210 protein-coding genes, 2 tRNA genes, 1 other RNA gene and 2 pseudogenes (1 of these 215 only partly in view) are annotated in these 227,838 nt (G+C 69.2%); 134 read left to right on the top strand and 81 right to left on the bottom strand.

All coding sequences use genetic code 11. The annotated features are described in order from the left end of the window. The 5 genes from J7E25_RS08525 to J7E25_RS08505 form a co-directional block, all read right to left on the bottom strand. On the bottom strand, positions 1-52 hold the 5' portion of the coding sequence (locus J7E25_RS08525) for a response regulator transcription factor (protein WP_214869711.1). It extends 602 nt beyond the left edge of the window; 52 of the gene's 654 nt are visible here — the first part of the coding sequence; its start codon is at positions 50-52; the stop codon falls past the left edge of the window. Beyond that, positions 49-1,176, bottom strand: coding sequence for a sensor histidine kinase (locus tag J7E25_RS08520; protein ID WP_214869710.1), 1,128 nt, complete (start codon positions 1,174-1,176; stop codon positions 49-51). Before J7E25_RS08520 ends, J7E25_RS08525 begins: the two co-directional genes overlap by 4 nt. A gap of 5 nt (positions 1,177-1,181) precedes the next feature. Beyond that, on the bottom strand, positions 1,182-1,931 hold the full coding sequence (locus tag J7E25_RS08515; protein WP_214869709.1) for a DUF2306 domain-containing protein: 750 nt from the start codon (positions 1,929-1,931) through the stop codon (positions 1,182-1,184). Positions 1,932-2,029: 98 nt separating this feature from the next. Next, positions 2,030-2,257, bottom strand: a complete 228-nt coding sequence (locus J7E25_RS08510) for a hypothetical protein (RefSeq protein WP_214869708.1) — start codon at positions 2,255-2,257, stop codon at positions 2,030-2,032. A gap of 346 nt (positions 2,258-2,603) precedes the next feature. Next, complete coding sequence (locus J7E25_RS08505) at positions 2,604-4,340, bottom strand: tannase/feruloyl esterase family alpha/beta hydrolase (protein WP_214869707.1); 1,737 nt, start codon at positions 4,338-4,340, stop codon at positions 2,604-2,606. A gap of 307 nt (positions 4,341-4,647) precedes the next feature. On the opposite strand from J7E25_RS08505, the gene J7E25_RS08500 reads away from it, so the two are divergent. Together J7E25_RS08500 and J7E25_RS08495 are read left to right on the top strand one after the other, a co-directional pair. Continuing rightward, complete coding sequence (locus tag J7E25_RS08500; protein ID WP_214869706.1) at positions 4,648-5,184, top strand: hypothetical protein; 537 nt, start codon at positions 4,648-4,650, stop codon at positions 5,182-5,184. A 137-nt stretch (positions 5,185-5,321) separates the two neighbouring features. Further along, positions 5,322-5,936, top strand: coding sequence for a histidine phosphatase family protein (locus tag J7E25_RS08495; RefSeq protein ID WP_251038890.1), 615 nt, complete (start codon positions 5,322-5,324; stop codon positions 5,934-5,936). A 24-nt stretch (positions 5,937-5,960) separates the two neighbouring features. Here J7E25_RS08495 and J7E25_RS08490 read toward each other — a convergent pair whose 3' ends face one another. Beyond that, complete coding sequence (locus J7E25_RS08490; RefSeq protein ID WP_214869705.1) at positions 5,961-6,926, bottom strand: YafY family protein; 966 nt, start codon at positions 6,924-6,926, stop codon at positions 5,961-5,963. A 26-nt stretch (positions 6,927-6,952) separates the two neighbouring features. Here J7E25_RS08490 and J7E25_RS18320 point away from each other — a divergent pair. Together J7E25_RS18320 and J7E25_RS08485 are read left to right on the top strand one after the other, a co-directional pair. Beyond that, positions 6,953-7,258: pseudogene (locus J7E25_RS18320) on the top strand (epoxide hydrolase N-terminal domain-containing protein); the annotation flags it as partial. 79 nt (positions 7,259-7,337) lie between these two features. After that, the gene (locus J7E25_RS08485) at positions 7,338-8,132 is read left to right on the top strand and encodes an alpha/beta hydrolase (RefSeq protein WP_308164446.1); all 795 of its coding nucleotides are present in this window, start codon (positions 7,338-7,340) and stop codon (positions 8,130-8,132) included. A 63-nt stretch (positions 8,133-8,195) separates the two neighbouring features. Here J7E25_RS08485 and J7E25_RS08480 read toward each other — a convergent pair whose 3' ends face one another. Then, entirely contained in the window at positions 8,196-8,354 is a 159-nt protein-coding gene (locus tag J7E25_RS08480; RefSeq protein ID WP_214869704.1) for a hypothetical protein, read from the bottom strand. A 293-nt stretch (positions 8,355-8,647) separates the two neighbouring features. Continuing rightward, the gene (locus tag J7E25_RS08475) at positions 8,648-9,529 is read right to left on the bottom strand and encodes an intradiol ring-cleavage dioxygenase (protein ID WP_214869703.1); all 882 of its coding nucleotides are present in this window, start codon (positions 9,527-9,529) and stop codon (positions 8,648-8,650) included. A 147-nt stretch (positions 9,530-9,676) separates the two neighbouring features. Between J7E25_RS08475 and J7E25_RS08470 the strand changes: the two genes are divergently transcribed. Continuing rightward, the gene (locus tag J7E25_RS08470; protein WP_214869702.1) at positions 9,677-10,267 is read left to right on the top strand and encodes a class I SAM-dependent methyltransferase; all 591 of its coding nucleotides are present in this window, start codon (positions 9,677-9,679) and stop codon (positions 10,265-10,267) included. Here J7E25_RS08470 and J7E25_RS08465 read toward each other — a convergent pair whose 3' ends face one another. The 4 genes from J7E25_RS08465 to J7E25_RS08450 all read right to left on the bottom strand — a co-directional run bounded on the left by J7E25_RS08465 (position 10,268) and on the right by J7E25_RS08450 (position 12,517). Continuing rightward, positions 10,268-10,747, bottom strand: coding sequence for a MarR family winged helix-turn-helix transcriptional regulator (locus J7E25_RS08465; protein ID WP_214869701.1), 480 nt, complete (start codon positions 10,745-10,747; stop codon positions 10,268-10,270). It abuts the gene before it with no gap. After that, positions 10,744-11,163 (bottom strand): EVE domain-containing protein, encoded by a 420-nt coding sequence (locus tag J7E25_RS08460; RefSeq protein ID WP_214869699.1) that lies wholly within the window; start codon positions 11,161-11,163, stop codon positions 10,744-10,746. The genes J7E25_RS08465 and J7E25_RS08460 overlap by 4 nt, the downstream gene beginning before the upstream one ends. Continuing rightward, positions 11,160-11,624, bottom strand: coding sequence for an SRPBCC family protein (locus tag J7E25_RS08455; RefSeq protein WP_214869697.1), 465 nt, complete (start codon positions 11,622-11,624; stop codon positions 11,160-11,162). The genes J7E25_RS08460 and J7E25_RS08455 overlap by 4 nt, the downstream gene beginning before the upstream one ends. A gap of 71 nt (positions 11,625-11,695) precedes the next feature. Further along, entirely contained in the window at positions 11,696-12,517 is an 822-nt protein-coding gene (locus tag J7E25_RS08450; protein WP_215009148.1) for an EI24 domain-containing protein, read from the bottom strand. Between the two features lie 73 nt (positions 12,518-12,590). Here J7E25_RS08450 and J7E25_RS08445 point away from each other — a divergent pair, with 73 nt between their 5' ends. After that, positions 12,591-13,454, top strand: coding sequence for an alpha/beta fold hydrolase (locus J7E25_RS08445; protein WP_214869695.1), 864 nt, complete (start codon positions 12,591-12,593; stop codon positions 13,452-13,454). 72 nt (positions 13,455-13,526) lie between these two features. Further along, on the top strand, positions 13,527-13,868 hold the full coding sequence (locus J7E25_RS08440) for a YciI family protein (protein ID WP_214869693.1): 342 nt from the start codon (positions 13,527-13,529) through the stop codon (positions 13,866-13,868). 46 nt (positions 13,869-13,914) lie between these two features. Here J7E25_RS08440 and J7E25_RS08435 read toward each other — a convergent pair whose 3' ends face one another. Continuing rightward, a complete protein-coding gene (locus J7E25_RS08435) occupies positions 13,915-14,571 on the bottom strand; it encodes a TetR/AcrR family transcriptional regulator (protein WP_214869691.1) in 657 nt (218 codons plus the stop codon). 77 nt (positions 14,572-14,648) lie between these two features. Between J7E25_RS08435 and J7E25_RS08430 the strand changes: the two genes are divergently transcribed. Both J7E25_RS08430 and J7E25_RS08425 read left to right on the top strand, forming a co-directional pair. After that, entirely contained in the window at positions 14,649-15,953 is a 1,305-nt protein-coding gene (locus J7E25_RS08430) for a glycosyltransferase (protein ID WP_214869689.1), read from the top strand. Next, positions 15,950-16,621 (top strand): hypothetical protein, encoded by a 672-nt coding sequence (locus tag J7E25_RS08425; protein WP_214869687.1) that lies wholly within the window; start codon positions 15,950-15,952, stop codon positions 16,619-16,621. The genes J7E25_RS08430 and J7E25_RS08425 overlap by 4 nt, the downstream gene beginning before the upstream one ends. Positions 16,622-16,639: 18 nt before the next feature. On the opposite strand, the gene J7E25_RS08420 is transcribed toward J7E25_RS08425, so the two are convergent. Further along, positions 16,640-17,752, bottom strand: coding sequence for a PLP-dependent aspartate aminotransferase family protein (locus J7E25_RS08420; RefSeq protein WP_308164444.1), 1,113 nt, complete (start codon positions 17,750-17,752; stop codon positions 16,640-16,642). 172 nt (positions 17,753-17,924) lie between these two features. On the opposite strand from J7E25_RS08420, the gene J7E25_RS08415 reads away from it, so the two are divergent. The 8 genes from J7E25_RS08415 (at position 17,925) to J7E25_RS08380 (ending at position 22,685) form a co-directional block, all read left to right on the top strand. Further along, a complete protein-coding gene (locus J7E25_RS08415) occupies positions 17,925-18,593 on the top strand; it encodes a DUF222 domain-containing protein (protein ID WP_214869685.1) in 669 nt (222 codons plus the stop codon). Then, positions 18,562-19,311 (top strand): HNH endonuclease signature motif containing protein, encoded by a 750-nt coding sequence (locus tag J7E25_RS08410; protein WP_214869683.1) that lies wholly within the window; start codon positions 18,562-18,564, stop codon positions 19,309-19,311. The genes J7E25_RS08415 and J7E25_RS08410 overlap by 32 nt, the downstream gene beginning before the upstream one ends. Positions 19,312-19,345: 34 nt before the next feature. After that, positions 19,346-19,537 carry a hypothetical protein gene (locus J7E25_RS08405; RefSeq protein ID WP_214869681.1) on the top strand — a complete coding sequence of 64 codons (192 nt, stop codon included), beginning with the start codon at positions 19,346-19,348 and terminating at the stop codon, positions 19,535-19,537. Then, positions 19,534-19,953 carry a hypothetical protein gene (locus tag J7E25_RS08400; RefSeq protein ID WP_214869679.1) on the top strand — a complete coding sequence of 140 codons (420 nt, stop codon included), beginning with the start codon at positions 19,534-19,536 and terminating at the stop codon, positions 19,951-19,953. The genes J7E25_RS08405 and J7E25_RS08400 overlap by 4 nt, the downstream gene beginning before the upstream one ends. Positions 19,954-20,016: 63 nt before the next feature. After that, the gene (locus J7E25_RS08395) at positions 20,017-20,721 is read left to right on the top strand and encodes an NAD-dependent deacylase (protein ID WP_214869677.1); all 705 of its coding nucleotides are present in this window, start codon (positions 20,017-20,019) and stop codon (positions 20,719-20,721) included. Positions 20,722-20,787: 66 nt separating this feature from the next. Next, the gene (locus J7E25_RS08390; RefSeq protein ID WP_251038889.1) at positions 20,788-22,008 is read left to right on the top strand and encodes an AI-2E family transporter; all 1,221 of its coding nucleotides are present in this window, start codon (positions 20,788-20,790) and stop codon (positions 22,006-22,008) included. Further along, positions 22,008-22,352, top strand: a complete 345-nt coding sequence (locus tag J7E25_RS08385; RefSeq protein ID WP_214869675.1) for a cupin domain-containing protein — start codon at positions 22,008-22,010, stop codon at positions 22,350-22,352. The genes J7E25_RS08390 and J7E25_RS08385 overlap by 1 nt, the downstream gene beginning before the upstream one ends. A 42-nt stretch (positions 22,353-22,394) precedes the next feature. After that, complete coding sequence (locus tag J7E25_RS08380; RefSeq protein ID WP_214869673.1) at positions 22,395-22,685, top strand: DUF4287 domain-containing protein; 291 nt, start codon at positions 22,395-22,397, stop codon at positions 22,683-22,685. Between the two features lie 43 nt (positions 22,686-22,728). Here J7E25_RS08380 and J7E25_RS08375 read toward each other — a convergent pair whose 3' ends face one another. From J7E25_RS08375 to J7E25_RS08360, 4 genes are read right to left on the bottom strand one after another with little or no spacing between them, the layout of a single operon-like run. Beyond that, complete coding sequence (locus J7E25_RS08375) at positions 22,729-23,202, bottom strand: NUDIX domain-containing protein (RefSeq protein WP_214869671.1); 474 nt, start codon at positions 23,200-23,202, stop codon at positions 22,729-22,731. Positions 23,203-23,223: 21 nt separating this feature from the next. Continuing rightward, the gene (gene nhaA, locus J7E25_RS08370) at positions 23,224-25,059 is read right to left on the bottom strand and encodes a Na+/H+ antiporter NhaA (protein ID WP_214869669.1); all 1,836 of its coding nucleotides are present in this window, start codon (positions 25,057-25,059) and stop codon (positions 23,224-23,226) included. A gap of 17 nt (positions 25,060-25,076) precedes the next feature. Beyond that, positions 25,077-25,499 (bottom strand): hypothetical protein, encoded by a 423-nt coding sequence (locus J7E25_RS08365; protein WP_214869667.1) that lies wholly within the window; start codon positions 25,497-25,499, stop codon positions 25,077-25,079. A gap of 2 nt (positions 25,500-25,501) precedes the next feature. Beyond that, positions 25,502-25,972 (bottom strand): hypothetical protein, encoded by a 471-nt coding sequence (locus J7E25_RS08360; protein WP_214869664.1) that lies wholly within the window; start codon positions 25,970-25,972, stop codon positions 25,502-25,504. A gap of 376 nt (positions 25,973-26,348) precedes the next feature. On the opposite strand from J7E25_RS08360, the gene J7E25_RS08355 reads away from it, so the two are divergent. From J7E25_RS08355 to J7E25_RS08345, 3 genes are all read left to right on the top strand, one after another. Next, positions 26,349-26,546, top strand: coding sequence for a hypothetical protein (locus J7E25_RS08355; protein ID WP_214869663.1), 198 nt, complete (start codon positions 26,349-26,351; stop codon positions 26,544-26,546). 156 nt (positions 26,547-26,702) lie between these two features. Then, positions 26,703-27,005 carry a DUF1540 domain-containing protein gene (locus J7E25_RS08350; RefSeq protein WP_214869661.1) on the top strand — a complete coding sequence of 101 codons (303 nt, stop codon included), beginning with the start codon at positions 26,703-26,705 and terminating at the stop codon, positions 27,003-27,005. A 108-nt stretch (positions 27,006-27,113) separates the two neighbouring features. After that, positions 27,114-27,560 carry a helix-turn-helix domain-containing protein gene (locus J7E25_RS08345; RefSeq protein ID WP_214869659.1) on the top strand — a complete coding sequence of 149 codons (447 nt, stop codon included), beginning with the start codon at positions 27,114-27,116 and terminating at the stop codon, positions 27,558-27,560. Here the strand turns inward: J7E25_RS08345 and J7E25_RS08340 are convergent. The 3 genes from J7E25_RS08340 to J7E25_RS08330 all read right to left on the bottom strand — a co-directional run bounded on the left by J7E25_RS08340 (position 27,542) and on the right by J7E25_RS08330 (position 29,423). After that, positions 27,542-28,177: a ClpP family protease gene (locus J7E25_RS08340; RefSeq protein WP_214869657.1), complete on the bottom strand. Its 636-nt coding sequence runs from the start codon at positions 28,175-28,177 to the stop codon at positions 27,542-27,544. The two genes, J7E25_RS08345 and J7E25_RS08340, sit on opposite strands and share 19 nt — an antisense overlap. After that, positions 28,174-28,815, bottom strand: a complete 642-nt coding sequence (locus tag J7E25_RS08335) for a ClpP family protease (protein WP_214869655.1) — start codon at positions 28,813-28,815, stop codon at positions 28,174-28,176. Before J7E25_RS08335 ends, J7E25_RS08340 begins: the two co-directional genes overlap by 4 nt. Before the next feature lie 86 nt (positions 28,816-28,901). Beyond that, the gene (locus J7E25_RS08330) at positions 28,902-29,423 is read right to left on the bottom strand and encodes a MarR family winged helix-turn-helix transcriptional regulator (RefSeq protein ID WP_214869653.1); all 522 of its coding nucleotides are present in this window, start codon (positions 29,421-29,423) and stop codon (positions 28,902-28,904) included. A gap of 101 nt (positions 29,424-29,524) precedes the next feature. Here J7E25_RS08330 and J7E25_RS08325 point away from each other — a divergent pair, with 101 nt between their 5' ends. Then, positions 29,525-30,097, top strand: a complete 573-nt coding sequence (locus J7E25_RS08325) for an NADPH-dependent F420 reductase (protein ID WP_214869651.1) — start codon at positions 29,525-29,527, stop codon at positions 30,095-30,097. Positions 30,098-30,100: 3 nt separating this feature from the next. On the opposite strand, the gene J7E25_RS08320 is transcribed toward J7E25_RS08325, so the two are convergent. Then, entirely contained in the window at positions 30,101-30,913 is an 813-nt protein-coding gene (locus J7E25_RS08320; RefSeq protein ID WP_214869649.1) for an MBL fold metallo-hydrolase, read from the bottom strand. 82 nt (positions 30,914-30,995) lie between these two features. Between J7E25_RS08320 and J7E25_RS08315 the strand changes: the two genes are divergently transcribed. Both J7E25_RS08315 and J7E25_RS08310 read left to right on the top strand, forming a co-directional pair. Next, positions 30,996-31,724, top strand: coding sequence for an NUDIX domain-containing protein (locus J7E25_RS08315; RefSeq protein WP_214869647.1), 729 nt, complete (start codon positions 30,996-30,998; stop codon positions 31,722-31,724). Positions 31,725-31,759: 35 nt separating this feature from the next. Further along, positions 31,760-33,199, top strand: coding sequence for a lipase maturation factor family protein (locus J7E25_RS08310; protein WP_214869645.1), 1,440 nt, complete (start codon positions 31,760-31,762; stop codon positions 33,197-33,199). Between the two features lie 81 nt (positions 33,200-33,280). Here J7E25_RS08310 and J7E25_RS08305 read toward each other — a convergent pair whose 3' ends face one another. Then, on the bottom strand, positions 33,281-34,759 hold the full coding sequence (locus J7E25_RS08305; RefSeq protein WP_214869643.1) for an MDR family MFS transporter: 1,479 nt from the start codon (positions 34,757-34,759) through the stop codon (positions 33,281-33,283). A 117-nt stretch (positions 34,760-34,876) separates the two neighbouring features. On the opposite strand from J7E25_RS08305, the gene J7E25_RS08300 reads away from it, so the two are divergent. Continuing rightward, the gene (locus J7E25_RS08300) at positions 34,877-36,007 is read left to right on the top strand and encodes an AI-2E family transporter (RefSeq protein ID WP_214869642.1); all 1,131 of its coding nucleotides are present in this window, start codon (positions 34,877-34,879) and stop codon (positions 36,005-36,007) included. Between the two features lie 42 nt (positions 36,008-36,049). Here J7E25_RS08300 and J7E25_RS08295 read toward each other — a convergent pair whose 3' ends face one another. The 8 genes from J7E25_RS08295 to J7E25_RS08260 form a co-directional block, all read right to left on the bottom strand. Next, on the bottom strand, positions 36,050-37,420 hold the full coding sequence (locus J7E25_RS08295) for a GNAT family N-acetyltransferase (protein ID WP_214869641.1): 1,371 nt from the start codon (positions 37,418-37,420) through the stop codon (positions 36,050-36,052). A gap of 43 nt (positions 37,421-37,463) precedes the next feature. Further along, complete coding sequence (locus J7E25_RS08290) at positions 37,464-38,747, bottom strand: sugar ABC transporter permease (protein WP_214869640.1); 1,284 nt, start codon at positions 38,745-38,747, stop codon at positions 37,464-37,466. Further along, complete coding sequence (locus J7E25_RS08285; protein WP_214869639.1) at positions 38,744-39,496, bottom strand: ATP-binding cassette domain-containing protein; 753 nt, start codon at positions 39,494-39,496, stop codon at positions 38,744-38,746. Before J7E25_RS08285 ends, J7E25_RS08290 begins: the two co-directional genes overlap by 4 nt. 120 nt (positions 39,497-39,616) lie before the next feature. Beyond that, positions 39,617-40,681 carry a sugar ABC transporter substrate-binding protein gene (locus J7E25_RS08280; RefSeq protein WP_214869638.1) on the bottom strand — a complete coding sequence of 355 codons (1,065 nt, stop codon included), beginning with the start codon at positions 40,679-40,681 and terminating at the stop codon, positions 39,617-39,619. 222 nt (positions 40,682-40,903) lie between these two features. Continuing rightward, positions 40,904-41,782: a sugar phosphate isomerase/epimerase gene (locus J7E25_RS08275; RefSeq protein ID WP_214869635.1), complete on the bottom strand. Its 879-nt coding sequence runs from the start codon at positions 41,780-41,782 to the stop codon at positions 40,904-40,906. Next, a complete protein-coding gene (locus J7E25_RS08270) occupies positions 41,779-42,981 on the bottom strand; it encodes a dihydrodipicolinate synthase family protein (RefSeq protein WP_214869633.1) in 1,203 nt (400 codons plus the stop codon). The genes J7E25_RS08275 and J7E25_RS08270 overlap by 4 nt, the downstream gene beginning before the upstream one ends. 5 nt (positions 42,982-42,986) lie before the next feature. Further along, positions 42,987-44,222: a Gfo/Idh/MocA family protein gene (locus J7E25_RS08265; protein WP_214870028.1), complete on the bottom strand. Its 1,236-nt coding sequence runs from the start codon at positions 44,220-44,222 to the stop codon at positions 42,987-42,989. 331 nt (positions 44,223-44,553) lie between these two features. After that, the gene (locus J7E25_RS08260; RefSeq protein ID WP_251038888.1) at positions 44,554-45,606 is read right to left on the bottom strand and encodes a LacI family DNA-binding transcriptional regulator; all 1,053 of its coding nucleotides are present in this window, start codon (positions 45,604-45,606) and stop codon (positions 44,554-44,556) included. Between the two features lie 228 nt (positions 45,607-45,834). Here J7E25_RS08260 and J7E25_RS08255 point away from each other — a divergent pair, with 228 nt between their 5' ends. Further along, positions 45,835-47,160 carry a Gfo/Idh/MocA family protein gene (locus J7E25_RS08255; RefSeq protein WP_214869631.1) on the top strand — a complete coding sequence of 442 codons (1,326 nt, stop codon included), beginning with the start codon at positions 45,835-45,837 and terminating at the stop codon, positions 47,158-47,160. A gap of 44 nt (positions 47,161-47,204) precedes the next feature. On the opposite strand, the gene J7E25_RS08250 is transcribed toward J7E25_RS08255, so the two are convergent. Next, positions 47,205-48,377: an MFS transporter gene (locus tag J7E25_RS08250; RefSeq protein ID WP_214869629.1), complete on the bottom strand. Its 1,173-nt coding sequence runs from the start codon at positions 48,375-48,377 to the stop codon at positions 47,205-47,207. Between the two features lie 133 nt (positions 48,378-48,510). Between J7E25_RS08250 and J7E25_RS18435 the strand changes: the two are divergent. Next, positions 48,511-49,776: pseudogene (locus tag J7E25_RS18435) on the top strand (serine hydrolase domain-containing protein); the annotation flags it as partial. Between the two features lie 224 nt (positions 49,777-50,000). Then, positions 50,001-50,207, top strand: a complete 207-nt coding sequence (locus J7E25_RS08240; protein ID WP_214869627.1) for a hypothetical protein — start codon at positions 50,001-50,003, stop codon at positions 50,205-50,207. 49 nt (positions 50,208-50,256) lie between these two features. On the opposite strand, the gene J7E25_RS08235 is transcribed toward J7E25_RS08240, so the two are convergent. From J7E25_RS08235 to J7E25_RS08220, 4 genes are read right to left on the bottom strand one after another with little or no spacing between them, the layout of a single operon-like run. Further along, positions 50,257-51,729 (bottom strand): aldehyde dehydrogenase (NADP(+)), encoded by a 1,473-nt coding sequence (locus tag J7E25_RS08235; RefSeq protein WP_214869625.1) that lies wholly within the window; start codon positions 51,727-51,729, stop codon positions 50,257-50,259. Beyond that, the gene (locus J7E25_RS08230) at positions 51,726-52,838 is read right to left on the bottom strand and encodes a mandelate racemase/muconate lactonizing enzyme family protein (RefSeq protein ID WP_308164440.1); all 1,113 of its coding nucleotides are present in this window, start codon (positions 52,836-52,838) and stop codon (positions 51,726-51,728) included. Before J7E25_RS08230 ends, J7E25_RS08235 begins: the two co-directional genes overlap by 4 nt. Further along, positions 52,835-53,800 carry a 5-dehydro-4-deoxyglucarate dehydratase gene (locus tag J7E25_RS08225; protein WP_214869623.1) on the bottom strand — a complete coding sequence of 322 codons (966 nt, stop codon included), beginning with the start codon at positions 53,798-53,800 and terminating at the stop codon, positions 52,835-52,837. Before J7E25_RS08225 ends, J7E25_RS08230 begins: the two co-directional genes overlap by 4 nt. Beyond that, on the bottom strand, positions 53,797-54,729 hold the full coding sequence (locus J7E25_RS08220; protein WP_214869621.1) for an NAD(P)-dependent oxidoreductase: 933 nt from the start codon (positions 54,727-54,729) through the stop codon (positions 53,797-53,799). The genes J7E25_RS08225 and J7E25_RS08220 overlap by 4 nt, the downstream gene beginning before the upstream one ends. A gap of 151 nt (positions 54,730-54,880) precedes the next feature. Between J7E25_RS08220 and J7E25_RS08215 the strand changes: the two genes are divergently transcribed. The 14 genes from J7E25_RS08215 to J7E25_RS08150 all read left to right on the top strand — a co-directional run bounded on the left by J7E25_RS08215 (position 54,881) and on the right by J7E25_RS08150 (position 70,199). Beyond that, on the top strand, positions 54,881-55,891 hold the full coding sequence (locus J7E25_RS08215; protein ID WP_214869619.1) for a LacI family DNA-binding transcriptional regulator: 1,011 nt from the start codon (positions 54,881-54,883) through the stop codon (positions 55,889-55,891). Further along, the gene (locus J7E25_RS08210) at positions 55,888-57,051 is read left to right on the top strand and encodes a Xaa-Pro peptidase family protein (RefSeq protein ID WP_251038886.1); all 1,164 of its coding nucleotides are present in this window, start codon (positions 55,888-55,890) and stop codon (positions 57,049-57,051) included. Before J7E25_RS08215 ends, J7E25_RS08210 begins: the two co-directional genes overlap by 4 nt. 59 nt (positions 57,052-57,110) lie before the next feature. Next, complete coding sequence (locus J7E25_RS08205) at positions 57,111-58,028, top strand: PmoA family protein (protein ID WP_214869617.1); 918 nt, start codon at positions 57,111-57,113, stop codon at positions 58,026-58,028. 40 nt (positions 58,029-58,068) lie between these two features. Further along, positions 58,069-59,199: a Gfo/Idh/MocA family protein gene (locus J7E25_RS08200; protein WP_215009173.1), complete on the top strand. Its 1,131-nt coding sequence runs from the start codon at positions 58,069-58,071 to the stop codon at positions 59,197-59,199. Between the two features lie 21 nt (positions 59,200-59,220). Then, entirely contained in the window at positions 59,221-59,391 is a 171-nt protein-coding gene (locus tag J7E25_RS08195) for a hypothetical protein (protein ID WP_214869616.1), read from the top strand. A gap of 119 nt (positions 59,392-59,510) precedes the next feature. Then, entirely contained in the window at positions 59,511-60,824 is a 1,314-nt protein-coding gene (locus J7E25_RS08190) for an ABC transporter substrate-binding protein (protein ID WP_214869615.1), read from the top strand. 143 nt (positions 60,825-60,967) lie between these two features. Beyond that, positions 60,968-61,915, top strand: coding sequence for a carbohydrate ABC transporter permease (locus J7E25_RS08185; RefSeq protein ID WP_214870023.1), 948 nt, complete (start codon positions 60,968-60,970; stop codon positions 61,913-61,915). Further along, positions 61,912-62,826 carry a carbohydrate ABC transporter permease gene (locus tag J7E25_RS08180; protein WP_214869614.1) on the top strand — a complete coding sequence of 305 codons (915 nt, stop codon included), beginning with the start codon at positions 61,912-61,914 and terminating at the stop codon, positions 62,824-62,826. Before J7E25_RS08185 ends, J7E25_RS08180 begins: the two co-directional genes overlap by 4 nt. Before the next feature lie 7 nt (positions 62,827-62,833). Beyond that, positions 62,834-63,508, top strand: a complete 675-nt coding sequence (locus tag J7E25_RS08175) for a hypothetical protein (protein WP_214869613.1) — start codon at positions 62,834-62,836, stop codon at positions 63,506-63,508. A gap of 162 nt (positions 63,509-63,670) precedes the next feature. Beyond that, positions 63,671-64,966 carry an ABC transporter substrate-binding protein gene (locus tag J7E25_RS08170; protein ID WP_251038885.1) on the top strand — a complete coding sequence of 432 codons (1,296 nt, stop codon included), beginning with the start codon at positions 63,671-63,673 and terminating at the stop codon, positions 64,964-64,966. A gap of 192 nt (positions 64,967-65,158) precedes the next feature. Beyond that, positions 65,159-67,150 (top strand): beta-galactosidase, encoded by a 1,992-nt coding sequence (locus J7E25_RS08165; protein ID WP_214869612.1) that lies wholly within the window; start codon positions 65,159-65,161, stop codon positions 67,148-67,150. A gap of 108 nt (positions 67,151-67,258) precedes the next feature. Beyond that, positions 67,259-67,960, top strand: coding sequence for a ThuA domain-containing protein (locus tag J7E25_RS08160; RefSeq protein ID WP_214869611.1), 702 nt, complete (start codon positions 67,259-67,261; stop codon positions 67,958-67,960). Next, positions 67,957-69,048 carry a glycerate kinase gene (locus tag J7E25_RS08155; protein ID WP_214869609.1) on the top strand — a complete coding sequence of 364 codons (1,092 nt, stop codon included), beginning with the start codon at positions 67,957-67,959 and terminating at the stop codon, positions 69,046-69,048. Before J7E25_RS08160 ends, J7E25_RS08155 begins: the two co-directional genes overlap by 4 nt. Positions 69,049-69,128: 80 nt before the next feature. Next, positions 69,129-70,199: a LacI family DNA-binding transcriptional regulator gene (locus J7E25_RS08150; RefSeq protein WP_214869608.1), complete on the top strand. Its 1,071-nt coding sequence runs from the start codon at positions 69,129-69,131 to the stop codon at positions 70,197-70,199. 118 nt (positions 70,200-70,317) lie between these two features. Here J7E25_RS08150 and J7E25_RS08145 read toward each other — a convergent pair whose 3' ends face one another. From J7E25_RS08145 to J7E25_RS08130, 4 genes are all read right to left on the bottom strand, one after another. Beyond that, positions 70,318-72,678, bottom strand: a complete 2,361-nt coding sequence (locus J7E25_RS08145) for a glycoside hydrolase family 3 N-terminal domain-containing protein (protein WP_214870021.1) — start codon at positions 72,676-72,678, stop codon at positions 70,318-70,320. A gap of 80 nt (positions 72,679-72,758) precedes the next feature. After that, positions 72,759-73,631, bottom strand: coding sequence for a carbohydrate ABC transporter permease (locus J7E25_RS08140; RefSeq protein WP_214869606.1), 873 nt, complete (start codon positions 73,629-73,631; stop codon positions 72,759-72,761). Then, positions 73,628-74,671, bottom strand: a complete 1,044-nt coding sequence (locus J7E25_RS08135) for a carbohydrate ABC transporter permease (RefSeq protein WP_214869604.1) — start codon at positions 74,669-74,671, stop codon at positions 73,628-73,630. The genes J7E25_RS08140 and J7E25_RS08135 overlap by 4 nt, the downstream gene beginning before the upstream one ends. Before the next feature lie 14 nt (positions 74,672-74,685). Continuing rightward, entirely contained in the window at positions 74,686-75,981 is a 1,296-nt protein-coding gene (locus J7E25_RS08130) for an ABC transporter substrate-binding protein (RefSeq protein ID WP_214869602.1), read from the bottom strand. Between the two features lie 428 nt (positions 75,982-76,409). Here J7E25_RS08130 and J7E25_RS08125 point away from each other — a divergent pair, with 428 nt between their 5' ends. The 13 genes from J7E25_RS08125 to menC all read left to right on the top strand — a co-directional run bounded on the left by J7E25_RS08125 (position 76,410) and on the right by menC (position 92,076). Then, positions 76,410-77,684: a multidrug effflux MFS transporter gene (locus J7E25_RS08125; protein ID WP_214869600.1), complete on the top strand. Its 1,275-nt coding sequence runs from the start codon at positions 76,410-76,412 to the stop codon at positions 77,682-77,684. Positions 77,685-77,745: 61 nt separating this feature from the next. Continuing rightward, a complete protein-coding gene (locus tag J7E25_RS08120; protein ID WP_215009184.1) occupies positions 77,746-78,471 on the top strand; it encodes a phosphatase PAP2 family protein in 726 nt (241 codons plus the stop codon). Positions 78,472-78,525: 54 nt separating this feature from the next. Further along, positions 78,526-79,554 (top strand): LacI family DNA-binding transcriptional regulator, encoded by a 1,029-nt coding sequence (locus J7E25_RS08115; protein ID WP_214869598.1) that lies wholly within the window; start codon positions 78,526-78,528, stop codon positions 79,552-79,554. Between the two features lie 196 nt (positions 79,555-79,750). Further along, on the top strand, positions 79,751-81,079 hold the full coding sequence (locus J7E25_RS08110) for an ABC transporter substrate-binding protein (protein WP_214869597.1): 1,329 nt from the start codon (positions 79,751-79,753) through the stop codon (positions 81,077-81,079). An 82-nt stretch (positions 81,080-81,161) separates the two neighbouring features. After that, positions 81,162-82,124 carry a carbohydrate ABC transporter permease gene (locus J7E25_RS08105; protein WP_215009185.1) on the top strand — a complete coding sequence of 321 codons (963 nt, stop codon included), beginning with the start codon at positions 81,162-81,164 and terminating at the stop codon, positions 82,122-82,124. Next, positions 82,124-83,083 carry a carbohydrate ABC transporter permease gene (locus J7E25_RS08100; protein WP_214869595.1) on the top strand — a complete coding sequence of 320 codons (960 nt, stop codon included), beginning with the start codon at positions 82,124-82,126 and terminating at the stop codon, positions 83,081-83,083. The genes J7E25_RS08105 and J7E25_RS08100 overlap by 1 nt, the downstream gene beginning before the upstream one ends. An 81-nt stretch (positions 83,084-83,164) precedes the next feature. Next, a complete protein-coding gene (locus J7E25_RS08095) occupies positions 83,165-84,679 on the top strand; it encodes an alpha-N-arabinofuranosidase (RefSeq protein ID WP_214869592.1) in 1,515 nt (504 codons plus the stop codon). 23 nt (positions 84,680-84,702) lie between these two features. Beyond that, positions 84,703-85,689, top strand: coding sequence for an arabinan endo-1,5-alpha-L-arabinosidase (locus J7E25_RS08090; RefSeq protein ID WP_251038883.1), 987 nt, complete (start codon positions 84,703-84,705; stop codon positions 85,687-85,689). Positions 85,690-85,736: 47 nt separating this feature from the next. Continuing rightward, entirely contained in the window at positions 85,737-86,999 is a 1,263-nt protein-coding gene (locus tag J7E25_RS08085; protein ID WP_308164436.1) for a D-arabinono-1,4-lactone oxidase, read from the top strand. A gap of 327 nt (positions 87,000-87,326) precedes the next feature. Further along, positions 87,327-88,370 carry a hypothetical protein gene (locus tag J7E25_RS08080; protein ID WP_214869588.1) on the top strand — a complete coding sequence of 348 codons (1,044 nt, stop codon included), beginning with the start codon at positions 87,327-87,329 and terminating at the stop codon, positions 88,368-88,370. A 255-nt stretch (positions 88,371-88,625) separates the two neighbouring features. Further along, positions 88,626-89,900 carry a saccharopine dehydrogenase family protein gene (locus J7E25_RS08075; protein WP_214869586.1) on the top strand — a complete coding sequence of 425 codons (1,275 nt, stop codon included), beginning with the start codon at positions 88,626-88,628 and terminating at the stop codon, positions 89,898-89,900. Then, positions 89,897-90,763 carry a hypothetical protein gene (locus J7E25_RS08070; RefSeq protein ID WP_214869585.1) on the top strand — a complete coding sequence of 289 codons (867 nt, stop codon included), beginning with the start codon at positions 89,897-89,899 and terminating at the stop codon, positions 90,761-90,763. Before J7E25_RS08075 ends, J7E25_RS08070 begins: the two co-directional genes overlap by 4 nt. After that, complete coding sequence (gene menC, locus J7E25_RS08065) at positions 90,760-92,076, top strand: o-succinylbenzoate synthase (protein WP_251038882.1); 1,317 nt, start codon at positions 90,760-90,762, stop codon at positions 92,074-92,076. Before J7E25_RS08070 ends, menC begins: the two co-directional genes overlap by 4 nt. Before the next feature lie 12 nt (positions 92,077-92,088). Here menC and J7E25_RS08060 read toward each other — a convergent pair whose 3' ends face one another. The 3 genes from J7E25_RS08060 to J7E25_RS08050 all read right to left on the bottom strand — a co-directional run bounded on the left by J7E25_RS08060 (position 92,089) and on the right by J7E25_RS08050 (position 95,152). After that, positions 92,089-92,958, bottom strand: coding sequence for an aminoglycoside phosphotransferase family protein (locus tag J7E25_RS08060; protein ID WP_214869583.1), 870 nt, complete (start codon positions 92,956-92,958; stop codon positions 92,089-92,091). A gap of 2 nt (positions 92,959-92,960) precedes the next feature. Next, positions 92,961-94,184, bottom strand: a complete 1,224-nt coding sequence (ligD, locus tag J7E25_RS08055; protein ID WP_214869581.1) for a non-homologous end-joining DNA ligase — start codon at positions 94,182-94,184, stop codon at positions 92,961-92,963. Positions 94,185-94,249: 65 nt separating this feature from the next. Beyond that, on the bottom strand, positions 94,250-95,152 hold the full coding sequence (locus J7E25_RS08050) for a helix-turn-helix domain-containing protein (RefSeq protein WP_214869580.1): 903 nt from the start codon (positions 95,150-95,152) through the stop codon (positions 94,250-94,252). 77 nt (positions 95,153-95,229) lie between these two features. Here J7E25_RS08050 and J7E25_RS08045 point away from each other — a divergent pair, with 77 nt between their 5' ends. From J7E25_RS08045 to J7E25_RS08030, 4 genes are all read left to right on the top strand, one after another. Further along, complete coding sequence (locus J7E25_RS08045) at positions 95,230-95,700, top strand: SRPBCC domain-containing protein (RefSeq protein WP_214869578.1); 471 nt, start codon at positions 95,230-95,232, stop codon at positions 95,698-95,700. Positions 95,701-96,005: 305 nt separating this feature from the next. Next, on the top strand, positions 96,006-96,524 hold the full coding sequence (locus J7E25_RS08040; RefSeq protein WP_214869576.1) for a hypothetical protein: 519 nt from the start codon (positions 96,006-96,008) through the stop codon (positions 96,522-96,524). Positions 96,525-96,691: 167 nt separating this feature from the next. After that, complete coding sequence (locus J7E25_RS08035; RefSeq protein WP_214869574.1) at positions 96,692-98,635, top strand: helicase HerA-like domain-containing protein; 1,944 nt, start codon at positions 96,692-96,694, stop codon at positions 98,633-98,635. Then, positions 98,632-99,294, top strand: coding sequence for a GNAT family N-acetyltransferase (locus J7E25_RS08030; protein WP_308164435.1), 663 nt, complete (start codon positions 98,632-98,634; stop codon positions 99,292-99,294). The genes J7E25_RS08035 and J7E25_RS08030 overlap by 4 nt, the downstream gene beginning before the upstream one ends. 80 nt (positions 99,295-99,374) lie before the next feature. Here the strand turns inward: J7E25_RS08030 and J7E25_RS08025 are convergent, their stop codons facing one another. Beyond that, on the bottom strand, positions 99,375-100,001 hold the full coding sequence (locus J7E25_RS08025) for a hypothetical protein (protein ID WP_214869572.1): 627 nt from the start codon (positions 99,999-100,001) through the stop codon (positions 99,375-99,377). A gap of 122 nt (positions 100,002-100,123) precedes the next feature. Further along, a tRNA-Ser gene (locus tag J7E25_RS08020) sits at positions 100,124-100,211 on the bottom strand. 131 nt (positions 100,212-100,342) lie between these two features. On the opposite strand from J7E25_RS08020, the gene ffs reads away from it, so the two are divergent. The 3 genes from ffs to J7E25_RS08005 all read left to right on the top strand — a co-directional run bounded on the left by ffs (position 100,343) and on the right by J7E25_RS08005 (position 103,947). Then, an RNA gene (gene ffs, locus J7E25_RS08015) (signal recognition particle sRNA small type) lies at positions 100,343-100,439 on the top strand. A gap of 83 nt (positions 100,440-100,522) precedes the next feature. Further along, a complete protein-coding gene (gene pta, locus J7E25_RS08010; protein WP_214869570.1) occupies positions 100,523-102,745 on the top strand; it encodes a phosphate acetyltransferase in 2,223 nt (740 codons plus the stop codon). Further along, positions 102,742-103,947 (top strand): acetate/propionate family kinase, encoded by a 1,206-nt coding sequence (locus J7E25_RS08005; RefSeq protein WP_214869568.1) that lies wholly within the window; start codon positions 102,742-102,744, stop codon positions 103,945-103,947. The genes pta and J7E25_RS08005 overlap by 4 nt, the downstream gene beginning before the upstream one ends. 25 nt (positions 103,948-103,972) lie before the next feature. Here J7E25_RS08005 and J7E25_RS08000 read toward each other — a convergent pair whose 3' ends face one another. Together J7E25_RS08000 and J7E25_RS07995 are read right to left on the bottom strand one after the other, a co-directional pair. After that, positions 103,973-104,425 carry a hypothetical protein gene (locus tag J7E25_RS08000; protein WP_214869566.1) on the bottom strand — a complete coding sequence of 151 codons (453 nt, stop codon included), beginning with the start codon at positions 104,423-104,425 and terminating at the stop codon, positions 103,973-103,975. A gap of 101 nt (positions 104,426-104,526) precedes the next feature. Then, complete coding sequence (locus tag J7E25_RS07995) at positions 104,527-104,898, bottom strand: TraR/DksA C4-type zinc finger protein (RefSeq protein WP_214869564.1); 372 nt, start codon at positions 104,896-104,898, stop codon at positions 104,527-104,529. A 113-nt stretch (positions 104,899-105,011) separates the two neighbouring features. Here J7E25_RS07995 and J7E25_RS07990 point away from each other — a divergent pair, with 113 nt between their 5' ends. The 5 genes from J7E25_RS07990 to J7E25_RS07970 are packed head-to-tail and all read left to right on the top strand — an operon-like array spanning position 105,012 to position 110,910. Then, complete coding sequence (locus tag J7E25_RS07990; RefSeq protein WP_214869563.1) at positions 105,012-106,487, top strand: NAD(P)/FAD-dependent oxidoreductase; 1,476 nt, start codon at positions 105,012-105,014, stop codon at positions 106,485-106,487. A gap of 3 nt (positions 106,488-106,490) precedes the next feature. Continuing rightward, a complete protein-coding gene (locus J7E25_RS07985; protein WP_214869562.1) occupies positions 106,491-109,154 on the top strand; it encodes a DNA polymerase III subunit gamma and tau in 2,664 nt (887 codons plus the stop codon). 2 nt (positions 109,155-109,156) lie between these two features. Next, a complete protein-coding gene (recR, locus tag J7E25_RS07980; RefSeq protein WP_129519821.1) occupies positions 109,157-109,753 on the top strand; it encodes a recombination mediator RecR in 597 nt (198 codons plus the stop codon). A 51-nt stretch (positions 109,754-109,804) separates the two neighbouring features. Further along, the gene (locus J7E25_RS07975) at positions 109,805-110,509 is read left to right on the top strand and encodes an alpha/beta fold hydrolase (RefSeq protein WP_214869561.1); all 705 of its coding nucleotides are present in this window, start codon (positions 109,805-109,807) and stop codon (positions 110,507-110,509) included. A gap of 47 nt (positions 110,510-110,556) precedes the next feature. Next, positions 110,557-110,910, top strand: a complete 354-nt coding sequence (locus J7E25_RS07970) for a nuclear transport factor 2 family protein (protein WP_214869560.1) — start codon at positions 110,557-110,559, stop codon at positions 110,908-110,910. Positions 110,911-110,923: 13 nt separating this feature from the next. Here J7E25_RS07970 and J7E25_RS07965 read toward each other — a convergent pair whose 3' ends face one another. Further along, entirely contained in the window at positions 110,924-111,418 is a 495-nt protein-coding gene (locus tag J7E25_RS07965; protein ID WP_214869559.1) for a hypothetical protein, read from the bottom strand. A gap of 104 nt (positions 111,419-111,522) precedes the next feature. On the opposite strand from J7E25_RS07965, the gene J7E25_RS07960 reads away from it, so the two are divergent. From J7E25_RS07960 to J7E25_RS07945, 4 genes are all read left to right on the top strand, one after another. Continuing rightward, positions 111,523-112,797 (top strand): aspartate kinase, encoded by a 1,275-nt coding sequence (locus J7E25_RS07960; RefSeq protein WP_214869557.1) that lies wholly within the window; start codon positions 111,523-111,525, stop codon positions 112,795-112,797. A gap of 204 nt (positions 112,798-113,001) precedes the next feature. Beyond that, positions 113,002-114,069, top strand: a complete 1,068-nt coding sequence (locus J7E25_RS07955) for an aspartate-semialdehyde dehydrogenase (protein ID WP_374196198.1) — start codon at positions 113,002-113,004, stop codon at positions 114,067-114,069. A 272-nt stretch (positions 114,070-114,341) separates the two neighbouring features. Then, complete coding sequence (locus tag J7E25_RS07950) at positions 114,342-114,890, top strand: hypothetical protein (RefSeq protein WP_214869553.1); 549 nt, start codon at positions 114,342-114,344, stop codon at positions 114,888-114,890. 102 nt (positions 114,891-114,992) lie between these two features. Then, on the top strand, positions 114,993-115,694 hold the full coding sequence (locus J7E25_RS07945) for an SGNH/GDSL hydrolase family protein (protein ID WP_251038881.1): 702 nt from the start codon (positions 114,993-114,995) through the stop codon (positions 115,692-115,694). Between the two features lie 46 nt (positions 115,695-115,740). On the opposite strand, the gene J7E25_RS07940 is transcribed toward J7E25_RS07945, so the two are convergent. Beyond that, on the bottom strand, positions 115,741-116,703 hold the full coding sequence (locus tag J7E25_RS07940; protein ID WP_214869551.1) for an acetylxylan esterase: 963 nt from the start codon (positions 116,701-116,703) through the stop codon (positions 115,741-115,743). Positions 116,704-116,807: 104 nt separating this feature from the next. Here J7E25_RS07940 and J7E25_RS07935 point away from each other — a divergent pair, with 104 nt between their 5' ends. Then, entirely contained in the window at positions 116,808-117,704 is an 897-nt protein-coding gene (locus tag J7E25_RS07935; protein WP_215009208.1) for an NAD(P)-dependent oxidoreductase, read from the top strand. Further along, entirely contained in the window at positions 117,697-119,019 is a 1,323-nt protein-coding gene (locus J7E25_RS07930) for an enolase C-terminal domain-like protein (RefSeq protein WP_308164432.1), read from the top strand. The genes J7E25_RS07935 and J7E25_RS07930 overlap by 8 nt, the downstream gene beginning before the upstream one ends. A gap of 4 nt (positions 119,020-119,023) precedes the next feature. Here the strand turns inward: J7E25_RS07930 and J7E25_RS07925 are convergent, their stop codons facing one another. The 5 genes from J7E25_RS07925 to J7E25_RS07905 form a co-directional block, all read right to left on the bottom strand. Then, the gene (locus J7E25_RS07925; RefSeq protein ID WP_214869547.1) at positions 119,024-120,016 is read right to left on the bottom strand and encodes a LacI family DNA-binding transcriptional regulator; all 993 of its coding nucleotides are present in this window, start codon (positions 120,014-120,016) and stop codon (positions 119,024-119,026) included. Positions 120,017-120,043: 27 nt separating this feature from the next. Next, complete coding sequence (locus J7E25_RS07920; protein ID WP_214869545.1) at positions 120,044-120,976, bottom strand: carbohydrate ABC transporter permease; 933 nt, start codon at positions 120,974-120,976, stop codon at positions 120,044-120,046. Then, complete coding sequence (locus tag J7E25_RS07915) at positions 120,973-121,935, bottom strand: carbohydrate ABC transporter permease (protein WP_214869543.1); 963 nt, start codon at positions 121,933-121,935, stop codon at positions 120,973-120,975. The genes J7E25_RS07920 and J7E25_RS07915 overlap by 4 nt, the downstream gene beginning before the upstream one ends. 68 nt (positions 121,936-122,003) lie before the next feature. Further along, on the bottom strand, positions 122,004-123,368 hold the full coding sequence (locus tag J7E25_RS07910; protein ID WP_214869541.1) for an ABC transporter substrate-binding protein: 1,365 nt from the start codon (positions 123,366-123,368) through the stop codon (positions 122,004-122,006). A gap of 160 nt (positions 123,369-123,528) precedes the next feature. Further along, the gene (locus J7E25_RS07905) at positions 123,529-127,119 is read right to left on the bottom strand and encodes a sugar-binding protein (protein ID WP_214869539.1); all 3,591 of its coding nucleotides are present in this window, start codon (positions 127,117-127,119) and stop codon (positions 123,529-123,531) included. A gap of 65 nt (positions 127,120-127,184) precedes the next feature. Between J7E25_RS07905 and J7E25_RS07900 the strand changes: the two genes are divergently transcribed. Then, entirely contained in the window at positions 127,185-128,114 is a 930-nt protein-coding gene (locus J7E25_RS07900) for a MurR/RpiR family transcriptional regulator (protein WP_308164429.1), read from the top strand. A gap of 45 nt (positions 128,115-128,159) precedes the next feature. Here the strand turns inward: J7E25_RS07900 and J7E25_RS07895 are convergent, their stop codons facing one another. From J7E25_RS07895 to J7E25_RS07880, 4 genes are all read right to left on the bottom strand, one after another. After that, on the bottom strand, positions 128,160-128,543 hold the full coding sequence (locus J7E25_RS07895) for a RidA family protein (protein WP_214869535.1): 384 nt from the start codon (positions 128,541-128,543) through the stop codon (positions 128,160-128,162). A 98-nt stretch (positions 128,544-128,641) separates the two neighbouring features. Next, on the bottom strand, positions 128,642-129,373 hold the full coding sequence (locus tag J7E25_RS07890) for an IclR family transcriptional regulator (RefSeq protein WP_214869533.1): 732 nt from the start codon (positions 129,371-129,373) through the stop codon (positions 128,642-128,644). Between the two features lies 1 nt (position 129,374). Further along, on the bottom strand, positions 129,375-130,985 hold the full coding sequence (locus J7E25_RS07885; RefSeq protein WP_308164427.1) for an amidohydrolase family protein: 1,611 nt from the start codon (positions 130,983-130,985) through the stop codon (positions 129,375-129,377). Between the two features lie 57 nt (positions 130,986-131,042). Beyond that, positions 131,043-132,347, bottom strand: coding sequence for an alanine racemase (locus J7E25_RS07880; RefSeq protein ID WP_214869531.1), 1,305 nt, complete (start codon positions 132,345-132,347; stop codon positions 131,043-131,045). A gap of 93 nt (positions 132,348-132,440) precedes the next feature. Here J7E25_RS07880 and J7E25_RS07875 point away from each other — a divergent pair, with 93 nt between their 5' ends. Next, positions 132,441-133,364, top strand: coding sequence for a sugar kinase (locus J7E25_RS07875; protein WP_308164426.1), 924 nt, complete (start codon positions 132,441-132,443; stop codon positions 133,362-133,364). A gap of 14 nt (positions 133,365-133,378) precedes the next feature. Beyond that, on the top strand, positions 133,379-133,990 hold the full coding sequence (locus J7E25_RS07870) for a bifunctional 4-hydroxy-2-oxoglutarate aldolase/2-dehydro-3-deoxy-phosphogluconate aldolase (RefSeq protein WP_214869527.1): 612 nt from the start codon (positions 133,379-133,381) through the stop codon (positions 133,988-133,990). Positions 133,991-134,060: 70 nt separating this feature from the next. On the opposite strand, the gene J7E25_RS07865 is transcribed toward J7E25_RS07870, so the two are convergent. After that, on the bottom strand, positions 134,061-134,678 hold the full coding sequence (locus tag J7E25_RS07865; protein ID WP_214869525.1) for a MerR family transcriptional regulator: 618 nt from the start codon (positions 134,676-134,678) through the stop codon (positions 134,061-134,063). A gap of 85 nt (positions 134,679-134,763) precedes the next feature. Between J7E25_RS07865 and J7E25_RS07860 the strand changes: the two genes are divergently transcribed. The 9 genes from J7E25_RS07860 to J7E25_RS07820 all read left to right on the top strand — a co-directional run bounded on the left by J7E25_RS07860 (position 134,764) and on the right by J7E25_RS07820 (position 144,714). Further along, positions 134,764-135,183, top strand: a complete 420-nt coding sequence (locus J7E25_RS07860; RefSeq protein ID WP_214869523.1) for a hypothetical protein — start codon at positions 134,764-134,766, stop codon at positions 135,181-135,183. A 21-nt stretch (positions 135,184-135,204) separates the two neighbouring features. Continuing rightward, positions 135,205-135,651 carry a VOC family protein gene (locus J7E25_RS07855; RefSeq protein ID WP_214869521.1) on the top strand — a complete coding sequence of 149 codons (447 nt, stop codon included), beginning with the start codon at positions 135,205-135,207 and terminating at the stop codon, positions 135,649-135,651. 68 nt (positions 135,652-135,719) lie between these two features. Then, on the top strand, positions 135,720-137,198 hold the full coding sequence (locus J7E25_RS07850; RefSeq protein WP_214869519.1) for a malate:quinone oxidoreductase: 1,479 nt from the start codon (positions 135,720-135,722) through the stop codon (positions 137,196-137,198). Between the two features lie 527 nt (positions 137,199-137,725). Further along, positions 137,726-139,504 carry an ABC-F family ATP-binding cassette domain-containing protein gene (locus tag J7E25_RS07845; RefSeq protein ID WP_214869517.1) on the top strand — a complete coding sequence of 593 codons (1,779 nt, stop codon included), beginning with the start codon at positions 137,726-137,728 and terminating at the stop codon, positions 139,502-139,504. Between the two features lie 326 nt (positions 139,505-139,830). Beyond that, complete coding sequence (locus J7E25_RS07840; RefSeq protein WP_214869515.1) at positions 139,831-140,895, top strand: Rv2578c family radical SAM protein; 1,065 nt, start codon at positions 139,831-139,833, stop codon at positions 140,893-140,895. A 141-nt stretch (positions 140,896-141,036) separates the two neighbouring features. Continuing rightward, positions 141,037-142,254: a sensor histidine kinase gene (locus tag J7E25_RS07835; protein WP_214869513.1), complete on the top strand. Its 1,218-nt coding sequence runs from the start codon at positions 141,037-141,039 to the stop codon at positions 142,252-142,254. Further along, positions 142,251-143,393: a hypothetical protein gene (locus J7E25_RS07830; protein WP_214869511.1), complete on the top strand. Its 1,143-nt coding sequence runs from the start codon at positions 142,251-142,253 to the stop codon at positions 143,391-143,393. Before J7E25_RS07835 ends, J7E25_RS07830 begins: the two co-directional genes overlap by 4 nt. Continuing rightward, positions 143,380-144,072: a response regulator transcription factor gene (locus tag J7E25_RS07825; protein ID WP_214869509.1), complete on the top strand. Its 693-nt coding sequence runs from the start codon at positions 143,380-143,382 to the stop codon at positions 144,070-144,072. The genes J7E25_RS07830 and J7E25_RS07825 overlap by 14 nt, the downstream gene beginning before the upstream one ends. Further along, positions 144,073-144,714, top strand: a complete 642-nt coding sequence (locus tag J7E25_RS07820; protein ID WP_214869507.1) for a thymidine kinase — start codon at positions 144,073-144,075, stop codon at positions 144,712-144,714. Between the two features lie 19 nt (positions 144,715-144,733). On the opposite strand, the gene J7E25_RS07815 is transcribed toward J7E25_RS07820, so the two are convergent. Beyond that, the gene (locus J7E25_RS07815) at positions 144,734-145,522 is read right to left on the bottom strand and encodes a CPBP family intramembrane glutamic endopeptidase (protein ID WP_214869505.1); all 789 of its coding nucleotides are present in this window, start codon (positions 145,520-145,522) and stop codon (positions 144,734-144,736) included. Between the two features lie 182 nt (positions 145,523-145,704). Between J7E25_RS07815 and J7E25_RS07810 the strand changes: the two genes are divergently transcribed. From J7E25_RS07810 to J7E25_RS07745, 14 genes are all read left to right on the top strand, one after another. Then, the gene (locus J7E25_RS07810) at positions 145,705-147,114 is read left to right on the top strand and encodes a polysaccharide biosynthesis tyrosine autokinase (protein ID WP_214869503.1); all 1,410 of its coding nucleotides are present in this window, start codon (positions 145,705-145,707) and stop codon (positions 147,112-147,114) included. Then, positions 147,111-147,713 (top strand): low molecular weight phosphatase family protein, encoded by a 603-nt coding sequence (locus J7E25_RS07805; protein WP_214869501.1) that lies wholly within the window; start codon positions 147,111-147,113, stop codon positions 147,711-147,713. The genes J7E25_RS07810 and J7E25_RS07805 overlap by 4 nt, the downstream gene beginning before the upstream one ends. After that, on the top strand, positions 147,700-148,632 hold the full coding sequence (locus J7E25_RS07800; protein WP_214869499.1) for a hypothetical protein: 933 nt from the start codon (positions 147,700-147,702) through the stop codon (positions 148,630-148,632). The genes J7E25_RS07805 and J7E25_RS07800 overlap by 14 nt, the downstream gene beginning before the upstream one ends. Then, positions 148,626-150,113: a sugar transferase gene (locus J7E25_RS07795; protein ID WP_214869497.1), complete on the top strand. Its 1,488-nt coding sequence runs from the start codon at positions 148,626-148,628 to the stop codon at positions 150,111-150,113. Before J7E25_RS07800 ends, J7E25_RS07795 begins: the two co-directional genes overlap by 7 nt. 53 nt (positions 150,114-150,166) lie before the next feature. Continuing rightward, positions 150,167-151,384, top strand: a complete 1,218-nt coding sequence (locus J7E25_RS07790) for a glycosyltransferase (protein ID WP_214869495.1) — start codon at positions 150,167-150,169, stop codon at positions 151,382-151,384. Between the two features lie 75 nt (positions 151,385-151,459). After that, positions 151,460-152,572, top strand: coding sequence for a glycosyltransferase family 4 protein (locus J7E25_RS07785; RefSeq protein WP_214869493.1), 1,113 nt, complete (start codon positions 151,460-151,462; stop codon positions 152,570-152,572). Then, on the top strand, positions 152,569-153,681 hold the full coding sequence (locus J7E25_RS07780) for a glycosyltransferase family 4 protein (RefSeq protein ID WP_214869491.1): 1,113 nt from the start codon (positions 152,569-152,571) through the stop codon (positions 153,679-153,681). Before J7E25_RS07785 ends, J7E25_RS07780 begins: the two co-directional genes overlap by 4 nt. Further along, entirely contained in the window at positions 153,674-154,375 is a 702-nt protein-coding gene (locus J7E25_RS07775) for an acyltransferase (RefSeq protein ID WP_214869489.1), read from the top strand. Before J7E25_RS07780 ends, J7E25_RS07775 begins: the two co-directional genes overlap by 8 nt. 7 nt (positions 154,376-154,382) lie before the next feature. After that, complete coding sequence (locus J7E25_RS07770) at positions 154,383-155,471, top strand: polysaccharide pyruvyl transferase family protein (protein ID WP_214869487.1); 1,089 nt, start codon at positions 154,383-154,385, stop codon at positions 155,469-155,471. Between the two features lie 98 nt (positions 155,472-155,569). Next, a complete protein-coding gene (locus tag J7E25_RS07765) occupies positions 155,570-156,709 on the top strand; it encodes a Coenzyme F420 hydrogenase/dehydrogenase, beta subunit C-terminal domain (RefSeq protein ID WP_214869485.1) in 1,140 nt (379 codons plus the stop codon). Further along, positions 156,706-158,001: a lipopolysaccharide biosynthesis protein gene (locus J7E25_RS07760; RefSeq protein WP_214869483.1), complete on the top strand. Its 1,296-nt coding sequence runs from the start codon at positions 156,706-156,708 to the stop codon at positions 157,999-158,001. Before J7E25_RS07765 ends, J7E25_RS07760 begins: the two co-directional genes overlap by 4 nt. Then, entirely contained in the window at positions 157,998-158,675 is a 678-nt protein-coding gene (locus tag J7E25_RS07755) for a CatB-related O-acetyltransferase (RefSeq protein WP_214869481.1), read from the top strand. Before J7E25_RS07760 ends, J7E25_RS07755 begins: the two co-directional genes overlap by 4 nt. Beyond that, on the top strand, positions 158,676-159,974 hold the full coding sequence (locus J7E25_RS07750) for an O-antigen ligase (protein ID WP_214869479.1): 1,299 nt from the start codon (positions 158,676-158,678) through the stop codon (positions 159,972-159,974). A gap of 16 nt (positions 159,975-159,990) precedes the next feature. After that, entirely contained in the window at positions 159,991-160,851 is an 861-nt protein-coding gene (locus J7E25_RS07745) for a glycosyltransferase family 2 protein (RefSeq protein WP_214869477.1), read from the top strand. Positions 160,852-160,924: 73 nt separating this feature from the next. Here J7E25_RS07745 and J7E25_RS07740 read toward each other — a convergent pair whose 3' ends face one another. Together J7E25_RS07740 and J7E25_RS07735 are read right to left on the bottom strand one after the other, a co-directional pair. Then, on the bottom strand, positions 160,925-161,407 hold the full coding sequence (locus J7E25_RS07740) for a serine acetyltransferase (protein WP_214869474.1): 483 nt from the start codon (positions 161,405-161,407) through the stop codon (positions 160,925-160,927). A gap of 70 nt (positions 161,408-161,477) precedes the next feature. After that, complete coding sequence (locus J7E25_RS07735) at positions 161,478-162,374, bottom strand: WcbI family polysaccharide biosynthesis putative acetyltransferase (RefSeq protein ID WP_214869472.1); 897 nt, start codon at positions 162,372-162,374, stop codon at positions 161,478-161,480. A gap of 407 nt (positions 162,375-162,781) precedes the next feature. On the opposite strand from J7E25_RS07735, the gene J7E25_RS18315 reads away from it, so the two are divergent. The 6 genes from J7E25_RS18315 to J7E25_RS07705 all read left to right on the top strand — a co-directional run bounded on the left by J7E25_RS18315 (position 162,782) and on the right by J7E25_RS07705 (position 170,982). Continuing rightward, positions 162,782-164,599, top strand: coding sequence for a DUF4012 domain-containing protein (locus tag J7E25_RS18315; protein ID WP_214869471.1), 1,818 nt, complete (start codon positions 162,782-162,784; stop codon positions 164,597-164,599). 79 nt (positions 164,600-164,678) lie between these two features. Further along, the gene (locus J7E25_RS07725; RefSeq protein ID WP_214869470.1) at positions 164,679-165,176 is read left to right on the top strand and encodes a hypothetical protein; all 498 of its coding nucleotides are present in this window, start codon (positions 164,679-164,681) and stop codon (positions 165,174-165,176) included. A gap of 152 nt (positions 165,177-165,328) precedes the next feature. Continuing rightward, a complete protein-coding gene (locus J7E25_RS07720; protein ID WP_214869469.1) occupies positions 165,329-166,507 on the top strand; it encodes a heparan-alpha-glucosaminide N-acetyltransferase domain-containing protein in 1,179 nt (392 codons plus the stop codon). Beyond that, positions 166,504-167,262, top strand: a complete 759-nt coding sequence (locus tag J7E25_RS07715; RefSeq protein WP_214869468.1) for an HAD-IIB family hydrolase — start codon at positions 166,504-166,506, stop codon at positions 167,260-167,262. The genes J7E25_RS07720 and J7E25_RS07715 overlap by 4 nt, the downstream gene beginning before the upstream one ends. A 175-nt stretch (positions 167,263-167,437) precedes the next feature. Further along, complete coding sequence (locus J7E25_RS07710; protein ID WP_214869467.1) at positions 167,438-169,126, top strand: DUF4012 domain-containing protein; 1,689 nt, start codon at positions 167,438-167,440, stop codon at positions 169,124-169,126. A gap of 128 nt (positions 169,127-169,254) precedes the next feature. Next, entirely contained in the window at positions 169,255-170,982 is a 1,728-nt protein-coding gene (locus J7E25_RS07705; protein WP_214869466.1) for a DUF4012 domain-containing protein, read from the top strand. Positions 170,983-171,006: 24 nt separating this feature from the next. On the opposite strand, the gene J7E25_RS07700 is transcribed toward J7E25_RS07705, so the two are convergent. Both J7E25_RS07700 and J7E25_RS07695 read right to left on the bottom strand, forming a co-directional pair. Next, a complete protein-coding gene (locus J7E25_RS07700; RefSeq protein ID WP_214869464.1) occupies positions 171,007-171,954 on the bottom strand; it encodes an NAD-dependent epimerase/dehydratase family protein in 948 nt (315 codons plus the stop codon). Continuing rightward, the gene (locus J7E25_RS07695; RefSeq protein WP_214869462.1) at positions 171,951-172,952 is read right to left on the bottom strand and encodes a GDP-mannose 4,6-dehydratase; all 1,002 of its coding nucleotides are present in this window, start codon (positions 172,950-172,952) and stop codon (positions 171,951-171,953) included. The genes J7E25_RS07700 and J7E25_RS07695 overlap by 4 nt, the downstream gene beginning before the upstream one ends. Positions 172,953-173,156: 204 nt before the next feature. Between J7E25_RS07695 and J7E25_RS07690 the strand changes: the two genes are divergently transcribed. The 11 genes from J7E25_RS07690 (at position 173,157) to J7E25_RS07640 (ending at position 185,206) form a co-directional block, all read left to right on the top strand. Then, positions 173,157-173,879, top strand: coding sequence for a hypothetical protein (locus J7E25_RS07690; RefSeq protein WP_214869461.1), 723 nt, complete (start codon positions 173,157-173,159; stop codon positions 173,877-173,879). 188 nt (positions 173,880-174,067) lie between these two features. After that, positions 174,068-175,429, top strand: a complete 1,362-nt coding sequence (locus J7E25_RS07685) for a polysaccharide biosynthesis tyrosine autokinase (RefSeq protein ID WP_214869459.1) — start codon at positions 174,068-174,070, stop codon at positions 175,427-175,429. Positions 175,430-175,462: 33 nt separating this feature from the next. Further along, a complete protein-coding gene (locus J7E25_RS07680; RefSeq protein WP_214869458.1) occupies positions 175,463-176,590 on the top strand; it encodes a glycosyltransferase in 1,128 nt (375 codons plus the stop codon). After that, positions 176,587-177,987, top strand: coding sequence for a polysaccharide biosynthesis tyrosine autokinase (locus J7E25_RS07675; protein ID WP_214869456.1), 1,401 nt, complete (start codon positions 176,587-176,589; stop codon positions 177,985-177,987). Before J7E25_RS07680 ends, J7E25_RS07675 begins: the two co-directional genes overlap by 4 nt. After that, positions 177,984-178,517, top strand: a complete 534-nt coding sequence (locus tag J7E25_RS07670) for an acyltransferase (protein WP_214869454.1) — start codon at positions 177,984-177,986, stop codon at positions 178,515-178,517. The genes J7E25_RS07675 and J7E25_RS07670 overlap by 4 nt, the downstream gene beginning before the upstream one ends. Before the next feature lie 65 nt (positions 178,518-178,582). Then, on the top strand, positions 178,583-179,113 hold the full coding sequence (locus J7E25_RS07665; protein ID WP_214869453.1) for an acyltransferase: 531 nt from the start codon (positions 178,583-178,585) through the stop codon (positions 179,111-179,113). Position 179,114: 1 nt separating this feature from the next. After that, positions 179,115-180,194 carry a glycosyltransferase gene (locus J7E25_RS18310; protein WP_214869451.1) on the top strand — a complete coding sequence of 360 codons (1,080 nt, stop codon included), beginning with the start codon at positions 179,115-179,117 and terminating at the stop codon, positions 180,192-180,194. Continuing rightward, complete coding sequence (locus tag J7E25_RS07655) at positions 180,191-181,420, top strand: lipopolysaccharide biosynthesis protein (RefSeq protein ID WP_214869449.1); 1,230 nt, start codon at positions 180,191-180,193, stop codon at positions 181,418-181,420. Before J7E25_RS18310 ends, J7E25_RS07655 begins: the two co-directional genes overlap by 4 nt. Then, positions 181,417-182,523 carry a glycosyltransferase gene (locus J7E25_RS07650; protein WP_214869448.1) on the top strand — a complete coding sequence of 369 codons (1,107 nt, stop codon included), beginning with the start codon at positions 181,417-181,419 and terminating at the stop codon, positions 182,521-182,523. Before J7E25_RS07655 ends, J7E25_RS07650 begins: the two co-directional genes overlap by 4 nt. Then, the gene (locus J7E25_RS07645) at positions 182,520-183,929 is read left to right on the top strand and encodes a hypothetical protein (protein ID WP_214869446.1); all 1,410 of its coding nucleotides are present in this window, start codon (positions 182,520-182,522) and stop codon (positions 183,927-183,929) included. The genes J7E25_RS07650 and J7E25_RS07645 overlap by 4 nt, the downstream gene beginning before the upstream one ends. Continuing rightward, complete coding sequence (locus tag J7E25_RS07640; protein WP_214869445.1) at positions 183,926-185,206, top strand: acyltransferase; 1,281 nt, start codon at positions 183,926-183,928, stop codon at positions 185,204-185,206. Before J7E25_RS07645 ends, J7E25_RS07640 begins: the two co-directional genes overlap by 4 nt. On the opposite strand, the gene J7E25_RS07635 is transcribed toward J7E25_RS07640, so the two are convergent. Continuing rightward, on the bottom strand, positions 185,196-186,479 hold the full coding sequence (locus tag J7E25_RS07635) for a GDSL-type esterase/lipase family protein (RefSeq protein WP_214869443.1): 1,284 nt from the start codon (positions 186,477-186,479) through the stop codon (positions 185,196-185,198). The two genes, J7E25_RS07640 and J7E25_RS07635, sit on opposite strands and share 11 nt — an antisense overlap. A 102-nt stretch (positions 186,480-186,581) precedes the next feature. On the opposite strand from J7E25_RS07635, the gene J7E25_RS07630 reads away from it, so the two are divergent. The 4 genes from J7E25_RS07630 (at position 186,582) to J7E25_RS07615 (ending at position 192,174) form a co-directional block, all read left to right on the top strand. Next, positions 186,582-188,312 (top strand): DUF4012 domain-containing protein, encoded by a 1,731-nt coding sequence (locus J7E25_RS07630; RefSeq protein ID WP_214869442.1) that lies wholly within the window; start codon positions 186,582-186,584, stop codon positions 188,310-188,312. Positions 188,313-188,379: 67 nt separating this feature from the next. Next, positions 188,380-188,805, top strand: coding sequence for a VanZ family protein (locus J7E25_RS07625; RefSeq protein WP_214869440.1), 426 nt, complete (start codon positions 188,380-188,382; stop codon positions 188,803-188,805). Between the two features lie 141 nt (positions 188,806-188,946). After that, on the top strand, positions 188,947-190,248 hold the full coding sequence (locus J7E25_RS07620; protein WP_214869439.1) for a UDP-glucose/GDP-mannose dehydrogenase family protein: 1,302 nt from the start codon (positions 188,947-188,949) through the stop codon (positions 190,246-190,248). Between the two features lie 3 nt (positions 190,249-190,251). Beyond that, complete coding sequence (locus J7E25_RS07615) at positions 190,252-192,174, top strand: glycoside hydrolase family 15 protein (protein WP_214869437.1); 1,923 nt, start codon at positions 190,252-190,254, stop codon at positions 192,172-192,174. Positions 192,175-192,183: 9 nt separating this feature from the next. Here J7E25_RS07615 and J7E25_RS07610 read toward each other — a convergent pair whose 3' ends face one another. Next, entirely contained in the window at positions 192,184-192,690 is a 507-nt protein-coding gene (locus J7E25_RS07610) for a VanZ family protein (RefSeq protein WP_214869436.1), read from the bottom strand. Positions 192,691-192,987: 297 nt separating this feature from the next. On the opposite strand from J7E25_RS07610, the gene J7E25_RS07605 reads away from it, so the two are divergent. Next, positions 192,988-194,226, top strand: coding sequence for a hypothetical protein (locus J7E25_RS07605; protein WP_214869435.1), 1,239 nt, complete (start codon positions 192,988-192,990; stop codon positions 194,224-194,226). A gap of 42 nt (positions 194,227-194,268) precedes the next feature. On the opposite strand, the gene J7E25_RS07600 is transcribed toward J7E25_RS07605, so the two are convergent. From J7E25_RS07600 to J7E25_RS07570, 7 genes are all read right to left on the bottom strand, one after another. Then, positions 194,269-195,570, bottom strand: a complete 1,302-nt coding sequence (locus tag J7E25_RS07600; protein WP_214869433.1) for a UDP-glucose/GDP-mannose dehydrogenase family protein — start codon at positions 195,568-195,570, stop codon at positions 194,269-194,271. Positions 195,571-195,637: 67 nt separating this feature from the next. After that, the gene (locus J7E25_RS18305) at positions 195,638-197,278 is read right to left on the bottom strand and encodes an Ig-like domain-containing protein (RefSeq protein ID WP_214869432.1); all 1,641 of its coding nucleotides are present in this window, start codon (positions 197,276-197,278) and stop codon (positions 195,638-195,640) included. A gap of 82 nt (positions 197,279-197,360) precedes the next feature. Further along, positions 197,361-198,473: a glycosyltransferase gene (locus J7E25_RS07590; protein WP_214869430.1), complete on the bottom strand. Its 1,113-nt coding sequence runs from the start codon at positions 198,471-198,473 to the stop codon at positions 197,361-197,363. Further along, positions 198,470-198,985, bottom strand: a complete 516-nt coding sequence (locus tag J7E25_RS07585; RefSeq protein ID WP_308164424.1) for an acyltransferase — start codon at positions 198,983-198,985, stop codon at positions 198,470-198,472. The genes J7E25_RS07590 and J7E25_RS07585 overlap by 4 nt, the downstream gene beginning before the upstream one ends. 23 nt (positions 198,986-199,008) lie before the next feature. Further along, complete coding sequence (locus J7E25_RS07580; RefSeq protein ID WP_214869427.1) at positions 199,009-200,322, bottom strand: wax ester/triacylglycerol synthase domain-containing protein; 1,314 nt, start codon at positions 200,320-200,322, stop codon at positions 199,009-199,011. Beyond that, positions 200,319-201,257 carry a glycosyltransferase family 2 protein gene (locus J7E25_RS07575; RefSeq protein ID WP_214869426.1) on the bottom strand — a complete coding sequence of 313 codons (939 nt, stop codon included), beginning with the start codon at positions 201,255-201,257 and terminating at the stop codon, positions 200,319-200,321. Before J7E25_RS07575 ends, J7E25_RS07580 begins: the two co-directional genes overlap by 4 nt. After that, entirely contained in the window at positions 201,241-202,452 is a 1,212-nt protein-coding gene (locus tag J7E25_RS07570) for a glycosyltransferase family 4 protein (RefSeq protein ID WP_214869424.1), read from the bottom strand. The genes J7E25_RS07575 and J7E25_RS07570 overlap by 17 nt, the downstream gene beginning before the upstream one ends. Before the next feature lie 264 nt (positions 202,453-202,716). Between J7E25_RS07570 and J7E25_RS07565 the strand changes: the two genes are divergently transcribed. From J7E25_RS07565 to J7E25_RS07535, 7 genes are read left to right on the top strand one after another with little or no spacing between them, the layout of a single operon-like run. Further along, the gene (locus J7E25_RS07565; RefSeq protein WP_214869422.1) at positions 202,717-203,568 is read left to right on the top strand and encodes a hypothetical protein; all 852 of its coding nucleotides are present in this window, start codon (positions 202,717-202,719) and stop codon (positions 203,566-203,568) included. An 8-nt stretch (positions 203,569-203,576) separates the two neighbouring features. Beyond that, complete coding sequence (locus tag J7E25_RS18300; RefSeq protein ID WP_214869420.1) at positions 203,577-205,202, top strand: O-antigen ligase; 1,626 nt, start codon at positions 203,577-203,579, stop codon at positions 205,200-205,202. Then, the gene (locus J7E25_RS07555) at positions 205,199-206,059 is read left to right on the top strand and encodes a glycosyltransferase family 2 protein (protein WP_214869418.1); all 861 of its coding nucleotides are present in this window, start codon (positions 205,199-205,201) and stop codon (positions 206,057-206,059) included. Before J7E25_RS18300 ends, J7E25_RS07555 begins: the two co-directional genes overlap by 4 nt. Next, entirely contained in the window at positions 206,056-207,657 is a 1,602-nt protein-coding gene (locus tag J7E25_RS07550) for a lipopolysaccharide biosynthesis protein (RefSeq protein ID WP_214869416.1), read from the top strand. The genes J7E25_RS07555 and J7E25_RS07550 overlap by 4 nt, the downstream gene beginning before the upstream one ends. Continuing rightward, complete coding sequence (locus tag J7E25_RS07545) at positions 207,654-208,526, top strand: GDSL-type esterase/lipase family protein (RefSeq protein WP_214869414.1); 873 nt, start codon at positions 207,654-207,656, stop codon at positions 208,524-208,526. Before J7E25_RS07550 ends, J7E25_RS07545 begins: the two co-directional genes overlap by 4 nt. Continuing rightward, the gene (locus tag J7E25_RS07540; RefSeq protein WP_214869412.1) at positions 208,523-209,455 is read left to right on the top strand and encodes a glycosyltransferase; all 933 of its coding nucleotides are present in this window, start codon (positions 208,523-208,525) and stop codon (positions 209,453-209,455) included. The genes J7E25_RS07545 and J7E25_RS07540 overlap by 4 nt, the downstream gene beginning before the upstream one ends. A 14-nt stretch (positions 209,456-209,469) precedes the next feature. Next, the gene (locus tag J7E25_RS07535) at positions 209,470-210,423 is read left to right on the top strand and encodes a glycosyltransferase family 2 protein (protein ID WP_214869410.1); all 954 of its coding nucleotides are present in this window, start codon (positions 209,470-209,472) and stop codon (positions 210,421-210,423) included. On the opposite strand, the gene J7E25_RS07530 is transcribed toward J7E25_RS07535, so the two are convergent. The 5 genes from J7E25_RS07530 to J7E25_RS07510 all read right to left on the bottom strand — a co-directional run bounded on the left by J7E25_RS07530 (position 210,372) and on the right by J7E25_RS07510 (position 216,656). Continuing rightward, a complete protein-coding gene (locus J7E25_RS07530) occupies positions 210,372-211,538 on the bottom strand; it encodes a glycosyltransferase (protein ID WP_214869408.1) in 1,167 nt (388 codons plus the stop codon). The two genes, J7E25_RS07535 and J7E25_RS07530, sit on opposite strands and share 52 nt — an antisense overlap. A 60-nt stretch (positions 211,539-211,598) precedes the next feature. Continuing rightward, positions 211,599-213,116, bottom strand: coding sequence for a sugar transferase (locus J7E25_RS07525; RefSeq protein ID WP_251038879.1), 1,518 nt, complete (start codon positions 213,114-213,116; stop codon positions 211,599-211,601). 386 nt (positions 213,117-213,502) lie between these two features. Continuing rightward, positions 213,503-214,699, bottom strand: coding sequence for a glycosyltransferase (locus J7E25_RS07520; protein ID WP_214869406.1), 1,197 nt, complete (start codon positions 214,697-214,699; stop codon positions 213,503-213,505). Next, positions 214,696-215,016 (bottom strand): DapH/DapD/GlmU-related protein, encoded by a 321-nt coding sequence (locus tag J7E25_RS18430; RefSeq protein WP_374196209.1) that lies wholly within the window; start codon positions 215,014-215,016, stop codon positions 214,696-214,698. The genes J7E25_RS07520 and J7E25_RS18430 overlap by 4 nt, the downstream gene beginning before the upstream one ends. A 380-nt stretch (positions 215,017-215,396) precedes the next feature. Next, complete coding sequence (locus J7E25_RS07510; protein ID WP_214869405.1) at positions 215,397-216,656, bottom strand: polysaccharide pyruvyl transferase family protein; 1,260 nt, start codon at positions 216,654-216,656, stop codon at positions 215,397-215,399. 241 nt (positions 216,657-216,897) lie between these two features. Between J7E25_RS07510 and J7E25_RS07505 the strand changes: the two genes are divergently transcribed. From J7E25_RS07505 to J7E25_RS07485, 5 genes are read left to right on the top strand one after another with little or no spacing between them, the layout of a single operon-like run. Beyond that, entirely contained in the window at positions 216,898-218,622 is a 1,725-nt protein-coding gene (locus J7E25_RS07505; RefSeq protein WP_214869403.1) for a fatty acyl-AMP ligase, read from the top strand. After that, positions 218,619-220,310, top strand: coding sequence for an acyl-CoA dehydrogenase family protein (locus J7E25_RS07500; RefSeq protein ID WP_214869402.1), 1,692 nt, complete (start codon positions 218,619-218,621; stop codon positions 220,308-220,310). The genes J7E25_RS07505 and J7E25_RS07500 overlap by 4 nt, the downstream gene beginning before the upstream one ends. Continuing rightward, positions 220,307-222,058, top strand: coding sequence for an acyl-CoA dehydrogenase (locus J7E25_RS07495; protein WP_214869400.1), 1,752 nt, complete (start codon positions 220,307-220,309; stop codon positions 222,056-222,058). Before J7E25_RS07500 ends, J7E25_RS07495 begins: the two co-directional genes overlap by 4 nt. Beyond that, positions 222,055-222,306, top strand: a complete 252-nt coding sequence (locus J7E25_RS07490) for an acyl carrier protein (protein ID WP_214869398.1) — start codon at positions 222,055-222,057, stop codon at positions 222,304-222,306. The genes J7E25_RS07495 and J7E25_RS07490 overlap by 4 nt, the downstream gene beginning before the upstream one ends. Then, positions 222,303-222,998: a 4'-phosphopantetheinyl transferase superfamily protein gene (locus J7E25_RS07485; RefSeq protein WP_214869396.1), complete on the top strand. Its 696-nt coding sequence runs from the start codon at positions 222,303-222,305 to the stop codon at positions 222,996-222,998. The genes J7E25_RS07490 and J7E25_RS07485 overlap by 4 nt, the downstream gene beginning before the upstream one ends. 45 nt (positions 222,999-223,043) lie before the next feature. On the opposite strand, the gene J7E25_RS07480 is transcribed toward J7E25_RS07485, so the two are convergent. The 3 genes from J7E25_RS07480 to J7E25_RS07470 form a co-directional block, all read right to left on the bottom strand. Beyond that, a tRNA-Pro gene (locus tag J7E25_RS07480) sits at positions 223,044-223,120 on the bottom strand. A gap of 113 nt (positions 223,121-223,233) precedes the next feature. After that, positions 223,234-224,211: a metallophosphoesterase gene (locus tag J7E25_RS07475; RefSeq protein WP_214869395.1), complete on the bottom strand. Its 978-nt coding sequence runs from the start codon at positions 224,209-224,211 to the stop codon at positions 223,234-223,236. Then, on the bottom strand, positions 224,208-226,763 hold the full coding sequence (locus tag J7E25_RS07470) for a transglycosylase domain-containing protein (RefSeq protein WP_251038878.1): 2,556 nt from the start codon (positions 226,761-226,763) through the stop codon (positions 224,208-224,210). Before J7E25_RS07470 ends, J7E25_RS07475 begins: the two co-directional genes overlap by 4 nt. A gap of 134 nt (positions 226,764-226,897) precedes the next feature. Here J7E25_RS07470 and J7E25_RS17815 point away from each other — a divergent pair, with 134 nt between their 5' ends. Together J7E25_RS17815 and J7E25_RS17810 are read left to right on the top strand one after the other, a co-directional pair. Further along, complete coding sequence (locus J7E25_RS17815; protein WP_251038877.1) at positions 226,898-227,122, top strand: DUF4177 domain-containing protein; 225 nt, start codon at positions 226,898-226,900, stop codon at positions 227,120-227,122. Between the two features lie 2 nt (positions 227,123-227,124). Continuing rightward, positions 227,125-227,595, top strand: a complete 471-nt coding sequence (locus J7E25_RS17810) for a RidA family protein (protein ID WP_308164420.1) — start codon at positions 227,125-227,127, stop codon at positions 227,593-227,595. Positions 227,596-227,838: the final 243 nt, after the last annotated feature.

The raw sequence follows: 227,838 nt of genomic DNA, 5'->3' as shown, positions 1-227,838 counted from the left end.
GCCCCATGCGCACGAGCTCCTGGTCGTCGGCGATGAGCACGCGCACGGTCATGTCGACCAGCCGCTTCGCGGGAGCACGGCGGTGACGATCCAGCCGCCGTCGGGCGCGGGGCCGGCCTCGCACGTGCCGCCGAGGAGGGTCGCGCGTTCGATCATTCCGGTGATCCCGTACCCCGGAGCCGCGGATGCCGCGGGGTCGCCGTCATCGCGGACGTCGAGCCGGATCCCGGCGGCGTCGGCGTGCACGATCACGTCGACGCCGGTCGCGTGCCGAGCGTGTCGCCTCGCGTTCGTCACCCCCTCCTGCGCGAGTCGGTACACGGCGGCGCCGATCGTGGGCGGCAGCTCGTCGACGTCGCCGGTGAGCTGCACGTCGACGAGGGGCCCGCCGGGCTCCGACCGCGCGAGCCGTCGGAGATCGGCGATCCCCGGGCCGGGCGCCGTCTCGGCTGCATCCTCACGTCGAAGCATCCGCACGATCGAGCGCATCTCGGCGAGGGTGCGGGACGCCTCGCCCTCGATGACCCGCAGCACCTCGGCCGCGGCATCCGGATCCGCCGCTGCCACCGCGGTGCCGGCTTGCGCCTGGATCGCGATCGCCGAGACGTGGTGCGCGACGGTGTCGTGGAGGTCGCGTGCGAGCTGTTCGCGTTCGAGCAGCTTCAGCCGATCGAGCTCGCGAGCCCGTGCTGCGGCGCGCCAGCGCAGGGCCACGCCGAGGGTGATCGTCATGACGACGACGGCGACGGAGCCGATGATGTCGCCGAGGGTCGTGGGGCCGAGCGCGAGGGTGAGGGCGCCGCATCCGACCGCGATCGCCGGACCGATGAGCATCGCGCGGCCCGTGCCCCAGCGCATCACCGCGTACACGAGGACGAGGGGGTAGGCCGTCGACGCGAGCTCCGGCTCGCTGATCGCGATCGAGAGCGTGGTCATGACCGTGAACACGATCACGAGCATGAGCAGCGGTCGGATGCGACGCCAGAGCAGCGTCGGAACGAGCGCGATGAGCACGACGACCCAGAGCACCCGCCACGGCACGTCGGGCCTGGCCGTCGCTTCCAGCACCGCGAGCGGCGGGAGCACGCCGACGAGCACCCAGTCGCGCCAGACTCGACGAGGTGGTGGCGGCTGGGCGGCCGGAGCCTCCCACACCGAGCGGAGGGGGCTCGTCATGTCCCTCATGATAAGCGTGCACTCGCAACCGTGGATCGGCCGGAAGTACGGGATGCGCGGCCGGAGCCGGTGGCGCGCCGGCGGATGACGAACTCGGCCACGGCAAGGTTGATCACCCAGCCCGCGCCCATCAGCACGGCGTGGGTGCCCACGTCGGGCGGTCCGAGGATGATCGACCACGGCAGGAGCGTGAACACCTGGGTGCCGGCGCCCATGCCGATCGCGTAGGCGCGGGTCATCCACGCACTGTGCGTGCGCACGTCGCCCTTGCGGATCGCGACGAAGGCCACGACGATGCTCGCGGCCATCGCCGAGCCGAACACGAGCCGCAGCACGAGCAGCGCCTCGCCGTCGTGTGCGGGGAGCGTGTAGAAGAGCGCCATCCAGATTCCCGTGAGTGCCGTCAGCAGGCCGGCGGGGGCCACGATCCGCCCCGCCCTGCGGTGCCAGCGGTGCCGGCGCAGCGACGGCGCGAACTGGAGCGCGCCGAGCAGGCTGAACACGGTGACGCTGACGATGTGCACCACGACCGGCACGGGCGAGTCGAAGAAACGCGTGTTGTCGGCCGCGACGGCGCCGGTCGCCAGCTGGGTGAGGCGCGACGCCCCCGCGGCGACCGGCACGAGGCTGAGCAGGATGAGCCCGGTGGGCGCTAGCCACTCGCGTCGCGGCGTACGGGCCGGCGTGCGGGTGGGTCCTCCGCCGGGAGAGGCGTTGGCGTGCGGCGCGGGCAGGAGTTGGGATGCTTCGGTCATGCCTCGATGCTGGCGGGCTCCGCTGCGTACGGCATCGACCCTTCGGCTCGAATCCCCTCGGCCGATCGACTGAGACGGGGACGATCGGCCGGCCCGTGTTACGACAGTGCGTAGCGCGGCGGCGGCTGCAGCGGGCGCAGGCGCCGGGGGAGCAATGCGCGGATGCCGCGGCGCGGGCTCGGGGCATCCGTCATCCCCTCGGCAGCGTGCGCGGCCGCCTCTGCCTGGCGTTCGTTGATCACACGGCGGCGCTCGAGTTCGATGAGCAGCTGTTGCTCGGCATGCCGGGCCAGTTCGAGCGAGACGTAGCCTTCGCTGAGGTACATGATCGGATCCTTCGGGTGGTGCGAGCCGACGAGTCGGGTGATTGGATGTGCCCAGCGTGCTCCCGTGGGGCATGCGCCACATCCGTGCAGAACACGGAGTTTTCCTCAGTGTTTGCACTGTCCGGTGGTCCAGCAGTCCGGTGGTCGAGTAGGACGCGATGCGCTCGTATCGAGGCCACCTTGCTGCTGCGCATCGCCTAGTCGTGTCTCCTCACCAGTGCCGCGGGTAAGGGCCGGCTTGGGGTGTGTCGCGTAACGCGCGCATCAGCACGGGACGAACCTGCGAGCCTGTTGAGTTGCGACGAAGGGGCACATTCGGCTGACCCGATGTGCCCCTTCGTGCGGCTCAGTTCTCGGAATTCGTACCATCCGAGCTGGGCTTGCAGGCGAAGCTGGTCGCGTCCTCGATATCGCCGCCGACATAGCGCGCGACGAGCGGGTACGGGCACAGCGGTCGGCTGCGGTCGGGTGCCCAGGTCGTCGGAACCTCCGCGTTCACGCCGCCCGGGTTGCCTGCGCCGCGGGCGGTGGCAGTGATCCGGTCGGGAGCCTGGCCGTACTCCACCCACTGGATGAGGGCTCCGAGGCCGTCGAACTGATCCGTTGCGGGGCCGCCGCGCACGTGCCCCATGCCTGGGACCTCGAAGTAGCGCACGAAGTCCTCTGCCTTGTTCTTGTACGCCTTGTCGAGCTGCTCGTACCAGCGGGCGGTGTCGTCGGGGCTGAACACGCCGTCGGCGGCGCCGTGGGCGATGATCATCTTCGCGCCCGAATCGCGCATCACGTCGAGGTCGGTCGGGTTCGGCGGCGTCATGAACTCCATCGCGCTCTCGGTGTAGAGCTCATTGCTGGCGTAGATGCGGTCGGTGTCCGTGTCGATGTCGAAGCTCAACGCGTAGCCGAGTGTGTCGGCCAGCATGCTCACGTCTTCCGGGGGCGTCGAGAAGATGAAGCCGACGGCTACCGGGTCGCGTTGCGCGCCGACGCTGCTGTCGAACTTCCAACCCGCCCAGCCGGTCTGCGTGATGCCCGGATCGAACGGGAAGGAGGTGTAGACGGGCTCGCCGTTGCTCTTGCGCGCTCCGGCGAAAACGCGCTCGACGACGACCTTCTGCTCCGCGGTCAGACAGGTGCCGTCCCGGCCTGCTGCACAGGTCGGGACGTCCCACTGTACGTCGAAGGACTTCTGGCAGCGCTCCGAGTCCTGCACCATCCCGTCCTTCAGTCCGTCCAGTCCATCGCAGCGTTCGAGGATCGCCGCGGCGACAACGGTGCGCTCCGCAGGTGTGAAGGCGGTGTCGAGGTCGTTGATGTCGGTGGCCACTGTTGCCCACTGCTGTGCACCCCAGAGCTGCGCGACCGCCGCCAACGGCAAGTCGAAGCCCGGTGCCACCGCGAGGAATCCGTCGTACTGGTCGCCGTAGCGGGCCGCCGCCACCATCGTGTGCCGGCCGCCGTTCGAGCCGCCTGCGATGTAGGACGTGTCAGGCTGCCGACCGTATGCGGCTTCGACGAGGTCCTTGGCCATCGGGGTCAGGGTGCCGACCGCTTGATAGCCGTAGTCCAGTCGAGCCTGCGGGTCAAGGCCGAACAGCGGATTCTGGCTGCGGTTGTGTCCGGCGTCCGAGCTCAGCACAGCGAAGCCCATCTGCAGACCGTTGCTCAGTTGCCCGCCGGTGATGCTGCCGAGTGCCGGTGATACGGCTCCGTCGGTGCCGCCGTTGGCCTGGTACAGGAACCGCCCCGCCCACGCGGCCGGAAGCCGCATCTCGAAGCCGATCGCGTAGGTCTGTCCATCCACCGGGCTGACGCGCTCGTTCATGGTGCCGGTGACGAGGCAGTGCTCGCCGACCGGTTGGCCTGCGTTCGTGAGCGCGCCGGCCGGAACGATGGTCGCCGACACGATGTCGGTCGCCGCGTAGTCGAATCCGGCGAGGCCGGCGCATTCCTGCAGAGTGCCGGGCACTGCGGGATCGACGTGCGTGTCGTGCTTGTCCGGAGCCGCCATGGCTGCGACCGGCGCAGAGGCGAGCAGCGCCGCTGCCACGCCGACTGCCAGTACGTGTTTCAGGTACCGCTTCATCGGGGGGTTCCCTCCTCATCGAGGTGTAGCTCGCGACGGTGCGAGTGGATCCAGTAGAGCAGCGACGAGACGGAAATTCAACAATTTCATGACGACCGTTATAATTTTCTTGACAATGGGGGGAATGCGGGGCCGCGATTATCAGGCGGTGTGCCTTGGCGAACGCGTCATCGTGCTGTCCAAGTTGCCGACGTGGGTGCACCCAGGCGGATCGGCTGGATATCCGCGAGATGTCCACTTGGTAACAGTGCGGCTCGAGCTCGGCTCGTCGCCCCCGATCGGCATCCGACAGCCGTAGAATCTGAAAATGGAGCCACCAGGCAGCACCACCCTGGTCGTGGTGGGTGAAGAGACGGCGAGCGCGATCCGTTCGCTCGAGCGGTTCGCCAATGTGCAGGCCGCCTCGTTCTCCGGTGAGTCCGATGCCGAGGTGGCGCGCTGGTCCATCTCCACCAGTGCCCCCTACGTCGTGCACGATCGTGACCCGCTCGGGCACGTCGCCGCGGCCTGGGTCGAGTTCTTCGACGACCAGTCGACCTACGGCGTGCTCGAGCTCGAGATCGAGCGGGCCGTCGAGGCCGCCGAGCGGCATGCGATCAGCGTGCCCGACTACTACGTGGTGCTCCACCCCGAGTCGCTGCCCACGACGTGGATGCACTGGTGGCTCGGCGTGCTCGCCGACGCGTCGCCGACCCGCGTCATCCCGTGGCCCGACGCCGACGACTCACTCGCGAGCTTGTTGCGCCACCTGCCCACCGGTCGCCCGTGGCCCGAGGTCGAGTCCTGGCTCCCCCGCGTCGCCGGCAGCGTGCCCGACCGGGTCGGCCTGCACGGACCGCACTGAGACACTGAGACTCCGCTGCTCGCGCGTGTCCACGCTAGGTGTGCCGGGTGACGTAGGGAAGAACCGCAGGTGACCGGATGCCGCTTGCCGGATGCCGCAGATGATCTGTTCAGCTCACTCGCCCTAGGGTGGAGCGCATGGTGCTTTCTCTCATCCGCCACGGACAGACCGACTGGAACCTCTCGGGCCGCATGCAGGGTCGCACCGACATCCCGCTCAATGCCACCGGACGGGAGCAGGCGCGGGCCGCTGCGGCGCTGCTCGGTGACCACCCGTGGCATGCCGTCGTGAGCTCGCCGCTCGGGCGCGCACGCGAGACGGCGGAGATCATCGCCGAGCACCTCGGGGTGCGGTTCGGCGGGAGCTACGACGAGCTCACCGAGCAGGACTTCGGCGTCGCCGAGGGCACGCTCGTGTCCGAGCTGGACACCCGCTGGCCGAACCGCGACTTCGAGGGCATGGAGCTCGACGAAGAGGTGGGGCCTCGCGGCATCCGCGGCCTCGAGCGCATCGTTCTCGACCACGACGGCGGGAACGTGCTCGTCGTCGCTCACGGCACGCTCATCAGGCACACGCTCGCCACCATCACCGGCCACGAGCCACGGCACTACCCGAAGCTCGAGAACGCGTCATCGTCGCTCGTCGAACGCGGCGACGTGGGATGGAACGTGCGCACGGTCGCCGGCGCGGACTTCGCCGAGGTGCTGCGCGGCATCGAGGAGCGCGCAATGGAGCTGCGGCTCGCGAGCTGAGGAGCCGCCTCGAATTGACAAACGTCAGGAATCGTCGACGACGCGCGCCGCGCGGACGTACCGCTCGGAGTACGTGAGCAGCAAGGGCCGCAGCTCGGCTGGCGACTCGACCGTGAAGTCCATGCCGAGCATCCCGATGTAGGCCGCGATCGTGTCGAGGCTGTCGGCGCCCGTGACGAGCACCGAGGTCTCGTCGTCGATCGACTCGACGACGCCGACGGCGGGGTTGATGCGGGCGAGCACGGCCTCGGCGGGCGCGGCGACCCGGAGGCGCGCATGCACCTTCCATCCGCTCGCGGCGATTGAGCGCATCGCGAAGGCGGTGTAGTCGTCGCCCGGCAGCGACACGGGGGAGAAGCGGCGGCGCGTCGGCATCCGCGGCTCCATCCAGTCGGCGCGGAGGGTCTCCCAGGTGTTCGCGGAGGGGTCGCGAGCCACGAGGTACCAGCGGCGCTGCCAGCTCAGCAGGCGGTACGGTTGGACGAGACGCGCAGCGCCCCGGTAGTCGAAGCGCAGCCACTCGACGTCACGGATGGCGCCGGCGATCGCGCTGAGCACGACGGGGTCGACCTCGGGGTCGGGGGCATCCGTGCCGGTGTTCTCGGGCGCATGCTCCGTGGTCGTCGCGAGCGCCGTCACCATCGGCCGGAGGCGTGAGGGCAGCACTTGCTCGAGCTTCGCGAGGGCGCGGGCGCTCGACTCCTCGATGCCGGTGATGCCTCGGGCGGCACGCAGGCCGATCGCGACCGCGACGGCCTCCTCGTCGTCGAGGAGCAAGGGCGGCAGCTTGCCTCCGGCGCCGAGGCGGTATCCGCCCGTGGCGCCGCGCGTGGCGTCGACCGGGTAGTCGAGCTGCCGCAGTCGGTCGATGTCGTTCCGGATGGTGCGGGGCGAGACGCCGAGGCGCATCGCGAGCTCGCTGCCCGACCAGTCGGGCCGAGATTGCAGCAGCGAGAGCAGGGCGAGCAGGCGAGCGGCGGTGTCGGACATCCGGAGAAATTCCTCTGGCATTAGGAATGGAACGTGCCTATATGAACCGTAGCGTGAGGGACATGGAAACCACCACCGAAACCAGCATCCGCCCCTTCCGCATCGAGGTCGCGCAAGCCGAGCTCGACGACCTCATGGAACGCCTCGCCCGCACCCGGCTCCCGCAGCCCGCACCCGTCGACGACTGGGACTACGGCACTCCGAACTCCTACCTCCGTGAAGCAGTCGACCTGTGGCGCTCGGGCTTCGACTGGCGTGCGCAGGAGGCCCGCATCAACGCAGTGCCGCACTACATCACCGAGGTCGACGGTCAGACGATCCACTTCATCCACGTGAAGTCCGAGCACCCCGGCGCGACGCCGTTGCTGCTCGCGCACACCCTACCCCGGGTCATCCGTCGACTACCTCGACATGATCGGCCCGCTCGTCGACCCGGTCGCGCACGGCGGCCGTGCGGAGGACGCCTTCGACGTCGTGATCCCGGATGCCCCTGGCTTCGGCTTCAGCGCGCCGGTCACCGATCGCGGCTGGACCACCGCCCGCGTCGCCCGCGCCTACGACACCCTCATGCGGCGCCTCGGCTATGCCGAGTACGGCATCCACGGCTCCGACAACGGTGCGATGGTCGCCCGCGAGCTGGGCCTCCTGAACCCCGACGGCTTCCTCGGCTTGCATGTGCTCCAGCTCTTCTCGTTCCCGAGCGGCGACCCGAGCGAGTTCGAGCGGCTCGAACCGCAGGACTACGCGGGACTCGAGCACATGCAGTGGTTCCAGTCGGTCGGCGGCTACAACACGATGAACGCGAGCCGACCGCAGACCGTCGCAGCTGGGCTCAGCGACTCGCCCGTCGGCCTCCTGGCCTACAGCGAGCTGTTCAACTCGTTCGGCAACGGCACGTCGCTCGTGTCGCTCGAGCAGATCCTCACCGAGGTGACCGTGAACTGGTTCGCGAATGCCGCTGCCGGCATGAGCCGCGCCTACCTCGAGAACGCGCGTGCCGAAGCCGAGCCGCAGGTCAACACGGCGCCCACCGGCGTCGCCGTGTTCAAGGACGACTTCCAGACGATCAGGGTCTTCGCAGAGCGCGACAACTCGAACCTCGTGCACTGGAGCCGATTCGACGAGGGCGGCGGCCACTTCGCCGCGCTCGAGCTGCCCGAGGTCGTGGCCGGAGACATCCGCGCCTTCTTCGCGGCGCTGCGCTGACGGGAGCGCGTCGAGCGGATGCCACGGCACAGCGCCCGTGGCATCCGCTCGTCGGCGCGGTGTCTAGGTCGGGCGCTGCACGGTCGTCGGCGGCGGCGATCCCGGCGCCGCTGCGGGCGGCCGGGTGTCCATGAGCTGCGTGATGTCGATGGGCTGGGTGGCCGGGAGTTCGATCGCCGAGGGGTCGACCTGCGGCGCCCCGACAGCGGTGATGAGATCCATGATCCCGTCGTCCTTTCACTCAGGGGATGCCTGCGGCGTTCGGCTTGCCTCGCTGAGTCGGGAAGCGGGCGGCAGGCGCCCTCATGGCACCTGCCGCCCGATCAGCTGAGGCGGCCGGCTCGGCTGCCCCCAATCGAGCCGCCGACATCTCACCTTCCGATGCAGTCGGTCGGGTCCGAGAAGCATCCGTATGACACATTCACGGGTCGCACAAGCTCTGTGGGGGACCAAAGTCCCATGGAGTCACGACGACGTCGTGACCGGCGGATGCCGCGTGGCGGCACCCGGCCCGCTCACACGCCGATCGTGAGCGCCGCGGTGTAACCGGCCGACGCCGACCCCGACATGCTCGCGATCTGGTGGATGCCGCCGTCTTCGCCGAAGACGTTGTCCGACGCGAGGCTCGTCGAGTTCATGTTGCGCACGCTCTGCTCGTAGCCAGACGTGGCGTAGACCGCGTCGCAGGCCTCCTTCGGCAGCGCGATCTGCGACGTCTTCACGATCGGACCCGATGCCACTGCGGTCGCGACATCCGAGTAGACCTCGAAGTGGATGTGCGGCCACCGGCCGGCGTACGCGGCCGGGAAGATCGACGTGAAGCTCACGGTTCCGGTCGCGTCGGCCTCCTGCACGCCGCGCAGGTAGTTCTCGTTCTCGACTCCCGAGCTGTAAAGCGAGTAGTCGCCGTCGCGGTTGCAGTGCCAGAGGTACACGGCGGCGCCTGCCATCGCGTTGCCGGTGGCCGCCTCGCGCACCGTGAGGTTGATGTTCAGCGGCACGCCGGGTGCCGTGGTCGTCGACGAGCCGAAGCTCGAGCGGATGTCGCTGCGAACCACCCCCGAGTCGTCGAGTACGTCGACCCCGTTCGATCCGTCGCCCGGGTACGGGCCACCCGTCTCGTCGGGCACCTCGGTGAGCGGCTCGGACGACGCGGTGGCCTCGGGCGTGGCGGTCGCCGACGCCGATGCCGAGCTCGACGGGCTCGCGCTCGCCGTCGGCGTCGGCGAGGCGGAGCACGCGGCGAGCAGCGAGGTTGCCGCGATGCCGCCGAACAAGCCGAGCGCCTTCCGGCGGTCCACGAGCGTGCGGATGTCGTAGACGAGCCCGCGGTCCTCCTCGTCGATGATCTCGTCTTCGGCGTCGCGCCACCGGGTGTCTGTTGCGTCGTTGGTCATGGGGAGTCCTCTCGTTCGGCGTCGAGTCGAATCAACTCCATGTTGCTCTCGGTGCGCCCTGCGCCTGCTCTGCACTTCCTATGTGCCTGCAGTGAGCAATCCGACGACCGCTCGCCGGAAGTCTCACGTACGCGGTACGGTGCGTGCATGGTCCTCATCGACGACGATGCGCTCGACGAGCTCGAGCGCGAGTTCGTGTCGCGCGTGCGCGGGCGGGTGCTCGAGATCGGGGCGGGCGAGGGCGAGAACTTCGGTGCGTTCCATCCTGATGTCGAGTGGGTCGGCCTCGAGCCCGACGACAAGCGTCGTGCCGAGCTCGCCACGCGTGCGCGCGAGTGGAAGCACTCGGCGGTTCCGCTCGATGCGCGGGCCGAGTCGATCCCGCTGCCCGACAACGCGGTCGACGCGGTCGTCGGCACCTACGTGCTGTGCTCGGTCGGCGACGTCGACGCCACGCTCGCCGAGCTGCGTCGCGTGCTCGTGCCCGGCGGGCGCATCGTCCTCGTCGACCATGTGATCGCACCGCCCGGCACCCTGAAGCGCCTGGTGCAGCTCATCGCGACGCCGTGCTCGAAGCGGTTCTGCCACGGATGCCACTGGGATCGTGATCCTGAGCCGGCCCTCGAGGCGGCGGGGTTCATCGGCAGCGACATCCGTCGACTCAGAGTGCGGTCGATGCCGTTCGGGCCGGTGCCGATGCTGCTCTTCGACGGCCGGGCGCCCCTCGACGCATGCTAGCTAGCGGGGCTCCGGATGCCGCGACGACGACCGCAGACCGTCGAGCCGGCGGAGCGCATCGGCGAACCCGGCGACGTCGTCGCCCAATCGCCCGAAGTAGTCGTGGTCGGTCGCCTCGACGGCGGCGTTGGCGCGGTTCGCGAGCTCGGCGCCGGCGTCCGTGACCGCGAGCGCCCGGGCCCGTGCGTCATGCGGGTGCGGCCCTCGAACGACGAGCCCCTTCGTCTCGAGGGCGCGGAGCACTTGCGAGGTCATCATCGGGTCGGTGCCGGCGAGTTCGGCGAGTTCGCGCTGGGTCACGGCCCTATCGGAATCCAGCCAGGTCAGCGAGGCGAGCAGCACGAATTGCACGTGCGTGAGGTCGAACGGCGCCAGCGCCGCCCGTTGTGCCGCCTGCCAGGCGTTGGTCACCCGCCAGAGCAGCAGGCCGGGGCTCGCAGCCGCGTCGTCGAACTCGCTCGCCAGTCGGCGCGCGCTCATCGGTGCAGCGCCGAGCGCATCGCGTCGAGCAGCACCGCGGCGTCGTCGTCGGTGAGGGGTATCAGTCCGCGGCGCAACTGGTATCCCCAGTTCGGCTGCGCCGTGAGCGCGAGTCGATCGCGGACGGTGTCGATGTCGACCGGCGCGACATCCTCCCAGTTCACGCGGCGCCGGAACGGGCGGAACTCGCCCTCGTCGGCCTGCCAGATGACGTCGTCGGCGACTCGCCCGATGGCGGTGAACTGCTTGAGCGGCACGCCGTCGCGGAGTCGTTCGGTCGGCGAGTAGTACGCGAGGAGGTCTCCGGGCTTGATGCGCGCGAGGCCGGCGCGCTTGCCGTGGCCGATCTGGGCGATGCCGAGGGTCAGGCCGCGTCGCACGTGCTCGGCGGAGGCCACCCCGAGCCAGGCGGTCACGGTGCCGCCCCCGTTGACCGAGGCTCGACCGCGGGCTGCTCCGCCTCGACGAGCGCGACGAGCCGCGCGAGGTCGGCTGGCACGGCGTCGCGGAAACCGCTGCCCATGATCGCGGCCCAGACCGGGGCGAGCGGGCCGTCCATCGTGACGAGCACGCTGAGCTCCACGCCGTCGGCCACTGGCGAGACGAGATGCTGGAACACGAGCCTCGCGCCGGGGAACCTCGCGGTGTCGGTGTACTCGCGGCCGGACGCGCAGGCGCTCACGATGAAGCGCGTGCGGGGGCCGCCCTTGGGCTTCAGCACGCCCTCGGCGCCGGTGCGGACGGGCCCGTCGACGCGTGCCCACTCGGTGTCGGGTGACCACGTCGGCCAGCTTTCGTGGTCGACCCACCGAGCGAAGAAGGCGTCGGCCGAGGCGGTGGAGCGGGCAGTCGCGCTGCCCAGGATCTTCGTCGTCATACGAAATAGTATGCGCGCTTACTAAATAATGGTCAAGTCCGGATCCGCTTCCCGAACCTCCAGGTGTTCGGCTAGTGCGGTGGTGGGGGCGGCGAGGTCGGCTCGGCACGCGCGGCGCTGGCGCCGCCGGCGCTGCCGGCGCGCGCGCCGGCGCCGCTGGCAGCGGCAGCGGCGTCGAGTGCCGACCGGGCGAGCATCGTCGAACCCGCGACGGCCGCGGGCATCGTGAACACCGCGCCAAGCGGCACCATGAAGAGAAGCTGCGTGGCGACGCCGAAGCCGAGCAGTTGTGCCCCACGACCGCGCAGCACCGAACGCCGGGCGGTCGAGCGGATGCCGCGAGCCTCGAACGCCCGTGCCGTGAGCTCCATGGCGAGCAGCCGCCCCGACAGGATGACGCCGAGTGTGGGCGCGAGCACGGCGCCGACGATCGGGATGACCCCCGTGGCGACGACGACGATCGCGGCGAGCAGTCCGATCGCGATGAGGCGACCGGAGTCGAGGATCGACCGCCACAGTCCGGAGCCCTGCTCGGGCACCTCGCCGCCGAGCTCGAGCTCGACCGCGCGCCAGATGCGCTCGTAGAACGGGTCGCCGACGGCGAGGGTGAGCGCCGTGAACGTCACGGCCGCGAGCACGATGGCCGCGGCGAGCACGATGGCGCCGATCGCCCCGCGCACGAGAGCCGACCACGGCTCGTCCCAGTCGTCGGCGAACGGGGTGAGCCAGTCGGTCAGCCCCGGCAGGCTGAGTCCGAGGGCGACGAGCGCGGCGAGCACGGCGATGAAGACGATCGCCGCCGGAATGAGCCCGAGCAGCATGACCGCCGGCCGTCGCCGCCAGAAGCCGAAGCCGCGCAGCAGCATTCCGACGCCCGAGAAGAAGCCGCTCATCACTCGCACCAGCCTAGGCTGGCATCCCGAGCACCCGATTCAGGCGGGAGTCCTCGACGGAGCAAGGAGCAGCATGGTGATCGAGCTCGACGTGCGCCTCGATGACGGGCGAGTGCTCCGTGCGTACGACAGCGGGCCCGATGCCGGTGGGCCGGATGCCGGCGGGCCGGATGCCTCGGCCCGGCTCGTGCTCGTCTGGCACCACGGTTCGCCGCAGACCGGCGCCCCGCTCGACCCGGTGCTCGAGGCGGCGGCGGCTCGCGGCATCCGCGTGCTCTCATATGGGCGGCCGAGCTACGGCGGTTCGTCGCCGAGGCCCGGGCGGGATGTCGCATCGGCGGCGTCGGATGTCGCGGCGGTCGCCGATGCGTTCGGTGTCGACCGGTTCGTGGTGATGGGGGCATCCGGTGGCGGGCCGCACGCGCTCGCCTGTGCCGCGCTGCTTCCCGATCGCGTGGCGGGCGTCGCGACGCTCGCGAGCATCGCGCCGTACACCGACGAGTTCGACTGGTTCGGCGGCATGCGTTCGCCCGGCGCCCTGCGAGCCGCCGTGCAGGGTCGCGCCGCGCGCGAGCGCTTCGCCGAGACCGACGAGTTCGATCCCGAGCAGTTCCTGCCGGCCGACTTCGCCGCCCTCGAGGGAACCTGGTCGTCGCTCGGCGCCGACGTCGACCGAGCCGAGGCGTTCGGCGTCGACGGGCTCATCGACGACGACGTCGCCTTCGCGTCGCCGTGGGGATTCGAGCTCGGAGCGGTCGTCGCGCCGGTGCTGCTCGTGCAGGGTGAGCTCGATCGCGTGGTGCCGCGCAGCCACGCCGTCTCGATGCTCGGCCGGCTGCCGAACGCTCGGCTCTGGATGCGGCTCGACGACGGGCACGTCTCGGTGCTCGACGTCGTGCCCGACGCCATGGACTGGTTACTCGAGCAGGCCCGTTGACCCGGTGTCGAATTCGCGCGTGCCGTTCGTCGTGTGTGTAAGAGACGATTCGACCCATCGATTGGAGCACCGATGCAGTACATGCTGTTGATCTACGGCAGCGAAGAAGCGTGGAACGACCTGGCTACCAATGGCCAGGAGGCGCTGGATGCCGCCCATCGCGAGGTGTTCGCAGACCTCACCGCTTCCGGCGAGCTCGTCCTTTCCAACGAACTCAACCCAAGCGGCGCGAAGGTCGTGCGACGCACCGGCGACCGCCTGCTCGTCACCGACGGGCCGTTCACCGAGTCGAAGGAGATGATCGGCGGGTTCTACATCGTCGACGTCGAGGGCGTCGACCGGGCGATCGAGATCGCGGGACGGCTCGAGGAGACGACGTTCTCGCAAGTGGAGGTCCGTGCCGTGATGCACTGACCCGCGGAGCCCATGGGCATGGGTCGGAGGGTGCTTCCGCCGGCAGCTAGCGGAGCAGCAGCCGCGCGAGCGCGTCGGACATCCACTCGGCCAGCGCGGCATCCGTCCATCCGTGCCCGGCGGTGTAGCTGAGATAGCTCTGCGGACCGAACTCCGTCGTGAGCACGGCCGTCGCCTGCGCGATCGTGAGGTCGGTGCGCAAGGCGTCGTGATCGGCGAGGGCACGGATGACGCGACCGAACTCCTCGACGCGGCGCGACTCTGCCTGTGTGTAGACGTCGGCGACATCGGGATCGGTCTGCGCGGCCACGCGCGCCGTCTCGGCAACCGCCGCTGCGCGGGAGTAGACCGGCATCGACCCGCGCACGAACGATGCCAGGGCATGGCGGCCGTCGCTCGACTCGAGTGCCTCTCGGAACCAGTCGCTGTCCTCTGGGCGCTGCACCGGGAGCCCGTCGTCGGACTGGCCCATCACGGCGACGCCGAGCAGTTCTTGGAGCAGTGCCGGTTTGGTGCCGAAGACGAAGTACACGGTCTGAACGGCCACGCCGGCCCCGGCGGCGATCGCTGCCATCGTCGTGGCGTGATACCCCTTCGCCGTGAACTCTGCGCGTGCCGCCGTGAGGATGCGCGCGCGAGTGCGGCCCGCTCGTTCCTTGCGGCTGAGGGGTGCGGGAGCGTCTGGAGTCTTGTGGGCCGTCATGGTGAGGTCTACTCTACTAGAGGTGATCACTAGTAATCGCATCTAGCCATACTTCCGGAGCCCCGAGGCGGCGCAACATGAAGATCCTCATAGCGACCATGCCCTTCTCAGGGCACTTCAATCCACTCACAGGAGTGGCGGCCCGTCTGCTCGACCGAGGGCACGAAGTGGCCTGGTACACCGCGCCGAGCTTCGTGCACAAGGTCGAACGCCTCGGCGTGACCGCGTTCCCCTATCGGCGTGCCATCGAGGTGACCGACGAGAACATCGGCGAGCTCTACCCCGAGCGGGCGAAGCTCAGGGGCCCGAACCGGCTCGCCTTCGACTTCGACAAGGTCTTCGCGGCACCCGTGCGCGACCATTTCCTCGACATCCGCGAGATCCGAGACGAGTACCCGTTCGAGCTGCTCGTCTGCGACGCGGCCTTCTTCGCCGCGACCATCGTCGCCCGCGCGCTCCACGTGCCCGTGTACGCGGTGAATCCCGGTCCATCCGTGTACCCCGCAAGCGACGTGCCCCCACCTTTCTTCGGCCTCCGGCCGGCGCGCGGGCCCATCGGGCGCGTGCGGGACCGCATCGTCTGGCGTCTGGTGTACGGCTCGCTGAAACTCGGGCTCACGTCGTTCAACGACGCGTTCGCCGTCGCCGGACTGCCCGCCGTCGAGGAGCGCGACGTCTTCCGTGTCGTCGAGGAGACGGCTACCCGCATCTTCCAGGCCGGCGTCCCCGAGACCGACTTCCCGCGCTCCGAATCCCCGCCGAACACGATGTACGTCGGTGCGCTGCTTCCACAGAGGGCGGATGCCGCGGCCCCACTCGATCCGCGGATCACGGCGTGGAGCGGGCCTTTGGTCGTGGTTTCGCAAGGCACCGTCGACAACCGCGACCTGTCGAAGCTCATCGCACCGACGATCGAGGCGCTCGCCGGAGGAGACACGCTGGTGGTGGCCGTCACCGCCGGTTCCGGCACGGCGGCGTTGCGGCGGCGTTACCCGCTGCCCTCCGTGATCGTCGAGGACTTCATCGACTTCCATCAGCTCTTCCAGCATGCCGATGTCTTCGTCTGCAACGGCGGCCACGGCAGCGTGATGCTCGCGCTGCAGTACCGCGTGCCGCTGCTGCTCGCCGGCACACGCGAGGGGAAGAACGACATCAATGCCCGTCTCGCCTACAACGGTGTCGCGGTCGACCTGCGCACTGAGCGTCCGTCTCCCAAACGCATCGCCGCCGGCGTTGCGCGCGTACTCGCCGATCGAGGGCTTCAGGAGCGGGCGCGTGAGATCGGCGGGATCCTCGATGGGTACGACTCGCTCGGCCTGGTCGAGGCGGCGCTCGCCGAGGATTTCCCCGCAGCCGCACCCCAACAGATGGAGTCGACATGAACCCGCCAACCTCCAGCCGACAGACGGCGCCGCCGTCTGTCATCATCGCGGGCGACCGGCGGGCCGGTGTCTTCGCCTACACGGCCGGGCTCGTCGGGATCATCACCTCGATTGCGCTCGGCCTCATGTACGCGTTCGAGATCCCGATCACGACGAGCCCTCGTGTCTTCGGACCACTCAGCGATCTCGGCGGCGGGCTCTACAACCTGCTCGTCATCCCCGTCGTCGTGCAGCTTGACCGGCGCCTAGGGGGCTCTGCGGCTTCTCGGTTCGCGCTCGTCGTTGTGGTGGTGCTCCTGGTGGCAGGGGCTGCAGGTTCGTTCCTCCTCGTGGCCCGGGCCCTTGACTTCGTGCCCGCCACCATTGCAGCGGTGGCGGCGCTCGCGGCCTTGGCCGTGTGGCTCGTTGCAGCCGGCGTCAAGCTCGGGAAGCGCGGCGACGTCCCCCGCCTGCCGGCGAAGTCGGGTGTGCTCATGGGCGCCGCGTTCCTCGTCGGTGTCTCGGTCGTCGGGCTGGGGTTCCTGGTTCCGGGCGGGTGGATGCAATGGGTGGTGTTCAGCCTCGGCGGGTTCCTCGGCTTGGTCGGCTGGGTCGGCACGCCGATCTGGTTCCTCGTGGCCGGACGAGCGCTCAGGACCGAGGAGATCCTGGTTCCAGCCGAGGCCTAGGACCCCGCGCCGCGCTCCTCAGCGATCCGCCTCGGCCAGCGAGTCGAGCGCTCCCACGAGATCGCGGTGCAGGTCGTCGACGTGCTCGAGTCCTACCGAGAGTCGCACGAGCCCTTCGGGAATCGTGGGCTGCTCCAATGGCCACCGGCGGCGGCGCTCGAACGTCGACTCCACGCCGCCGAGGCTCGTGGCGTGCACCCAGATGTTCGTGCGCTGCACGAGTGCGTCGGCCGGCTCCGCTCCGCCGCGCACGACGATCGAGATGATGGCACCGAATCCCGGGTAGCGCACCTCCTCGAGCTCCGGATGCCCTGCGAGTCGCCGCACGAGCTCCTGCGCGTTGGACTGCGCGCGCTCCAGCCGCACGGGCAGCGTGCGAAGGCCGCGCAACGCGAGGAACGTCTCGAGCGGTGCCGGCGTCGCGCCGAACATGGAGCGGTGCGCCAGGACCGCGTCGGCATGCTTCTCCGAAGCCGCGATCACGGCGCCCATGAGCACATCGCTGTGCCCCGAGATGTACTTCGTCGCCGAGTGCACCACGAGGTCGGCGCCGTGTTCGAGCGGACGCTGCAGCAGCGGCGTCGCGAACGTGTTGTCCACCACGGCGAGGGCTCCGTGCTCGTGGGCCGCTCGCACGATGGCAGGAATGTCGGCGACCTCGAGCGCCGGGTTCGTCGGTGATTCGAACCACACCATCGCGGCATCCGCGCAGGCATCCGTCACCGCTTCGATGTCGGTGATGTCGACGAAGACGGCCTTCGCGCGGCCCTTCGCCTCGAGCTCCATCAGCATGGCGACCGTGCCCGTGTAGGAATGGCGCGGTGCCACGACCGTGCCGCCCGGCGCGACCAGGTCGAGCACAGCGGCCATCGCGGCCATGCCGGAGGCGAACGACACGCAGTGTCCGCCCTCGAGGGCGCCGAGCGTGTCTTCGAACGCGGTCCACGAGGGGTTGCCGTACCGCCCGTACTCGAGCTCGCCGCCCGCGACGTACGTCGAGGTGAGATGTACCGGCACGCTCATCGGCTCGTCGGGCGTGTGCGGCGGACGCCCGGCGATGATGGCGACGGTGTCGGGGTGCAGCGCCGGCGCGTCGGTCGTGTTCGCATCGAGCGAATTCGCATCGGGCACGAGGTCCTCCAAGGGCAAGCGAAGGCGAGCGGATGTCGCGGGGCTGCGCCCGCACGCACGGCCAGCGTATCCCGCATCGCGTGCAGCCCACGTGCGAGCGGGGTCGGGTCGGAGCGCCCGGGAGTTCTCCACAACCATCGAATACATGTTCGAATTCCGTTAGAATGAACGCATGCATGGTGGTGACTCGAATGGCTGGTCAGATGGCTATTCCGAGCACCACGAAGCGGCGATGGAGGGCGATGCCCGCTCGCCGTACGCGATCGCGCAAGACGGTTTGTCAGAGCTCATCGAGGCGGCCGTGCAGGCCCAGCGCGTCGAGGCGATGAATGCGGCGATGCAGGTCGACGTGCTCTTCCTCACCGTTGGCCACGCTTTGCGCTGCGAGGAGGATTTCGTTCCGAACACGCTTTCTCCGCAGCGTCGTCGCGAGATGGCCCATCGCAGCGTGACGGCCGAACTCGCGACCGCCCTGCACGTGCCCGAGCGCACCATGGAACGGCATATCTCCGAGGCATGGGCCCTGTCCACCACGCTGCCGGCTACCTTGCGGGCGATGCGCAACGGGCAGATCAGCCCCCGCCACGCCGCGGTCATCGTGCAGGAGACCGATGACCTCGACGATGATCCCGGCCTGCGCGCTCGGCTCGACGAGCGGCTCGCCCTCATCGCCGCCGGCACCACCGCCGCGACCCTGCGACGCAGGGCTCGCTCGTTGCGTGACGAACTCCGTATCGAGTCCATCGCAGCCCGTCACCGTGCGGCCCGCGCCGAACGCCGCGTCGAGCTCGAGACCGAGCGAGACGGGCATGGCGTGGCTGCACGCATTCCTGCCCGCTGAAGACGCGCTGCTCATCAAAGACCGGCTCGATCGCATCGCCCGATCAGCCGGTGATGGCGAGGGCGGCGGCGCTGGTGACGCCCGATGCCGCGATCAGCTCCGGGCAGACGCGACCCGCGACCTCCTGCTCCACGGCAGGCTCCCGGCCGAGTCGGTGTTCGCCGACGCTGCCGCGACGGTGCACCCCACCGTGCACGTGACGGTGCCGGTTCTGACGCTCTCCGGCGATTCCGCCGAACCCGGCGAGCTCGACGGCTACGGACCGATCGACGCAGAGACCGCATGCAGGCTTGCCGCGAAGGCACCGTCGTTCACGCGACTGCTCACGCACCCGGTGTCCGGCACGGTGCTCGACGTCGACCGCACGAGCTACCGGCCGCCGGCAGATCTCAAACGGTGGCTCGAGGTTCGTGATGGCAGCTGCCGGTTCCCCGGCTGCAATCGACGCGCGGCCGGTTGCGAGGTCGATCACAGCGTCGACTGGCAGTACGAGGGTCGTACGGCATTCGACAACCTCGCCCATCTCTGCAGGCTTCACCACCATTTGAAGCACGAGTCGTCCTGGTCGGTGCGGCACGAATCGGGCGGTGTGCTCGAGTGGACGTCGCCGGCCGGGCGCAGGCACCTCTCCCATCCGAAACGCAGGATGCCGGTCGGCACCGACTCGATCGGCCCGCCACCACTCCTCGAGACGACGAACGAATCACCGCCGTTCTGAGCCGAGCATCGGAGCCCTCGGCTAGCCTCGAACCATGAGTCGGAACGTATGGACCGTCATCGGCGTCATCGCCGCCGTCATCATCGCGTGGATCCTCGTCGATGTGGCCTTCCATGTGCTGTGGTTCGTCGCCAAGCTCGCCATCGTCGCGGTGGTCGCGGTCATCGTGTTCTTCGTGCTCCGCGCGCTCGTGCGGCGGCCCGGTGAGAAGTCGATCGAGCGATGAGCCCGAGGCCCGGCGTCCCGCGATCCACGCCGGCGCGAACGCTCGGGCGCATCGCCCTGGCATCCGGCCTCGTCTTCGCCGGCACCAGCCACATCTTCTGGGCACGGCGCGAGTTCCGGGCTCAGGTGCCCGACTGGGTGCCGATGGACGCCGACGCGGTCGTCGTCGCGTCGGGCGTCGCCGAGATCGGCCTTGGCGGCGCGCTGCTCGTGCTGCCTCGGGAGCGCAGGCGGATCGGCGCGATCGTCGCGGCCTTCTTCGTCGCCATCTTCCCCGGCAACCTCGCGCAATGGGCCGGCCGGCGGGATGCCTTCGGGCTCACGAGCGACCGGGCGCGGTTCATCCGCCTGTTCTTCCAACCCCTCCTCGTCGCCCTCGCACTCTGGTCGACGACGCCGAGCGACTCGAGCCGCTGACCTGATCTCCAAGACACGTCGGATGCGCCCGGGAGCACACCCGACGAGCGGTGTAATGGAGTCATGCAGTTCGTCGTCCTGACCGGTGCCGGGATCTCGGCCGAAAGCGGCGTGCCCACGTTCCGCGACGCGGGCGGGCTGTGGGAGGGACACCGCGTCGAAGACGTCGCGACGCCCGAGGGATTCGCACGCGACCCCGACACGGTGCATCGCTTCTATGACGCACGGCGGCGCGCGGTGGCACAAGCCGAGCCGAATACGGCGCACCTCGCGCTCGCCCGGCTCGAGCAGGTGCTCGGCGACGATCTCCTCGTCGTCACGCAGAACGTCGACGACCTGCACGAGCGCGCCGGATCCCAGCGAGTCGTGCATATGCACGGCGAACTCCTCACGGCGCTCTGCGAGGCGTGCGGCGACCGCGCTCCGCATGCAGCCGACCTCATCGAACGGCCCTCGTGCCCGAACTGCGGCGAGCGGATGCTCCGGCCCGATGTCGTCTGGTTCGGTGAGATGCCCTACGAGCTCGACCGCATCGACGAGGCGCTCCTCCGCTGCGACCTGTTCGCCGCGATCGGCACGTCGGGCGGGGTCTACCCGGCAGCGGGATTCGTCATGACCGCGACGGAGTTCGGCGCCAGCACGATCGAGCTGAACCTCGCCGCGAGCGAGATCACCCCGCTCTTCGACGAGGTGCGGCACGGGCCCGCGAGCATCGTCGTTCCCGAGTGGGTCGAGGAGCAGCTCGCGGCGATTCGCGCGGAAACGTGACCATAGCGAATCGTCGACGTCCCGCGAGGGGAAGCGAGGGGCGCCGCGGACCCGTAGGGTGGCGGAATGCGGCTCTCCAAGCGACCTGACACGACCCCGCTCGAACCCCCGCGCGACGGCGCCGTCGACGGCGATATCGACGACGTCTCCGCCGGCGCGTCCCTCGGCTCCATGTGGAACGATCGCCTCGGTCGCTGGTCGACGCGGAGCCTGCAGGTGCTCATCGTCATCGCGCTCGCGGCTCTCGCCGTCTGGGCGCTCGTGCAGGTGAAGCTCCTCATCATCCCCGTGCTCATCGCGATCATCCTCGCCGCTGCGGCGGCTCCGCTCATGCGGTTGCTGCGGCGCTACGGCCTGAGCTCCCTCCTCGCGGCCTGGATCACGCTGGTCGGCGGCATTCTCGTGCTCGGCGGCGTCGTCACGCTCATCGTGCTCGCCGTTCGCACGCAATGGCCCGAGCTCCTGGCGTCCGCGTACGAGGGCTTCGACAACCTGATCGTCTGGCTGCAGACGCTGCCGTTGCCGATCGATCAGGAGCAGATCGCCGCCACCCGAGACGCGATCGTCGACTTCTTCACGAGCGCGGAGTTCGGCACCGGGGCGCTCGCCGGGGTGTCGGCGGCGGCGGAAGTGCTCACGGGTGCCCTGCTCGTCGTGGTCGTGCTCTTCTTCCTCCTCAAGGACGGCGACCGCATCTGGACGTTCTTCCTGCGTCTCTTGCGCGGAGCCCGGCACGAACGCGGCCGCCGGATCGGCGAGACGAGCGTCAAGGTGCTCGGCGGCTACGTGCGCGGCACCGCCGTCATCGCATTCGTCGACGCGGCCGCAATCGGCATCGGCCTCGCCATCCTGCAGGTGCCGCTCGCGCTGCCGCTCGCGGTCATCGTCTTCCTCGGCTCGTTCATCCCGATCGTCGGTGCCACGATCACCGGGATCCTCGCCGCCCTCGTCGCGCTCGTTGCGAACGGCCCGGTCGTCGCCCTCATCGTCTTGGCGATCGTCGTCGGCGTGAACCAGCTCGAGGGCAACTTCCTACAACCCGTCGTCATGGCGCAGTCCCTGAAGCTGCATCCGCTCGTCATCCTCGTGGCGCTGACTGCCGGCACGATCCTCGCCGGCATCGTCGGCGCCGTGCTCGCGGTTCCGATCGCGGCGGTGGGCTGGGCGATCATCAAGGTCTGGGAAGGCCCCGACCCGTCGATCGACGAACGACGGTCGCTGCGCCGACGACGACTCGCGGCCGAATCGGAAGCGCCCGGCACAGCCAGCGGAACCCCGGTCGCCTGATGTTCACCGCGGTTCGAGGATCCGACCTGACGATCGGCGCCGGGCGCACCGTCAAGTTCGAGGGCCAAGCCTACGGATCGGGCGTCTCGTTCTTCCTCGTCGACAACCAGCCTGGCCAGGGTCCCGACCTGCACCAGCACCCCTACAGCGAGACGTGGGTGGTGCTCGAGGGTGAGGTCACGGTGACCGCCGACGGCGAAGACCACCGGGCGGGTGTCGGCGACATCTTGGTCGTGGGGCCGCGCACACCGCACCGTTTCCGCGCTGAGGGCTCGGGTACCCTGCGGATGATGTGCATACACGCGTCGCCGCACATCGAGCAGGAGTTCCTCGACGGCGAGTGAGCCGTGCATCGACCATCGACCATCGACCGAAAGGACCGAATCATGTCGTTCCAGGCATATCTCGACAACATCGAGGAGAAGACGGGTCTGACGCCGCGCCGGTTCGTCGAGCTGGCTCACGAGAAGGGATTCGATGACCCGGCGGTGAAGGCCGGTGTGATCGTCGACTGGCTGAAGGTCGACTACGACCTCGGTCGCGGCCATGCGATGGCGCTCGTGCACGTCATCAAGAAGGGGGCGCAGATCGACGCGAAGCACGTCGGCACCGACGGCGTGCACCGCGACGATTCCGAGATGCTCTGGCTCGACGGCAAGGCCACGAAGCCCGCGTGACCCGCGTGACCCGCGCGCTCCGGCCCGGGTGGCGTCCGGCGAGCTACTCGGCAGCCGGCGCCACCAGGCGTTCGAGCGCATCGAGGGCGGGTCGCTGCCCGACGACGAGCAGCGAGCGCGCCTCCGTCACTGTGATCCACGCGGCTTCGTCGACCTCGGGGAACGACTGCCGCCGACCCGATCGCGGCGGCCACTCCACCTCGAAGGTGTTGCTGCGCACCTCATCGACCGTGAAGTCGGCAGCAGCGCCGGCGAACACGCGGATGAGCTTGCCCGACGAGTAGCGGAACGACCCGAGGTCGGCGTAGTCGATCTCCGGTGCCGGGGCTCCGATCTCCTCGGCGAACTCACGACGTGCGGCGGCGAGCGGATCTTCGCCGGCGTCGTGCTCGCCCTTCGGGATCGACCACGCGCCCTCGCGTTTGCGCGCCCAGAACGGACCGCCCATGTGCGCGATGAACACCTCGAGCTCCTCGCCCGCGCGGTAGAGCAGCAGTCCCGCGCTCGTCACCGGCATGCCGTTGCTCCTCGTCGTCGATCACGCATCTCGCGAAGCCTCGAGTGCTCGAATGAGGCTCGCAGAGTCGTACGGACCCTTGTGCCGGCGCTCACCGATGAAGAACGTGGGCGTCGAGTGCAGATCCATGAGCTCGCAGTCGAGCACGTCGTCCTCGACTCGGCGCACGACCTCGGGCGAGCGGAGGTCCTCGGCGAAGCGGTCGGGGTCGAGCCCGAGCTCGTCGGCGTAACGGAACAGCGCGTCGGTCTCCAGGTGATCCTGGTTCGCGAACATCATGCGTGCCATCTCGAGGAACCGGCCCTGCCGTGCGGCCGCCTCAGCCGCCTGCGCCGCTTCCCTCGCGTGCGGATGCATCTGCTCGAGTGGCAGGTGCCGCCACACCCAGCGCACCTCGTCACCGAAGTACGCGACCACCGCGTCGATCGACCCGGTGGCGCGGCTGCAGAACGGGCACTCGAAGTCGCCGTACTCCACGATCGTGAGGGGAGCGTCGGCGCGGCCGCGGATGTGGTCGCGTTCCGGTTCGACGGGGCGCATGAGCTTCGCCCCGATCGCCTGAGGGGGTCGCACGCGATCGGCCACGGTGAGCACCGCCCAGCCGAGCGCGAACGCGATGACGGATGCCGCGAGCACGCCGACGCGGGCGAGATCCTGCTGCTCGGGGTCCTCGATCGCGAGGCCGACGATGAAGAGGGAGATCGTGAAGCCGATGCCCGAGAGCGCCGCGCCGCCGGCGATGCGCGGCATCGTGAGCCCGGGTGCGAGCCGGCCGAGGCGCAGCCTCTGCACGATCGCTGTGGCGCCGGCGATGCCGACCAGCTTGCCGACCACGAGGCCCGCGACGACGCCCCACACCAGCGTCGAGCCGACCGCGGCCGCCAGCGTGGCGGGATCGAGGCGCACGCCCGCGTTGGCGAGCGCGAACAGCGGCAGCACGACCAAGGCGATGTACGGCCCCCACTCCGTCTGCAGGCGCTCGTTGATCGAGATCGAGTCGCGGAGGCTGCGGGTTGCGTCGCGAGCGTAGACGGAGTTCGGCGACTCGCGGAACGCCCGCGTGAGCTCGGCCGCGCGCTCGACCTCCATGCGCTTCGGCGGGAAGACCGGGATCAGCAGCGCGACCGCCACGCCCGCGAGGGTCGGGTGCACGCCGGCCGCGGCGAGGGCGAACCAGAGCGCGACGCCGAGCACCGCGTAGGCGGGCCCGCGAGCCACTGGGAGGAACCGCACGAGTGCGAGCGCTACGATCAGCAGGGCGACGAACGCGAGTGGCGCCAGCTGGAGCCCGTCACTGTAGAACACGGCGATCGCGATGAGCGCACCGATGTCGTCGACGACCGCGAGCGTGAGGAGGAAGGTGCGCAGGCGAGCCGGGAACTGCGGCCCGATGACCGCGAGTGCTCCGAGCAGGAATGCCGTGTCGGTCGAGATCACGATGCCCCACGCGTGCCCGTTGCCCGAGCTCGCGTTCAGCGCCAGGAAGATCACTGCGGGCAGCGCCAGGCTGGCGATCGCGGCGATCACCGGCACCGCCGCGCGCGAGCGATCGGTGAGCTCGCCAAGGGTGAACTCGCGCTTCACCTCGAGGCCGACCGTGAAGAAGAAGAACGCCATCAGTCCGTCGTTCACGAGCTGATGCAGGGTGAGGTGTTGCCTGAATCCGCCGATGCCGACCTCGACGTCGGTATCCCAGAACGGGTCGTACGTCGCGCCCCACGGGGAGTTCGCCCACACGATCGCGATCACCGTGAAGAGCAGCAACAGCATCGCCGCCGTGCGGTCGGTCGTTCCGCCGCGGCGCCGGACGCGACGAAGCGCGCTCGGACGATCGACGGTGACCTCGGCGCTGCTCATGCGCCAAGCCTAAGGAATCAGCCCAGCATCACGGCGTTGCGATCGTCGGGACTCACCCGAATCGGGAAGATGGCGCCAGGCTGCCAGCCATGCAGTGCCGCCGCGGCGATCACGGTCTTGTACGTCGTGCGGTAGGGCTCGGCGCCGGGCAGCGTGATGTCGAGCTCCACGGCGTAGATCACCTCATCGCCCATGCGCTTGCCGCTGTCGGCCAGCGAGACCACCCGCCCAGATCCCTGGGTCATGCTCCCGTACATCGTCATGTTGAGGAACGGGTTCGCCGTGGCCGCGCCATGCGTTCCCGTGACATCGCCCGGCTGGACTCCGGCGAACTGCTCGGCGAGGTCGGCCGATTGTCGCAGGTTTCCGATGTAGTCGGTGCGGGCGGTCTGCTCGAGCCCCGCCTTGGTGAGCCGGAACAGGTCGCGGAAGACGCCCATCGCTAGCTCGTGAAGGCGGTCTTGTTCGGGTCGGCCGGGTCGACCTTGATCTCGTGCACGGTGCCCTCGGCGTAGCCCGCGAGGAACTGCGGGGCGACCATCTCGCGCTTCTGCACGGTGTAGGGCCCCGTGCCCGGAAGGGTGACCTCGATCTCGAGCAGGTACCACGGGTTGCCCGCGGTGCGCTCGCCCGTGTCGACGGCGCTGCGGATCACCGACGTGCCGGGCGCGCCGATGGCGATTATGCGGTTGAGCTCCTGGCCGTAAGCGTTGAGCACGTCGTGGTCGGCCGACATGGCGGCGCTCACCGCGCCGGCGTTGGCCATGGTGACCGGCGAACCATCGGTGTATCCGGCCTCGCGCAGCGACTGGTTCGCGAGTTCTTGCGCGGCTTGCGCCTGCGCGGTCCAATCCTGCCCACCGGTGGCCTGCCCGCCGGTGAACGCGTTCTTCGCCTTGTCGAACAGTCCCACATGAACCCCCTCGATTCGCGCTCCCGGCCGGAAGCCGCGTTGCTCAGCCTCTCATGAGGCGGTACTACGGGGCCAGAGGGCTCAGCGCTTGGCGCGAATGATCGACCACAACGCGGCGAGGAGCAGCAGGCCGCCAACGGCGCCATACAGGCCCAGCATCGACCACAGCACGAATTCGGTTGACATCGCCCACCTCCGAGTGTCTGCGTTCATTCTGTCGTGAGGGTGGCAAGTGAGCCAGTGGCAATCGCCGCGGCCCGCTCCGCGTGACCGCAACGCGCCGGGCGCGTCACGGCGCAGTGCTGTCAAGCCGTTGACGGATGCCGCGACCGGGCGCAGGCTTGACGCATCCCTACCGCGGAGCTATGGAGCGATGATGACCGACCCACGCGAGCCGTTCGTGCGACGCGACCCCGACGAGAACACCCCCGACGTCGGCGCGCCCGAGAAGGTGCGCCCCGAGCAGCGCAACGACGCGGAGGAACTCGGAGCCGACGCCAACGAGCTCGACGCCGACAACGAGGTCGAGCAGGACTCGATCGAGACGCTCGATCCCGAGAACCCGCCCGCCTGACGGCGTCGGCGAGCGTGCATTCGGCCAGGTAGGTTAGCCTCCCCTCAGTAAAAAGTGCCTTTGATCTGCGGAAATTCGGGTCGCAGGTGCTGTGCGCCTCCGGGTGCCCGGGCTAGCATCTCGGTAGTGCACGGCCGAGACGCAGTGGAGGTCACCATGAGCATGACCCTTGACGACATGCCCGCAGTCAGCGAGTGTTCGGTTGCCGGATGTTCCTACAACGACCACTCGCATTGCCATGCAGCGGCGGTGACGATCGGCGGCTCCATCGGCGATGCGGAGTGCGCCACGTTCATCCCGCTCGGCACGAAGGGCGGGCTCGACAAGGTGCTCACTCACGTCGGCGCCTGCCAGCGTGCGGAGTGCGTGCACAACTCCTCGCTCGAGTGCACGGCGCCATCCGTGCGCGTCGGCCCCGGCGCAGTCGAGGCCGATTGCCTCACCTACGACCCTCGCTGACCCCCGCTGACCCCCGCCGCGTCAGCGGCGAGGGCCGTTTCGCCGGCCGCGTTCTGCTCTGAGCGGATCGGCCTGTTCCCGAGCGGATGCCGCGGCTACCCTCGTGCCATGGGCAAGGTCGTCGAGTTCACGCGGGCCGCTGGCTCGCCCACGTCCAAGCCGCTGTGGCGGCACGTGCTCGGCGAGGTGCTCCGCGGCGAGCGACTCGAGCAGGAGCGCATCCTCACCGAGGTCGCCTCGACCGCGGGCGTCTCACCGCAGTACCTCTCCGAGATCGAGCGCGGCCGCAAGGAGCCGTCTTCAGAGGTGCTCGGCTCGGTGGCCGATGCGCTCGGACTCGCGCTGGTCGATGTGGTCCGCCGTGTCGGCGGGCTCCTCGGCGAGCGGCAGGAGGCCGAGCGCACCGCGGCCGAGCGGCGAGAGCTCCTGCGGGTCGAGGCCTCGTTCGCGTTCCGCGCCGACCTCGTGCCGGAGCATCCGCTCGACATCGCCGGGCCGGAAACAGCGCCCGCACCCGGTCCCGGCCGCTTCGACGCCTACCTGCTCGCCGCGTAGGCCGCGGCGACGCTCGACGCGCCGACCTCCACTTGCGACAGCAGCACGTGATCGGCGAGGCCGTACTCGACCGCGGCAGCCGCGGGGAGGATGAGGTCGCGATCGGTGTCGTGCCGGAGCGTCCCGGCGTCCCGTCCGGTGTCGGTGGCGAGGGCGGCCTCGAGCTCGGCTCGCACCCGCACCACCTCGTCGGCATGCAGGATGAGGTCGGGGATCGAGCCGCGTCCCTGCGTCGACGGCTGGTGCAGGATCACCCGGCCGTGCGGCAGGATCGCCCGTCGCCCCTTCGCGCCGCCGGCCAGGAGCACCGCCGCCGGCCCGCCGGCCTGGCCGACGCACGTGGTCGTGACATCCGGCCGGATGTGCTGCATCGTGTCGTACACCGCGAGCGCGGCGCCCGGCGAGCCGCCGGGGGAGTTCACGTAGAGGCTGATCGGCACGTCGTTCGACTCCGAGGCGAGGTGCAGGAACTGCGCGATGAGCACGTTCGCGACACCGTCGTCGATCTCGGTGCCGAGGTAGACGATGCGTTCCGAGAGCAGCCGGCTGTACACGTCGAGCGAGCGCTCCGAGTTGCCGCGCTTCTCGACGACGTAGGGGATCGTGTAGTTCGTCATGCCGTCACTCGCAATCCGGTCGGCGCCTGGATCCCGGTCTGGGGCCGCAGGCCGTGCGGATACAGCTCGTCGAAGCCGTCGGCGATGTGGTCGATGAAGCCGTAGTCCACAGCCTCTGCCGCCGTGTACCAGCGGTCGCGCAGGGAGTCCTCGGCGATGCGTTCGACGGGCTGACCCGTGAAGCCCGAGACGAGGCCGAGTACCGTGTCGCGCGTGTAGCGCAGGTCGTCGGCCTGCAGTTCGACGTCGACGGCGGTGCCACCGATGCCCGCGGAGCCCTGGTGCATGAGGATGCGCGCGTGCGGCAGCGCGAACCGCTTGCCCGTTGTGCCCGCCGAGAGGAGGAACTGGCCCGCGCTCGCCGCGATGCCGACGGCGATCGTCGAGACGTCGTTCGGGATCGAGCGCATGACGTCGGCGATCGCGAGCATCGCCGAGACAGAGCCGCCGGGGGAGTTGATCCAGAAGCGGATGTCGCGGCGCGGGTCGTCGGCCGCGAGGGTGATGAGTTGCGCGACCAGGCGATTGCCGCCGGCTTGGTCGAGCTCGTCGCCGAGCACGATGATGCGCTCGTGGAAGAGCCGCTTGGTCAGCTCGGCGTCGATCGGGTGGATCGGTGGTGTGTCGTGATCGCTCATGCATCCAGCCTGCGCGGGCAGGCGGTGCCGCGGGGCGGATGCCGCTCAGGGCAGTGCTGCCCAGAGCAGACCGTGCGGCCCGCGACTCAGCCCGCGCGAGCGACCGCCGGGCCCTCGCTGAACTGGCACGACGTGGCGGCGAGGCGCTCGTCGGGATCGAGCCGCGCGAGCACGGCGCCGGCGATCTGGTAGAGCTGGCCGATCTGTTCCTCGGTGAGCAGGTCGAGCACGTTCGTGCGCACCGTGTCGACGTGGCCGGGCGCCGCGTGCGCGATGAGGTCCAGACCCGCCTCGGTGATGGTCGCGTTCGTGGCGCGGCGGTCGGTGGGGCACGGGAACCGCTCGATGAGACCGCGCTCCTCGAGCCGGCGAGCGACGTGCGAGAGGCGCGGGAGGGTGGCGTTGGTGCGCGAGGCGAGCTCGGTCATGCGCATGGTGCGTTCGGGCGCCCCGGCGAGCGCCATGAGGGCGCCGTACTCGAAGTGGGTCAGGCCTGCGTCGCGCAGGAGCTGTGCGTCGAGCGCGTTCGGCAGCAGCTCGGTGAGCGCGATGAGCCGCACCCAGGCGGCGGACTCCTCGGTGCTCAGCCATCTCGTGTCGCTGCTCATTTCTTCATCCTACCGCATTGGTTGACGCAACAACTGATTGTGGCTAGAGTGTTGGTTGTATCGACAAGTAATGCGCCCCGAGTGGCGCCGAGAGGAACACAATGACCACCGTCAGCATCATCGGATCCGGCAACATGGGCAGCGTCATCGGCGGCATCGTCACCGCCGGCGGCAACCCCGTCGAGTACTTGGGCCGCGACACGTCCGAGCCCATAACGGGCGACATCGTCGTGCTCGCCGTGCCGCACCCCGCGCTCGACGAGATCGTCGCGACCCGCGGCGCCGAGCTCGCGGGAAAGATCGTCGTCGACATCACGAACCCGCTGAACTTCGAGACCTTCGACTCCCTCGTCGCACCCGCCGACGGTTCGAAGGCGAGCGAGCTCGCGAAGGCGCTGCCCGACTCGCGCGTGCTCAAGGCCTTCAACACGAACTTCGCGGCGACGCTCGCGTCGAAGACCGTCGGCGGGCTGCCGACCACCGTGCTCATCGCCGGCGACGACGTCGACGCGAAGAACGCGCTCGCCGAGGTCGTGCGTGACGGTGGCGTCGCCGCGGTCGACGCGGGCTCGCTGTCACGTGCCCGTGAGCTCGAGTCCGTGGGCTTCCTCCAGCTCACGCTCGGCGTGCAGGAGAAGATCGGCTGGACCGGCGGCTTCGCGGTCGCGGCCTGACCGCTACGCGGTGCCGCGCAGGTACCGCAATTGCGCTCGAACGGATGCCTCGGCTGCACTTCGCACCGAGGCATCCGTGTCTGCGTAGACGAGGTCGGTGACTGCAACGACCGACGCGTCCGCGCCGAGCTCGGCGAGGGCGGCGCGGATCTGCTCGATGCGTTCCGCCCGGTGGGCGAGGTAGGCATCGCAGATCGTGGCGAGGTCGGGGAGCGCCGGGCCGTGGCCCGGCAGCACGAGCACGTGCGCTTCGGAGCCGAGCGCCCGCAGCCGCTCGAGCGACGCGAGGTACGGCCCGAGCGCGCCGTCGGGGTCGGAGATGATCGTCGTTCCCCGACCGAGGATCGTGTCGCCCGTCACCACCGCGTCCTTCACACCGAGCGCTTCGTCGCCGGGCAGCACGAAGCACACCGAGTCTGTCGTATGCCCCGGCGTGGCGACGACCTCGATCTCGAGCCCCGCGGCTTTGATGCGCTCACGATCGCTGAGGGGCGGAGCGCCGAGACAGAGCGCGGGGTCGATCGCGCGCACCGGGGCATCCGTCATCGAGGCGAACCGGGCGACGCCTTCGGTGTGATCGGCGTGATGGTGAGTGACGAGAATGAGCTCGACGGGGCCGGCGGCTGCGAGCCTGGCGAGGTGCCCGGCGTCGTCTGGGCCGGGGTCGACGACAACGCAACTCGCGGCGCCCGGCGCACGCAGCACGAAGGAGTTCGTGCCGTCGAGCGTCATCGGCCCGGGGTTCGGCGCCCGCAGGAGCGTCGCGACCGGCGAAACGCGCTCGCCGGCGGAGGGCACGGAAGAGGTCTCGTCCATGCCCGCAGTGTATCGCCGCAGCCGATTCGTAGGACACCCGCAAACCCGTGTGCTCGCGTGCCGCGCGGCCTAGTCTGAGGGCATGGACAGCGACCTCGAATCCCTGACCGACCCCGCGCGCACCGGTGCCGCGGCGACGGTCGTGCTGTTGCGCGATGGCGAGCGCGGGCTCGAAGTGCTCCTCGCCGAGCGACCGCGCGACCGCGGCTCCTTCGCCGGCGCGTGGGTCTTCCCGGGTGGCGCGGTCGACGAGGCGGACGGCGCAGGGGACCCGATCGACGGCATCCAGGCCGCCCGCAGGGCAGCCGTGCGCGAGACGCGCGAGGAGGTCGGCCTCGAGCTCGACCCCGCCGAGCTCGTGCCGTTCTCGCACTGGACCCCACCGCACGGCGCGCAGAAGCAGCTCACCACCACGTTCTTCGCCGTGCGGGTGCCCGACGGCGAGCTGCGGCTCGCACCCGACGAGGTCGCCGGCGCGGAATGGCTTCGCCCGGCCGACGCGCTCGAGCGCCACGCGGCCGGCGCCATGACGCTGTGGCCGCCGACGTGGGTCACGCTGCACGGGCTGCAGCATGCGGCATCCGTCGACGCCGCGCTCGCCGAGCTGCGCAGCGGCGATGTGCGGCCCTTCGTCGCTCGCTTCAACCAGAGTCGCACCATGGTGCTCTGGCAGGAGGACGACGAGTACGACGTCTCGAACGGTGCCGATCGTGACCGGCACGCGGTTCCCGACGATGCGCCCGACGCCGAGGGCCGCCGGCACCGGCTCGTGATGGACCGGCTGCCCTGGGTCTATCTGAACCGCTTCTGATCGACGGCCGCTGCTCGCCGGCGGTACCGTGAGCTGTGGACTGGCTCGACTGGTTCGATGCGCACGACTACGAGATCGCCCGCCAGGTGGTGCAGCGCGGGGTGGGCGCGCTCGCCTTCGTGGCGTTCTGGTCGACGCTGAACCAGTTCCGGCCGCTGCTCGGCGAGCATGGGCTGCTGCCCGTTCCCGAGCTGCTGCGGCGCGCGTCGCGGCTCCGCGGCCCTACCCTCTTCCGGTGGGGCTACACCGACCGGCGCCTCGTGGCCGTGGCGAGCGCGGGGCTCGTGCTCGCGGCATCCGTGATCCTCGGCCTCCCGCAGCTCGGCCCTCCGTGGCTGCCGTTGCTCGTCTTCCTCGCGCTCTGGATCCTCTATCTCTCGATCGTGAACGTCGGCCAGACCTTCTACGGCTTCGGCTGGGAGATGCTGCTCTGCGAGGCGCTCTTCACCGTCGCGTTCCTCGGGTCGAACAACGAGCCTCCCCCGATCATGATCATCATCGCGGTGTGGTGGCTCGTGTTCCGGCTCGAGTTCGGGGCTGGCATGATCAAGATCCGCGGCGGGAGCGAGTGGCGCGACCTCACGGCGCTCATGTACCACCACGAGACGCAGCCGATGCCCAATCCCGTGAGCCGGCAGGCGCACCTGCTGCCGAAGTGGTTCCACAAGGGCGAGGTGCTCGGCAACCACTTCGCCCAGTTGATCGTGCCGTTCCTGCTGTTCGTGCCGGGGCCGATCGGCTCATCGGCCGCCGCGATCGTGATCCTCACCCAGTTGTGGCTCATCGTCACCGGCAACTTCGCGTGGCTCAACTGGATCACCGTGGTGCTCGCGGCATCCGCCATCACCGACTCCGCCTGGCGCTGGCTGATCCCGGCGATCCCGACCGACTTGGGCACGGATGCCGCGACGACGCCGATCTGGTGGTTCGTCATCGTCGCCGCGGTGGCGGTGCTCCTGCTCGTGCTGAGCGTGCGCCCGGTGCAGAACCTCTTCTCGCGCCGGCAGCTGATGAACGCGAGCTTCAACCGCTGGATGCTCGTGAACGCATACGGCGCGTTCGGCACGGTCACGAAGCGGCGCATCGAGATCGTCGTCGAGGGCACCCTCTCCGAGTCGCCCGACGCCGACGCCGAGTGGCGCGAATACGAGTTCAAGGGCAAGCCCGGCGATCTGCGGCGGATGCCGCCGCAATGGGCGCCGTACCACTTGCGGCTCGACTGGCTCATGTGGTTCCTGCCGCTCGGCCGCCTCTGGGAGCCGTGGTTCGAGATGCTGCTGCTGCGGTTGCTCGAATCGGATGCCGCGACGTTGAAGCTCATGCGCATCGACCCGTTCGACGGGCAGCCGCCGCGATGGGTGCGCGCCCGCGCCTACCACTACCGCTTCTCGACGCACGCGGAGTTTCGCGAGACGGGCGACCGCTGGGTGCGCACGATGCAGGGCGAGGTCATTCCGCCGGCCGGGCTGCGCTGACCGGGCTGCGCGGGCCGGGCCGTGCCCCGGGCTGGGCTCGCTGGTTCGTCGAGCGCGTCGTGGCGATGGTGTGAGCGGAGTTCAGGCCTCGGCTGCCTTGTCGGCGGTCTGTGCGGCGGTCTCCGCGGCGCTCGCCCCGGCCGGGCGGTGCTCGACGTCGTCGACGTCGGCACGGGGCATCGCGATGCCGCCCGCGATCGTGACGAACGCGGCGACGAGCACCGCGACGAAGACGGCCGTCGACGCCGCGTGAATCGCGATGGGGGAGTGCTCGCCGAGCCCGGAGCGCGCGATGACGCCGTTCGCGATCGCGCCGAAGATCGCCACGCCCACGGCACTGCCCATCGAGCGGAGGAACATGTTCGCGCCGGTGACGACCCCGCGCTCGGTCCACGGCACCGACGACTGCGCCGCGATGAGGGTGGGGGAGGCGACGAGCCCGAGTCCGAGACCCACGATGAAGCACGCGATCGCGGTGGCCACCACGCTCGGCGTGAACGACGACACGACGAGGGCCGTCGAGCCGAGCACCGTGATCGCGAGCCCGATGAGCGCGGTGCGCTGGAACCCGATGCGGAGGTAGAGGCGGCCGGACTGGGCGGCCGCGATCGGCCAGCCCAGGGTGAGCGCGGCGACCGCGAGCCCCGACACGAGCGGTGAAGCGCCGGCCGACGCCTCGAGGAAGGTCGGCACGTACGAAGTCAGGCCGATGAGCACGGCGCCGACGCCGAGCGAGATGAGCGAGGTCGTCACGATGAGCCGCCGCGAGAACAGCCAGAGCGGCAGCACCGGCTCGGCTGCCCGCCGCTCGATGAGCACGAACGCGACGAGGAGCAGCCCGCCCACGGCGAAGGCGCCCACGCTCTGCCACGACAGCCACGCCCAGGCCTGGCCTCCCTCGAGCACCGCGAGGATGAGCAGCGTGAGCGCGACGGTGAGCACGCTCGCGCCCGCGACGTCGATGCGGTGCTTCTCCCGCCCGACCGACTCGTGATACGCGCGGAGCAGCATCCATGCGGCGATGATGCAGAGCGGGATGTTCACGAAGAAGATCCACCGCCACGAGGCGAACTCGGCGAACAGCCCGCCGAGCGTCGGCCCGATGACCGACGAGGCCGCCCAGACGCTCGCGATGTAGCCCTGCACCCGCGCGCGCTCGCGCACCGTGTAGATGTCACCCGTGATCGTGATCGACACGGGGAGCACCGCTCCTGCTCCGAGCCCCTGCAGCGCGCGGAACACGATGAGCGAGGTCATGTCCCATGCGAAACCGCAGAGGATCGAGCCGACGAGGAACAGGCCGATGCCGATGAGCATGATCGGCTTGCGCCCGATCGTGTCGGCGAGCTTGGAATACACCGGCACCGACACCGCTTGCGCGAGCAGGTAGATCGAGAACAGCCACGGGAACTGCGTGAACCCGCCGAGGTCGGCCACGATCGATGGCACAGCGGTCGCGAGGATGGTGGCGTCGATGGCGATGAGCCCTGTCGCGAGCATGACCGCGACGAGCACGGGACCTCGATCGGAACGGAATCCCACCGCGCTCTGCTCCGTCATGTTCCTCCTCGCCGGGGCGACGTCGACCACCACCCCATCAGTTCGCTCCTCCAGTCGCAACGCGTTCGCGCCCGTTTCATTCCCGCCGGATGCCCCGCGCCCGTGTAGCGTCGGGGCATGCGGGTGCGAACGAAACGACGGCCGACACCAGAACCTGCGCCGACGGCCCAGGTCACTTCCAATAAGGGATCGCCCGCACCCGAGGTGAAGATCCGCGCGTTCCGCATCGGATTCGTCGGGGCGCTCGGCGTGCTGCTCGCCGTGCTGCTCGGCAACATCGTCGGCCAGCTCGGCACGGTGATCCTCTACGTGGCCCTGGCACTCTTCCTGGCACTCGGCCTCGATCCCATCGTCAGCTGGCTGCAGCGCCGCGACATGCCGCGGGGCCTCGCGATCCTGTTCGTGTTCGTCGTCGTGATCGGCCTGTTCGTCGGCCTCATCTCCCTCATCGTGCCGATCGTGATCCGACAGACGACGGCCATCATCACGGACTGGGACGAGATCGTCGAGAGGGTGCTGGACAGCGACTTCGTCGGCTGGCTCAATTCCCTGACCGGCACCGGCACCGCCATCGAAGACACCATCGTCTCCGCGGGCGACTGGCTCGCCGACCCCAACAATCTCGGCTCGCTCGGCGGCGGCATCCTCGCGGTGGGCGCCGGCATCCTCGGCGGATTCACCGGCGCGGTGATCGTGCTCATCCTGACCCTCTACTTCCTCGCCTCGCTCGACTCGCTGAAGCGCTACGCCGCGCGATTCGTGCCCGCGAGCTCCCGCGGTCAGTACCGAGAGGTCTCGGAGGAGATCACCGGTTCCGTCGGTCGCTACGTCATCGGCCAAGTGAGCCTTGGCGCGATCAACGGCGTCCTGAGCCTCATCTACCTGTCGATCATCGGCGCGCCTCAGCCGATCCTGCTCGCCTTCATCGCGTTCCTCGCCTCGCTCGTACCGCTCGTCGGCACGATCACGGGCGCCGCCATCATCTCGCTCGTGTGCCTCGCCGCCTCGCCGGTGACCGCGCTCGCGGCGGCGATCTACTACCTCATCTACATGCAGGTCGAGGCCTACGTGCTGAGCCCGCGCATCATGTCGCGCGCGGTCGCCGTGCCCGGCGCACTCGTGGTGATCGCCGCGGTGGCCGGCGCAACGCTCGGCGGCGTGCTCGGGGCGCTCGTGGCGATCCCGGTTGCGGCGTCGCTCGTCATCATCATGGACAAGGTCGTGTTCCCGCGACAGGACATGATGTAGCGTCGTGCCGACCGCGCGAGCACGCCCCCGAGCGCGTGCTCGTCAGAACCAGATGCTGAGGTGCGGCGTGCGCTCGGCGGCGAACATGCGGTCGGCGAGCGCGAGCGACCCGGGTGCCAGTTCGGTCATGCGGCCCGCGCGCGCGAGCACCGAAGGCCGCACGCCGCCGAGGTAGATCGCGCCGAGCTCCTGCACGCCGAGGCGGATGCCCTGCGACGGGCGGCGCGAGCGACGGGTGCTCGGCGCGGCCGGTGATGCCGCGGCGCGCGGCCCCGACGTCGCATCGTCGACCCGCCGCAGCTCGCCCCGGCCGTTGCCGGCGACCTCGAGCTCGAACGTGCCGTCGGCATGGCCGCCGGGGTCGGCGATCTCGAGGGTGAGCGTGCCGGTCGCACCGTAGACGCGGGCGGAGAGTGCCGCGACCGGGTCGAGCACACGCACCCAGAGGTGGTCGACGACGTCACTGACCGTGATCGCCCGCGGGTCCTCGAGCAGCCATGCGAGTGGCTCGTCGACCGAGCGCAACCGCCCGCGCACGCCGGTCACGAAGTCCTGTTCCACGAGGAATCGCCAGAGCTCGCGCTCCGCGTCGTCGGTCGCGGCCACGAGGAACTCGAACTCGAGGATGCCGGGCTCGTCGGGCTCACGCGCAATGCGGTACGTGACGAAGCCCTGCGGTTGCCCCTGCTCGTCGTCGTACCGGACCACCCGCGTGGCTCGGGCGGAGTCGCGGTCGGGCTCCACGAGACCGAGCACGCGATCGAGGAGACCGGGCCAGCGGTCGACTTCGCCAGGCGTGCGAGCGACAGCGCGACGAACGATCGCCGCAGCGTCGTCGCGCAGCACGGCGGGCTCGACGAGTTCGAGGCGTCCGGGGCTGGCCGGACCGATCCAGCGCACCCGATGGCGGTCGACCGTGATGGTCGCCGCTTGTGCAGCGGGGGCGTAGCCGTATCGACCGTAGATCGTCGCCTCGGTGACGGTGAGCATCGCGAGTGCCGCGCCGGCGGCACGGGCATCGGCGAGCGCGCCTTCCATGAGGGCCCTGGCGATGCCGCGGCGACGGTGCGTCGCCGAGACGGTGACGGAGCTGACCGCCCAGGCGTCGACGCTGCGCCCGCCGGGCACCGTGAGTCCCGTCGGCCAGCCCGACACCGTCGCCACGGGCGTCTCGGTGTCGGCCGCCTTCGGATCGTAGACGCCGAGCACGCGCCGGTCTGACAGGATCCGCAGCTGGTGCGCGGCATCCGACTTCCGCGGCCGGGAGTGGTGGAAGCCGCGCATGTCGGCCTCGACCCACGCCGCGAGCGCGCCTCGGTTGCCCGGATCGAGCAGTCGGTATTCAAGGCCTTGGTCTGCGATGGCTGCGGATGCCGCGGAGTCGAGGGGGATGTCCTGCAGATCGAACGACATCACCCCAGAGTACCCGCGGCACGCCGACGGGTCGGGCGAGCCGTCAGGTGCGCAGGATCCTGCCGCCGCCCCTGGTGCGCGAGACCGCGTCGACCGTGGCCGCGAGGATGAGCACGCTGCCCGTGACCACGAGGTTGACACCCGCTGGGAGGTTGAGCAGCCCGAGCCCGTTCGTGATGACGGCGATCACGAGCGCGCCGACGGCTGCATGCAGCAGGCGACCGCGGCCGCCGAAGAGGCTCACGCCGCCGACGACCGCGGCAGCGACGCCCGACAGCACGATCTCGCGGCCGGCGGCCGCATCGACCGCGCCGACCTTGCTGATCGAGAACAGGCCCGAGACCACGGCGAGGCTCGAGCAGATGATGAACGCGGTCCACCGGATCAGCATGACCTTCACGCCCGCGCGCCGCGCCGCCTCGGCGTTGCCGCCGATCGCATAGAGGTACCGGCCGTACCTCGTGCGGTCCAGCACGAACGTGCCGATCCAGAGGATGACGAGCACGATCGGCACGACGATCGGCACGCCCTCGACGGCACCGACCGACTGGCCCCGGTTGCGGCTGAGGATGCCGACCACGGCGCCGCCGATGACGAGGATGACGCCGAGCTTGATCCAGACGAGCGTGATCGTGCGGTTGGGAACGCCGGCGCGGGTGCGGCGGGTGCGATCCCAGAACGAGGTCGCCGCCGACACCGCGAGGACGATCGCGAGCATGGCCCATCCCGCCCACACCGGGAGGTTCTGATTCTGGATGGCCCTGATCTCGGGGATCTGCACGCGGTAGAGACCGCCTGCGCCGATGATCATCAGCGTGAGTCCCTGATAGCCGAGGAAGAGGCCGAGGGTCACGACGAACGAGGGGATCCCGACCCTCGCGACGAAGAAGCCGATGAACGTGCCGGTGAGGATGCCGGCGGCGAACGCGATCGCCAGCGCGATCATCCACGGCACTCCGTGCACGTTGACGAGCACGATGAACAGGGCCATCGTCATGCCGCTCGTCACGCCCGCCGACAGGTCGATCTCGCCGAGCAGCAGCACGAACACGAGGGCCATGCCGAGCATCACGAGCGTGGCCGCCTGGGTCAGGAGGTTGGCGAAGTTGCGCTCGGTCAGGAAGAACGGGCTGAGCAGACTGAACAGGATCGTCAGCACCACGAAGCCGCCCACAGCCGGCAGTGCGCCCATCTCGCCGCTGCGCAGGCGCTGGAAGTAGCCGCGGACCTGGTCTTGGATCGTCCCCTCCTGGCCGCTGCCGATGAGGTCGCCGGTGCCCGGGCCCGGTGCGGCGTCGGAGGTGCTCACCGTCTCTGGTGCACTCATGCGCTTGCTCCTGCCGCGGTCTTCGTGCCGGTGATGTAGCCGACGACGTCGTCGCTCGTCGTCTGCTTCGCGTCGAGCGTGGCGACCATCTGCCCGAGGTAGAGCACGTAGATGTGGTCGGCGACGGCGAACACGTCGGCGAGGTTGTGGCTGATGATGATGACCGCGACGCCCTGCTCGGCGAGCCGCTGCACGAGGTGCAGCACCTGCTCGGTCTGCGCGACGCCGAGGGCGGCGGTCGGCTCGTCGAGGATGACGACCCGGGCCTTCTTCAGCACGGCACGGGCGATCGCGACCGTCTGGCGCTGGCCGCCCGAGAGCGACGCCACCTTCTGTCGCACCGACCTCACCGTGCGCACCGAAAGCGAGCGGAGGGTGTCGGATGCCTCGCGCTCCATGCGGCCCTCGTCGAACGTGCCAGTGACCGTCTCCTCGCGACCGAGGAACATGTTCTGCACGATGTCGAGGTTGTCGCAGAGCGCGAGGTCCTGGTAGACGACCTCGATCCCGAGGTGTGCAGCGTCACGCGGAGTGTGCAGCACGACCTCGTCGCCGTCGAAGCGCACGGTGCCGGCGTCATAGGGCTGCACGCCCGCGAGGCCCTTGATGAGCGTCGACTTGCCGGCGCCGTTGTCGCCTACGAGGGCGGTGACCTTGCCCGGGTAGGCCTTCAGGCCGACGCCCTTGAGCACGCTGACCGGGCCGAAGCTCTTGACGATCCCCGTCAGCTCGATGATGGGCTTGTCCATGCCGGATTCCTTTCAGACGACGCTGTCCTGGTCTCAGTGTGGCACGCGCCGTCGCGGATGGCGGGGTGGATCGGAGGCCCCGGAACGCGACTGCGCCCCGGGGCCTCCGAATCCGTTCGGTTATGGAGTGATGCCGTACTGCTCGCACGCGGCGGCGACTTCGCCCTCGCAGAGCTCTGCGGCGTCGGCGTCGCCGGCGTCGACCACCTGGACGACCTCTTCCGGCCCGACGAGCACCGGAGTGACGGCGATGTACGGCGTGCCGTCCTCGAGCTCCTGGTCGGCGGTCGGGGTCTCGCCCTCGAGCAGCGCGACGGCGAGTTCGACGGCAGCGTCGGCCTCGAGCTTGATCGGCTTGTAGACCGTGGCGGTCTGCTTGCCGAGCAGCACGTTCTGCAGGCCGGCGACCGATGCGTCCTGACCCGAGACCGGAACGGTGAGGCTGTTCTTGTCGAGGATCGTGATCACGCCTGCGGCGTTGGTGTCGTTCGCCACCCAGACCGCGTCGACCTTGCCACCGAGCCCGGTGAGCGCCTGCTCGAAGTTCGTCGCGGACTTCTCGCCGTCCCAGACTCCCGGCGGCTCAGCGGCCGGCTTGATCCCGGCGGCCTCCATGGCCTCGACGGCTCCGTCGTGGAACATCTTGGCGTTGCCGTCGGCGGGGTCACCGCCCATGTAGACCACGATTGCCGTGGCCGGGTCCTTGCCGGCGGCCCCCAGGCCGTCGACGATCGACTGCCCCTCCAGGCGGCCCACCTCGAAGTTGTCGAACGAGACGTAGTAGTCGGCGCCCTCGATGGGGCGGTCGTAGGCGATCACCGGGATGCCCTCGGCCTTGGCCTTCTCGGCGACCGCGGCTCCGGCGCCGTTGTAGTCGACGAGCAGCATCACGCCGCAGCCCTTGCTGAGCTGCTGGTCGGCGATGGTGGCGTACTTGTTGACGTCGCCCTGGGCGTTCTGGACGTCGGTCTCGAAACCGGCCTCCTCGAGGCCCTCTTCGAGATACGGACGGTCGTTGTTCTCCCAGCGCGGCGAGGAGGCGGCGTCTGGCAGGATGACGCAGGCCCGCGTCGCCGCGTCGCCCCCGTCTTCTCCACCACCATCGCCGCCGCCCGCACAGCCTGCCAGCAACAGCGCCGAGACTCCGGCGAATGCGGCAGCAGAGACCAATGAAGAAGCCTTCATGGCGCTCCCCTTCTGTAGGTGAGGTCGACCCCTCGCGGTGCCGCCGTCATCCTTGGCGTCGGCACTGCAATGATCGCGCACTGCGGAGGAAACCTTCATAACGCTTGGGTAACCGAATGGGCCGGTCACACGCCATTCCTGCCGGATCTCCGGGAACGCTCGCCGATTCGCCCGATCGTGGCCCCTTGACTGGGGGAGCTCGCCGCGGTCGTCGCGGTCGGGTCAGGCCCCGACGCGCGCCGACAGGTGCGGTGCGACCACGCGGTCGAACGACGACGCGGTGCGCTCGACGACCTCGGGCCACGCGGCATCCCAGATCGCCTGGTTGAAGATCTCGACCTCGATGTCGCCCGCGTATTCGGCGGCCTCGACGGCCCGAGTGAACGCGGTGAAGTCGATGACGCCGTCACCCGGGTAGTGCCGCGCGAGCAGCACGTCGGCCGGAAGCGGCGTGGCCCAGTCGCACACCTGGTAGCTCGCGATGCGACCGGATGCCCCGGCGCGCGCGATCTGGTCGAACACCGCGGGATCCCACCAGACGTGGAACGTGTCGACGACGACGCCGACGGCCGCCGCGTCGAACGGCTCCGCGAGATCGAGCGCCTGCCCGAGCGTCGAGACGACGGCGCGGTCGGAGGCGTACATCGGATGCAGCGCCTCGATGGCGAGGGTCACCCCGGCGGCCGCGGCATCCGGAGCCAGCTCGGCGAGGGCGTCGCCCACCCGCTCGCGGGCGCCCACCAGATCGGTGGATCCGGCCGGGATGCCGCCCGCGACGAGCACGAGCACGGCGGCCGAGCCGGGAGCGCCCGCGGCGGCGAGCGTCGCGGTCTCCTCGATGGCGCGGCGGTTCTCGTCGATCGCCGTGCGACGCTCGGCGCCTTCGGGCAGGGTGAAGAACCCGCCGCGGCACAGGCTCGACACGCGAAGGCCCGAGTCGGCGAGCCGGCGGGCCGCCTCGTCGAGGCCGACCGCGGCGACGGGCTCCCGCCAGAGCCCGATCGACTCGTAGCCGCCGGCGCGGGTGAGGCGGAGGGCTTCGTCGAACGGCGCGTACTTGATCGTGGCCTGGTTGAGCGACAGTCGCGGGTGCGCGGTCATGCGAGTGCCTCCGCGAGATCCGCCTCGATCGCGACCTCCGCCGGCTCGATGCCGTTGAGCGTCAGCAGCGACTGCCAGCGGGCGGCCGCGAGCTCGGGCCGCTCGAGTGCGCCGCACGCGTTGGCGAGCCGCACGATCTCGGAGAGGTGCGGCAGGCTGCGGGCGGCGTGCAGGCCGCCGACCATGCTGAACGCCGACTGGTGGCCGTTCAGCCACGAGAGGAACGCGACACCCGTCTTGTAGTAGTAGGTGGGCGCGGCGAAGATCTGCTGCGAGAGCGCCTCGGTCGGACCGAGGAGTTCGCGGTACCGGTCGAGGTCGCCCGCGTCGAGGGCCTGCACGGCCGCCGAGGCATGTGGCGCGAGCGCGGCGAATGCGCCGAGCAGCGCGTCGGAGTGGCCGCGCTCATCGCCCTCGATGAGGCCCACGTAGTGGAAGTCGTCGCCCGTGAACATGCGGGCCGACTCGGGCAGGCGCTCGCGCACGGCGATCTCGGCGCCCGCGTCGAGGAGGCTCATCTTCACGCCCGCGACGCGCTCGCGGTTGTACTCGATCACCTGCAGCAAGGTGGACGCGGCCGCGTCGGTGTCGGCCGAGCCGAAGTAGCCGGCGAGGCTCGGGTCGAACGCCGTGCCGAGCCAATGCAGGATGACCGGCGCGCCCGCCGCCTGCAGCACCTCGCGGTAGACGCGGCGGTAGTCGTCGGCGGTGCGAGCCGCGCGCGCGAGGTGGCGGCTCGCCATGAGCACGACGCCGGCGCCCGCGTCTTCGGTGAAGTGCAGTTGCTCCTTGTAGGCGTCGATCACCTCGTCGAGCGAGATGTGCTCCTCTTCGACGTGGTCGGTGTTGACGCCGACGACGAGGCGTCCGCCGACGCTCGCCGCCTCGGCGGCGCTGCGCGAGATGAGCTCACGGGTCGCGGCTGCGTCGAGGCCCATGTTGCGCTGCGCGGTGTCCATCGCGTCGGCGACGCCGAGGCCCCACGACCACACGTGGTGGCGGAACGCGAGCGTCTGCTCCCAGTCGATCTCGGCCGGCGCACCGGGCACGTTGTCGGCCCACGCCTTCGGCACGACGTGCGCCGCGGCATACACGACACGACTCGTGAGCGGGTGTCGAGGCTTCGAGATGATCGGCGCGGCGGCGAGGGGCACCCTGGTGCGGGTGCCCGACTCGGCGATGAGCGTGAGGGTCGTCATCGTGCTCAGCGAGCCGATCCGGTGAGGGCCTCGGATGCCGCAGTGCCGGCGTTGCCCGCGGCAGCGGCGGTGCTCGGCGTCACGGTGCTGCCGGCGGCATCCGTCTCCGTCGAACCTTCGAGGGTCACGACCGGAAGCTCGATGCGACGGCCCTGCTCGGAGGACGCGAGTCCCTGCTCGGCGAGCAGCACGCCGCGCGCGCCCGCGAGGAAGTCGTAGTGGTTCGGGGCGTCGTCGACGACGTGGCGGATGAACTCCTCCCACTGCGTCTTGAAGCCGTTCTCGAACTCCTGGTTGCCGGGGCTCTCGATCCAGTCGGCGTCGTAGTCGTGCGCGTCGGCGAGGTCGGGGTTCCAGACCGGCTTCGGGGTGGCGTTGCGCGGCTGGATCTTGCAGCCGAAGAGCCCGACGACGGCCGAGCCGTGCGTGCCGTCGACCTGGAACTCGACGAGCTCGTCGCGGTTGACGCGCACGGTCCAGCTCGAGTTCAGCTGCGCGATGACGCCGCCCTCGAGCTCGAAGACCGCGTACGCGGCGTCGTCGGCGGTGGCGAGGTACTCCTCGCCCTGCTCGTCGACCCGGCTCGGGATGTGCGTGACGGCCTTCGCATACACCGATTCGACACGGCCGAAGAGGTTCTCGAGCACGTAGTTCCAGTGGGGGAACATGTCGACGATGATGCCGCCGCCGTCTTCGGCACGGTAGTTCCAGCTCGGGCGTTGCGCAGGCTGCCAGTCGCCCTCGAAGACCCAGTAGCCGAACTCGCCGCGCACCGAGAGGATGCGGCCGAAGAAGCCCGAGTCGATGAGGCGCTTGAGCTTCTGCAGGCCCGGCAGGTAGAGCTTGTCGTGCACCACGCCGCTCTTGATGCCGGCGGCCTGCGCGAGTCGCGCGAGCTCGAGGGCCTCATCGAAGCTCTCGGCGGTGGGCTTCTCGGTGTAGATCGCCTTGCCGGCGGCGATCGCCTTCTTGATCGCGGCGGCACGGGCCTTCGTGACGAGGAAGTCGGCGTAGATCTGCCAGCGCGGGTCGGCGAGCGCCTCGTCGAGGTTCGTCGTGTAGTGCTCGATGCCGTGCTTCGCGGCGAGCTCGGCGAGCTTCGCCTCGCTGCGGCCGACGAGGATCGGCTCGACCTGCACGCGCGTGCCGTCGGCGAGCAGCACGCCGCCCTGCTCGCGGATCGCGAGGATCGAGCGCACGAGGTGCTGGCGGTAGCCCATGCGCCCCGTTGCGCCGTTCATGATGATGCCGATGGTCGACTCTGCCACGTTGGTTCCTGTTCAGCCGGGAGCGGGCGGCGAGAGCCGTGCCCGCTGCGGGAAAGCGTTTACCCGAAGTGTAGGACAGGGTGCTGCGATTTCGCAACACCCTGCGTCGTGAGTGCGCTCGCGCGGACGCTGCCTGACTCATCGAGTGGGCGAACATGGTCGTGAACCGCACTGGGGTTCGACCAACTCTGCCCACTCGATCGAAGAAAGCGGGATGTGCGGGGTGATCGCGGTCGCGGGGCGCGAAGTGCGGGTACTCGAGGCGCCGAGCTGTGCGCTATGCGGGGGTGCTCGAGGCGCCGAGTTAGGCGATGCGCGCGGGTGTACTCGCCCGCAGCACGACCTCGGTGCGCACCGCGCCCTCGCTCGAGGCGGACTCGTCGCCGAGGGCGAGCCGGAGCGCGCGGCGCCCGAGCTCCTCGAGCGGCACTCGCACGGTCGTGAGGGCCGGCGTGACGTCGCGCACCGTGGGGATGTCGTCGAAACCGGCCACCGCGACATCCGTGCCCGGCACGAGGCCCGCGTCGCGGACCGCCGAGAGCGCGCCGACCGCCATGACGTCGTTGGCCGCGAAGACGAGCTCGATGCCGTCGAGGCCCGATTCGATGAGCTGGCGCATGCCGTCGTAGCCGCCGTCGCGCGTGAACGCCGCGCGCACCACGTGCTCGTCGTCGAGCGTGCCGCCCGCCGCAGCGAGGCCGGCGCGGAACCCATCGACGCGGTCGGCCGCGGTGCGGAGGCCCTCGCCACCTGTGATGACGGCGAATCGGCGATAGCCGATGCCGACGAGTTCGCGGGCGAGCGCGTCGGCTCCGGCAGTGTTCTCGACGATGACCGTGCGGAAATCGAACTCGTTGCGGCTGATGAGCACGACCCGCCCGCCCGAGCGCTCGTAGGCGGCGAGCTCCTCACCGAGCGCCCCCTCGGTGGGATCGCTCGTCGGGCGCGAGCCCGCGAGGATCATGACGCGGGGTCGCTGACCGCGGAGGGTGCGCACGAGTTCGAGCTCGCGCTCGGGGTCGCGCTCGGTGGCCGCCATGGTGACGATGAGCCGCTCCTGGTCGGCTTCGGCTACCACGCCCGCGGCGATCGAGGAGAAGTAGGGGTCGGCGATGTCGGCGACGAGGAGCGCGACGGTCGTCGTCGTGCCCCTGGCGACGGCCTGCGCCGAGAGGTTGGGGGAGTAGTCGAGGCGAGCCGCAGCGGCCAGCACGCGCTGGCGGTACTCGTCGTTCACCTTGCGCGTGCTGCCGTTGAGCGAGCGCGATGCCGTGGCGAGCGAGACGCCCGCCTCGCGCGCGACGTCGTGCAGGGTCGCCGGAGTGCTCCGGCCCGTGCCGATCCCGGTCTCCGTCAACGGTTCCTCCTGCGTTTCCGAGCGGCGTTGTGCGCACCGCTCGCGCGTTCCGACTCTACCGGGCGGCTCGTTCCGCGGCCCGGCGGTTTGGCCGCCGCGGCCCTTTGCTGGTAGAACTGGGCATGAACCGAGATAGCGCTTTCTCGTTTGATTCTACCGCGAGACCCCGGTGAATGGGATGCTTCGCGGGAAGCGCTTTCTCACCAAGAGACCCGAGCGGAGCAGGCGATGGCGCAGCAGGAACGGTACGGACTCATCGGCACGGGGAGTCGAGCGGGAATGTATGTCGGTGCGCTCATCGGCGATCACGCCGACGTCGCGAGCCTCGTGGCGTGGAGCGATGTGAACCCGGGCCGTCTCGACGTGTACGAGCGGGAGATCGCCGCGGCGGGGCATCCGCTGCCCGATCGATACCGGCCCGAAGACCTGGAACGGATGATCCGCGACGAACGCCTCGACCGCGTGATCGTGACGACGCCCGACTACACGCACGCCGACCTCGTCGTGCGCTCACTCCGAGCCGGCGCCGACGTGGTCGTCGAGAAGCCGCTCACGATCGACGCCGAGAGCGTGCGGCGCATCGGCGAGGCCATCGCCGAGACCGGCCGAGAGGTCATCACCACGTTCAACTACCGGTACAGCCCGCGCAACAGCTCGCTGCGCCGCGTCATCGCCGACGGGTCGATCGGCGAGGTGACGAGCGTGCACTTCGAGTGGGCGCTCGACACGGTGCACGGCGCCGACTACTTCCGCCGCTGGCACCGCGACAAGGCCAACTCGGGCGGCCTCTTCATCCACAAGGCCTCGCATCACTTCGACCTCGTCAACTGGTGGATCCAGGCGGCGCCCACTCGCGTCTTCGCGAGCGGCGGGCTGCGCTTCTACGGTGCCGAGAATGCGGCCGCCCGCGGGCTCGGCGAGCGTCCTGCGCGCGGCACCGGGGTCACCGGCGACCCCTTCGCGCTCGACCTCGAGGCCGACGCCCGCATGAAGGAGCTCTACCTCGACAACGAACACCACGACGGCTACCTCCGCGACCGCGACGTGTTCGATCAGGGCATCACGATCGAAGACAACCTCGCCGCGATCGTCGACTACGACTCCGGCGCGACGATGAGCTACTCGCTGAACGCGCACGCGCCATGGGAGGGCTACCGCGTCACCGTGAATGGCACCGAAGGGCGCGCCGAGCTCGAGGTCGTCGAGCGGGGCGCCGTGCTCATCGGCGACGACGGCCGCGTGGTGATCGACCCGAGCATGCATCCGGGGTACTCGCCCGAAGACGAGGTGCGGCCCGACTCCGAGCGGCTCGTGCTGCAGCGGCACTGGGAGGGCGCGCAGGTCGTACCGATCCCCGATGGCATCGGCAGCCACGGCGGCGGCGACGCCTACCTGCTCGACCACCTCTTCCACCGGGTGACGGATGACGCGCCGCTCGGCCGTGTCGCCGGCTACGCCGACGGTGTGAAGGCCGTCTCGGTGGGCATCGCCGGCAACCTCTCGCTCGCGACCGGGCAGCCGGTGCTGATCTCGGAGCTCGAGCTGGGGGTGTAGGGCGGGGCAGGGTGGTTTCGATACGCGTCCGGCTGCGCCGGGCGCTACTCAACCACCGGGCCGTCGATCGCGGGAGCGCCCCTCGGGTAGGCGACGAGCATCGCCCCCGAGACGATCCAGACCGCACCGATGGCGATGATGAGCGCCTCGGCGCCGATGCCGGCCGACAGGCCCGCCACCGCGGCACCCGCCGCGGCTGCGGCGGCGCGCAGCCCCGCGCCCACGGTGAACACCTGCGATCGGAGCGACGGCGGGCTCTGCTGCTTGCGGAGGAGCAGCATCGCCGCCGCGCTCGACGCCGTGAACAGCCCGGAGATCCCGATGGCGGCGATCGTCCATTCCGTGCCGAGATCGAGGGCGGCGAGCACGGTGAACGCCCCGGTGGCGGCAAAGCCGGCGCCCATGACGAGCTCGGGCCGGAGCCGCGCGGGATACGCCGAGTTCGCGAGCGCGCCGAGCAGGCCGCCCACCGCGAAGGCCGTCACGATGACGGCTCCCGCGCCCGCACCGCTGCTGCGCTCGACCGAGAGCGCGACCGCGGCGATCGCGAGGCCGCCCGCGCCGAACTGGCTGACGGTGCCGCTCGCGGTGATGACGGCGAGCGGCCGATGCGTCGCGATATGACGGAAGCCCGCGGCCATCGTGGCGAGCATCGAGCCGTGCGGCTCGCCGGCGAGCGGGCGGAGTCGCAGCGGGAGCGTACCGACCGCGCCGAGCAACGCGCTTCCCGCCATGAGCAGCGTTGCGAGCCGGGCGGAGCCGAGGGCTGCCGCCGCCGCGACGGTGGCCGGTCCGGCCACCGCTCCGAGGTTGTAGGCCAGCGCGTCGATGGCGTAGGCCCTCCGTTCCTCTGGGATCCCTTCGGTCACGAAGCTCGACAGGCCGCCCATCAGGAACGGCGTTGCGACGCCGGCGACGATGAGGGCGAGCGCGACCACACATGCGGGCACGTCGCCGAGGAACGCGGCGACCGTGAACGCCGCGGCAGTCACGAGGCCAGCCCCCGCCATGAGCGCTCCCGGCCGGCGCGTGCGATCGAGCACCGCGCCCACGATGGGCGCGGCGACGATGCTCGGCCCCAGCGCGGCGGCCACGAGCAGGCCGCCGAGCGCGACGTCGCCGAGCTGCTCGACTGCGAGCACGGGGATGGCCACGATGATGCCGCCGACCGCCAGTCGCGGCGGCGTGGCCGCGGTGAGGTAGGCCGCGACGCCCACTCAGCTCACCTGCGCACCAGGGCACGCCGTCGAAGGCGTGAAAGAGAGGAGGCGGTATCGAGGAGGATCAGTCGGTCGGCCACACCGCGATCCTGTCACGGTCTTCGCGTCGTCGCGTCGTCGCGTCGTCGCGATGACGCATCTCCCGCGAACTGGGGCGGGCGGGCGGCGTCCGTTGGGATTATCCTGTCGTCGTCGCGGCCAGGCCGCGCGGGGGGCGGAGCATCGGATGCGACGTACGAGAATGTGCATCGCTGCGGCAGGCGTCGTGGCGGCCATGACCGCAGTGAGCGGATGCACCTTCGGCGCGGGGGAGCCTTCCACCCCGACCACGCCACCCCTGTCGACCGAGAGGCCGGGATACGGCAACCCGCCGGCCGACGCCGTCGCGACGGTCACCGACGAACGCGTCGAGGCGGCGGTCGCAGCGCTCCCCGCCTCGATCGAGCAACTCATGGATGAGACCGGCATGCCGGGACTCGCCGTCGCGGTCGTGTACGGCGGCAAGCTCATCTACTCAGAGGGATTCGGTGTGCGCAACATCGACAGCGGAGAGCCCGTCGACCCCGACACCGTGTTCCAGCTCGCGTCGGTGTCGAAGTCGGTCGGTGCGACCGTCGTCGCGCACGAGGTGACCGAGGGCGTCGTCGACTGGGACACTCCGGTCGCACTGCACCTGCCGGAATTCGCCCTCGCCGACCCATGGGTCACCGAGCATGTGACGATCGGCGACCTGTACGCGCACCGCTCGGGGCTCTTCATGCATGCGGGTGACGAGCTCGAAGACCTGGGGTACGACCGCGGTGAGGTGCTGCAGCGACTCCGGTACACGCCGCTGTCGCCGTTCCGCTCGACGTACGCGTACGGCAACTTCGACATCACCGCGGCCGCGGAATCCGTCGCTCGAGCCGCGGGGGTCGACTGGGCCGACCTGTCTCAGGAGGTGCTGTACGAGCCGCTGGGCATGAGCTCGACGAGTTCCCGGTTCGACGACTTCATGGCGGAGGGGAACCGCGCCGACGGCCACATCCTCGACGACGACGAATGGGTCGTGACTCCCAGCCAACGTCAGCCCGACGCGCAGTCGCCGGCCGGTGGTGTGAGCTCGAGCGTCACCGACATGGCGGCGTGGATGTCGATGGTCCTCAGTGCTTCCGGGCCCGGCGGCGAGGCGAACGACGTCGTGAGCCCCGAGGCGCTCGTTCCGGCGATCACCGCCCAGTCGGTCTCGGGCCCTGCGGCGCTCGGGTACCAGCGCTCCGGGTTCTACGGGTACGGCTTCAATGTGGGGTCGACAGCGGGAGGCCTCGCCTCGGTCACTCATTCGGGCGCCTTCTATCTGGGTGCCGGCACGACGTTCAGCCTGCTCCCGGAAGCAGGGCTCGGCATCATCGCCCTCGCGAACGGCTCCGCCGACGGCACCAGCGAGGCCGTCGCCGCTCGCTTCATGGATCTCGCCCAATTCGGGGAGATCCGCCAGGACTGGTTCGCGCTGTACACGGCCCTTCTCACCGCGGAGACCGGTCCTACCGGAGAACTCGTCGGGGAGTCACCTCCCGCGGATGCCGCGCCGGCTCGCGCGCTCGCCGAGTACGCGGGGGACTACGTGAACGGGTCACCGTGGTGGGTGATTCCCTCGAGCTCACGGTCGGCCCGGGCACTGTGGTCTGGCCGCTCGACCATTGGAACGGCGACGTGTTCGTCTTCGAACCGTTCAGCGAGAACGCAGCCCTCGGCAGCGTCTCGCAGGCGACGTTCGACGGGTCCACGCTCGAGATCGAGCTGCTCGACGAGCACGGACTCGGCACGTTCACCCGCGCCGCGGGCTGAGCCGCGAACGCCCCTGCGGCAGCGTTACAGATTAGGCCGCGACGCCCACTCAGCTCACCGGCGCACCGGGCAATCGCAACACGCCGTCGACGCGACGCGGGATGCCGAGCGGGTTCGACTCTCGAAGCTCGGGCGGCAGCACGGCGTCGGGCGCATCCTGGTATGCGACGGGCCGGAGGAACCGGCGCACGGCCGTCACGCCGACCGACGTGTGGATCGACGTCGTCGACGGCCACGGGCCGCCATGCTGCTGCGCCCAACTCACGGCGACACCGGTCGGCCAGCCGGCGAAGAGCACGCGGCCGGCGATCTCGGTGAGCACCTCGACGATGCCGCCGAGCTCCTCGCCGGGCTCGGCGTGCACGGTCGCCGTGAGGCTGCCGCCGATGGCGCGGATCGCGTCGAGCGCGTCGTCGACGCGGTCGTACTCGACGACGAGGGTCGACGGGCCGAAGCACTCCGCGAGGAGTGCCGACGGGTCGGCGAGCACGGCGGCGGTCGTCGTCGAGAGCACGACGGCCGATCCGGTGCCCGGTCGCTGTGCCGCGTCACCCGCGACGACGGTCACGCCGTCGTGGGCGGCAAGGCCTGCGAGACCATCGGCGAACGCCGCCGCGATGCCGTCGGTGAGCATCGGCACGGGAGCGGTCGCGCCGACCGCCTCGCCGACGCGCTCGGCGAAGCCGGTGCCTGCGGGCACGAACACCACACCGGGGTTCGTGCAGAACTGGCCGGCCCCGAGGGTGAAGGATGCCGCGAGTCCCGCGGCGAGCTCGTCGGCGCGCGCGTCGAGCGCGGCGGTGGTGATGAGCACGGGGTTCACGGCGCTCAGCTCACCGTAGAAGGGGATGGGATCGGGCCGGCCCGACGCGAGGTCGAAGAGCGCGCGTCCGCCGTGCAGCGATCCGGTGAAGCCCACGGCGCGCACCGACGGATGCTGGACGAGCGCGACGCCCGTCTCGCGGCCCTCGACGAGGCCGAACACACAATCGGGTGCCCCCGCAGCGGTGAGTGCACTGGCGACGACGTCGGCCGTGCGACGGGAGAGCCGCCGATGCGCGGAGTGCCCCTTCACGATGACGGGGCATCCGGCGGCGAGCGCCGACGCGGTGTCGCCACCGGCGACCGAGAAGGCGAACGGGAAGTTCGACGCGCTGAAGACGGCGACCGGACCGAGCGGCCGGAGCATGCGGCGGAGGTCGGGGCGCGGCGGGATCGTGGTGGAGTTCGGGTGGTCGACGGTGGCCTCGAGGTAGGAGCCCTCGACGACGGCTTCCGCGAAGAGCCGCAGCTGAGACGTGGTGCGGGCGAGCTCGCCCGTCAGGCGGGCGGTGCCGAGGTGGGACTCCTCGTCGGCGAGGGCGATGAGCTCGGGCCCGTTCGCGTCGAGGGCATCGGCGACCCCGGTGAGCCACGCGGCACGCTCGACGGCGGTCGACGCCACGGTGACGGCGAAGGCCCTGCGGGCGGCATCCGCGACCTCGTCGAGGCTGGCGCGGGTGGCCGTATCGGTGGTGGTCATGATTCCTCCGTGGGATCAGCGGATGCCGCGGCATCCGCTCGGTCATCGGTGAAGCGGATGCCCAGTCCAGTCTGCCCCGTCGTGCGCACTCGCGTGCCGTCGACCGCGACGGGCGAGGTCGCCGCGAGCACGCCGAGGTCGGCGAACGAGGCGTCCTCGACGGATTCGACGAGGTGCTCGCCCGGCAGGGTGAGCGCGAGCTGGGCCGAGAGCTCGAGCAGCAGGTGCGGCGCGAGGTCCACGCTGCGATCGTCGGCGAGCGACGCGATCGCGAGGAACGGGGTGATGCCGCCGACGCGCACGATGTTCGGCTGCACGACATCGACGACGCCCGCGTCGATGAACTCGGCGAACCGGTAGCGCGTGTGCAGGTTCTCGCCGAGCGCGATCGGCACCTCGATGCGGTCGCGGAGGGCGACGTGGGCGGCGAGGTCGTCGGCGCGCAGTGGTTCCTCGATCCACGCCAGGTCGAACGGGGCGAGGGCGTCGAGCGCGCGCTCGGCCTGGTCGAGGCTCCACCGCTGGTTCGCGTCGATCATGAGGTCGCGGTCGGCCCCGATCACGTCGCGGACCGCCGCGATGCGCCGCACGTCGTCGTCGAGGAGCGGGCTGCCGACCTTCACCTTGACGGCGTCGAAGCCCGCGGCCACCCAGCGCTCGGCTTGCGCGACGAGTTCGTCGAGCGGATAGTGCAGGTTCACGCCGCTGCCGTAGACGCCGGCGACGTCGTGGCGGCGGCCGAGGTGGTCGGTGATGCCGACGCCGGTCCGCCGCGCGGCGAGGTCCCAGAGCGCGAGGTCGAGCCCGGCCATCGCGATCGTCGTGATGCCGCCGCCACCGCCCTCGTGCAAGTGGAGCCAGAGCGGGATCCAGAGCGACTCGGCGTCGGCGTCGCGCCCGACGGCGAAGCCGGCGATGTCGTGATCGAGGTGCGCCTGCACCGCCGCGGCGCCGATGGAGGGGGTCCACGAGAATCCGTAGCCGACGTCGCCGGCCGAGTCCTCGACGATGACCTCGATGAGAGAGATGTCGGTGACGTCGGGCCCCCACGGACGCCGCAACGACACGCGCACGAGCCGCGTCGACAACCGCCGGATCGACGCGGTCACCGCGCGGCCGCCGTCGTCGTTGCCGTCGCCGTGGCTGCGTTCCCGAGTCGCGCGGCGAGGACGAGGCCGTCGTCGAGGATCGCCGCGAGCCGGGACTCCTGCTCGGGCGTCGGGTCGACGAGCGGGGGCCGCACCGAGCCGACGGGAAGCCCGCGCAAGCGCAGTCCCGCCTTGATGAGCGACACCCCGAAGCCCGGAGTCTCGTCGCGGAGCCGCACGAGCGGGGTGTAGAACTCGCGCAGGAGCGACATCCGTGTCTGCTCATCGCCGTCGGTGTAGGCGCGGTAGTGCAGCCCGGCGAGCTCGGGGATCATCGCGAAGGCGGCCGAGGAGTAGAGCGGGATGCCGATGCCGCGGTAGGCGCCCTGGCTGAGCTCGGCGGTGAGCAGGCCGTTGAAGAACTGCAGGTCGCGCCCGCTCGCCTGTGCCGCGAGCACGATCTCCTGCGCGAGTCCGATGTCGCCCGTGCCGTCCTTGAAGCCGATCACGCGCGGGTTGTGGGCGAGTCGCGTGATGGTGTCGGCGGTGTAGCGCGCGGTGCCGCGGTGGTAGACGATCACGGGCAGCTCGGTCGCCGCAGCGACGGCCTCGACCCACGCGACGAGGCCGTCGGCGGTGCCCGAGACGAGATACGGCGGTAGGAGCAGCAGGCCATCAGCTCCCGCGTCGGCTGCGCCTCGCGCGAGCTCGATCGCGTGACCCAGCGGGCCGCCGGTCCCCGCGATCACGGGCACGCGCCCGGCAACGGTTTGCACGGTCGCGCGCACGACGTCGTCGACCTCGCCGGCGGAGAGCGCATGGAACTCGCCGGTGCCGCACGCCGGGAACACCGCGCCTGGACCGAACGGGAGCCGGCCTTCGACGTGCTCGGCGAGCAGGTCGAGCTCGACGCCGCCGTCGGCGCCGAACGGCGTGACGGGGAAGAAGAGCACCCCGTCGAATCGGGGAGCGGGTGCGGTCATGAGGCCCTCGTCTCGTGCGATCGGATGACGGATGCGGTGACGGAGGTGACGGATGCCTCGTCGAGCTCGGTGCGCCAGCTGCGCGTCGGCGCCCATCCGAGCCGCCGTTCGGCCTTGCCGATGTCGAACACGGGCTGCGTGCCCGTGAGGAGCTCGGCTGCCTCGCCGAGTCCCGGAGCGAAGTCGCGCCAGAGCTCGGCGACGGGTCGCACGGCGAGCGAGTCGGCGGCGCCGACGAAGAACCCCTCACCGTCGACGGCGGCGGCGGGCGCTGCGAGCCAGGCGTCGACGAACTCGGCGGCGTCGCGCGCGTCGACGTAGTTGAAGAGGCTCACCGCGGCGAGGGCGGGGTCGGTGAGCCGCTCGGCCATCGTGTGGCCCTGTTGCGTGGGGGCGCCCGCCCATTCCTCGGGGGAGACGACGTAGCAGGGCCGGAAGAAGCCGAACGCGCCGTTCGACGTGCGCGAGAACATGCGCACGGTGTCTTCGATGACGACCTTCGAGAGGGCGTAGGCGTTCGTGGGCGCGAGCGCATGGCGCTCGTCGATGGGAACGGATGCCGCGCGCCAGCCTGGCGAGCCGTAGCCGATCACCGTCGGGCTGCTCGCGGCGAGCACCCGCGCCACTCCGCCCCGGGCTGCGGCGGCGAGCACGGTGTGGGCGAGCGAGGTGTTGGTGAGCAGGATCTCGCGCTCGGGCGCGCTGAACGGCACGGCGATGCCGGCGAGATGGATGACCGCATCGGGACGCGTGTCGGCGAGGAGTCGTGCGACGGCGGCCTCGTCGGTGAGCTCGAGCTGGATCTCGTCGACGCCGTCGAGTCCGGCGGGAGACCGGTCGAGGCCCACGACGACGTGGCCGGCGGCCACGAGGGCGGCGCAGACGCTGCGGCCCAGACGACCGGATGCACCGGTGACGACGACGTGCATGGCTCATGCTCCCTTTGCTGAGAAACCGCTTTCTCGCTGAGAGCCTAGGCGAGGGGCGCGTCTCGGGCAACTCGGGCGCTAGACTGGGGAACCGGTTTCCCGGCGTGTCGGAAGGCCGGGCACCGCACAGACGACAGCGCTGAGGAGCGAGATGAGCGAACGGAACCGGGCGGTCACGATCGCCGACGTCGCCGCGAGAGCGGGCGTGTCACAGGCATCCGTCTCACGCGTGCTCAACGGCAAGCAGTCCGTCGACCCCGCCATCGTGCAGGCCGTGCAAGCTGCGATCACGGCACTCGGCTACACGCCGAGCGTGGCCGCGCGAAGCCTCGTGCACGGGCGAAACGACACGATCGCGATGGTCGTGCCCGACCTCGAGAACCCGCTCTTCCAGGGCATCCTCAAGGGACTCAGCCGAGCGGCGGCGGCCGACGGCTACCGGGTGCTCGTCGCCGACACCGCCGAGCAGGTCGACGAAGAGGAGGCCACCGCGCTCGAAGCGCGCCATCGCTGCGACGCGATCGTGCTGTGCGCGCCGCGCATGCCCGAGGAGCGCCTGCAACGACTTGTGGCCCGCATCGCGCCGGTCGTCGTCGTGAACCGGCCCCTGCCCGGTGCGCAGGTGCCGATCGTCGGCGTCGACTACGCACGCGGCATCCGCGACCTCGTCGATCACCTGCACGGCCTCGGTCATCGGCGCATCGCGTACCTCAGCGGCCCGGAGCTGAGCGCCTCGAACGCCGAGCGGCTGCGGGGCGTCGCCGACGCCGTGGCAGCCGAGCCAGGCATCACGATCGACGTCATTCCGGGCGGCTCCCGCCTCGACGACGGCTACGAGGCCGCCGCGTCGGTCGATGCCGCGCGGCGCGAGGGCGTGACCGCGGTCATCGCCTTCAACGACCTCGTCGCGCTCGGGCTCATGACGCGACTGCGCGAACTCGGTGTCGAGGTGCCCGGCGATCTCTCCATCGGGGGATTCGACGACGTGCCGATGGCGAGGTTCGCGACGCCGCGGCTCACCAGCATGTCGGTGCCGCGAGGCGAGATCGGCGCGCAGGTGTGGGCACGGTTGCGCACGCTCATCGCCGGGGGGCCGATCGAGCACACGGTGCTCTACCGGCCGCGCCTCGAGGCCCGCGAGAGCACGGGGCCTGTGCGATGAGTGCGACGGAGTCGGTGGTGTCGGCCCAGGCGGCCGCGCTGGGGTCGACCGTGTCGGTGTCGGCCGCGTCCCTGCCATCGGCCTCTTCGGCCTCTTCGGCACCTTCGGCCGCCGACCGCGGGGTGAAGCGCGAGCGGATGCTCCGACTGCTCGAGCGCCGCGGCGCCGATTCGATCGTGCTGCGCTCGCACGCCGCCGTCGCGTGGTACCTCGACGGGGCCCGCACCCACGTCTCGCTCGCGGGCGATCCCATCGCGGCCGTCGTCGTGCGGCACGGCGGCGACGAGCTGCGCGTGTTCGCCAACGAGGCCGACCGTATGCTCGACGAGGAGCTCGGCGCGATCGGCGACCTCGACGTCATCCGCGTGCCATGGCACGACGCCCTCGCGCCGGCGGGCCTCGCGGCGCTCGCCGAAGACGACGTCGCGGCCGAACTGCGAGCGGCGCGGGCGAGCCTGCTTCCAGCCGAGCTCGGCCGGTACCGAGCGCTCGGGCGCGAGGTCGCCGAAGCGCTGACGGATGCCGCGGCCACGGCCGATCCCGACGCATCCGAGCGCGACGTCGCGGCGCGCCTCGGAGGCGACCTCATCGCGCGGGGGATCGACCCGCTCGTGATTCTCGTCGCCGGCCGGTCGCGCCTCGGACACCGGCATCCGCTGCCCACCGCCTCGCCGATCGGCGACCGCGCGATGCTCGTGGCGTGCGGCCGCCGGAACGGCCTCATCGCGAACGCCACGAGGTGGGTGCGCTCGGGCGGCCGGAGCGACGCCGAGGCCGACGCCGAGCGGCGCATCCTCGAGGTCGAGGCGGCCTTCCTCGCCTCGACGCGGATCGGGGCGACGATCGGCGAGGGGTTCCGCGGCGGCATCGACTCGTACGCACGGCACGGCTTCGCCAGCGACGAGTGGCGCCGTCATCACCAGGGCGGCGCCGCTGGTTACGCGGGGCGCGACCCGCGCGGCACGGCGGCCGTCGGCGACATGGTGCAACCGGATCACGCCTTCGCGTGGAACCCGACGGCGCCTGGCGCGAAGGTGGAGGACACGGTGCTCGTGCGAACGACCGGTGTCGAGGTGCTCACCGTCGATCTGCGCTGGCCGACGATCGAGGTCGGCGGAATCCATCGACCGGTCGAGCTCGAGCGTGTAGGATCGGGATAGCGCTTTCCCGTGCCCGCTCGACCGACCATGAGACCGACGACGACTCGCAGGAGTTCCAGATGAGCCGCATCCGCATCGACACCACGGATGGCTGCCTCGGCTTCACGGCCGGCTCGGTCGTGCTCGCCGAGTACGTGCATCGGCCCGACAACCCGCAGCTCGAGTCACCGCGGCCGTACTTCAGCCCGATTCGCACGCGCGCGGGGGAGCTCGTCTCCCTCTACCGCCCGCACGACCACGTCTGGCACAAGGGCATCACGTGGTCGCTGCCGGTGGTCGGCGACGAGAACTTCTGGGGCGGACCCACATTCGTCAACGGCCGGGGCTACGTGCAGCTGCCGAACAACGGCATGCAGCGCCATCGCGACTTCCCGGTGGTCGACGACGACTCCACGGCGCGGTTCGTCGAGGGGCTCGACTGGGTGACCGAGGCCGGCGAGCAGCTCTTCGAGGAGCAGCGCACCGTCGCGGCCACCCTCCTCGACGACGACTCGTGGCTCCTCGCCTTCGCAACCCGCATGCACAACGTCAGCGGCCGCCCGATCCCGATCGGCTCGCCGACCACGCGCGGCCGGGAGAACGCCGGCTACGGCGGACTGTTCTGGCGCGGGCCGAGGTCGTTCACCGGCGGATCGGTGCTCGCGCCCGGCATCACCGGCGGCGATGAGCTGCGCGGAACGCGGGCGCCCTGGATGGGCTTCACCGGACGCCACGACGTCACCGGCGCCGCATCGACGATCGTCATGATCGACGACCCAGGCAACCTGCAGCATCCGCCGCAGTGGTTCGCCCGCAGCGAGGAGTTCGCGTGCCTGTGCCCGGCGCCGTTCTTCAGCGAGGAGCACGAGATCGAGCCTGGTGCGACCCTCGACCTGCGCTACGGCGTCGTCATCGCGGATGGCGCGAGCGACCCAGATCGCGCTGCGGCACTCGCCGCGGCAGGGTCGGCACAGCTGCCGACGCTGCTGGGATCGTGAGCGCCGCCGTGCTCGAGAACGGCCACACTGAAGGAGCCCGATGACTGAGATGCCGCCCGTTTCGCCCACGCCCACCCCGACGCCGCCCACGCCGCTCCGCGCGGCGATCGTCGGCACCGGCGCCATCGCGAACTCCCATGCCGCTGCGCTCGCAGCGACATCCGCCGCCGAGCTCGTCGCCGTGGTCGACCGCGACCCCGCGTACGCCCGCGCTTTCGCCGAGCGCTGGGGCGGCCCCGCGGTGTTCGCGTCCCTCGACGACCTGCTCGCCAGCGGCACGATCGACGTGCTGCACGTCTGCACGCCGCCCGGCGCCCACGCCGAGCAATCCATCGCGGCGCTCGACGCGGGCGTGCACGTCGTGTGCGAGAAGCCCGCGGCGCTCTCCCTCGACGAGCTCGACGCGATGACCGCGGCCGCCGAGCGCAACGACCGCCGCTTCGTCGTCGTGTTCCAGCAGCGCACCGGCTCCGCCGCGGCACACGTGCGCCGCCTGTTCGACTCCGGCGCGCTCGGCCGGCCGCTCGTCGCGACCTGCCAGACGCTCTGGTACCGCGACCCGTCATACTTCGCCGTGCCGTGGCGCGGCAAGTGGTCGACCGAGGGCGGCGGCACCACCCTGGGTCACGGCATCCACCAGATCGACTTGCTCGCGTGGCTCCTCGGCGACTGGGCGAGCGTGCACGGCGGCCTCTGGCGGCTCGACCGCGAGACCGAGACCGAAGACGTCTCGACGGCGGTCATCACGTTCGCGGGCGGCACCGTGGCATCCGTCATCACGAGCGCCGTGTCGCCGCGCGAGGTGAGCTCGATCCGCATCGACACCGAGCTCGCGACCGTGACGGTCGACCACCTCTACGGGCACGGTCACGAGCACTGGCGCATCACGCCGGCTCCGCACGTCGACGAAGCGGATGCCGCGGCGTGGGCACTCCCCGGCCTCGAGGAGGCGAGCGGGCACGAGCCGCTCCTGCGCGACGTGTACGCAGCGCTCCGCTCTGGCGGCCCGCTGCCGTCGACGGCGACGGATGCCGCGCGCTCGTTCGAGATCGTGACCGCGATCTACTCCTCGGCCGCGACGGGCCGAACCGTGACGCCCGCGACCCTCCGTGACGACGTCGAGCGGTTGCGCAGCCTCGAGAGCCCGGTCGTCGATCTCCGCCGTGGCTGACGGGGCCCTCTTCTACGATCCGTGTTCGACGGGGCGACCGACCCCATCGTGATCCGCCATCGCGAGACGGGCGAGTGGTGGATGTTCACGACGCAGCGCCGGACCCGAGACGCACTGGGCGGAAAAATGCCGCATGACCAGCGCTTCGTGTCTCTCCGGGCGCTCCTCGAGGCGCTGGACATAACGAATTGAAACGATTTTCTGTCTCAGGTTGACTCAGGGCATGAGCTCGGGTTAGCTTTTGGGAAGCGCTTTCCCGCGATCACGTGGAGTGCATCAGGCAGACAGAGACGTTTCCGGGAGGAACAACGATGTTCGACATTCGCAAGCGCCGCGTGGCGGTCGCCGCAGCGGCACTCGCCGCGAGCGCGGCCCTCGCGCTCACGGGTTGCTCGGGCGGTGGCTCGGAAGCCGGTGGCGAGTACAACCCCGACGAGAAGGTCACGCTCGACCTCGCATTCTGGGGCAACGACGTGCGCGCCGCGATGTACGAGGAGGCGATCGCCGCGTTCAACGAGGAGTACCCGAACATCACGGTGAACTCCTCGTTCCTGGGCTTCCCCGAGTTCTGGGAGAAGCGCCAGACCGAGGCTGCCGGCGGCGGCTTGCCCGACGTCATGCAGTTCGACTACTCCTACCTCCGCCAGTACTCCGAGAACGGACTGCTCCTCGACCTGAGCCCCTACCTCGGCGACATCATCGACACCGAGCCGCTCAGCCAGAACATCCTCGACATCGGCGTCGTCGGCGACGAGACCACCGGCATCCCGACGTCGACCAACGCCTGGGGCCTGTACACGAACCCCAAGCTCCTCGACCAGCTCGGCGTCGAGGAGTTCGAGGGCGGCGACTGGGCCGATTACGACTCCTGGATGAAGGAGATCACCGACACCGCCGCGGCACAGGGTGTCACGATCTGGGGCGGCACCGACTACACCGGCCGCATCCAGAACTTCGAGCTCCAGCAGCGCGCCAAGGGCGAGGACCTCTTCACCGAAGACGGTGAACCGAACTTCACCGAGGACGACCTCGCGGAGTTCTGGGAATCCGGCTCCGGCATCCGTGAAGACGGCATCGTGATCGACCAGCAGCGCCTCGAGGAGATCTACCCGCTCTCGGCCTTCGACTCGGCGCTCACCGCGAGCGAGCTCACGTGGGACAACTTCGGCGCCGGTTACCTCCGCAACCTCGGTGCGGAATACACCGAGCTCGGCCTCGTCGCCCCGCCGGTCACCGAGGAAGGCGTGAAAGACCTCTACCTGAAGCCCTCGATGCTGCACTCCATCTCCTCGACGACCGATCACCCCGAAGCGGCGGCCACGCTCGTCGACTTCCTCGTGAACTCACCCGAGGCCGGCGCCGCGTTCGGCACCAACCGGGGCATCCCCGCCTCGGAGACCCAGCTGGAGGGCGCACAGCTCGACCCGCTCGGCGAGCAGATCCGCGAGTATGAGGAGTCGATCTCCGATCGTCTCGGCGACGCACCGCCGGTGCCGATCGTCGGATACGGCTCGCTCGAAGAGAAGTTCCGCCTGATCGGCCAGGAGCTCGCCTTCGGCACCCTGACCGTCGACGAGGCCGTAGACCAGTTCTTCGGTGAGATGGACGTCGTCCTCAACCAGTAGCAGTAGGAACGGCGACTCCGGGCCCGATGGGCCTGCCCCCCGGGCCCGGAGCACTGTTCTCGCAAGGACCGGAGAACCACGTGAGCACGCAAACCCAATCGATCGTCACGGCCGAGGCCGAGTCGAAGAGCGTCCGCCAGGCGATGCGCCAGGTGCGTCGCGCTGAGAAGGGCAAGGTCCCGACCACCGAGGGCAAGCGAGCCCAGAATCGTCGGGAGACGGTCGCGGGCTATGGCTTCCTGCTCCCGTGGATGCTCGGCTTCCTCGGGCTCACCGTCGGCCCGATGATCTTCTCGCTCTACCTCGCCTTCACGAAGTACAACCTCTTCACCGCACCCGAGTGGGTCGGCCTCGACAACTTCGTGCGCATGTTCACGGAAGACCCGCAGTTCATGCAGTCGGTGCAGATCACGCTCGTCTACGTGCTCGTCGGCACGCCTATCAAGCTCGCCGCGGCGCTCGCGATCGCGATGCTCCTGAACTATCGCAACAAGGGCAGCGGCTTCTTCCGCTCGTCGTTCTACGCGCCGTCGCTCATCGGGGCATCCGTCTCCGTGGCCATCGTGTGGCGTGCGATGTTCTCCACTGACGGCCCGGTCGACAGCTCGCTGAGCCTGTTCGGCATCGAACTCGGCGGCTGGGTCGGCAACGTCGACCTCGTCATGCCGATGATGATCCTGCTCGCCGTCTGGCAGTTCGGCGCCCCGATGGTCATCTTCCTCGCCGGCCTCAAGCAGATTCCGCAAGAGCTCTACGAGGCGGCCGAGGTCGACGGCGCCGGGCCGATGCGCAAGTTCCGCAGCGTCACGATCCCGATGCTCTCGTCGGTCATCTTCTTCAACCTCCTGCTCGAGACGATCAATGCCTTCCAGGTGTTCGCGTCGGCGTTCATCATCTCGAACGGCTCGGGCGGCCCCGCCGGCATGACGAACTTCTACACCGTCTACCTCTACAAGCGAGGATTCGCCGACGGGCAGATGGGCTACGCCGCGGCCATGGCCTGGGTGCTCGTCATCGTCGTGGCGGTCATCGCCTTCATTCTGTTCAAGACCCAGAAATCCTGGGTGCACTACGCGGGAGAGAACCGATGAGCACGATCGAAGTCCCGCGCGCCGAGTTGCTCGAGGTCGCCACCGAGCCGCAGCCCACTCGGCGACGGCGCATCAAGCGCAAGACCGTCAACACGATCATCTGGTTCGTGGTGCTGCTCGCGATCACGGCGGTGATCCTCTACCCGCTCGTCTGGCTCGCGTTCTCGACGTTCAAGCCCTCGAGCGAGTTCGGGCAGAACCCGGGCCTGATCCCCGACAACCCCACCGTCGACAACTACTTCAAGGTGATCGAGGGCATCGGCGGCACCCCGCTCTGGCGGTTCTTCGCCAACTCGCTCTTCATCGCCGTCATGGCCGTGATCGGCACGCTGATCTCCTCGGCACTGGCCGCGTACGCCTTCGCACGCATCAAGTTCAAGGGCGCCGGGGTGCTGTTCGCCGCGATGATCGGCACGCTGCTGCTGCCGTTCCACGTCATCATCATCCCGCAGTACATCATCTTCAACCGGCTCGAACTCATCGACACGTACTGGCCGCTGATCCTGCCGAAGTTCCTCGCCACCGAGGCGTTCTTCGTGTTCCTCATCGTGCAGTTCATCCGCAACATCCCGCGCGACATGGACGAGGCGGCACGCATCGACGGTGCCGGGCACGTCCGGATCTTCTTCTCGATCATCCTGCCGCTCATCAAGCCGGCCCTTATCACGAGTGCGATCTTCACGTTCATCTGGACCTGGAACGACTTCCTCGGCCCGCTCCTCTACGTGAACTCGCCAGAGAAGTACCCGCTGCCGATCGCGCTCCGGCTCTACAACGACGCCACGAGCACGTCCGACTACGGGGCGACGGTCGCGGTGTCGTTCCTCGCCCTGCTGCCGATCCTGATCTTCTTCATCGTGTTCCAGCGCTTCCTCGTCGACGGCGTGGCCACCCAGGGTCTGAAGGGCTAGGTTCCGGATGTCTCGAGCCGCCGACCGTGCTGCACGCCGGGCCGCCCTCTCGGGCAGCGGGCCGACGCGTGACGATGCCGCGACGACGGCGCGCTTCCCCGGTGCGCGCAGCGCGTTCGGGCTCCTCGGCGAGGTACTGCTCGTGGGCATCCTCGTGGCGCTCGTGTCACTTCCGGTGGTCACACTGCCGGCGGGGCTCGCCGCGGGTGCGCGGCACCTCCGCCGGTTCCTCCGCGCCGACGACTCGGGTCTCGAGTGGTTCTGGCGCGACGTGCGAGCCTTGCTGTTCGGCGGCATCGGTGTGGGCGCGGCATCCGTCGTCATCGCCGCGGTGCTGGCCCTCGACATCGACCTCGCCTCGACCGGCGTGCTGCCCGGAGGCTCGATCGTCGGCGTCGTCGGCGTCGTCGGCTGGGCCGGCCTGGCCGCGCTCGTGCTCGCGCTCTTCCTGGCGGCCGGGAGGTGGACGCCCGAACTCGGCTGGCTCGGCGCCCTACGCGCGGTGCCGCGAGCACTGCGCGACGACCCGGCAGGTGCCGGGTACCTCGTCGCGACCGCGGCGTTCGCCGTGATCGTCACGTGGCAGCTCGTCCCACTCGTGATCGCCGCGCTCGGCTGCGTCGCCCTCGCGATCGTGGCGGTGCCCGAGCGGCCTCGGCGTGCTCGCGGGGCGGCTCAGTAACTCACGCTGTCGAGCTGCCGCGGTCTTGTTGCCGAATTGAGACCTGCGCCACCGGGCGTGACGTTGACCGATTGAATCGTCTCACGCTACGCTTCGGGAAGCGCTTTCCCCCTGCAATTCCCGGACCGCGCGAATCACAGAGAACTGACCTACTGGAGGACGATGATGTTCACGACTGGAGCGCGGCGGCGCATGCTCGCCGCTGCGGCGATGACCGGGGCGGCGGTGCTCGCCATGACCGGCTGCGCCGGAAGCGGCGGCGGCGAAGAGGCGGCGTATGACCCCGACGAGGAGGTCACGCTCCAGTTCACATGGTGGGGCAACGACGACCGCGCGTCGCGCTACGAGCAGCTCATCGATGCCTTCGAGAAGGAGCATCCGAACATCACGATCGAGGGCACCTTCACCGATTTCCCCTCGTACTGGGAGAAGCGGAAGATCGAGGCCACCGGCGGCGGCCTGCCCGACGTGTGGCAGTTCTCCGACTCCTACCTGCGCGAGTACGCGGAGCCCGGCATGCTCCTCGACCTCGGTACGGTGAGCGACTACATCGACTTCGATGCGTTCGAGGAGTCGCTGCAGCAGACCGGGCAGCTCGAGGGCGTGCAGTACTCCCTCCCCACGGGCTACAGCGCCTGGGCGGTGTTCCTGAACGACGGCCTCCTGGCCGACGCCGGCGTGAAGCCCTACGAGGGCAGCACGAGCGCCGAGGAGTACACCGAGTGGATGAAGTCGGTCACCGACGCCACCGGCGGTGCCGTGTATGGCGGCTCCGACATGACCCAGCGCATCCAGGGCTTCGAGCTCGAACTGCGTCAGCAGGGCAAGAACCTCTACACCGAGGACGGCGAGCTCGGCTTCACCGAAGACGAACTCCGTGACTACTGGAACTCGGGCGCCGCGGCGCGCGAAGGCGTCGCAATCCCGCAGCAGCGTCTCGAGGAGACCTTCCCGAAGTCGGGCTTCGCTGCCGGCCTCACGGCGAGCGAGGCGAGCTGGAGCAACTTCCTCGGCGGATACCTCGCCGACTCCGGTGCCGAGAGCGTCACGCTCGTCGCGCCGCCGACCGAAGAGCCCGGGGAGAAGGACCTCTACCGCCAGGGCGGTCTCCAGGTCGCGATCTCGTCCGACACGGAGCACCCCGAGGCGGCGGCCCTGTGGCTCGACTTCATCGTGAACAGCGAGGCGGCCGGTGAGATCTTCGGCACGACGCTCGGGTTCCCGGCTTCCGAGACGAAGCTCGCGGGCACGACTCTCGAAGGCATCGACGCGCAGGTCGCCGACTACCTCGACTCCGTGGCCGACCGCATCGGCGAGGCGCCGCCGGTGCCGGTCGTGGGTTACGGCTCGCTCGAGCAGACCTTCTGGGACCTCGGCAAGTCGATCGCCCTCGGCGCGGTCACCGTCGATGACGCGGTGGAGCAGTTCTTCGGCGAGGCCAAGGTGATCCTCGGCTGAGTCCGAACGACTGATCCGGGTGCCGGCGCGCGATGCGTCGGCACCCGGTTTTCGTCTGCTGGTCAGTCCGCGTCGTTCCGGCGCGCCAGAACAGCACAGACTGGTCTGTCGTCACGCGACGCCCGAGAACTTCGGTGGCGGCAGACATGGAATACGCTCTCCCAGAGCGAGCAACGGAGCAATGGAGGACGAATGCACTACGGCGCCGACTACAACCCCGAGCAGTGGCCTGAGGAGCTGTGGCCCGACGACGTGGCGCGCATGCGCGAGGCGGGCGTGACGATGGTGAGTCTCGGCATCTTCTCGTGGTCTCGTATCCAGCCGCGCGAGGGCGAGTTCGACTTCGACTGGCTCGACCGGGTGATCGGCCTGCTGCACGAGGGCGGCATCGCCGTCGACCTCGCGACCGCGACGGCCTCGCCGCCGCCGTGGGCGTCGGCGACGTATCCCGAGCTCCTCCCGCAAGACGAGAACGGCGCCGTCTACTGGCCCGGCAGTCGGCAGCAGTTCGCTCCGTCGTCGCCGGTCTACCGCCGGCTCGCCAGCGAGCTCGTGACGGCGATCGCCGAGCGGTATGCGCAGCATCCGGCCGTCGTCATGTGGCACGTCAACAACGAGTACGGCTGCCACGTGCAACTCGATTACTCGGATGCCGCGCGCGACGCCTTCCGCGGCTGGCTCGAGCGCCGCTACGTCACCATCGACCGGCTCAACGAGGCCTGGGGCACGAACTTCTGGTCGCAGCGCTACGGCAGCTTCGCCGAGGTGTTCCCGCCGCGCAAGGCGCCCTACAGCCACAACCCCGGCCAGATGCTCGACTTCCGGCGGTTCACGAGCGACATGCTCCTCGAGTGCTACCTCATGGAGCGCGAGATCATCCGTGCCGCGGGCGCCACGCAGCCGATCACGACGAACTTCATGGGCGCGTTCAAGCCCGCGAACTACGCGCAGTGGGCGCAGCACATGGATGTCGTCAGCGACGACTGCTATCCCGATCCGAACGACCCCGAGAGCTTCCGCGCCGCGGCGTTCCAGCGGGACCTCATACGGTCCATGAAGCCCGAGGTGCCCTGGCTCCTCATGGAGCAGGCGACGAACGCCCTGAACTGGCGGCCCACGAATGCCCCGAAGGCTCCCGGCCAGATGGCCGCGCTCAGCGCGCAGGCGATCGGCCGTGGCGCCGACGGCATCCTCTTCTTCCAGTGGCGGCAGTCGCGGGCGGGCGCCGAGAAGTTCCACTCGGCGATGCTCCCGTACGCCGGCACGCGCACTCGCACGTGGCGTGAGGTCACCGCGCTCGGCGAGCAGCTCGCGGCCCTGCCCGAGCTGCCGGCGGGCGCCCGCGACGCCCGAGTCGCGCTCGTCTTCGACTGGGAGAACTGGTGGGCCGTCGAGGCCTCGGACCACCCGATGAACGAGCTCGACTACGTCGCCGTGGTGCAGCGATGGTACCGGGCGCTGCACCGCCGCCATGTGCAGGTCGACATCGTGCCGCCCGAGCGCGTCGACGGCCAGTACGCGCTCGCGATCGCCCCGCTCCTCTACCTCCTGCGCGACGACGGCGCCGCCGCGCTCACGACGTTCGTCGAGGGCGGCGGGCACCTCCTCGCCGGCCCCTTCACCGATGTGGTCGACGAGTTCGACCGGTTCCGCGACGGGGGATTCCTCACCCAGCTCGGTGCGCTCTGCGGCATCCGCCTCGACGACTTCGGGGCCCTCGTGGCACCCGGCGCGGCCGGTCCGGGCGAGCGCGAGGCACGATTCGCGGGCGACGCGCTCGGCGAATCGGTCGGCACGCTCGTCGCCGAGGAGATCGAGCTCGAGCCGACGGATGCCGCGATCGAGGCGTCGTTCACGAGCGGGCGCCTCGCGGGGCATCCGGCCCTCACCGTGCGCCGCACCGCAGGCGGTAGCGCCCGCTACCTCGCGACCGTGCCCGACGAGGCGGGCACTCTCGCCGTCGTCGACCACGTGCTCGCCGATGCAGGCGTCGCACCGGTGGTCGCCGGCCTTCCCGAGCACGTCGAGGCGGCACGCCGTGGCGAGCTCCTCACACTCGTGAACCACGGCGACGGCGACGGCGAGGTCGAGATCGCCGTCGCCGGCATCGACGCCCTGACGGGCAGTCCGGTCGAACGCGTCGCGCTCGGCCGCTTCGACTGGGCGATGGTGCTCGATGCGTAGGGCCCAGATGACCGGGCGCGCCGGCGATGCAGGTGGCAGTGGCCCCACCGGCCACGGCGTGGCAGTCTGGGGCGACAGGCGACGGGCGACGGCGATGAAGGAGCGACGATGACGAAGGCGATCATCTTGAGCGGAGCCGGCCGATACGCCGACCCGTGGCATCCCTACGCCGAGACGAGCGCCGCGCTCGCGGAGCTCGCGCGTGCTGCCGGGTTCACCGTCGAGATCTCGGAAGATCCCGACGCCGCGCTCGCCGGCCTCGCCGACGACGTCACCCTGCTCATCGTGAACGCGGGCGACCCCGAGGGGCCCGACGATACCGCGCGCGTTCAGCCGGCGGCATCCGTCACCCCCGAGGCGAACGCCGCGCTCGACGCCGCGATCGATCGCGGCATCGGCATCCTCGCGCTGCATGCCGCGGCGGCGAGCCTGCGTGCGTACCCGGCGTACGGGCGGGCGCTCGGTGCGCGCTGGGTGCGCGGCGAGTCGTGGCATCCGCCGATCGACGAGGCGCACGTGCACGTCGTCGGCAACCACGCGATCGCCGAGGGGCTCGGCGATTTCACGGTCGTCGACGAGCGCTACACCGACTTCCACCTCCACGACGTCATCGAGCCGATCGCCGAGCACGAGGAGGGCGGCGGCCGTCACCCGCTCGTGTGGGCCCGTGAGTTCGGCCGGTCCCGCCTCGTGTACGACGGGCTCGGGCACGACCTGCGCTCGTACGAGTCGGCGGCGCACCGCGACCTCATCACGCGATCGCTCGAATGGCTCTCGCACGTTCCGGCGGCCACGGCGGAGGTGGAGTGAGCCGCATCGTCGTCGCGCCCGACTCGTTCAAGGGAACGGCGAGCGCAGCGGATGCCGCTGCAGCCCTCGCGCGCGGCTGGCACACGGTGCGCCCCGACGACGAACTCGTGCTGCGCCCCATGGCCGACGGCGGCGAGGGCACGCTCGACGCGTTCGAGGCGGCGGTGCCGAATGCGCGGCGAATGCCGGTCACGGTGCGCGGCCCGGTCTCCGAACCGGTCGAGTCGCACTGGCTGTTGCTGCCCGGCGACCGGCCGGCCGCCGTCGTCGAGCTCGCCGCGACCTCGGGTATCACGCTGCTCGACCCGCTCGCGCCGCTCGACGCGCACACCGCCGGGTTCGGCGAGGCGATCGCCGCGGCGCTCGACCACGGCGTCGACCGCGTCCTGCTCGCGCTCGGCGGCAGCGCCTCGACCGACGGCGGGGTCGGCGCGCTCGCCGTGCTCGGCGCCCGGTTCCTCGACGCGTCGGGCCGGCCGATCAAGGTCGGCAATCGGGGTCTCGGTACGCTCGCGCGCGTCGACCTCTCCGGGCTTCGGCCGCTGCCGCCGGGCGGCGCAGTCATCCTCGGCGACGTCACGAACCCGTTGCTCGGCCCGCTCGGCGCCGCTGCGGTCTTCGGGCCGCAGAAGGGGGCGGATGCCGCGGGCGTCGAGGTGCTCGAGTCGAACCTCGCGCGGCTCGCCCGACTCCTGCCCGCGAACCCTCACACGCCCGGCGCGGGCGCGGCGGGCGGCGCGGGCTTCGGCCTGCTCGCCTGGGGCGCCGAGATGGGCGGCGGCGCGGCACTCGTCGCGCGCACGGTCGGCCTCGCCGACGTGCTGCAGGGAGCCGACCTCGTGATCACGGGGGAGGGTCGCTTCGACGGGCAGTCCGAGGCGGGCAAGGCCCCGACCGTGGTGGCTGCGCTCGCGGGCGACGCGGGCGTGCCGACGGCGCTCGTCGCCGGGGCGATCACGGCCGAGCCGCGGGGCTTCGCGGCATCCGTCGCCCTCGCGGTCATCGCCGGCGGCAGCGCACCCGCCATGGCGGAGCCGTTGCGCTGGCTCGAGGCGGCGGGCGCCGAACTCGCACGCACGCGCGCCTGACCGCCCGGGGCGCGGCCCGGCGATCGCTCGCTCGGGAGTTCCGCCGCCTGACCGCAAGTTTCGGGCCTAGAATTCGAAACATGGAAACGGATGTCGCGGAGGAGCGCGTCACGCTCGCCAGCGTGGCCGAGGAGGCGGGGGTCTCGCTGTCCACTATTTCGAAGGTCCTCAACGGCCGGGCGGATGTCTCGCCGCCCACGCGCGCCCGCGTCGAACAGCTCCTCGCCGAGCGCGGCTACCGGCGCCGCGGCGGAGGGCGGTCGGAGTCGCGGGCCGAGCTCATCGAGCTCGTGTTCCACGAACTCGACCCGATCTGGTCGATGGAGCTCATCGGCGGCGTCGAGCAGGTGGCCAAGGAGCACGGGCTCAGCGTCGTGCTCACGGTGAGCGGCAGCCGGCATGCGCCCGACCCCGACTGGATCGAGGGGGTCATGCGACGCCGGCCCGTCGGCATCGTCCTCGTCTTCTCCGAGTTGGCGCCCGAATACCGGGAGCGGCTGCACTCGCGGGCCATCCCGTTCGTCATCGTCGACCCGGCCGGCGACCCCTCGCCCGACGCGCCCTCGGTCGGCTCGGCGAACTGGTCGGGAGGCCTCGCGGCCACCCGGCACCTCATCGAGCTCGGCCACACGCGCATCGCCGCGATCACCGGCCCTGAAGACATGATGTGCTCGCTCGCCCGGGTCGACGGCTACCGCTCGGCGATGAACTCCGCGGGCCTCGCCATCCACCCCGACTGGATCCGCTTCGGGGACTTCCACGTGAGCGGCGGCCGCGAGCGGGCCCGCGAGCTGCTCGGCCGACCCGACCGGCCGACCGCGATCTTCGCCGGCAGCGATATGCAGGCGCTCGGCGTCATGGAAGCGGCCCGGGAGCGCGGCATCCGCGTGCCCGAGGAGCTCTCGATCGTCGGCTACGACGACATCCCGCTCGCTCGCTGGCTCACCCCTCGACTCACGACCGTGCACCAGCCCCTTCGCCGCATGGGTGAGGAGGCGGCAAGGCTCGCGATCCGGCTCGCCGACGAACACGACGGGCACGGGGTGTCGGATGCCGCGTCGGGCGGGCCCGGATCGGCACCCACGCCGCGCATGGACCTCGCCACGAGCCTCGTCGTGCGCGAGAGCACGGCACCGCCGGCCGCGAGCTGAGTCACCGCCGGGCGGGAGCTGAGACTCCGGCTGGCCTCGAGCTGAGACTCCGCCGGCCGGGAGCGAACTACCCCGGCCGGCGACATCCGTCATCCGTCGGCGTGCGACCGCCGCTCGGTCACGCCGAATCGGGGCTGACGTGCTCGGCGGCCCACACAGGATGCATCGCCCGGGTGTGGTCGACCACCCGCACCGGCCCGGCGAGCTCGACCCTCGCCTGCAGCGGCAGCTCGGCGCTCGACCGCCCGAAGCTCAGCACGAGTGACCCCGGCTCGACGATGCGGCGGCCGTCGCGCCCTGTGAACGCGGCCAGATCGGCCGGCACCTCGACGCTCAGGCGCACGGATGCTCCGGGCTCGAGCTCGACGCGGCGGAATCCGACCAGCCGCTGCACCGGTCGCACGACGGATGCCACGGGGTCGTGCAGGTACAGTTGCACGACCTCGGCGCCCGCCCGGTCGCCGGTGTTCTCCACCGTGAGCGACATCAGGACCGCGCCCTCGGTCGTCGCCTCGGGCGCCTCGACCCGCAGGTCGCTCCACGCGAACGACGTGTAGCCGAGTCCGTGGCCGAAGGGATAGCGGGCCGTCGGGTCGATGTTCGACACGCTGCTGCGCCGGGCGAGCGTCGACGCCAGGTACGTCGACGGCTGCGCGCCCGGCGTCGACGGCACGCTGACGGGCAGGCGTCCGCTCGGGTTCACGCGTCCCCCGAGGATGGCGGCGAGCGCGCTGGTGCCCTCTTCGCCCGGGAAGAACGCCTGCAGGATGCCGGCGGCGCGGTCGGGTGCCGTGCCGAGCACGTAGGGGCGGCCCGCGAGCAGGGTGAGCACCGTCGGGGTGCCGGCGTCGAGCACGGCCTCGAGCAGCGCCGCCTGCGCACCGGGCAGGTCGAGGGTCTCGGCGTCGCAGCCCTCGCCACTCGTGCCCCGGCCGAACAGGCCCGCGCGGTCGCCGAGCGCGAGCACCACGACATCGGCGGATGCCGCGAGCGCGACCGCGTGCGCGATGCCATCGGTCTCGCCGCCGTCGATCGAGGTGCCCGGTGCAAAGGTGATCTCGGCGGTGGGGAATTCGGCGCGCAGGGCCTCGACGAGGGTCGGAAGCTCGATGCCCAACCCGCTTTCCGGGTGGTGCACACCGACGTGCGTCGGGAACGCGTAGCAGCCGAGCACCGCGAGCGGGTCGTCGGCGGTCGGGCCGATCACGGCTACGCGAGCGGGCGCGGCCAGGGGCAGCGTGCCGTCGTTGTGGAGCAGTACGATCGCCTGCTCGGCGATGCGGCGCGCGAGCGCGCGGTTCTCGACCGGGTCGAGATCGACGGTGCCCTTCGCGGCGCCGGCGGCGGGCGGCGCCGCCGGGTGGTCGAGCAGGCCGAGCTCGATCTTCTGGATGAGCACTCGGAGCAGGGCCCGGTCGATGACCGCCTCGTCGACCCGGCCGTCGATGACGGCCCGCACGAGCGGCTCGCCGAACGCGTGCACCGTGGGAAGCTCCACGTCGATGCCCGCCTCGAGCGCGGCGGCAGCCGCCTCACCGAGGTCGCCGGCCGTGCCGTGCAGGGTCTCGAGGAACGCCACCGAGAAGTAGTCGGCGACGACGGTGCCCTCGAAGCCCCAGGTCTCGCGCAGCAGTGCCGTGAGCAGGTCAGGGTCAGCAGCGGTGGGCACGCCGTCGAGGTCGGTGTACGCGTTCATCACCGAACGCGGCTCGGCATCTCGGACCACCATCTCGAACGGCGGCAGCAGCACGTCGGCGAGCTCCCTGGCGCCGACCGACACCGGCGCCAGGTTGCGGCCTGCCCGCGACGCCGAGTACCCGACGAAGTGCTTGAGCGTCGCCACGATCCCGGATGCCTCGAGCCCGCGCACGTACGCCGTGCCGACGGTGCCGACCAGATACGGATCTTCGCCCATGGTCTCCTCGACGCGGCCCCACCGGGCGTCGCGCACGACGTCGAGCACCGGGGCGAGTCCCTGATGCACGCCGACCGAGCGCATGTCGGCGCCGATGCGGCGGGCCATCTGCTCGATGAGCTCGGGGTCGAACGTCGCGCCCCACGAGAGGGGCACCGGGTACGCGGTCGCGCCGTAGGCGGCGAAGCCCGCCAGGCATTCCTCGTGCACGAGCGCAGGAATGCCGAACCTGCCCGACGCGACGATGCGCTCCTGCAGCCGGGCGAGCGACTGCGCCCCGACCGCCGCATCGACCGGTGCGGTGCCGAAGGCCCGCGTGATCTGGCCGAGCCCCTTGGGCAGTAGCTCATCGAGATCCACGGCGCTGCTCATGTCGTGCTGGTGCGGCGCCACGTCGGCGCCGTCATCGGAGGCGCCGATCCAGATGCCGTAGAGCTGGGCGATCTTCTCTTCGAGGGTGAGTTCGGCGATGAGCGCCCCGGCGCGCGCACCGGCCGGCAGCGACGGGTCGCGCCATGGCGCATCAGTCGTCGTCGTGGCATCCGTCGCCTGGGCTTCCGTCATCGTGCCGGCCTCTCGCTCGGTCGGGGGATTCGTTGTCGCGGCGGCATCCGTCGCGTCCGCAGCATCCGTCACCGGCTCGCTCATCCCTTCACCGCCCCGGTCAGACCGCCGACGATGCGGCGCTCGAAGATGCTGAAGAAGATGAGGGCGGGAATCATCGACAGCGAGGTGAAGGCGAGCACCTTGGCGGTGTCGACGGAGTACTGCGAGGCGAAGGCCTGCACTCCGAGCGGCAGGGTGAAGGCAGACTCGTTGTTCAGGATGAACAGCGGCAGGATGTAGCTGTTCCAGCTCGCGATGAAGGCGAGGATGCCCACGGTGATGACGCCGGGCAAGGCCAACGGCACCACCATCCTCCAGAAGAAGCCGAGGCGCGAGCATCCGTCGATCGAGGCGGCCTCCTCGATCTCGTCGGGGATGGCGCGCAGGAACGGCACGAGGATGATGATCGTCGCCGGCAGGGCGAAGGCGATCTGGGGCAGGATGAGGCCGCCCAGGGAGTTCATCAAGCCGAGGTTGCGCACCACGAGGTACAGGGGCGTGATCGCCACCGTCATCGGGAACATCAGGCCGGCGGCGAAGACCGCGTAGAGCACGCCTCGCGCCCGGAACCGATACCGCGCGAGCACGTAGCTGGCCATGAGGCCGAGCGCGACGACCCCGATCGTGGTGACGACCGCGGCGACCGTGGAGTTCGCCACCTCGCCCCAGAAGGTCGTGCTGCCGAGCACCTCGGCGTAGTTCTTCATGACCCAGGGCGAGGGCAGCCCCGAGGGATCAGCGGTGATCTGCGCGTTGGTGCGGAAGCCGCCGACGATGATGTACAGGATCGGCGCCAGCATGAGCCCTACGACGACGAGGGCCCCGAAGTAGGTCGCGGGGCTGCCCCACGGCAGCCGGCCGTTGCCGCGCGGCCGTCTGGCCTGTGGGATGGCGATGGTCGAGGCGGTCATCGCTCGCTCCGTTCAGTGAGGGCACCGGCCGTGTCACGGCGCAGCACGTAGCGCTGGTAGACGAGCGCGACGACGAGCGAGATGAGGAACAGCACGACCGCCACGGCGTTGCCGTAGCCGTAGTTGCCGGCATTGCGGCCGTTGGCGACCATGTACGTCGCCATCGTCGAGGTGCCCGCGGTCGAGGCGATGTACTGGCCCCAGATGATGTAGACGAGGTCGAACAGCTGCAGCGATCCGATGATCGACAGGAACGCCCAGATGCGCAGGGTCGGGCCGAGCAGCGGCAGCGTGATCCGGCGCTGGATCTGCCAGTAGGAGGCGCCGTCGATCTGGGCGGCCTCGGTGAGCTCCTGCGGGATGCCCTGGAGGCCTGCGAGGAAGAGGATGACGGCGAAGCCGATGTACTTCCAGGTGATGATCGCCAGCAGGGTCCAGATCGCCAGCGCGGGATTCGAGAGCCAGTCCTGGGCGAGGGCGCCGAGGCCGATCCTCTCGAGCAGTCCGTTGAGCGCGCCGTCGCTCTGGAGCATGAGGCTCCAGCCGGTGCCGACGACGACCTCGGCGATGACGTACGGCACGAAGATGAGCACCCGGATCGCCGACTGCCCCCGCATCGGGCGGTTCAGCAGCAGCGCCAGCAGCAGCGCGATCGGCCCCTGCAGCACGAGCGACATCACGACGATGACGACGTTGTGCCAGAGGGCCTCGTGGAACGTCGGGTCCTGGAAGATCGTGACGTAGTTCTGCAGGCCGATGAAGTCCGTGGGCGGACCGTAGCCCTTCCAACGGAAGAATCCGTAGTACCCGGCCATGACGACCGGGAAGATGACGAAGCTGAGGAAGACGACGAGGGCCGGGCCGACGAGCACGGCGATCTCGACGGCCTTCCTCCAGTCGCGCCGGCCGCGGCCCGGACTCGGAGCCGACGCCGCCGGCTCGGTGGCCCGGCGCAGGGCCGGGGACGACACGTCGTCCCCGGCCCGAACGCCGTCTGCCGGGGCTCGCCTCGGTGCGGGAGAGCTGGTGCGAACGCTCATGTTGCGAGGGCCTCTCAGCCCTTCTTGATGGCGTCTTCGACGGCGTCGACGATGCCCTGGGCATCGCCCTTGCCGGCGAGCAGGTCGACGACGCCGACGTTGAGCGCGTTGCCGACGTTCTGGCCGAGCAGCGTGTCGAGCCACACCGAGACATACGGTGCGTCGTTGTATGAGGCGAGCACCTCCTGCAGCGCGGGGTCGGTGACGACGCTCTGTGCGTCCTTGTTGGCCGGAAGTGTCACGAATGCCTCGGCATAGGTCTCCTGCTGCTCCTTCTGCGAGGCGAACTCGAGGAACTCGCCGCATTCCTTCGGCGCTTCGACGAAGCAGCTGTAGCCGTCGACGCCGCCCATCATCGCACCCGCGTCGCCGTCACCGCCGTCCACGGCGGGGAAGGGGAACCAGCCGAGGTCGGCGAGCGGCTGCTCGTCGGGCGTGAGCGAGGCGATCACACCGGGATCCCACGCGCCCATGAGCTCCATGGCCGCCTTGTGGTTGGCGAGCAGGCCCGCGGAGGAGCCGGCCCCCTGCTGGGCGGTTGTGGTGAGGTATCCATCGTTGTACGGCTCGGTGGCGGTGAAGTCCGCGAGGTCCTCGCCGGCGCGCAGGAAGCACTCATCCGTGAAGCTCGGGTCCGTCGCGAGCTCGGCCACGACGTCCTGCGAGCACTCGCGAAGGACGAAGAAGTAGTACCAGTGGGCGGCGGGCCAGGCGTCCTTGGCGCCGAGGGCGATCGGGGCGACGCCGGCCGCCTTGAGCTTGTCGACGTCCTCGCTCAGTTCGTCGAAGGTGGTCGGCGGCGCGGTGATGCCGGCCTGGGCGAACAGGTCCTTGCTGTAGTAGATGCCGCCCGGCAGCACGGAGGACGGTACGCCGTAGACCTTGTCGTCGACGGAGAGCGCGGCGAGCGATGCCTCGCCGAGTGCTGCCTTCGTGTCGTCGGAGAGCGCGTCGGTGAGGTCCTGCACCTGACCCGCCTCGACGACGGCCGCGAGCTTGCCCCCGCCCCGGGCCATGAAGATGTCGGGCGCGTCGCCGGAGTTCAGGGCGGTCTGGAGCTTGCCGTCCATGTCCTCGTTCTGGATGGCCTGGATCTCGATGGTGACGCCGGGGTGCTCGGCCTCGAAGTCGTCGGCCGTCTGCTGCCAGTAGGCCTTGCCGTCGCCGGTGGTTGAATTGTGCCAGAAGGTCAGGTTGACCGAGCCGTCGCCCGTGTCATCGCCTCCGGCACTGCACCCGGCGAGGGTGCCGACGGCCAGCGCTGCCACGGCACTCAGCGTGACGAGCCGTGTGATGCTGCGTCTGTTCATCTTTGAACCTCTCGAAAGTTTCGACGTCTGCGTCGAAAGTGATCTGGACGTGTCGAATATACGATGGGTTCAGATATGCCGTCAAGCGCAACATATTCGGCGCCCTTTGAGGACGTCGTTGCGCCTCCAGGCTGGAGTGGGCGCGTTCGAGCGGGGCGGGAAGTTCGACTGAGTGCACCGCCGAAACCTCTCGAAAGTGCTGCGCCCGGTTCGTTTCGACGGACTGGCCCTGGCGCTGGCTCGTCTCGAAAGCCGATTCGAACTTGATCTGGCCAGGGGGGCGCGCGCTAGACTGGACGGTAGTCGAATCGATTCGAGGCCGCGCGAAGCCTGAGATCGAACACTGACGGCGCCCGAGGTGCCGTCAGTCCTGTTTCCCGGTGCCCGAGGGCGTGCGCCGCCGCACCCGAGCACGCCCAGGAATACGCATGTCGAGCACCTCCTCAATCCCCATCATCCGTCCCGACGACTACGATCGTCCGTCGCACCCCGGCGACCTCCTCAGCCGCCGCCAGCGCCTCGTCTACGTCCTCGTGCTCGGAGCGCTCACCGCGCTCGGCCCCTTCACCGTCGACCTCTACCTGCCCGCGTTCCCGGTGCTGCAGGACGAGCTCGGCGTCTCGGCCGCCGCCGTGCAGCTCACGCTCACGGGCACGATGATCGGGTTCGGGTTCGGCCAGCTCATCGTCGGCCCGTGGAGCGACAAGGTCGGCCGGCGACTGCCGCTCATCCTCGCCACACTGCTGCACATCGCGGCATCCGTCGCCGCAGCGCTTGCGCCCGACATCGCATGGCTCATGGTGTTCCGCCTGTTGCAGGGCTTCGGCGCGGCCGCCGGCGGTGTCGTCGCCATGGCGATGGTGCGCGACCTCTTCGGCGGCAAGCCGCTCGTGCGCATGCTCTCGCGCCTCGCGCTCGTCAACGGCCTGGCCCCGGTGCTCGCGCCGGTGATCGGCTCGCAGCTGCTCGAGTTCATGGACTGGCGCGGCGTGTTCGTGGTGCTCGCGATCTACGGCGCGGTCGTCGTCGTCGCCGTCGCGTTCTTCATCGTCGAGACGCTGCCCGAGTCGCGCCGTCACGTCGCCGGACACTCGACGCTGCGCGACCGGTACACGGCGCTCTTCCGCGACCGCGTGTACCTCGGTGCCGTGCTCGTCGGAGGCATGACGTTCACGGGCCTCTTCGGCTACCTCTCCACGTCGTCGTTCCTCTTCCAGGAGCTCTACGCGTTCACCGCCCAGCAGTACGGACTGCTCTTCGCGGTGAACTCCGTCGGCATCATCATCGGCGTGCAGACGAGCTCGCGGCTCATGCGCGGCCAGGTGCAGCCGCAATGGATCCTCGCGATCACGACGATCGTGCACCTCTCGATGGCCGTGGCGATCATGGTGCTCGACACCTCCGGTGCGGGCTTCTGGGGCACCGCGATCCCGCTGTGGATCTACATCCTGGCGTGCGGGTTCTCCTTCCCCGCGGTGCAGGTGCTCGCTCTCGCAGGGCACGGCGCCGAGGCGGGCACCGCTGCGTCGCTGCTCGGTGCGCTGAACTTCGGGCTCGCCGGCCTGATCTCGCCGCTCATCGGACTCCTGGGCGTCGGCAGTGCCGTACCCATGGCGTTCGTCATGCTGTGCGCGGCCGTGGTCGCGATCTCGGCGCTGTGGGGACTCGTGCGCCCGAGCACGGTGCCGCCTCTCAGCGACTGAGCAAGAGACTCCGTCCAGCGGATGACGCGGATGCCGCGGACCCGCCGCTAGCGTGGAGGGCATGACGGCGCATCCGAAAGGCGAGCGCGAGGCGTCGGCGCGGCGGCTCGGAAGGCGCGTGCCGCTCGTGAGCGGCACCGCCGCGGTCGTCATCGCGATCCTCCTGGGAGTGCTCGTGATGGCGCGCGCGGGCCGGGCGCCGTTCGACCTCGACGAGGAATGGGCCGAAGACCTCGTCGAACTGCGCGGGCCCGTCGGCGACGTCTTCGCGTTCGGCATGAACGCGCTCGGCGGCGGGCTCGTCGGCGTCTTCGTCGTGCCGGTCCTGACGGCGGTCGTGCTGCTCTTCGCCCGGCGGCCGTGGGCGGCGCTGTACTTCATCGTCGCCTCGGCGCTCAGCGCGGGCGTGGTGCAGGTGCTGAAGCAGTCGTTCATGCGAGCGAGACCGGAAGACATCCTCGTTGCCTCGGACACCGGCTCGTTCCCTTCGGGACATGTCGGGAACGCCGCGACGATCGCGCTCGCGATCGCCGTGATCGTGCCCACGGTCTGGGTATACGTGGTGGGCGCCGCGTACACGGTGCTCATGGCGGTGAGCCGCACCTATCTCGGCGCGCACTGGGTCACCGACACGATCGGCGGTGCGCTCGTGGGCGTCGGCGTCGCGCTCGTGCTCTGGGCGCTGTTCGCCACGCAACTCGAGCGGGAGCGACTCGCTTGGGTCGACCGGGCGGCGAGAGCAGCGTCGACCCGTGCGCAGGCCTCGATCACGCCACCGCGCGAATGATCCGGGTCGCGGCCTACAACGTTGTAGAGTGTCGGCATCGGCTGAGGAGGCACCATGGCGTCGACGCTGCATGACGTGGCCCGTCTGGCGGGGGTCTCGATCAAGACCGTCTCGAACGTCATCAACGACTACCCGCACATCCGGCCGGCGACGAAGGCCAAGGTGGAGCAGGCGATCGCCGACCTCGGGTACACCCCGAACCTCACCGCACGCAGCCTCAGGTCGGGCCGCACCGGAGCGATCGCCCTCGCGGTGCCCGAACTGGCCCTCAGCTACTTCGCCGAGCTCGCGGCCGCCGTCATCGAAGCCGCCGAGGAGGCGGGCCTCGTCGTGCTCGTCGAGCAGACGGGTGGCGACCGCGATCGCGAGCTCGAGCTCCTGCGCAGTCCGCGGCTGCAGATGACCGACGGACTCATCTTCAGCGCGCTCGGCATGGGCCAGGACGATGCCGCGCACCTCGAGCGGCCGTACCCGCTCGTGCTCCTCGGCGAGCGCATCTTCGACGCACCCGTCGACCACGTGACGATGCGGAACGTGGAGGCCGCGCGAGCCGCGACGGAGTACCTGCTCGCCTCCGGGCGACGGAGGATCGCCGTCGTCGGGGCGCACCCGGGTGAGGTCATCGGTTCGGCCGGCCTGCGACTGCGCGGCTACCGCGAGGCCCTCGAGTCGGCCGGCGTGCCCTATGACGACTCGATCATCAGCGAGACCACCACGTGGCACCGCGCGAACGGCGCCCGCGGCATGCGGGATCTCCTCGACCGCGGCGTCACATTCGATGCGGTGTTCGGGCTCAACGACACGCTCGCGCTCGGCGCGATGCGCGTGCTGCAGGAGGCGGGCATCCGGGTGCCCGCCGACGTGGCCGTCATGGGATTCGACGGTCTCGACGAGGCGGAGTACTCCATTCCGTCGCTCACGACCATCGATCCCGGCCAGCGTTGGATCGCTCGCACCGCCGTGACGACCCTCCTCGAGCGGATCCAGCGAACGGATGCCGCAGGCGAGCCGCGGCTTCTCCTCGCCGACTTCCACGTGGTCGAGCGCGAGTCGGCCCCATCGAAGGCGATGATCGACGCGTAGTCCGAGCTCGATCCGGCAAGCGTCCGGCTTGAACTTGACATCACGCGAATGGCGGGGCAGCATGTCTCTACAACGTTGTATTTACAACGTTGTAGAAGACTCGGAACTCGCCGCGGAGCACCCAGCTGTGCGACGGCGCACGAGCCTCCATCGCCAGAGACAACGGTGTCCAACACCGCGAGAGGAAGCACAGCAAATGAAGTCGAAGCTCCTTGCCGCGACCGGCGTCGTCGCCGTCGCAGCAGCCGCACTCACCGGTTGCTCGACCGGTGCCGGCGCAGAGTCCTGCACCAACAAGATCCTTCAGCCCGAGGCCACCCAGGTGAGCGTCTGGGCCTGGTACCCGGCATTCGAGCAGGTGGTCGACCTGTTCAACAAGACCCACGACGAGGTGCAGATCTGCTGGACCAACGCCGGCCAGGGCAACGACGAGTACACGAAGTTCTCGACCGCCATCGAATCGGGCTCCGGTGCACCTGACGTGATCATGCTCGAGTCCGAGGTGCTCTCCAGCTTCTCGATCCGCGACGCCCTCGTCGACCTCTCCGAGTACGGTGCGGGCGACGTGAAGGACGACTACAGCGAGGGCGCATGGAAAGACGTCTCGAGCGGCGACGCGGTCTACGCGATCCCGGTCGACGGCGGGCCCATGGGCATGCTCTACCGGCAGGACATCCTCGACCAGTACGGCATCCCCGTCCCCACGACGTGGGACGAGTTCGCGGCGGCCGCGCAGGCACTCAAGGACGCCGGGGCGCCCGGGGTGCTCGCCGACTTCCCGACGAACGGCCGCGCCTACAACCAGGCCCTCTTCGCACAGGTCGGCTCGACGCCGTTCGTCTACGACAACGCGAAGCCGACCGAGGTCGGCATCAAGGTCAACGACCAGCCGGCCAAGGACGTGCTCGCGTACTGGGAGAAGCTCGCGGCCGATGGCCTCGTCGGCACTGAAGACGCGTTCACGGCCGACTACAACACCAAGCTCGTCGACGGCTCCTATGCGATCTACATCGCGGCGGCCTGGGGCCCCGGCTACCTCGGCGGCCTCTCCGACGCCGACGCCGACGCCGTCTGGCGCGCAGCGCCGGTTCCCCAGTGGGACCCGGCCAACCCGGTGCAGATCAACTGGGGCGGATCCACGTTCGCGGTGACGAGCCAGGCGAAAGACCCCGAGGCTGCGGCGACCGTCGCCAAGGAGGTCTTCGGCACCGAAGAGGCGTGGAAGATCGGCATCGAGGAGGCGGCGCTCTTCCCGCTGTGGAAGCCGATCCTCGAGTCCGACTACTTCCGCGACCTCGAGTACCCGTTCTTCGGCGGGCAGCAGATCAACAAGGACGTGTTCCTCGAAGCGGCATCCGGCTACACCGGTTTCACCTTCAGCCCCTTCCAGAACTACGCCTACGACCAGCTGACCGAGGAACTGTACGCGATGGTGCAGGGCGAGAAGGACTCCTCGAAGGCGCTCGACGACCTGCAGGCCTCGCTCGAGAAGTACGCCACCGAGCAGGGCTTCACGCTCAAGTAGCCTCCCTGCGGTCCGCGTCCGGTGAGCTGCACTCACCGGACGCGGGCCCACCCCGACCGACGACTCGACGAAGAGAGCAACGATGACCAGTCACACCATGGAGGCGGCCGCGACACCCGCGGTCCGGTCGCCGCGCGACGCGCCTCCACGCCCGGGCGGAGGTGCCCGCCTCGTTCGTCGCCGCCAGCGCTGGGGCTGGCTGTTCGTCGCCCCGTTCGCGATCGTCTTCGTGATCTTCCTCGTGCTTCCCCTCGGGTACGCGTTCGGCATGAGCCTGTTCACCTCGACGCTCGCGACCGGCACCGAGTTCACCGGTGTCGCGAACTACGCGAAGGCGTTCACCGACCCGCTCTTCCTCGAGGGCATGTTGCGGGTACTCGCCTACGCGGTCGTGATGATCCCCGCGCAACTCCTCGTCGCACTCGTCGCGGCGCTCGTGCTCGATACGCTCGCGACGCGAGTGTCGAAGCTGTCGCGGCTGCTCATCTTCGTGCCGTACGCCATCCCGGTCGTCATCGGCGCCCTCATGTGGAGCTTCCTCTACAGCCCCCGCTTCGGCCCCGCGGCGACGATCTTCAGCCTCGTCGGTCTCGACGCCCCCAACTTCCTCGCTGCCGACAGCGTCTTCGGCAGCCTCGTGAACATCGTCACGTGGCAGTGGGCCGGGTACTACATGATCGTCATCTACGCCGCCCTCCGCTCGATCGACCCCTCGATCTACGAGGCGGCGCGTATCGACGGCGCGAACGGCTGGCAGACCTCCACACGCATCAAGCTGCCGATGATCTCGTCCTCGATGGTGATGGTGATCACGTTCGCGCTCATCGGCACGCTCCAGTTCTTCACCGAACCCGTCGTGCTCCGCAGCGTCGCCCAGGGCGCGATCGACGCGGCCTACACGCCGAACATGTACGCGTTCTCGCTGGCGTTCTCCTACAGCCAGTTCAACTACGCCTCGGCGATCGCGTTCTCGCTCGGTGCGCTCGTGTTCGCCGGGTCGACCGTGTTCCTCTTCCTCACGCGCAAGCAGAGCGGACTGAAGTGATGTCTTCCACGACCTCGAGCCGCGCCGCCACGGCGCCCACCGACCTCGCCGTCTCCACCGGCGTGCCGGCGCACCAGCCGCGCCGTGCTGACGGCCGGGGGCGCGGCCGCTCGGGAGGCCGGCGCATCGGCTCGCACGCCTTCCTCATCATTCTCGCGATCTACTTCATCACGCCGCTGTGGTGGCTCATCGTCGCGGCGACGAAGAGCAACTCCGGCCTCTTCACGGGCACGGGCGGGGCGCTCTGGTTCGACGACCAGTTCGCCTTCTTCGACAACATCGCCGGGCTCTTCACCCACCAGGGCGGCATCTACTGGCGCTGGTTCGCGAACTCGTTCCTCTACGCGTTCGCAGGTGGAGCGGGGGCGACCATCCTCGCGATCCTCGCGGGCTACGGCTTCGCCAAGTACCGGTTCCGCGGCCGCGGGCCGTTCTTCACCATCGTGCTCGCGTCGGTGATGGTGCCGCTGACTGCCCTCGTCATCCCGACCTTCATGCTGCTCAGCCAGATGGGTCTGATCAACACGCCGTGGGCCGTGATCCTGCCGTCACTGCTGAACCCGTTCGGCGTCTACCTGATGCGGGTCTACGCGCAGGACGCCGTTCCCGACGAGCTGCTCGAGGCGGCACGCATCGACGGCGCCGGGGAGCTGCGCACCTTCGCGCAGGTCGCGCTGCCGCTCCTGAAGCCTGCGATCGTGACGGTGCTCCTGCTCTCCGTCGTCGGCACGTGGAACAACTTCTTCCTGCCACTTGCCGTGCTCACCGATCCCGAGCTGCTGCCCGTGACCCTCGGACTGAACCGCTGGACCGCGCTGTCGAACGCGGGCGCCGGCGGCGAGCAGGTCTGGAACCTCATCACGACGGGCTCCTTCATCTCGATCATCCCGCTCATCCTGTCGTTCCTCTTCCTGCAGCGGTACTGGCAGGGCGGGCTCGCAATCGGCAGCGTGAAATAGCCACGCCGCGAACGAAGACCATGACGGATGCCGCGAGCAGCGCCATCCGCAGACCGTACACCTCATCACAGAAAGCACCGCATGACGTCTGCACGCCTCACCATCGATCCGCACTTCTCGGTCGGACCCATCAACCGCCGCATCTTCGGCTCCTTCGTGGAGCACCTCGGGCGATGCGTGTACGACGGGATCTACGAGCCGGGACATCCCACCGCTGACGACGAGGGGTTCCGCCAAGACGTCATCGACCTCGTCAAGGAGCTCGGCGTCTCGACCATCCGCTATCCGGGCGGCAATTTCGTCTCGGGGTTCCGCTGGGAGGACTCGGTCGGCCCGCGCGAAAAGCGCCCCCGCCGGCTCGACCTCGCGTGGCACTCGACCGAGACGAACGAGATCGGGCTGCACGAGTTCGCCTCGTGGCTCGACAAGGTCGACAGCGAGCTCATGCTCGCCGTGAACCTCGGCACGCGGGGCCCGCTCGAGGCGCTCGACCTGCTCGAGTACTCGAACATCGCGGGCGGTTCGGCGCTCGCCGACCAGCGCATCGCCAACGGCCGCACCGACGCGTTCGGCGTGAAGATGTGGTGCCTCGGCAATGAGATGGACGGCCCGTGGCAGCTCGGCCACCGCTCGGCCGACGACTACGGCAAGATCGCCTCGCAGACGGCGAAGGCGATGCGCCAGCTCGATCCCTCGGTCGAACTCGTCGTGTGCGGCTCGTCGAGCGCGCACATGCCCACGTTCGGCGAGTGGGAGCGCGTCGTGCTCACGCACACCTACGACGACGTCGACTACATCTCGTGCCACGCGTACTACGAGGAGAAGAACGGCGACCTCGGCTCGTTCCTCGCGTCGGCCGTCGACATGGACCACTTCATCGAGTCGGTCGTCGCCACTGCCGACCACGTGAAGGCCGTCGTCGGCAGCGACAAGACCATCGACATCTCGTTCGACGAGTGGAACGTCTGGTACATCGAGCGATTCCACAACGTCGACAAGATCGAGGGCATCGACAATTGGCCCGTCGCGCCCCGCCTCCTCGAAGACGTCTACTCGGTCGCCGACGCCGTGGTCTTCGGCAGCCTCATGATCTCGATGCTGAAGCACGCCGATCGCGTCACGAGTGCGTCGCTCGCGCAGCTCGTGAACGTGATCGCGCCCATCATGACCGAGCCCGGCGGCCCGGCATGGCGGCAGGCCACGTTCTTCCCGTTCGCGCTCACGTCGCAGCTCGCGACCGGCAGGGCGCTCGAGGTGAAGCTCGAAGCGCCCACGTACGAGACCGAGGTCTACGGCGTGGTGCCGCTCGTCGACGCGGTGGCGACGCACGACGCCGAGACGGGCCGAGCCGCGGTGTTCCTTGTGAACCGCAGCCAGGGCGAACCCGTCTCCGTGACCATAGACGTCTCGGCGCTCGGCGAGATCACGGTGCTCGACGCGCAGACCCTCGCCGACGACGACGTGTACGCGAAGAACACGCTCGATGAGCCCGAGCGCGTCGCCCTCCGCGCCAACGACAGCGCCGAGCTGGCCGAAGGGCAGCTCACCATCGTGCTGCCCGCCGTGTCGTGGACCGCCGTCTCGCTCGGCGCATGAGCCGCGGGGCGCGCCGATCGTCCATGACGGCGCGCCCCGCCATGTTCGCCGGCGCGCTGCTCTCGGTCGTCTCGCTCCTCGCGCTCGCCGCGTGCTCGAGCGGCGGCGCACGAGAGCTCACGGGCGACCTGTCGACGCACGATCCGGCGCTCGCCATCGACGACGGCACGAGCTACGTGTACTCGACGGGCAATGAGACCGTCTCCGACGGCAACATCCAGATCCGCAGTTCGACCGATGGCTCGACATGGCGCTACCGCGGCGAGGTGTGGCCCGAGAAGCCGGAGTGGCTCGACGAGGCGGTGCCTGGCGTGTCGAACCTCTGGGCGCCCGAACTCATCGAGCACGACGGCACGTGGTACCTCTACTACTCGGCGTCGACGTTCGGGTCGAACACCTCGGTGATCGCCCTGGCGACGAACGAGACGCTCGATCCCGACGCAGCGGAGTACGAGTGGGTCGACCGAGGGCCGGTGATCTCCTCGGCCCGTTCCGACGACTTCAATGCCATCGATCCGGGCATCGCCGTCGATGGCGACGGGCAGCCCTGGATGGCGTTCGGGTCGTTCTGGAGCGGCATCCGCATGGTGGCGTTGGAGTGGCCGAGCGGAACGCGAGCGGATGCCGCTGAGCCGCTGCGGCTCGCCGACCGCCAGGTGCCGCCCAACGCGATCGAAGCTCCGTACGTGGTCGAGCACGACGGCGAGTACTTCCTCTTCGTCTCGCGCGACTCGTGCTGCCGCGGACTCGAGAGCACCTACAACATCGCGGTCGGCCGCGCCGATGAGATCACCGGGCCCTACGTGGATCGCGACGGGGTGCCGCTCCTCGAGGGCGGCGGCACGCTCCTACTGGCAGCCGACGGCGATCGCGTCGGCCCGGGCGGCCAGTCGGTCGCAGGGGATACTCTCGCCGTGCACTACTACGATCGACGCTTGGACGGCGCGTTCCAGCTCGCCCTCGTCGAGCTCGAGTGGGACGCCGAGGGCTGGCCAGTGGCGCACTGGTGACGACCGGCTCGACGGGCACGGCGACGACCGATTCGAATGGGGAGCACGTGACGGAAGAACAGGTGGCGATGGCATCCGTCGGCAGCAATTGGGCGGGCAACCTCGCATACGGCGCTCGGGATGTCGCAGCGCCGTCGAGCGTCGACGAGCTCGCCGAGCTGCTGCAGGGCGCAGGCCCGTTCCGGCCGCTCGGAACGCGGCACGCCTTCAACGAGATCGCCGACACGACGGGCACGCTCGTCTCTACGGCGAACCTGCCTGAGATCGTCGAGATCGACGCCGACCGGCGCACGGTTCGCGTGTCGGCGGCGATCCGCTACGGCGACCTCGCCCCTCGACTCGCCTCGGCCGGCTGGGCACTCGCGAATCTCGCCTCCCTGCCGCACATCTCGGTGGCCGGCGCAGTCGCCACCGGCACGCACGGCTCGGGTGACAAGGTGGGCTCGCTCGCCTCGGCGGTCGCCGGCCTCGAACTCATCGACACCGACGGACGGCGCCATGAGCTTCGGCGTGGCGATCCCGACTTCGACGGCGCCGTCGTGAGCCTCGGCGCGCTCGGGGTCGTGACCGAGGTCGAGCTCGACATCGAGCCCGCCTTCGAGGTCGCGCAGACGGTCTACGAGGGCCTCGACTGGAACGAGGTGCTGGGCGATCTCGATGCCGTCACCTCCCTCGGCTACAGCGTGAGCCTCTTCACGAGCTGGCGCAGCGCCGACCGCATCGACCAGCTCTGGGTGAAGCACCGCACCGACCACGAGGAGCGCGACGTGCCATTCGTGCGGGCCACGCGCCCGCGGCATCCGCTCGAGGGCATCTCGGCCGAGCACACCACCGAGCAGCTCGGGGTCGCTGGGGCCTGGTTCGACCGGTTGCCGCACTTCCGACTCGACTTCACGCCGTCGAACGGCGAGGAGCTGCAATCCGAGTACCTCGTGCCGCGGGAGCACGCGGCCGCGGCCCTCGAGGCCGTGCGCGGGCTCGCCGACCGCATCGCGCCGCTCATCCACGTGACCGAGATCCGCACGGTCGCGGCCGACGAGCTCTGGCTGAGCAGCGCGTACGGCACCGGCGCCGTCGGCATCCACTTCACGTGGCGCCCGGTGCAGCCGGCGGTCGAGGCGTTCCTCCCCACGCTCGAGGCGGCGCTCGAGCCGTTCGGCGCGCGCCCGCACTGGGGCAAGCTCTTCACGATGCCGGGCGAACGGATGCCGCAGCTCTACCCGCGCTGGCACGACTTCGCGGCGCTCCGGGGTCGATTCGACCCGCGCGGCGCGCTGCGCAACCCCTTCCTCGAGCGCCTCGGGCTGTAGCGCGCTCGAGTCTGAGCGGTCACACCTGTCCCGGCGCGCCTATGCCGCCCGGCGCGCCCCGGCGCGCCCGTCCCGCCCGGCGCGCCTGTCGCCCGTCGCGCCCGTCCCGCCCGTCTCACCCGGGCCCTGATCCGGCGGATGAGGCAGAACTGAGCGGGCGACGGCGTGTCGCGGGTCGAACGACGGCGTGTCGAGCGTTCGTGCCTCATCCGCGGCGGCGTGCGCGAAGGTCGTGACGCTCCTCCTCAACAACCGGCGCGGGGAGACGTTTTCCCCAGCAGCGACTGGTGCGCGACATCCGCCGACCGGATGGCGCCACGGTGAGATGTGCCTGCGATCGAAGTCGTGCTCGCCGGGGTCGGCGAAGTCGCCCACGTGCGCACCCTGCGGCGCGCCGGTGTCACCGACGCGCAGATCCAGCGCGCGGCCGCGCACGGCCGTATCGAGCGAGTTCGCCCCGGGTGGTACGCGAGTCACCTTGCCGACGTGGACCAGTGGCGCGCGGTGCTTACGCGAAGCAAGATCGGATGCGTCTCGGCGCTCTCGAGGTTCGGCGTATGGTCGGGGTTCTCACAGGAGTTGCATCTGCACGTCCCGCGGAGTGCGTCGCATCTCGACGAGCGACCCGCCATCCCGGTGCGCGGTGCCTCGCTCGGGGTGTGGCATCCGCGCACGCCGGAGCGCCGGCGCGAGCATCGGTTCGTGCCGCTGAGTTCGAGTTCGAGCTCGAACTTGAAATCGAGCTCGAGCTCGAACTCGAACGCGAATCCGACGCAGGAACAGGAGCAGAAGCCACTCCGGCACTGGAGCATCGAGCGGCGCCCCGAATCCGCCCTCGATTGGATCGTGTCGCCGCACACGGCGCTGGCCCAGGCGATTCGCTGTCAGGATCGGGAGAACAGTGCTGCGGTCATCGACTCCGTGTTGCACGAACGGGTACTCGGCCTTCGAGAGGTGCGCTCGATCGTGCGCAGCCTCCCTCGCGGAGTTCACGATCGGATCGACGCCTACACCGGCCACCCGGAGTCAGGGGCAGAGAGCCTGTTCATTCGACGTCTCGTCGACGAGGGATTCGACGTGGTTCCGCAGTTCAACCTCGAACCGCATGGACGTTATGACGGGGTGATCAACGGCTGCGTGCTGTTCGAGGTAGATGGCCGCGGCTTTCACAATTCCGCCGAGCAGTTCCTCGACGATCGCGACCGCACGTTGGTCGGGCAGGCGTTTGGGATCCCGGTCGTGCGTCCGTCTGCGAAACACGTCTTCGAGCACTGGCCATCGACGCTCGCGACGGTCGAGCGTGTCGTTGCCGACGCCGAGATCGTTCGTGCCGCTCGATCCCTGCCGCCGATCGTCCTGCCTCGTCCCTGAGGTTGTTCGCTGCGCACTCGCCCCCTTGCCGGGTTGCCATGAGCGCTGTGCGCGCAGCGGATGAGGCAGAACCGGCCCGCTTGCGGCGTGTCGCCCTGCGACACACGGCGAGCAGCTCGGTTCTGCCTCATCCGCTGTTCGAAAGACAGACCGACGAGACGCGAGAGGAAGGGGCGGTCAGGGGAGGAGAGCAGACGGGAAGCATGCAGCGCATCCGGCATCGACGCGCCGGGCGCGCCACGATAGCGTCGTGGAATGCGGATCCTCCTCGTCGGCGCCGGCGGCGTCGGAGACGCCATTGCCAAGATCGCGGCCCGTCGCGGATTCTTCGAGCTCCTCGTCGTGAGCGACTACGACGAGTCGCGAGCGCAGCGCACGCTCGGCTGGATCCGCGCGAAGCACGGCGACGAGGTGGCCGCCCGTTTCGCCACGGCGCAGATCGATGCGAGCGACCCTGACATCGTCGCATCCGTCGCCCGCGAGCATGGCGCGACCCACGTGATGAACGCGGTCGAGCCGAAGTTCGTGCAGGCGATCTTCGCGGGCGCGCTCGCCGCGGGGGCCGACTACCTCGACATGGCGATGAGCCTCTCCGAGCCGCATCCGTCCGACCCCTATGCGCAGACCGGCGTGAAGCTCGGCGACGACCAGTTCGCGCAGACCACCGATTGGGATGCCGCGGGCCGCCTCGCCCTCGTCGGCATGGGAGTCGAGCCGGGCCTCTCCGACGTCTTCGCCCGGTTCGCCGCCGACCACCTGTTCAGCGAGATCGACGAGCTCGGTGTGCGCGACGGCGCGAATCTCGTCGTCACCGACGAGGAGGGCAACGAGGTCTTCGCGCCGTCGTTCTCGATCTGGACGACGATCGAGGAGTGCCTGAACCCGCCCGTTGTCTGGGAGGAGGAGGCCGGCTGGTTCACGACCCCGCCGTTCTCGGAGCCCGAGGTGTTCGAGTTCCCCGAGGGCATCGGCCCGGTCGAGTGCGTGAACGTCGAGCACGAGGAGGTGCTCCTCATGCCGCGCTGGATCGACGCGAAGCGCGTCACCTTCAAGTACGGGCTCGGTGCGGAGTTCATCAACGTGCTGCGCACGCTGCACCTGCTTGGCCTCGACTCGACGACGCCCGTGCGGGTGCGAAGTGACGACGGCCCCGTGCACGTCGCCCCGCGCGATGTCGTGGCCGCATCGCTGCCCGACCCGGCGACGATCGGGCCGCGGATGACGGGCAAGACGTGCGCCGGCCTGTGGGTCACGGGCACCGGCACCGACGGCGGCGCCCGCGAGGCGTACCTCTACCACGTGAGCGACAACGAGTGGACGATGCGCGAGTACGACGCCCAGTGCGTCGTGTGGCAGACCGCCCTGAACCCCGTCATCGCGCTCGAGCTGCTCGCCACCGGCGTCTGGCAGGGCCGCGGCGTGCTCGGCCCCGAGGCGTTCGACGCCGCGCCCTTCCTCGACCTCATGGCGCGACCCGAGTCCGACGGCGGCTACGGCCAGCCCTGGCATGTGGAGGATCGACTGGCGTGAATAGCGCGCTCGAGCGGGTGCCGGCCTCTCTCGTCGCCGAGGCCCAAGCGACGGCGGATGCCGCGGATGCTCGCGGCGGCATCCATACCCGCCCGGCCGATCCGAGCGAGCTCAGTGGCGTGCTCGCCCGCTTCGAGGCGACGTGGGGTGAGGGGCGCGGCCCCGATCGCTCGATGCTCCAGGCGCTCGAGCACGCCGGCAACACGCTGCTCGTCGCCGTGCCCGCAATCGAGTGGCCGGACGCCGCAACCCGGTGGCCGGATGTCGCTGCCGAGCGCGAGGTGCCCGGTGACACGCCGCTCGGCGCGACGCTCGGCTTCCTCGGCTGGACCGGCGGACTCCACCTGCACTCGCACATGAACGCCGTTGATCCCGGAGCCCGGGGGCGCGGCATCGGTGTCGCGCTGAAACTCCGCCAGCGCGCGGTCTGCCTCGCCCACGGCGTGACCGAGATGCGCTGGACCTACGATCCGCTGATTCGCCGCAATGCCCACCTGAACCTTGTTCGACTCGGCGCGGAGGTCGTCCGGTTCCTGCCCGACTTCTACGGCGAGTTGCGCGATGCGATCACCGGCGCCGACCGCAGCGACCGGTTCGAGGTGCTGTGGCGGCTCGACTCCCGGCGCGCCGCTCGGGCAGTCGCCCGCGGGCCGGTGCCCGAGTGGCGCGCCGAGGGCGGCCTTCCGCTCGTCGCCGACTTCGAGAGCGTGCGGGCCGAAGATCCCCTTGCCGCTGCACGCCTGCGCGATGCCTCACGCGAGGCGTTCGCTGCGCTCGCCGACGGCCGCGGCCTCCGTGCCGAGCTCGACGCGAACAACGACTACGTCTTCACCCGCGACGACCCCGATCGGGAGGCCTCATGACCGAGCCGACGAATGCTGCGCCCGACATCGGGCTCCCGCGCCTCGAGCGCATCGAGCTGCACCGCCTCGAGGTGCCGCTCGTGCGGCCGTTCGAGACGTCCTTCGGGCGCGAGACAGTGCGCGAGGTGCTGCTCGTGCGGGCCCTCACCGACCGGGGCGAGGGCTGGGGTGAGTGCGTCGCCGGCCGCGACCCGTTCTACTCGGGGGAGTACGTCGACGGCGCGGCATCCGTCATCGAGCGCTATCTCGCGCCTGCACTGTTGCGGCGCCACGTCGCGGAGTCCGTGGCCGACGGGCGTATGAGCGGCGTGCTCATCGACGACCCGTCTCACTCGATGGGCGTCTGGGTCGACGATCGGGAGCAGCACGTTGAGGACGATGCGCGGGCCGCCACCGCGGCAGGCGGTGCGACGGCGTCGATTGCGTCCATGCCGTTCGCGGCATCCGTCTCGAGGACGCTCGCGTTCGTCGCCGGCCACCGCATGGCGAAGGGGGCCCTCGAGGCCGCGGTGCTCGATGCCGAACTCCGCGCCCAGGTGCGTTCGATGGGCGAGGCGTTCGGCGCCGTGCGCGACTGGGTCGACTGCGGCGTCTCGGTGGGCATCGCGCCCTCGCTCGACGAGCTGCTCGACGAGGTCGCGGGGTACGTCGAGCAGGGCTACCGGCGCATCAAGCTGAAGATCAAGCCCGGGTGGGACCTCGTGCCGGTCGGCGCCGTGCGCGAGCTCCTCGGCCGCGACGGGCTGCTGCAGGTCGACGCGAACACGGCCTACACGGCCGACGACATCCCGTTGCTCGCGAGCCTCGACGCGTTCGGCCTGCTGCTCATCGAGCAGCCGTTCGCCGAGGAGGACCTCGCCACCCACGTCCGCCTCGCGGAGGCGTGCGAGACTCCCGTCTGCCTCGACGAATCGATCCTCGACGTCGGCACGGCGGTCGATGCGATCGGTCGCGGCGCCACTTCGGTCGTGAACATCAAGCCAGGTCGCATGGGCGGCTACCTCGAGGCGCTGCGCGTGCACGACGCGTGCGTGGCGCTCGACGTTCCGGTCTGGTGCGGCGGCATGCTCGAGACGGGCGTGGGCCGCGCCGCCAACGTCGCGCTCGCTGCGCTGCCCGGATTCCTCCTCCCCGGCGACACGTCGGCCTCGTCGCGCTACTACGCCGAAGACGTCACCGAGCCGTTCGTGCTGGGCTCTGGCGAGCATCGCGGCCAGCTGCGGGTTCCGGATGCCCCGGGCACCGGCGTCACCGTGCGCGAGGAGCTCGTGCGCGAGTGGGCGGTCGCCCCGCCCGTCGTGCTCACGCGCTGACCTGCGCCGCGCTCACCTCGCGAGCGCCGCGGCGCGTTCGCCGATGCGGGCGACGGATGCCGCGCGCTCCGCGTCACCGTCGAGCGCCGACCACGTCGACGAGAGGGCGCACCACGCGATGAGCCACCGTGCGAATCGCTCGGGCGGCAGCGCCGCGGAATCCGCCACCTGCGCGAGCCGGGACTCGAGGCGGCCGGGCTCGAGCGCGAACTCAGGCGAGGGGTTGCAGCACAGGTTCGCGTAGTCGAACGCACGCTCGCCGAGGAGCGCCTTCGGATCGATCGCGAGCCAGCCGCGCTCGCCGAAGTCGAGCACGTTGGCGTGGTGCACGTCGCCGTGCAGTGCCACGACGTCACGTTCGTCGTCGAGGAGTGCCAGGGCGATGTCCGCGCCGCGCCGATGGAACGCCGTGAGGCCGTCGGCCTGCGCGAAGAGGTCGCGGAACCAGGTGCGAAGTGGCACGAGCTCTGGCGGCTCGGGGGAGTCGAGCACATCGGCGGATGCCGCGTGCAACACGGCTGCGGTCTCGCAGAGCACGTCGGTGGCAGCTGCATCCGACCCCGACACCGACAGGTGCGCGAGCGATCGCGGACCGGTCGCCCGCTCCATCAACACGGCGTCGCCCTCATGTTCGAGCACGCGGGCGGCGCCGTGGCCCGACCACGCGGCGAGGAGCAGAGAGCCGCGCTGCTCCTCGTCGATGTGCGAGATCTTCAGCATCACGGCCTGCCCGGTGGCCGTGTGCGCGGGTGCGAGCGTCGAGGTCTCGGTCTGGAACACAGCGCCGTCGAGGCTGAGGCGCCAGCGTTCCAGCCATTCCGTCGCGACGGCGAGATCCGTCGTCGTTCCGTCCTCGGCGGGCCGGAGGGCGTCGTGGGGCATGTTCAGGCCTTCCCGGCCCACGGGTCGTAGTCGACCTCGAGCTCCTCCTGCTTCGGCCGTTCAGTCTCGGGAACGTGCTGGAGGTTCACCCGGATGCGATACCAGAGCGAGCTCGAGCCGCGCATGCCGTCGACGAGCACATCGGCGGGCTGCAGGAGCGGCACGACGCCGGGGTGCTTGGCCTTCCAGCGTTCGAGTCCTTCGAGCGCCTCGGGCTTCGTCTCGGCCCGTGCGATCTCGATGAGCGGCATCGTGGACTTCCTGCGACCGGAGCCGTCTGACGACGTCGGCGCCTTCTCGGCCGGGCCGAGCTCCTCCGCGAGGCGGAGGAGGGCGTCGAGGCTGCCGGCGGCGTCGTCGATCCCGGATGCCGCATCACCGCGCTCCTCGAATCGGCGCAGCACCGCCGGCACCGTGAATTGCTCCGGGCTGCTGCCGCGCACCTCAGCCCAATCGAGCGGGGTGGACACGCGTGCGTCGGGAAGGGCGCGAACGGAGTAGGCCGAGGCGACGGTGCGGTCCTTCGCGTTCTGGTTGAAGTCGACGAAGACGCTCTCGCCGCGCTCCTCCTTCCACCACCTCGCGCTCGCGAGGCCGGGGGCGCGATTCTCGATCTCGCGGGCGAGGGTCTCGGCAGCGAGCCGCACGTCGTGGTAGCTCCAGCGCGGCTCGATGCGCGCGTAGATGTGCATGCCGCGGGAGCCGGACGTCTTGGGCCAGCCGATCAGGCCGTGATCGGCGAGCACCTCCCGCGCGATGAGGGCGACGTCGACGATCTGGGCCCACTCGACGCCCGGCATCGGGTCGAGGTCGACTCGCAGCTCGTCGGGATGATCGAGGTCCTCGGCGCGCACCGGGTGCGGGTTGAGGTCGATGCATCCGAGGTTCACGACCCACGCCAGCGCCGCGGCGTCGTTCACGACGACCTCTTCGGCCGAGTTACCCGAGGCGTAGTGGAGTGTCGCCGTCTCGATCCACTCGGGCCGCTTCTCGGGGGCCCGCTTCTGGAAGAACGCCTCATGGTCGATGCCCTTGACGAATCGCTTGAGCACCATCGGCCGGCCGGCTGCACCGCGAAGCGCACCGTCGGCCACCGCGAGGTAGTACCTCACGAGGTCGAGTTTGGTGAGGCCCGGCTCGGGGAACACGATCTTCTCGGGGCTCGAGACGCGCACCTCTCGGCCGCCGATCTCCAGCACTTCAGCCGCGCTCGTCTTCGGGCTCACGCTTTCACTCTATGGCGGGGTGCGCGGAAAGGGGAGGCCCTTCCGGGCCCCGGGGGCTGATCGTCTCAGCGCGTCGCCGTCGCGGCTTCCGCGTAGCGACGCGGCGTCTCGCCGATCACGGCGCGGAACTCGCGGGTGAGGTGCGCCTGGTCGGCGAATCCGAGTGACGCGGCGAGGTCGGCGAGCGCCGGAGCATCGGGAGCTGCCAGTGCCGCCGCGGCCTCCTGCATCCGGTAGCGGCGGATGAGCCACTTCGGCGTGAGCCCGAGCTGCTCGCGCACGAGGCGCTGCAGCGATCGGAGGCCGAGACCGCTCGCCCGGGCGAGGTCTTCCGCCCGAAGGATCGTGCGGTCGGTCTCGGCGAGCTCGACGACGCGGCGCACGAGCAGTGAGTCGTCGTCGAGCGTGAGGTCTTGCGCCACCATCCACGATTCGAACGCCGAGCGGGCGGCCTCGTCGTCGCCTGTCGCGACCGACCTGCGGATCGCGTCGACCAGCGCCGCGGCATCCGTCACCCTCAGCTCTTCGATCGCGACCGAAGCGCCGATGAGGGCTCGCATCGGGCCTGCCACGAACAGCCGTGCGACGCCCGGTTGGAGGAGCGCGCCGAACGCCCACCCCGTGCCCTCGAGGCGACGGTGCCCGCGGCCGAGCTCGGGGCCGTGCAGGGCCGCGGCGCCCGCCTCGATCACGAGATTCGCCGAGGGGTACTCGAGCACGCCCTGTTCGACGACGACGCCGGGCGGAAGACTCCAGCGGGGAATCCAGATGTGGCGCACGAGTTCCGCGACATCGGGCGCCACGGCCAGGCGAGAGAGGCGAACCGGGGCACCATCGTCGGCCTCCCGGTCGGCGATGGCCGGATGCGGCGCGAGCCCCGGCTGCCCGGCGGGCGACGCGAGCACGCCCTTCACGGCCGGCACGCCCGCGCGCGTTCGCCAGTAGTCGTCAGTCGTCGCGGCAGGCATAGCGCAAGTATCGCGCCGACCACCGATGTCGCGTTTGTGCAAGACCGGGACGCTGCGGCATCCGTAGCGTCGGGGTCATGAACCAGGAGGGCAACATGCAGGACTTCGAGATGACCATTTACATCAAGGCCGACCCGCAGGTCGTGTGGGACGCGATCACGGGTGACGAGGGCAACAGGGCGGTGATGTTCGGCTCGGTCATGCGCGGCGCACTCGTGCCGGGCGGCCGCTACGAGTTCGTCGGGCCGGGGGAGAGCGGCGACGAGACCGTGCACGTCTACGGTGAAGTGCTCGAGGCGGAGCCCGGAGCGGTGCTGAGCCTCAGCGAACATCCCGGACCGGTCTACCGGGAGAACCACGCCGAGCTGACGAGCCGCATGACCTGGCGGCTCGAATCGGCCGGCGATCGGCTCACGAAGGCCACGTTCACGAATGACGAGTGGAGCGAGGGGCATCCGTCGCAGGCGGAGAGCGCCGCGACGTGGCCGATGGTGCTCTCGAGCTTCAAGTCGTGGATCGAGACGGGGGAGGCGATCCCGCTCGGGTAGCGATGTGATCCTGCTCGGGTAGCAATGTGGGGAGGGCGACGGATGCCGGTGGGCGGGCCGCCCGGCTATCGGGCGAGCTCGCCCGCCGCATCCGGAGCTCTCGGACGGCGCCGTTCGGTGGGCAGGATACTGCCGAAATCATGGCAACTCGGGATCTCAACGATTCCGTCGTGAGTCATTCGGCAGCATTCTGCCGAACTGCCGAGCCGAGGCGAATCAACGGAATTCGGCAGAACCGTGCCGGAACCATCGTCGGACCGACACGGTAAGGTTGTGCGACCTCAGCCAAGAGAGAGCAGGAACGGATGCGTCGCGTTCTCGACATCCGGATCGTTCGGTGGGAGTTCAAGGCGCTCTACGTCGTGGGCGTGATCCTCCTCGGGTGGGTGATTGCGGGCCTTCTGCGGATGTCCGGCCTGGCGGGCATCGGCGTCGTGCTCATCTCCGCCGTCATCGACTTCGGTGTGCTGCTCCTCGGCGCGCGGATCTTCCGCGGCCGCGGCGAGGCAGTCGAGCCACCGCGAGCGTGGTGGCGCATGACCGCCCGACCGGCCTTGAGTCGGCGGCTCGGGATCCTCTTCGTCGTGTTGTCGCTGTGCAACGTCGCGACGGTCGTCTTCACGGCGACGGGCGTCTCCGCACCGGTGCCTGACCTCGGCGGCGCCGACGTGTTCGTCTATTCGTTCGCCATCGTCGAGTACGCCGTCGTCGCATACCTCTATCTGAACTCGGCGATTCGACTGAAGCGGCTCGGCGTGCCAGCCAGGGAACCGAAGCCTCCCAAGGAGCCGACGTTCCGTCCGCCCGTCAAGCTGAAGCCCTGACCGACGACGCGAACCTCGGTGGAGCGGTGGATGCCCTGGCGCCGGCGCTTGCCCAGCCGCGGATGAGGCAGGATCGGGCCGACACGCCGGTGCGCAGGCACGACGCGCCGCGCGCCGCGCGATTCTGCCTCATCCGCCGCGCGATTGCCCGGTCGTAGGATCGGCTCATGGCCGATGACGCGGTGACGCGAGCTCAAGAGGCGGCCGCCGCTGCGGCCGAGGCAGCCGAAGCGCTGCAGGTGCAGGCGCAGGAGGCCATCAAGAAGGCCGAGGAGGCCGCGGAACTCGCCCGCGCTGCGCTCGAGGCGCAGCAGCAGGCGACGGAGCCGCGCGTCGAGGCCACTCCTGTCGATGGTGGTTTCGATGCGCCTGCTTCGCGGGCTACTCAACCACCGGCGGGTGGTTTCGATGCGCCTGGGTCGCAGGCTACTCAACCACCGGCCGGCCCGCTCGATGCCGACCAGATCGCGGCGATCAAGAGCGGCTACGCGTTCGAGGGCGCTGCCCTCGAGATGGGCGCACTCGTGAACGGCGAGGCGATGCCGGATGTCCCGGTGCGCATCCCGCTCGCGATGACGAACCGGCACGGACTCGTCGCGGGCGCCACCGGCACGGGCAAGACGCGCACGCTCCAGGTGCTTGCCGAGCAGCTCGCCGCGGCGGGTGTGGCGGTGTTCGCTGCCGACATCAAGGGCGACCTCTCGGGCATGGCGACCCCCGGTGAAGGTAACGAGAAGCTGCTGCAACGCACGGAGGGCATCGGGCAGGCGTGGGCCGCGGCATCCTTCCCGGTCGAATTCTTCTCGCTCGGCGGCATCGGCAAGGGCGTGCCGATCAGGGCTACCGTGGCCGGGTTCGGGCCGCTCCTGCTCAGCAAGGTGCTCGGACTCAACGACACGCAGGAGTCGAGTCTCGGCCTCGTCTTCCACTACGCCGAGAACGCCGGCCTCGCCCTGCTCGACCTCGCCGACCTGCGCGCGGTGCTGCAGTACCTCGTGAGCGAAGAGGGGAAGGGCGAGCTCGAGGGCCTCGGCGGCCTCGCCAAGGCGACGGTCGGCGTCATCCTCCGCGAGCTCGTCACGTTCGCCGAGGCCGGCGCCGACGTGTTCTTCGGCGAACCCGAGATCGACACCGTCGAGTTCCTGCGCGTGGCATCCGACGGTCGCGGCATCGTGAGTCTGCTCGAGGTGCCCGGCGTCGTCGACCGGCCCGCGCTCTACTCGACGTTCCTCATGTGGCTGCTCGCCGACCTCTTCAACGACCTTCCCGAGGTCGGCGACCTCGACCAGCCGAAGCTCGTCTTCTTCTTCGATGAGGCGCACCTGCTCTTCAACGGCGCCTCGAAGGACTTCCTCGCGCAAGTGGTGCAGACCGTGCGCCTCATCCGTTCGAAGGGCGTCGGCATCTTCTTCGTCACCCAGACGCCGAAAGACGTGCCGGCCGACGTGCTCGCCCAGCTCGGCTCGCGCGTGCAGCACCAACTCCGGGCGTTCACTCCGGATGACGCGAAGGCGCTGCGGGCGACGGTGTCGACCTACCCGAGGTCGGGCTACGACCTCGAGGAGGTGCTCACGACGCTCGGTACCGGCGAGGCGATCGTCACCGTCATGAACGAGAAGGGCGCACCCAGCCCGGTCGCCTGGACTCGCCTGCGCGCCCCGCAAGCGCTCATGAGCCCATCGGCGGATGCCGCGATCGACGCGCTCATCGGCGCCTCGCCGCTGCTCCCGAAGTACGGCACCCCGCTCGACCGCGAGAGCGCGGGCGAGATCCTCACGGCGAAGATGAACGAGGCGGCGGCTGCGGCGAAGGCGGCGGATGACGCGGCCGCGAAGGCGGAGGCCGATGCCGAGTTTGCGAAGCAGCAGGCGGCCATCGAGAAGCAGCAGGAGAAGGAGCGCAGGGCGGCGCAAGCCGAGTACGAGCGGCTCATGAAGCGCACCTCGGGCACGTCGCATTCGTCGCGTTCGTCAGGGTCGAGCTCGCGCTCGACTTCGCGCTCGACGGGCGGGTCGAAGTCGACGCTCGAGCAGGTGCTCGGCTCCAAGGCGGCCCGCGACGTGCTCACGACCGTCGTCGAGGGCATCTTCGGCACGAGGCGGCGCAAGTGAGCGCCGAGCGAACGGATGCCCCGACGAGGGCGGCGGGCGCGCCGCATCCGCTGATCCGCCGCTACCAGCCAGCCGACCGCCACGGCATCGCCGAGGTGTGCCTGCGCACCGCGGCAAGCGGCGGCGACGCCACCGGCGTGTACTCGGACGACACGCTCATGCCCGAGGTCTTCGCGCTGCCGTACGTGGAGTATGCCCCCGAGCTCACCTTCGTCGTGAGCGACGGGCACCGCGTGCTTGGCTATGTGCTCGGCGTGGCCGACACAGCGGCATTCGTCGAGTGGTGGCGGCATGAATGGGCGCCGGAGTTCCGGAAGCGGCATCCGGCGCCGGGCCCGCTAACCGGGCGCGACCCGAAATTCTCCGAGGAGGAGCTCATCCAGGCGGGGCTCGACCCTGACCGTATGCTCATCGCCGAGCTCGACGACTACCCGGCGCACCTGCACATCGACCTGTTGCCCGAACTGCAGGGGCAGGGGTTCGGGCGCAAGCTCATCGACGTGTTCCGGGCGGCGCTCGCGAGCCGTGGGGTGCCGGCCGTGCACCTCGGACTGGATGCCGCCAGCACGAGCGCTCGCGCGTTCTACGACCGGCTCGGGTTCCGCGAGCTGCCCTCGAGTCGGCCCGATGCGCCGCTGCTCGGCATCGCGACGCGCTGACGCGCCCGGCCATCGCGACGGCCGACGGGCTGACGGGCTGAAGCGCTGAAGTGCTGAAGCGCTGAAGTGCGATTCGACCCCTACGTCAGCGTGACCGGAGGGCGGGCGAGCGAGCGACGCTCGAACCAGTAGAGCAACTGGGGGTCGGTCCGGCGCAGTTCGGCGAGCGTCACGGGCTCGTCGCGCATCGTCTCCTCGACGCCGAGGATGGGAGCGACACGCGCCATCGTGGGCTCGTCCCAGAACCGGCCTCGCATGCGGAACGAGCAACGGCCGTCGCGGCACACCACGAACAGCTGATCGGTCGTGTCGAGGCTGTTCGAGCGGTAGAGATGCACGCGAACCACGCCGGTGATGTCGCGCGCAGCGACCACGGAGATGAAACCGAAGAAGCCGCGCTCGACGATGCCGTACCTGCTGAGCCACGCCTTCGTGCGCCGATACGCGACCCAGGCCGTCACGAAGAGGAGCCCGACGACCACCGCCGATACGGCGACGAACGGCCACGCGCCGAGCGGATCGAGTACCCAGAGCAGCACGGTCAGGAGCGGCAGGAAGAGCGTGACGATCGGGAGGCCGATGCTCCACCCGAGAGTGCGACGCGGCCTCAGGGTCGAAACCCTGAGGCCCTCGCCCCCTACTGTCGCCGGTCCGGTGGAGACGCCCCCCGTGTCCCCACTCTGCATCTCCACCCGCGCCGTTGACATCTCTCACATCATGGGGCGCAGGCGGGAAGCCGCGCTATTCGGCATTAAGGAGGACACGTCCGCGCGCGATGGGGAAACAGCTCCGCCGCGGGCATCAGAACATGCTCGCGGCGGAGGTCAACTGGCGGAGGATGGGGGATTCGAACCCCCGAGGGCTTGCACCCAACACGCTTTCCAAGCGTGCGCCATAGGCCACTAGGCGAATCCTCCACGGGGCGCGGCACTCGAAAGCGCGTGCGACCTCATGAAATCGTACCCGACTTCCGAACCCCCGCCGTTCGCGCGATCGGTCGAGCAATGCCGGAGGACTCCACCTGAGCTCGAGAACGGGTAGAATGGACGACGGCTCCCCGCGTGGCGCCATCCAGGCCAACTCCCCCAGGGCGGAAACGCAGCAAGGGTAACCCGGCTCTGGCGGGTGCGCGGGGGGTCTTTTCCGTTTCACGGAGCGGATGCCGCGACGTCCGCACCGTCGGGCGGATTCCCAGTCCTCGGCGAAGCCCGCCCAATAGGCTGGGCGGGTGGCGCACCGCATCTACATCTGCTCGGCTGAGGGCAACACCGGCAAGTCCACTGTCGCGCTCGGCACTCTCGACACCCTGAGCCGGCGCGCGACGCGAGTGGGCGTGTTCCGTCCGATCGCCCGATCCGTCGCCGAACGCGACTACGTGCTCGAGATGCTGCTCAGCCACGAGGGCGTGGTCGAGCTCGACTACGACGACGCGATCGGCGTGCGCTACGACGACGTGCACGCGAATCCCGATGCCGCGCTGGCCACGATCGTGCGCCGATTCAAGGCCGTCGAGGACCGCTGCGATGCCGTCGTCGTGCTCGGTTCCGACTTCACGGATGTCGGCAGTCCCACCGAGCTCGCCTACAACGCGCGCATCGCGGCGAACCTCGGCGCCCCGGTGCTGCTCGTGCTCGGTGGCCGCGTCGGCGAGGGCCGCGGTCACTCCGAGCGACTCGGCTACTCCGACGCGCGAACCCCCGACGAGCTCGCCCAGCTCACCGAGCTCGCCGTCGAGGAGCTCGGGCGCGAGCACGCGAGTCTCCTCGGCATCGTGGCCAACCGCGCCGATCCCGATCGGCTGATCGAGATCGTCGAGGCGGTGCGGGCGGCCGCCGGTTCGGGAGCGGATGCCGCCGGCACCGAGGTGCTGGCCGAGACATCCGTCGCCGTGTGGGCCATTCCCGAAGACCCGTTCCTCGTCGCCCCGTCGATGCGCACGATCATGTCGGCGGTCGACGGCGAGTTGTACGCCGGCGACCCCGACCTCCTGAACCGCGAGGCGCTCGGCGTGGTCATCGCAGCGATGTCGATGGAGAACGTGCTCACCAGGCTCATCGAGGGGTCGGTCGTCGTGGTGCCCGGCGATCGCAGCGAGGTGCTGATCGGCGTGCTCACGGCGCACGCCTCGGCGACGTTCCCGTCGATCTCGGGAATCGTGCTGAACGGCGGCTTCCCGCTCGCCGAACAGGTGGAGCGACTCGTCGACGGACTGCAGGCGGGCCTGCCCATCATCCGCACCGAGTTCGGCAGCTACGACACCGCGCTCGCCATCACCCATGCACGCGGCCGGCTCGCGGCGGAGTCGCAGCGCAAGCGCGACACGGCGCTCTCGCTCTTCGAGAAGCACGTCGACGGCCAGGGCCTGCTCGACCTGCTCGACGTGGCGCGCGCCGAGGTCGTCACGCCGCTCATGTTCGAGTACGGCCTGCTCGAGCGGGCACGCGGGGTGCGTAAGCACATCGTGCTCCCCGAAGGCGACGACGACCGCATCCTGCGCGCGGCAGCCACCCTGCTCGCGCGTGAGGTGGCGGAGCTCACGATCCTCGGCGAGGAGATCGAGGTGCGCTCCCGCGCGATCGGCCTCGGGCTCGACATCTCGCGCGCGACGGTGCTCTCGAACCACGACCACGTGCTCGTCTACCGCTTCGCCGACGAGTACCAGCGGCTCCGCGCGCACAAGGGCATCAGCCTCGAGCAGGCGCGTGAGACCGTCAGCGACGTGTCGTACTTCGGCACGATGATGGTGCAGCTGGGCCTCGCCGACGGAATGGTGTCGGGTGCCGCGCACACGACGGCGCACACGATCCGTCCGGCATTCGAGATCATCAAGACGAAGCCTGGGGTCGAGGTCGTCTCGAGCGTGTTCCTGATGGCGCTCGCCGACCGCGTGCTCGTCTACGGCGATTGCGCGGTCGTGCCAGTTCCGACCGCCGAGGAGCTCGCCGACATCGCCGTCTCGTCGGCCGAGACGGCGGCGCAGTTCGGCATCGAGCCGCGCATCGCGATGCTCTCGTACTCCACCGGCGAGTCGGGGTCGGGCGCCGACGTCGACAAGGTGCGCCGTGCGACGCAGCTCGTGCGCGAGCGCGCCCCGCACCTCGCGGTCGAGGGACCGATCCAGTACGACGCCGCCGCCGACGCCGCGGTCGCACGCACGAAGCTGCCCGATTCCGAGGTCGCCGGGCGGGCGACCGTGTTCATCTTCCCTGACCTCAACACGGGCAACAACACCTACAAGGCGGTGCAGCGCTCGTCGGGCGCAGTGGCGATCGGGCCGGTGCTGCAGGGCCTGCGAAAGCCGATCAACGACCTCTCGCGGGGCGCACTCGTGCAGGACATCGTGAACACCGTGGCCATCACGGCGATCCAGGCGGCGGATGCCTCGTCATCTGCGGGTCGAGAAGGCCCCGAGGGCCGTCTCGAGACCCAGCCCCGAGCGGATGCCTCATGAGCATCGTCCTCGTCGTCAACTCGGGTTCCTCGTCGCTGAAGTACCAGCTCATCGACGTCGAGGCCGGGCGCGCGCTCGCGAACGGCCTCATCGAGCGGATCGGGCAGGCCGAGGGGCACGTGCAGCATCGCCGTGAGGATGCCGAGAACGACCGCGACACGTGGGACACCGACGAGGAGATCGCCGACCACGACGCGGCGTTCCGGCTCATGCTCGACGCGTTCGCGGCGCACGGGCCGTCGCTCGAGTCGCATCCGCCGGTCGCGGTGGGGCACCGGGTCGTGCAGGGCGGCTCGCGCTTCGTCGAGCCCACGGTCGTGACCGACGAGGTGAAGCGCGAGATCGAACAGCTCGAGGAGCTCGCGCCGTTGCACAACCCGGCGAACCTCGCGGGCATCGTCGCCGCGCAGCATGCGTTCCCCGACGTACCGCACATCGCAGTGTTCGACACCGCTTTCCACCAGACGCTGTCGCCCGCCGCCTACACCTACGCGATCGACCGTGAGCTCGCCGCGAAGCACCACGTGCGGCGCTATGGCTTCCACGGCACCTCGCATCGGTTCGTCTCTCGCGCGGCCGCGGAGTTCCTCGGGCAACCGGTCGAGGAGCTGCGGACGATCGTGCTGCATCTCGGCAACGGGGCATCCGCTTGCGCCGTCTCGGGCGGGCGCTCGGTCGAGACGAGCATGGGGATGACGCCGCTCGAGGGGCTCGTGATGGGCACCCGGTCGGGCGACATCGACCCCGCAGTGCTCCTGCACCTGCAGCGCGTCGCCGGGCTCGACACCGACGCCACCGACAAGCTCCTGAACTCGCAGAGCGGCGTGCTCGGGCTCAGCGGCCATCGCGACATGCGCGACCTCGTCGGCGCGTTCGAGTCCGGTGACGAAGCGGCAACCCTCGCGCTCGAGGTGTACACGCACCGCATTCGCGCCTACGTCGGCGCCTACGCCGCCCAGCTCGGGCGCGTCGATGCCATCGCGTTCACCGCGGGGGTGGGCGAGAACTCGCCGATCGTTCGCGAATGGTCGCTCGCCGGGCTCGAGGGCTTCGGCGTCGAGCTCGACACCGACCGCAACCGGGCGCGGGGGAGTGGTGCGCGCCGCATCTCGACCGACGCCTCGCGCACCGCGGTACTCGTGGTGCCCACGAACGAGGAACTCGAAATCGCGCGCCAGACGCTCGCGGCGGTCGAGGGCTGACGCCACCGGGCATCGTTCGATCTGATCAGGCGCAGGTCCGTGGACCCGTGAGCGGCCAGTTCGCGACCCGGGTCACCCGCGGGGAGGTCCAGCCGTTGACGGTGGTCTCGAAGCCGATGGCCGCCGTCGTGCTCGCGATACCGAGCACGCCGAGGTTGTAGGTCGTCGTGTAGGGGCCTTCGCCGGAACCGGTCGTCGTTGCACCGCCCGCCCCGATCGGCAAGAGATTCGCGATGACGCCGTTGCTCGAGTAGTACAGGTTGATGTTCGTCGGCGCGGTGTAGCCGCTCCCCGGTGGGAACGACCACACCGCCACAAGGGTCTTCGAGAGGGTGCCTGCTGCCGTGCAGCTCACGATCGTCGGCGCGACGAGCGTGAGCGCCGTGTACGAGCCGGTCGCGCGAGTCGCTTCGTTCCAGCCCGCGTCGGTCGCGCTCGATAGCGCCGAGAGGGTCAGGGCGGCCCAGAGTGCGAGCACCGCTCCAACCATGGGAAGCCGGAGGCATCGAGTGCCGTCGGCGAGGCTCGGCCGGCGAGCCGGAACCGCGCTCAGCTCAGCGGAGGGCCCTCGGCCGAGGCTCAGCCGACGAGCCGGGCGCAGTCGATGCAGAGCTCCGCGGTCGGCCGGGCATCGAGCCGAGCGACGGCGATGCGCTTGCCGCAACGCGAGCAGATGCCGTAGGTCCCATCCGCAATGCGGGCGAGCGCCCGATCCACGTTGCTGAGCTCGGCTCGTGCATCGGCGAGCACAGCGGTGCGCTGCGACCACTCCTGCGTCATCGTCGGGCCCTCGGGGTCGTGTTCGTCGTCGGCGGAAGCGCCCGAGCGGGCGGCACGGACCTCGCTCATCACATCGCCGAACTCGGCGAACCGTTCCTCGGCGTCGGCTCGTTCATTCAGGAGTTTCACCTGGAAGCGTTCGAGCTGGGTCGGGGTCATCGTCGTGGACATGGCGCTCCTTCCGGTTCCCGAATGGTACGCCCGCCACGTCGATTTGGAGCGTTTGGCATCGCCGACAGCGAATTATTGCGTGGGGAGACGCAACCTCGACTAGGTTCGGTCGCGTGTCAGGCGTCGCGATCGTCGGAAGCGGACCGAACGGCTTGGCTGCCGCGGTCACGCTCGCTCGCGCCGGCGTGCACGTGCGGGTGTTCGAGGCCGAACCGACGATCGGCGGGGGCGTGCGCACGCTGCAACTCACCGAACCCGGCTTCCTGCACGACTGGGGCTCGGCGGTGCATCCGATGGCGCTCGCGTCGCCGTTCTTCCGGGAGATCGGGCTGGCTGATCGCGTGCGCTTCGCGATTCCGGATGCCTCCTATGCGCAAGCGATGCCCGGTCGATCCGCGATCGGGTGGCGATCACTCGAGAGAACGGCCGATGACCTCGGCCGTGACGGGCGAGCGTGGCGGCGACTGTTCGCTCCGCTCGTGCGGCAGCGTGATCGGCTCGTGGAATCGGTGCTCGGGTCGATGCTGCCGCCGCGGCATCCGCTGATCACCGCTCGCTTCGGCGCTCGCGTGCTGCTGCACGCCACGCGAGCAGGAGCCCGCACATTCAGGGACGCGAGTGCACCGGCCCTCATCGCAGGGGTCGCAGCACACGCGAGCGGACCGATGCCCTCGTTCGGCTCGGCGGCGACCGGACTGATGCTCGCGACGCTCGCGCATGGTGACGGCTGGCCGATCCCGATCGGCGGATCGCAGGCGATCGTCGACGTGCTCGTGGCCGAGCTCCTGTCGCTCGGGGGCGTCATCGAGACGGATGCCCGGGTGACATCGATCGCGGAGCTCGGCGAGGTCGATGCCGTGGTGCTCGACGTCGCGCTGGCGCGATTGCCCGGCCTCATCGGCGATCGCCTGCCGGACTCGGCCGCGCGATCGCTCCGGCGATACGTCGGCGGCGGCGGACGCCCGGGGAACGGGCTCAGCAAGGTGGACTTCGCGCTCTCCGCACCGGTGCCCTGGGGTGACGAGCGACTCGCCGAGGCCGGCACCGTGCACCTCGGCGGCACGGCGCAGGACGTGTGGGCCGCGGAACGCGAGGTGACGGCCGGCCGGCCGGCGCGGCATCCGTATGTGCTGCTCTCACAGCCGAGCCTCTTCGACCCGTCGCGGGCGCCGGCCGGGCGGCACACCGTCTGGGCGTACACGCACGTGCCGCACGGATCGACCCTCGATGCGACCGAGCAGATCACGGCGCGCATCGAGGAGTTCGCGCCCGGCTTCCGTGACGCCGTGCTGGCGTCGCGGGCGACGACCGCGGCCGAGCTCGAAGCGCACGACGCGAACCTCATCGGCGGCGACATCGGGTCGGGCTTCCTCACGCTGCGCAGCATGCTCGCGCGGCCGGTGCTCGCCAGGCGGCCCTGGCGAACGCCGATGCCGGGGGTGTACCTGTGCTCGGCTTCGACGGTTCCCGGGCCTGGTGTGCACGGCATGGCCGGCCATCTGGCGGCGAAGACCGTGCTGCGCGATGTGTTCGGCCACCGCGGGTTCGCCGGATCCGGCAATGGTGTCGGCGGCGCGAACTACGATTGAGCCGTGGTCACCGCCCTGTATCGCCGCTACCGGCCTGAGACGTTCGCCGAGATGATCGGCCAGTCCCAGGTGACCGAGCCACTCATGACCGCGCTTCGAACCGACCGGGTCAACCACGCCTACCTCTTCAGCGGTCCACGCGGCTGCGGCAAGACCACTTCGGCTCGCATCCTCGCGCGCTGCCTCAACTGCGCAGAGGGCCCGACCGACACGCCCTGCGGCGTGTGCCCGAGCTGCATCGAGCTCTCGCGCGGGGGCAGCGGCTCGCTCGACGTCGTCGAGATCGACGCAGCGAGCCACAACGGCGTCGACGATGCGCGCGACCTCCGCGAGCGCGCGGTGTTCGCGCCGGCTCGCGACCGCTACAAGATCTTCATCCTCGACGAGGCGCACATGGTGACGCCGCAGGGCTTCAACGCGTTGCTCAAGCTCGTCGAAGAGCCGCCCGAGCACATCAAGTTCATCTTCGCCACGACCGAGCCCGACAAGGTGCTCGGCACCATCCGCTCGCGCACCCACCACTACCCGTTCCGGCTCGTGCCGCCCGGCCCGATGCTCGAATACGTGCAACAGCTCTGCACCGAAGAGGGCGTCGAGGTCGCGCCCGGCGTGCTCCCGCTCGTCGTGCGCGCCGGTGGCGGGTCGCCGCGAGACACGTTGTCGCTCCTCGACCAGCTCATCGCCGGCTCCGAAGGCCCCACCATCGACTACGAGCGCGCCGTCGCGCTGCTCGGCTACACGCACGCGGCGCTCCTCGACGAGGTCGTCGATGCGATCGGTGCGAGGGATGCCGCCAACGCCTTCGCCGCCGCCGATCGCGTGGTGCAGACGGGGCAAGACCCGCGCCGTTTCGTCGAAGACCTCCTCGAGCGCCTGCGTGACCTCATCGTGGTGGCGGCATCGTCGCCCGAGGCCGCCGCCGCGGTGCTCCGCGGCATCCCGGCCGACGAGCTCGCCCGCATGGCCGCGCAGGCGAAGGCCTTCGGTTCGGCCGAGCTCTCGCGTGTAGCCGATCTCGTGAACCAGACCCTCACCGAGATGACCGGCGCCACGTCGCCGCGCCTGCATCTCGAGCTCATGCTCGCGCGCGTGCTCGTGCCCTCGAGCGACGACACTGAGCGCGGAGCCCTCGCGCGGGTCGAGCGCCTCGAGCGCCGGGTCGGAGTGTCTGATGCCGCGACCGATGCCGCGAGCCCGGCGCCGCCCGTCCGTGCGCCATCGGCTGCGGGGTCGACGCCCGCCGCGCCGGTGGCGCCCGTCGCGCCGGTGGCGCCGCCGGTACCCGCCCGCGCCGCTGCGGAGGCTCCACGCCCCTCCGGTGCCGGTGGGGAAGGCGCCGCTGCTGCGACCGAACCCTCGCGTGCGCCCGCCACGGCAGCTGGGGCTTCCACGCCTTCGCGAACGCCCCCGCCGGTTCCGTCCGCGTCGACGGAACCGCAGGGCGCCGCGGCATCGTCTGCGCCATCCGTGCCCGCGAAGCCGGTCGGCCCGGTCACCCTCCAGCAGGTGCGCGACGCCTGGCCCGAGGTGCTGGCATCGTTGCAGCGCACCAAGCGCAGCGCGTGGATGGTCGCCTTCACGGCCCAAGTGCGCGAGTTCCGCGACGACGACGTGCTCGTACTCGCGTTCCCGAGCGAGCACGACGTCGCGGGATTCCGCGGCGGCGCTCCCGGGCAGAGCGTGAGCGAACTCCTGCGCGGCGCGATCATCGAGGTGCTCGGCGTTCGGGTGAAGTTCATCGCCAAGGTCGAGGGGCCGGGTTCCGCCGCGCCTCGCAGCGGGGCGGCACCGGGTTCCGATGTGCCGTCGACGGCACCAGGCGCGGGTGGCGGCGACATCGGCGGCACCGCTGCGGGTACCTCCGCCACCGGTGCCCCGACCAGGGCGCCCGCGATTCCCGCGGTGTCAGGCGCGGGTGCGTCCGCCACCGAGGCGCCCACGGGGCCTGCACGTGGCGACGAAGCCCAAGCGGGCGCGTCCGGCCCGTCCACCCAGCGCACGCCGAACGCGGCGACCAAGGTCGCCACCGCGACCGAGCCGAGCGCGGCGACCAAGTCGAGCGCGGCGAAGTCGAGCGCGGCGACCAAGTCGAGCGCTGCGGCCCCGTCGAGCGCGGGCAAGTCGGGCGCTGCGGCCCCGTCGAGCGCGGGCAAGTTGAGCGCCGCGCCGAACGCGGCGACCAAACGACCGGCTACGGCTGCGCCCGCCGCCTCGGTCGACTCCTGGGCAACGGTCGCCATCCCGAACGACGCGAGCGAGCTCGACGAGGCACGTGCTGATCCGGCCTCCGACTCGCTCTCAGAGCCTGCCGACTCGGCATCCGAATCGCTCACGGCCGGCGCTGCCGGTGCCGCGAGCGCGACGGCGACCACGTCCAACGCTGTTGCCGCATCCGTCACCTCCATCGCCGTGGCCGACGTTCCCTCCGATGACGACGTCCCCGATGACTCCGATGCGCCGCCCGAAGACTTCGAGCCGCCGTTCGACCCGGGTCCCGTGCCTGAGATCGTGACCGAGGCATCCGTGCCCGACTCGGCGCCCGCCGGCGCGACTGGCGGTGGCGGCATCCAGCGCTACGGTGAATCGGTCGTGCGCGAGGTGCTCGGCGCCACCTTCCTCGAAGAGGTCGAGGCGCCCGGGCGGCCCGGCTTCGGGGAGCGTGGGTAGGCGTGTACGAAGGCATCGTCCAAGAGCTGATCGACGAACTCGGCCGCCTCCCCGGCATCGGCCCCAAGTCGGCGCAGCGCATCGCGTTCCACATCGTGCAGACCGAGCACTTCGACGTCACCCGGCTCGCCGAGATCCTCGCCGAGGTGCGCGAGAAGGTGCGCTTCTGCGAGATCTGCGGCAACGTCTCCGAGCAGGCCACGTGCTCCATCTGCCGTGACCCCCGCCGCGACCCCGCGCTGATCTGCGTCGTCGAAGAGGCGAAAGACGTCGTCGCAATCGAGCGCACGCGCGAGTTCCGCGGCCTCTACCACGTGCTCGGCGGCGCCATCAGCCCGATCGACGGCATCGGTCCCGACGAGCTCCGCATCCGCCAGCTCATGCAGCGCCTCGCCGACGGAACCGTCACCGAGGTCATCATCGCCACCGACCCCAACCTCGAGGGCGAGGCGACGGCCACCTACCTCAGCCGCCTCCTCACCACGCTCGAGATCCGCGTCACGCGGCTCGCCTCGGGTCTTCCCGTCGGCGGTGACCTCGAGTACGCCGACGAGGTCACGCTCGGTCGCGCGTTCGAGGGCCGTAGGGTCGTCGGCTAGCGGCGATACCGCAGTGGTCGCCATCGGCGATATGGGGGCGTGAGGAGCGAGATGACGACCATCGTCTTGATCCCCGGCGCCGGGGGAGACTCGTACTACTGGCACCTCGTCGCGCCAGAGCTCGAGAAACGCGGCTGGGAGGTCATCGCACCCGACCTGCCCGCAGCCGACGATTCGGCCGGCATCCCCGAGTACGCCGACGCGGTGGTGCGCGCCATCGGCGACCGGAGCGACGTCGTGGTCGTGGCGCAATCACTTGGCGCGTTCACCGCTGTGGAGGTTGCCGAGCGGATTCCGCTGTCGCTCATCGTGTTCGTTGCAGCGATGATCCCGGAACCTGGTGAGACCTCCGGCGAATGGTGGGAGGCCACCGGCCAGCCGGCCGCGCAACGGGCGCTCAATCTGCGCGAGGGACGTGACCCCGACGCCTCGTTCGATGACGTGTCGATATTCCTGCATGACGTGCCCGCCGACGTCGTCGAGCGGCTCACCGAGCGCGGCGATCCGCCGCAGTCCGACCGGCCGTTCGAGTCCGCCAATCGGGCGACCGCGTGGCGCACGATCCCAATTCGGGTGATTGCCGGAACCGCCGACCGGCTGTTCCCGATCGATTTCATGCGGCGCCTCTCGCGAGAACGTGCCGGCACGGATCCCGTGGAGATCGACGCCGGGCACCTCATCGCGCTCGCTCGGCCCGAGGAGCTCGCCGACGCCATCGCGGCCTTCATCGAGGAGGTCCAGGGAGCACCCGCCTGACGAGGCGACCCTTGACGTCGCTCCGCCGCGCGACTAGACCGGGACCCATGGCGAGCGCAGGAGCGGAATGGGTCGCGAACTACGTCGCGGCGTGGGAGTCGAACGATCCCGAGCAGATCGGGGCGTTGTTCACCGATGACGCCGCGTACTTCACGAGTCCCGACGCCGAGCCGCGCCGAGGCCGCGACGCGATCGTCGCCGGCTGGCTGAAGGACCTCGACGAACCGGGCACGTGGTCGTTCGACTGGAAGATCCTGCACGAAGACGAGGGGTTCGTGGTCGTGCAGGGGCGCACGGAGTACCCCGCCGAGAAGGACTACCTGAACCTGTGGATCGTCCGGCTCGGCCCAGAAGGCCGGGCGACCGAGTTCACGGAGTGGTACATGCCGCGGCCGCACTGATCGGCGAAGTTCGTCAGCGCAGCACCTCGACGAGCACGACCCACGCCATGAGGATCGCCGCCACCACGGCGAGCACCGACCCGATCGCGACCGCGACGAGCCCCGCGCCCGCCACCCCGGCGAGGATGAGCACCGCGCCTGCGAGGAATGCCGCGATCGGAACGAGACCCGACACGGCCTTCAAGACCCGGACGCCGGTCGAAACGTGAGCATCGCGGGAGATGACCCGAATCGCGTGCACCTGGAAGGCGGCCGCCACCAGCGTGGCGACGAGCACCTCCGCCCCATAGGCCCAGGTCAGCTGTCCGGGCATGAGGCCGAGCGCCCCAGCGACGATGGCGAGCACGAGCGTGGCGATCGACGCGGCGGCGCGCGACGGCAGCGTGGGCGACTTCATGATCTCGCCGATGTTCACCGACATCGCCACGATGAGCAGGCCAGCGAGTGCCGCGGTCGCTCCGACCATGGCGACGTTGAACTCCGTCCAGCCCTCGAGCGCCTCCGACATGAGCGCACTCTACCGCCGCCGTCACATTGCCGGGCACGTATACGCGTCGCCGTATGATTAGGTCTCCGGGCGCGACGGCGCCGGCAATCACCCTGGGAGACCACGTGAGCTTGATCGTGCAGAAATACGGCGGATCGTCTGTCGCCGACGCCGAGAGCATCAAGCGGGTCGCCAAGCGCATCGTCGAGACTCGCAAGGCGGGCAACGACGTCGTCGTGGCCGTCTCTGCGATGGGCGACACGACCGACGAGCTGCTCGATCTCGCGAATGAGGTCACGCCGATCCCGGCACCACGTGAGCTCGACATGCTGCTCTCTGCGGGGGAGCGCATCTCCATGGCGCTGCTCGCGATGGCGATCAAGAGCATGGGCCATGAGGCGCGTTCGTTCACGGGCAGCCAGGCCGGCATGATCACGGATGCCACGCACGGCGCCGCCCGCATCGTCGACGTCACCCCGGTTCGGCTCCGCGAGGCGCTCGACGACGGCGCCATCGTCATCGTCGCCGGCTTCCAGGGCTTCAACCGCGACACGCGCGACATCACGACCCTCGGCCGCGGCGGCAGCGACACCACGGCGGTGGCGCTCGCGGCAGCCCTGGAAGCCGACATCTGCGAGATCTACACTGATGTCGACGGCGTGTTCACGTCCGACCCGCGCGTGGTGAAGAAGGCCCGCAAGCTCGACCGCATCACGAGCGAGGAGATGCTCGAGCTCGCGGCATCCGGAGCCAAGGTCTTGCACATCAGGGCGGTCGAGTTCGCTCGCCGGCACGGCGTGACCCTGCACGTGCGTTCGTCGTTCAACAACAGCGAGGGAACGATCGTCTACGACCCCTCGCGTCTTCCCGAAGGAGAAACTGTGGAAGAGTCCGTCATCGCCGGTGTCGCGGTCGACCTCACCGAGGCCAAGATCACGATCGTCGGCGTGCCCGACGTGCCCGGCGTCGCCGCCAAGATCTTCAAGATCGTCGCCAACACGAACGCGAACGTCGACATGATCGTGCAGAATGTCTCCGCCGCCTCCACGGGGCGCACCGACATCTCGTTCACCCTGCCGAAGACCGATGGGCAGCGGGCGCTCACCGCGCTCTCGAGCGCGCAAGAAGCCGTGGGCTTCACCTCGTTGCAGTACGACGACCAGATCGGCAAGGTCTCGCTCGTCGGCGCCGCCATGCGCTCGGCAGCGGGCGTCTCGGCGCGACTGTTCGAGGCGCTCTACGAAGCGGGCATCAACATCGAGATGATCTCGACGAGCGAGATCCGCATCTCGGTCGTCACGCGCGCCGACAGCGTGCACGCCGCCGCGCGCGCCGTGCACACGGCGTTCGACCTCGACGGCGAAGACGACGCGGTCGTGCACGCCGGCACCGGCCGCTGATCGGGGCATCCGGTGGGCGAGCGGATGCCGCATCCGCTCGATTCGCGGTGAAGCGTGACACCGAATCCCTGCCGCCTTGCATGACTTTCCTGCCTTCGTAGGACACTTGCAGGCTCAGGCGTCCTTCCCACCGGCAAATGTCCTGCAAACTGGAATGAGCGTTCCCGTCGGCCGACCGGCCGAGCGGGTCATGGAGGAGTGATCGTGGTCAGCAGCAACGGAGTGAACATCGGCGTCGTCGGCGCCACCGGGCAGGTCGGCGCGGTCGTGCGACGCCTGCTCGAGGAGCGCGACTTCCCGGTCGCGTCGATCCGCTACTTCGCCTCGGCGCGGTCTGCGGGCACGACCCTGCCGTGGAAGGGCGAGGAGATCGTCATCGAAGACGCATCGACCGCCGACCCGACGGGGCTCGACATCGCGATCTTCTCCGCGGGTGCCACGCTCTCCAAGGCACAGGCCCCGCGCTACGCCGCGGCCGGCGTGACCGTCATCGACAACTCGTCGGGCTGGCGCATGGACCCCGACGTGCCGCTCGTCGTGAGCGAGGTCAATCCGCACGCGATCGACGAGGCCGTGAAGGGCATCATCGCGAACCCGAACTGCACGACCATGGCGGCCATGCCCGTGCTGAAGGTGCTGCACGAGGAAGCCGGCCTCGAGCGCCTCGTCGTGAGCACGTACCAGGCCGTGTCGGGAGCCGGACTCTCGGGTGGCGAGGAGCTGCTCGAGCAGGCGCGCGCCGCAGTTGCGCAAGACACCATCGGGCTCGTGCACGATGGCCGTGCGGTCGAGTTCCCCGAGGCGCACAAGTTCCCGCGCACGATCGCGTTCGACGTGATCCCGCTCGCGGGCTCGATCGTCGACGACGGCGACTACGAGACCGATGAGGAGAAGAAGCTCCGCAACGAGAGCCGCAAGATCCTCGAGCTGCCGGGCCTTCGCGTCGCCGGCACGTGTGTGCGCGTGCCCGTCTTCACGGGTCACTCGCTCTCGATCAACGCCGAGTTCGCGAACCCCATCACACCCGAGCGGGCGACCGAGGTGCTCGCGGATGCCCCGGGCGTCGCGCTCTCCGACGTGCCCACGCCGCTCCAGGCCGCCGGCACCGACCCGAGCTACGTCGGCCGCATTCGCCAAGACCAGTCGGCGCCCGACGGCAAGGGCCTCGTGCTCTTCGTCTCGAACGACAACCTGCGCAAGGGAGCGGCGCTGAACGCCGTGCAGATCGCAGAGCTCCTGGCGACGAAGCTGCAGCTGCCCGCGGCGGTCTGACCGGGGAGAATCCGACGTGGCCCCTGATTTGGGGGATCCGAAGGTGTGGGCGCTTCCGCTACCGTAGCCGAGCGTCCGTTCGTTGAAGAGCGGTGGGGAGACCCACCGCTCTTCGCATGCCCGAAGCAAGAGCGGACGAGGTCCGTTCGTCGACGGATCGGTGGGGTGACCTACCGGTTCTTCGCGTGCCCGAAGCGGAACGGATCTCTCTCCCCGTCACCCTTTGTGGGTGCCGGGTGCCCCCAGCCCACTTACCCGAAAGTTCCTCACAAATGAAGATCACGTCCGTCGTACCCATAACTGCCGTCCTCATCGGCGGCGCCTCACTCTTCTTCGCGGCTCCCGCATTCGCGGAGGAGGTGATCCCCGACGCGACCGCCGCCGTTGTCGCCGAGGCGGTCTGCGGAGAGGGTGACTCAGGCAAGATCAACCTCGGCGGAGGCAATCTCACCTACGAGATCACCGCAGACGAGGGCTACGTCATCACCTCCTACTGCGTCAAGGCCGGCTCGGTTCAGCAGGGGAACGGACCCGAGTACTACGAGGTCGACCCGCCGCAGGAATCCGTGGTGATCGAGCACTCGAGCGGCAAGGAAATCAGCCACTACTCGTTCACGCAGGAGCAGGCGCCCGTTCCCACCCCGACTCCGACGCCGACCCCCACGCCGACCCCGTCCGACCCGCCCGCAGGCGGCGGTGACGGCGGAGCCAAGCTCGCGGAGACCGGCTTCGAGTCGGGCTGGCTGCCCTTCGTCGGCATCGGCGCGCTCGCGCTCGGCGCCGCCCTTGTCGCGCCGCGTCTGGCCGCCAAGCGTCGCTGAGTCGTCCACGACACGAACGGCCCGCTGCGGATCATCCGCAGCGGGCCGTTCTCGCGTCTCGAGCGCGCGTCGCACGCCGCAAGCGATAGCGTTCCCGCGCCTATGCTGAAATCCACGATGTTGCATGCGCTGAGGAGTCGGGCGGCATTCGCCTCGGCGGTTGTCGCGGCGGCGGCAACGCTGCTCACGGCGTGCGTCGCGTCAGCGGATGTGCCTGCTCCGGCTCCCACGCGGGGAGCGACGATCGCCGCCTTCTACGGCGACTCCTACACGCGCGGCACGGGCGCCAGCTCACCCGACCGCCGCTGGTCGACGATCGTCTGCGCCGACCGAGGCTGGTACGAGTTCAATCCGAGCGTCGACGGTCTCGGCTACGTGAACAATCGAGGTCTCGCTCCCGCCGGCGACCTCGTCGACCAGATCGTCGACCACGAGCCGTCGCCCGACATCGTCCTCGTGACGATGGGGTTGAACGATGCGTTCTCGATGCCGTCGGCCGCCGACGAGATCCGCGAGGCGATCGCCGACGACCTCGAGCGATTCCGCACCGAGCTACCCGATGCACGGCTCGTGGTTGTCGAGCCGTTCTGGTATCAGGATGATCGACCGGAAGCGTTCGAGCAGATCGTCGAGTGGGTCGAGGATGCCGCAGGCCGAGTCGACGCCGACTACATCGCGGGCGCCTCGCACTGGCTCGAGGGCCATCCGGAGTGGATGTCGTCCGACGTCATCCACCCGAACGACGACGGATATGCCGAACTCGCCCGCAGGATGGACGCCGAGCTCGAGCGTCTCGGCCTCTGACGCCGATCGCCGCCTTCTCTGGCGACTCCTCCACGCGCGGTACGCCTCAGCGGTCGCCCCAGCGTTGTGCGAGCCAGTCGAGCCGACGCCGCAGTTGCAGCTGGTCGCCGCCCTCGTGGCCGTTGAACGGATACTCGACCATCTCCCTGTCAGTGCCTCGCCAGTTGTTGAACGCCGCGAAGACAGTGGATGGAGGGCAGACCGGGTCCATCAGGCCCACGGACATGAGCACGGGCACATCTGCTCGACCGGCGTGGTGAACGCCGTCGACGTACGAGAGCGTCTCGAACGCGGCATCCGCTCGGCCGGGAAACCGCGCGAGGTACCTCGAAATCGAGCCGTAGGGGTCGACGTCGGTGAGGCGCACCGCGCGCGAGAAGTGACAGAGGAACGGGACATCGACGAGCGCGAGCGAAGGGATGTCGCTGAGCGACGCCGCGGCGATCGAGATGCCGCCGCCCTGACTGACGCCGGCGACCGCGACGCGGGACGCGTCGATCTCCTCGTGCGCGGCGATCGCGTCGAGCGCGCGCACGGCATCGACGAACACGCGCTTGTAGTAGCTGCGCGCGGGATCGAGCAGCCCGCGGGTGACGATCCCCCAGTGCGGCGCACCGTCGTCCTCGGTCGGGTCCGCCGTATCGGGCCCCTGGCCGCGCGTGTCCATGATGAAATGCGCGTAGCCTGCGGCGGCGTATTCGATGCGCTGGTGCGGGAGGCCGCGGCTGCCTGTGTAACCGAGGTACTCGACGACGGCCGGGTAGGGGCCCTCCGCGAAGGCCGGCAGATGCAGCCACCCGGCCACGCGCGCGCCCTCCGCGCCCACGAACGACACGTCGAACGTGCGCACGGCGACGTAACCGGAGTGGACGGGAGTGAACCTCGCGTTCAACGGATGCCCGGCGGCCTCCGCGAGTGCGGTCGCCCAGTACTCGTCGAATTCCGGCGGAGGGATGTCGGGGGCTCGGAACGAACGAAGCTCCGGGACCGGGAGGTCGAAGTGCGCCATGAGCAGTCACACTAGCGAGAATTCTCCCCATTGCGAAACCGCTTGCGCTAGCCTAGACGGACGTCGACGCCGACCGGACGATCGAGCGGTGTGAAGGGATGCCCATGACGCGCATATTGGTGACAGGTGCCGACGGTCAGATCGGGCGTGCCGTCACCGACCACCTCGTGCGCTCGGGATTCGGCGTGACGGCCCTTTCCCTGGAGTTCGCGGGACCCACATCGGCCGACCGCGTCGAGATCGGCGACGCCCGTTCGCCCGAGGTCGTGTCCCGAGCGGCTGAGGGCGCCGACGCGATCGTGCACCTCGCCGCCATCCCGCACCCCTCACTCGGTACCCCGAGGGAGGTCTTCACCTCGAACATCACCTCGACGTTCACCGTGCTCGCAGAGGCAGGCGAGCGCGGTATCCATCGCGTCGTGCTCGCGAGCAGCATCAACGCTTTCGGCGTGCCGATGAACCCGCACAACGTGATGCCCGCCTACTTCCCCATCGATGAGGACATCCCTACGGACATCGCCGATGCCTACTCGCTTTCAAAGTTGGCCGACGAGAACTCCGCGCGCATGGCCCACCGCGGTTGGGGCACCACCGTGGTGTCGCTGCGTTTTCCCTTCGTCGGTTCCCCTGACAGCCTCCTCGCGCGGAAGCGGCGCTCGGATGCGGACCCCGCGTCCAACGCCCGGGAGGGCTGGTCGTACCTCGATCTCCGCGACGCCGCCCGGGTCGTTCACGCGGCTCTGAAGGCCTCCGTCGAGGGCGCCGTCGTCGTGGGAGTCTCCGCCGAGGATCCGCTTGTCGGCCGCTCGACCGCCGACCTGCTCAGCGAGTTCGCCCCGGGGATTCCCGTGCGCCGCCGGATCGGCCCGCGCGAGTCGCTCATCGACACGACCAGGGCGCGCACCCTGCTCGGCTTCACCCCTCGCTACTCCATCCACCGCCCGGACCACGACAACGACACGACCGTCCAGGCGGTCGACCGAGGAGCTCTCAGTGCTTGACTCACCCACTGCAACGGAGCCGGCAGCCCTGGCAGAACCCGAGTCGGCCGCCGTGGAGGCATTCTCCACCTTCGCTCAACCCTGGCCGGCGCCCGACGACACACGCATCACGGGTGTACGAGCGATCGTGACCGCGCCGGAGGGAATTCCCCTCGTCGTGGTGCGCGTCGACACCAACGTGCCCGGCCTCTTCGGTCTCGGGTGCGCGACGTTGACACAGCGTTGGCACGCCGTGGTTGCCTTCGTCGAGGAGCACCTCGCCCGCCTCGTGATCGGCCGCTACCCCGGCGACATCGAGGACCTGGTGCGGCTCGCCCGCTTCTCGGGGTATTGGCGCGAGGGTCCTGTGACGAACAACGCTATTTCGGGACTCGACATGGCGCTGTGGGACATCGCGGGAAAGCGCGCCGGTCGTCCCGTATACGAACTGCTCGGCGGCCGAGTTCGTGCCGCCGCTGACACCTACCTTCACGCTTCCGGCTCCACGATGGAGCAGACGATCGAGCGCGCGCACGAGCTCGTTGCTCAGGGATTCACCAACGTCCGGCTGCAGACCGGTCAGCGCGGAATCGGCACGTACGGCTCAGCGCCATCCGGACTGTCGGCCCGTGCCTCGGCACCCTATCCGCGCGGCTGGAGCGTCGACGAGTACCTCGCGCAGACGCCGCGACTCTTCGAGCGGGCGCGGGCCGAGCTCGGCGACGAGGTCGGCCTGCTGCACGACGTTCACTCGCGCCTCAGCCCGAAGCAGGCGGTCACCCTCGCCCGCTCGCTCGAGGCATACCGGCTGTTCTTCCTCGAAGACGTCATCGCGCCCGAGCACTGGGACCGGCTGCCCGAGGTGCGCGCCGCATCGCCCGTGCCGATTGCGGTCGGCGAGCTCACGACCTCCGTGACGGACGCCGCCCGCCTCATCAGTGGCGGCGGCGTCGATCTCATCCGCTCACACATCTCCGCGATCGGCGGGCTCACGCCTGCCCGGAAGCTCGCGATCCTCGCCGAGTTCTTCGGCGTGCGCACCGCGTGGCACGCGCCGGGCGACACATCGCCGATCGCCGCTGCCGCGAATGTCGCACTCGACGTCACGACGGCGGCTTTCGGCATCCAGGAAGGCCATGTCTTCTCCGACCAGGTGCGCGAGGTGTTCCCAGGCACGATCGAGATCGTCGACGGCTGGATGACGCCGAACGCCGCACCCGGCTGGGGCATCGATCTCGACGAGAAGGCCGCCGCGAACTTTCCGCCGGGCCTCTCGGCACACGACGCCTGGGCGGCCGGCGTGCGCGATCTCTCGGGCGGGCTCATCGCGCCGTAGTTCGCTATGCGGTGACCCCGAGTTTGAGCTCCGGGGGAACGAAATGCGTCCCGGGCTCAAGGTCGTTGTGGATGAGGTGACGCGCGGCGAGCCGCCCGATCTGCTCGAGCCCCACCTCGACTGTGGTGAGGTGACGGCTGAACTTCTCGTGCATGAGCTGTTCCCAGTTGTCGACCCCGATGAGGGCGATGTCGTCGGGAACCCGTCGTCCGGCGGCCTGGAGCGCGCGTTCGGCACCCCGGGCGATCGCGTCGCTTCCGCAGAAGATCGCGTCCACATCGGGTACCTCATCCACCACCTCCCGCGCGGCGCTCTCGCCCCAGGACTCGCTCCAGCTGTCGAAGCGCACGGGAGTGGCCCATTCGAGACCGACCGCGGCCATCGCCTCGGTGGCACCGGCTGCTCGTGTGTTCGCCGCCTCGTCGTGCGCACTTCCCGTTATGTGCGCGATACGACGTCGTCCCGACTCGATGAGGTGGGTCAAGGCGACGCGGCCGATCGCGGCGTCGTCGGAGGTCACGGTCACGTCGCTCTCGCTCTCGGTGCGCATGAACGCGTACACAACGGGCACGTCGAAGAGGTCGCTGATCGATGGCACTCGCTCGGACGTGCCGACTCCGATCACGATGACGCCGTCGATACGACGGGCGCGCAGGTCGAGCACGCTCTCGGCCATATCCGCTCCGGTGAGGCGCGCGTCGTAGAGCAGCATCGCCTGGTCGGCGGCTCCGAGCTCGAGCGCGGTGCCCGCGAGCACGACTCGGCTCCACACGTTCGATGCGCGCTGTGTGAGCACGCCGATCGTCTGGCTGCGTCCGCGCGCGAATGATCGCGCGAGCGCATTCGGACGGAAACCGAGCCGAAGCGCGGTGCTCTTCACGAGTTGGCGCGTCTTGGGCGAGATGCGATCGGTGCCGCTCAGTGCCTTCGACGCGGTCGACACTGACACGCCGGCCGCTTCGGCGACGTCGCTCAGGGTGACCGGTCGGTCCGTCATGTCCCTCATCGTAATGGCCGCCTCTGCTCAGCCCTTCAACGCTCCCGAGCTGCCGGCCGCGCTCAGGAATTGCTTCTGGAAGATCAGGAAGAAACTCACCGGCACGACCACCGACGCGAACAGGGCGGCGAGGAACACCGCGAGGTCCGTCGACGACTCGAGGCGGGGCAGCGCTACCGAGAGCGGCTGCAATTGCGCTGATGGCAGCACGAGGAGCGGCCAGAGGAAGTCCTTGTACGCGGCGATGATCGAGATGAGTGAGACCACTCCGATCACCGGCTTCGAGAGCGGGAGCACGATCGAGACGAAGATGCGCACCGGCCCCGCACCGTCGACCTCGGCGGCCTCGAAGATCTCGTGCGGAAGCGAGGCGAAGAAGCGCTGCACGAGGATGATGTTGAATGCACTCGCCGCCGCCGGCAGCCACACCGCCCAGAACGTATTGATGAGACTGCCGCCGATGATCGGCACCTGGACGACCGTCAGGTAGAGGCTGACGAGCGAGACGACACCCGGGATGAACAGGGTCGCGAGCACGGCGCCTTCCATGATCTTCGCGTACCGCGGGCGCAGGATGGCGAGGGCGTAGCCCGCCGTCGTCGCGACGATGAGGCTGAAGAACCAACAGCCGATGCACACCCACAGGGTGTTCAGCAGGTACTTGCCGAACTGGATCTGCTCGAACGCGACGACGAAGTTCTCGACATGGAATCCGCTCGGCCAGAGGCTCAGCGGTTCCGAGAGCGACTCGGTCGTCGTCGAGGTCGCCGCCTTGAAAAGCCAGAACAGTGGGCCGACGCTCGCGGCGACGAGCACGATGAGCAGGACGATTCCGATCACCGTCACCGCGATGCGGCGCTTCGGGTCGGTGAGATCGTGCGCCGAGATGACGCTGCGCTCTGTGCTCGACGGGTCGACCCGACGCAGCTTGGGCGCGATGGCTCGAGTCTGTGCGGTCATGATCGGCTCCAGCGTCGGGTGGTCAACAGGAACAACACGGAGAACAGCGCGAGCACGACGGCGAGCAGCACACTCAGTGCGGTTGCGCGGCCGTAGTCTCCCGACACGAAGGCGTAGCGGTAGATGAGCATCAGTATCGTGACGCTCCGATTCTCCGGGCCGCCGCCGGTCATGATGTACGGCTCTGTGAAGATCTGGAACACGCCGATGAGCTGGAGCAGCAGCATGGTCAGGATCACTCCGCGCAACTGCGGCAGGGTCACGTGCCAGATGCGCCGGCGAATACCCGCGCCGTCGATCTCCGCGGCCTCGTAGAGCTCTGACTGAACGGACATGAGCGCGGCGAGGTAGATGATCGTCGCCGTGCCGAACGACGCCCACGTCGCCTGGACCACGATCGCCGGGATCACGAGATCGCCGTCATTGAGCCACGCGAACGGCCCGAGGCCGACCGAGCCGAGGATCGTGTTGAAGACGCCGTCGCCACTCGGATTGTAGAGCGCCTTCCACAACAACACCGCCACAACCGGGGGAACGATGACGGGCAGATAGGCCAGAACCGAGGCGAAGCCGCGCGCCCGGCGCAGCTCGGCGATGAGGATCGCGAACAAGAGCGGGACGGGGAATCCGATGAGTACTGACAACAGGGTGAACTGCACGGTGTTTCCGGTGGCCACTGGCAGGAGCGGGTCGGCGAGCACGCGCGAGAAGTTCTCGAACCCCACCCACTCGCTTGTGATGAAGTTGGTCTGCTGCAGGCTGAGCCCGAGGCTCTGGACGATCGGCCACCACGCGAAGAGGGTGAAGATGACGAGCATCGGCAGGACGAACAGGAACGTCCAAATCGATTTCGACGTGATGTGCCGACGGCGCGGCCGCCGATTCGTCGGATCGCCCACGGCGGGCTTCGCCCGATCGGGCGGCGCTGCGGTGCGGGGGGCGAGAGTGCTTGTCGCCATCGTCACTCCTTCGTGGTGGTGGCCGGGCTCCGCGTCGCAGAGCCCGGCCCGGTCGATGCGACGCCTGATCAGCCGGCGTCGATGATTCCCTGCACGGCCGACTGCGCTTCGCTCAGCAGGCTGTCGATGTCGGCGTCCTCGCGGGAGAGCACCGCCTGCACGACGACATCGAGGGCAGCGTAGACCTCTTGCGCCTTGACCGCCGGTTCGGGCACGATCGGCACCGTCTCGACCGTCGACAGGTAGAGCTCGTAGTTCTCACGGGGCACGTTGATGTACTCGCCGACCCAGTCGAGGTACTGGTCCTGCAGCGCGGCATCCACGACCGGCAGGCCGGGAGCGCCGACCGCGCTGCCCGCCTCGGATGCGGCCTGAGCCTGGGAGACGGCGAATTCCTCGTCGTTGAACTTCTTGAAGCGCCAGAACTCGACCCACTTCGTTGCAGCCTCGACCTCCTCGGCGGATGCCTGCGGGTCGAAGATCGCGATCGTGCCCCCGCCGAGCGTGCCGATGCCGTCTTCCGACTGCGGGAGCGGGGCGACACCGAAGTCCTCCGGTGCCATTCCGAGGTTCGTCACGAGGTTGTTGTAGCTATCGGCACCGGCGACCATCATGCCGGCCTGCCCCGAGGCGAGGGCGGAATGGGCATCACCGTAATTCAGCAGGAAATTGCTGCCGAACGTGTTGTCCTCCCAGCGCAGCTGCCGGTAGAACTCGAGCGCCGCGCGCGTGCCGTCGTTGTCGACGGTCGCTTCCATGCCGTCCACATTCTCGACACTGCCGCCGAAGCCGTTCGACATGGACTGGAGGATCCAGCCGCCGGTGTTCTCGAGCGTCATCGACTGGAAACCCTGCGCCTCGGTGTTGGCGTCGATCGCCTTCGCGGCCTCGCGCACCTCGTCCCACGTCTGCGGCGGGTCATCGGGGTCGAGCCCCGCCTGCTCGAAGAGTCCGCGGTTGTAGACCAGGCCCATCGTGTAGGCGCCCCATGGGATGCCCCAGATGCCCTCGTCAGTGCTGACGACATCGACCACACTCGGGTTGAGGTTGCTGAGCGTCTCACTCTTCTCGAGATAGTTGCCGATCTCGGCGACTTGGCCGCGCGCGATGAGCGCCTGGATCTCGGTGAATGGCACGTCGAGCGTCGTCGGCATCGTGCCGCCGGCGATGAGCGACTGGAACGTGTCGGCAGCCCAGACGGTCTCTTCGCCGACGACGGAGATGTCGGGATTCGCCTCCTCGAACGCCTCGACGGTGTTGTTGAAGTCTTCGAGGAGTTCGGGCTTATCGGCCGTCGGCATGCCACCGACGGTGATCTCGACCTTGCCGTCGGCGGAACCGGCGGAGCCGCCCGAGCAGGCGGTGAGCCCGGCGCCGAGGACGCCGACCATGATGGCCGCCGGAATGAGGCGGGGAATACGGGAGTTGATCATTAACTGTAGTCCTTCGGAAATGCTGAAACCGGGATCCGGTCCAGCGGACGTCGTGGTGCGAGGCTGGGGCCCTGAAGGGCAGGCTGCGGGCGGAGCGTTTGCGTCACTCGTTTCGGCACGTCAGATCATGGCACCGCCTCCCGGCCCCGATCGCCTTGGGTCATTCGCACGACACCGCCTCGTATGGCAGCTCGACGCGCTCGTACACGGGGTCGCCGCGGCGCCACTGGTATGCGGCGACGGTGACGGTGCCGGCCACGATCGACGGCTGGCCGGACTCGAAGCCCACGTACACGGCATCGCCCGGCTTCACGCCGGACCACTTCTTCTGTCCGAAGGTCGACTGGACGCGGATGTCGGTGTTCAGGTCGCCCTGGTTCACCGCATGCACGGCAACGGTCGCACCAGACGGCCAGCACTGGGAACGCGCGGTCAGCCTGAGGTCGAGCGTGTCGACCGGCTCTTGCGGTACGACCGCAGAGAGCAGCAGTGATCGGTAGAGCGATGGATTCTTGGACTCGGCGAGGCCCGCTCCCCACGTGAGCCAGCCGGCTCGGCCACTGCCGTCGTTCTCATTCACGACGACCGTCGTGGAGAGCAACCGCGCCGCAGGATCGATGCCGAGTGTCGTCCAGGGGATCGACGCCTCGTACACCGTCGTCTTGGCGTCTTCGTCGCGGACGACGCTCGCCTGCATGCCGGTCGGCTCGGTCGACTGGTCCGTCGGCGCCCACCGGTAGGTGTCGACCTCGCCGGCCCCGCCGAGCGCGAAGCCGATCTCCTGCACCCGCAGGGTCTCGCCGGGAGCGCCCGCGGTGATCCCGACCTGGATCCCGTCGCCGCGCCAGATGTCGCTTCCCGTCCCCGGGTTGGCATGGGCGTCATCCACCATGGACGCCGTCACGTACAGGTTGTCGGCGTCGTGGGTGAGCCAGAGCGTGCCGGAAAGGTCCTGCTCGCCTTCCCACCCGGTGACGGCAGGAGCGCCGTTGGCCGTGAGGTCGATGCCGTTCGCCTCAGTCAGTGCGAGGTCGACCATCCCGTCGACGGTCACGGTGTGGTGCACGACCTCGGTCGATGCACCGATCGGCTTGAGCGTGCCGTTTCCCGCGATGGGAGGCGTATCGCCGCGGGTGAGGGTCGCACTCCACTCGACGGCGGCGGTGACCGCAACGGGAACGACGAGGTCGACGGTCTGCTCCGCCGGGATCTCCGCGCTCTCGAGGCCGGTCCCGGTGTTCTCTCCGACCGTCCAGACGACGGCATCCACCGTAACCGCGCGCGACGAGGAGTTCGCCACCCGCAGGATCAGCTGTTCCGTGCCGTCCTCCGCGACCGCGTGAGTCCCCGTCATGGTGAGCGGCGAAGCCGCGACTCCGGTCGTGAAGAGCCAGGCGACACGGTCGCCATCCACTGAAACGGTCGCGGTGTAGCGGCGATCTCCCGCCGAGTTCTGTGCCGGATATGTCACAGCAGCCTCGCCAGTGGCTCCCGCGGCGGCGGTGCCCGTCGTGTCGGCACCGCCCGCGTTGACCGTGAAGTGCAGCGGTGCCGTGCCCGAGGTGTTGTCCGCCACGACGGTGCCGCTGGCATCGTCGCCGACGATCTCGCCGTCGACCTGAAGCGCGAACGCCGTCGTGACCTCGACGTCGGTGATGGACTCGCCGGTGACGTACACGGGCTCTCCACCGACGGACACCGTGACGGCGCCATTCGCGTTCGGGGTCAGCGTCGTCTCGGCGCCATAGAAGTCAGTGACCGTGACCGGACCGCCCGTCGTGAAGGCGAGAGCGCCGCCGTCAGGGGCGGTGGACCACACGGCGTGCACCTCTCGGCCGTCGCCTGCGAAGACGACATCGTGCTCGTCGGTACCGAGATCGACCGCGCGGTCGAACGGGAGCTCGTCGATCTGTCGCGCGAGCACCGCATTGCTGACATATGCCGGCTTCGGCGTGAACGCACCGCGCGGGTCGTTCCCATTGCGCACGATACCGAAGCGGTGCTCGTTCTCGGCGGGATCGAGCCCGTCGTCCATGAAGTCGTAGATCGTGAAGCGCTCGATGTCATCAGCGAAGGCCAGGAGCTGCGCACGCACGAGGTGCTTCGCCTGCGTGAGCTCGCTCACGCCTGTCGAGTTGGTGCTCGTCGGCCAGCCGACCTCGGAGAGGTACATCGGCTTGTCGGTGCCGTGCTCTGCCATGATTCCGCGGAGAGTGTCGACGTGGCCCTCGAACCGTGCGGAACCCTCGGGATTCTGAGGGAAGGTGTATGGATGGGTCGACACCGCGTCGACCAATTCGAGTCCACCAAGCGTGGCGAACTCGCGGAACCAGCCCTCCCAGTCCTCCATCGGGGCGAGCGCCGGGCCGACCAGCACGGCGTCGGGGTACTCCGCCTTCACGGCGGGCACGACCACCTCGAGGAGGGCGACGTAGTGCGCGGCGGAGGCACCGGCGGCGCCATCCCGGTCACGCCAGTTCCACTCGTTCCACACCTCGTAGATGGTGTCGTCCGTGCCGAACTTCTCGACGGAAGCGAGAGCGTAGCGCGCGAACGCCTCGCGCCCCTCGGGCGTGGAGGGCGCTTCGTCCTCGAAGTACAGCGGGTTTCCGTAAGAGAGGATGTGGAACTGGTCGACCGAGAGCTCCTCGAGCTTCGCCTGGTAGGCGTTGACCTTGGGTTGCCAGCTGAAGGCGCCGGCGGTGGTCTCCTGCCCCGCCCAGTATGCCTCGTCCCGGGCGCTCGAGAACCCGGCGCGCGCGAGCAACGGCGCGGAGTCGAGTGGCCAGCTCATTCCGTAGTGCGTCGCGACACTGAGGCGCCCGTCGGTGGAGTCGGAGAAGTCGTAGGGCTCCAGCACAGAGAAGTCGGTGCCGGCTGCATGGGTCGTGCCGTCGGCCGCGGTCGCGACGAGGTCGACCTCATACCACCCCGGCGTGTTCACGGCGAGCGGGATGCTGCCGCCGAGCTCTGCGACGGTCGCGTCCCCGAGCTCGACCTCCGTGCCGTTCGCGTCGCGCACCGTCCACGCGATGCTCTGCGCGCTGCTCACGAAGCCGATCGTGACGGGCTGGCCGGCGTCGAAGCCATTGCCGACCGCCGTGGGAACGATCGCGAGCGGCGGAGCCTGCTTGAACACCTGCACCGTGTCGAAGAACGCGGTGCCCGCGGTGAGACCGGGTGCCATGTTGCCCGAGTCGAGCACGAAGCTCACGCGCCTCAGCGGGCCGTGCCAGATGCCGTCGGCCGCACCGCCCCACGAGACGTAGTTGGGTCCGGAGTCGAAGTCCTCGACCCGGATCGTCTGCCATCCGGCTGCCGCGGGGTTGAGCGGGAGCCGCTGCTGGTGCGCCTGACCCGTGCTGTCCGTGAGCCGCAGTGCGACGCCGTCGATCGCGGCGGACTTCACCGAGAACTCCAGGGACGTGGCCTCGATCGTCACCGCCCCGCCGACGATCTCGACGGTCCCGCTCGGGATCGCCACGTCGAGGCGCCCGGAAGTGCTGCCGGTGTGGGCCTCGGTGCTGTCGATCGTCAACGTGCCGGAGGCGCCGCTGCGGACGAGCGTCGTCCACTGGCTGGCTGCGTCGAAGTCGCTGATCACGATGGGGCGTGGATCCTCCACCGCTGCGGCCGCGAGGGCGGTGGGGCTGAGTACCGCGAGTGCGAGGGCGGCGACGAGCGTCGACGCAATGGACGATGTGCGCCGGGATCGGCCGCGGCCGATCGAGGCCGACGAAGACTGGGGCAAGGCGTACTCCTCATTGAGATTGCGATCTGTTCAAGCGCTTTCGCGCCGCCTGCGACACAGCATGAGTGATCTGCCGTGGTCCCGTCAAGCAATTTGCGAAAACGGTATCGCAACTGGCAAATGTTGTGCATGATGGAGACTCAGCGAACGCATTCCGCGCACGACATTTACGAGCCGAGGACGTTGCAGTGACTCCCACCTCAGATCTCCCCGACGTTGCGGACGATACGACGGCACGGGCTTCCGACCGAATTGCCGCGCTGGTGGCGAGCACGCCGGAGCGAGTCGCGTCCATGTCGATCACCGCGCTCGCCGCCCTGGCCGAGACGACGCCGGCGACCGTGTCGCGCTACGCACAACGCCTCGGCTACTCCGGCTATCCGTCGATGCGGACAGCCATCGCCACGGAGAACGGGCGCGCGAGCGGCTCGGCCTGGGAGCACGACATCGGCGGGTCCATCCGACCCGACGACTCGGCCGATCGGATCGTCACCGCGCTCGCGGCTGCCCAGATGCGCGCGGTGCGCGCCGCTGCCCAGAGCGTCGACCTCGACGGCGTCACGCGACTCGCCGACGACATCGCCACCGCGTCGCGCGTGCACATCCTCGGCGAGTGGGCCGACGCGGTGCCCGCGGAGGAGCTCTACAACCGGCTCCTGCGCATCGGCCGCCCAGCGTGGATGCACCGGGGCGGCCTCGAGGCGAAGGTCGGCGCATCCCTCCTCGCACCCGGCGACGTCGCCCTACTGGTCTGTCGCGACGGCTCTGGCGCGGAGGGCGCCGCCTTCCTGGCTGCGGCGCACGAGCGAGGCGCACACACGGCGCTCCTCACGGGCGAACCCAGCGGACCCCTGGCCGCAACGGCGCATACGGTGCTCGACTCCGGCACGCGCGTGAGCACCGCGTGGACTGAGCACTTCGCCGGACGCGCCGGCGACACACTCGTGGCCGGGCTGCTCTGGGTGCTCGTGGCCCAACGGGTGGGCGAGGCATGAAGCGCGACAGGGTTGGAGGGAGCTGGCTTCGGCACCCCGGTCCTGTCAGTCCTGCGGAATCGCCGCGACCACGTCGATCTCGACGAGGATGTTCGCCAGCCGCGAGCCGACAGTCGTGCGCACGGGATAGGGCTCGATGAAGAACTCGGCGTAGGCCGTGTTGTACTCGGCGAAGTCGTCGAGGTCCTCGAGATGGGCGGTGACCTTCACGACATCGTCGAACGTCAGGTGGTACTCGGCGAGTACGGCGCCGATGTTTCGCAGCACCTGGCGGGTCTGCTCGGCTACGCCGCCCTCGACGACGAGCCCGGTCGCGGGGTCCTGCGGGCCGAAGCCCGCGGTGTACAGGAAGCCGTTCGCGACCACGCCATGGCTGTACGGCCCGGCGGGCTTCGGCGCGTTCGAGAGCGTGACGGCGGTCTTGGACATGGTTCCTCCGGTGGGATTCGAGCGGTGGGTTTCGAGCGGTGATTCGAGCGGATGCGGCATCCGCTCGTCTGACGGATGCCCCGACGCATCCGCGCGGTTCAGCCGAGCTCTCGCGAGATGAGCTCGGCGGTCTCGCGCATGGCGGGCAGGTGCGCCTGCAGCTGGTCGAGGTCGGCCACCATGCGGATCGCGGTGACCGAGAGCGCGCCGACGACGCCCATCGGGCTGCGAATCGGCACGGCGATGCAGTTCACGAACGGCTCGAACTCCCGATCGTCGGTGGCCCAGCCGCGTGCGTTCACGACGGCGAGCTCGCGGTCGAGGCGCTCGCGAGTGGTGATGGTGTGCTCGGTGTAGCGCTGCCAGGTGACGCCGTTGAGCACGGCGTCACGCGCGTACCGGTCGAGCCCGGCGAGGATCGCCTTGCCGACGCCCGAGCAATAGGGGATCACCTCGCGGCCGATGCGCGAGTACATGCGCACTCCCGATTCGTCCTCGGCCTTGTCGACATAGATGATCGAGCGGTCCATGAGGGCCGCGAGGTGCACGGTGTTGCCCGTGCGGCGCTGCAGTCGGCGCACGTGCTCGGCGCCGGCCTCGCGGAGGTCGAGCGAGTCGAGCGCCTCCTTCGAGAGTGCCGCGAGCCGGGTGCCGAGCGTGTAGCGGCCCGAGCCGCGCCGACGCACCCAGCCGACCTCCTCGAGCGACTGCAGCTCACGGAACATCGTCGAGCGATGCAACCCGAACGACTCGGCGAGTTCGGCGACGGTGCGCGGGTCGGCCGCGATCGCATCGATGATGCGCGCGGCGCGACTGACGCTCTGCGACATGTCAGGCCTCCTCGGACTGTGCGGGTTGAAGCGGGCGCGCAGCTGAGCGACGGATGCCGCGCCCCGGCGTCGCGCCCGTGAGTGCGCCGCCCGCGAGCACCGGAACACCGGCGACGAACACGTCGTCGATGCCCTTGGACAGCCCGAGCGGCGCCTCGTAGCTCGCCGTGTCGGCGACCCGATCGGGATCGACGAGCACCACGTCGGCGATCCACCCCGGACGGATGCGCCCGCGCCGGCCGAGCCCGAACCGGTCGACGGCGCGCGTGGAGCACAGCGCCGCAGCCTCGGGCCACGTCAGCGCGCCCCGCTCGCGCACGAGGTTGCCGAGATACCGAGCGAACGTGCCGCGCGCCCGCGGGTGGGGGTGTGCGCCGACGAAGATGCCGTCGGAGCCGCCGAGCGCGCCGGCGTGGGCGAGGATCGAGGCCAGCTCGGCCGGCGAGCGCTCGTTGCGCACCGCCATCACGACGTTCACCTCGAGGCGAGAGGCGGCGAGCACGTCGAGGGCGAAGCTCGCCGGGTCGGTGGCGCCGCGCCGCGCCGCTTCGTCGAGCGTGAGGCCGTGCGCCCAGGCGAACTCGGGTGCCGCGATGTGCGCGAGCGTGAGCATCGACGGCCATTCCGCGCCGAGGCTCGGGTAGTCGGCGATCGAGGGGAACCAGTACCGGAACAGCACCTCGCGCTCGGCGGGATCGGTGAGCGCCTCGAGCACGTCGGCGACCGGCTGCACCGAGAGCGAGGCGGGCAGGATCGGCATCGTGAGGATGCTGCAGCCACGGGTGTAGGGGTACGCGTCGAATGTCGCATCGACGCCGGCCGCCGCGAGACCGTCGAGCAGGCCGTGCACGATGCCGGGCTCGGCGTGGAAGTGCGAGACGTGCACGGCGACCCTCGATTGCAGGGCGATCGCCTGCATCTCGGCGATGCCGGCCGCCGAGTTCGCCTCGTACCCGCCGCGGAGGTGGGAGACGTACACGCCGCCCGCAGCGGCGACGGGCTCGGTGAGGCGCGCGAGTTCGTCGGTCTCCGCGAAGATGCCGGGAACGTAGTCGAGTCCGGTCGAGAGGCCGAGGGCGCCGGCGGCGAGGCCTTCGGCCACGAGCGAGGTCATGGCTGCGAGCTCTGCGGATGTCGCGGCATCCGTCGACCGGTCCATCACCTCATGCCGCACGGTGCCGGCCGGAACGAGGGTGCCGGCGTTCAGGGCCGTGGTGCCGTCGTAGCCGGCGAGCAGTGCAGCGACGCCGCCGCCCCGATAGGTCGGGTGCCGGCCGTTGATCGCCGCGAAGTACTCGCTCGCGTAGCGGCCGTCGCCGGGTGCGAACGAGACGCCGTCCTGCCCGCCGATCACCGTCGTCACGCCCTGCCGCAACAGCGCGAGTTGCACATCGGGATCGAAGAGGAGCGCGTCGGCGTGCGAGTGCGCGTCGACGAACCCGGGCATGAGCAGCCGCCCGGTGCCGTCGAGCATGGTGTCGCCGGACGACGGGGCGACGCTGCCCGCCGGGTCGATGCGCGCGATGAGGCCGCCCTCGAGCACCACGTCTGCCGGCGCAGCTCCGGCACCATCGCCGTCGACCACAGTCACGTTGCGGATCAGGTGCGGCACGGGCTCCTCATTCGGTGGGCGGCGGGGTGTGGGCGGCGGCCGGGCGCTGCTCGCCCGTCAGAAGAACGTGCGCACCAGGTCGACCACGTGGTCGGAACCGTGGTGCTCGACCACCGGGATCCAGCGCCACTTGTCGAACGCCGTGCACGGATGCGAGAGCCCAAGCGACACGATGTCGCCGATGCCGACCGGCAGCGCGGCATCCGATCGCAGGAAGGCGTGCTGGTCGTTCAGTGCGGTCACGGATGCCCCGACGAGCGGCTCCTCATCGGCGCCGAGCCGCGCGGCGCGCCCGAACGGCACCGGCAGCCCTTCGTCGTAGGGGAAGTCGCGCTTGCCGCCGTCTAGCAGGGCGAGCCCCGGCTCGGGATGCGAGACGACGCGCGCATACCCCCGCATCGCCGAGACCAGGGCGGTGCCGCCCGAGCGAGCAGCAGCCGCGCTCGCGTCGAGCGGGGAGATGCCGTGATAGAAGCCGTCGTCGTGCAGGAGCGAGGCGCCTGACCGGAGGACCCAGCTCGCCGGGAGCCCTGCCGCGGCATCCGCTGCGATGGCCGGTGCGAACACGTCGGCGACGACGTCGAGGTAGGCGCTGCCGCCCGCGGTCACGACGAGCTCGCGGTCGCCCACGAGCGGTCGCACGGCGGCGCGCAGTTCGATGAGGTCGCCGAGATAGTCACGCACGGCGGCGAGCGCCGCGGGGGAGCGGTCGTGGCCGAGGCTGCCCTCGTAGCCCGCGACGCCCGCGAGGCGAAGCGACGGCGAGGCGGCGATGCGCTCGGCGACGGCGACGGCTTCGTCGAGCGTGCGAGCGCCGGTGCGGCCCCCGGAGGCGCCGAGCTCGACGAGCACGTCGATCGGGCGGGGGAGCGGGGCATCCGGAAGCGCCTGCTCCATCGCCTCGACGGTCGCCACCGAATCGGCCCAGCACGAGAAGGCGAAGCCGTCATCGGCGAGCTCGCTCGCGACGAACGCGAGCCCGGCGGGGGCGACGAGGGTGTTCGCGAGCATGATTCGGGCGACGCCGAACGAGCGCGCGGTGCGCACCTGCCCGGGTGTCGCGAGGGTGAGGCCCGCCGCCCCGGCGTCGAGCTGCCGCTGCCAGAGCGCTGGGGCCATCGTGGTCTTGCCGTGGGGCATGAGGTCGAAGCCGTGGGAAGTCGCCCACTCCTGGATGACGCGCGTGTTGTGGGCCAGGGCCCGTTCGTCGAGCACGAGGAGCGGGGTCCAGAACTCGCTGAGGCGAGGGCCGCTCGCGAGGAACTCGCGCACCGTGACTCCAGCCGCTCGAGCGGGGAGGCCCTTGTCGCTCGCTTCGAGGCGCTCCTCGGCGAGCTCGGCGATCATGCGCGGTCGCGGCATCCGTCATCCTCTTGTTCAGCGATGCGATGGGAATGCGTTGCGTATGCTGCAACCGGCTTGCGCCGAATCTGCACACCCGCCAGCATAGGGCTCGTGACCCTCGCAGCGCAGCCCGACGTCGTGGCCATCGGCGAGACCATGGTGCTCATCGCTCCGGCTCACGCGGAACCGCTCGAACGTGCCGTCGACTTCCACCTCGATCCCGGCGGCGCCGAGGCGAACGTGGCCTCGCACCTCGCCGCGCTCGGTCGCCATGCCGCTTGGGCGGGCACCGTCGGCGATGACACGCTCGGCCGCCGCCTCGTGCGACAGCTCGCCGAGCGCGGCGTCGACACTCGCTGGGTCGGGGTCGACCCCGAGGCGCCCACCGGCGTGTACTTCAAGGATCCGGGTCGTGGCGTGCAGTACTTCCGCGCCGGATCGGCCGCGTCTCGCATGGCTCCGGCACTCCTCGACGAGCTGCCCGTCGACACCGCCCGCATCGTGCACCTGAGCGGCATCACGCCGGCGCTCTCGGCATCGTGCGACGCCCTCGTCGATGCCGCCTTCGCGCTGGTCGCGCCCGGCCCCGCGATCATGAGCTTCGATGTCAACCACCGGCCGGTGCTCTGGTCATCGACGGATGTCGCGGCGCGCCGTCTTCGCGAGCTGGCCGCGCGTGCCGACCTCGTGTTCGTCGGCCTCGACGAGGCCGCCGAACTCTGGGACACCGAGACCGCCGACGACGTGCGGGCACTGCTGCCCGAGCCGGCACTGCTCGTCGTGAAAGACGGCGCGGTCGGAGCCACGGAGTTCGCCCGCATCGGGACCAGTGGGAACATCGGCGACACCCTCGAGCGCGTGCCGGCCGTGCCCACCGACGTCGTCGAGGCCGTCGGCGCAGGTGACGCCTTCGCGGCCGGTTACCTCGACGCCTTCCTGCGCGGCGCATCGCCCGCCGAGCGGCTGCGCGCCGGACACGAGCGCGCCGTGCTCGTGCTCGCCGAGACCGCCGACTTCCCCCGCACCCGCCGCTGACCGAGAGGCCGCACATGACCGACATCGTGAACGCCGAATTCGACGCGATCTTCGCAGGGCGGCCGCTCATGGCCATCTTCCGCGGCATGGGCGCCGTGCGCAGCCTCGAGCTGGCCCGCCGGGCCTGGGAGCTCGGCATCGACGTCGTCGAGCTGCCGATTCAATCGCCGGCAGATGTCGAGGCGCTCGCCGCGGTCGCCGAGGCGGGGCGAGCCGCCGGCCGCCTCGTCGGCGCGGGCACGGTCGTGTCGATGCGTCATGTCGAGCTCGCGGCATCCGCCGGCGCTGCCTTCACGGTGAGCCCCGGCTTCGACGAGGCCGTCGTGCGCGCCTCGGTCGCCGCGGGCCTCCCGCCGCTGCCCGGCGTCGCGACGGCGAGTGAGGTGCAGGCCGCCATGGCGCTCGGGCTCACGTGGTTGAAGGCGTTCCCCGCGTCGCTGCTCGGCACCGCCTGGTTCCCCGCAATGGCCGGCCCGTTCCCCGATGCCCGATTCGTCGCGACCGGTGGGATGGATGCCGCGAACGCGGGAGCGTTCCTCGATGCTGGTGTCCGCACGGTCGCCGTGGGCTCGGCGCTCGAAGACCCGGCGCAGCTGCCTGCGCTCGCGAAGCTGCTCGCCCGCTGACGTCCGGGTTTCTCCGGGAGCCGTCGCGACGGGTTGATCGCCCTCGGCCGGCGTCGACGGGCCCGACCCCTCAGCGGTTGATTCCGCGGAGCCGGGCAGCCTGATCCTGGTGGGCGAGTCGCCGGAGCGCGACGATGACGGGCTCGTAGAGCGCCGTGCCGAGCACGGTGTACTCGACGGCAGCATGCGGTTCTTCGGGCATCCGCTCGAGGTCGAAGGCGGCGAGCTTGCGAAGCAGGTCTCCGTACTGCTGCAGGCGCTCGTCGCTGATCGGCATGCCGGCGGCCTCCGCGGCCGCGAGCGCCGACTCGAGCTGCGCCACCGCGGCGTACTCGGGGTCGAAGACCTGGCCGAGCGCGGCGAGCGCGGCGCGGGCGCGAGGATAGGGGTCGTCGCCCTCGCGCCGCTCCACGGCGGGCGGCAAGGCCTCGACGGCCCGGCCGAGCGTCGAATAGAGGTCGTCGCCAGGGTCGTCGACGAGTTCGAGGATGGCCCGGGCCTGCTGCACGCTCAGCCCGACGGAGCCGATGAGCGCGCGCACGAGTCGCAGCCGCCGCACGTGCGACTCGTCGTAGCTCGCTTGCGTGGCCGAGGTCGCGACCCCCGGCTGGAGGAGTCCCTCGCGCAAGTAGAACTTGACGGTCGCGACGGGCAGCCCCGCCGCCTCAGCGAGTGCCGAGATGCGCATGCCGAACTCCTTGCATTGGATAGTGCAACTCTCTATTATTGGAGAGTAACACTATCCAATCACATCCCAACCGAAAGGACCGCTCATGCCGTCCGCCCAAGACGTCATCCTCATCGGCATCCTGTTGCTCGCGCTCGTCACGGTTGAGAGCGGCGGCTACTTCCTCACTCGAGTCGTACGCGGCCACGTACCGGTGAATCGCCTGCAGCAGGGCTTCTTCCGTGCCGGTCACGCGCACGCCGCCGTGCTCCTCGTGCTCTCGATCGCGATCCTCGCCGTCATCGGCCACGCGGCGCTCGACGGCTTCTGGCTGTGGCTCGCCCGCACCGGCGTGCCGATCGCGGCCATCCTCATGCCTGCCGGCTTCTTCCTCTCGGTGACCGGCAAGGACCCCGAGCGCCCGAACCGGCTCATCATGCTCCTCTGGATCGGAGTCGCCGTGCTCACGGCAGCGCTCATCACCGCGGGCATCGGGCTCATCGCCGGCGGTATCGCGGCGCTCTGAGGTCAGCGGTACGCTCGCCACATGGGCATTCCGCAGCGATTCTCCCTCGTCACCCTCGGGGTCGCCGACGTCGAAGTGGCGACGGCCTTCTACCACCGCATCGGCTGGCGTGAGGCGCCGTCCTCTGTGCCGGGCGAGGTGTCGTTCTTCGCGACGCCCGGCGGTGTGCTCGCCCTGTGGGAGACGGCCGAGCTCGCGAAGGATGCCGCCCTCCCCACGTTTCACGCGAACGCGCCGCATTTCCGTGCCGTCGCGCTCGCGATCAACTTCTCGACGCGCGAAGAAGTCGACGATGCGGTGGGCGACTGGGTGCTCGCCGGCGGGCAGATCTCCAAGCGCGCCGCCAACACGGCGTGGGGCGGCTACAGCGCCTACGTCGCCGATCCCGACGGCAATCTCTGGGAGCTCGCGCACAACCCGAGCTGGCCGCTCGACGAGCGTGGACTGCCGCAACTCGGCGGCGCCTGAGGCGAGTCGTCCGGTCCTGCATCACCCCCGGTCAGGGGTACCCTCGCGGCGCATCTAGACTGGAATCCGTGACTTCAGAGGAATCCGTCGACGTCGTGCTCATCGGTGGTGGCATCATGAGTGCCACGCTCGGTTCCCTCATCTCGCAACTGCAGCCCGACTGGAGCATCCGCGTCTACGAGCGCCTGGGCGAGGTGGCCCAAGAGAGCTCGAACGCCTGGAACAACGCCGGCACGGGCCACGCCGCGCTCTGCGAGCTGAACTACATGCCCGAGGCCCCCGACGGCACGGTGAGCGCTGCCAAGGCCGTGTCGATCAACGAGCAGTTCCAGATCAGCCGGCAATACTGGGCGTACCTAGTCTCGACCGGGGCGCTGCCCGAGCCGCACAACTTCATCAACTCGACGCCCCACATGACGTTCGTCAAGGGCAAGGCGAACATCGAGTACCTGAAGAAGCGCGTCGAGGCGCTGCGGAACGAGCCGCTGTTCCCCGACATGGAGTACACCGAAGACCTCGAGCGCATCGCCCAGTGGACCCCACTCCTCGCGAAGAAGCGCAACCTCAAGCAGAAGGTCGCCGCGACCCGTGTTGCCTCTGGCACCGACGTCGACTTCGGTGCGCTCACGAAGTACCTCCTCGCCGACATGGAGCGTCGCGGCGCGTCGGTGCAGACGAACCACCAGGTCACCTGGCTCAAGCGCCAGAAAGACGGCAGGTGGAAGCTCCGCGTGCGGCACCTCGTGGGCCAGACGCCGAAGATCACGTACGCCAGGTTCGTGTTCGTCGGCGCGGGCGGTGGTGCGCTCGCACTGCTCCAGCACTCCGGCATCCCCGAGATCAAGGGCTTCGGCGGTTTCCCGATCTCGGGTCAGTTCCTCCGCACCACGAACCCGAAGGTCGTGGCCCAGCACCAGGCCAAGGTCTACGGCAAGGCCGCGGTCGGTGCTCCGCCGATGTCGGTGCCGCACCTCGACACCCGAGTGGTCGAGGGCGAGACCGCGCTCCTCTTCGGCCCCTACGCCGGCTTCACGCCGAAGTTCCTGAAGTCGAGCACGTGGTTCGACCTGCCGTTCTCGATCCGCCTGCACAACCTCGGCCCGATGCTGCAGGTCGGCCTCAAGAACTTCGACCTCGTGAAGTACCTCGTCTCCGAGCTGCTCGCCTCGCGCCAGAAGAAGATGGCCGCCCTGCGTGAGTTCATGCCGACCGCGAAAGACCGCGACTGGGAGCTCATCACCGCCGGCCAACGCGTGCAGGTCATGAAGAAGGATCCTGAGAAGGGCGGTGTGCTGCAGTTCGGCACCGAGCTCATCTCAGGTGCCGACGGCACGATCGCCGGGCTCCTCGGGGCTTCGCCGGGTGCGTCCACGGCCGCGCCGATCATGCTCGACGTGCTCGCACGTTGCTTCCCCGACCGCTTCCTCAGCTGGGAGCCGAAGCTGCGAGAGATGATCCCGAGCTTCGGTCGCCAGCTGTCGGCCGATCCCGGCGTCGCCGAGGCCTCCCTCACGGAGACGGCGAAGCTGCTCGAGCTCACCGCGTAGCGGGTCGGGCACGCGCGCGTCATGTCGCAACGCCATGCGGTTTGCATGACTTGGGCCGTTTTGTAGGACGTGCGCGCGCTCACATGTCCTACAAAACGAGACATGTCCTACAAACCGGCGCGCGCTGGCGGCGCGGCGCGCGCTGGCGGCGCGGCGCGAGCTGGCCGCGGGCGCGAGCAGGCCCGAGCTGGCCGCGGGCGCGAGCAGGCCCGAGCGTAGGTGGCTCGAGAAAGTTCTTGGCTTCCGGCCGCGACCTCTGCTAGCGTCGACTCCGCTATGAAGTGAGCACATCCCATCGTCCCGCGCCTGAGGCGCCGTTGACTGCAGGGTGTGCTCTTTTCACTGATCGCGACAGTGTCGCGCGCACCCTTTCACGACGGCGAATGCCCGGCGGGATCCACTCTCCGCTCCCGGGCAGTCGTCGGCGCCGCTGGTGCCGCGGTCGTGCCGCTCGGTGCATCGTCCGTCACAGCCGCGCGCCGCGGCATCCGACGGCTGCCCGGGAGCACTCGTGAAAGGGCGTCCCCATGGCGCTACACGTCTCCTATTCCCAACATCTCCGTGCCGACGGACTCTCGGTCTCCTACCCTGAACGGCGCATCTTCACCGACCTCGCCTTCGCAGTCGCACCGGGCCACCGGCTCGGCCTCATCGGCGAGAACGGCGCGGGCAAGTCCACGTTGCTGCGACTCGTCGCGAGCGGTGACGAGCGAGCGGATGCCGCATCCGCCGCCGTCTTCGCCGACGCCCACGTTTCGGGCAGCATCACGCGGCCCCGGCGCACGGGGCTCCTCGCCCAGGAGCTGCCGTTCCACGTGCACGACCGCGTCGGCGAGGTGCTCGAAGCGGCGCTCGCCGAAGTGCGCGGCATCGAGCGGGAGCTCGATGCCGCGGCATCCGCGCTCGCACGCGACGAGTCCGCGGCATCCGCGAATCGCTATTCGGCGGCGCTCGACGCGGCGGAACGCGCCGAGGTGTGGTCGGCCGAGTCGCGGCGCGACGAGCTGCTCGAGGGGCTGGGCGTGGCCGGGCTCGGTCTCGAGCGGGCGATCGGCGAGCTCTCGGGCGGCCAGCGCAGCCGGTTCGCGCTCGCGGCGCTGCTGCTCGGGGCTCCCGACGCGCTCCTGCTCGACGAGCCGACGAACCATCTCGACGACGACGCCGCGGTCTTCCTCGAAGGCCGGCTCCGCGATTGGCGCGGACCGGTGATGTTCGCGAGCCACGATCGGGAGTTCCTCGATCGGGTCGCGACCGGGCTCCTCGACCTCGATCCGGGGCGCGCGGGCGCGCTCGCTCTCTCGAGCTCGGGCGGGGCGAGTGGTGCGACGCGCGACGACGCGCTGGCGGCAGCCGGAGGCACCGTCTTCGGTGGCGGCTTCAGTGAGTTCCTCACCGTGAAGGCCGAGGAACAGGAGCGGTGGCGACGGCAGTACGAGGCCGAACAGGAGGAGCTGAAGCGACTTCGCCTCGGCGTCGTCGAGACGGCGCGCAAGGTCTCGCACGGCCGCGCGCCGACCGACAATGACAAGTACCTCAAGCACTTCAAGCGGGGGAAGGTCGATCAGGCGGTCTCGCGCCGCGTGCGCAACGCCGAGCTGCGCCTCGAGACGCTCGAACGGGAGCAGGTGCGCAAGCCGCCGGCCCCGCTCGAATTCGCGGGCATCCCGTCGGGGTCGCACGCGCTCGAGGAGGCATCCGGGCTGCTCCTGCAACTCTCGGAAGTCGCGGTCGCCGGTCGCCTCGAACTCGATGCGCTGCAGGTGGCGCCGCTCACCCGGTTGCTCGTCACGGGCGCGAACGGCGCCGGCAAGTCGACGCTGCTCGGCGCGCTGGCGGGCACGCTCAGGGTCGACCGCGGCACCGTGCACCGGCGAAAGGGGCTGCGAGTCGGGCTCCTCGAGCAGGACGTGCGGTTCGCCGATCCGGATGCCTCGCCGCGTCGCCTCTACGAACGCGTTCTCGGTGAGCGGCGCGCCGAGCAGGTGACGCTCGCGAGCCTGGGACTGATCGCCCCACGCGACGAGGGACGCCCCGTCGGCGCGCTCTCGGTGGGGCAGCAGCGCCGGCTCGCGCTCGCGCTCGTGATCACGCGGCCGCCGCACGTGTTCCTGCTCGACGAGCCGACGAACCATCTCTCGCTCGGGCTCGCGACCGACCTCGAGGAGGCACTCGGCGCCTACCCCGGCGCGGTCGTGATCGCGAGCCACGATCGGTGGCTGCGCCGCCGCTGGGCGGGGGAGTGCCTCGCCCTCGAGGCGGGGCAGCGCGCTGGTGCGGAGCTGGAGCAACGGGTCGCCAAGACGTAACGCGCCCGGCCGGCCGGCAGGGCGCGCCCGCCCCGCCCCGCGCGTCGCTGCGAGGCCGTCCACGGTTCGGAGGACTTTGCGCGATTCGGAGGACGTTCGCCCCCGCCGATGTCCTCCAAATCTCGCAATGTCCTCCCAAGCGTTGGTGTGAGTTCGCCGCTGCGTCCTGTGAGTCTTGCCTCATGTGAGGCGAAACTCACGTGGCGGACAGTGACATGCTCGCGGCTCGCGGCGCCCCTGAAGAACCGGTGCGGATGCCTCGGCCGAGCCGCGGCACGCCGAGGCATCCGCTTGCCGTTCATTCGAACATGTGTTCGAATATCGCTATGAGGTGGAGCGGGCAGGAACTCGGCGTGGAGCAATCCGACGCACTGCCCGGGCTCGCGAAGCTCAACAACCTCGTGCGCTCGGTGCAGACCCCCGAGTTCGCGGGCGTGACCTTCCACGAGGTGCTCGCGAAGTCGGCGCTCAACAAGGTGCCCGGCCAGTCCGCGATGCCCTTCGGCTGGACCATCAACCCCTACCGGGGCTGCACGCATGCATGCCGCTACTGCTTCGCGAGGCCCACGCACACCTATCTCGACCTCGACGCCGGTGACGACTTCGATCGCCAGATCATCGTGAAGGTGAACGTCGCCGACGTGCTGCGCACTGAGCTGGCGAAGCCGTCGTGGCGACGCGATGCGGTGGCGCTCGGCACGAACACCGACCCCTACCAGCGGGCCGAGGGCCGCTACTCCCTCATGCCGGGCATCATCGACGCGCTCGCCACGAGCGGCACGCCGTTCAGCATCCTCACGAAGGGCACGTTGCTGCGCCGCGACCTGCCCCTCATCGCCGAAGCTGCCAAGCTCGTGCCCGTCGACGTCGCGATGTCGATCGCGATCTACGACCACGAGCTGCAGCAATCGGTCGAGCCGGGCACGCCCAGCGCGAAGGCGCGGCTCGCGACCGTTTCGGCAGTTCGGGAGGCCGGCCTCGAGTGTGCCGTCTTCCTCATGCCGATCCTGCCGTACCTCACCGACACGAAGGCGCACCTCGACGATGCGCTGCGGCAGGCGAAGGCCGCCGGCGCCACGAGTGTGCTCTACACCGCGCTGCATCTCAAGGCCGGCGTGAAACCGTGGTTCATGCAGTGGCTCGAACGAGAACATCCCGAGCTCGTGCCGAAGTATCGGTCGATGTACTACGGCAACAACGCGTACGCGCCGAAGGCGTACCGGCGCTGGCTCGGTGAACGGATCCGGCCGCTGATCAGGGCGCACGGACTCGAGCGCGGTCGCGAAGATCCGGTCACCGGCGGCATCCGCTCGACCGCGCTTACCGGCGGAGCGGCCGTCGAGCTTCCCGAGATCTTCGGCAGCCCGGCCGATCCGGCTGCCCTCTTCTGAGTAAGCAGTCGACCCGATCATGGTGCGGCGACGGCGCGGCGAGCGCCCAGGGCTGCGCCGGCCGCCCACAAACTGGGATAATCCGCAGAAGCCCGAAAGCAGATCGTCGCGCCGAGGGCGGAAGCAAGGGGGAGAAACCCGATGACGTTGGGCTTACCCGGCCACCTCGCACGCGACTCCATGAGCCGCGCCCTCGCCACTGCGGGCCACTTCGCGGCCTTCACGTGTCTTGCCGTCGCCGCGACCGTCGCATTCGTCGCCGCGATTCTCTTCGGCAACATCGACGACTGGGCGGCGTTCATCCTCACACTCGCCATGGCCGTGTTCCTCGTCGCCGTCTCCATCTATTCGACCGTGACACTCACCGTGGTCTACCTCGTCGTCGGTGCGGCTGTCGTGTGTGCGCTCACGGTGCTCATCATGGACTCCGAAGGCGGATTCGCGACAACGAACAACGCGCTCACCGCGCTCCCACTCGTTGCCCTGCTCCTCGTAGGCGGTGCAGGGAGCGGTTCCGTGACGGCACTCATCTGGGCGACGCTCGGGTACGCGCTCGGCGAGGCGGCGACCTTCCTCGGCGTCGCGCTCGTCGGCGGCACCTACGCACCGAACCTGGCCGCCGCGGCTGCATTCGGGCTGGTCGTCGTCGTGCGCACGTTCGACGGGTTGAGCCGCCGGTCGGACTCGCGCCACACTGCGGGGCTTCATCGTGCGAGCCAGCAGTCCCACGAGCTCGAGATCCGCCACGACTACGAGCTCCGCGCCACCGCCAGGCTCCACGACACCGCGCTCAGCCACCTCGTCGCGATCGCGGCGGCGGGCTCGGGGCCGGTCGACGAGCGCTTGCGCGTCGGCATCCGGCAGGACCTCGGCCTCATCGTCGGCCGCGACTGGGCGACTGATCACGCCGAGGCCGGTGGCTCGGGCAACACCAGGGAACGAGCGGCCGCTCGCCCACCGGCATCCGTCGACGTGGAACGGCTGCCGCACGCCGTCGCGGCGGCGGCCAACGCAGGACTCGAGATTCGCGTGACCGGCGACCTCGAAGTGCTCGGCGAGCTCGGACCGCGTCGAGCCGCCGCCCTCGATGCGGCGGTGGCGCAATGCCTCATCAACGTCGCACGGCACGCGGGCGTCGGCGAAGCCGAGGTCGCCGTCGGGCTCGCCGGCGGTGAGGTGACGATCGCCGTCATGGACAGCGGGGTCGGCTTCGACGAGCACGAGGTGCCCGAAGATCGCATCGGCCTGCGAACGTCGATCCGGGCCCGCATCGAGCAGGAGCAGGGCACCGTGCGTCTCTGGTCGACGAAGGGCATCGGCACGACGATCGTGTTGACCGTGCCGGAGGGCGGCGAATGAGCGCGAGGATGCGGCTCACCCAGCAGGAGGCCGACCCCATCGGCGGCATCACGGCCGCGCCGATCGTCTCGATCGGCGCGGTGGTCGCGGTCGGTACCGCGATCGTGCTGACGTGGTTGCACTGGGGAGAAGTGGGTTCGCCGTTCGCCGCGGTGTTCGCGATCGCGCTCGTCGCCGCTGCCGGCACAGCCGCCCCGATCTCCGCGTCACCGGCCCGTGCGCCGTTCACGACCGACCGACTCTGGCTCGTGGTGGCGTTCGGCGTCGGAGCGGCGATCGCCGAGTATGTGAGCACGATCGGCGCCGACACGTATCTCTACGACAACTTCGGACCGGCCGTGATCGGACTGCTCATCCTCTCGGTCGCACCGTATTGCACGTGGGTCTCACTGCTCCTGGCCGGCGCGATATCGTCGGCAGTGGTGTCGATCCTCGTGATCGGCACCTCCACGTACACGGCCGGGTCTGCGCCGATCGGCGCTCTCATCGCCGTGAACTCCGCGCCGACGCTCGCGATGTCGGCGGCCGCGGCGGGCTACGCGTATTCGATCGTCGGCGAGACGCTCGCGTGGCAGCGCGAAGCGAATCGGGCGGCATTGCAGCGCGATGCCGAGTTGCGCGCCGGCATCGCGCGCTCGGTGCAGCAGAGCCGAGTCTCGGTGCTCGGGCGTGAAGTGCTGCCATTCCTCGCCGGTGTGATGACCGCCGATCGCATCTCGGTTGGCGACGCCGATCGTGCCCGCGAACTCGCCGAGGCGTTGCGTCGAGCGCTGAAGGCCGGCATCGAGTCCACCTGGCTCGACGACCTCGCGGCGAACGTGCAGCAGAGTCGGGGCGTCGAGACCGTCGTCGTCGATCCGGCGGGAGCGGCAGCCGATCTCGGCGGCGACCAGCGCTCGGCGCTCACCGCCCTCATCTCGTGGCTCGGCGATGCTGCGCGCTCGAGCGCCATCCGTGTCGTGTTCGCACGTGACGGTGAACGCCGAAAGATCACCCTCACGACCCAGACCGGCGGGGCGCCGCCATCCCGTCGCGAGCTCGAGCGGTTCGTCGTCGTGGCACGTGCGGTTGCATTACGCGCGGAATCAACGCAAACGCGAGAGAATGTCACGGTGGAGTTCAGTTATGTCGCCGAATGAGTCCCGAGCGACCAACCCGTACCGACTCGCGCTGCTCGACGATCACGGACTCATCGTCGACAGCCTCGCCAGATGGTTCGAAGATCGCGCGCCCGATTTCGAAGTCGTGTTGCGCGCGACCAGCTGGATGGAGCTGATCAGGAGCCCCCAGTTCCCCGTCGATCTCGTGCTGATGGACCTGCAGCTCGGCGACACCGTTTCGATCGAATCGCGCATCCGCGCGTGCCGGGCCGCGGGCGCGAAGGTGCTCGTCGTCACGGCGCTCGACGACGACAAGTCGCGCGATCGATCGCTCGCGGCCGGCGCGGCGGGATTCGTATCGAAGACGCTTCCCGCCGACGAGCTCGTCGAGATGGCACGACGAGCGGCTCGCGGCGAGCGGCTGCCGCGGCATCCGTCACGAGCCGCCGGATCCCACCACGGGCACCCGGCTGACACGGCGACGCAACCCGTCGAAGTCCACGACGGCGTGCACCTCAGCCCCGCCGAGGAGCGAGCCCTGCGGTACTACGTGCAGGGCCTCAGTACTGTTGAGGTGAGCCGCCGCATGGATGTCGGGTACGAGACGGCGAAGACCTACCTCCGGCGCGTGCGGGAGAAGTACGCGAAGGCCGACCGGCCTGCGAGCCGCAAGTCGGAGTTGATCCGCCGTGCGGCGGAGGACGGATACCTCGAATAGATGGCGAAGCTGTACTTCCGCTATGGGGCGATGAACTCCGGCAAGTCGACGGCGTTGCTCCAGGCGGCGTTCAACTATGAGGAACGGGGCCATCAGGTACTGCTCGCGAAGCCGGCCGTCGACACGAAGGGCGATCGCGACATCGTCTCGCGGCTCGGCAACGTGCGTGAGGTCGACTTCACGATCGAGCCCGACACGAGCGTCATCGAGCGGTTCCAGCAGCACCGCACGCGAATCATCGAAGGCCACGGTCGTGATGTGAGCTGCCTGCTCATCGACGAGGCGCAGTTCCTGAGCTCCGACCAGGTCGACGACCTGCTGCGCATCGCGCTCCTCGACGACATCCCGGTGCTCGCCTACGGCATCCGCACCGACTTCCAGACGGTCGCCTTCCCCGGCAGCCGCCGCCTCCTCGAGATCGCGCACGCCGTCGAGGAGCTGAAGACGATCTGCCGCTGCGGTCGCAAGGCGATCTTCAACGCGCGCAAGATCGACGGTGTCTTCGTGTTCACCGGCGACCAGGTGGCCATCGACGCCTCGACCGAACTGAGCGAGGGCCGGGTGCACGAGGTCACCTACGAATCGCTCTGCGGCGTCTGCTACCTCGAAGAGAGCGGCGGCGTGCTCAACGGTCGCCACTGAGCGGGTCGCCGGGCACGGCTCACGCGCTGAGTACCGCCGCGATCAGTACTCCGTTGAAGACCATGTGACCGATGATCGCCGCGCCGAGGCGCCCGGTCAGCACGGTCGCGACTCCGGCGGCGAGGCCGAACACGAGACTGCCGGCACCCGACCGCCACGCCTCAGACACCGTCGCTGCCTGCGTCACGTGCAGCAGTGCGAACACGAGCGCCGAAGTGAGCACGGCGACGGATGCCGCGGCGACGCGCGTGCGGCGATCTGTGCGATCATCGCCGCTGCCGTGACCGCCGACGCCCGCACCGCGCTCCACCGCGCGAAGCACGAGTCCGCGGAAGAACAGCTCCTCCACGAGCGGTCCGAGCACGATCGGGGCGAGGAGCACCCCGAACCACAGCTCGAACCCGGTCGGCAGCTCGAGCCGCACGCCGAAACCGGCGACGCGACCGGATGTCGCGAGCTCGATGCCGCTCACGGCGGCGCGCGCGAGCAGACCGAGGCCGACGCCCCAGCAGAGGTCGAGCCAGGTGAAGCGCAAGCCGAAGTCGAGGGTCAGCGAACGCCGCCCGCGAACGAAGCTCGCCACGAGCACCCCGCCGAGGAGCGGGATCCACACGGCGAGGTACGCCCCGAGCACCTGGACCGCCGGATCGATGATGACAGTGCGCACGAGCGCCGTCCAGCCGAGCACGCAGAGGATCGCGAATATCGTGCCAAAGGCGGCATCCGCCACCCCCCAGATCGGGGCTGAGGGGGCCGGAACGCCCTGAGAAGTTGACAGGTCGTCGGCTTCCGGGGCATCTTTGGTCATGGGGGACAGCGTATTGCTTCGGGGGAAGCCCATCATCTGAGCTATGCCCCGATCGTCATGCGTTAATCTCGACGTCATCGTATCGTGACAAGATCGGTCGCATCCGATGCGAACATAGCCGTATCGGGTTACAAGGGGGGCGGGCGCGACTTTCGCGTTCGTGGGGGGAACACGGGGTCTGAGTGGAGCTACGCGACTACATCCGCATTCTGCAGAAGAGCTGGGTCCTGATCGTCATGCTGACGCTCGTGGGCGTCGGCGCGGCGGCGACCTTCTCGCTCTTGCAGACACCGAAGTTCAGCTCGTCGGCCAAGGTGTTCGTCTCAACCTCGGGCGGCACGAGCGCAACCGATTTGCAGCAGGGCAACAGCTTCACGCAGCAGCGGGTGAAGACCTACGCCGACCTCGCGACCACGCCGATCGTGCTGCTGCCCGTGATCTCGAAGCTCGAGATCGATAGAACCAGTGAGCAGCTCACCGCCCAGGTCACGGCCACGGCGCCGCTCGACACCACGCTCATCGACATCACCGTCGTCGATGAAGACCCGGCGCTCGCCGCAGAGATCGCGACGGCCGTGTCCGAAAGCCTCACCGAGGTGGTCCAGTCGATCGAGACGACCCAGGCCACGGATGAATCCGCCGCGAGTTCCCCAGTGCGACTCACGCTCGTGCAGCACGCCGCGGTGCCGCAGCGGCCGGTGAGCCCGAATGTGCCGCTCAACGTCGCGCTCGGCGCGCTCGTGGGGCTCGCTCTCGGTGTCGGCATCTCCGTGCTCCGCGAGACGCTCGACACGCGCATCCGCAACGAGCGTGATGTCGAGGCGGTCACCGACGCACCGATCATCGGCGGTATCGTGTTCGACCCGAAGGCGAAAGAGCGCCCGCTCATCGTGCACGCCGACCCGCACTCGCCGCGCGCGGAGTCGTTCCGCACGCTGCGCACGAACCTGCAGTTCCTCGACGCCGGGCGCGAGAACCGTGCCTTCGTGGTGACCTCCTCCGTCGAGGCCGAGGGCAAGTCGACGACGGCGTCGAACCTCGCCATCGCGCTCGCCGATGCCGGCGGGCGGGTGCTCCTCGTCGACTCCGACCTTCGACGACCGAAGCTCGCGGAGTACCTCGGCATCGAGGGCGCAGTGGGGCTCAGCGACCTGCTCATCGGTCGCGCTGAACTGCAAGACGTCGTGCAGCACTGGGGCCGCAACAACCTCTACGTGCTGCCCGCGGGCCGGGTCCCGCCGAACCCGAGTGAATTGCTCGGCTCGAAGGCGATGGCGACGACGATCGCCGAGCTCGGCCGGGCGTTCGACGTCGTGCTGTTCGATGCTCCGCCGTTGCTTCCGGTGACGGATGCCGCGGTGCTCGCGCAGGCCGTCGGCGGCACGATCGTCGTCGTCTCCGCGGGTCGGGCGCACAAGGGCCAACTGAAGGGTGCGCTCGCCGCTCTTGCCAACGTCGACGCGCCGGTTTCAGGTGTGGTGCTCACGATGATGCCGACCAAGGGCCCCGATGCGTACGGCTACGGCAGGTATGGGTACGGATACGGTTACGGCTACGGCTACACCTCCGCGCCGACAGGGGCGACGGCATGAGTCTGTCGATCCTCGTCGTGTGCACGGGAAACGTGTGCCGTTCGCCGCTCGCAGAGCAACTGCTCGCGGCGCGGTTGGCGACCGCGGGGATCGACGCCTCGGTGAGCAGCGGCGGCACCGCTGCGCTCGTGGGGCAAGGAATGCCCCAGGAGGCATCCGCCCTGTCGCTGCGCTATGGCGGCGTTCCCGACCGACACATCGCGAGACAGCTCACCGAGTCGCTCATCGACGACGCCGACCTGGTGCTCACGGCCGCGAGGGAACACCGTGCCGCCGTCGCGTCGCTCGTGCCGAGGTCGGCACGGCGCGCATACACGCTCGCGGAGTTCGCGCGCATCGCCGCCTTTCTCGACAGCAATCCCGAGGGTGCAGCGAGCCTCGCGTCAGTGGCCTCGCCGGTCGACGTCATCGGCGCGATCTCGATGAACCGTGGCTTCGCTGCACCACCGGCCGAGCCGGCCGACGACGACATCGTTGACCCTTATGGCCGCCCGGCCGAGATCTACGAGGCATCGGCCCGCGTCATCGACGCCGCGGTCACCGCTGTCGTTCGGGCACTGTCCACCGCGTCGAGGCTCGGCAGTCGTGGCGCGGCGTAGGCAAGGCGTGCGCGAGGAGCGCACGGGCTGGTTGGTCATCGCTGCAGTCGGTGCGTTCGTGCTCGGCGACATCGCGCTCGTGGTGTTCGCGATCTCGTCGACCGGATCGGCCGGCGCCAGTGAGGGACGACGAGAGGTACTGCCGAGCTTGCCCACGGCGAGCATCACGGCGACGCCGACACCCACCGCCCCAGCGGTCGATCCCGATGTCTCGGTCGCGCCGCTCACCGCGGTGCTCGCCGCAGTCGATGCCGCCACCGCGTACCGGTCCGTCACCGGCGGCTGCCCCCAGACTCCGGCCGCTCTCGAGGTCACGACCGACGCCGGTGCGACTTGGACGCAGGTGGGCGCTGATGAGGCCAGAACGGTGCAATCGATCGCTCCCGCCGCCGACATCGTCTCAATGGTCGCCGCCGACCCCGTGAGTTGTGCACCCGTTCTGCTTCGCAGTTTCGTGCAGGGCGCCGATTGGCAGGCCACCGGTGATATCGGCACGGTGTGGCATCTCGACGCCGGTCAGGTCATCGCTCCGGGCGGCGCTTCGTCCACTCCCTGCGCAACGCCGGTGCAGCTCGCTGCGCGCTCGTCGACCGAGGCGGCCGTGCTCTGCGACGGAGCGACGGTGGCGGCGACGACGGATGCCGGTACAACATGGTCGAACTCGGCGCCCGTGTCGGGCGCGGCATCCGTCACACCGGCAGCCGACGGCTACCTGCTAGCTGTGACCGGAGGCGAGGGTTGCGAGGGCGCTCGCGTCATGCCACTCTCGGCCGCTCTCGAGCCCGGCACCCCCGGCACGTGCGTGCCCACCGTGGCCGCCGACGGAGCGACGGTGCTCGCAACCGCCGCTGACGGCACCGCGTGGCTCTGGTCGGGCGACACCGTCGCTCGCTCTTCGGACGGAGGGACGACATGGTGACACTCAGCGCCGATCGCGATCGTCAGGTGCCCGAACGGCACGTGACATCCACGTGGTCGACGCGGTATGCGAATCGTGTGACGCTCACCGATGTCGCGGTGCTGGTCTGGGTCGTGTTCGGCACGCAGATCGTGTGGCTCGGACTCGACAGCTCTGTGTACGGCGTCAGCGGACCCAGCGACCGGATCACGATCAGCTACACGTCGGTCTCCATCGCGATCATCGCGGCGTGGGTGCTCGCCCTCGAGCTCTTCGACACTCGCTCGGTGCGGGTGCTCGGGGTCGGTTCGCAGGAGTATCGCGCCATCGCCGATGCCACGATCCGCCTGTTCGGCATCGTGGCGATCGTCGCGTTCCTCTTCAAGCTCGACCTCGCACGCGGATACTTCCTCATCGCGTTCCCGCTCGGGCTCGCGACGCTGGTGTTCTCACGGTGGATGTGGCGCCAATGGCTCGTCGTCAAGCGGCGCAACGGCCAATACTCCTCGCACGTGCTGCTCGTTGGCTCGTCTGAATCGGCGGCGACGATCGCCCGCGAGCTCGCCCGAGCGCCGGAGGCGGGCTATCACGTCGTCGGCGCATGCGTGCCCTCCGAAGTGATCGGCGGCACGCTCCCCGGGCTCGACATACCGACTTCGCGGGGGGTGGATCGCTCGCTCGAGGTCATGCGCGCGCTCGGCGCCGACACGATCATCGTCACGAGTGCCGACGAACTCGATCCGCAGCGAGTGCGCGAGCTCAGCTGGGGCCTCGTGCCCGGCGACGAGCACCTCGTGGTGGCGCCGAGCCTGATCGACATCGGCGGCCCGCGCATTCACACTCGCCCGGTGGCGGGCCTGCCGTTGATCCACGTCGAGACGCCGAAGCTCGGCGGCCGCAAGTCCTTCGCCAAGCGCGCCTTCGACGTCGTCGCGTCGGGCGGACTCATCCTGGTGCTCTCACCGCTGCTCGCCATCATCGCCATCGCGGTGAAGTTCGCGTCGCCGGGGCCCGCGCTGTTCAAGCAGTCACGCGTCGGCCTGAACGGCGAGCGGTTCGACATGCTCAAGTTCCGCTCGATGGTCATCGACGCAGAGGCTCTCCTCGACGCCCTCGCGACCACACAACGCGACGTCGGCAACACCGTGATGTTCAAGATGAAGGACGACCCGCGGGTAACGCCGATCGGGCGCATCCTGCGTCGCTACAGCCTCGATGAGCTCCCGCAGCTCTTCAACGTGTTCGGCGGCCAGATGTCGCTCGTCGGTCCGCGGCCGCCGCTCTTCCGCGAGATCGAGCACTATGCGACGCACGTGCACCGGCGTTTCCTCGTGAAGCCCGGCATCACGGGCCTCTGGCAGGTGAGCGGCCGGTCGAACCTGTCGTGGGAAGACACGGTTCGACTCGATCTCTACTACGTCGAGAACTGGTCGATCACAGGTGACGTCGTGATCCTGTGGCGCACGGCGAAAGCCGTCTTCGGCAGTGAGGGGGCGTACTAGGCGGGGGGCCTATTTGACGAAGTCTCGGGTGAATCGACTTCCAGGGGGGAACTATGTCGAAAACCATCGAAGGTCCGAGTGGACCGGAGCGAATCAAGAGTGTCGCGATCATCGGCACACGCGGATATCCAAGCTACTACGGCGGCTTCGAGACGGCGGTGCGTCGTCTGGCGCCGTACCTTGTCGAACGCGGCTGGCGAGTAGTGGTGTACGGCCGGCCCGGCACCACGAAGGATCACGACGGGGGGCGTCATCCGGAGGTCGACACGGTGGTAACGCCGGGCCTTGAGACCAAAGCCTTGAGCACGCTCTCGTTCGGGCTGACAGCGTCGCTCCATGCTGCGAGTTGGAAGCCCGACGTTGCGCTTGTCATGAATCACGCAAACGGCTACTGGCTTCCGATTTTGCGCGCACGGGGGATCCCGTCGTTGGTCAACGTGGATGGCCTCGAGTGGGAGCGAGAGAAGTGGGGCCCCGTCGCGAAGGGCGTGTTCCGGACCGGTGCGCGCTTTACGGCCAGGTGGGGAACGCGACTCGTGTATGACGCGCAAGCGATCGCAGACCGCTGGGAGCAGGACTTCGAGCGATTCGGCGATGTCATTCCCTATGGCGGTGATCCGTCCTCTCCTCTACCTGTGCCCGAAGGTCTCGAGAGCGGCCAGTACGTGCTCGTCGTGGCACGCTTCGTGCCAGAAAACACGATCTCGGAGTTCTTGGAGGCAGCCGAGGGACTTGCAAAGCGGTGGCCCGTCGTGATCGTCGGCTCCTCAGGCTATGGAGGAGAGATCGAGGAACGGGTCGAAGAGCTCGCTCGCACCAACGAACGCGTGAGTTGGCTTGGCCATGTCAACGATGATCGTCGTCTGTTCGCTCTGTGGCAGCACGCCGGCGTCTACTTCCACGGGCACAGTGTCGGGGGAACGAACCCAGCCTTGGTGCAAGCGATGGCGCTTGGGGCGCCGATCGTGGCGCGGGACACCGTCTTCAATCGTGAGGTGCTGGCAACGGCGGGTGAGTTCGCGCTCCCGCGGTCGGAGGCCATTGAAGCTGCCATTTGGCGACTCATGGAAGATCAGCCTCGTCGTCGCGAGCTCTCGGCAGCGGCAAAGTCGCGCGCCACGGAGGACTACTCGTGGGAATCGGTATGTGATGCGTACGAGCGGTCACTCACGCGACTTGCTGAGCGTTCAACGCAACGAGTTCTGGTCGATGAGCACGCCCAACACTCGATGGAACAAATGACGGCCGAACGTAGCGGAGCGCTCTCGTGAATAGATTCAGGCGGTTTCACCGTGGCTAAGATCTATCTCTGCCATCCTGGCGCAGAACTCTACGGAAGCGATCGGATGGCAGCAGAGACGGCGCTTGCGCTTCGAGCTGCTGGTCACGACGTGCGAATAGCCCTGCCGAACGCTGGCGCCCTTGCCGACTTGCTTGCCGGCGAGGGATTCACGGTGGATATCCTCGACGTGCCGGTGCTCCGTAAGGAGTTCCTCCGCCCACGACGCATGCTCGGTCTTGCTATGAGGTCCTTGGCAGCATTCGGCCCGATCCGTCGCGCGATCCGCAATTTCGGCGCCGAGATGGTTTGGGTCAACACATTGACCCAGCCCATGTGGTTACTCTCATCGAGAATCCTGGGTATCAAGGTGGTGTGCCACGTTCGTGAGGTGGAGAACGATCGCGGCCGGTTGATTCGGGCTGGCTTGGTGCTTCCCCTCCAGGCAGCCAACGTCGTCGTGTGCAACAGCGTCGCGACTCAACGATTCGTGGAACGTTCGTCTCCTTTCCCGGTCTCTCGAAAAACGAGAGTGGTCTACAACGGCAAGAATTGGGATGGCTATTTCCGCTCCGAGCCGCGTCCACTCTCAACGCGGGCGCACGTACTCCTCGTCGGACGCCTCAATCCGCGCAAGGGTCAGGATGTCGCGATCAGGGCACTGGCAATGGCGCGAGAGTCGGGTATCGACCTGCAACTCACCATGGTCGGTGACATCTTCCCCGGGTACGAGTGGTATTTCGAGGAGCTCGTTGCGCTCGCCAAGTCGCTCGACATCGAAAAGGAGTGTTCCTTCGTGGGCTTCACCGACGACGTGAGTGGCTGGCTTGAGAGGGCGGACATCATCGTGGTGCCTTCTCGGTTTGAGCCGTTCGGGACCGTTGCAGCGGAAGGGATGGCAGCGATGCGGCCGACAATCGTGTCTGCGACCGAGGGTTTAGTGGAAATAGTCCGTGACAATCAGACCGGACTGACAGTCCCGCCTGACGATCCCGGACGTCTTTCAGAGGCGCTTCGATCGTTGGTGTCGCGACCCGATCTTGCGGAGGACCTGGCCCGAGCCGGCTTTCACGACGTGCGGTCCCGGTTCTCTCAGACTGCGTATTCCGGCAATGTGGTTTCCATGGCGGACGCTCTTGTGGGCGCGCCGATGGCAGACGCATTTGTAGGCGCGCCGTGATCGCCATCGGCGCTGCGAATGTCCTCAGCCTTACGGACCCCTATTCTTCGAACCATGGCGGGACGATTCGGACGCGAGGTTTGGTGGACGCTCTGCAATCGCTCGGTGTCACGACGTCGGTGCTCACACCCGGTGCGGCGATCGGAGAACAATTCCTCGGGACTGGAAGCGAGCCCTCGATGAAAGCCCGGCTCAGATCCAAAGTCGGGGCGCTGAAGCGAGAATTCCTTCCGATGCCGACCGGATTCGGTGCACGCGATTCGGCACTGAAGCGCACAGTTCGAGGTTCAGACGCGGATCTGTTGGTCATCAGCGTTCTTTCCCAAGCGCCCTACTCCCGATTCACCGAGGCGCCACTCTGGCTTGATTACATGGACGTGTGGAGTGCCTTCTCTGCCCGTGAAGCGCGAAGCCGGGCAGGCCTTGCCCGACTTACGGCGGCGGCTCAGGCGAGAGCACTGGCGCGCGTTGAAGCCCGATACTCGGGGTCGGCGAAGATCGTGACGGCGGTCGGGTGGGCCGACGCCGAACTGTTGCAGAGCCGTGGAATCAATGCAGTGTGGCTGCCGGTCTGGCTCCCGGACGATTCGTTCGCCGCGGTCGCGCCGGATAGATCCGAGAAAGTCGCTGGCCTCATCGGAAACTTCGAGTACTGGCCGAATGTGGACGCCTATGAGGCGTTGGTGCAGAACTGGGCTGTCCCGCTTCGAGATCGCGGTTGGTCCATCGTCGTGGCGGGTCGCCAATCGAGAGAACGGCTCCGACGTATCGAGGGCATTGAGATCATTGGCGAAGTCCCGAACGTCGACGCCTTCTACGAGCGGATCTCGCTCTCACTTGCACCGATCAGACTTGGCGGCGGGATCAAGGTCAAAGTGATCGAGTCGCTCGCGAAGGGGATACCGGTTCTCGGAACACGTTTTGCGTTCGAGGGATTCCCCCCTTCGCTGATGGATTCCGTGATTCAGGTTGAGCTTGATCGCCCCGATTTCGAGGCAATGGGGAGTGTTGATTCGCTCGCGCCCGGGTCGGCACAGCTGGACCCGTTCAGGCGGAAGTCAGCCATTGCCACGATTACGGAACTGGTAAACGGGAGTCTTCATGGCTAGCCCACAATCCGGTAGCCGAGTCTTACACCGGATCGCTCACCAACTTTTGCGCGGCACAGGCCGCGACTATGCAATCGCACCAGAGCTTCAGCCCGCAGACCTTCTCGGCGAGATTTTCACTCGTGGAACCCAAGGTGTTCGTGGCTTGTTGCGGTTTCGGCAGCCCGTCTTCATTGGTCGCCACGTCAGAATGCGGTCACGGCGACGCATTACTCTCGGGCACGGCGCTTCGATTGGTGAATCGTCGACCCTCGATGCGCGCGGCGCACGCGGCATCAACCTCGGCCCGGGAAGCAGGCTGGGTCGTTTCGGGATCATCACTACAACCAGCCACCTTTCGCTGTTCGGTCAAGGCGTCACGATTGGTCGGAATTCTGGCGTCGGCGACTTCTTCCACCTCGGCGCCTCAGGGGGCATCACGATCGGCGATGACGTGATCATTGGACCGTACTTCCTTGTCCATTCCCAAGGCCACAATTTCGAAGACGCGACCATTCCGATTCGCAAGCAGGGCACCTCGCAAGCTGAAGTGGTGATAGCTGACGACTGCTGGATCGGATCACGCGTCACCCTGCTTGCTGGGACTGAGCTGGGACCCCGCACAGTCGTAGCTTCAGGAGCGGTCGTGCGTGGGAAGCACCTCGGTAACGAGATTCTCGCGGGCGTTCCAGCCCGCCAGATCAAACAGATCTAGGAGAGAAGTGCAGAAACGAGTGCTCGTGATGTGGGCCGAGGAAGCATCGCCCAACTTCGGGGTCCGTGTGCTCGCGCGGGGCCTGATCGATGGGCTGCCGCGCGACTGGGAGTTGCGATTCGCAAGCCATCGATCGCCTCTCGAGTCGGGTGCGCTCTCCCTCAAGCGCCTTCTCCTCGCGGCCCTGATTCCCTGGCACCCCACCCGCCGGGAACTCGCAAGCTACGACCTGATCCTCGACGTCGGCGAAGGCGATAGTTTCGCCTCGATCTACGGCCTCAAGCGATTTGGAAAGATGATTGCGTCAAAGATGGCGGCCGGCCTCTCCCGCTCGACGCTCGTGTTGTGCCCGCAAACGCTCGGGCCATGGGACGCGGGTATCGCCACGTGGGCCGCGAGATTGGCGACCCGGCGAGCGGTACAAGTGTGGGCGAGGGACTCACAGAGCACCGCCCGTGCCCGAAAGGCCGGCATCCAGGGGCTTCAGCAGGCAACCGATCTTGTCTTCGCTGTGAATGAGCCGCCGCCGCTTGAGGATGAAGGCAAGAGCGGGACAACGTACGACCTTCTGCTCAACGTGAGCGGACTCCTATGGAACCCGAACTCGCACGTGGATCACCTCATATACCGCAGCATCATTCGAGACGTGATCACCGACGCGAGCGAACGAGGTCTTGTCACAGGTCTTCTCGTACACGTCTCGGCGAAGGGAAGCGCCGACGATGATCGAGCGATCGCTTCCTTGCTTGCGGATGAAATCCACGCTCTTGATGTCATTGCTCCCGACCACCTTGACGAGCTCCGAGGTGTCGTTTCACGCGCAGGCCTCCTCGTGGGTAGCCGCATGCATGCTTGCCTGAATGCCATCAGCCTCGGCGTTCCCGCGATAGCGCTGGCATACTCTGACAAATTCAGGCCGCTGTTCGAAGATCTCGGGTATGACGGAGTCATCGACCTTCGAGCCGTGGAGTCGCATTTCCGACTCGATCTCGACGGCGCGATCGGCTCGGAGGCGCTTCGCAGCAGCGCTCAGGCTGCCAGGGACGAAGGGCGCCGACGCGTCGATCGATTCCTCACGAAGGTTGGTGAAGCGTGAGTCCGGCGCGCAACCTCTCAGAGCCGCGAGCGGTTGAAGCGGCTGGCCTCTGCATCGGATGTGGCGTCTGTGCGATCGCATTTCCCGAGCGCGTTTCGATGAAGAAGGATGAGACGGGGTTCTTGAGCCCGTCTCAACTGGCTGCGCTCTCCTCGGCAGAGAGCGAGTTGTTCGTCAAGTTCTGCCCTGGCACCGGGTATCGCCAATCGCAGCCCGAGCCGGGCTCGCGTGCGGTACTGGATCCGATGTGGGGTCCCATCGTCGCAACCCGTGACGGTTGGGCTCTCGATGAGTCGATCCGGCATCACGGGAGTAGCGGTGGCACGTTGACCGCGCTCGCCGCTTTCCTTCTCGCTGCGGGAAAGGTGGACGCGGTGGTCGGCGTGACAGGGAGTTCGAGTGACGCCTTTGGCAACGACTCCGTTGTCATTCGTGACTCCGCAGACGTCGGACTACTGAGCGGCTCGCGGTACTCGCCTGCTGATCCCTTCACAAGCATTCGCGACGTCGCGACGACCGACCGGGTAGCGGTCATCGGCAAGCCTTGTGACATCGCAGCACTGCGTTCGCTTCGTGACGCGGACGCATCGAAGCTTCCCAAGATCGAATACTTCCTGAGCTTCTTCTGCGCCGGAACTCCCGGTTGGCGAGGGACGGAGTCGGTGATCGATGAGCTGAAGGTGCCGCGCGTGGAGATTCGAACGATCCGATACCGGGGCGACGGATGGCCCGGCTACTTCACAGCGACGGCCAACAACGGCGCCACGGCTCGGATGACCTACGAAGACTCGTGGGGCAAGACGCTGAATCGACATTTGCATACTCGCTGCAAGGTGTGCCAGGACGGCATGGGCGTGCATGCGGACATTGTGGCTGCGGACAGCTGGGATTCTGACGAACGCGGTTACCCGGTATTCGACGACGGCGAGGGCCGGAGCTTCCTCATCTCCCGAACCTCCCGCGGGGAGAAATTGCTACGCGAGGCTGACGGTCGAGCGATATCAACACTTGCGACTCAACTCGGAAGACTGCGCGCTATCCAGCCGTCCCAAGAGAAGCGCAAGAAGTTCGCGGCATATCGCGCAATCGGATTCGCGCTCGGAGGGCGTTCGATGCCTCGATTTCGTGGGTTCTCGCGATTTCGCTGGATCGCCACGGCACCTCGGGAAGCACTTGCTCAGGCACTGGGTTCATTCCGCAGAGCACGCGCAGACCGGCACTCGGAGAAGCTCCGGTGAGCCGCGCGGGTGGGGCTGTCCACCTGATGGGGAATCTCGCTCCGCTCCTGTCGGGGCTCATCACAGCGCCACTGACTGCTCGCGCGCTGGGAGCAGTGGGTCGAGGCGAGATCACGCTTCTCATAACGGTCTCGACCATCCTCATCACTGTCGGCACATTCGGGCTGGGCTGGTTGGTTCGAGACGCCGTGGCACATGACCCATTTTCGGTGGACTACTGGCGCCGAAAGGCGCGCCTGCTTGCGGTAGGGCTGCTGCCGGTGGCCATCGTGATCGCGCTGATCATGGCGAACTGGCTTCGCCTTACGCAGTGGGAAACCATCGTGACCTGTGTGTTCTATGGCATTGGCGCATTCGCAGGGACGCGAAGCGTTGAGGGTAGTGCGCTCGTCTCACTTGGCAAGACCACGGCTCTCGGGTTTGCGAACGTGTCCTACGCGACCCTCGTGGTGGGCATGACGGTCGGTCTATTCTTCATGGGCGCTCTCGACGTCGCGAACCTGATCATCGCAAACGCCCTCGGGGTCTCCGTCCAGATGTTCGTCCTCTGGGTCGTTATGCGCCGCACACGACGCGGTAGTCTCACTGCGCTCGCTCAACGAACGATTGAACTTCGACGAGACCCGGCGCATTCCACGCGTCAAGTTCTCAAACGAGCGGGTGTCGCATGGCGGACACAGCTCGTCGATGCGGCGAGCCTCCGCGCAGACACCCTGCTTCTCGGTGGATCTGCGACGAGACAGGTCGTTGGTCTCTATTCAGTTGTCGCACTCTTGCCACAGATGGCGTTCGCCGTGTATTTGACCCTGGTCCAGCGATCGTTCGCGAGGAGCCCTGGCCTGGCACCCGAGGTCCGGCTGCGTGTGCTGATGCAGGGCTGCATGATCACCGGCATCGTTGGATGCATGATCGGTATCCCGCTCGCATACGTAGGTATTCCTTGGCTCTTCGGGCCCGACTTCACGGCAGCAAGACAGTATCTGCTCCCCGGCGGACTCATGATGCTCGGGCTCGCGGCTCTGACTCCCGTCATGGTGGATCTGTCTCGTCGCCCGAAGTCAGCAGTCATGTTGTTGCTCGTGTTCATTCCCGCACTCGTTGTGGGCGTGCTCGGGTTTCTCATGAATCCATTTCTCGGAATCACGCTTCTCGGCCTCGGCTACATCGTCGCTGGCATCGCATACTCGACATCCAAGCTTGGACTGAAGCTGTTCGCGATCGACTTTCCGCTGATCTTCATCGTCTTCACGGGACGGAGAGGGCAATGGGGAGCAGGAGAGGTACCGGCATGAGTGACGCACCGCAGATGAACCAATCGATGCGTGGTCGAATCGTGAGTTCGATTTACGGCAGGGTCCCGCTGTCGGGCGCGTTGCTCCGCATGGCAGTGGCTGCAGAGGGCGGGCAACTCACATCGTTGACCCTTCGTCGCGTCTTGGAAGAGCACTACGGGGTGCGCGCTGGTGCGTACAGCTACGGATCGTTGCTCACGCCAGGCTATGCCGACCGGGGCACCGAGATTGGGCGGTACGTGTCTATCGGGCCGGGGGTACGACGATTTGGGGCAGCACATCCAATGGAACGAGCCAGCATGCATCCGTACTGGTACAACCCGCGCATTGGTTTCGCTGACGAACATGACGACGTTGAACGAACCGAGATCTGGATCGGCCATGACACTTGGATCGGAGCGAACTCCGTGATCCTTCCGAAGGTGCGGCGAATTGGCATAGGTGCCGTGATCGGCGCGGGCTCGATCGTGACGAGAGATGTCGACGACTTCGCAATCATGGTCGGCAATCCTGCACGGGAAGTCGGCAAGAGGCTATCGGCGGAACAACGACAGCGAGTCCTCAACGGTCGGCCGTGGGAGCTCGAGCCATTGGCTTCCATCCGTGAGTTGCGCAAGATCGACGCGTTGCGGGAGTTGCGAGGCGTGCCTCGCGCAACCGATGAGGAAACCTAGATGGAGTCGATAGCACTCATAGTCATTGGCTTGATCGCCGTTATTACGCTCATCGCGATGAAGCTCGCTGCGCAGGTCGGCACTCATGCGCTCGTATTGATGTGCTTTGCCGCGGGATTCCTCAAGGCGGCACTACCGATTCGATTTTTCATCTTGGTGGTCATCTGCCTGATTGTCATGCAGCTTCTGTGGCAGACCCGGCCCTCCGAGGTTGGGGTCGCTCGGAACCGGGCATTCGCGGTCGCGGGAATCCTATTTGTGCTCCTTGTGCTTGTGTTCTTCCTCGGTACCGATGTGCTCTCGCCAGAGTTTGCAGATCCTATCTTTCGGTACTTCATTCTCTTTCCGTGCGCCTTTCTGCTTGGTGTGACGGTTTCCCGCAATGAGGGCCACGTTCGCTTCTTCGCGCGTACATACGTCGGATGGGCGACGGTGTTCGCTGCTCTCGCCTTTGTCGAGAGCCTGAGCGGAGGACTCTTATTCGGCAGGTCTGATCTGACTCGTGAGCTGATTCGCTTCGACCGGCAGAGAGCGATATTGCTGAGCGAACATCCTCTTGTTCTCTCCGTCCTTTTCCTGGTCGCCATTCCGCTCGCGTGGCGCTACGTGGGACCACTTGGAGCACGGTTGGTGATTCTCGCGGTCGTGGTCGCTGGAATCATCGGGACCGGCAGCCGCGGAGCGTTGGCACTTGTGGTCGTGTGGGCGGCGATTGCGCTGCTTATGCGATCGACGCGGCGTTCTCGATTGCCTCAGGTAGTCGCCGTTTCGGTGCTGGTTGGAGGGCTGGCCTACCTTGCATATGCGACGCCTTCCTCCGCAAGCCTCGACAGCACGGAATCGGATGCCGCAAGCGTGGAGTACCGATTCCAGCTCTACAACGTGTTGGTGGACTCGCTCGCCCAAGCCCCATTCGGATGGGGAATCACCGGGCTGCCAGACGGCGTCTATTTGGTCGCAAGCGCGTTCGGAATCAAGGACTTGGCGCTGACCGTCGACTCAGAGATAGCGATGGCCGTTTTCGACTTCGGACTACTCGGACTCCTCATCTTCGTGAGCATGCTGTTCTATGTTGTTCGGCCTACGGTTCTGACGCTCCCCGAAGGCCAAGCAGCAATTCTGGTGCTCCTGTCGGGTCTTTACTTGGCGCTTCACGCCTGGACTGGGTTGCCGGTCATCCTCATGGTTCTGCTCGGACTGTGTACGCGAGCGAATCAGTTGCGACGAACGGCCTTGCAACTTGACGATGCCTTCCTATCGGCGCGAGTCCCGGGAGGGAGCCCCCATGCCAACCGGTAGACGCGCAGTGCACGCTGTGATTGTCAACTACAACTCGGCCGACGATCTGAAGAGTTGCGTGCGCAGCCTGCTGCTCGAAGAGATTGCGACGGTGACCATCGTCGACAATGATTCCGCGGCCGGTGAGCGAGACATGCTGGAGTCGATTCGCCAGATGGATGAGCGTGTTGCCGTCCATTTCGAAGCTGTGAACAGGGGGTTTGGCCATGGGGTGAACACCTGTGTGCGGCTCATCAGCGCCGCTGCCGATGAAGACCTTGTTTGGATCGTCAACCCCGATATCGTGGTGCACCCGGGGTCGCTCTCGGTGCTCGTTTCGGCCCTGGACCACTTCGACGTGGTGAGTCCAGTCATCCTCACCGGCAATCCAGCGGACGAGTGGGTTTGGTATGGCGGCGGCGAGACTGATGTCGAGCGTGGCGTGACAACGACCTGGTCGGCGGCCGACCTTGGTGACGACCCGGTAGCGGTGTCGTTCGTCACCGGTGCTGCGCCGATGATGGAGCTGGCCACTTGGAAGAATGTCGGGGGCTTCCGCGAAGACTTATTCCTCTACTGGGAAGATGCCGAGCTCGGGTTACGCATGTTGGATCGGGGCATGGTCCTAGCCGTGGTGCCGAGTGCAACCGTGTGGCACCGAGTCGGTGGCTCCGGTGAGAGGAGCGGCAAGTCGCCCGCTTATTACTTCTACATGCAGCGAAATCGGTTGTTCGTGTGTGGTGCTCGGAGTTCAAGACTCGGTGTGCTGGTGGGGCGCGGTGCACGCTATACGGGCCGCCTCCTAGTTGCGGCTCTGCGGGAACCCAATGGGCGAGCTAAGAAGGTTTGGGCAAACGTTCGTGGTATGGCTGCCGGGATGCTCGGCTCATACACCTGAGCGGGAGCCTTTGCCATAAGCCCGCTGCATCTCTTGGAGTGCTCGAAACGCACGGGATCAGAGATCTGCGGGATTAGGCCAGTGCCTTCGGGCGAACTACAGCCTTAGGCGAGACCGCCACAAAATCAGCGGGGACATCATCGAGCACTAGCGCGCCTGCACCAATCAGGGCGCGGTCCCCGATGGTGACGCCGCCGATGACCTGCGCGTTCGGACCGAACTGCACCCTGTCGCCGATAACGGGGCAGGGGCCTGCCGCCTTACGAATACCCAGTGTGACGCCCTGCTTGAGCACGCACCGGTTGCCAATCACGGTGTCACCGTGCACGACGAGGCCGAAGCCGTGTTGGATCTGCAGTGGGGATCCGACCTTAGTCCGGGACGGCAATTCAATCCCTGCGGCTGCGCTGATCATCTTGTACACGGCGAGCACAGGGAGAGCGAGCGGCCCGAACTTGCGAGCAGCATTCGCAACCCGAAACGCGACCATGAAAAGCCTGATCCGAAGCTCGTGATTCGCAACCCAATCCGCACGGATCTTCGCCCACAGACTCATTTATCCCCCGGTGACCTCGATATCGGCAATATCGACCTCGAACGACTTGTCTCGATGTCGGCATTCGCCACTACGGCACTGTCTTCGCTTGAACGACTGAGAATAGGCCGGAAGCGGCCAGCACTTCCGAGTGCTCAGTCAGTGCGTGCTTGAGAACTTCTGGACGTGAGCGGTAATACTCGAGATGTGCGCTCAACAGCTCGTGTTCCGGCACCGTCTCGTAATTGACGACCCACTCGCTGGTCGCGCTATCGGGGGCACCGAGTGCGCGGCGCACATGGTTGCTAACGGGAACAACCGTGTACGAGAGGAGTTCTCGCTGGACATCGCTTGGTCGGACGTCGACACCCAGCGCAGCGTGCACGGCCTCGATTGCCGTCGCAAGGATCGCGTTCGACGGGTGGTTCACAGTCCAAAACGCCCGTTCTGCGGCGACCTCAATGGAGCCGCTCACGTGCACGTCGAGGCTTTCCTCGCGTTTGCGAAGTTCGGTGAGCGACGCGGTAGCCGTCTCTCGTATCCAGTCGTGGGCTCCGCCGAATTCCTGCATCCAAGCTGCCGCGTCGACGGCGTCCATTCCGTGCCCAGCGGCCGAAATGAATCGCAGATCGTGGTAACCCTCGGTGCGCGGTGCGGGAGTTCCAAGGTCGCCGGTGGCGTGCACGTACACCAAGTAAGGATGGAGACCTTTGTAGTACATGACCGGGTACGTCAATGTGCGCGCCGATCGCGGCAGGAACGAGCGCAGCTGACTCGTACCGATTGGCATTGAGCGATAGTTGTCCCTGATGTTCTGAGTGATGAACACCGAGGTTCGCGCGAGAATGCGACGAAGGGCCGGCAGGTCAGACCTAACCAACTCGTGCGCTCCGGGCAGCCAGACGACATTGAATTCATCCGTGAAGGCGGGCGACGAGCGAAGCATCGAGCTCATGGCCGCCGCCTGGCAGTTTCCATAGACGGTCACGAGGGGTTTTCGCGAGGGTGCGACGGCAGATCGGTAGGTCTTGGCGGTTGCATAAGCTCGCCGCGCGACTCTCTTGACACTCATCCGTGGCTGCCTTCCCCCGCGACCGTGGCTGTTAGCGGATTATAGGCACGGGTGCCCCGGGCGGGATAGCCCTCAGGTGCTGGCGCCGCCATGCCGCAATCGGTTCGGTGGTGCTCATCCACCGTCCGAACAGCTGCCCCTGCCCCCGAAAGGGCCGGTTAGTTATGAAATCGGCTGGTGTTGATCGCGTTGATCGGGGGCCGGAACTCGCCTTGGATCCGAGATCTCGCGGACAAGTTGCACGGTGCGTGGATGTTTACAGAGCGACGGTTGATGCGGGCCCCACGCGTGCGGTGAGATCTCGGCACCGTAGGGTGTCTCGGGTGACCATCGACATGCCGCCTTCTCGCCACCGTCGCCGTGCACGCCACCGTCGCCGCCGGCTCTGGTGGATCATCGGCGGCCTCGCGCTCGTGCTCATCGCAGCCGTCGCCTGGATCGGGGTGCGCGGACTGCTCGCCAAGCAAGAGCTCGAGGCGGCGCTTCCCCTCGCAAAGACAGTGCAGAAGCAGGTGGTCGCTGGCGAGTCGGATGCGGCCGCGGCTACCGCAGCACAGCTCGTGCAACACGCTGAAGCGGCGGCGGCGCTCACGAGCGATCCGATGTGGCGTGCCGTCGAGGTGATCCCCTGGGTCGGCCCGAACCTCGAGAGCACGCGCATCATGGCCGCATCCGTCCAGCTCGTGGCAAAGGGCGCGGTGGAGCCGCTTGCGGATGCCGCGGGCGCAATCGACCTCGCATCGTTCAAGCCCGCGGGCGGGCAGGTCGACCTGCAGCCGTTGCTCGACGCCCAAGGGCCACTGGGTGAGGCATCCGTCTCCCTCAGCCATGCGCAGTCGATGATGCAGGACGAGTCCGTGGCATCCGCCGACGTCATCGGCCCGCTCGCCGACGCACGCGACGAGCTGACCGATGTGCTGGTCGAGGCGAGCGCGACAGTGGGCGCTCTCGACCGGGCGGTTCGCCTTGTTCCGACCATGCTGGGTGTCAACGGGCCCCGCGACACGCTGCTGCTCTTCCAGAACAACGCCGAGCTGCGCTCGACCGGCGGCATCTCAGGTGCGCTCGCACTCGTGCACACCGACCAAGGGGCGTTCGAACTCACGAAGCAAGCGAACTCGCAGGACTTCCCCAAGTTCGATCCGCCGGTCGCCGAGCTTCCGTTGGAGACGCGGGCCCTGTATGGCGACAACACGGCGTCGTACATCCAAGACGTGAACTTCACGCCGCAGTTCCCGCTCGCCGCATCGCTCGCCCGGGAGATGTGGAAGCAGAAGTTCGGCGACGAGGTCGACAGCGTCGTCGCGCTCGACCCCGTCGTGCTCAGCCACTTGCTCGTGGCGACAGGGCCGATCACCCTACCCACCGGCGACACGCTCACGAGCGAGAACGCCGTGCAGATGCTGCTCCGCGACGTCTACGAGCGTTATCAGAATCCGGCCGACCAGGACGCCTTCTTCGCCGCAGCCGCTGCGAGCGTCGTTGTCGGCATTTCGGGGGACAAGGTCGACGCCCGGAAGCTGATCGACGCGTTCATCGAATCGGGTGAGGAGCACCGGATTCTCATCTGGAATGCGGATGCCGCCGAGCAGGCCGTGCTCGATGGCACCTCCCTTGCCGGCGGACTCCCGGTGAGCACCGACGAGCACCAGTCGTTCGGCGTCTACCTGAACGACACCACGGGCGCGAAGATGGGCCCGTACCTCGACGTGAAGATCCAGGCCGGCGCCGTCACCTGCCGCGCCGACGGCCTCCAGAATTACGTCGTCTCGGTCACGCTCGAGAACACGGCGCCGCCGGATGCCGCGACGTCACTTCCGCGGTATGTCAGGGGAGTCGGCCAATTCGGCACTCCTCCCGGCGTGATCGCGACCGCGCTCCTCGTGTACGGCACCCCGGGCAGCTACAACCTCGGAGTCTTGCGCGATGGCACCGCTGCGGAGTACCACCCGACCTCCGACTCCGGGTACACCCTCAGCAAGATCGACTCCCTACTCGCGCCGGGAGAGCGTGCGACGTACGAGTTCGGATTCCTCGCCGGAGAACCGGGAGATCGCGCCGTGGAGGTGCGATCGACGCCATTAGTTTACGCAGCCGAAATATCGAGTCTTCCGATTTCCTGTGAGTCTGCTCTAAGGTAAGGGGTACGCCGAGGTGTGAACCCCGGCGTTCGTGCGCCGGGGGACGCGCTATAGCACCGCAATAACTAGGGGGAAACTTATGACTCGCAAGATTGTCGCTGCGGCGCTACTCGCGCTTGCAGCAGTCTTCGCAATACCAGCGGTCGCAAACGCGGCGGGCTACACCGGTGATGGGCCGGGCACCGTCGTCGTAGAAGCGGGTGAGGCGGTCGTGCTGACCTTCTCCGACCTTCCGCCGAGCACCCCGTCAACGGCCACGGCCGACGACGCGGTCACGCTGAGCGTGCTGAAGGCGGAGACGGCTTCCAAGCCCACCAACGCCTCAGGCGTCGTCAGCTACACCGCCATGGCGACCGAGCCAGGCACCTACACCATCACCGTCACGGCGGGCCAGGCGGTCGCCACCGCCACGCTCACCGTCGCTCCCGGCGACGCCGCAACCGGCACGGGGGGCCTCCCGAGCACCGGGTACGACTTCCCGGTCGTGCTGCTCTGGGGCGGCGTCGGAGCAGTCATCCTCGGCGGCGCACTCGTCGCCGTCCTCACGACCGTACGGCGAAGCCGCGCTTCGGCGTAGCCACGGCATCTCCCGCGAGGCGCGACTGCGCTGAATTCAGGTGCAGCCCGATTCGCACACGAAGTCGATCGAAGGCCCGGACGCACAGTGATCCGGGCCTTCGGTCTGTCTTCTCCCGGTTGCCGAGGAATCGAGAGTGCGAGGATTGCTCCATGACGAGCGTGCGGCCCGTTGCGACGGCGAGGGCACCATTGCCACGCCGCATCGACGGTGTCGATGCGGCCCGCGGCCTCGCGCTCATCGGCATGTTCATCGCGCATGTCGCGCCGGCCGTCGAGGCGATCACCGCCGCGGAGTTCATCGCGCTCGCGGATGAGCGGCCCCGGCTGCTCTTCGCCCTCACGGCGGGCATCGGCCTCGGTTTCATGTCGGGCGGCACGCGACCCATCACCGAAGGGCGTGGCGAACTGCGCCGGCAGATCGCCGTGCGCGCCGTCATCCTGATCGCGCTCGGCATGCTGATCTGGTCGACGTTGAACCCGCTCGTGTTCATCATCCTCGACGTCTACGGCGTCGCCTTCCTCGTGATGCTGCCGCTCGTCTTCCTCCCGCGGCGCGTCACGCTCGGCGTGGGCATCGCCCTGCTCGCCGTGACCCCGGCGCTCGCCTCGATCGGCGCACGCAGCGAGTTCGTGAACGCGGTGCGCCAGACTCCGCTGAAGTTCCTCGCCGACTGGGCGGTCGGCGGCGCCTACCCCGTGATCGTGTGGGTCTCCGTCATGCTCGTCGGCCTCGCGCTTGCCCGCCACGACCTCACGTCGGCTCGAGTGATCGGCGTCACGGCGCTCGTCGGCACCGCAGCGGCATCCGTGTTCCTGCCGATCTCGACACTGCTGCCCGCGCCCGAGATCGTCGCCGAGATGGCATGGTCGGTGCCGCTGCGCGCCTCGCTCGAGACGCTCGGCAACGTCGGCGTCGGGGCGCTCATCGTCGCCGCGATGCTCACGCTGACCGCCCTCGCCAGGCCGGCCGTGCGCCGGGTGGCCGCCACGCTGCTGTCGCCGATCACCGCGATGGGGTCGATGCCCCTCAGCATCTACACGATCCACCTCGTCATCATCGGGCTGGCCGTGCGTGAGGAAGACGGCATCATCACCGACGACTCGTGGCCGCTCCTCATCGGGCTCATCGTCGGTTCGATGCTCTTCGCGTGGCTCTGGCGCCGCTACCTCGGACGCGGTCCGCTCGAGCGACTGCTGCGCTGGGCGAGCGGCCGGAGCCGTGCCATGGGAGCGAGCCCCGAGGGCCGAGCGAGCCGAGCAAGCAGCTCTGACGCCCCGCCCGCCGCCGACCAGCCCGCCAGCCTCCCAAGACTGAATGGAGACCAGTGACCCCTCGACTCATCGCCTTCGATCTCGACGACACCCTTGCGCCGTCGAAATCACCGCTCGAACCCGCCATGGTCGACGCCCTCACCAGATTGCTCGACGTCGCCGACGTATGCATCATCTCGGGTGGCCACTTCGGGCAGTTCAGTGCCCAAGTGCTCGATCGGCTCGGCGACGCGGCATCCGTGCGCTTCGAGCGCCTGCACCTCATGCCGACGTGCGGCACCCAGTATCTGCGATACGTGGGCGGCGAGTGGCGCGAGCAGTACGCCGAGACGCTGACCGACGACGAGAAGACCCGCGCGCTCACCTCGGTCGAGGGCCACGCACGGGCACTCGGGTACTGGGAGACGCAGACCTGGGGCCCGATCCTCGAAGACCGGGGATCGCAAGTCACGTTCTCGGCTCTCGGCCAGACCGCGCCCGTCGACGCGAAGGCCGCATGGGACCCAAGTGGCGAGAAGAAGTCGACGCTGCGTGCTGCCGTCGCGATCGACCTGCCCGACCTCGAGGTGCGCTCGGGCGGATCGACGTCGATCGACATCACGAGACGCGGCGTCGACAAGGCCTACGGCATGCGAAAGCTCGCCGAAGCGACCGCAGTGCCGCTCTCCGACATGCTCTTCATCGGCGACCGGCTCGACCCGGCCGGCAACGACTACCCGGTGAAGTTGCTCGGCGTCGCGTGCATCGCGGTCGACGGGTGGGAGGCCACCGTCGACGTCATCGACGAGCTCGTCGAAGCCAGGGCGGCGTAGCTCGCCGCCCCAATTCGGGGGCCACAGGGCCTTGTGATGGGCCGATCCAACGAGAGCAGTCCGTCGCCGAGGTTAGGGTGAGGAGAGTATGAACCGCCGCCGCAGACCACGTCCATCGCGCTTCCGCACCGCACGCTTCTGGATACCGACGGCTCTCGGTGCGACACTGCTCGCAGTGCTCATCTTCGGCACCGTGCTCGCCCTCGACGCGTACTCCGTGCGGGGCGACATCGAAGACGCGCGGGCAACAGTGACGCAGCTGCAGGTGGCCGCCGGGCAGCGCGACATGGCCAGCCTTCCCGAACTCGGCGACGAACTCGCGGACTCGGCCACCCGCGCCGTCGAGCGCACCGAGAGTCCGCTGTGGCGCGCCGGCGAGTTCGTGCCCGTGCTCGGCGAGAACCTGCGTGGAGTGAGGTTCGTCGCCGAGAGCGTCGACGGTCTATCACGCGAGCTCGTGTCGCCGGCAATCGAGCTCGCGAGCTCATTCACGCTCACCCGCGACCCTGCGACCGGCGCGTTCGACACCTCGCCGGTCTCCGCTGCACGAGACATCCTCGCCGCGGCGAAGCAGAATGTGTCGGATGCCGCTTCCGAGCTCGACAGCGTGAACACCGATCTCACGCTGCAGCCGGTCGGTGAGGCGGTCGACGAGTACGCGGGCGTGCTCGGCGACATGGGGCGCATGCTCGACCAGTCGCAGGCGGGAATCAGTGCGCTCGGTGCTCTGCTCGGCATCAACGGGCCGGAGACGATCGTCCTGGCGTTCCTCAACAACGCGGAACTGGCACCCCTCGGCGGCGGGCCGGCCGCGCAGTTGCTGCTCACGGTCGACAGCGGCCGTGTCGAGGTCGTCGAGCAGGTGTCGAGCTGGGACTTCGCCGAGGGCACACCGGCCCCGGTCGAGGTCGACGAGAGCGCGCGCATGTTGTACGACGAGATCCTGACGTCCAACATCAACGCGTCCTTCAGCCGGCCCGACCTCCCGACGGCCGCGAAGATCCTCGACGCGCAGTGGCAGCGGATCCGCGGCGTCCAGCTCGACGGCGTCATCTCGGTCGACCCGATCGCGCTCGCGATGATCCTCCAGGCGACCGGCCCGGTGACGGTCTCCTCCGGAGAGGTGCTCGACTCGGGAAACGCGGTCAGCATGCTGCTGAACGAGTCGTACCTCCGATACGACGGCCACACCGAGGCCGACGACTTCTTCGAGCGAGCTACCTCTGCGGTCTTCGATCGGGTGATGGCCGCCGACTACGACGTCTGGGCGATGGCCGACGCGCTCGTGCACGCGGCAGATTACGGCAGCCTCATGATGTGGAGCGCCGACGCCGAGACTGAGGCGTTCACCACCGGAACGCGGCTGCAGGGCACCCTGCCGACGACGAACGACCCCGAGACGGTGCTCGGCGTGTACTTCCGCGACCGTTCGTCGTCGAAGGTCGACTTCTACCTTCACGCCGATACGGTCGTGACCACGAACTTGTGCGACGCCGATGCGCCGACCTACACCGTCGAGACCAGGATCTGGTTCGACTTCCCGCCGGGCATCGAGCTTCCCGACTTCGTCGAAGGCGAGTTCTTCGACTTCTACCGCACCGAGGTGTTCGCGTACGGTCCGGTCGGTGCATCCGTCAGCAACGCGGCCGTGCTGGAAGCGGGAACCGCGACCGCGACGGGGCCGATCGTCGACGATCTCGGCAGGCCCGCGGTGAAGTACACGGTCGACCTCGTGCGGGGGCAGACGGGCGTCGTGCGATCGACCTTCGCGGGCGTTCCGGGGGAGTACGGGCCGACCCTCGTGCGCAGCAGCCCGATGATCAACCCGATCGCGATCACGATGCAGGATGCCCCGTGCGGGTGATTCCCGCCCCCGACCCAATGCGGTAATCAACCCCCTCATGCTCTGCCTGGTGCCGGGGTTAGGGTGGGCGAGAGCGCATGAACCGCTGCCGTACCCGACGTCCATGGTTCCGCACCGCACGCTTCTGGGTGCCGACCTCGATCGGCGCCGTGCTTCTCGGGCTGGCTGCTTGCGGCGCCGTGCTCGCCTTCGAGGCGTTCGCCGTGCGCGACGACCTCCAGGACGCGCAGGCCGGCGCCGCCCGGCTCCAGGTCGCGGCGGCTGAACGCGACACCGAGAGTCTGCCTCGGCTCGCCGACGACCTCGAGGAGTCGACCGCCCGTGCCGTCGAGCACACCGAGAGTCCGCTGTGGCGCGCAGGCGAGTCCGTGCCGGTGCTCGGCGAGAACCTCCGCGCCGTGCGCATCGTCGCCGAGAGTGTCGACGGGTTCTCGCGCCAGGTCGTGTCGCCGGCAGTCGAGTTCGTGAGCTCGTTCACGCTCATCCGCGACCCTGTCACCGGTGTGTTCGACACGGCACCGATCTCGGCCGCACGAGACATCCTCGACGCGGCGAAACGGAACGTGTCGGATGCCTCGACGGCGCTCGCCGGCGTGAACACCGAGCTCACGCTGGTACCCGTCGGCGAGGCCGTTGCACAGTACGAGGACATGCTCGGCGAAATGACGGACCTGCTCGACCAGGCGGGGGCCGGGGTCGCGGGACTGAGTGCCTTGCTCGGTGTCGACGGACCGGCGACCATCGTCCTGGCATTCCTCAACAACGCGGAACTGGCGGCGCTCGGTGGCGGGCCTGCCGCGCAGACACTGCTCAGCGTCGACAACGGGAGCGTCACGGTCGTCGAACACGTGACGAGCTACGACTTCCCCCAGGGCGTGCCGGCCGACGTCGCCGTCGACGAGAGCGCGCGTCTGCTCTACGACGACATCCTGACGGCTCACATCAATGGGGCATTCAGCCGGCCCGATCTCCCCACCGCGGCGGCGATCCTCGGCGCGCAGTGGCAGCGGATCCGCGGCATCCGGCCCGACGGCATCATCTCGCTCGACCCGATCGCGCTCGCGATGATCCTCGAGGTGACCGGACCCGTGACCGTGTCGTCAGGAGAGGTGCTCGATTCCGGCAATGCGGTGAGCCTGCTGCTGAACCAGGCGTACTTCCTGTACGACGGCCGGACCGAGGCCGACGACTTCTTCCAGCGGGCCGCTGACGCGGTCTTCACCCGGGTGATGGCCGCCGACTACGATCTCTGGGCGATGGCCGACGCGCTCAGTCGCGCGGCCGAATACGGCAGCCTCATGGTCTGGAGCTCCGACCCTGAGACGGATGCGCTCACCGCCGGAACACGGCTGCAGGGCACCCTGCCGACGTCGAACGACCCCGAGACGGTGCTCGGCGTGTACTTCCGCGACCGCTCGTCGTCGAAGGCCGACTTCTATCTCCATGCAGAGACCGTGGTGACCACGAACACGTGCGACGCCGCTGCGCCGGGCTACACCGTCGAGACCAGGATCTGGTTCGACTTCCCGCCGGGCATCGAGCTTCCGGTGTTCGTAGAGGGAGAGCTGTACGACTTCAACCGCACCGAGGTGTTCGCCTACGGTCCGGTCGGGGGCTCTGTCGTCGAGGCGGCCGTGCTGGAAGCGGGAACGGCCACCGCGACGGGGCCGATCGTCGACGATCTCGGCCGGCCCGCGGTGAAGTTCACGATCGACCTCGTGCGCGGCCAGGCGGGCGTCGTGCGAGCGACCTTCGCCGGCGTGCCGGGGGAGAAGGCGTACGGTCCGACGATCGTGCGCAGCACGCCGATGATCAACCCGATGACCGTCACGTTGCAGGATGCCCCGTGCGGGTGATCGCCTGCTCGTGCGGCCGTGCCGTCACCGACGTGACGCGACGAACTCCTCGACCGATCGGCGGATCGGAATCTTGGGCTCCCAGCCGAACTCGTCACGGAGCCGGTGGGCCGACCCCACGATGACTCGAGCATCGGTGGCACGGATGCGGCGCTCATCGATCTCGAGCCGCGGCACGGAGCGTCCGAGCGATTCGCAGATGTAGCCGAGCAACTCGATGCCGGCACGCGAGCGACCCGACGCGACGTTGTAGATGACCTCTGACGTGGTCGGAGCCGCTGCGAGCAGCAGGTAGGCGTCGACGACGTCACGCACATCGGTGTAGTCGCGTTGGGTGTCGAGATCGCCGATCAGGAGCGGCTCATCGGCCGGAAGGGCAGCGAGCGCTTCGGTGAGGTCGGGCACGAGGAATCCGCCCGCCTGCCCGGGCCCGATGTGATTGAACGGGCGCACGATCACGCAATCCATGCTGCGCTCGCGATAGTAGAGCAGCTGGCTCTCGACGAGGAGCTTGCTGACCACGTACGGCGACGCATGCCTGATGGGCGACTGCTCCGTGCGCGGGGTCGCCTCACCGCTCGCGTCGTAGACCGCACCCGTGCTCGCGAGCACGACTCGGGGCCATTCGTCGCGGGGGCGCTTCAGGATGGCCTCGCCGAGGCTCGTCACCATCGCGCTGTTGTCGCAGATATAGCCCTGCGGGTCGTCGAAGGACGGCCCGACTGCGGCGCGGCCGGCGAGGTGCACGACGACGTCGCCGAGTGCGTCGTCAGGCCATCCCTCGCGAAGATCGGCCACGTGCGATTCGTCGAGCGAACCGTCGAGCGTGGGATCGTCCAGCGGCCTGTGGCCGATGCCGATGACATGGTGGCCGGCGGCGGTCGCGGCGCGAGCCAGATGCCGGCCCACGAAGCCGTCGGCTCCGGTGATCGTGATCCTGAGTGTCGGGCTTCCTGAGGTCGACCTCGTCATACCCGAACGGCAGACGATTGCAGGCTGAGGTCGTGCGCCACCATGCGTGAGACGAGGCCCGGGAAGTCGACCTCGCGCGTCCATCCGAGCTCTCGCTCCGCCTTGGTGGGGTCGCCGAGCAGGATGTCGACCTCGGCGGGCCGCATGAATTCAGGGTTCTGCACGACGTACGGCCGCCAGTCGTCGATGCCGATCTCAGCGAAGGCGAGGGTGAGGAACTCCTCGATCGAATGCGTCTCGCCGGTCGCGAGCACGAAGTCGTCGGGCACCTCGTGCTGCAGCATCAGCCACATGCCGCGCACGAAGTCGCCGGCGTAGCCCCAGTCGCGCTTCGGCCAGAGGTCGCCGAGTTCGATCGTCTCCTGCAACCCGAGGCTGATTCGCGCGACGGCGTTGGTGATCTTGCGCGTGACGAACTCGAGGCCGCGTTTCTCGCCCTCGTGGTTGAAGAGGATGCCGCACGCGACGAACATGCCGTAGCTCTCGCGATAGTTCTTCGCGATCCAGTGGCCGTAGAGCTTGGCGACGCCGTAAGGGCTGCGCGGGTGGAACAGCGAGTCCTCGTTGTAGCCGGCGCCGGGGCGGTTGTAGTCGAGGCCGCCGAACATCTCCGACGTCGACGCCTGGTAGACCTTCGTGGTTCCTGCAAGGCCCGTGACGCGCACCGCCTCGAGCACGTTGAGCACGCCCATACCGGTGACCGAGGCGGTCAGCGTCGGGTTCTTGAACGAATAGCCGACGTGGCTGATCGCCGCGAGATTGTAGAGCTCGTCGGGCTGTGACGCCTCGACCGCCCGCACGATGGACGTGGGATCGGTGAGGTCGCCCTCGATCAGACGCACGTAGGGCAGTTCGCGCGAGATCGTTTCACGTCGCGGGTTGTTCTGCCCGCGGATGATTCCGAAGACCTCGTACCCCTCTTCGTGCAGCAACTCGGCAAGGTGGCCGCCGTCTTGCCCCGTGATTCCCGTCAGAAGTGCCTTGCGTTCGCCTGCCATCGCTCCCCGCTTGCTGTGGTTGGTTCCCCGTGACCCTGTCGGCATTGACGTGTGGGTGTTTGATTGTACGGACAGTATGCAGGGTGCGGGCATGCGCTTCCTAGTCAGTGCCGCGCGATGAGACGATACGGAGGAAAGCCTCCGTATCGTCTGCAGTGAGAATCACCCGCGAACGTGGGTCGCGCGTGGCCTATTGTGTAACCCATGTCCTCGCAGCACCTCGCGTTCGAGCCCCGACTCGACCGATCCGAATCCCCCTCGAGCGTCGGTATCGCGCCGTTCGTCGTGCTCTTCGTGTGCACCGGGAACATCTGCCGTTCGCCCATGGCCGAGGTCCTGCTCGGCGATCGTCTCGAACGCGCGATTCGCTCGTCGTGGCCCAAGGGTGCCTCAGGCGACGACGCGCTCTGGGCCGAGTCGAAGCCCTTCGCCGTGCGCAGCGCCGGTACCGCGACGGATGCCGCGCTCGAGCAGCCGGCCGAGGTCGCCGACCAGTTGCGGCGACTCGGTGCCCCGCCCGTGCTGCACACGACGACGGCGCTGACCGCCGAGCTGCTCGAAGACGTCGATCTCGTGATCGGCATGACGCGCGAGCACCGCAGGGCTGCAGTGAAGCTCGCTCCGAGACTCGTCACGAAGGCGTTCACGCTCGTGGAGTACGCTCGCGTCGTCGACTCGTTCCGGGCATTGCCCGTCGACGCTTCGACCCCCCAGTTCGAGGCACCCGATGTCGCTACCTTCCTTCGGCTGACGAGCACTCGTGCGAGCCGTCGGCGCGGAATGGTTCCGCCGCCGTCCGACGCCAAGGCCTTTGATATCGCCGATCCCTATCGCAGGAAGGCAGATGTCTACACGGCAGTGGCCGACACGATCTCGAAGTCGGTTGATGACATCGTGAACGCGCTGACCGAACTCGCGGGTCGCTGACACCCCTCAGGGGCGGATACACTACGAGTCAGACACGGGACGGCCGCTCTCTGAGCGGCCGTTCGCAGATTGCCGAAGACGGCGATCGAAGGTGACCGCAGCAAACGCTGGGGGGACGGCGCCTGTTCGTGCCGATGAGTGCTGTCGGCGCGGAATGAGCTGCCTCGTGGGCGGAAGGGGTGCGGTCTGTGGAGTTGCGGGATTTCGTCGACACGTTGCGACGACGTTGGCTGAGCGTTGTCATCTTGACGGCGCTGGGGCTCGCGGTCGCAGCGGTGCTCGCCTTCACCGCCACCCCGATCTACCAGGCCACGACCCGCATCTTCGTCTCGACGCAGTCCGTCGGCTCGGCGGTCGAGGCATTCCAGGGTTCGAGCTACACGCAAGCGCGAATGCAGTCGTATGTCGAAGTGACGACCGACCCCTTGGTGCTCGACCGCGTGATCGAGGAACTCAACCTCGACACAAGCGCCGAGGCGCTCGCCGGCGCGATCAGCGCGCGAGTCATCCCCGACACGGTGCTCATCGAGATCGTCGCCTCCAGCGAGACTGCTGAAGAGGCGGCCGAGATCAGCAACTCGGTGGCGCATCACTTGCGCGACGTCGTCATCGACGATCTCGAGGAGCAGGTCGGCGATGACAGTGCCCTCGTGAACCTCACGGTGGTCAAGCGAGCGATGGAGCCGCACAGCCCGACGTCGCCGTCGATCCCCCTCTTCATGGTCGTCGGCGGGGTGCTCGGGCTCATCGCCGGCCTCGCATTCGCCTTCGCGCGCCAGGCACTCGATACCCGTGTGCACAGCGAGCGCGATGTCACAGCCACGACCAAGCATCCCGTCCTCGCAGGCTTCCTCTTCGATCCGACCGCCGCGAAGCAGCCGCTCACCGTGCACGCGGGGCCGCGCAGTCCCCGAGCAGAGGCATTCAGGTCGCTTCGAACGAGCCTGCAGTTCATCGACTTCGGCGCCAGGAGCCGAGCGCTCGTCGTCACCTCGTCGCTTGCTTCAGAGGGCAAGTCGACGATCGCGGCGAATCTCGCGATCGCACTCGCGGATGCCGGCAAGTCGACGCTGCTCATCGACGCCGACCTTCGGCGCCCGAAGGTCGCCGAGTACATGGCCGTCGAGGGCGGCGTTGGGCTCAGCGACGTGCTCGTCGGCCGCGCGACGCTCACCGAGACGCTCCAGCCCTGGGGTGAAGAGGGGCGTCTGTTCGTGCTTCCGTCGGGCTCGCGACCGCCGAACCCGAGCGAGCTGCTCGGGTCGGATTCGATGGCCGAGCTCCTCGAAACGCTCCGCGGCGAGTTCGAGCAGATCATCATCGACGCGCCACCGCTGCTGCCGGTGACCGACGCCGCCGTGCTCAGCAAGGTCACCGATGGCGCACTTGTGGTGTGCGCCGTCGGGCTCACACGTACGACCCAGCTCTCACACGCCTTGGGGGGACTCGAGAACATCGATGCCAAGGTGCTGGGACTGGTAGTGAACATGCTCCCGACTCGAGGCCCGGATTCGTACGGCGCCTACGGGTACGAGTATGTGGAGAAGTAGGTCACAAATGGGGGGTACGTATGGGAGACCGAAATGCCAGAGAGCCGCACCCGAGTGGCGATCGCTCACGACTACCTCACGCAACGAGGTGGCGCCGAGAAGGTGGTGCTCGCGATGGCGCGGGCCTTCCCCGACGCGCCGATCTACACCACGCTCTATGAGCCAGCCGGCACGTTCCCCGAGTTCGCGTCACTCGACGTTCGGCCGTCCGCGCTGAATGCAGTGGGCCCCCTCCGGCGTAATCACCGCGGCGCACTGCTCGCGCTGCCGTTCGTGTCGAACTCCATCACGATCGATGCCGACATCGTGCTCACGAGCAGCAGCGGCTGGGCGCACGGCTTCCGTACCAACGGGCAGAAGCTCGTGTACTGCTACTCACCCGCTCGCTGGCTCTACCAGAGCGACGTCTACCTCGGCGATCGTGGCGGAGTGAAGCGTGCGATCATCGCGACGGCGGGGCCGGCGCTTCGCGCCTGGGACCGTCGGGCCGCGGCATCCGCTGCTCGCTACCTGGCGATCTCGTCGGCGGTGCAGGACCGGATCCTCAATGCGTACGGAATCACTGCGTCGGTGCTCTCCGCGCCGCACTCGATCGACACGACGCAGCCCGAAGAGCCCGTGCTCGGGGTCGGCGAGGACTTCTACCTGTGCATCTCGCGACTGCTGCCGTACAAGAACGTCGATCGGATCATCGAGGCCGTGTCCGAGACACCCGAGCGTCGCCTCGTGATCGTCGGCTCCGGCCCCGAAGAAGCACGACTCGCGCACCGGCTGCCGCGCAACGTCACGATGCTCAAAGACTTGACCGACGGGCAGCTGCACTGGCTCTACCGCCGCTGCCGTGCGATCGTCGCCGCGAGCTACGAGGACTTCGGGCTCACGCCCATCGAGGGCGCGGCATTCGGCAAGCCGAGCGCCGTGCTGCGGTGGGGCGGATTCCTCGACACGGTCATCGAGGGCACGACCGGTGTCTTCTTCGATGAGCCCACGCCGGGCGCGATTCGCGACGCCCTCGATCGCATCGAGGTGACGGACTGGCACCGCGAGTCGATCCTCGCGGCGACCGACCGGTTCTCCGAGGCGCGATTCCATGAGGCGCTCCGCGACGCGATCGCCGCGATGGCACCGATGGCACCCAGGGCACCGATGGTGATGCAATGAGACTCGCCCTCCGCGGAGTGATCGCCGTGCTCGGACGTGGCTGGCCCGTGCTGGTCATGTTCACCGGGCTCGGGCTCCTCGGCGGGCTCTCAACGGCTCTGCTCGCGACGCCGAGGTTCGAGGCGACCGCTCGCGTGTTCATCACCTCGACTGAAGCCGACACGCCGCTCGACAGCCTCGCGCTGACGATCTACGCGCGCCAGCGCCTGCAGTCCTACGCCGAGGTCGTGAGCTCGCCGGCGGTGCTGCGCCCCGTCGCCCTCGAACTCGATCTCGACGCGAGCGTCGAGGAGCTCGCCTCGAGGGTGACGGCGACGCCGGTGCCCGACAGCCTGCTGATCGAGATCGTCGCCGCGAGCCGATTCAACACCGAGGCGCCCGCGATCGCGAGTGCGGTCGCACGCGAGCTCGTGCAGGTGATCGAGCTGCAGCTCGAGTCGGAGATGACCGCCGAAGGCAGTGCGCTGCGGGTCACGGTCGTCGAGAACCCCGGCATTCCCGTCGCCGCCGCCTACCCGCACCTCGTACCATCCGTGTCGGTGGGTGGGATGGTCGGGTTCGTCATGGGACTCGGCGTGATGCTGCTCCGGCATAGCTTCGATGCACGGGTGCGCGGACTGCGCGACGTGCAGGCCGTCACGTCGCTGCGAGTCATCGGCACGATCGCCCGCGACCGCAAGGCCGACCTCATGACGATCGCGCTCGACGATGACAGCCGCGTCGCGAAGCAGTTCCGGAGCCTGCGCACGAACCTCCAGTTCTTCGGGTTCGAGGCGCGCAACCGCAGTGTGCTCGTGGTCGGTGCGCGGGGCGAGCAGGGCACGACGACCGCCGCCGTGAACCTCGCGCTCGCGATCGCGCAACTCGGACGCCGCGTGCTCCTCGTCGACGCCCACCTGCGGAGCCCCGAGATCTTCGATCTGCTCGGGATGCCGCCGGCGCCCGGCCTCACCGACGTGCTCATCGGAGCGGCGAATCAACGCGACGCCGCCAGGTCGTGGGACGAGGTGCCCGAGCTCTTCGTCATGACCGCCGGGACCATCCCGCCGAACTCCAATGACGTACTCGGCTCCGTCCGCATGCGAGCGATCCTCGACGCGTTCTGCGATCGATTCGACGACGTGGTCATCGACGGTGGTTCGGCGAGCGCGACCGCCGACGCGACAGCGCTCGCGAGCGTCGTCGGCTCGACCGTGCTCGTGGCACGCGCCGGCCATCTTCGTCGAGCACACCTGACGGCGGCGATCGACGCGCTCGAGCCGAGTGGCACGCTCGTCGGGATCCTCGTCAACGACCAGCCTTCGATCGGTGTCGACGCCATGGAGGAGATCGCCGCCACCATCGGTGATTCGATGCGAGCGACGCGGCCGAGCCGCAGGGAAAGGGTATCCGGATGATCCGCAAGCTGTGGGAGCACGCAGGGGTCGTGCTCTTCAACCACTTCTTCACGCACTTCCCGTCGCATCGGGTGCGGCAGGCCGTGCTCCGCCTGTGGGGTGCGAAGATCGGCGCGGAATCGGCCGTCTTCCGCGGAACGACGGTGCTCGGCATCGACGGGATCCGCATCGGCGAGGCATCCGTGATCGGATTCCGTTGCCTGCTCGACGGCCGCGGTGGCCTCACGATCGGCGACAACGTCGTGATCGCGAGCGATGTGCACTTCATCGCCGGCCATCATCTGCCGAACTCCGACGATTTCGGCTACGTGCTCGAGCCCACCCTCATTGAGGACTACGTGTGGATCGCCAGCAGGGCGACCGTGCTCGAGGGCATCACCGTCGGCCGCGGCGCCGTCGTGGGCGCCTGCTCGCTCGTGCGCCGATCCGTCGAGCCGATGCAGATCGCCGCCGGTATTCCGGCGAAGCCGGTGGCCGTGCGCACGTCGGCTCTCACCTACCGACCCGTGTACCGGCCGAAGCTGTTCTGATGACCGAGCTCGCAGCAGCCACCGAACGTGCAACATCCACCGAAACAGCGAAAGGGGCATCGATCGTGAAACGAGTCTGGGACCGATTGGGCGTCGTGTTCTACAACTTCTTCATCACCTACATGCCGGGACACTGGCTGCGCCTCGGCGTGCTGCGCCTGTGGGGTGCCGAGATCGGCAAGGACACCTCGGTCTTCCGGGGGACGACGGTGCTCGGCATCGACAAGCTCCGCATCGGCGAAGCCACGGTGATCAGCTTCCGCTGCCTGCTCGACGCCCGCGGCGGCCTCACGATCGGCAACAGCGTCGTGATCGCGAGCGATGTGCACTTCATCACCGGGACCCACTTCCCCGACTCCGACACCTTCGAGTACACGCTGCTGCCCATCGTCGTCGGCGACCATGCGTGGATCGCGAGCCGTGCGACCGTGCTGCCCGATGTGACCATCGGGCGGGGCGCCGTCGTCGGTGCGACGTCGCTCGTGCGCGACGACGTCGCCGAGATGGACATCGTCGCCGGCGTCCCGGCGAAGGTGCGCGGGCAGCGCGAATCGGCCCTCGCCTACCGCCCGACCTACAAGCCCCCGTTCTTCTGACGTGATCGATCTCAGCCAGGCTCGACTCGTCTACATCGCTCCCAAGGCAGGGGAGAGCGGTGTCGGCGACTATGCCGACGAGTTCATCGACGCAGTGCGGCCGCATTTCGGCGAGACCGTCGAGTTCCGGCACCGCGGGCCGGGATGGGCGACCCTCCGGCAACTTCTGGGCCAGTGCCGGGAGGTGCGCAGGATCGTGCGCGACTCCGATCGGCACACGATCGTGCACACGGAACAGAGCGGCGGGGCGCTGCTGCCGTTCTGGGGTCCCCTCGGGCTTCGCGGCGTGCAGGTCACGTCGACGGTGCACGATCCGCCCCTCACGGTGTGGTGGCCGTTCCGCACGCGCATCGCCGCACGCATCAGGATCCTCGGGCACGGGATCCACTACACGTTCCGCCGGCCGCTGGCCCGGCTCGAGACGAAGGTGAACCGGGGACGCACCCTCGTCGCGCTCAGTCGCACCGGCGCACGCGAGCTCGCCGTGGTGATGAAGGGGTCGACGATCGCGTCGTCGTCGCTGTTCGTGCCGAAGCGGCCCGATCTCGACCCCGTCACCGATCGGCCGATGGCGATCGGCCTGTTCGGCTACGTCTACCGGGGCAAGGGATTCGACGTGCTCGCCGACCTGCGTGAGCACCTCGATCCGAAGATCACGATCCGCATCGCAGGGCGCGGCACCGAGGAGTTGCCGCCGCTCGACGGTGTCGAGATCCTCGGCGAAGTGCTCGACGACGACGAGGACGCCTTCTTCAACTCCATCAGGCTGCTGCTCGTGCCCTACAACCCGCGCCACATCTACGGTCGCGAGGCCTTCCCGGCGGCGAGCACCGTCAGTCGCGCGATGGCGTACAGCACCCCCGTGCTGTGCCGCGGACATGGTGCCCTCCGCGAGCTCGCGGAGGACGGCGGTGCGGTGGTCGTCGACGGCGGCGCGGCAGAGCTCGCGGCCGCGGCGAACGAGCTCCTCAACGATCCAGGTCGCCTCGTCGAGCTGCAGGCCGAGGCTGATCGTCTCCGCACGGATCACGCGGCGGAACGCGTCATCGACGACTATCTCGAGATCTGGAGGGCAGGATGATCCTCAGCCGACTCTTCAGCCCGAACCTCATCAAGGCGGGCGTCGCCTCGGGCTGGGTGCTCGGCGGGCGGGTCATGGGGCTGCTGTGGACCGCGCTCCTCATCTTCTCGCTCGGTCTCGGCGACTACGGTGCCTACGCAATCGCCTACGCGATCTCGGCCATCATCGCCGCCCCCCTCGACAACATCTTCCTCGTACGCTCGCTGCGCGTGAGCGACGAGACGTTCAGGTCCGAACGTGCCACCCGCGTCTGGGTGGGCGCGGCACTGCTCATCGTGGGGTGCGCGCTGTTCCTGCCGAGCTTCATCGTCGGCTTCGCCTTCATCGTGGCGGGCGGCGAGATCCTCTTCAACAGCGTGAAGAGCTCCTTCCTTCGCGACGGGCATCCGAACGTCGTCATGCGGTACGACGCGATCCGGCAGGCGGCATCCGTCGCGATCGCCGCCGCCTACCTCTTCACCGTGCCCGACCCGCGGCTCGAGATGACGGTGGCGCTGTACAGCATTCCCTATGTCGTCGTGCTCGTCATGGCGATCCTGCAGGGACGGGGCAGCCGTGCGGCGGTGCCCGGATCGTTGCGCGAGATGCTGTTGCTCTGGTTCGACGCCATGGCGCTCGCCCTCTACCTGCAGGGTGACGTGTTGCTGCTCGGCATCCTCACGAACGATGAAGTCGCCGGAGCGTACTCGCTCGTGTCGGTGGTCGCGCTCGCGGCATCCGCGTTCGCGCAGATGTTCGTGCACACCTACCATGAGCGACTCCGCAGCGCCGGCGGCAACCCCGGCGTGGGTCCGAAGCCCGCCGTCACGGTCGTGATCTCGGTGCTCCTCGGGGGCGCCGTGCTGGTCGTCGGGCTCGTGGCGATGGCACTCGGAAACGAGGAGAACGTCGGAGCGGTCCTCGTGGCCATGAGCTTCTTCGTCGTGCTCCGCTCGACCTCCCTCGTGCTCACGACGATCCTCTACGTACAGCACCGCGACGGCCATCGTGTCGCCGCCGGCTGGATCGCCGGAGCGGTGAAGCTCGGGCTGCTGACGCTCCTCGCCTTCGCCGGGCTCGGCGCACTCGGTGCGGCGTTCGCGAGCATCGTCGCGGAGCTCGTGCTCGTCATCTGGTACTCCCGAGTCGTCTACTCGTGGTCTCCAGAGCTGAGCCTCACGTCGCCGGAGAAGACCGAGCAGCCGGTGCGCCTCCTGCCGCCGATCGTCGAAGGGTGGCCGCGATGAGAGTTGCGACCTTCCTGCTCGCGAAGGACCCGACGATCGACCACGGCGGCGACATCGCGCTCGCCCGCCTCGTGATGGACCTCGCCCGCGCCTCGCTCTCGGTCGACTCGATCTGCCTCTCGCGTGCAGGGGAGCCGTCGCCGGATTCGACGGTGACACGTGTGCCGAAGCCGCCGGTGTCGCTGCCGAAGCTCATGCTGCGGAGCCTGCGCCACCGGCGGAGCGTCGTGCATTCGCGATTCGACGTCGCGGCGTTGCGCGCGGAGATCGACCGCCGGCAGCCCGACCTCTTCGTGGCCGAGCACAACTACATGGTCGAGTCGTTCCTCCGAACGCGCCACCGAGGGGTGACGCCGCTCGCGCTCAACACCGTGAACTCCGAATCGATCGTGTGGCGGGCGAACCGCGGACTCGGTGGGCGCATCGAGGCGCCACGCATCGTCGCCGACGAGTTGCGCACCGCGCGATCGGCCCGATCCGTTGGCACGTACGACCGGGAGGAAGTCGACTTCTACCGGCGCGGCGGCGTCGGCCGGGTGCACTGGCTCGACATCACCCTGCCGCCGGCGCGAAAGGCGCCGATCGCGGCATCCGACCCCCGGCTCGTCTTCCTCGGCGATCGCACATGGCCGCCGAACCACGAGGCCTTCGAGCAGCTGGTGCAGTGGTGGCCCGACATCGCGCGCGGGATCCCCGGGGCCGAGCTCGTCGTCGTCGGCAAGCGGGCGCCCGGCTCCACGCCGAAGGCCTTGCCCGACGGGATGACGGATCTCGGCTTCGCCGACGACCTGGAGGTGGTGCTCAACTCCTGTCGCGCGTTGCTCGCGCCCGTGCTCACGGGTGGCGGCGTGCGCGTGAAGCTCCTCGAGGCGGCGAGCCGCGGTCTTCCGGTGGTCGGAACGACCGCCGCCCTGGGCTCGCATGCGCCGGTCTTCGGCATCGGCACGAACGACGGCCGCGAGGCCTTCGTGGAGCAGTGCCGGCGTTTCCTGGTCGATCGCGCCGCCGCGGCGGCGGAAGGTGACCGGCTCTACGACCTGAACCAGGACCGATGGCAGCGGCAGATGCCGCACGCACGCGTGGGCGAATGGCTGGCCCCATGAGAATCGTCGTCTGGATCTTCGCCGCGATGACACCGCTTGTCGCGGCGTTCCTCGCGAGCGATGCCGCGCCCGGGCCCCGCATCATCGCGCTGCTCGCGATGGGGTTCCCGCTCGGCATCTGGGTCGCGCTCCGCCGGCCGCTGTGGATCTATTGCGCCTACGCCTTCAGCCTGGCCTCGGTGCCGTTCGGGGTGCTGCCGTCGTCGCCGCTCCCGCTCGTGCTGCTGCTCGGCGTGAGCATCGGGGCGACCGCGGTGCTCCAGCTCCCGTCGGGCCACTCTCGCCCGTTCACGAGCATGGAGTGGTGGGTGCTCGGGCTCGTCGTGACCTCCGTACTCTCGCTCGCAGTGACGTTCTCGACGAGCTACGACCTCACCGAGTTCTCCAAGTGGCTCATCGCCACCTCGACCCTCTTCGCACTGCTCCGGCTCCAGCCCGACCGGCTCGACCTCGTCGGCCGCTGGTACGTCTTCGGGGCGGTCGGCGCGAGCCTGTTCGCACTGGCGATGCTGTTGTTCGATCGTGCCGGGAACATGCTCTCCCTGCTCTCGTTCCTCGGGTACGGCACAGCCGGCGGCACCAACCTGCGCTACGTCGTCGGCGAGGGCGAGATGACGGTGCGGCTGACCGGCACCTACGTCGACCCGAACGCCGGCGGGCTGTTCCTCTTTGTCGGCGTGTTGCTCGCCCTCGCGCTGTTCCGCGGGCTCTGGCAGGTCGTGTTCACGGGCATCGTGCTGCTCGCGATGACGCTCACGCTGAGCAGGTCGGCACTGCTCTCGATCGGCGTCGCGTTCCTCATCTTCCTGGCCGTGCAGAACATGCGCTTCGGCGGCAAGCTGCGCATGGTGGGCTTCGCCGCGATCGTCGGTGCAGTACTGCTCGCGATCCCGGCGATCCAGGAGCGCATCCTCGGCTCCTTCGGGTCGAACGACGTGGGTTCCTCGGCGCGCGCCGACGCCCTCCGCGACTACCCCAAGCACATGGACGGCAACTGGTTGTTCGGGCTCGGCTGGGGCCGCATCGAGTTCCGCGACGGATCCGTGGGCATGGCGGTGAACCACGTGGCGAACGCGCCGCTCCTCTCCGTGTACCGGGGCGGCATCATCGTGGGCCTGTTCTTCTGCGCCGTGCTCATCTACGGCCTCGTGCTCTCCTATCGGGGGCTCCGACGATCGGAAGCCCGCCACGGCTTCATCGGTGCCGGATTCATCGGGTTCACGCTCGTCGCGCTGCAACTCGACTTCCCGGTGATCACGATTCCCTCGGTGGCGGCGCTCTTCGCCTTCTTCCTCGCGAACCTGCCGACCTCCGACAACTACCTGACCCACCCGGTGGCGATTCCCGTCACCGAGCGGGATGAGCTGCCGCGCAGCATCCGACGAACCCGGGAGGTTCTGACATGACCGGCATCACTGAGACGGCGGTGTCCGGCGCGCCGCGAATCGCACCTCGCAGTCGCCTGATCGGCCTCGATGGCATGCGCGGGGTGCTCGCGCTGTCCGTGATCATGGTGCACACGCTCGGCGCCGTCGCTCCCGCCGTGATGGCACAGACCCATCTCGATCTGGCCGGGCAGGTGATCGTGATCTTCTTCGCCCTCTCGGGCTTCCTCATCTACTGGCCGTTCGCCACCCGCATCATCGACGGACGCGACACGCCGTCGCTGCGCAGCTACTACCTCGCCCGGGCCTTCCGGGTCTATCCGGCCTACATCGCCATCTTCCTCGTCGCGAACTACGTGCTCGCCGGCTCGTTCCTCCACAACGCGATGGAGTCGATGGTCCCCTACACCGACGACGGCACCGGCACGATCACCAACCCGTTCGAGGTGCTGCTGCACCTCACGCTCATGCAGAACTACGTGCCGAGCGAGCTGCAGACGGGCATCAACTCATCGTGGACCCTCACGGTCGAGATCACGTTCTACGCGGTGCTGCCGCTGATCGCACTCCTCGCTGCCCGTGTCGCCAACCGCGGTGGCCGCAACCGGTACCTCGTCGCGGCAATGCCGGGTCTCGTGCTCTTCGCATTCGGCATCCTCATGCGCGTGCTCGGTGCGGTGGCCTTCGCCTTCTCCGACCTGACGCTCCTCGATGCGGAGTGGGGCCCCAACTGGCTCGGCGTGTTCTCACGCAGCTTCTTCATCTGGTCCGACAACTTCGGTGCGGGGATGGTGGCGGTCGTCGTCTTCATCGCAGCGAAGAAGGGCGTGCTCACGCACGTCGGCAAGCTGCGGGTGCGTACGGTGGCGGTGCTCGTGACGATCTTCGCGATCCTGTTCGCCGCGATCGCCCTCGTCGTGCTGCCGAGGTTCATCAGCACCGCGGTGGCAGTGGCATCCGCCGGCCTGTTCCTCGCGCTCCTCCTGCCGACCTCGAAGGGCCGGGTGCCGGTCGTCGCATCGACACTCGACGTGCCGCCGTTGCACTACGTCGGACTCATCTCCCTCAGCACCTACCTGTGGCACTACCCGGTGCTGCTCACCGTCATCCGGCTGGGATGGTACGGCACCGACACCCCGCTCGGCGCGCTGCAGAGCTTCGCGTTGGTGACCGTGCTGAGCATCGCGATCGCGACGGTGACCTATTGGCTGATCGAGCGGCCGGCCCAACTGCTGGCGGCGCGCAAGCGCGTCGGCGTCCGCGACCGCGGCAAGGTGAAGGAGACCGTCACGGTGTGACGGTCGCCGCGCCCCCGCCCGGGCCGCTGCCTTCGAGGGCCTCGACCGCCTCGGTGAACAGGCTGGCCACCAGCTCGTGGCCGGCGGCGTTGAAGTGGGCGCCGTCGGCGGTCATGCCCGCCTGGAGTGCCAGCGGGTCGGCGGGATCGGTGAGGGCCGCGTCGGCGTCGACCACCGCATCGAGGCCGAGCGGCTTCGTGCGGATCCAGGTGTTGTAGGCAGTGCGCGACGCGTCGACGTCGGCCTTGTTCGAGCGCGGCGGCTCCGTGAAACCGATGATGCGAGCATCAGGCCACAGCTTTCGTGCACGTTCGACGAGCACCTGCATCGAGGCCTGCACATCGGCGAGCGTGCGACCGGATGCGAGGTCACTCGAGCTGCTCCAGATGCTCACGTAGTCGGGAACCGCGCCGGCGTAGGTCATCCACTTCGGTGACTCCGGGCCGAAGCTCGTGGTCCACGCGCCGGAGACCGCGAGGGTGGAGGCCGCGCCACCCACCGCCCGGGCCCACTGTTGCGGCCACGACGTGATCTCGCCCTCATGCGGACTCGCAACGGGGTCGACGTTGCCGGGGGCGTTGAGCGAGTGGCCGATCGAGAAGAGCACCGGCGTATCGGGCGCGACGGTGTGCTCGATCCAGATGTCGAGGAGTGAGGCGCTCGGATTCCACGTGCCGAGGGCGTCCTCGACGCCGCCGAGCTTCGAGGCGCCGAGGAGGTCGAGCCACGAGACTCCGCCCGTCACCGCGAGGGGGATGCCGGTGTCGGCACGCAGCCCCACCGAGAGCAGCATCGGCGTCTCCGCGTCGAGCGGGACATCGCTCGCGGAGATCCAGGGACTCGTGTACGTGGCGCCGTCGGTGATGGGGCCGCCCTCGGCCACGTAGGCAGGCTTCTCGGCGTAGGCGGAGCTCTCGGGGTCGTCTCCCTGCCGGCCCATCCAAACGCCCGTGATCTCGAGCGCGCCCTGCACGGGCTCATCGCTGAGGTAGTTCCAGTTGCGCACGTGGATGCGGAAACTCGTGGCGTCGGCCGCGAGCGTGAACGGGAGGCGCTGCACCGCGTCGAGCGGGGCGTCGGCGAACTGCTTCGCCACCGCCGCCGTGTGGCCGAAGCTGTAGTCGACCAGGCGGCCCGCCCCCGGACCATCTGAGCGAGGCACCGGTTCGGTGGCGTCGACGGGGACGCAGCCGGCGAGCAGCAGGCTCGCCACGGCTGCGAGCGCCGTGAGTGCTCGTCGTGCGCGGACGCTGCGGACGCTTCGTTCAGCCATGGACCACGATATTAGGGGGCGATTGTTGCGGCCATATGATGACAACTGGCGTATCGGAAGAATTCGGGGGAGACGGGCATCTCACAGCACACAGGGCGCACGATGCGTATCGTCCGCAGGGTCGCATGGTGGGTGCTCGGTGCCGTGGCGGTGGCAGTGGCGATCGGCGCGGCGGGCATCATCATCTCCGGATTCTCGGCGCGCGGTGAGCTCGAGCGGGCGCTCCCGCTCGCGGCATCCATCCAGGCCGGCCTCGTCTCCGGTGAGACGAAGCAGCTCGAGGCCAACGTCGACGCATTCGTCGAGCACACCGAGGCGGCGTCGCGCGCAATCGACAACCCGTTCTGGAAGATCGGGGAGCGGATGCCGCTGCTCGGCCCCAATCTCGAGGCGATCACCGTCACGACGGGCGTCGCCGAGGCGGTCGCCAAGGGCGCGGTGCGCGAGGCATCCGGCATCGAACTGAACGCGTTCCGCCCGCAGGGCGGACGACTCGACATCGAGGCCGTGCTCCGCACCCAACCCGCCGTCACGTCTGCCGACGAGACGATTCACGCGGCGGCGCGACTCATGGACGAGATCGACACCGACCAGCTCATCGGACCCGTTGCCGTCTCCGTGCTGCAGCTGCGGTCGGAGCTGCACCGGGTCGGCGACATCACGGCGGGCCTCTCCCTGGCGGCGCAGATCCTGCCCGACGCGATGGGTGCGTCGGAGCCCCGCAGCTACCTGCTGATGTTCCCGAACAACGCTGAGTTGCGGAGCCAGGGCGGCAATGTCACGGCATTCGCGATCCTGTCGGTCGACCGCGGCGTGATGACCATCGAGCCGAGTCTGAATCCGTTCGCCGAGACCGCGATGCTCGACCAGCCGCCGCTGCCGGTCGACGACGGGCTCGTGGAGCTCTTCGGCGCTGAGACCGGGCGCACGATGGACTCCGTGACCATGACGCCCGATTTCCCGACCACGGCGGCACTGGCCGCGGGCCTCTGGAGTGAAGCGGCCGACCGGCAGTTCGATGGCGTCCTCTCGGTCGACCCCGTGGCCCTCAGCTACGTGCTGGAGGCGATCGGGCCGGTCACGCTCGACGACGGCGGTCAACTCGCATCCGACAATGTCACGCGAGCGCTCCTCTCCGACGTCTACGCCCGCTACCCCGACGGCGCGGCCCAAGACGCGTACTTCGCCGGAGCCAGCTCACTCGTCTTCATCGCCGTCGCGGCGGGCCAGGGATCGTTCGTCGACCTCATCGAGCAGCTCGCCCGAGCAGCCGAAGAGGATCGCCTCCGGTTCTGGCTGGCCGATCCGAGCGAACAGGAGCTGGTTGCGCGAACCGGGCTCGAGGGAGCCTTCGCGGCCGATGACGACACGGCGACGACGATCGGCGTCTTCGCCAACGACTACAGCAAGACGAAGCTCGACTATTACCTCGATGCCACGCTCGACGTGAGCGCCAACCGTTGCGAGAGCGCATCGACGCAGTTCTCCGTCGCCGGCACCCTCACGTCGAGCGTGCCGACGTCGGGGCTGCCGGGGAGCCTCACGAGTCCCGTGCTCCCGGCGGGCGAAGTGCTCACCCGTATCGAGGTCGTTGGGCCGAACGGCGCTGCGATGACGGGCGCGCGGCTCGGAGACCAACCGTTCGACAACGCCGATGTCTCTGCACTCGACGGTCGCTCTGTCGTGACCGTCCCGATCCTCCTGCAGCCGGGCCAGACCGTCTCGTTCGAGGTGCTCTTCGAGGGCGAGGGGCTCGACTACGCCGAGCTGAAGGTGCGTGACACCCCGATGGTGAGGCAGACGCCGCTGCGCATCTACGATGCACACTGTTGAGCGGCAGATCGATCCGCGCCCGAGTGCTCGATTCCTCGCCCTTGAACGCTTCCCGAGAGGCAGACGAATGGTCATCCGACTCCTGCTCACCGTGTACATCGCCGCGGTGGGCGTCATTGCGTTCTGGCCTGTGCCGGTCGACCAGGGGATGCGCATCGGCGTGCTCCGGTTCGCGGCGTTCGTGCGCGGCAACGGGTTGATCGGGCTTCAGTACGAGCACATCGAGTTCGCCGCCAACGTGCTCATGTTCATCCCCCTCGGGCTGCTCCTCACGCTCGCACTGCGCCCCCGACTGGCACGGTGGGTGCCGCCGCTCGCTTGCTGCGCCGCGTCGGCGATGATCGAGCTCGTGCAGTTCACGCTGCTGCCGCAGCGCTTCACCACGGTGAGCGACGTGATCGCCAACACGCTCGGCGGGGCGATCGGGTGGCTGATCGTCTCGGCGGTCGTCCGCGTTGCGAACGCCAAGGGCCGGCAGGCCGGCGCGAGCTGAGGGATCGAGTCGTCGTCACGTCGTTCCCGCGAGGCGACGCGTACGCGTGGCGTGCTTCGATAATCAGGCACATTCAATGGCCGTAGTGGACAATTGACACGCCTGTGTGCACGCGCCGGCACAACTTCTCGAAGGAGCACTATGCGAATCTCGGTGATCGGTTGCGGCTATCTCGGTGCCGTGCATGCCTCGGCGATGGCCGAACTCGGCCACGAGGTGATCGGCATCGACGTCGACGAGCGCAAGATCGCCGCGCTCGCCGCGGGGCGCCCGCCGTTCTTCGAGCCCGGCCTCCCCGAGATCCTCACCTCGGCGACCGCCACCGGTCGCTTGCGATTCAGCACCGACATCGCGGATGCCGCGGGCTCCGAGGTGCACTTCCTCGCGGTGGGCACCCCGCAGACCGCCGGCACGAACGCCGCTGACGTCTCGTACGTCGACGCCGCATTCGAGGGGCTGCTCCCGCATCTCGCCGAGGGCGCGCTCGTCGTCGGCAAGAGCACGGTGCCGGTCGGTACCGCCGCGCGCCTGGCCGGCCGGCTCGCTGAGGCGGCGCCGCACGCGAGCCTGGCATGGAACCCCGAGTTCCTGCGCGAGGGGTTCGCAGTGAAAGACACACTCGAGCCCGATCGACTCGTCTACGGAATCGCGCACGAGCACGTGACCTCCGTGCTCGACCAGGTCTACCGGGCCGCGATCGAGGCCGGCACGCCGCGTCTCGTCACCGACTACGCGACGGCCGAGCTCGTGAAGGTGGCGGCCAACGCCTTCCTCGCCACCAAGATCAGCTTCATCAACGCCATGGCCGAGATCGCCGACGCCACCGGAGCGGATGTCACGGCCCTCGCCGACGCGATCGGGCATGACGCCCGCATCGGCCGGCGCTTCCTCAACGCGGGCATCGGCTTCGGGGGCGGCTGCCTGCCCAAGGACATCCGGGCGTTCACGGCCCGCGCCGAAGAGCTCGGACGCGGCGAGTCGCTCGAGTTCCTGAAGGAGGTCGACACGATCAACATGCGGCAGCGAAAGCGAGTGGTCGACCTGGCCGTCGCTGCGCTCGGGGGTTCGGTGCATCGCTCGAGGATCGCCGTCCTCGGCGTCACCTTCAAGCCCGAGTCCGACGATGTGCGCGACTCGCCTGCGCTCGATGTCGCCGTGCAGCTCAAGGGCCTCGGGGCAGAGGTGGTTGCGACCGATCCCGAGGGAATCGAGAACGCGCGGTCGAGGCATCCGCAGCTCACGTACCTGGAGTCGACCCGCGAGGCGCTGCGCGACGCCGATCTCGTGGTGCTCGCAACGGAATGGCGCGAGTACCGCGCGCTCGATCCCGACGCGACCGGCCGTCTCGTCGCCGGTCGCCGCATCATCGACGGGCGCAACGTGCTCGACCCGGCGGCATGGCGCGCGGCCGGCTGGCAGTACCGCGGACTCGGCCGGCCCTGACCCATGGCCATGCCCATCGAAGCGTACGCGGTCATCGGCGACTGCCGCACGGCGGCGCTCATCGGCTCGGATGGGTCCATCGACTGGTTCTGCGCGCCCCGGTTCGACGCGCCCTCGGTGTTCGGCGCGCTACTCGGCGATGAGGAGCAGGGTCGGTGGAGCCTCCGGCCGGCGGATGCCGCGGCAACGGGCTCCCGGGCCTACACGCCCGACACTTTCACGCTCGTCACGCGCTGGGTGACTGCCGAGGGCGAGGTCGAGGTCGTGGAGTTCATGCCCCGCGTGGGTCACGGCGGCGGAATGTACGGCGCGGCGGGTTCCGAGCGGCGCAGCGACGTGATCCGGCGCGTGCGCGGAATCCGGGGACGCGTGGTCATGCAGCAGGAGCTGCGCGTGCGATTCGACTACGCGTCGTCGCTGCCTTGGATGCGCCAGGTGGGCACGGCGCAGGCCCCGGCGCTGCTCGCCGTCGCCGGACCCGACGCCCTCGTCGTGCGCGGCCAGAAGCTCGTGGCGCGCGACCACCGCCACGTTGGCGACTTTACCGTGGCGGCGGGTGAGACGGTGGACGTGCAACTCACCTGGTATCCCGCTCACCTGACGATGCCCGACGCGCTCGACGTCGACGCCGTGCTCGCCGCGACCGAGGCGTGGTGGCGATCGTGGGTGCAGTCGTGCGTCGAACCGGGCGCTTACGACGAGGCCGTGCGACGCTCGCTCCTCGTGCTGCGACTTCTCACGCACGAGGCGACCGGGGGCATCGTGGCGGCCGCGACGACCAGCCTGCCCGAGGACTTCGGCGGAGTCCGCAACTGGGACTACCGCTACGTATGGCTCCGCGATGCCGCCCTCACGCTCGAGGCGCTCCTGCATCACGGCTTCACCCAGGAGGCGCAGGCGTGGCGGGGATGGCTCCTCCGCGCGATCGCGGGCGACCCGGCCGACGTGCAGATCATGTACGGACTCGCCGGCGAGCGCCGCATCCACGAGTGGGAGGTGCCGACATTGCCGGGTCACGGGGGCAGCGCACCGGTGCGCGTCGGCAATGCGGCATCCGAGCAGTACCAGGCCGACATCTTCGGCGAGGTGATGATCGCGCTCGACGCGACGCGACACCGCGGCATCGACGAAGACAGATTCTCGTGGTCGCTGCAGGTTGCACTGCTGCGCGAAGCCGAGCGCCACCTCGATCGGCCCGACTCGGGGATCTGGGAGATCCGCGGCCCGGGCCAGCACTTCACCCACTCGCGCGCGATGCTCTGGGCGGCCTTCGACCGCGCGATCTGCGCTGTGGAGCACGACGGGCGGAGCGGCCCTGTCGACCGGTGGCGCTCCATCCGCGCCGACCTCGCCGCACGCATCGAGCGCGGCGGGTTCGACACCTCGCTCGGCAGTTACGTGCAGTTCGAGGGCTCGACCGAGGTGGATGCCGCGCTGCTGCAGCTCGCGCAGATCGGCTACGTCGCCTACGACGACCCCCGCATGCTCGGCACCGTCGACCGGATCGAGCGCACCCTGCTTCGCGATGGGCTGCTGCGGCGCTACCGCACCGAGGCCGAGGTCGACGGCGTGCCCGGCGACGAGAACGCGTTCCTCGCGTGTTCGTTCTGGCTCGTCGAGCAGTACGCCCACACCGGCCGCCTCGACGAGGCGGCAGCACTCATGGATCGCATCCTCGGCTACCGCACCGACCTCGGCCTCCTCGCCGAGCAGGCCGACCCGCGCACCGGTCGACAGGCCGGCAACACCCCGCAGGCGCTCTCGCATCTCGCGCTCGTGCGGGCCGCCGACGCGATCGCGCACGCGCGGGGCATCGCGGCGGAGGGCGCACTCGCGAGCGCGGCGAGGAGCTCTCGGGGCCGGCCGGGCTCAGGGCGGCTCGGCGGCCGCGTCAGCAAGGCTGAGCGGGCGCGTCAGCGCGGCTGAGCGGGCGCATCAGCGAGGCTGGTCGGCCGGCAACCGTCCGGATGCCGCCGCTGCAACGCCCTGCCGGCCGAGCGCCCGATCGAGTGCCACGATCGCGACCGCGCCGAGCACCGCGCCGACGGCATTCGCGAGCACGTCGCGCGCATCGACCGTGCGCGCCGAGATGAACAACCCCTGCGCCGCCTCGGCGGCGACGCTCACCGCCGCTCCCACTGATGCTGCCGTGGCCACGTCCCTGGCGCGCGGGTCGCGAGCAGCCGCGACCCAGAGCGCGCCGAGCGGCGCGAACAACGTGGCGTTCGCCCCGAACTCAACCCACGGATAGCTCGCCCACGCGGGGATGCCGAACCCCTCGAGGAAGGTCAGGATCGGCCTCGACGGAAACAGTCCACCCTCGCCGTCGACGTGCACGGGCCACAGCAGCACGATCCCGAGCGCCGCCGCGTATGCCACGGCGCACGCGACGAGCCACCAGCGCCGCCGATGGGTCGGCCGGCTCGCCGCGTCAGCGGCCACGAGGCATCCGCGTCGGGCGCGCGCGGCCGGATCGATTCGTGCTCATCCGCTCAGGCTAGCGGCGCGAGGTTCCCACGAGGTTCCCGCGAGGTTTCCTCGATACGACGGGGTTCTTTCGCCGTGCGCGGGCTCGCGCCCGGGTGCAGAGTTGTCGCGTGTTCGTAATGCCGGGTTAATGAATCCCCGGTAGCGTCGACATTGTCGCACCAGGGGGCCCGGCGATCATGCTCGGCGCACCCGCGTCTGCCGTGAGTCGGACGTGCACCGGAACGTTCATCGAAGACCGGAGGACGCCACATGACCGACCGAATCTCCCGACGCTCCCTGCTTACCTCGGTAGCGCTGATCGTTCCGGCGATCCTCGCGCCGACCGTGCCGGCCGACCCGCCCCACGCGAAGCTCGGCCGGGTCGAGGCCAGCAAGCCGACCGGCAAGGCGGCGGTCGCCACGGTGCGCTCGTACGGGCCGAACGGCACCCATTGGCCTGCCAACACGCCGCAGATCGGCGATACGTTCGACAAGATGATCGACGTCGCCTGCGACTGGACCGCGATCGGCAAGGCGATCATCTCGGTGACCGACGCCCAGATCGCGGCGGGCGTGCACATCCGCGTCGCTCCCGGCACACTTCCCGGCTACGGTGCGTCGTCGGGCTCCCAAGCTGTGCTCAAGGGCGTCGGGCGCGGCACGGCGACGAAGAACATCCTCGTCTCGCCGAGGGACGGCTGGGGCTCCGTCACGATCACCGATTCGTCGCGACTCGTCGCCGTGAAGGGCGTGACCTTCGCGCGCATCAACGGGCCGTTCATCCTGCTCACCGACTGTTCGCGCACGAACTGGGCGCACTCCAAGGTGTCGTACGGGTTCCGCATGACGGCCTCGAGCGGCATCGTCAAGGAGTGCAACGCCTACGAGGTCGTCATGGCCGATGCGAAGGCCGACATCTCCGATCCCTTCGGTTTCGCCGCGGGCACGAATTCGATGATCACGGACTCGTTGTGGGAGGGATGCTACTGCGCTCCCGTCTTCCGCCCGGGCGGCGCGACCGACCATATCGACACGCTCCAGATGTACGGCAACGGCGCCTACCGGGGGCTCACCATCCGCGACTCCACGTTCTTCGGCGCACTGAACAGCGCGCTTCAACTCGGTGGGCCGAAGTCCCAGGACCCCGATCTCGGCACCCCGTTCATGACGCTCGACCACTCGATCCTCACCGCCCAGATCGTCGCCATGCGGGTGCGCTATCCGGCTCCGCCCGGCGCGTACACGCCGACGATCGGGCAGGCCATCAACGGCAGCGGAGAGTCGGGCCAGCTCTTCGCCAAGGACTCCTACGTCTTCGGGTCCTTGTACACCACCCAGTGGGGCTCGGTGGAGAATAGCTTCTCCTCGTACAGCAAGGCGCCGACGAACAACAAGTCGAAGGTGGGCGCCTGGCAGTACGACGCGTCGATGTCGTCGTTGGCGGCCGACTGGTTCGACGAGCTCACGCCGACCCCCACCGACGACTACCTGCGCGGCATCTGGGGCTGAGCCGGGCTCGCCGACCGTGGGTCCGTCAGCGAGCGCGGCTCGTCAGGTCCGTCCCATTCCCACGTAGCGCCAGCCGGCCGCCTTCCAACGATCTGCGTCGAGGCAGTTGCGCCCGTCGATGATCGTGGACGCGCGGGCGATCTCCTTCACGTGTGCGGGATCGAGCGCCACGTACTCGGGCCACTCGGTCACGAGCACCACGAGATCGGCGTGCCGAAGGGCCTCATCGGTGACGTTCGAGTAGAGCAGCTGCGGATGCCGGAGCCGCGCGTTGTCGATGCCCTCGGGATCGGTCACCACCACGTCTGCACCCAGGCCCTTGAGCTGCACCGCGACGTCGAGGGCGGGGGAGTCTCGCACGTCGTCGGAGTGTGGCTTGAACGTGACCCCGAGCACGGCGACCTTCTTGCCGTATACGGCGCCGTCGAGGGCCTCCTGCGCGAGCTCGACCACCCGCTGGCGGCGCCGCAGGTTGATCGCGTCCACCTCTTTCAGGAAGGCGACCGACTCGCCGCGACCGAGCTCCTCGGCGCGCGCGGCGAACGCCCGGATGTCCTTCGGGAGGCATCCGCCGCCGAAGCCGACGCCGGCGTTCAGGAACCGCCGGCCGATGCGGGCGTCGTGGCCGATCGCATCCGCGAGCCGCGTCACGTCGGCACCCGTGACCTCGGCGATCTCGGCCATCGCGTTGATGAAGCTGATCTTCGTCGCCAGGAACGCGTTCGCGGCGACCTTCACGAGCTCGGCCGTCGGAAAGTTCGTGACGATCCGAGGCGTGCCCGATGCGATCGCCGAGGTGTACACCTCGTCGAGCACCGTCACATCGCGCACGTCGCCGACACCGTAGACGAGTCGGTCGGGCTCCACGGTGTCCTTGACGGCGTAGCCCTCGCGGAGGAACTCGGGATTCCAGGCGAGCCGCGCGCCGCTGCCTGATGCGTCGATCCGGTCGGCGAGTCGCTGCGCCGTGCCGACCGGAACCGTGCTCTTGCCCACCACGAGGTCGCCGGCCTTGAGGTGCGGCAGCAGGGCGTCGATCGCGGCATCGACGTAGCGGAGGTCGGCGGCATGGCCGTCGCGGGACTGCGGCGTGCCGACCGCCACGAAGTGCACGGTCGCGTCCGCGGCATCCGCGATGTTCGTCGAGAAGCGCAGCCGGCCCGATTCTCGAGCCGACATCAGCACCTCGGGGAGCCCGGGTTCGAAGAACGGCGGCCGGCCGGCCTGGAGTTGCTCGATCTTGCCGGGATCGACGTCGATGCCGATGACCTCGTGGCCGAGCTCGGCCATCGCCGAGGCGTGCACGGCTCCGAGGTAGCCGCATCCGATGACGGACAGCTTCATGCGCGTTTCCTCTCGTTGCTGGGACGAAGTGAGAAGTGCGCGCGACGCTGCACGCCCCGGCCGCCGATCAGTTGCGCACCGCGATCGTGATCGGGGCGCTCGTGCCGACATTGCCGGCGGCATCCGTCGCCTTCGCCGTCATCGCATACGCCCCGTTCGGGTAGCGCCGCGAGTCGAAGACGCCGCGCCAGGTGCCGTCGGCCTGCCGTGTCGCGGTGCCGAGTCGCGTCGTGCCCGACCACAGCTCCACGGATGCCACGCCGACGTCGTCGCTCGCGGTCACGGTCACGGCGACCGATGCCCCGGAGACGGTGCTGCCCGACGTCGGCGACGTGATGGTCACCGACGGTGCCGTGGTGTCGGGCGTCGGCGTGGGTGTCGGCGTGGGTGTCGGCGTGGGGGTGGGCGTGGGGGTGGGCGTGGGGGTGGGCGTGGGCGAGGGTGTCGGCGTGGGGGTCGGCGTCGTTCCGCTCGGCACCGTCGACACGAGGTAGCCGAAGTACATCCCGGCGACTGGCTTCGTCGGGTCGCCGGTGAACACGTGCCCGCGCGCCGCGGCCGCCTGGGCCTGCCCGCGCACGATCGCGATGACCTGCTGCGCGGACTTCCCGGCGCAAGCGCCGTCGGCGTAGCAGTTCAGCACGACACCGGAAGCGACGCCAGTGGCCATGCTCGTGCCGGTCGCGACGTACCCGTACTGGCTGCCCCTCTTGGTCGTGTAGGGGCAGACGCCGGGGGCGGCGACGGTGTGCGCCTGGTCGGCGGCGCTCACCGCGAAGTTCGTCGAGACGGCGTAGGCGTCGTCCCTCGTCGTAGCGCTGCACGGCGCGGTGCCGAGCCCGCCGGGCTTGCCGTCGTAGTCGGCCACGTTCGTGACGGCGAGCACCTCGTCGAAGTTCGCGGGCGAGGTGCCAGCGAAGTCCTTCGCGGAGTTGCCGGCCCCGCCGACGACCGAGATCCCGTCGTCTGTGAGTGAGCAGATGGCCTGGTGGATCGCATCGGCGTTGGAGAACCCGCAGTTCCCGTCGTCGGCGCCCGCGTAGGAGATGCTCATGTTCACAACCTTGAGGTCGAACTGGTCGGCGTTCTCCGAGACCCACTCGAGCCCGCACATGAGTGTCTGCACCGTGCCCTTCACGCTGTCGTCGAGCACCCGCACGGAATAGATCGGCACGCCGGGCGCGATGCCCACGATGCCGGTCGAGTTGTCGATGGCGCCGAGCACACCCGACACGCCAGTTCCGTGGCCGTCGCCGTCGGCGCCCGTGCCTGTCGAGAGGCAGTTGATGGCCGACTTCAGGTTCAGGTCGGGGTGCGCGCTGACGCCCGAGTCGAGCACGGCGACGCCCGGCCCGCTCCACACGGCGCCCGATCCGGCGTTGACCGGCGGTTGGTCGGCCTCGGCGGTTTGCACGGCGGGTGGCACGGTCTGGGCGAGTGGCGTGAGCGGCTTGTCGGCGATGAGGCCGACGACTCCCGTGGCATCCGCGAAGCTCGCGACCTGCGCCGCGGTGAGCCGGGCGGTGAAGCCCGCGATCACCGAGTCGTAGCGGCGGAGCGGCTCGACGCCCTGCGACCGGAGCGCCGCATCGGCGGTCGCGGCATCCGTGAAGCTCACCGTGTAGGTGCCGGCGGCAAGCGGGGCAGCGGATGCTGCGACCGGGCCGGCGGCGAGGCCGGCCGCTGCCGTGATCCCGGCGACCGCCACCCCGAGCGGTGCGAGGAGACGGCGACGGCGCCTGGCGATGGGGGCGGGTGTTGCGGTGATGGAAATGGGAGGCTCCTCGAGGTCAGTGCTGCGACGACGTCTGCGAGACGGGGATGGTCGACGCGGCGGCTTCGTCGCCGCGCACGTGGTGGTAGAACTCGATCGTCGACCGTGCGATGCCGCCCCAGGCGAGGCGGTCGAGCGGCGCGCGTTCCGATCTCGGTGCATGAGCCCAGGCGATGCTCTGCGCGAATTCGTCGGCGTCGAACTCGCCCTCGTAGCAGCGCACCCACTCCGACCCGACGAGCTCCTGCAGTTCGCGCATCGCGCCGAGGGCCGGCACGACCACCGGCCGGTCGGCCGAGAGGGCGAGGATCGCCGATCCCGAGTTCTGGATCGCGCGGTAGGGCAGCACCACGAGGTCGGCGGCACGGAGCCACGAGGCGATCGCCGCATCGGACTGGAACGCGAGGTCGAGCGCCACCCGGGCATCGCCCGACGCCGCCGAGCGAATCTCCTCGGCGAGTGCGTCGGTGGCCGGCTTGCCCGCGACGGTGAGCAGCAGGTGTTCATTCTTCACCGAGACGACCGTGCGCACGAGGTCGGGGATGTTCTTGTACGTCCGGATCATGCCCACCGAGACCACGAGGGTCGCATCGGCCCGGATGCCGCGATCGATGCGTGCCTCCGCACGCGACGCGGCGAAGTCGTAGTCGTCGCGGTAGTGCCCGTGCGGGGTGACCGCCGAAGGCTTGTCGACGAGCTCGGGGTACGCGGCACGGGCGGCGTCGAGCCCGCCCTCGGTGAGCGAGAGCAGCCCGTCGACCTCCTCGACCAGGAGTCGGCGATGCATCGCGCGGAGCACCGGGGTGGTGCGCCGTTCGTGCGAGGCCATGTTGTGCACGGTCCACACGAGCTTCGTAGCACCGCGGCGGCGCGCGACGCGGAGACCGGCTCGGAAGAGCAGCAGGCGCGCCAGCACCCGCCATGGCCTCCCGGTGAGGAAGGTCAGCTCGGGCCAGTGCAGGTGCACGACGTCGACGCGCCGGGTGAACAGCCGCAGGTAAGAGAGGTCGCGCACGGTGCATCCGTCGGCCGCGATCGTCGCGTAGAGGCGCGAGTTGTACGGGTTCGCGTGGGCGGTGCGGAAGGCGGGCTCCGCCTCGACGACCAGGGGGCGGGATGCTGCGCTCATGCGTCCGCTTTCGGGCGCTCGCCGATCACCTTCGCGGGCACACCGCCCACGATGCTCTGCGCCGGCACGTCCTTCGTGACGACCGCGCCGGCGGCGACGACCGCCCCCGTGCCGATGCTCACGCCGGCGAGCACGACGACGTTCGCGCCGAGCCACGCCCCGTCGCCGATGATGATGTCCTGCTCGACCTTCGGCTGGTCCATGATCGCCTGTTCACCCTGCACGATGCCGTAGTTCGACGCCGTGAGCGTCACGTTGGGCGCGAACAGGCACTTTTCGCCGATCACGATGCGTCCGGTGCTGTTGCCGGCCCAGATCACGGAGTGCTCGCCGATGTGCGATCCGGCGCCGATCGTGATGCGCTCCGCGTTGCGGAACGAGACGTTGGGCGCCATCGACGCCCCCTCGCCGAGCTGGAGCCGCCTGACTTGTCGCACATGCGAGTAGCTGGAGAAGTGCGCGAGTCGGAACGCGTGCAGGTAGGTGCGGAGGTCGAGCATCGACCGTGCCACTCCGGAGAGCCGGGGCATCCTGATCACGGCGCCGTCGCCGGCTCGGACACGGTGAACGACTCGGCGATCGAGGCCATGAGCGCGTCGATGTCGGTCGACGCCTTCGTGGTCACCGAGATCGTGAGCCGCGTCTCGTACGAACACGAGAGACATGCGATGTCGTCGCGGGGGTCGCCCGCAGGCCATCCGGTGACGGTCTCGATCGGCGCGCCGCCGAAGTAGCGCCGCTGCCGGCCCCACGTCATGAACGTCGCGTAGCCGCTCCAGTCGCGGCTGCCGAGATCGCGTCGGGAACGGTCCTCCAAGGCAGCGCGAACCTGGGCGCGAACCTCGGGAACGAGCTCCTCGAGTGGTGCCGCGGCCGGCACGGTGACCTTCACGACGCTGATGTGGTTCCGCACGTTCGCGTCGCCCTGCTCGCGCCGGGAGATCGGTACCAGGAGCGACACGGACTCGCGGCCGGGATCGAGCTGGGCCGCCGCACGCAGCGTCGCGGCGACCGTGAGATCGTGGATGGTGCCGCCGAGCCGGTACGCGTGCTTCACCGCGGGCGCGAGCTCCATCTCGAGGTAACGCGAGTGACGCGGGACGAGCACCCGGCGCGCCTCGCCCGATCGCTCGATGACCGCGTTCTTCAGCGGTCGGATGATCCGGCCGCCCCAGCGGCGCAGCCGGCGCACGAAGGGCTTGCGCCAGTACTCGTGCCAGGCGCCCGCGAATCCGCTCTGCTGATGCCACCACTCGCGCCCGGCGATGCCGAGGATGCCGAATCCCGTGCGTGGGGCGACGCCGACGGCCGCGCGGTCGTCGGGCGCGACCTCGGTGATGAGCGGTGTGGGATCGGTGCCGGCGACGATGTCGCCGATCCGCAGTCCGAAAAGGGCGTCGCCGATCACGTGGTGGTAGCGCGCGACGATGGCGACACGACCGGAGGCCAGCTCGACCACGCGGAAGTCCCACAGCGGACGCGACGGGTCCATCGGCCCGTTGAGCCGTCCGGTGAGAATCTCGACGAGAGCGGGGCCGTCGACCTCGACCGTCTCCTGAAGCGTCACGTGCCGCGCGATGTCCAGCTCGGCGACCGGCACCCACGCCGGCGTCGTGAGGCGCAAGGGCGTGGGCACGAGCCGCTGCCGCATCGCCGGCACGCGCCACGTCAGCGCCTCGAGCCGTGCCCTGATCGCCGTGAGGTCGATCGCCCCGTCGGGTCCGCGCAAAGCGGCACCGTCGACGATGAGGGCGGCGGCGGCGATCATCGCGTCGAACGCGATGGAGTTCGCCACGTACTTCTCGTCGAGCGTGCGGATCAGCTCCGCTCTCGTGTCGGCTCGCGTCATCGATTCCTCTCGGTGTCTCGGTCGACGTGCTCGTCGACCGGCGTCGACGGCGGTGGATGCTCGTCGATGAACGTGGTTCCCTGGAGTTTCATCCTGGCGCCGGCGACGAAGCCCTGACGGATGCCGCGGAGCATCGCCCGATCCGCGCTGCCCTTGCGCGGATCGCGGAAGTGCCGCACCGCGCGCCCGCCGGTGCGCTTGAGCAGCACCGCGAGAAAGGCGATGCCCACCCGGAAGCGCAAGCGCAGGAGCTTGTTGGCGAGCGCGCCGAGGCCGAGCCCGTAGCCGAGGTGGAGCGCAGTGTACGAGTCGCCCTCGCGGGTGTTCGTGTGGTGGATGATGCACGAGGGCTCGTGCACGATCGCGTGGCCGGCGTCGAGCACGCGGCAGAACATGTCGAGGTCCTCCGCGCCAGCCAGATGACGTCCGGCTCCCAGCACATCGTCGAAGCCGCCGAGTTCGAGCACGAGCTGACGGCGGAAAGCCATGACGGCGCCGTGACCGGCGTCGGGGCCCTGGATCGTCCGCGTGAACCGGCGCGGTGGCGCCGGTGCGCCGGTGTCGCCGATGAGCGTGTGGTCGAGCATGCGGCCCGTCACCGCGCCGACGGTGGGGTCGCCGAATCGCTCGAGGATCGGGTCGATCCACCCGTCTACGGCGATGCAGTCGTCGTCGGTGAACAGCACGAGCGGGCGCGTGCTCGTGCGGAGGCCGAGGTCGCGCGCGATCGAGAGGCCACGGATCTCGCTGCGCACGTACCCGGCACCGGCCGCCTCGGCGACGTCGCGGGTCTCCCACGTGTCCGATGCGGAGTCGACGACGAGCACCTCCACGCCGGCGGGCACCGCTTGGGTGATCGAACGGAGCGCGGCCGCGAGCATCGTCGCACGATTGCGAGTGCACACGATCACGGCGAGGTCATGCGGCGTCTGCACGCTCGGATCCCTTCGGGGCGAGGCTTGAGGTTCGGCCGTAGGCGGCGAGGAGGCTCTGCGCTGCGGCGGCCCAGCTCAATTCGGGAGCGTGGGCCATGGCGCCCGCACTGAGTCGGGCGAGCGTGTCGGGATCGCCGGCGAGCAGGTCGAGCTGCGCCGTGAGGGTGGCGACATCGCCGACGTCGTGCAGCAACCCGTGCACGTCGTGGTCGAGCAGGGCACCCGCCGCGGTCGAGACGAGCGGGACGCATCCGGCGACCTGGGCCTCGTAGGTGACCAGCGCACTGCCCTCCTCGATGGTCGGAAGGAGCAGCACGTCCGCGCCGGCGAGTTCATGCATCGGCGCGTTCGTCACGCCCCGAAGTTCGACGCTCGGATGCGCGAGGCGATCGGCGAGCACCGAGCGGTAGTCATCGTCGATGGCACCGAACACGAGCAGTCGTCCGTGGCCGCAGGCGCTCGAGGCGAGCCAGGCGTCGAGGGCGTGGTGGAGTCCCTTTCGCGGCTCGACGCGGCCGAGGAAGACGGCCGTGAGCCCGGTCGACCCCGACCCGATTCGCGTCACCGTGGCATCCGGCGTGCAGCCGTAGCGATGGCGCCGAAGCCTCGAAGGGTCGAACCCGCGCTCGAGGAACGTCGTCGCCACCGCCTCCGAGGGAACGAGGAGTGCCGTCGCGGTAGCCCACTCGCGCTCCTCCGTGGCGAGCCGCCGCGGATCGGCGGAGTGCGACGCACCCGCTCGCGGGGTGAGCCCCAGGCGTGCGGACTCGCGCGCCACGACCTCGTAGGCGTTGCCGGTGTGAGTGTTCGGCACCTCGCGGAACGACGGGATGCCGCTCCGCGCAGCCGCGGCGATCGTCCGGCTCGCCGCGAGCGGCCATACGTGCACGACCTCGGGAGCTCGCCTGGCGACCGATCGCGCTGCGACCGTGTCGTGCCAGGCGAGGGCACGGTCGCGACCTATCGCGCGATGGGGGATCCGACGGCCGGCCACCGTGAGCGAGGTCTCGACGGATGCGAGACCGGGCACCCGGCGTGCGACGCTCGCGGCGACGACGTGCACCTCGTGCCCGGCGCGGACGAGTTCGTTCACCTGGTTCCACGCCGTCCATCCGATGCCGGGCGCGCCGATCGCGTGCGGGAAGCTGTACAGGATCGAAACCCGTTGGCCGCCCTTCGATCCCGTCGAAGCCATGAGTACCCCCGTGACGCAGAGTGTGTCCCTCCAACCATCGATGGGAAACCGAGGCATCCACAACTTCAGACGCCGCATTGACGCGCAGAGTTAACAGGTGCGCAACACAAAGCGGGCGCGCCGTTAACAGTCCGGCCCCACTATGAACGTGACGGAGTGTTCCTCACATCTCGCGTTGACAATGGCGCACCGGGACCGAGCGATCGGGCGGGGCGCTCGAGCAAGTGCCCGGGGGAGCCGGCCGAGACGAGAGTGGGAACCGCCATGGAGACTCCGAAGTACCTCCAAACGTTGTGGAGCTACAAGTGGCTGTTGGCCTTCGGCCTGATCGTTGCGATCGTGGCCGGCTTCTTCGCCGGATTCACGATCACCAACACGGGCCAGGTCGAGTCGAGGGCCGTGAAGTCGTACACCGCCGGCACGACGATCCTCGTCACGAGTCCGAGCGACACGCTGTACCAGGCGACGATCCCCGGCCAGCCGATCGAGCAGGGCGTCTCGGCGCCTGAGCCGCTCGACCTACCGTCCGCGGCGCAGATCTACGCCTACATCGTGGCGGGTGCCACCGTTCGCGCTGCCGTCGAGTCCGACATCGGCGTCCTCGACGAGGACACGGAGACCATCACCGCGATCCGTCGTACCACGCAGCCCGCGGGCGACGAGCGGTTCCCGGGTTCGCTGAAACTGCCGGTGCTCGAGATCGTGGGCACGGCGGCGACGGAGGAGCGCGCCGAGGAGATCTCCTCGGCGGCCACCGGAGTCTTCCTCGGCTACGTCGAGACGCAGCAGACGGAGAAGGCGATCGCGCCCGAGAACCGCGTCATGCTCGAGGTCCTGGCCGAAGGGGCGGCGGTCGAGGGTGAGACGAGCAATCCCGCGATCCCGATCGTGATCACCGGATTCGCCGTCTTCCTGGCATTCATCGCCCTCGCGTTCGTGCTCGCCGGGATCCGATCGAGCCGTGCGAAGCGCCGTTCGCGGCGGGCCGCTCGCGATACGGCGCCGGTCGACGACGCGGCATCCGAGACGCAGGCCGCCGGGCCCGAGCCGTCAGAGAGAGCCTCGAAGGGCTCCGACGACCACGTGCTCATCGGCGCCGGCACCCGGACGGACTGAGGCGCACCGTGACCTCCGCCGACGGCGTGCTCGAAGCCGCCGACGCGACCCGTGCGCCCGAGACCGGTGCCGCATCCGAAACGCCGCAGGCCGAACCGCCGACAGCCGCGCTCGATCGGCGGCGTGTCATCGTGGCGGCCGCCGTGCTGGCGGTCGTCGCGGTCACCGCGGTGGCGCTGCTCCCGCCGCTGATCGCAGGCGGCGTGCTCCTCGTGGTGGCGCTGCTCGTGATCTTCCGCCGGTTCGTCTTCAGCTGGACGGCGGCGATCATCGCGCTCGCCGCGGTCATCATGTTCGTGCCAGCGCGCCGCTACGCGATCCCGATGCCGTTGCCGTTCCAGCTCGAGCCTTACCGTCTCGTGCTCGGGATCGTGGTCGTGGCGCTCGTCGTGGCACTCATCCTGAAGCCCGAGGTGCGCTGGCGCCCCGTGGCGTTCGGGTGGCCGATCGGCATCCTCCTCGTCACCGTGCTCGTCTCGTTCGTCGTGAACGGCATGGAGCTCGCGAACCAGGGACTCGTCGAGACTGCGATCGGGGGCATCTCCCAGCTCCTGGCCATGCTCGCGGTCTTCTACTGCTTCCGGCTCTTGCTGCGCTCGGAGCGCGACGTGATGCTCCTCGTCACGTTCATTACGTGGGCGGGCGTGGTCGTCTCGTTCTTCGCGTTGATCGAGCGCGTGTCGAAGATGAACGTCTTCCTCATGCTCGGCGACGTGCTGCCGCTCACGCTCCTCCGCGAGGGCGGCGACGTGAGTCGCGCGGGCGTCACCCGCGCGTTCGGCTCGGCGCAGCATCCGATCGCACTCGCCGTCGCGCTCTGCATCCTCATCCCGCTCGCCATTTACCTGGCGAAGTACGCGGCATGGCCGACGAACAGCATCAATCGCAAGCTCGTCTACGCGGGCGCAACGGTCATGCTCTTCGGCGGTGTCCTCGCCGCGATCTCCCGCACGGCGGTCGTTGTGCTCGGGATCATGTTCCTCGTCACGCTGATCTTCCATCCACGGGTCGCAGGGGTCCTGTTCGCGCTCGCGTTCCCCGTCGTGCTGCTCGCGGCCGCCGTGCTGCCCAAGGTGTTCGAGTCGATGGTGCTCTCCTTCCTCGACATCGACTCGCTCGTCGCGTCGCAGTACACCTCGGCGGGCTTCGGCGGTGCGGGCAGGCTCGCCGACCTCGAACCTGCGATGCGCGAGGTCGGCCAGCAACCGTTCTTCGGCAGCGGGTTCGGCAGCCGCATCGTGATCGGCGACGAGGCCAACGCGTTCATCCTCGACAACCAGTTCCTCGGCACGCTCATGGAGACGGGCGCGCTTGGCGTGCTCGGCCTCGCGGTGTTCCTCCTCGTGCCGCCGATCCGGTTGCTCCATTTCGCGTTCACCCAGGCGGCAGAGCATCGCCACTCCATGCTCGCCATCACCATCGCCGTGTCGCTCTCCGGGTACATCGCGGCGATCTTCTTCTACGACGCGTTCGGCTTCTTCCAGACGTTCTTCATTTTGTGCATGCTCCTCGCCGTCGGCGCGTGGCTGCTCATCGAGGCGCCGCGGCGTGAGCGCCGTCGTTCGATGGAGACAACGGACGAGGCATCCGACCTCGCCGAGCCGGCCGACCGCGAGATGGGGTCGGCCAGATGACGGTGCGCCTCTCCGTCGTGATCCCGGCGCACGACGAAGCCGCCGTCATCGGGCGCCTGCTCGAGGCGCTCACCTCCGACCCGCACTCGACCGAACTCGAGATCGTCGTGGTCGCGAACGGATGCCGCGACGCGACCGTGCCTGTGGCGCGCGCGTTCGAACCGGCCGTGCGCGTGGTCGAGATCGCCGCGGCGTCGAAGATCGACGCCCTCGAGGCGGGGGATGCCGCCGCCACGACGTTTCCCCGCGCGTACGTCGACGCCGACGTCGCAGTCGACGTTGCGACGCTGCTCGCGCTCGCCGACGCGCTCACTCGCACCGGCGGTCCGCTCGTCGCTTCGCCACGGTTGGAGATCGACACGGACGGCGTGTCATGGCCGGTGCGCCAGCACTATCGGATCTGGGAGCTGACCGACTACCGGAGCGCTGGGCACATCGGTTCCGGCATCTACGCGATGTCGGCCGCGGGGCGCGCGCGCTTCGATACCTGGCCGCACGTCATCGCGGACGACCGCTTCGTGCAGCAGCTGTTCCTGCCGTCCGAGCGCGAGACCCTCGACGGGCACGCGTTCCGTGTCCGGAGCGCCCGCACCCTCGCGGCGCACCTGCGGCGCTCGACCCGGATCGCGCGGGGCAACCGCGAGCTCCCGTCGGACGTGCAGCTCGCGGCCGACGCGCCAATGGGAGACCGCGCCGGCAACCTCGTGCGACGGGTGGCGCGGCAACCGCGGCTCTGGGTCGCGTTCGGGGTCTACTGCGTCACCTCGACGGTTCCGAGGCTTCGGGCCCGCAGGCTGATCGCCGAGCGAAGGGAGCCGGAGTGGGCGCGCGACGAGACCAGCAGGGCGATCGCATGAGCGCCCCGGCCACCGACCGGCTCGCGCACACCTCCTCACGGGGGGTGTTCGTGACCATGGGCGGCTTCGGCGGCAAGACGCTCATCCAGGTGGCGTCGACGGTCGTGCTCGCCCGTCTGCTCACGCCGGCCGACTTCGGCCTCGTCGCGATGGTCACCGCCATCGTCGGCGTCGCCGACCTCGTGCGCGACTTCGGCCTCACCGGCGCAATCATCCAGGCGAGGAACCTGAGCGATCGCATGTGGATGAGCGTCATGTGGCTCTCGGTGGCACTCGGGGTCGTGCTCATGGTCGTGATTGCCGCGTCCGCACCGCTCATCGCACTGCTCTACGACGAGGAGCGGCTCATCCCGCTCACCCTGGCGATCGCTCCGATCCTCCTCATCAACGGGCTGTCGATGCCGATGCAGGCGCGCGTGCAGCGCAACCTGCGATTCGGCGTGCTCGCGAACATCGACGTCGTCTCGATGCTCTGCGGCGTCGGCCTCGGCATCGGCGCGGCCCTGCTCGGCTGGGGCGTGTGGTCGCTCGTGGTCATGTCGGGCGCAGGGCAGCTCTACCGGCTCATCGCCCTGTGGGTCGCCTCCCGGCCCAAGTTCGGCCGCCCGCACATCTCGCGCGAGGTCGTGCCGCTGGTCACGACCGGTGGCAGCATCTTCGGCGTCCAGCTGCTGAACTACGCGGCGAAGAACTTCGACAACGTCATCATCGGCCAGCAGATGGGGCCCGCGGCCCTCGGCCAGTACTCGCGAGCGTACGCGCTCTACCTCCTGCCGATGCAGCAGCTGAACGGCACCCTCGGGCGCGTGGCGCTGCCGGTGCTCAGCAAGCTGCAGGACGACGGCGACCGGTATCGCCGGTACATACGCGGCGCCCTCATGATCATCGGCTACCTGACCATCCCGGTCTACGCCGTCGCCGCCGCGGTCTCGTCGCCGCTCATCGCGATCCTGCTCGGGCCCGGCTGGGAGGAGGCCGCGACGCTCTTCAGCCTCCTCGCCATCGCGGGCGTCGCGCAGTCGATCGGCAGCGTGCTCGGATGGCTGTACATCACCCTCGGTCGCGCGCATCGCCAGCTCATCTACTACCTCGTGACGCGTCCGATGGTGATCGGCGGGTACTTCCTCGGCATCTGGTGGGCGGGCGTCGAGGGGCTCGCCCTCGTCTACGGACTCCTCACGCTCGCTTTGCTCGTGCCCGGCTTCCACTTCGCCACGACCGGGACCTTCGTGCGCATCGGCGACATCCTGCGCCCGATCATCCGGCCTGTCGTCCTCGCCCCGTTGTGCTTCGGCGCCGCCTACGGCGTGCAGCTGGCGACGCCCGGGCTTCCCGCCGTCGTGCAACTCGCGCTCGGCGTCGCCGCCGGCATCGCACCACTGCTCGCGTGCCTCCTCATCCCGGCGTACCGACGCGATCTCGCGCAGATCATCGGATTCGTCAAGCAGGTGCGCAAGCCGGCGGCGGCCGCGCCGTCGTCCGCGGCAGCGGTGCCGACGTATGTCGACGAGGTCGTCCGGGATGTCGCGGCGGCACGCGAGGGCGATCACGCACCCCACCGCGACGCCGTCGGCAACGACAGGAAGGCGGAACCGTGAGCAGATCCCGCACCCGAGCTCGGATCGCGCGCCCGATCATCGCGACCCTCGCGCTGACGCTGTTCGCGGGCTGCGCAACGAGCGAACCGCCCCCCGACCTCGCCGACCTGGAGCCGCCGTCGGCCGCGCCCGCGGTCGCAACCCTCGGCATCCTCGGCGACTCCGTGTCGCTCGGCGTCAACGCGTGCGCCGAGCAGGGCCAATGCGCCGCGGCATCCTGGTCGGGCGGCACCGACCCGGCTGTCGGATCCATCGCGGAGCGGCTGGCCGTGGCATCCGGTGTCGAACCGAACGTCGTGAACGCGGCGAAAGACGGCGGCGATGTCGAAGACGCCCTCGGGCTCGTCGACGAAGTGCTCCAGGCAGGGCCACAATTGGTCACCGTGCTGCTCGGCGGCAATGACGCGTGCGCGCCGAGCCTCGCCGAGATGACCAGTACACACGACTACGAGGCCCGGTTGACGAAGCTGTTCGGCCGTTTGAGCACTGAGGCGCCCGACGCCACGATCCTCGCCCTCTCCGTGCCCGACCTCTATCACCTCTGGGAGATCGGACATGCGAACGAGCGCACGGTGCAGACGTGGAACGGCAGCGCGTCCTGCAAGAACCTGCTCGGCTCCGCCGACGACGAGTCGGCTGAGGCAGCCGGGCGGCGCGACGCCGTCGCTGCCCAGGTCGTTGAGTACAACGCCGCCATCGAGCGAGTGTGCGCCGCGGTCGAGCGCTGCATCGACGACGACGGCGCGGTGTTCACCTACCCGTTCACGGCGGATGAGATCTCCTCGATCGACTACTTTCATCCGTCGGTCGCCGGACAACGCGTGATCGCCGAGCTCGCCTGGAACGCGTTGGAAAAGGGTGCCGGATGACGACCATGCTCGTGGCGATCTCGGGTGGGCACCTCGCCCAGCTGCACATGCTCGCGCCGCGTATCGTCGCTGGCGAAGACATCGTCTGGATGACCGACGACACGGCGCAGAGCAGGTCGCTCCTCGAGGGCGAGCGCGTCTACCACGTGCCCACCCGGCCGCCGCGCGACCATCTCGGTGTGCTCCGCGACACCCGCGTCGCACGCCGGGCGTTCGCCGAGCACCGGGTCGACAGGGTCGTGAGCTCGGGAGCCCAGATCGCCCTGTCGGCCCTCATCCCCGCGCTGCTGCGACGGGTGCCGTTCAGCTACGTCGAGAGTGCGACGCGCGTGACCGACCTCTCGACGACCGGCAAGCTCATCGAGCGGATCCCCACGGTGCGCCGTTACGTGCAGTACCCGGGCCGCGTGTCAGTGCGATGGCGCTACGCGCTGTCCGTCTTCGACGGGTTCCGCGTCGAACGGGCCGAGCCGGCACCGATAACGCGTGCCGTCGTGACTGTCGGAGGCAACGGCGACTTCGGTTTCCGTCGGCTCGTGGAGTCCGCCGTGCGCGCCCTTCCCGCTGACGCCCGGGTGCTCTGGCAGACCGGTTCGACGGATGTCTCGGGCCTCGACATCGACGCCGTCGCCTCGGTGCCGTCCGCGACTCTCTCCGCCGAGCTCGGCGCGGCAGACGTCGTCATCGGCCACGCCGGCACGGGAACCGCGCTCGCCGCGCTGATCGCCGGCAAGGTGCCCGTGCTCTCGCCGAGGTCCGTGCACCACGGCGAGCATATCGACTCGCATCAGGACGACCTCGCCGCATTCCTCGCCGAGCGCGGACTCGCTGTCGTGCGCCCGGCGGACGCGATCACGCCCGACGACCTCCGTGAGGCGTCGAGCTGGCGGGTCACCCGACGCGACGACCTCGAGCCCGTCTTCATCTGATCGGAACACAACTCGTGCCGGATCTCAGCGTCGTCGTCGTGAACTACAACACGCGGGAAGCCACGTCGGCGTGCCTGCGGTCGGTGCTCGAGGCCGCGCCATCCGTCGATCTCGAGCTCATCGTCGTCGACAACGGCTCGGTCGACGGCAGTGTCCCGGCATTCCGCAAGTGCTTCCCCGAGGTCGACACGATCGAGGCAGGTGAGAACCTGGGCTTCGCCCGCGGTGTGAACCTGGGGGTGCGCGCCGCGACGGGCACCTGGGTCCTGCTGCTGAACCCCGACACGATCACGCTTCCGGGCTCGCTGCAGGCGCTGCTGCGGTTCGCCGCGGACCACCCCGAGTACGGGGTCTTCGGTGGCCGCACCCTGCGGCCCGACGGCACGGTGGACCCGAGCTCCTGCTGGGGCGCCCCGAGCCTGTGGTCGCTCACGATGTTCGCGACGATGCTGTCGACGGTCTTCAAGCGGTCGCCGATCTTCGACCCCGAGTCGCTCGGCGCCTGGCAGCGCGACAGCGTTCGCGAAGTGCCGATCGTCACCGGATGCCTCCTGCTGATCAGTCGCTCCGAGTGGGATCGGCTCGGTGGGATGGATGAGGACTACTTCCTCTACGGCGAGGACGCGGAGTTCAGCATGCGCGCCGGTCGCGCAGGGCTTCGACGGGTGGTCGTGCCCGATGCGGTCATCGTGCACGATGTCGGCGGGTCGAGCGACGCGGGAGGCGCGAAGGGCTGCATGGTCATGGCAGGAAAGGTCACGCACCTGCGCAAGACCTGGCCGCCGCGGCGCGCCACGCTGGGGATTCGGCTCCTCATCGCGGGCGTCGGCGTCCGCGCCGCCCTGGAGGCGCTGACCCGTCGGGCCCGAGCCCCGTGGAGCACCGTGTGGCGTCGCCGACGGGACTGGGCCGACGGTTACCCGGCCGCCGAGGCGACGCTCTTCGGACGCGAGCTCGCCGACGCCTGACCGGCGTCGCCGAGCACCCAGCCGCGCACGTCGTCGACGAAGCGTGCCACGTCGAAGTCGAGGGCACGTCGTCGGGCCGCGTCGGGCGAGATCCGGCCGGCGGCGTCGACCGCGGCGGCGAGCCCCGCCCCGTCGTCGGGGTCGTAGTGCACGCCCGTGATGCCGTCGAGCACGGATTCGGCGGCCCCGCCGATGCGGTTCACGATGACGGGGCATCCGGCGGCCATCGCCTCGACCGGGATGATGCCGAAATCTTCGACTGGAGGGAACACGAAGGCGAGCGCCCGCTGGAACAGGGCCCGCATCAGCTCGTCCGAGACCCGGCCCAGGACGTGCACGGGAACGACCGCCACGGCGGCGAGCGCTTGGATCCGTTCGCGCTCGGGCCCGGAGCCGACGACGACGACGGGAAGGCCGAGCACGGCACCCATGCGGATGACGGCGTCGTGACGCTTGTAGGCGACCAGGCGTGACGCGGCCATGAGGAACCCGTGATCCGGCAGCGACTCGAGGATCGCCCGTTCGTCGGCGGTGATGTGCGCAGCCCAGTCGGGCACGGCCGCGATCGCCGCCGCGTTCACCGGCGGATGGATGACGCGCGCGTCACGGTCCCACACTCGCTGGACCCGTTCTTGTACGAATGCACTGTTCGCGGCGAGTGAGCCCGACGCGCTCGCTGCGCGGCGGTCAACGCTTCGCAAGTAGGAACGCGCGAGCCTGGCGAGCGGCATGCTGCCGGCCCGTCCGTCGAGCTCGGGCTCCCACAAGTACCGCGCCGGGGTGTGGATGTACGAGAACTTCGGGATGCCGCGCTCGGTGCCGAATCCGGCGTGATGCGCGAACACGTAGCTGCTCGTCACGACCCACTCGGGCTCGAGGTCGCCCCACCCTCGGCGCCACGTGCCCGACATGAGCGGGAGTGAGAGCGCCTTCCGTCCGCGGAGCGGGGTCCGGGCGAGCCACGACTCATCGACGTGCTCGGGCGGGAACCGCACGGGGTCGTCATTCCACAGGCAGGCGACGCGCGCATCGGGAAGCGCGACCCGTACGGCGTCGAGCACCTGTTCGGCACCCCCCGCCGGCTCCAGCCATTCTTGGACGATCAATCCTGACATTCCGTGCTCCCATCGGGTTGGGTTCGGTATTTCAGTGGATCGAGCAGTGGGTTCGGTGGTTCAATACGCTCCCTGGCTGCTGAAGACCGCGCGCGCCGTCTTCAACAAGATGACGAGATCCCCGGTCAGCGACCAGTTCTCCACGTAGTAGAGGTCGATCTTCACGCTCTCCTCCCAGGAGAGGTTCGACCGTCCGCTCACCTGCCAGAGACCGGTGATGCCGGGCTTCGTGAGGAGGCGGCGGGTGACATCCTCCTGGTACTGCTCGACCTCGTGCGGTAGGGGCGGCCGCGGGCCGACGAGGCTCATCTCGCCGGCGAGGACGTTCCACAGTTGCGGCAGCTCGTCGAGCGAGAACCGGCGGATGATGCGGCCGAACGGCGTGACGCGCGGGTCGTCCCTCATCTTGAAGAGCACCGTGTTGCCCTCGTTCCGGTCCCGCAGCTCGAGGAGCCTCGCCTCGGCGTCGGTGACCATGGATCGGAACTTCAGCATCGTGAACCGCGTGCCGTTCGCTCCTACCCGTTCCTGCCGGAAGAGCACCGGTCCCGCGCTCGAGAGCCGCACCCCGATCGCGATCGCCGCGAAGAGCGGGCTCAACACGAGGAGCACGCCACCGGTCACGACGATGTCGAAGACGCGTTTGACGGAGTGCGCGAAGCCGGAGTATTGCGGCAGGTCGACGTGAACCATCGGAAGGCCGTTGATGGGCCGCAGGTGGATTCGCGGGCCCGCGACATCCGTCAACCGGGACACCAGGATGAGCTCGGTCTGGGAGTTCTCGAGGTCCCAACCCAGTCGACGGATCGTCGCGCTGCCGCCGGGCAGGTCGCCCGCGACGATGACCGCTCGAGTGCGCGTGCGCCTCGATGTCGCGGCGAGGTCGGCGAAGGCGACGGTCGGCAGGTCGAACGCGCGTGGCTGCGGGGTGCGAGCGGATCCGGCGAATGCCGCACCGATCGCGCGATACCCGACCCGGTATTGGCGGCGGAGCTCGACGACCACGCGTGCGACATCGTCGGGTCGCCCGACGATGATCGCCCCGGTCGTGCATCGACCCACCCGTCGCATCGCGTGCAATGCGTAGCGCCACGTGATGCGGCCGGCGAGCAGAAGTGCGAGCCCGAGGGGAAGCGCGACCGCGAGGAAGCCGCGGGCGATGTCGATCTGGAGGAGGAACGCTATGACGGCGAAGGTGCCGAAGGTGATGAGCGTCGCGTTGACGACCCGTTGGTACTCGACCGTGCCGGTGCCGATGTTGCGAAGCAGACGCGACCGGGTGGCCGAGAGGGCGAGGAGCCAGCCGACCGCGATCGCCGCGCTGAGCGAGAGATAGTCGACGTCGCTCTGCGGCGTCGCGGCGTCGAATCCGCTGGTTCGGAATCGCACCAGCTGCGCCACGAGCAGGGCGACCGCGATGAGCGCCGTATCGGTCAGCGCGAGGGCGTACACGAGGCGTCGACGCCATCCCAATCGCCTCGGCTGGGCGACGACCCGGCGCCCGACGACCGCGGCGCGACCGATGAGGCGATCTGCGGGGCGTCCGACGAACGTCATCGATTCGGCTTCGCTGGACATCGTCGGACCCCCTTGGATTCCGCCGGGTACGGCTGAAGCGGAGAGTCGACGAACGGCGCTCACGACCACCAGCCCAGCCATGGGAACCGGTTATTCAGGCAGTCGTCGCCTGGGTGAATGATGCAGCGAGATCGGGCGGAGCCGCTCTTCGGCCGTTGGGCCGATTCGCACTGCTCCTCGTCTGCAGCTCGATCGGGCTGTTGCGCCGATGCTAACGAGCGCTCGACCGCGCCTGGAAGGGTCGTCGAGAGCAGTTCACAGGCTCTTTCGTAAGCTGACACATCCTCGACACAAAGCCGATGGAAACCCCCTCCCTTCGGGGGTCAGCGAGGGCCGATGCACCCTCCTTTTGGGGGGTAGCCGGGCGTTTTCGCGGTCAGCCTCGCTCAGCGGCGCGCGAGTTCGAAGATGCGCTCGTGTCGCGCAGCCCAGGAGTTCGCATGCACGAACGACGTGCGGCGATTCTCGTGCGCCCGACCCAGTTCGAGGGCCGCGGGGACGACGTCGGCGAAGTCGTGCACCGAGTCGACGAGCAACACACGGTCGTCGATGCCGCGCACCGGGGGCAGGTCGACCGAGATCACGGGCACCCCCGCCGCGAGGTACTCGTAGATCTTCAGCGGGCTCATCGCCTCGGTGAGCGGGGTGCGTCGGTGCGCGAGCAGGCAGAGCTCCGCGTTGCGCAGCGTCGCGACGAGCTCGGCGCGTGCGACGCTCGGATGCAGGTGCACGTTCGGCAGCGGACGGAGCTCATCGACGTAGCCGGGGTCGGGGAGCGGGCCCAGGAGCACGACCTGCAGCTCGCGCTGCCGGCTCGCGAGGTCGACGATGCCGGGGACGTCGAGGCGGGAGTCGAGCGTTCCGACGTAGACCGCCCGGGGTCCGGGGATCCGGTCGAACCAGCTCGGGGGAATGGGCGGGCTGCCGAGCCACTCCGACGGTTCGACGCCGTTCGGAACGACCGCCGCCGGGCCCGTCGGCGCGATCCGTTCGATGATCTCAGCGGACACGGCCGCGACGGCTCGGCCCGAGCCGGCGATGCGCCGGTATGCCTCCCGGTACGCCGGCCAGTACGCTTCCCTGGCCGGCGAGCTCGACCAGTCGTCACGGGCGAAGAACGTGACCTCTGCGGCCCAGTCGAGCGGGGCGAATCCGGCGACGAGGGGGTTCGTCGTGAGGACCCGCGGCCGCTCGAGGCCCATGCGCCGCGAGGCGCGAGCGAGCGAGCGATCGTAGACGGTGTACTCTGCCGCGACCGCGGGAAGGTCGGTGGGGTCGTCACGTCGCAGGCGGGCGGGATGATGCAGCGACATCCGCTCGCCCGGAGGGAAGCGCACGTCGCGGTCGAGCAGGGGAGTGGCGGCGACGCGGGGGAACCAGCGGAACGGGTTCGCGACGAGGAGCCGGCGCACCTCGGGGCTGCGCATGAGGCTCGCCAGGATGCGGTCGGGCGGACGCATCATGCCGCGTCGCACGGCGTCGGAATAGGTCTCGTAGCTGAAGGTGAACACGAAGTCGGCCGTGTTCGTGGAACTCGAGCCGGGTCCCACCGACGATGCTCGCGGGCCGGACCGTTCGATCATGTCGTCAGCTGACGGATGAGCCGGGCTGGGGTTCCTGCGACCACGCAACGCGGCGGCACATCGTCGCGAACGACCGAGTTGGCGCCGACGACGGCGCCGGCCCCGATCGTGACTCCCGGCATGACGACCACGTTCTGCCCGAGCCAGGCACCGCGGCCGATGCGCACCGGCGCGACGCGATCGAGCGGCTGGTCGCGGATGAACACATCGGGCCGGTCGAACCCGTGGGCGTGGTCGGAGATGTAGACGCCGCGCGCGATCGCCACGCCGTCTTCGATGATCACGCTGCTGACGGCCGAGATCGAGGTCTCGTTCATTCGCACGCGGTCGCCGATCCGTATGACCGGACCTGGATGGTCGAGCCGCGGGACGATCAGCCATGAGCCGGGCCCGATGAGCACGTCCGATCCGATCGAGATGCGGTCGGCGTTGCCGACGCGGAAGGGCAGCAGGATTCGCGACCGCGCGCCGAAGCCCGCGAAGCCCGACGAGGCGATCCACGAGAAGGCCGCATCGCGTGCCCGTTGCATGAGCAACAGCAAGTCAAGACCGTTCACTTCCGCCCTCCCGTGCCCGCCGGTCTCGAAGGACCCTACGGCCGTTGGTCCATCTCCGAGAGGTCCGTCATCGGTCGAGTCGCCAGCCCGACCAGCGTAGCCTCCGGTTCGGTCACCTGCGCCGTCGACGTATGGATTGTTTACCGGGAGGTAACAGTGCGGTCGGCTCGCCGCAGGCCGACGAAGTTGCGGCCGGCGAGCTCGGTCACCGCGTCGAGGCGGGCGCGGATGACGCTGGAGAGCTGGTCGGCGGTGTCGGCGGTCGTCGCCGCGACCGCCGCGAGCGATGTCGCGATCGCGTCGGTCGGCACGCACAGCTCCGGCGTGCCGAACAGCTCCATCAGGCCCTCGACCTTGCCCTGGGTTGCCACCGTCACCGCGGGAACCCCGTGCATGAGGCTCATGACGGCCAGGTGCATGCGACCCGTCACGGTGACGCGTGCACGCCTCGTGAGCCCGCGGATCGCCGCAGGCGTGAGGAGCCGATCGACGAGCAGCACGTCATCGTCTGCGGCGAACCGCTCGGACACCGCGCGGGAGAGCGGCAGGTCGTCGGCGCCCGGTCTCGACACGTGGGGCACGAGGAGCACGCCGTGCCCGCGGTCGCGGAGCTCCTGGACGACGGCGACGTACGGGTCGAGCCCGCCCGCGGCCGGGACGAGGCCGGAGAAGTTCACGAGCGCGAGCGGTGCGGCGACCCGGTCGGCCCATGCCGCCGCCGAAGCATCGTCGACACTGCGCGCGAGGAACACGATGTCGGCACCGTCGACGACGGGGTCGATGCCGTCGGCGCGGGCGCGAGCGGCGGAGCGCGGATCCCGCAGCACCGTCGTGACGCCCCGACGAGCGGCTTCACGAACCGCGTCGCGTGCTCGTGGATCGGGCGACGCGTTCCAGCTGAACCCGAGGATCCGCGCATCGATCCCGAGTTCCGCGACGCGCCGCGCGAGGTTCGCGCGGTTCGTCGAGGCGCGGAAGCCGTAGCCGCCGTCCATGACATCCGCCCCGATCACGGAGAACGAGGTCGCCGTGCGGAGGGCAGCGCGGAAGCGGCCGAGGTCGCGGAGGTGCCCGATGAGGTCGCCGTAGACGAGCGAGAGGAGGGGCAGCATCCGAACCCTGCCGTCGTCGGCGTCATCGGGATCGCCGGGGAGTACGTAGTCGGTCGGGCGTCGGCAGATCACCGTCACATCGCCGTCGACGTTCTCGATGAACGCCTCGACGAGCGCCTGATCGCCGATGTTCCCGCCCCCGGCGGGCGCGAGCACCACATGGTGGCGGCGGCCGTCGACCGGCGGGTTCGGGCGGCGCAGCAGCATCCGGTCGGCGGCCGCGATCAGCCCCGGCGAGCGCAACGGCCGCGACAACCGCTGTTTCAGTTCCCCGGCCCGCATCGCCATCTGGCGCCTCCTCGTGAACGCGGAGGCGCGAACCGCCCCGGCAAGCGGCCATGATACCGAGCGCGAGTGCCGCAAGCGCCACGTCGCCCGAACTGGGGGTGCGCCGCGCGGAGATGTAACACGCACGCAATCTTCCATGTCGTCGTCGTTCAAGTTGCGGTCGTAGTCTCGGCCGAACTCCCATGTGGCGTGAGCGACGCGACGTCGTGGGGCCGCAGCCGACTGGGGAGAGGATGCCGGCGTGAACACGAACACCACGTTCCTCGACGCGATGCGCAGCGCCGCCGTGACGGCAGGCGACGCACGCGGTCTGCGTTTCTACACGAACCCGAGCGACTCGGTGTTCGCGTCGTATGCGTCGCTCGACCATCAGGCTCAAGCGGATGCCGCTGCGCTCACCGCAGCAGGGTATGCCGCCGGTGATGTCGTGGTGCTCGCCTTCGACCCCGGCCTGGGATTCATCCGCGCGCTCTACGCCGTGTTCTATGCGGGCCTCACCGCCGCACCCGTGCCGGTCACGGCGACGCGTCAGCCCGAGGTCGCGCTGCGCCGACTCGAGTCGATCGTGGCCGACTCCGGAAGCCGCATCGTGCTCACGCAGGATGCCGCGCTGGCGCCGCTCGGACTCGCCGTGGGTGATGCGGTCGGCGTCGCGAGCGTCATGGCGGTCGACAGCCTCGACGGCCGCGCCGACGACTGGACACCGCCCGCGATCGACGCGGAGTCCCTCGCGCTGCTCCAGTACACGTCGGGCTCAACGGGCGTGCCGAAGGGGGTCATGGTCAGCCACGGCAACCTCGTCGCGAACGAGGCGGCGATCACGTCGGCTGTGGGGCTCACCGCGGCGTCCCGCACCGTCGGATGGCTCCCGCACTACCACGACATGGGCCTCGTGGGGCAGCTGCTCCAACCGATCTACGTCGGGGGCGACAGCGTGCTCACCTCGCCGAGCCAGTTCCTCCGGCGCCCCTTGCTCTGGTTGCGGCTCATCACCGAGCATCGCGCCACCCATACGGTCGGGCCCGACTTCGCCTATGCGCTGTGCACGCGGCTGGTGACCGACGAACAGCTCGCCGGACTCGACCTCTCCTCGCTCGAGGGCGTGATCACCGGCGCGGAACCGGTGCGGATCGCGACGCTCCGGGCGTTCGCCGAGCGGTTCGCGCCCACCGGATTCCGCGCCGATTCCTTCATTCCGGCGTACGGCATGGCGGAGACCACGCTCCTCGTGACGGCGAAGGCCGCCGGTCACCCGGTGCGGGCGATACCAGCGGACGCGGCCGGCATCGAGCAAGGCCTCCTGCGCGCGCCGGCTGATGACGCGCGAAAGGTAGACCTCGTCTCCTGCGGGCCGCCGGCCGAGGGGCACCGCATAGAGATTGTGGATCCCGTGACCGGCACGCGCGCCGCCGACGGCGAGGTCGGCGAGATCCTCGTGAGCGGCCCGAGCATCACGCAGGGGTATTGGCGCCGGCCCGGCGAGACCGCGGCTGTGTTCGGCGTGATCATCCCGGGGGACGACCATCGGTACCTCCGCACCGGCGACCTCGGCACGACCGTCGATGGTGAGCTGCTGATCACCGGTCGGCTCAAAGACCTCATCATCATCCGCGGTCGCAACATCTATCCGCAGGACCTCGAGCAGACCGCCGCGCCCCTGCTGCACGCTGGATGCCTCAGCGCCGCATTCGAGGGATCGGCGTCGCATCCCGCCGTCGGCCTCGTGGCCGAGGTCGATGCCGCACGCCTCGCCGACGGCGACCTCGAGGCCCTCGCCGAGCGGGTTCGGCGCGCGGTCTCGGAGGAGTACATGTTGCCCGAGCTCGGCGTCGCGCTCATCCGCAAGGGAAGCCTTCCGCGGACGACGAGCGGCAAAGTGCAGCGCGGGCTCACCCGTTCGCTCCTCGCGGAGGAACGACTGCCCACCGTGCTCACGCTCGGGTTCGACCGAGGAGCGGTCGCATGACGCGCTCAGCGCTCGCCGGCCGGATGGCAGTCGCGGACCTCGACCGGTACCTCGGCGATCCGCGCGATCAGTCCGCGGTGATCTCGACCGAGCGTTCGCTCGAGCTCGACGAGGCCTCGGCGTACCCCGGCGACGCGGTCGGCGCCCTGAACGCGTGGGGGCTGCACCGGTACTACACCCCGGCCGAACACGGCGGAGAGCTTCGCGATGTGTTCGTGCCGATGATGATGATCCGCGCCACCGCCGCGCGCGATCTCACCGTCGCGGTCGCCCACGGCATCAGCTTCCTCGGCGCCGTCAGCGCATGGGTGGCGGGCGGCCAGATCGCGGCGATCATGGCCGAGCTCGTGCTCGACGGCGCGCCCCTCTCGTGGGGTCTCACCGAGCGTGGGAGGGGCTCCGATCTCTCCGCCACGGCGACGACCGCTGCGATCGGCTCGAGCATCGTGGTCGACGGCGTCAAGTGGCCGGTCAACAATGCCACGCGGGGGCGCGCGATGACCGTGCTCGCACGCACCTCGGATGCGCCCGGGCCCCGCGCGCTGTCGCTCGTCCTCGTCGACAAGGGTCGCGTCGACACGCATTCCCTCGCCTCGGAGCCCAAGGTGGCAACCTACGGCAATCGCGGCGCGGACATCAGCGGCCTCTCGATGCGAGGAACGACCGTCGAACGTGACAGGCTCGTCGGCGACCCGGGCCTCGGCCTCGAGATCGTGCTGAAGAGCCTGCAGTTCACGCGCCCGCTCTCGACCGCACTCTCGCTCGGAGCGGCGGACCACGCGGTCGACGTGGCCGTGGAGTTCGCCGCGTCGCGCCGGGTGTTCGGGCGGGAGCTCGGGTCGCTGCCCGCAGCCCGGGCGACGCTCGGAACTGCCGTGGCCGATGCGCTGCTCGCGGAGTGTGTGACATTCGCCGGGGCGCGCGAGGCGCATCACGCGCCGCAAGAGCTGGCGCTCGTGAGTTCGCTCGTGAAGTTCCTCGTGCCCGACACCGTCGACCTCCTCTTCCGCGACCTCACGTCGTTCCTCGGGGCCAGGTCGCAGCTGCTCGGCGTCGCAGGCGCCGGGGAGTTCCAGAAGGCAGCGCGAGACAACCGGGCCGTCGGGATCTTCGACGGCAACTCCGTCGTGAACCTCAACATGATCGTCAACGAGTTCACGGCCATCACCCGCCCTGCCGACCCGGTCGACGTCGGCGGCATCCTGCGCGACTTCCACGTGGACGCGGAACCGCAGGTCTGGGTGGATCCGCTCCACCTCCGACTCGTGACCCGCCGAGGGTCGCGGTTGCTGCGTGCGCTCCCCGCGTTCGCCGACCTGCTCGGCTCACGGCCATCGGCCGGGCCGGCGCAGGACATCACCGCCGAGCTCCATCGGCTGCTCGAGGCCGCCGGCGCCGCGCCACGGCAAGCCGCGCCCAGTGCAGCATCGTTCGATGTCGCGATGCGGCTGGCGCTCTGCTTCGGGGCATCCTGCGCGATCGCCGTCGAGCTCGCCGGGCGAGGGAGTGGTGGTGCTGCGTCGGAGGGTCGGCTCCTCGCGATCCTCGAGCGGATCTCGGTGCGGCTCGGTCTGGTGCGCTCCGAGTCGGCCGCGGCATCGGCCGCCGAGCTGGCAGGGCAGGCACTCGAGGCGGCGCGATCCGGCAGCAGGCTTTCGATGCTCGATGGCTGGGGGGTCCACGCATGACGACGGTCGGGTCTTCCTCGCCCCGGGCGCGCACGACGGCGGGCGAGCCCGACGACCTCGACGCGCTCTTCGGCGACCCGATGGCGCCCGGCCCGTTCGGATACGCCACGATCGCCGACGACGACCAGGCACGCCGCATGAGCGCAGCCGCGGAGTCGATCCTCGAGGAGTGGGGCGCGGGGGCGGACTTCGTGCCCGCGTCACTCGGCGGCCGCTGGGTCTCCACCGAGGACCTCGTACAGCGGTGGCGGCCCATCTTCCGCCGGGATCCGTCGCTCGGCCTCGGCTACGGGATCACCACGCTCATGGCCGCACTCAATGTGTGGGTCGCCGGCGACGACGAGCAGCGCGCGGATGTCGCCGATCGTCTCGTGCGCGGCGAGCGCATCGCCGTAGGCTTCCACGAACTCGACCACGGCAACGACCTGCTGCACAACGAATGCGCCGCCACCGAGCGCGGAGGCCGCTGGTACGTGCGCGGCCAGAAGCACGTCATCAACAACGTCGATCGCGCCGAGTCGATCCTGATCATGGCGCGGACATCCGACGAGCCCGGCGCGCGCAGCCACACGCTGCTGATGTGGAACAAAGATGACGTCACCCGGCCCTTCGCCGACACGTCACGTCGGGTGCTCACCGCCGGCATGCGCGGCTGCCGACTCGGCGACGCGGTGTTCGACGACCTCCCGGTGCCCGCCTCGGGCACCATCGGCGCGCCGGGGGCGGCGGCGCAGGTCGCGTTGACCGCCTTCCAGGTGAGCCGCGCCGTCGTGCCCGCGCTCGCGATCGCCACCGTCGACGCGGCACTTGATCTCGCCGTTCGCTTCGGATCGGAGCGTTCGCTCTACGGCGGCGTGGTGCTCGACCTGCCGCACGCCCGGGCACTCCTCGCGGGCGCCATCGCCGATTTCCTCATCGCCGATGCCCTCAGCGCGGTGGTGGTGCGCGCGCTCCATCTCGCACCGGCCGAGTGCCTGATCCTCACCGCCGCGGCGAAGTACCTCGTGCCGCACCTGCTCACGTCGGCGATGCAAGACCTTTCCGTGCTCTTCGGCTCGACGTTCTACGCGCGCGTCGCTCCCTACGAGATCTTCGAGAAGTTCCTGCGCGACCTCGCAATCGTTCCGATCGGGCATGGCGGATCGACGGCGTGCCTGCTTACCATCCTCCCGAACCTGCCGGCTTGGCTCCGCCGCTCGCGCAGAACCCAGGCGACCGATCCGGCGCTCTTCCAGCTCGGCGGCCCGCTCGAGGAGCTGGACTTCGGCCGACTCTCACTCGGCGCGGGCTCGAGCGACCCGCTCGGAGCCGCGTTGCGAGACCCGACGGTGCGGGAACGGTTCGCGCCGGATTCAGGCGCCGCGAACGCCCTCGACCGCCTCGGTGAGGCTTTGGACGAGTTGGGCGAGCAGATCGACGCGCTCACCGCGTCGGAGCTCGGCACGGATGCCCCGCCGGCCGCATTCGCGCTGGCCCACCGCCTGACCCTGCTCCTCGCCGCAGGCGCCTGGGGGGGCGTGTGCGCTGGCCCGGATGCACCGTCCATCACGCGCGACCCACTCGTACGCGAAGCATGCCTGGCTCGCATCGAGGGTCGGCTCAGCGGGCGGATCCCGCCGCTCGACCCTGCGTTCGTCGATCGGCTGATCGCGTTCGCCGAGGATCACGTCGCACGGGACATCCGGCTCGCCCCCTCCACCCGAACCCACCCGCGGCATCCTGAAGCCGAAGAAGGAAGTACAGCATGAATACTCAGACGGACGCCATCGAGTCCTGGCTCGTCGAACGTGTCGTGGCCTACGGAAAGGTCGATTCCGGCAGCTTCACACCCGACACGCCACTCGCAGAGCTCGGCCTCGACTCGGTGTACGCCCTCACGCTGTGCGGCGACATCGAGGACGAGTTCGACCTCGACGTCGATCCGACGATCGTGTGGGACCACCCCACGATCCGCGAGCTCGCCGGCGGCCTCTCCGAACGGCTCGCCGCGGCGTGATCGCCCACGGCCGCGGCGCAGCCTTCATGGAGACGAGCGAGGGCGTGACCGCCTCGGGCGTGTTCTGGCGGATGGGCGACTGGACCGTTGCGACCGGCGTCGACGAGGCCCATTCCGCAGCTGGCTCGGGTGAGCGGAGCGCGCGGGCGGGCGCGCTGCGCCGCCGCCGCTCCGCCGGGCGAGCGTGGGCCCGTGACCTCGTCACCTCGCGTCTCGGAGCGGTGTGGGCGGGCTTCGCTGCTGATGCGCCCGGACGCAAGCCGCGGCTGCTCGGCGACGCAAGGATCGACGTCAGCATCGCGCACAGCGCCTCGACCCTGCTGGTAGCCGTCGTCGCCGAAGGGCTCGTCGGCGCCGATGTCGAAGAGGAGCCGTTCGACGTGTTCGACCGTGTGGCGCTGATTCGCCGCATGTGTTCCGCCGACGAGCAGGTGCGCCTCGAGCGGCTGCCGCGCACAGCGCGCCGCCGTGCGCTCGCGCGTGCCTGGACCATCAAGGAAGCGACCCTCAAGGCGCGTGGCACCGGCCTTTCGAAGGATCCGCGTCGCGTCCCGACGGACGCGCTCGATCGCGCCATCGATGACACGGCTTCGGGTCCCGAGCGCGCGATCGTGCACTTCACGGTTTCGGGCGGATGCGTCGTGTCGTTTCCGGCACGCGACGACAGCTCACCTGACGACGAGCTCACCTGACGACTGAAGGCCCGGATATCGCGTGCGATACCCGGGCCTTCGATTTGGTCGGGGTGACAGGATTTGAACCTGCGACCTCGTCGTCCCGAACGACGCGCGCTACCAAGCTGCGCCACACCCCGGTGACCCTCACGGGCCTCCACAAGGATAGCCGATAATTCAGGCCAGACAGACCACCTCCGGCCGTTTGCGCGACCGACGTCCTCGGATGTCGCGGCATCCGATCGGGCGATCGCTACTCGGTCGGCAGGAGCGTGAGCAGGGTCGCCTCGGGCGGGCAGGCGAAGCGCACCGGCGCGTAGATCGAGGTGCCGAGCCCGGCCGACACGTTGAGGAACGCGGAGCGCAGCCCGTGCCGCCACACGCTCAGCCCCTTCACTTGCGAGCGGGGGATGTCGCAGTTCGTGACGAGCGCGCCGAACCCGGGAAGGCAGACCTGACCGCCGTGGGTGTGGCCTGCGAGGATCAGCTCGGCGCCGTGGTTCACGAACGAGGTGAGCACGCGCTGGTAGGGCGCGTGGGTCACGCCGATCGTGACGGTGGGGCGTCGAGTGGAGACGGATGCCGCATCAGGCCACGTCTCATCGCCGAGCGGGTCTTCGGCTCGGAGCTCGTCGATCGCGCCCGTGATGAGGTCGAGGCGGTCGAAGCCCCTGTGCGGGTCGTCGACGCCGAAGAACTCGAAGTGCGTGCCGCGCAGGTCGAGGCTCGCGGCGGTGTTGTCGAGGTCGTTCCAGCCGAGGTCGGCGAGGTACGAGTGCAGGGCGTCGATGTCGAGTGGCTTCGAACGCGGAACATATCCGGATGGCCCGCCGAAGTAGGCGAACGGGTTCTTGATGGTGGGCCCGAAGTAGTCGTTCGAGCCGTTCACGAAGACGCCCGGGATGCCCCGGAACGGCTCGAACGCCCGGCGGATGCCTTCGAGGCCGCGCTCGTGTCCGAGGTTGTCGCCCGTGTCGACGATGAGGTCGGGTTCGAGTGCGGCGAGTGAGCGCACCCAATCCTGTTTGTCACGCTGCCATGGCGCCATGTGCAGGTCGGAGAGGTGGAGCACCCGAATGGGCGCGGCACCCGGCGGCAGCACCGCGACATCCGCTCGGCGAAGGGTCCACCTCGTGCGCTCGACGAGGCTGCCCCACGCGAGTACGGCAGCGCCGGCTGCGCCGATCGCCAGGGCGATCCGCGCAGCCGGCGGGAGAGCGGGGCGGCTCAACCGCCGGCACCCGGCGTGGGGCCGGCGAGCTTGCCGATCGTGATCGTGATCGTGTCGCCCGGCTTCGCGAAGCCGCCACCCGCAGGGTTCTGCGCGATCACGACGCCGGCCTGCGTGGGATCGGCCGTGTTCTCGTTCTGCCGCTGCACCTTGAATCCGGCCGCCCTGAGCGCGGCATCGGCTTGATCGGCGTTCTGTCCGACGACGTCGGGCACTGCGGTCATCGATCCGTTGCTCGTGAAGACCCGGATCGTGCTGCCGCGGCCCGCCTCACCCGTCGGGTCGGTGCCGGAGACCGTGCCCGCGGGAAGGTTCGAGTCCTGCTGTCCGCCGTCTTCGAAGGCGAATCCGGCCGCTTCGATCGCCTGTTTCGCGGCGTCGAGCGAGAGCCCGGCGACCTGGGGAACGGCGACCATCACCTGGCGGAACGACGTCGCGTCGGGCTCTGGGAACGCGTCGCCACCGTACTTGTTGTCGGCGACCTGCATGATTCGAGGCCAGATCCGGTGACGGGCGGTCGCCGCGGCACCACTGTCGAAGCTCATGTCGCGGAGGTTCGCGTCGCCGACCACGTTGCCCACCCAGACCGCGGTCGCGGCCTTGGTGCTCGCGCCGATCATCCACGTGTCCTTCGCACCGTCGGTCGTTCCGGTCTTGCCGATGTGCGGAACTCCGGTGCCGGTGTTCGAGGCGGTCGCCGTGCCGCCGCTCGCGAAGGTGCGCTGCATCGCGTAGGCCATGCCGGCGGCGACGTTCTCGGGCACGGACTGCGTGCACGTCGAGGCGGGCGGCGGGATCTCGACGCCGTCGGCGTCGAGGATCTTGTCGATCGCGATCGGGGTGCAGGTGTTGCCCTTGTTGGCGACGCCCGCGAACGCCGCGGCCATCGTGACCGGAGCGATCTCCTGGGTGCCGAGCACGTCGGACGGGTTCATCTGCAGCTCGGCGTTGTCGGCGCGGTGGATGCCGAAGGCCTGCGCGGTCTGCTTGATCTTGCACAGGTCGAGCTGCTGCGCCATGGCCATGAAGCTCGTGTTCACCGACCAGGCCGTGGCGTCGACGGCGTTGTTGGCGATGCGGCCGTCGTCGTTCCTCGGGTTGTAGCTGCCGGTCCAATTGCCGGTGCAGCTGTCGGTGAACGACGTGAACGCCCGACGCGAGCCATTGAACTTCTCGGTGAGGGAGTGCCCTTCGTTCAGCCACTCGGCGAGCGTGAACACCTTGTAGGTCGATCCGGGCTGGAGCCCGCTCGACCCGCCGTAGTTGAAGTCGGTGCTGTAGTTGACCGAGGTGTACTCCGCGCTCGTCGCGGTCACCTCCGGGTCGCTCGAGAACTTCTTGTTCTGCGCCATCGCGAGGATGCGGCCGGTTCCGGGCTCCACCGTGACCGCGACCGAACCCACGTCGAAGCGGGGATCTGTCGTCGGCACGTTCTCGGCGATCGCCGCCTCGGCGGCGCCCTGCAGCTCGAGATCGAGCGTGGTGAAGATCTGCAGGCCACGCTGCTGGAGGAGCTCCCTGCCCTCGTCTTTCTCAGTGTCGGGGTCGTCGAACTGGTTCAGGATGATCCAGGTGACGTAGTCGCAGAAGTAGGCGCTGCCGCCGGCCGACTGGCAACCGGTGCTCGGCTCGGTGATGGCAGGAGTCACGGGCGTCGCGACCGCGGCGTCGTGCTCCTCTTGCGTGATCTTCTTCTCCTTGAGCATCTGATCGAGGATGTAGTCGCGCCGCTCCTTGTTCGCGGCGTACGGCGTCGGCTCGCCCTTCTCGTTGACGGAATTGACGCCGTTGGTTTCGCTCTCGGGGTAGTCGAGCCGGAACTTCTCGGGGTTGTTCACGATGGCGATGAGGCTCGCCGCTTCGGGCAGGGCGAGCTCGGAGGCGTGCTTGCCGCCGAAGTAGTACTTCGCCGCCGACTCGATGCCGTAGACCCGGCCGCCGAAGGCCGCGATGTTCAAGTAGCCCTTCAGGATCTCGTCTTTCGTGAACTCCTTCTCGAGCGCGATCGCGTACCGCATCTCCTTGAGCTTGCGATCGGGCGAGGTCTCGGTGGCCGCCTCGTAGGCGGCCTCCTTCTCCTCCTCGGTCGTCGCCTCGCGCACGCCGTTGTTGATGAGCACGTTCTTCACGTACTGCTGGGTGATGGACGACCCACCCTGCGTGGCGCCGCCGATCACGTACTCGTTGAGCGCGGCGCGCAGCGTGCCCTGGATGTCGATGCCGCCGTGCTCATAGAACCGGGGGTCTTCACCGGCGACCGCGGCGTCTTTCACGTACTGCGAGATCGCCTCCCAGGCGACCTCCTCTCGGTTCTCGTCGAAGAACGAGGCGAGGTGATAGGGCGAGCCGTCTGGCGCGTATGCGTAGATGTCCGTCTTCTCGGAGAGCTCGCCGATGTCGAGGTATCCGGGCAGGTTCTCGAACATCGAGATGCTGTTGTTCGCGGCCATGCCGGTGACGGCGAGTGCCGGGGTCACGGCTGCCGTGACGAGTACACCGGCGAGAGCACTCATGCCGACGAAACCGAGGATTCCGGCGCCGACGTCGCTCATCGTACGTTTTTGGGCAGACATATAGTGGAGCTTAACGGAGAAGGCTGGCAAATCGCGCTATGCACGGCGCATGCCGGAATCCGGCGCGACCCGCCCTCTCCCGCCTATAACCAACACCAGAGACGAGGAATCCCATGCCGGCCTGGGAGTACATCACCACCCCGCTGCTGATCCACAACACCGCTGCGATCCTGAACAACTGGGGCTCGGAGGGCTGGGAGCTCGTGCAGATCGTGTCGGGTCCCGAGGGTGGTCTCGTCGCCTACCTGAAGCGCCCCGTGGGCGGGGAGTCGTCGACCGCGGCATCCGCCGGCGCCGCCGCCGCCGCACAGGCAGCCAAGCAGTTCGAGGGGGAGTGAGCGTGGCGGTATACGAAGCCCGCATCGCGCAGCTCGGCATCGAACTGCCCGAGGTCGCCCCGCCCGTGGCCGCATATGTCCCGGCCGTCGTCACCGGCAACTACGCGTACACCTCAGGACAACTGCCGTTCACGGCCGGCGGCCTGCCCGCGACGGGCAAGGTCGGCGACGCCGAGGGGCTCGTATCCGCCGCCGCAGCGAAGGGCTACGCCCGCACGTGCGCGCTCAATGCGCTCGCCGCGGTGCGGGCCGAGATCGGCTCGCTCGATCGCGTGACGCGCATCGTGAAGCTCGTCGGGTTCGTGGCATCCGACCCGGCGTTCACGGGCCAGCCGGGCGTCATCAACGGCGCCTCAGAGCTGCTCGGTGAGATCTTCGGCGAGGCCGGCCGGCACGCCCGCTCGGCGGTCGGCGTCGCGGTGCTCCCGCTCGACGCGCCCGTCGAGCTCGAGCTCGTGGTCGAGTTCGCATAGCTCCGGTGCAACGGCGGATGCCGCGGCGGGATCACTCCCGGCCGCGGCATCCGTTCGTTCAGCGCGCTGCCGCGCCTTGCCGCGGCCTGGCCCAGCTGATCGCTGCCTTGGGCGCGGATCGCGGCACTCGGGCCACCGCGCGCACCGCGCACGGCGCGCAGCCGCGCACAGCGCGAAGCCCCGCAGCGCAAAGCCCCGCAGCGCGAAGCCCCGCGCAGCGCGAAGCCCCGCAGCGCGAAGCCC

The organism is Agromyces sp. ISL-38, assembly GCF_018613935.1.
In the GTDB taxonomy this organism is placed as follows: Bacteria; Actinomycetota; Actinomycetes; order Actinomycetales; family Microbacteriaceae; genus Agromyces.
The sequence above is the reverse complement of the archived record's forward strand: the minus strand, read 5'-3'. Positions and strand labels throughout refer to the sequence as shown.

Coding starts and splice junctions, on each gene's coding strand:
- J7E25_RS08095 (WP_214869592.1), top strand. CDS start 83,165: ATGACGTCTGCACGCCTCACCATCGATCCGCACTTCTCGGTCGGACCC.
- J7E25_RS07790 (WP_214869495.1), top strand. CDS start 150,167: ATGTCGAAAACCATCGAAGGTCCGAGTGGACCGGAGCGAATCAAGAGT.
- J7E25_RS07530 (WP_214869408.1), bottom strand. CDS start 211,538: ATGTCAGGATTGATCGTCCAAGAATGGCTGGAGCCGGCGGGGGGTGCC.
- J7E25_RS08220 (WP_214869621.1), bottom strand. CDS start 54,729: ATGCACGTCGTCGTCACCGGTGCATCCGGTCGTCTGGGCCGCAGCGTC.
- J7E25_RS07775 (WP_214869489.1), top strand. CDS start 153,674: ATGGCTAGCCCACAATCCGGTAGCCGAGTCTTACACCGGATCGCTCAC.
- J7E25_RS07855 (WP_214869521.1), top strand. CDS start 135,205: ATGGGCATTCCGCAGCGATTCTCCCTCGTCACCCTCGGGGTCGCCGAC.
- J7E25_RS08135 (WP_214869604.1), bottom strand. CDS start 74,671: ATGAGCGTTCGCACCAGCTCTCCCGCACCGAGGCGAGCCCCGGCAGAC.
- J7E25_RS08405 (WP_214869681.1), top strand. CDS start 19,346: ATGAGTCGGAACGTATGGACCGTCATCGGCGTCATCGCCGCCGTCATC.
- J7E25_RS07690 (WP_214869461.1), top strand. CDS start 173,157: ATGTCCTCGCAGCACCTCGCGTTCGAGCCCCGACTCGACCGATCCGAA.
- J7E25_RS08145 (WP_214870021.1), bottom strand. CDS start 72,678: ATGACGGAAGCCCAGGCGACGGATGCCACGACGACGACTGATGCGCCA.
- J7E25_RS08125 (WP_214869600.1), top strand. CDS start 76,410: ATGTCGAGCACCTCCTCAATCCCCATCATCCGTCCCGACGACTACGAT.
- J7E25_RS07830 (WP_214869511.1), top strand. CDS start 142,251: ATGAGCGCGAGGATGCGGCTCACCCAGCAGGAGGCCGACCCCATCGGC.
- J7E25_RS08060 (WP_214869583.1), bottom strand. CDS start 92,958: ATGCCCCACGACGCCCTCCGGCCCGCCGAGGACGGAACGACGACGGAT.
- J7E25_RS08295 (WP_214869641.1), bottom strand. CDS start 37,420: ATGTCGTTCGATCTGCAGGACATCCCCCTCGACTCCGCGGCATCCGCA.
- J7E25_RS07590 (WP_214869430.1), bottom strand. CDS start 198,473: ATGAGCGCAGCATCCCGCCCCCTGGTCGTCGAGGCGGAGCCCGCCTTC.
- J7E25_RS07470 (WP_251038878.1), bottom strand. CDS start 226,763: ATGAGCGACGTCGGCGCCGGAATCCTCGGTTTCGTCGGCATGAGTGCT.
- J7E25_RS07630 (WP_214869442.1), top strand. CDS start 186,582: ATGCGTATCGTCCGCAGGGTCGCATGGTGGGTGCTCGGTGCCGTGGCG.
- J7E25_RS08490 (WP_214869705.1), bottom strand. CDS start 6,926: ATGTCCGACACCGCCGCTCGCCTGCTCGCCCTGCTCTCGCTGCTGCAA.
- J7E25_RS08140 (WP_214869606.1), bottom strand. CDS start 73,631: ATGACCGCCTCGACCATCGCCATCCCACAGGCCAGACGGCCGCGCGGC.
- J7E25_RS07940 (WP_214869551.1), bottom strand. CDS start 116,703: ATGGCGCACTTCGACCTCCCGGTCCCGGAGCTTCGTTCGTTCCGAGCC.
- J7E25_RS07995 (WP_214869564.1), bottom strand. CDS start 104,898: ATGTCCACGACGATGACCCCGACCCAGCTCGAACGCTTCCAGGTGAAA.
- J7E25_RS07915 (WP_214869543.1), bottom strand. CDS start 121,935: ATGGCGACAAGCACTCTCGCCCCCCGCACCGCAGCGCCGCCCGATCGG.
- J7E25_RS08200 (WP_215009173.1), top strand. CDS start 58,069: ATGACTGAGATGCCGCCCGTTTCGCCCACGCCCACCCCGACGCCGCCC.
- J7E25_RS08040 (WP_214869576.1), top strand. CDS start 96,006: ATGCGTCGCGTTCTCGACATCCGGATCGTTCGGTGGGAGTTCAAGGCG.
- J7E25_RS07945 (WP_251038881.1), top strand. CDS start 114,993: ATGCTGAAATCCACGATGTTGCATGCGCTGAGGAGTCGGGCGGCATTC.
- J7E25_RS08400 (WP_214869679.1), top strand. CDS start 19,534: ATGAGCCCGAGGCCCGGCGTCCCGCGATCCACGCCGGCGCGAACGCTC.
- J7E25_RS08320 (WP_214869649.1), bottom strand. CDS start 30,913: ATGGACGAGACCTCTTCCGTGCCCTCCGCCGGCGAGCGCGTTTCGCCG.
- menC (WP_251038882.1), top strand. CDS start 90,760: ATGACCGAGCCGACGAATGCTGCGCCCGACATCGGGCTCCCGCGCCTC.
- J7E25_RS08385 (WP_214869675.1), top strand. CDS start 22,008: ATGTTCACCGCGGTTCGAGGATCCGACCTGACGATCGGCGCCGGGCGC.
- nhaA (WP_214869669.1), bottom strand. CDS start 25,059: ATGAGCAGCGCCGAGGTCACCGTCGATCGTCCGAGCGCGCTTCGTCGC.
- J7E25_RS07820 (WP_214869507.1), top strand. CDS start 144,073: ATGGCGAAGCTGTACTTCCGCTATGGGGCGATGAACTCCGGCAAGTCG.
- J7E25_RS07920 (WP_214869545.1), bottom strand. CDS start 120,976: ATGACCGCACAGACTCGAGCCATCGCGCCCAAGCTGCGTCGGGTCGAC.
- J7E25_RS07740 (WP_214869474.1), bottom strand. CDS start 161,407: ATGAGTCTGTGGGCGAAGATCCGTGCGGATTGGGTTGCGAATCACGAG.
- J7E25_RS08410 (WP_214869683.1), top strand. CDS start 18,562: ATGGCGTGGCTGCACGCATTCCTGCCCGCTGAAGACGCGCTGCTCATC.
- J7E25_RS07815 (WP_214869505.1), bottom strand. CDS start 145,522: ATGACCAAAGATGCCCCGGAAGCCGACGACCTGTCAACTTCTCAGGGC.
- J7E25_RS08500 (WP_214869706.1), top strand. CDS start 4,648: ATGGAGCCACCAGGCAGCACCACCCTGGTCGTGGTGGGTGAAGAGACG.
- J7E25_RS08180 (WP_214869614.1), top strand. CDS start 61,912: ATGAGCACGATCGAAGTCCCGCGCGCCGAGTTGCTCGAGGTCGCCACC.
- J7E25_RS08485 (WP_308164446.1), top strand. CDS start 7,338: ATGATCGGCCCGCTCGTCGACCCGGTCGCGCACGGCGGCCGTGCGGAG.
- J7E25_RS08265 (WP_214870028.1), bottom strand. CDS start 44,222: ATGAACGGCGCAACGGGGCGCATGGGCTACCGCCAGCACCTCGTGCGC.
- J7E25_RS08285 (WP_214869639.1), bottom strand. CDS start 39,496: ATGGACAAGCCCATCATCGAGCTGACGGGGATCGTCAAGAGCTTCGGC.
- J7E25_RS08375 (WP_214869671.1), bottom strand. CDS start 23,202: ATGCCGGTGACGAGCGCGGGACTGCTGCTCTACCGCGCGGGCGAGGAG.
- J7E25_RS08165 (WP_214869612.1), top strand. CDS start 65,159: ATGCACTACGGCGCCGACTACAACCCCGAGCAGTGGCCTGAGGAGCTG.
- J7E25_RS08480 (WP_214869704.1), bottom strand. CDS start 8,354: ATGGATCTCATCACCGCTGTCGGGGCGCCGCAGGTCGACCCCTCGGCG.
- J7E25_RS07750 (WP_214869479.1), top strand. CDS start 158,676: ATGGAGTCGATAGCACTCATAGTCATTGGCTTGATCGCCGTTATTACG.
- J7E25_RS08365 (WP_214869667.1), bottom strand. CDS start 25,499: ATGGGCGTCTTCCGCGACCTGTTCCGGCTCACCAAGGCGGGGCTCGAG.
- J7E25_RS08435 (WP_214869691.1), bottom strand. CDS start 14,571: ATGACGGCCCACAAGACTCCAGACGCTCCCGCACCCCTCAGCCGCAAG.
- J7E25_RS07605 (WP_214869435.1), top strand. CDS start 192,988: ATGACCGACCGAATCTCCCGACGCTCCCTGCTTACCTCGGTAGCGCTG.
- J7E25_RS07860 (WP_214869523.1), top strand. CDS start 134,764: ATGCCGTCCGCCCAAGACGTCATCCTCATCGGCATCCTGTTGCTCGCG.
- J7E25_RS07890 (WP_214869533.1), bottom strand. CDS start 129,373: ATGTCGCAGAGCGTCAGTCGCGCCGCGCGCATCATCGATGCGATCGCG.
- J7E25_RS08270 (WP_214869633.1), bottom strand. CDS start 42,981: ATGACGACCCTCACGCTCATCGCCGAGTCGGGCACCCGCACCAGGGTG.
- J7E25_RS08430 (WP_214869689.1), top strand. CDS start 14,649: ATGAAGATCCTCATAGCGACCATGCCCTTCTCAGGGCACTTCAATCCA.
- J7E25_RS07520 (WP_214869406.1), bottom strand. CDS start 214,699: ATGATCGAACGGTCCGGCCCGCGAGCATCGTCGGTGGGACCCGGCTCG.
- J7E25_RS08330 (WP_214869653.1), bottom strand. CDS start 29,423: ATGAGCAGCGACACGAGATGGCTGAGCACCGAGGAGTCCGCCGCCTGG.
- J7E25_RS07565 (WP_214869422.1), top strand. CDS start 202,717: ATGGAGACTCCGAAGTACCTCCAAACGTTGTGGAGCTACAAGTGGCTG.
- J7E25_RS08415 (WP_214869685.1), top strand. CDS start 17,925: ATGCATGGTGGTGACTCGAATGGCTGGTCAGATGGCTATTCCGAGCAC.
- J7E25_RS07675 (WP_214869456.1), top strand. CDS start 176,587: ATGAGACTCGCCCTCCGCGGAGTGATCGCCGTGCTCGGACGTGGCTGG.
- J7E25_RS07625 (WP_214869440.1), top strand. CDS start 188,380: ATGGTCATCCGACTCCTGCTCACCGTGTACATCGCCGCGGTGGGCGTC.
- J7E25_RS08210 (WP_251038886.1), top strand. CDS start 55,888: ATGAGTGCGACGGAGTCGGTGGTGTCGGCCCAGGCGGCCGCGCTGGGG.
- J7E25_RS08350 (WP_214869661.1), top strand. CDS start 26,703: ATGAGCATGACCCTTGACGACATGCCCGCAGTCAGCGAGTGTTCGGTT.
- J7E25_RS08190 (WP_214869615.1), top strand. CDS start 59,511: ATGTTCGACATTCGCAAGCGCCGCGTGGCGGTCGCCGCAGCGGCACTC.
- J7E25_RS08110 (WP_214869597.1), top strand. CDS start 79,751: ATGAAGTCGAAGCTCCTTGCCGCGACCGGCGTCGTCGCCGTCGCAGCA.
- J7E25_RS08090 (WP_251038883.1), top strand. CDS start 84,703: ATGACGGCGCGCCCCGCCATGTTCGCCGGCGCGCTGCTCTCGGTCGTC.
- J7E25_RS08205 (WP_214869617.1), top strand. CDS start 57,111: ATGAGCCGCATCCGCATCGACACCACGGATGGCTGCCTCGGCTTCACG.
- J7E25_RS08075 (WP_214869586.1), top strand. CDS start 88,626: ATGCGGATCCTCCTCGTCGGCGCCGGCGGCGTCGGAGACGCCATTGCC.
- J7E25_RS17815 (WP_251038877.1), top strand. CDS start 226,898: ATGCCGGCCTGGGAGTACATCACCACCCCGCTGCTGATCCACAACACC.
- J7E25_RS08215 (WP_214869619.1), top strand. CDS start 54,881: ATGAGCGAACGGAACCGGGCGGTCACGATCGCCGACGTCGCCGCGAGA.
- J7E25_RS08475 (WP_214869703.1), bottom strand. CDS start 9,529: ATGACCAACGACGCAACAGACACCCGGTGGCGCGACGCCGAAGACGAG.
- J7E25_RS08355 (WP_214869663.1), top strand. CDS start 26,349: ATGACCGACCCACGCGAGCCGTTCGTGCGACGCGACCCCGACGAGAAC.
- J7E25_RS08115 (WP_214869598.1), top strand. CDS start 78,526: ATGGCGTCGACGCTGCATGACGTGGCCCGTCTGGCGGGGGTCTCGATC.
- J7E25_RS07645 (WP_214869446.1), top strand. CDS start 182,520: ATGAGAATCGTCGTCTGGATCTTCGCCGCGATGACACCGCTTGTCGCG.
- J7E25_RS08345 (WP_214869659.1), top strand. CDS start 27,114: ATGGGCAAGGTCGTCGAGTTCACGCGGGCCGCTGGCTCGCCCACGTCC.
- J7E25_RS07975 (WP_214869561.1), top strand. CDS start 109,805: ATGACGACCATCGTCTTGATCCCCGGCGCCGGGGGAGACTCGTACTAC.
- J7E25_RS08150 (WP_214869608.1), top strand. CDS start 69,129: ATGGAAACGGATGTCGCGGAGGAGCGCGTCACGCTCGCCAGCGTGGCC.
- J7E25_RS08390 (WP_251038889.1), top strand. CDS start 20,788: ATGCGGCTCTCCAAGCGACCTGACACGACCCCGCTCGAACCCCCGCGC.
- J7E25_RS08425 (WP_214869687.1), top strand. CDS start 15,950: ATGAACCCGCCAACCTCCAGCCGACAGACGGCGCCGCCGTCTGTCATC.
- J7E25_RS08520 (WP_214869710.1), bottom strand. CDS start 1,176: ATGACGAGCCCCCTCCGCTCGGTGTGGGAGGCTCCGGCCGCCCAGCCG.
- J7E25_RS07695 (WP_214869462.1), bottom strand. CDS start 172,952: ATGGCAGGCGAACGCAAGGCACTTCTGACGGGAATCACGGGGCAAGAC.
- J7E25_RS08510 (WP_214869708.1), bottom strand. CDS start 2,257: ATGTACCTCAGCGAAGGCTACGTCTCGCTCGAACTGGCCCGGCATGCC.
- J7E25_RS07950 (WP_214869553.1), top strand. CDS start 114,342: ATGAAGATCACGTCCGTCGTACCCATAACTGCCGTCCTCATCGGCGGC.
- J7E25_RS08315 (WP_214869647.1), top strand. CDS start 30,996: ATGGACAGCGACCTCGAATCCCTGACCGACCCCGCGCGCACCGGTGCC.
- J7E25_RS08515 (WP_214869709.1), bottom strand. CDS start 1,931: ATGACCGAAGCATCCCAACTCCTGCCCGCGCCGCACGCCAACGCCTCT.
- J7E25_RS08380 (WP_214869673.1), top strand. CDS start 22,395: ATGTCGTTCCAGGCATATCTCGACAACATCGAGGAGAAGACGGGTCTG.
- J7E25_RS07700 (WP_214869464.1), bottom strand. CDS start 171,954: ATGACGAGGTCGACCTCAGGAAGCCCGACACTCAGGATCACGATCACC.
- J7E25_RS18430 (WP_374196209.1), bottom strand. CDS start 215,016: ATGAACGAGACCTCGATCTCGGCCGTCAGCAGCGTGATCATCGAAGAC.
- J7E25_RS08455 (WP_214869697.1), bottom strand. CDS start 11,624: ATGACGACGAAGATCCTGGGCAGCGCGACTGCCCGCTCCACCGCCTCG.
- J7E25_RS08025 (WP_214869572.1), bottom strand. CDS start 100,001: ATGTCAACGGCGCGGGTGGAGATGCAGAGTGGGGACACGGGGGGCGTC.
- J7E25_RS08395 (WP_214869677.1), top strand. CDS start 20,017: ATGCAGTTCGTCGTCCTGACCGGTGCCGGGATCTCGGCCGAAAGCGGC.
- J7E25_RS08340 (WP_214869657.1), bottom strand. CDS start 28,177: ATGACGAACTACACGATCCCCTACGTCGTCGAGAAGCGCGGCAACTCG.
- J7E25_RS07655 (WP_214869449.1), top strand. CDS start 180,191: ATGATCCTCAGCCGACTCTTCAGCCCGAACCTCATCAAGGCGGGCGTC.
- J7E25_RS07970 (WP_214869560.1), top strand. CDS start 110,557: ATGGCGAGCGCAGGAGCGGAATGGGTCGCGAACTACGTCGCGGCGTGG.
- J7E25_RS07495 (WP_214869400.1), top strand. CDS start 220,307: ATGACGACGGTCGGGTCTTCCTCGCCCCGGGCGCGCACGACGGCGGGC.
- J7E25_RS07580 (WP_214869427.1), bottom strand. CDS start 200,322: ATGACGCGAGCCGACACGAGAGCGGAGCTGATCCGCACGCTCGACGAG.
- J7E25_RS08470 (WP_214869702.1), top strand. CDS start 9,677: ATGGTCCTCATCGACGACGATGCGCTCGACGAGCTCGAGCGCGAGTTC.
- J7E25_RS07525 (WP_251038879.1), bottom strand. CDS start 213,116: ATGTCCAGCGAAGCCGAATCGATGACGTTCGTCGGACGCCCCGCAGAT.
- J7E25_RS07650 (WP_214869448.1), top strand. CDS start 181,417: ATGAGAGTTGCGACCTTCCTGCTCGCGAAGGACCCGACGATCGACCAC.
- J7E25_RS07615 (WP_214869437.1), top strand. CDS start 190,252: ATGGCCATGCCCATCGAAGCGTACGCGGTCATCGGCGACTGCCGCACG.
- J7E25_RS07725 (WP_214869470.1), top strand. CDS start 164,679: ATGACTCGCAAGATTGTCGCTGCGGCGCTACTCGCGCTTGCAGCAGTC.
- J7E25_RS07845 (WP_214869517.1), top strand. CDS start 137,726: ATGGCGCTACACGTCTCCTATTCCCAACATCTCCGTGCCGACGGACTC.
- J7E25_RS07540 (WP_214869412.1), top strand. CDS start 208,523: ATGACGACCATGCTCGTGGCGATCTCGGGTGGGCACCTCGCCCAGCTG.
- J7E25_RS08445 (WP_214869695.1), top strand. CDS start 12,591: ATGGTGATCGAGCTCGACGTGCGCCTCGATGACGGGCGAGTGCTCCGT.
- J7E25_RS07865 (WP_214869525.1), bottom strand. CDS start 134,678: ATGCGCATCTCGGCACTCGCTGAGGCGGCGGGGCTGCCCGTCGCGACC.
- J7E25_RS08170 (WP_251038885.1), top strand. CDS start 63,671: ATGATGTTCACGACTGGAGCGCGGCGGCGCATGCTCGCCGCTGCGGCG.
- J7E25_RS07635 (WP_214869443.1), bottom strand. CDS start 186,479: ATGGCTGAACGAAGCGTCCGCAGCGTCCGCGCACGACGAGCACTCACG.
- J7E25_RS07490 (WP_214869398.1), top strand. CDS start 222,055: ATGAATACTCAGACGGACGCCATCGAGTCCTGGCTCGTCGAACGTGTC.
- J7E25_RS08300 (WP_214869642.1), top strand. CDS start 34,877: ATGCGGGTGCGAACGAAACGACGGCCGACACCAGAACCTGCGCCGACG.
- J7E25_RS07500 (WP_214869402.1), top strand. CDS start 218,619: ATGACGCGCTCAGCGCTCGCCGGCCGGATGGCAGTCGCGGACCTCGAC.
- J7E25_RS08325 (WP_214869651.1), top strand. CDS start 29,525: ATGACCACCGTCAGCATCATCGGATCCGGCAACATGGGCAGCGTCATC.
- J7E25_RS08440 (WP_214869693.1), top strand. CDS start 13,527: ATGCAGTACATGCTGTTGATCTACGGCAGCGAAGAAGCGTGGAACGAC.
- J7E25_RS08495 (WP_251038890.1), top strand. CDS start 5,322: ATGGTGCTTTCTCTCATCCGCCACGGACAGACCGACTGGAACCTCTCG.
- J7E25_RS08100 (WP_214869595.1), top strand. CDS start 82,124: ATGTCTTCCACGACCTCGAGCCGCGCCGCCACGGCGCCCACCGACCTC.
- J7E25_RS07880 (WP_214869531.1), bottom strand. CDS start 132,347: ATGCCGCGACCGCGCATGATCGCCGAGCTCGCCGAGGAGCGCCTCGAA.
- J7E25_RS07720 (WP_214869469.1), top strand. CDS start 165,329: ATGACGAGCGTGCGGCCCGTTGCGACGGCGAGGGCACCATTGCCACGC.
- J7E25_RS07680 (WP_214869458.1), top strand. CDS start 175,463: ATGCCAGAGAGCCGCACCCGAGTGGCGATCGCTCACGACTACCTCACG.
- J7E25_RS07925 (WP_214869547.1), bottom strand. CDS start 120,016: ATGACGGACCGACCGGTCACCCTGAGCGACGTCGCCGAAGCGGCCGGC.
- J7E25_RS08005 (WP_214869568.1), top strand. CDS start 102,742: ATGAGCATCGTCCTCGTCGTCAACTCGGGTTCCTCGTCGCTGAAGTAC.
- J7E25_RS07935 (WP_215009208.1), top strand. CDS start 116,808: ATGACGCGCATATTGGTGACAGGTGCCGACGGTCAGATCGGGCGTGCC.
- J7E25_RS07895 (WP_214869535.1), bottom strand. CDS start 128,543: ATGTCCAAGACCGCCGTCACGCTCTCGAACGCGCCGAAGCCCGCCGGG.
- J7E25_RS08290 (WP_214869640.1), bottom strand. CDS start 38,747: ATGAGTGCACCAGAGACGGTGAGCACCTCCGACGCCGCACCGGGCCCG.
- J7E25_RS08050 (WP_214869580.1), bottom strand. CDS start 95,152: ATGCCTGCCGCGACGACTGACGACTACTGGCGAACGCGCGCGGGCGTG.
- J7E25_RS07510 (WP_214869405.1), bottom strand. CDS start 216,656: ATGGCGATGCGGGCCGGGGAACTGAAACAGCGGTTGTCGCGGCCGTTG.
- J7E25_RS07785 (WP_214869493.1), top strand. CDS start 151,460: ATGGCAGCAGAGACGGCGCTTGCGCTTCGAGCTGCTGGTCACGACGTG.
- J7E25_RS07555 (WP_214869418.1), top strand. CDS start 205,199: ATGACGGTGCGCCTCTCCGTCGTGATCCCGGCGCACGACGAAGCCGCC.
- J7E25_RS07550 (WP_214869416.1), top strand. CDS start 206,056: ATGAGCGCCCCGGCCACCGACCGGCTCGCGCACACCTCCTCACGGGGG.
- J7E25_RS07765 (WP_214869485.1), top strand. CDS start 155,570: ATGAAGAAGGATGAGACGGGGTTCTTGAGCCCGTCTCAACTGGCTGCG.
- J7E25_RS08035 (WP_214869574.1), top strand. CDS start 96,692: ATGGCCGATGACGCGGTGACGCGAGCTCAAGAGGCGGCCGCCGCTGCG.
- J7E25_RS08305 (WP_214869643.1), bottom strand. CDS start 34,759: ATGACGGAGCAGAGCGCGGTGGGATTCCGTTCCGATCGAGGTCCCGTG.
- J7E25_RS08225 (WP_214869623.1), bottom strand. CDS start 53,800: ATGACCGCACCCGCTCCCCGATTCGACGGGGTGCTCTTCTTCCCCGTC.
- J7E25_RS08280 (WP_214869638.1), bottom strand. CDS start 40,681: ATGAAGGCTTCTTCATTGGTCTCTGCTGCCGCATTCGCCGGAGTCTCG.
- J7E25_RS08505 (WP_214869707.1), bottom strand. CDS start 4,340: ATGAAGCGGTACCTGAAACACGTACTGGCAGTCGGCGTGGCAGCGGCG.
- J7E25_RS07620 (WP_214869439.1), top strand. CDS start 188,947: ATGCGAATCTCGGTGATCGGTTGCGGCTATCTCGGTGCCGTGCATGCC.
- J7E25_RS08160 (WP_214869611.1), top strand. CDS start 67,259: ATGACGAAGGCGATCATCTTGAGCGGAGCCGGCCGATACGCCGACCCG.
- J7E25_RS07570 (WP_214869424.1), bottom strand. CDS start 202,452: ATGGCTTCGACGGGATCGAAGGGCGGCCAACGGGTTTCGATCCTGTAC.
- J7E25_RS07795 (WP_214869497.1), top strand. CDS start 148,626: ATGGTGACACTCAGCGCCGATCGCGATCGTCAGGTGCCCGAACGGCAC.
- J7E25_RS08120 (WP_215009184.1), top strand. CDS start 77,746: ATGACGGCGCATCCGAAAGGCGAGCGCGAGGCGTCGGCGCGGCGGCTC.
- J7E25_RS07910 (WP_214869541.1), bottom strand. CDS start 123,368: ATGATCAACTCCCGTATTCCCCGCCTCATTCCGGCGGCCATCATGGTC.
- J7E25_RS08275 (WP_214869635.1), bottom strand. CDS start 41,782: ATGACCGCGCACCCGCGACTGTCGCTCAACCAGGCCACGATCAAGTAC.
- J7E25_RS08175 (WP_214869613.1), top strand. CDS start 62,834: ATGTCTCGAGCCGCCGACCGTGCTGCACGCCGGGCCGCCCTCTCGGGC.
- J7E25_RS08130 (WP_214869602.1), bottom strand. CDS start 75,981: ATGAACAGACGCAGCATCACACGGCTCGTCACGCTGAGTGCCGTGGCA.
- J7E25_RS07640 (WP_214869445.1), top strand. CDS start 183,926: ATGACCGGCATCACTGAGACGGCGGTGTCCGGCGCGCCGCGAATCGCA.
- J7E25_RS07805 (WP_214869501.1), top strand. CDS start 147,111: ATGAGTCTGTCGATCCTCGTCGTGTGCACGGGAAACGTGTGCCGTTCG.
- J7E25_RS07600 (WP_214869433.1), bottom strand. CDS start 195,570: ATGAAGCTGTCCGTCATCGGATGCGGCTACCTCGGAGCCGTGCACGCC.
- J7E25_RS08235 (WP_214869625.1), bottom strand. CDS start 51,729: ATGACCACCACCGATACGGCCACCCGCGCCAGCCTCGACGAGGTCGCG.
- J7E25_RS08255 (WP_214869631.1), top strand. CDS start 45,835: ATGGCGCAGCAGGAACGGTACGGACTCATCGGCACGGGGAGTCGAGCG.
- J7E25_RS07835 (WP_214869513.1), top strand. CDS start 141,037: ATGACGTTGGGCTTACCCGGCCACCTCGCACGCGACTCCATGAGCCGC.
- J7E25_RS08105 (WP_215009185.1), top strand. CDS start 81,162: ATGACCAGTCACACCATGGAGGCGGCCGCGACACCCGCGGTCCGGTCG.
- J7E25_RS07825 (WP_214869509.1), top strand. CDS start 143,380: ATGTCGCCGAATGAGTCCCGAGCGACCAACCCGTACCGACTCGCGCTG.
- J7E25_RS07840 (WP_214869515.1), top strand. CDS start 139,831: ATGAGGTGGAGCGGGCAGGAACTCGGCGTGGAGCAATCCGACGCACTG.
- J7E25_RS07965 (WP_214869559.1), bottom strand. CDS start 111,418: ATGTCGGAGGCGCTCGAGGGCTGGACGGAGTTCAACGTCGCCATGGTC.
- J7E25_RS08045 (WP_214869578.1), top strand. CDS start 95,230: ATGAACCAGGAGGGCAACATGCAGGACTTCGAGATGACCATTTACATC.
- J7E25_RS07755 (WP_214869481.1), top strand. CDS start 157,998: ATGAGTGACGCACCGCAGATGAACCAATCGATGCGTGGTCGAATCGTG.
- J7E25_RS07870 (WP_214869527.1), top strand. CDS start 133,379: ATGACCGACATCGTGAACGCCGAATTCGACGCGATCTTCGCAGGGCGG.
- J7E25_RS08450 (WP_215009148.1), bottom strand. CDS start 12,517: ATGAGCGGCTTCTTCTCGGGCGTCGGAATGCTGCTGCGCGGCTTCGGC.
- J7E25_RS08335 (WP_214869655.1), bottom strand. CDS start 28,815: ATGAGCGATCACGACACACCACCGATCCACCCGATCGACGCCGAGCTG.
- J7E25_RS08465 (WP_214869701.1), bottom strand. CDS start 10,747: ATGAGCGCGCGCCGACTGGCGAGCGAGTTCGACGACGCGGCTGCGAGC.
- J7E25_RS07670 (WP_214869454.1), top strand. CDS start 177,984: ATGATCCGCAAGCTGTGGGAGCACGCAGGGGTCGTGCTCTTCAACCAC.
- J7E25_RS08185 (WP_214870023.1), top strand. CDS start 60,968: ATGCGCCAGGTGCGTCGCGCTGAGAAGGGCAAGGTCCCGACCACCGAG.